At 69.7% G+C, this 226,995-nt stretch carries 201 protein-coding genes, 2 tRNA genes and 5 pseudogenes (1 of these 208 cut by a window edge); 111 read left to right on the top strand and 97 right to left on the bottom strand.

Features of this window, described 5'->3' with window-relative positions:
• Nucleotides 1-152 precede the first annotated feature (152 nt).
• The 7 genes from ACZ7LS_RS14565 to ACZ7LS_RS14595 all read right to left on the bottom strand — a co-directional run bounded on the left by ACZ7LS_RS14565 (nt 153) and on the right by ACZ7LS_RS14595 (nt 7,739).
• The gene (locus ACZ7LS_RS14565; RefSeq protein WP_385131019.1) at nt 153-686 is read right to left on the bottom strand and encodes a molybdopterin-dependent oxidoreductase; all 534 of its coding nucleotides are present in this window, start codon (nt 684-686) and stop codon (nt 153-155) included.
• A 412-nt stretch (nt 687-1,098) separates the two neighbouring features.
• A complete protein-coding gene (locus ACZ7LS_RS14570; RefSeq protein WP_385131022.1) occupies nt 1,099-2,583 on the bottom strand; it encodes a flotillin family protein in 1,485 nt (494 codons plus the stop codon).
• Between the two features lie 249 nt (nt 2,584-2,832).
• Nucleotides 2,833-3,348, bottom strand: coding sequence for a hypothetical protein (locus tag ACZ7LS_RS14575; RefSeq protein WP_129771948.1), 516 nt, complete (start codon nt 3,346-3,348; stop codon nt 2,833-2,835).
• 179 nt (nt 3,349-3,527) lie between these two features.
• Nucleotides 3,528-4,736 carry a PucR family transcriptional regulator gene (locus tag ACZ7LS_RS14580; protein WP_385131025.1) on the bottom strand — a complete coding sequence of 403 codons (1,209 nt, stop codon included), beginning with the start codon at nt 4,734-4,736 and terminating at the stop codon, nt 3,528-3,530.
• Nucleotides 4,737-4,969: 233 nt separating this feature from the next.
• Nucleotides 4,970-6,205, bottom strand: a complete 1,236-nt coding sequence (locus ACZ7LS_RS14585) for a protein-L-isoaspartate O-methyltransferase family protein (RefSeq protein WP_385131028.1) — start codon at nt 6,203-6,205, stop codon at nt 4,970-4,972.
• Nucleotides 6,206-6,679: 474 nt separating this feature from the next.
• Nucleotides 6,680-6,877, bottom strand: coding sequence for a DUF397 domain-containing protein (locus ACZ7LS_RS14590; protein ID WP_382528176.1), 198 nt, complete (start codon nt 6,875-6,877; stop codon nt 6,680-6,682).
• A 7-nt stretch (nt 6,878-6,884) separates the two neighbouring features.
• The gene (locus tag ACZ7LS_RS14595) at nt 6,885-7,739 is read right to left on the bottom strand and encodes a helix-turn-helix domain-containing protein (RefSeq protein ID WP_382528173.1); all 855 of its coding nucleotides are present in this window, start codon (nt 7,737-7,739) and stop codon (nt 6,885-6,887) included.
• Between the two features lie 730 nt (nt 7,740-8,469).
• Here ACZ7LS_RS14595 and ACZ7LS_RS14600 point away from each other — a divergent pair.
• The 3 genes from ACZ7LS_RS14600 (at nt 8,470) to ACZ7LS_RS14610 (ending at nt 11,338) form a co-directional block, all read left to right on the top strand.
• Nucleotides 8,470-8,733: a hypothetical protein gene (locus ACZ7LS_RS14600; RefSeq protein ID WP_382669244.1), complete on the top strand. Its 264-nt coding sequence runs from the start codon at nt 8,470-8,472 to the stop codon at nt 8,731-8,733.
• Between the two features lie 397 nt (nt 8,734-9,130).
• Nucleotides 9,131-10,081: an IS5 family transposase gene (locus ACZ7LS_RS14605; RefSeq protein WP_385131032.1), complete on the top strand. Its 951-nt coding sequence runs from the start codon at nt 9,131-9,133 to the stop codon at nt 10,079-10,081.
• A gap of 156 nt (nt 10,082-10,237) precedes the next feature.
• Complete coding sequence (locus ACZ7LS_RS14610; protein WP_385131035.1) at nt 10,238-11,338, top strand: SGNH/GDSL hydrolase family protein; 1,101 nt, start codon at nt 10,238-10,240, stop codon at nt 11,336-11,338.
• Nucleotides 11,339-12,296: 958 nt separating this feature from the next.
• Here ACZ7LS_RS14610 and ACZ7LS_RS14615 read toward each other — a convergent pair.
• The 3 genes from ACZ7LS_RS14615 to ACZ7LS_RS14625 all read right to left on the bottom strand — a co-directional run bounded on the left by ACZ7LS_RS14615 (nt 12,297) and on the right by ACZ7LS_RS14625 (nt 14,880).
• Nucleotides 12,297-12,788: a tautomerase family protein gene (locus tag ACZ7LS_RS14615; RefSeq protein ID WP_382528163.1), complete on the bottom strand. Its 492-nt coding sequence runs from the start codon at nt 12,786-12,788 to the stop codon at nt 12,297-12,299.
• Nucleotides 12,789-13,081: 293 nt separating this feature from the next.
• Nucleotides 13,082-14,176 (bottom strand): CU044_5270 family protein, encoded by a 1,095-nt coding sequence (locus ACZ7LS_RS14620; protein WP_385131038.1) that lies wholly within the window; start codon nt 14,174-14,176, stop codon nt 13,082-13,084.
• Nucleotides 14,173-14,880, bottom strand: a complete 708-nt coding sequence (locus ACZ7LS_RS14625) for an RNA polymerase sigma factor (protein WP_383254366.1) — start codon at nt 14,878-14,880, stop codon at nt 14,173-14,175. The genes ACZ7LS_RS14620 and ACZ7LS_RS14625 overlap by 4 nt, the downstream gene beginning before the upstream one ends.
• Before the next feature lie 250 nt (nt 14,881-15,130).
• Between ACZ7LS_RS14625 and cynS the strand changes: the two genes are divergently transcribed.
• Nucleotides 15,131-15,580: a cyanase gene (cynS, locus tag ACZ7LS_RS14630; protein ID WP_382528154.1), complete on the top strand. Its 450-nt coding sequence runs from the start codon at nt 15,131-15,133 to the stop codon at nt 15,578-15,580.
• 99 nt (nt 15,581-15,679) lie between these two features.
• Here cynS and ACZ7LS_RS14635 read toward each other — a convergent pair whose 3' ends face one another.
• The gene (locus ACZ7LS_RS14635) at nt 15,680-16,414 is read right to left on the bottom strand and encodes a GOLPH3/VPS74 family protein (protein ID WP_385131043.1); all 735 of its coding nucleotides are present in this window, start codon (nt 16,412-16,414) and stop codon (nt 15,680-15,682) included.
• Between the two features lie 60 nt (nt 16,415-16,474).
• Nucleotides 16,475-17,233: an SDR family oxidoreductase gene (locus ACZ7LS_RS14640; protein WP_385131046.1), complete on the bottom strand. Its 759-nt coding sequence runs from the start codon at nt 17,231-17,233 to the stop codon at nt 16,475-16,477.
• A 235-nt stretch (nt 17,234-17,468) separates the two neighbouring features.
• On the opposite strand from ACZ7LS_RS14640, the gene ACZ7LS_RS14645 reads away from it, so the two are divergent.
• Entirely contained in the window at nt 17,469-18,455 is a 987-nt protein-coding gene (locus ACZ7LS_RS14645) for an ABC transporter substrate-binding protein (protein ID WP_382528145.1), read from the top strand.
• 9 nt (nt 18,456-18,464) lie between these two features.
• Here ACZ7LS_RS14645 and ACZ7LS_RS14650 read toward each other — a convergent pair whose 3' ends face one another.
• The 8 genes from ACZ7LS_RS14650 to ACZ7LS_RS14685 form a co-directional block, all read right to left on the bottom strand.
• Nucleotides 18,465-19,043, bottom strand: coding sequence for a S26 family signal peptidase (locus ACZ7LS_RS14650; RefSeq protein WP_385131049.1), 579 nt, complete (start codon nt 19,041-19,043; stop codon nt 18,465-18,467).
• Nucleotides 19,040-19,627 (bottom strand): hypothetical protein, encoded by a 588-nt coding sequence (locus ACZ7LS_RS14655; protein WP_382528140.1) that lies wholly within the window; start codon nt 19,625-19,627, stop codon nt 19,040-19,042. The genes ACZ7LS_RS14650 and ACZ7LS_RS14655 overlap by 4 nt, the downstream gene beginning before the upstream one ends.
• Nucleotides 19,628-19,884: 257 nt before the next feature.
• Nucleotides 19,885-21,399: a lysine N(6)-hydroxylase/L-ornithine N(5)-oxygenase family protein gene (locus ACZ7LS_RS14660; protein ID WP_385131053.1), complete on the bottom strand. Its 1,515-nt coding sequence runs from the start codon at nt 21,397-21,399 to the stop codon at nt 19,885-19,887.
• Nucleotides 21,396-21,554, bottom strand: coding sequence for a hypothetical protein (locus ACZ7LS_RS14665; RefSeq protein ID WP_382528136.1), 159 nt, complete (start codon nt 21,552-21,554; stop codon nt 21,396-21,398). The genes ACZ7LS_RS14660 and ACZ7LS_RS14665 overlap by 4 nt, the downstream gene beginning before the upstream one ends.
• Nucleotides 21,551-23,434: a pyridoxal phosphate-dependent decarboxylase family protein gene (locus ACZ7LS_RS14670; protein WP_385131057.1), complete on the bottom strand. Its 1,884-nt coding sequence runs from the start codon at nt 23,432-23,434 to the stop codon at nt 21,551-21,553. The genes ACZ7LS_RS14665 and ACZ7LS_RS14670 overlap by 4 nt, the downstream gene beginning before the upstream one ends.
• 26 nt (nt 23,435-23,460) lie before the next feature.
• Nucleotides 23,461-24,936 (bottom strand): diaminobutyrate--2-oxoglutarate transaminase, encoded by a 1,476-nt coding sequence (locus tag ACZ7LS_RS14675; RefSeq protein WP_385131060.1) that lies wholly within the window; start codon nt 24,934-24,936, stop codon nt 23,461-23,463.
• 651 nt (nt 24,937-25,587) lie between these two features.
• Nucleotides 25,588-26,583 (bottom strand): serine hydrolase, encoded by a 996-nt coding sequence (locus ACZ7LS_RS14680; protein WP_385131063.1) that lies wholly within the window; start codon nt 26,581-26,583, stop codon nt 25,588-25,590.
• Nucleotides 26,584-26,753: 170 nt separating this feature from the next.
• A complete protein-coding gene (locus tag ACZ7LS_RS14685) occupies nt 26,754-27,362 on the bottom strand; it encodes a GNAT family N-acetyltransferase (RefSeq protein ID WP_382528122.1) in 609 nt (202 codons plus the stop codon).
• 242 nt (nt 27,363-27,604) lie between these two features.
• Between ACZ7LS_RS14685 and ACZ7LS_RS14690 the strand changes: the two genes are divergently transcribed.
• From ACZ7LS_RS14690 to ACZ7LS_RS14715, 6 genes are all read left to right on the top strand, one after another.
• A complete protein-coding gene (locus ACZ7LS_RS14690; RefSeq protein WP_385131066.1) occupies nt 27,605-28,084 on the top strand; it encodes a DUF5994 family protein in 480 nt (159 codons plus the stop codon).
• Nucleotides 28,085-28,137: 53 nt separating this feature from the next.
• The gene (locus tag ACZ7LS_RS14695; protein ID WP_382528118.1) at nt 28,138-28,440 is read left to right on the top strand and encodes a hypothetical protein; all 303 of its coding nucleotides are present in this window, start codon (nt 28,138-28,140) and stop codon (nt 28,438-28,440) included.
• Between the two features lie 307 nt (nt 28,441-28,747).
• A complete protein-coding gene (locus ACZ7LS_RS14700; RefSeq protein ID WP_382528297.1) occupies nt 28,748-29,830 on the top strand; it encodes an LLM class flavin-dependent oxidoreductase in 1,083 nt (360 codons plus the stop codon).
• Between the two features lie 119 nt (nt 29,831-29,949).
• On the top strand, nt 29,950-30,624 hold the full coding sequence (locus tag ACZ7LS_RS14705) for an FMN reductase (RefSeq protein ID WP_385131402.1): 675 nt from the start codon (nt 29,950-29,952) through the stop codon (nt 30,622-30,624).
• A gap of 58 nt (nt 30,625-30,682) precedes the next feature.
• On the top strand, nt 30,683-31,123 hold the full coding sequence (locus ACZ7LS_RS14710; protein ID WP_382528114.1) for a universal stress protein: 441 nt from the start codon (nt 30,683-30,685) through the stop codon (nt 31,121-31,123).
• Nucleotides 31,124-31,404: 281 nt separating this feature from the next.
• Entirely contained in the window at nt 31,405-33,327 is a 1,923-nt protein-coding gene (locus tag ACZ7LS_RS14715; RefSeq protein ID WP_385131405.1) for an ABC transporter ATP-binding protein, read from the top strand.
• On the opposite strand, the gene ACZ7LS_RS14720 is transcribed toward ACZ7LS_RS14715, so the two are convergent.
• The 5 genes from ACZ7LS_RS14720 to ACZ7LS_RS14740 form a co-directional block, all read right to left on the bottom strand.
• Nucleotides 33,324-34,001 (bottom strand): TetR/AcrR family transcriptional regulator, encoded by a 678-nt coding sequence (locus tag ACZ7LS_RS14720; protein ID WP_385131070.1) that lies wholly within the window; start codon nt 33,999-34,001, stop codon nt 33,324-33,326. The two genes, ACZ7LS_RS14715 and ACZ7LS_RS14720, sit on opposite strands and share 4 nt — an antisense overlap.
• 530 nt (nt 34,002-34,531) lie before the next feature.
• Nucleotides 34,532-34,714, bottom strand: coding sequence for a hypothetical protein (locus ACZ7LS_RS14725; protein ID WP_382524066.1), 183 nt, complete (start codon nt 34,712-34,714; stop codon nt 34,532-34,534).
• A gap of 399 nt (nt 34,715-35,113) precedes the next feature.
• Nucleotides 35,114-35,198 (bottom strand) — tRNA-Ser (locus tag ACZ7LS_RS14730).
• A 216-nt stretch (nt 35,199-35,414) separates the two neighbouring features.
• A complete protein-coding gene (locus ACZ7LS_RS14735; protein WP_385131073.1) occupies nt 35,415-35,723 on the bottom strand; it encodes a helix-turn-helix domain-containing protein in 309 nt (102 codons plus the stop codon).
• Nucleotides 35,724-35,871: 148 nt separating this feature from the next.
• Nucleotides 35,872-35,997: a hypothetical protein gene (locus ACZ7LS_RS14740; RefSeq protein ID WP_385131076.1), complete on the bottom strand. Its 126-nt coding sequence runs from the start codon at nt 35,995-35,997 to the stop codon at nt 35,872-35,874.
• 752 nt (nt 35,998-36,749) lie between these two features.
• Between ACZ7LS_RS14740 and ACZ7LS_RS14745 the strand changes: the two genes are divergently transcribed.
• The gene (locus ACZ7LS_RS14745) at nt 36,750-37,592 is read left to right on the top strand and encodes a helix-turn-helix domain-containing protein (protein ID WP_382524071.1); all 843 of its coding nucleotides are present in this window, start codon (nt 36,750-36,752) and stop codon (nt 37,590-37,592) included.
• Entirely contained in the window at nt 37,589-37,798 is a 210-nt protein-coding gene (locus ACZ7LS_RS14750) for a DUF397 domain-containing protein (protein ID WP_382524073.1), read from the top strand. The genes ACZ7LS_RS14745 and ACZ7LS_RS14750 overlap by 4 nt, the downstream gene beginning before the upstream one ends.
• 142 nt (nt 37,799-37,940) lie before the next feature.
• Here ACZ7LS_RS14750 and ACZ7LS_RS14755 read toward each other — a convergent pair whose 3' ends face one another.
• The 8 genes and pseudogenes from ACZ7LS_RS14755 to ACZ7LS_RS14790 all read right to left on the bottom strand — a co-directional run bounded on the left by ACZ7LS_RS14755 (nt 37,941) and on the right by ACZ7LS_RS14790 (nt 47,105).
• Nucleotides 37,941-38,876, bottom strand: a complete 936-nt coding sequence (locus tag ACZ7LS_RS14755) for a major capsid protein (protein WP_385131080.1) — start codon at nt 38,874-38,876, stop codon at nt 37,941-37,943.
• 45 nt (nt 38,877-38,921) lie between these two features.
• Entirely contained in the window at nt 38,922-39,419 is a 498-nt protein-coding gene (locus ACZ7LS_RS14760) for a phage terminase small subunit P27 family (RefSeq protein WP_385131083.1), read from the bottom strand.
• A gap of 631 nt (nt 39,420-40,050) precedes the next feature.
• Complete coding sequence (locus tag ACZ7LS_RS14765) at nt 40,051-40,914, bottom strand: HNH endonuclease (protein ID WP_385131085.1); 864 nt, start codon at nt 40,912-40,914, stop codon at nt 40,051-40,053.
• Between the two features lie 137 nt (nt 40,915-41,051).
• Entirely contained in the window at nt 41,052-42,725 is a 1,674-nt protein-coding gene (locus ACZ7LS_RS14770) for a recombinase family protein (RefSeq protein WP_385131088.1), read from the bottom strand.
• A 962-nt stretch (nt 42,726-43,687) separates the two neighbouring features.
• Nucleotides 43,688-44,281: a hypothetical protein gene (locus ACZ7LS_RS14775; protein WP_382524093.1), complete on the bottom strand. Its 594-nt coding sequence runs from the start codon at nt 44,279-44,281 to the stop codon at nt 43,688-43,690.
• A 137-nt stretch (nt 44,282-44,418) separates the two neighbouring features.
• Nucleotides 44,419-45,699 (bottom strand): annotated as a pseudogene (locus tag ACZ7LS_RS14780) (MAB_1171c family putative transporter); the annotation flags it as partial.
• A 66-nt stretch (nt 45,700-45,765) separates the two neighbouring features.
• Nucleotides 45,766-46,365 carry a toxin gene (locus ACZ7LS_RS14785; RefSeq protein WP_385131091.1) on the bottom strand — a complete coding sequence of 200 codons (600 nt, stop codon included), beginning with the start codon at nt 46,363-46,365 and terminating at the stop codon, nt 45,766-45,768.
• A 77-nt stretch (nt 46,366-46,442) separates the two neighbouring features.
• Nucleotides 46,443-47,105: a hypothetical protein gene (locus tag ACZ7LS_RS14790; protein WP_385131093.1), complete on the bottom strand. Its 663-nt coding sequence runs from the start codon at nt 47,103-47,105 to the stop codon at nt 46,443-46,445.
• Between the two features lie 370 nt (nt 47,106-47,475).
• On the opposite strand from ACZ7LS_RS14790, the gene ACZ7LS_RS14795 reads away from it, so the two are divergent.
• Genes ACZ7LS_RS14795 through ACZ7LS_RS14805 form a run of 3 tightly spaced genes read left to right on the top strand, consistent with a single transcriptional unit; the run spans nt 47,476 to nt 51,869 of the window.
• Nucleotides 47,476-50,136 carry a YfhO family protein gene (locus ACZ7LS_RS14795; protein WP_385131095.1) on the top strand — a complete coding sequence of 887 codons (2,661 nt, stop codon included), beginning with the start codon at nt 47,476-47,478 and terminating at the stop codon, nt 50,134-50,136.
• Nucleotides 50,130-51,167 carry a glycosyltransferase family 2 protein gene (locus ACZ7LS_RS14800; protein ID WP_382524101.1) on the top strand — a complete coding sequence of 346 codons (1,038 nt, stop codon included), beginning with the start codon at nt 50,130-50,132 and terminating at the stop codon, nt 51,165-51,167. The genes ACZ7LS_RS14795 and ACZ7LS_RS14800 overlap by 7 nt, the downstream gene beginning before the upstream one ends.
• A 39-nt stretch (nt 51,168-51,206) precedes the next feature.
• Nucleotides 51,207-51,869, top strand: coding sequence for a GOLPH3/VPS74 family protein (locus ACZ7LS_RS14805; RefSeq protein WP_382524103.1), 663 nt, complete (start codon nt 51,207-51,209; stop codon nt 51,867-51,869).
• Nucleotides 51,870-52,109: 240 nt separating this feature from the next.
• On the opposite strand, the gene ACZ7LS_RS14810 is transcribed toward ACZ7LS_RS14805, so the two are convergent.
• Genes ACZ7LS_RS14810 through ACZ7LS_RS14825 form a run of 4 tightly spaced genes read right to left on the bottom strand, consistent with a single transcriptional unit; the run spans nt 52,110 to nt 55,653 of the window.
• Complete coding sequence (locus tag ACZ7LS_RS14810) at nt 52,110-52,715, bottom strand: response regulator (RefSeq protein ID WP_382524105.1); 606 nt, start codon at nt 52,713-52,715, stop codon at nt 52,110-52,112.
• Nucleotides 52,715-53,902 carry a sensor histidine kinase gene (locus tag ACZ7LS_RS14815; RefSeq protein ID WP_385131100.1) on the bottom strand — a complete coding sequence of 396 codons (1,188 nt, stop codon included), beginning with the start codon at nt 53,900-53,902 and terminating at the stop codon, nt 52,715-52,717. The genes ACZ7LS_RS14810 and ACZ7LS_RS14815 overlap by 1 nt, the downstream gene beginning before the upstream one ends.
• Before the next feature lie 30 nt (nt 53,903-53,932).
• Entirely contained in the window at nt 53,933-54,700 is a 768-nt protein-coding gene (locus ACZ7LS_RS14820) for an ABC transporter permease (RefSeq protein WP_382524109.1), read from the bottom strand.
• A complete protein-coding gene (locus ACZ7LS_RS14825) occupies nt 54,697-55,653 on the bottom strand; it encodes an ABC transporter ATP-binding protein (protein ID WP_385131103.1) in 957 nt (318 codons plus the stop codon). Before ACZ7LS_RS14825 ends, ACZ7LS_RS14820 begins: the two co-directional genes overlap by 4 nt.
• A 352-nt stretch (nt 55,654-56,005) precedes the next feature.
• On the opposite strand from ACZ7LS_RS14825, the gene ACZ7LS_RS14830 reads away from it, so the two are divergent.
• The 9 genes from ACZ7LS_RS14830 (at nt 56,006) to ACZ7LS_RS14870 (ending at nt 65,129) form a co-directional block, all read left to right on the top strand.
• Entirely contained in the window at nt 56,006-56,209 is a 204-nt protein-coding gene (locus ACZ7LS_RS14830) for a hypothetical protein (protein ID WP_129770332.1), read from the top strand.
• Between the two features lie 82 nt (nt 56,210-56,291).
• Nucleotides 56,292-56,477 carry a hypothetical protein gene (locus tag ACZ7LS_RS14835; protein WP_030350807.1) on the top strand — a complete coding sequence of 62 codons (186 nt, stop codon included), beginning with the start codon at nt 56,292-56,294 and terminating at the stop codon, nt 56,475-56,477.
• Nucleotides 56,478-56,588: 111 nt separating this feature from the next.
• Nucleotides 56,589-58,466 carry an alpha/beta fold hydrolase gene (locus ACZ7LS_RS14840; RefSeq protein WP_382524113.1) on the top strand — a complete coding sequence of 626 codons (1,878 nt, stop codon included), beginning with the start codon at nt 56,589-56,591 and terminating at the stop codon, nt 58,464-58,466.
• Nucleotides 58,463-59,071 carry a hypothetical protein gene (locus ACZ7LS_RS14845; RefSeq protein ID WP_382524115.1) on the top strand — a complete coding sequence of 203 codons (609 nt, stop codon included), beginning with the start codon at nt 58,463-58,465 and terminating at the stop codon, nt 59,069-59,071. The genes ACZ7LS_RS14840 and ACZ7LS_RS14845 overlap by 4 nt, the downstream gene beginning before the upstream one ends.
• A 193-nt stretch (nt 59,072-59,264) precedes the next feature.
• On the top strand, nt 59,265-59,432 hold the full coding sequence (locus ACZ7LS_RS14850; RefSeq protein WP_165371911.1) for a hypothetical protein: 168 nt from the start codon (nt 59,265-59,267) through the stop codon (nt 59,430-59,432).
• Nucleotides 59,429-60,190: a class I SAM-dependent methyltransferase gene (locus tag ACZ7LS_RS14855; RefSeq protein ID WP_382524117.1), complete on the top strand. Its 762-nt coding sequence runs from the start codon at nt 59,429-59,431 to the stop codon at nt 60,188-60,190. The genes ACZ7LS_RS14850 and ACZ7LS_RS14855 overlap by 4 nt, the downstream gene beginning before the upstream one ends.
• Nucleotides 60,187-61,890, top strand: a complete 1,704-nt coding sequence (locus ACZ7LS_RS14860; RefSeq protein WP_382524119.1) for an ABC transporter ATP-binding protein — start codon at nt 60,187-60,189, stop codon at nt 61,888-61,890. The genes ACZ7LS_RS14855 and ACZ7LS_RS14860 overlap by 4 nt, the downstream gene beginning before the upstream one ends.
• Before the next feature lie 37 nt (nt 61,891-61,927).
• Complete coding sequence (locus ACZ7LS_RS14865) at nt 61,928-63,427, top strand: phytoene desaturase family protein (RefSeq protein WP_385131109.1); 1,500 nt, start codon at nt 61,928-61,930, stop codon at nt 63,425-63,427.
• 184 nt (nt 63,428-63,611) lie between these two features.
• A complete protein-coding gene (locus tag ACZ7LS_RS14870; protein ID WP_382524123.1) occupies nt 63,612-65,129 on the top strand; it encodes an extracellular catalytic domain type 1 short-chain-length polyhydroxyalkanoate depolymerase in 1,518 nt (505 codons plus the stop codon).
• Between the two features lie 97 nt (nt 65,130-65,226).
• Here ACZ7LS_RS14870 and ACZ7LS_RS14875 read toward each other — a convergent pair whose 3' ends face one another.
• A complete protein-coding gene (locus tag ACZ7LS_RS14875) occupies nt 65,227-65,388 on the bottom strand; it encodes a hypothetical protein (protein ID WP_382878255.1) in 162 nt (53 codons plus the stop codon).
• A 172-nt stretch (nt 65,389-65,560) separates the two neighbouring features.
• Between ACZ7LS_RS14875 and ACZ7LS_RS14880 the strand changes: the two genes are divergently transcribed.
• Nucleotides 65,561-65,731, top strand: a complete 171-nt coding sequence (locus tag ACZ7LS_RS14880) for a hypothetical protein (protein WP_385131113.1) — start codon at nt 65,561-65,563, stop codon at nt 65,729-65,731.
• 174 nt (nt 65,732-65,905) lie between these two features.
• Here the strand turns inward: ACZ7LS_RS14880 and ACZ7LS_RS14885 are convergent, their stop codons facing one another.
• Nucleotides 65,906-67,111: a helix-turn-helix domain-containing protein gene (locus ACZ7LS_RS14885; RefSeq protein ID WP_471064696.1), complete on the bottom strand. Its 1,206-nt coding sequence runs from the start codon at nt 67,109-67,111 to the stop codon at nt 65,906-65,908.
• A gap of 280 nt (nt 67,112-67,391) precedes the next feature.
• Between ACZ7LS_RS14885 and ACZ7LS_RS14890 the strand changes: the two genes are divergently transcribed.
• Nucleotides 67,392-68,633 (top strand): cytochrome P450 family protein, encoded by a 1,242-nt coding sequence (locus ACZ7LS_RS14890; protein ID WP_385131119.1) that lies wholly within the window; start codon nt 67,392-67,394, stop codon nt 68,631-68,633.
• A gap of 138 nt (nt 68,634-68,771) precedes the next feature.
• On the opposite strand, the gene ACZ7LS_RS14895 is transcribed toward ACZ7LS_RS14890, so the two are convergent.
• On the bottom strand, nt 68,772-69,548 hold the full coding sequence (locus ACZ7LS_RS14895) for an SDR family oxidoreductase (protein WP_382524135.1): 777 nt from the start codon (nt 69,546-69,548) through the stop codon (nt 68,772-68,774).
• A 407-nt stretch (nt 69,549-69,955) separates the two neighbouring features.
• Here ACZ7LS_RS14895 and ACZ7LS_RS14900 point away from each other — a divergent pair, with 407 nt between their 5' ends.
• The 7 genes from ACZ7LS_RS14900 (at nt 69,956) to ACZ7LS_RS14930 (ending at nt 78,768) form a co-directional block, all read left to right on the top strand.
• Nucleotides 69,956-70,864, top strand: coding sequence for a helix-turn-helix transcriptional regulator (locus tag ACZ7LS_RS14900; RefSeq protein ID WP_385131122.1), 909 nt, complete (start codon nt 69,956-69,958; stop codon nt 70,862-70,864).
• A 110-nt stretch (nt 70,865-70,974) separates the two neighbouring features.
• Nucleotides 70,975-72,576 (top strand): alpha/beta hydrolase, encoded by a 1,602-nt coding sequence (locus ACZ7LS_RS14905; RefSeq protein WP_385131125.1) that lies wholly within the window; start codon nt 70,975-70,977, stop codon nt 72,574-72,576.
• A 140-nt stretch (nt 72,577-72,716) separates the two neighbouring features.
• Nucleotides 72,717-75,122, top strand: a complete 2,406-nt coding sequence (locus tag ACZ7LS_RS14910; protein ID WP_385131128.1) for a Tox-REase-5 domain-containing protein — start codon at nt 72,717-72,719, stop codon at nt 75,120-75,122.
• Between the two features lie 77 nt (nt 75,123-75,199).
• Nucleotides 75,200-76,060, top strand: coding sequence for a hypothetical protein (locus ACZ7LS_RS14915; protein ID WP_385131131.1), 861 nt, complete (start codon nt 75,200-75,202; stop codon nt 76,058-76,060).
• Complete coding sequence (locus ACZ7LS_RS14920; RefSeq protein ID WP_382669108.1) at nt 76,057-76,596, top strand: hypothetical protein; 540 nt, start codon at nt 76,057-76,059, stop codon at nt 76,594-76,596. The genes ACZ7LS_RS14915 and ACZ7LS_RS14920 overlap by 4 nt, the downstream gene beginning before the upstream one ends.
• Before the next feature lie 202 nt (nt 76,597-76,798).
• Nucleotides 76,799-77,665 (top strand): NAD-dependent epimerase/dehydratase family protein, encoded by an 867-nt coding sequence (locus ACZ7LS_RS14925; protein WP_385131134.1) that lies wholly within the window; start codon nt 76,799-76,801, stop codon nt 77,663-77,665.
• Nucleotides 77,666-77,841: 176 nt separating this feature from the next.
• Entirely contained in the window at nt 77,842-78,768 is a 927-nt protein-coding gene (locus ACZ7LS_RS14930; protein ID WP_385131137.1) for a LysR family transcriptional regulator, read from the top strand.
• 164 nt (nt 78,769-78,932) lie between these two features.
• Here the strand turns inward: ACZ7LS_RS14930 and ACZ7LS_RS14935 are convergent, their stop codons facing one another.
• Nucleotides 78,933-79,295 (bottom strand): SUKH-4 family immunity protein, encoded by a 363-nt coding sequence (locus ACZ7LS_RS14935; RefSeq protein WP_382669099.1) that lies wholly within the window; start codon nt 79,293-79,295, stop codon nt 78,933-78,935.
• A gap of 844 nt (nt 79,296-80,139) precedes the next feature.
• On the opposite strand from ACZ7LS_RS14935, the gene ACZ7LS_RS14940 reads away from it, so the two are divergent.
• From ACZ7LS_RS14940 to ACZ7LS_RS14980, 9 genes are all read left to right on the top strand, one after another.
• Nucleotides 80,140-81,582: an MFS transporter gene (locus ACZ7LS_RS14940; RefSeq protein ID WP_385131141.1), complete on the top strand. Its 1,443-nt coding sequence runs from the start codon at nt 80,140-80,142 to the stop codon at nt 81,580-81,582.
• Nucleotides 81,579-83,738: an alpha/beta hydrolase family protein gene (locus tag ACZ7LS_RS14945; protein WP_385131144.1), complete on the top strand. Its 2,160-nt coding sequence runs from the start codon at nt 81,579-81,581 to the stop codon at nt 83,736-83,738. Before ACZ7LS_RS14940 ends, ACZ7LS_RS14945 begins: the two co-directional genes overlap by 4 nt.
• 390 nt (nt 83,739-84,128) lie before the next feature.
• Complete coding sequence (locus ACZ7LS_RS14950; protein ID WP_385131147.1) at nt 84,129-86,102, top strand: RiPP maturation radical SAM C-methyltransferase; 1,974 nt, start codon at nt 84,129-84,131, stop codon at nt 86,100-86,102.
• A gap of 67 nt (nt 86,103-86,169) precedes the next feature.
• Nucleotides 86,170-86,874, top strand: a complete 705-nt coding sequence (locus ACZ7LS_RS14955; RefSeq protein ID WP_382524148.1) for a DUF5825 family protein — start codon at nt 86,170-86,172, stop codon at nt 86,872-86,874.
• A gap of 232 nt (nt 86,875-87,106) precedes the next feature.
• Complete coding sequence (locus ACZ7LS_RS14960) at nt 87,107-88,849, top strand: LPXTG cell wall anchor domain-containing protein (RefSeq protein ID WP_385131150.1); 1,743 nt, start codon at nt 87,107-87,109, stop codon at nt 88,847-88,849.
• A 616-nt stretch (nt 88,850-89,465) separates the two neighbouring features.
• Entirely contained in the window at nt 89,466-89,867 is a 402-nt protein-coding gene (locus tag ACZ7LS_RS14965) for a helix-turn-helix domain-containing protein (RefSeq protein ID WP_382524152.1), read from the top strand.
• A 59-nt stretch (nt 89,868-89,926) separates the two neighbouring features.
• Nucleotides 89,927-90,433: a hypothetical protein gene (locus ACZ7LS_RS14970; protein WP_382524154.1), complete on the top strand. Its 507-nt coding sequence runs from the start codon at nt 89,927-89,929 to the stop codon at nt 90,431-90,433.
• Nucleotides 90,426-91,688, top strand: a complete 1,263-nt coding sequence (locus tag ACZ7LS_RS14975; protein WP_382669079.1) for an MAB_1171c family putative transporter — start codon at nt 90,426-90,428, stop codon at nt 91,686-91,688. The genes ACZ7LS_RS14970 and ACZ7LS_RS14975 overlap by 8 nt, the downstream gene beginning before the upstream one ends.
• Nucleotides 91,685-92,440 (top strand): oxygenase MpaB family protein, encoded by a 756-nt coding sequence (locus ACZ7LS_RS14980; RefSeq protein WP_382524158.1) that lies wholly within the window; start codon nt 91,685-91,687, stop codon nt 92,438-92,440. Before ACZ7LS_RS14975 ends, ACZ7LS_RS14980 begins: the two co-directional genes overlap by 4 nt.
• A 112-nt stretch (nt 92,441-92,552) precedes the next feature.
• On the opposite strand, the gene ACZ7LS_RS14985 is transcribed toward ACZ7LS_RS14980, so the two are convergent.
• Both ACZ7LS_RS14985 and ACZ7LS_RS14990 read right to left on the bottom strand, forming a co-directional pair.
• Nucleotides 92,553-93,794 (bottom strand): serine hydrolase domain-containing protein, encoded by a 1,242-nt coding sequence (locus ACZ7LS_RS14985; RefSeq protein ID WP_385131154.1) that lies wholly within the window; start codon nt 93,792-93,794, stop codon nt 92,553-92,555.
• A gap of 160 nt (nt 93,795-93,954) precedes the next feature.
• Complete coding sequence (locus tag ACZ7LS_RS14990) at nt 93,955-94,974, bottom strand: SCO2400 family protein (protein ID WP_385131157.1); 1,020 nt, start codon at nt 94,972-94,974, stop codon at nt 93,955-93,957.
• 375 nt (nt 94,975-95,349) lie between these two features.
• On the opposite strand from ACZ7LS_RS14990, the gene ACZ7LS_RS14995 reads away from it, so the two are divergent.
• The 3 genes from ACZ7LS_RS14995 (at nt 95,350) to ACZ7LS_RS15005 (ending at nt 100,839) form a co-directional block, all read left to right on the top strand.
• Nucleotides 95,350-97,665, top strand: a complete 2,316-nt coding sequence (locus ACZ7LS_RS14995) for an esterase-like activity of phytase family protein (RefSeq protein ID WP_385131160.1) — start codon at nt 95,350-95,352, stop codon at nt 97,663-97,665.
• A gap of 374 nt (nt 97,666-98,039) precedes the next feature.
• A complete protein-coding gene (locus ACZ7LS_RS15000) occupies nt 98,040-99,782 on the top strand; it encodes an NAD-dependent malic enzyme (protein ID WP_385131164.1) in 1,743 nt (580 codons plus the stop codon).
• Nucleotides 99,783-99,885: 103 nt separating this feature from the next.
• Nucleotides 99,886-100,839: a tellurite resistance/C4-dicarboxylate transporter family protein gene (locus ACZ7LS_RS15005; protein ID WP_385131167.1), complete on the top strand. Its 954-nt coding sequence runs from the start codon at nt 99,886-99,888 to the stop codon at nt 100,837-100,839.
• Between the two features lie 188 nt (nt 100,840-101,027).
• Here ACZ7LS_RS15005 and ACZ7LS_RS15010 read toward each other — a convergent pair whose 3' ends face one another.
• Nucleotides 101,028-101,735 (bottom strand): hypothetical protein, encoded by a 708-nt coding sequence (locus ACZ7LS_RS15010; RefSeq protein WP_385131169.1) that lies wholly within the window; start codon nt 101,733-101,735, stop codon nt 101,028-101,030.
• Between the two features lie 431 nt (nt 101,736-102,166).
• On the opposite strand from ACZ7LS_RS15010, the gene ACZ7LS_RS15015 reads away from it, so the two are divergent.
• Nucleotides 102,167-102,766 (top strand): hypothetical protein, encoded by a 600-nt coding sequence (locus tag ACZ7LS_RS15015; RefSeq protein WP_385131172.1) that lies wholly within the window; start codon nt 102,167-102,169, stop codon nt 102,764-102,766.
• A 305-nt stretch (nt 102,767-103,071) separates the two neighbouring features.
• The gene (locus ACZ7LS_RS15020) at nt 103,072-104,385 is read left to right on the top strand and encodes a peptidase (RefSeq protein ID WP_385131174.1); all 1,314 of its coding nucleotides are present in this window, start codon (nt 103,072-103,074) and stop codon (nt 104,383-104,385) included.
• A gap of 565 nt (nt 104,386-104,950) precedes the next feature.
• On the opposite strand, the gene ACZ7LS_RS15025 is transcribed toward ACZ7LS_RS15020, so the two are convergent.
• From ACZ7LS_RS15025 to ACZ7LS_RS15035, 3 genes are all read right to left on the bottom strand, one after another.
• A complete protein-coding gene (locus tag ACZ7LS_RS15025; RefSeq protein WP_385131177.1) occupies nt 104,951-106,033 on the bottom strand; it encodes a WxL protein peptidoglycan domain-containing protein in 1,083 nt (360 codons plus the stop codon).
• 74 nt (nt 106,034-106,107) lie between these two features.
• Nucleotides 106,108-108,084 (bottom strand): purple acid phosphatase family protein, encoded by a 1,977-nt coding sequence (locus ACZ7LS_RS15030; protein WP_385131180.1) that lies wholly within the window; start codon nt 108,082-108,084, stop codon nt 106,108-106,110.
• A 133-nt stretch (nt 108,085-108,217) separates the two neighbouring features.
• Nucleotides 108,218-109,447, bottom strand: coding sequence for a HupE/UreJ family protein (locus tag ACZ7LS_RS15035; protein ID WP_385131183.1), 1,230 nt, complete (start codon nt 109,445-109,447; stop codon nt 108,218-108,220).
• A 176-nt stretch (nt 109,448-109,623) separates the two neighbouring features.
• Here ACZ7LS_RS15035 and ACZ7LS_RS15040 point away from each other — a divergent pair, with 176 nt between their 5' ends.
• The 4 genes and pseudogenes from ACZ7LS_RS15040 to ACZ7LS_RS15055 form a co-directional block, all read left to right on the top strand.
• Nucleotides 109,624-110,295 carry a type 1 periplasmic-binding domain-containing protein gene (locus ACZ7LS_RS15040; RefSeq protein WP_385131186.1) on the top strand — a complete coding sequence of 224 codons (672 nt, stop codon included), beginning with the start codon at nt 109,624-109,626 and terminating at the stop codon, nt 110,293-110,295.
• Nucleotides 110,296-110,469: 174 nt separating this feature from the next.
• Nucleotides 110,470-111,252 (top strand): polysaccharide deacetylase family protein, encoded by a 783-nt coding sequence (locus ACZ7LS_RS15045; RefSeq protein ID WP_382524183.1) that lies wholly within the window; start codon nt 110,470-110,472, stop codon nt 111,250-111,252.
• Nucleotides 111,253-111,348: 96 nt separating this feature from the next.
• Nucleotides 111,349-111,519 (top strand): annotated as a pseudogene (locus ACZ7LS_RS15050) (effector-associated constant component EACC1); the annotation flags it as partial.
• A gap of 14 nt (nt 111,520-111,533) precedes the next feature.
• Nucleotides 111,534-111,719, top strand: a pseudogene (locus ACZ7LS_RS15055) (diguanylate cyclase CdgB); the annotation flags it as partial.
• Between the two features lie 185 nt (nt 111,720-111,904).
• On the opposite strand, the gene ACZ7LS_RS15060 reads toward ACZ7LS_RS15055, so the two are convergent.
• The 3 genes from ACZ7LS_RS15060 to ACZ7LS_RS15070 form a co-directional block, all read right to left on the bottom strand.
• On the bottom strand, nt 111,905-112,144 hold the full coding sequence (locus tag ACZ7LS_RS15060; RefSeq protein ID WP_382524185.1) for a hypothetical protein: 240 nt from the start codon (nt 112,142-112,144) through the stop codon (nt 111,905-111,907).
• Nucleotides 112,145-112,379: 235 nt separating this feature from the next.
• A complete protein-coding gene (locus tag ACZ7LS_RS15065; RefSeq protein WP_385131188.1) occupies nt 112,380-113,066 on the bottom strand; it encodes a TetR/AcrR family transcriptional regulator in 687 nt (228 codons plus the stop codon).
• Between the two features lie 142 nt (nt 113,067-113,208).
• Nucleotides 113,209-113,643: a hypothetical protein gene (locus ACZ7LS_RS15070; RefSeq protein WP_385131191.1), complete on the bottom strand. Its 435-nt coding sequence runs from the start codon at nt 113,641-113,643 to the stop codon at nt 113,209-113,211.
• Between the two features lie 224 nt (nt 113,644-113,867).
• On the opposite strand from ACZ7LS_RS15070, the gene ACZ7LS_RS15075 reads away from it, so the two are divergent.
• On the top strand, nt 113,868-114,065 hold the full coding sequence (locus tag ACZ7LS_RS15075; RefSeq protein WP_385131194.1) for a hypothetical protein: 198 nt from the start codon (nt 113,868-113,870) through the stop codon (nt 114,063-114,065).
• A 158-nt stretch (nt 114,066-114,223) separates the two neighbouring features.
• Nucleotides 114,224-114,856: a gamma subclass chorismate mutase AroQ gene (gene aroQ / locus ACZ7LS_RS15080; RefSeq protein ID WP_382669034.1), complete on the top strand. Its 633-nt coding sequence runs from the start codon at nt 114,224-114,226 to the stop codon at nt 114,854-114,856.
• A gap of 140 nt (nt 114,857-114,996) precedes the next feature.
• Here the strand turns inward: aroQ and ACZ7LS_RS15085 are convergent, their stop codons facing one another.
• Both ACZ7LS_RS15085 and ACZ7LS_RS15090 read right to left on the bottom strand, forming a co-directional pair.
• Nucleotides 114,997-115,830: a PIG-L family deacetylase gene (locus ACZ7LS_RS15085; protein ID WP_382524192.1), complete on the bottom strand. Its 834-nt coding sequence runs from the start codon at nt 115,828-115,830 to the stop codon at nt 114,997-114,999.
• A gap of 421 nt (nt 115,831-116,251) precedes the next feature.
• Nucleotides 116,252-116,992 (bottom strand): NIPSNAP family protein, encoded by a 741-nt coding sequence (locus ACZ7LS_RS15090; RefSeq protein ID WP_385131198.1) that lies wholly within the window; start codon nt 116,990-116,992, stop codon nt 116,252-116,254.
• A gap of 117 nt (nt 116,993-117,109) precedes the next feature.
• Here ACZ7LS_RS15090 and ACZ7LS_RS15095 point away from each other — a divergent pair, with 117 nt between their 5' ends.
• Nucleotides 117,110-118,153, top strand: coding sequence for a helix-turn-helix transcriptional regulator (locus ACZ7LS_RS15095; protein ID WP_382669028.1), 1,044 nt, complete (start codon nt 117,110-117,112; stop codon nt 118,151-118,153).
• Nucleotides 118,154-118,270: 117 nt separating this feature from the next.
• Here ACZ7LS_RS15095 and ACZ7LS_RS15100 read toward each other — a convergent pair whose 3' ends face one another.
• A complete protein-coding gene (locus ACZ7LS_RS15100) occupies nt 118,271-119,044 on the bottom strand; it encodes a response regulator transcription factor (protein ID WP_382873838.1) in 774 nt (257 codons plus the stop codon).
• Between the two features lie 417 nt (nt 119,045-119,461).
• Between ACZ7LS_RS15100 and ACZ7LS_RS15105 the strand changes: the two genes are divergently transcribed.
• Entirely contained in the window at nt 119,462-120,007 is a 546-nt protein-coding gene (locus ACZ7LS_RS15105) for an RICIN domain-containing protein (RefSeq protein WP_385131202.1), read from the top strand.
• 542 nt (nt 120,008-120,549) lie between these two features.
• Nucleotides 120,550-120,681: a hypothetical protein gene (locus tag ACZ7LS_RS15110; RefSeq protein ID WP_382669022.1), complete on the top strand. Its 132-nt coding sequence runs from the start codon at nt 120,550-120,552 to the stop codon at nt 120,679-120,681.
• Between the two features lie 75 nt (nt 120,682-120,756).
• Here ACZ7LS_RS15110 and ACZ7LS_RS15115 read toward each other — a convergent pair whose 3' ends face one another.
• Together ACZ7LS_RS15115 and ACZ7LS_RS15120 are read right to left on the bottom strand one after the other, a co-directional pair.
• Nucleotides 120,757-121,221 carry an SRPBCC family protein gene (locus tag ACZ7LS_RS15115; protein ID WP_385131205.1) on the bottom strand — a complete coding sequence of 155 codons (465 nt, stop codon included), beginning with the start codon at nt 121,219-121,221 and terminating at the stop codon, nt 120,757-120,759.
• Between the two features lie 706 nt (nt 121,222-121,927).
• Nucleotides 121,928-122,491 (bottom strand): hypothetical protein, encoded by a 564-nt coding sequence (locus tag ACZ7LS_RS15120; RefSeq protein ID WP_385131208.1) that lies wholly within the window; start codon nt 122,489-122,491, stop codon nt 121,928-121,930.
• A gap of 108 nt (nt 122,492-122,599) precedes the next feature.
• Here ACZ7LS_RS15120 and ACZ7LS_RS15125 point away from each other — a divergent pair, with 108 nt between their 5' ends.
• Nucleotides 122,600-123,289 (top strand): TetR/AcrR family transcriptional regulator, encoded by a 690-nt coding sequence (locus ACZ7LS_RS15125; protein ID WP_385131211.1) that lies wholly within the window; start codon nt 122,600-122,602, stop codon nt 123,287-123,289.
• 943 nt (nt 123,290-124,232) lie between these two features.
• Here the strand turns inward: ACZ7LS_RS15125 and ACZ7LS_RS15130 are convergent.
• Nucleotides 124,233-124,766, bottom strand: a complete 534-nt coding sequence (locus ACZ7LS_RS15130) for a hypothetical protein (protein ID WP_385131214.1) — start codon at nt 124,764-124,766, stop codon at nt 124,233-124,235.
• A 427-nt stretch (nt 124,767-125,193) separates the two neighbouring features.
• On the opposite strand from ACZ7LS_RS15130, the gene ACZ7LS_RS15135 reads away from it, so the two are divergent.
• On the top strand, nt 125,194-126,033 hold the full coding sequence (locus ACZ7LS_RS15135) for a methyltransferase domain-containing protein (protein WP_382873821.1): 840 nt from the start codon (nt 125,194-125,196) through the stop codon (nt 126,031-126,033).
• Between the two features lie 923 nt (nt 126,034-126,956).
• On the opposite strand, the gene ACZ7LS_RS15140 is transcribed toward ACZ7LS_RS15135, so the two are convergent.
• The gene (locus tag ACZ7LS_RS15140) at nt 126,957-127,769 is read right to left on the bottom strand and encodes a hypothetical protein (protein WP_385131216.1); all 813 of its coding nucleotides are present in this window, start codon (nt 127,767-127,769) and stop codon (nt 126,957-126,959) included.
• A 1,204-nt stretch (nt 127,770-128,973) separates the two neighbouring features.
• Here ACZ7LS_RS15140 and ACZ7LS_RS15145 point away from each other — a divergent pair.
• The 3 genes from ACZ7LS_RS15145 to ACZ7LS_RS15155 all read left to right on the top strand — a co-directional run bounded on the left by ACZ7LS_RS15145 (nt 128,974) and on the right by ACZ7LS_RS15155 (nt 136,530).
• Nucleotides 128,974-130,023, top strand: a complete 1,050-nt coding sequence (locus tag ACZ7LS_RS15145) for a hypothetical protein (RefSeq protein WP_385131218.1) — start codon at nt 128,974-128,976, stop codon at nt 130,021-130,023.
• 379 nt (nt 130,024-130,402) lie between these two features.
• Entirely contained in the window at nt 130,403-131,128 is a 726-nt protein-coding gene (locus ACZ7LS_RS15150; RefSeq protein WP_385131220.1) for a hypothetical protein, read from the top strand.
• 392 nt (nt 131,129-131,520) lie between these two features.
• Nucleotides 131,521-136,530: a hypothetical protein gene (locus ACZ7LS_RS15155; protein ID WP_385131223.1), complete on the top strand. Its 5,010-nt coding sequence runs from the start codon at nt 131,521-131,523 to the stop codon at nt 136,528-136,530.
• Between the two features lie 39 nt (nt 136,531-136,569).
• Here ACZ7LS_RS15155 and ACZ7LS_RS15160 read toward each other — a convergent pair whose 3' ends face one another.
• From ACZ7LS_RS15160 to ACZ7LS_RS15175, 4 genes are all read right to left on the bottom strand, one after another.
• Nucleotides 136,570-137,826 (bottom strand): YopA family protein, encoded by a 1,257-nt coding sequence (locus ACZ7LS_RS15160; RefSeq protein WP_385371039.1) that lies wholly within the window; start codon nt 137,824-137,826, stop codon nt 136,570-136,572.
• 529 nt (nt 137,827-138,355) lie between these two features.
• Complete coding sequence (locus ACZ7LS_RS15165; protein WP_385131229.1) at nt 138,356-138,967, bottom strand: C39 family peptidase; 612 nt, start codon at nt 138,965-138,967, stop codon at nt 138,356-138,358.
• Nucleotides 138,957-139,952: a threonine ammonia-lyase gene (locus tag ACZ7LS_RS15170; RefSeq protein WP_385131232.1), complete on the bottom strand. Its 996-nt coding sequence runs from the start codon at nt 139,950-139,952 to the stop codon at nt 138,957-138,959. The genes ACZ7LS_RS15165 and ACZ7LS_RS15170 overlap by 11 nt, the downstream gene beginning before the upstream one ends.
• Complete coding sequence (locus ACZ7LS_RS15175; protein ID WP_385131235.1) at nt 139,949-140,902, bottom strand: D-alanine--D-alanine ligase family protein; 954 nt, start codon at nt 140,900-140,902, stop codon at nt 139,949-139,951. Before ACZ7LS_RS15175 ends, ACZ7LS_RS15170 begins: the two co-directional genes overlap by 4 nt.
• Nucleotides 140,903-141,043: 141 nt before the next feature.
• On the opposite strand from ACZ7LS_RS15175, the gene ACZ7LS_RS15180 reads away from it, so the two are divergent.
• Nucleotides 141,044-142,444, top strand: a complete 1,401-nt coding sequence (locus ACZ7LS_RS15180; protein ID WP_385131238.1) for a UDP-N-acetylmuramoyl-tripeptide--D-alanyl-D-alanine ligase — start codon at nt 141,044-141,046, stop codon at nt 142,442-142,444.
• Nucleotides 142,445-142,867: 423 nt separating this feature from the next.
• Here ACZ7LS_RS15180 and ACZ7LS_RS15185 read toward each other — a convergent pair whose 3' ends face one another.
• The 6 genes from ACZ7LS_RS15185 to ACZ7LS_RS15210 all read right to left on the bottom strand — a co-directional run bounded on the left by ACZ7LS_RS15185 (nt 142,868) and on the right by ACZ7LS_RS15210 (nt 147,177).
• Nucleotides 142,868-143,164, bottom strand: coding sequence for a hypothetical protein (locus ACZ7LS_RS15185; RefSeq protein WP_385131241.1), 297 nt, complete (start codon nt 143,162-143,164; stop codon nt 142,868-142,870).
• Between the two features lie 211 nt (nt 143,165-143,375).
• Nucleotides 143,376-144,092 carry a hypothetical protein gene (locus tag ACZ7LS_RS15190; protein WP_385131244.1) on the bottom strand — a complete coding sequence of 239 codons (717 nt, stop codon included), beginning with the start codon at nt 144,090-144,092 and terminating at the stop codon, nt 143,376-143,378.
• A 97-nt stretch (nt 144,093-144,189) separates the two neighbouring features.
• A complete protein-coding gene (locus tag ACZ7LS_RS15195; RefSeq protein WP_385131247.1) occupies nt 144,190-144,615 on the bottom strand; it encodes a DUF6415 family natural product biosynthesis protein in 426 nt (141 codons plus the stop codon).
• Nucleotides 144,615-144,998: an ATP-binding protein gene (locus tag ACZ7LS_RS15200; RefSeq protein WP_385131250.1), complete on the bottom strand. Its 384-nt coding sequence runs from the start codon at nt 144,996-144,998 to the stop codon at nt 144,615-144,617. The genes ACZ7LS_RS15195 and ACZ7LS_RS15200 overlap by 1 nt, the downstream gene beginning before the upstream one ends.
• Nucleotides 144,999-145,534: 536 nt before the next feature.
• The gene (locus ACZ7LS_RS15205) at nt 145,535-145,891 is read right to left on the bottom strand and encodes a DUF6415 family natural product biosynthesis protein (protein WP_382694829.1); all 357 of its coding nucleotides are present in this window, start codon (nt 145,889-145,891) and stop codon (nt 145,535-145,537) included.
• Nucleotides 145,892-145,998: 107 nt separating this feature from the next.
• The gene (locus ACZ7LS_RS15210) at nt 145,999-147,177 is read right to left on the bottom strand and encodes a helix-turn-helix domain-containing protein (RefSeq protein WP_385131253.1); all 1,179 of its coding nucleotides are present in this window, start codon (nt 147,175-147,177) and stop codon (nt 145,999-146,001) included.
• Between the two features lie 96 nt (nt 147,178-147,273).
• On the opposite strand from ACZ7LS_RS15210, the gene ACZ7LS_RS15215 reads away from it, so the two are divergent.
• Entirely contained in the window at nt 147,274-147,804 is a 531-nt protein-coding gene (locus ACZ7LS_RS15215; RefSeq protein WP_385131255.1) for a flavoprotein, read from the top strand.
• Here the strand turns inward: ACZ7LS_RS15215 and ACZ7LS_RS15220 are convergent.
• Nucleotides 147,794-148,090, bottom strand: a complete 297-nt coding sequence (locus tag ACZ7LS_RS15220) for a hypothetical protein (RefSeq protein ID WP_385131258.1) — start codon at nt 148,088-148,090, stop codon at nt 147,794-147,796. The two genes, ACZ7LS_RS15215 and ACZ7LS_RS15220, sit on opposite strands and share 11 nt — an antisense overlap.
• 70 nt (nt 148,091-148,160) lie before the next feature.
• Between ACZ7LS_RS15220 and ACZ7LS_RS15225 the strand changes: the two genes are divergently transcribed.
• A complete protein-coding gene (locus tag ACZ7LS_RS15225) occupies nt 148,161-148,646 on the top strand; it encodes a hypothetical protein (RefSeq protein WP_385131261.1) in 486 nt (161 codons plus the stop codon).
• A 55-nt stretch (nt 148,647-148,701) separates the two neighbouring features.
• On the opposite strand, the gene cutA is transcribed toward ACZ7LS_RS15225, so the two are convergent.
• Nucleotides 148,702-148,851 carry a divalent cation tolerance protein CutA gene (cutA, locus tag ACZ7LS_RS15230; protein WP_385131264.1) on the bottom strand — a complete coding sequence of 50 codons (150 nt, stop codon included), beginning with the start codon at nt 148,849-148,851 and terminating at the stop codon, nt 148,702-148,704.
• A 576-nt stretch (nt 148,852-149,427) separates the two neighbouring features.
• Here cutA and ACZ7LS_RS15235 point away from each other — a divergent pair.
• From ACZ7LS_RS15235 to ACZ7LS_RS15245, 3 genes are all read left to right on the top strand, one after another.
• A complete protein-coding gene (locus ACZ7LS_RS15235) occupies nt 149,428-150,015 on the top strand; it encodes a hypothetical protein (protein WP_385131267.1) in 588 nt (195 codons plus the stop codon).
• 74 nt (nt 150,016-150,089) lie between these two features.
• Nucleotides 150,090-150,395 (top strand): hypothetical protein, encoded by a 306-nt coding sequence (locus ACZ7LS_RS15240; RefSeq protein WP_385131270.1) that lies wholly within the window; start codon nt 150,090-150,092, stop codon nt 150,393-150,395.
• 658 nt (nt 150,396-151,053) lie between these two features.
• Nucleotides 151,054-151,881, top strand: a complete 828-nt coding sequence (locus ACZ7LS_RS15245; RefSeq protein WP_385131273.1) for an SPDY domain-containing protein — start codon at nt 151,054-151,056, stop codon at nt 151,879-151,881.
• Nucleotides 151,882-152,190: 309 nt separating this feature from the next.
• Here the strand turns inward: ACZ7LS_RS15245 and ACZ7LS_RS15250 are convergent, their stop codons facing one another.
• The 6 genes from ACZ7LS_RS15250 to ACZ7LS_RS15275 all read right to left on the bottom strand — a co-directional run bounded on the left by ACZ7LS_RS15250 (nt 152,191) and on the right by ACZ7LS_RS15275 (nt 158,214).
• Nucleotides 152,191-152,562 (bottom strand): hypothetical protein, encoded by a 372-nt coding sequence (locus ACZ7LS_RS15250; protein WP_385131275.1) that lies wholly within the window; start codon nt 152,560-152,562, stop codon nt 152,191-152,193.
• Nucleotides 152,563-152,730: 168 nt separating this feature from the next.
• Complete coding sequence (locus tag ACZ7LS_RS15255) at nt 152,731-154,374, bottom strand: relaxase/mobilization nuclease domain-containing protein (RefSeq protein ID WP_385131278.1); 1,644 nt, start codon at nt 154,372-154,374, stop codon at nt 152,731-152,733.
• Nucleotides 154,371-154,694, bottom strand: a complete 324-nt coding sequence (locus ACZ7LS_RS15260) for a plasmid mobilization relaxosome protein MobC (protein ID WP_385131281.1) — start codon at nt 154,692-154,694, stop codon at nt 154,371-154,373. The genes ACZ7LS_RS15255 and ACZ7LS_RS15260 overlap by 4 nt, the downstream gene beginning before the upstream one ends.
• A 525-nt stretch (nt 154,695-155,219) precedes the next feature.
• Nucleotides 155,220-156,026 carry a DUF2637 domain-containing protein gene (locus tag ACZ7LS_RS15265; RefSeq protein ID WP_385131284.1) on the bottom strand — a complete coding sequence of 269 codons (807 nt, stop codon included), beginning with the start codon at nt 156,024-156,026 and terminating at the stop codon, nt 155,220-155,222.
• 266 nt (nt 156,027-156,292) lie between these two features.
• Nucleotides 156,293-157,558, bottom strand: coding sequence for a DUF3631 domain-containing protein (locus ACZ7LS_RS15270; RefSeq protein ID WP_385131287.1), 1,266 nt, complete (start codon nt 157,556-157,558; stop codon nt 156,293-156,295).
• A 464-nt stretch (nt 157,559-158,022) separates the two neighbouring features.
• Nucleotides 158,023-158,214, bottom strand: a complete 192-nt coding sequence (locus ACZ7LS_RS15275) for a hypothetical protein (protein ID WP_385131289.1) — start codon at nt 158,212-158,214, stop codon at nt 158,023-158,025.
• A gap of 278 nt (nt 158,215-158,492) precedes the next feature.
• Here ACZ7LS_RS15275 and ACZ7LS_RS15280 point away from each other — a divergent pair, with 278 nt between their 5' ends.
• Together ACZ7LS_RS15280 and ACZ7LS_RS15285 are read left to right on the top strand one after the other, a co-directional pair.
• On the top strand, nt 158,493-158,705 hold the full coding sequence (locus ACZ7LS_RS15280; RefSeq protein ID WP_385131292.1) for an excisionase family DNA-binding protein: 213 nt from the start codon (nt 158,493-158,495) through the stop codon (nt 158,703-158,705).
• Nucleotides 158,705-159,868 carry a tyrosine-type recombinase/integrase gene (locus tag ACZ7LS_RS15285; protein WP_385131295.1) on the top strand — a complete coding sequence of 388 codons (1,164 nt, stop codon included), beginning with the start codon at nt 158,705-158,707 and terminating at the stop codon, nt 159,866-159,868. The genes ACZ7LS_RS15280 and ACZ7LS_RS15285 overlap by 1 nt, the downstream gene beginning before the upstream one ends.
• Nucleotides 159,869-160,177: 309 nt before the next feature.
• Here the strand turns inward: ACZ7LS_RS15285 and ACZ7LS_RS15290 are convergent.
• Nucleotides 160,178-160,251 (bottom strand) — tRNA-Gly (locus ACZ7LS_RS15290).
• A gap of 254 nt (nt 160,252-160,505) precedes the next feature.
• Here ACZ7LS_RS15290 and ACZ7LS_RS15295 point away from each other — a divergent pair.
• From ACZ7LS_RS15295 to ACZ7LS_RS15305, 3 genes are all read left to right on the top strand, one after another.
• A complete protein-coding gene (locus tag ACZ7LS_RS15295) occupies nt 160,506-160,739 on the top strand; it encodes a hypothetical protein (RefSeq protein WP_382524347.1) in 234 nt (77 codons plus the stop codon).
• 69 nt (nt 160,740-160,808) lie between these two features.
• Nucleotides 160,809-161,384 (top strand): dCTP deaminase, encoded by a 576-nt coding sequence (dcd, locus tag ACZ7LS_RS15300; protein WP_129769924.1) that lies wholly within the window; start codon nt 160,809-160,811, stop codon nt 161,382-161,384.
• A gap of 7 nt (nt 161,385-161,391) precedes the next feature.
• Nucleotides 161,392-161,889: a phosphoribosyltransferase gene (locus ACZ7LS_RS15305; protein ID WP_129769923.1), complete on the top strand. Its 498-nt coding sequence runs from the start codon at nt 161,392-161,394 to the stop codon at nt 161,887-161,889.
• Between the two features lie 103 nt (nt 161,890-161,992).
• Here the strand turns inward: ACZ7LS_RS15305 and ACZ7LS_RS15310 are convergent, their stop codons facing one another.
• From ACZ7LS_RS15310 to ACZ7LS_RS15325, 4 genes are all read right to left on the bottom strand, one after another.
• Nucleotides 161,993-162,964, bottom strand: a complete 972-nt coding sequence (locus tag ACZ7LS_RS15310; RefSeq protein WP_385131299.1) for a Yip1 family protein — start codon at nt 162,962-162,964, stop codon at nt 161,993-161,995.
• A gap of 255 nt (nt 162,965-163,219) precedes the next feature.
• Nucleotides 163,220-164,422, bottom strand: a complete 1,203-nt coding sequence (locus ACZ7LS_RS15315) for an FG-GAP repeat domain-containing protein (RefSeq protein ID WP_385131301.1) — start codon at nt 164,420-164,422, stop codon at nt 163,220-163,222.
• 314 nt (nt 164,423-164,736) lie between these two features.
• Complete coding sequence (locus tag ACZ7LS_RS15320) at nt 164,737-167,046, bottom strand: (Fe-S)-binding protein (protein WP_382668958.1); 2,310 nt, start codon at nt 167,044-167,046, stop codon at nt 164,737-164,739.
• A 264-nt stretch (nt 167,047-167,310) separates the two neighbouring features.
• Nucleotides 167,311-167,937 carry a sugar transferase gene (locus tag ACZ7LS_RS15325; RefSeq protein WP_382668955.1) on the bottom strand — a complete coding sequence of 209 codons (627 nt, stop codon included), beginning with the start codon at nt 167,935-167,937 and terminating at the stop codon, nt 167,311-167,313.
• A gap of 267 nt (nt 167,938-168,204) precedes the next feature.
• Between ACZ7LS_RS15325 and dnaK the strand changes: the two genes are divergently transcribed.
• The 4 genes from dnaK to ACZ7LS_RS15345 are packed head-to-tail and all read left to right on the top strand — an operon-like array spanning nt 168,205 to nt 172,434.
• Nucleotides 168,205-170,067: a molecular chaperone DnaK gene (dnaK, locus tag ACZ7LS_RS15330; protein ID WP_382524279.1), complete on the top strand. Its 1,863-nt coding sequence runs from the start codon at nt 168,205-168,207 to the stop codon at nt 170,065-170,067.
• A complete protein-coding gene (gene grpE, locus ACZ7LS_RS15335) occupies nt 170,064-170,726 on the top strand; it encodes a nucleotide exchange factor GrpE (protein ID WP_382524280.1) in 663 nt (220 codons plus the stop codon). Before dnaK ends, grpE begins: the two co-directional genes overlap by 4 nt.
• Nucleotides 170,727-170,777: 51 nt before the next feature.
• Nucleotides 170,778-171,965: a molecular chaperone DnaJ gene (dnaJ, locus tag ACZ7LS_RS15340; RefSeq protein WP_382524282.1), complete on the top strand. Its 1,188-nt coding sequence runs from the start codon at nt 170,778-170,780 to the stop codon at nt 171,963-171,965.
• A 4-nt stretch (nt 171,966-171,969) separates the two neighbouring features.
• Entirely contained in the window at nt 171,970-172,434 is a 465-nt protein-coding gene (locus ACZ7LS_RS15345; RefSeq protein ID WP_129769915.1) for a heat shock protein transcriptional repressor HspR, read from the top strand.
• A gap of 104 nt (nt 172,435-172,538) precedes the next feature.
• Here ACZ7LS_RS15345 and ACZ7LS_RS15350 read toward each other — a convergent pair whose 3' ends face one another.
• The gene (locus ACZ7LS_RS15350; protein WP_385131307.1) at nt 172,539-173,528 is read right to left on the bottom strand and encodes a hypothetical protein; all 990 of its coding nucleotides are present in this window, start codon (nt 173,526-173,528) and stop codon (nt 172,539-172,541) included.
• A 604-nt stretch (nt 173,529-174,132) separates the two neighbouring features.
• Here ACZ7LS_RS15350 and ACZ7LS_RS15355 point away from each other — a divergent pair.
• The 3 genes from ACZ7LS_RS15355 to ACZ7LS_RS15365 are packed head-to-tail and all read left to right on the top strand — an operon-like array spanning nt 174,133 to nt 176,704.
• Complete coding sequence (locus ACZ7LS_RS15355) at nt 174,133-174,879, top strand: ABC transporter ATP-binding protein (protein WP_382524288.1); 747 nt, start codon at nt 174,133-174,135, stop codon at nt 174,877-174,879.
• Nucleotides 174,876-176,129: a DUF7224 domain-containing protein gene (locus ACZ7LS_RS15360; protein WP_385131310.1), complete on the top strand. Its 1,254-nt coding sequence runs from the start codon at nt 174,876-174,878 to the stop codon at nt 176,127-176,129. Before ACZ7LS_RS15355 ends, ACZ7LS_RS15360 begins: the two co-directional genes overlap by 4 nt.
• Entirely contained in the window at nt 176,126-176,704 is a 579-nt protein-coding gene (locus ACZ7LS_RS15365; RefSeq protein WP_382668938.1) for a hypothetical protein, read from the top strand. Before ACZ7LS_RS15360 ends, ACZ7LS_RS15365 begins: the two co-directional genes overlap by 4 nt.
• 154 nt (nt 176,705-176,858) lie before the next feature.
• Here the strand turns inward: ACZ7LS_RS15365 and ACZ7LS_RS15370 are convergent, their stop codons facing one another.
• Nucleotides 176,859-177,869, bottom strand: coding sequence for a helix-turn-helix transcriptional regulator (locus ACZ7LS_RS15370; protein WP_382524293.1), 1,011 nt, complete (start codon nt 177,867-177,869; stop codon nt 176,859-176,861).
• Between the two features lie 102 nt (nt 177,870-177,971).
• Between ACZ7LS_RS15370 and ACZ7LS_RS15375 the strand changes: the two genes are divergently transcribed.
• Nucleotides 177,972-178,292: a 5'-nucleotidase gene (locus tag ACZ7LS_RS15375; RefSeq protein WP_382524295.1), complete on the top strand. Its 321-nt coding sequence runs from the start codon at nt 177,972-177,974 to the stop codon at nt 178,290-178,292.
• A complete protein-coding gene (locus ACZ7LS_RS15380; protein WP_030353182.1) occupies nt 178,289-178,609 on the top strand; it encodes a Rieske (2Fe-2S) protein in 321 nt (106 codons plus the stop codon). Before ACZ7LS_RS15375 ends, ACZ7LS_RS15380 begins: the two co-directional genes overlap by 4 nt.
• Before the next feature lie 163 nt (nt 178,610-178,772).
• Here the strand turns inward: ACZ7LS_RS15380 and ACZ7LS_RS15385 are convergent, their stop codons facing one another.
• Nucleotides 178,773-179,177, bottom strand: coding sequence for a pyridoxamine 5'-phosphate oxidase family protein (locus ACZ7LS_RS15385; protein WP_382668933.1), 405 nt, complete (start codon nt 179,175-179,177; stop codon nt 178,773-178,775).
• A 300-nt stretch (nt 179,178-179,477) separates the two neighbouring features.
• Here ACZ7LS_RS15385 and clpB point away from each other — a divergent pair.
• Nucleotides 179,478-182,084 (top strand): annotated as a pseudogene (gene clpB / locus ACZ7LS_RS15390) (ATP-dependent chaperone ClpB); the annotation flags it as partial.
• A 261-nt stretch (nt 182,085-182,345) separates the two neighbouring features.
• Entirely contained in the window at nt 182,346-182,873 is a 528-nt protein-coding gene (locus tag ACZ7LS_RS15395; protein ID WP_129769910.1) for a type III secretion system chaperone family protein, read from the top strand.
• A gap of 95 nt (nt 182,874-182,968) precedes the next feature.
• Here the strand turns inward: ACZ7LS_RS15395 and ACZ7LS_RS15400 are convergent, their stop codons facing one another.
• Both ACZ7LS_RS15400 and ACZ7LS_RS15405 read right to left on the bottom strand, forming a co-directional pair.
• Complete coding sequence (locus ACZ7LS_RS15400) at nt 182,969-184,114, bottom strand: pyridoxal phosphate-dependent aminotransferase (RefSeq protein WP_382668930.1); 1,146 nt, start codon at nt 184,112-184,114, stop codon at nt 182,969-182,971.
• A 103-nt stretch (nt 184,115-184,217) separates the two neighbouring features.
• Nucleotides 184,218-184,436: a hypothetical protein gene (locus ACZ7LS_RS15405; RefSeq protein ID WP_382524301.1), complete on the bottom strand. Its 219-nt coding sequence runs from the start codon at nt 184,434-184,436 to the stop codon at nt 184,218-184,220.
• 499 nt (nt 184,437-184,935) lie between these two features.
• Between ACZ7LS_RS15405 and ACZ7LS_RS15410 the strand changes: the two genes are divergently transcribed.
• From ACZ7LS_RS15410 to ACZ7LS_RS15480, 15 genes are all read left to right on the top strand, one after another.
• A complete protein-coding gene (locus ACZ7LS_RS15410; protein WP_382524303.1) occupies nt 184,936-185,454 on the top strand; it encodes a DUF2617 family protein in 519 nt (172 codons plus the stop codon).
• A 54-nt stretch (nt 185,455-185,508) separates the two neighbouring features.
• On the top strand, nt 185,509-187,122 hold the full coding sequence (locus ACZ7LS_RS15415) for a polyamine aminopropyltransferase (protein WP_385131316.1): 1,614 nt from the start codon (nt 185,509-185,511) through the stop codon (nt 187,120-187,122).
• A gap of 242 nt (nt 187,123-187,364) precedes the next feature.
• Nucleotides 187,365-188,120, top strand: coding sequence for an SRPBCC domain-containing protein (locus ACZ7LS_RS15420; RefSeq protein ID WP_385136899.1), 756 nt, complete (start codon nt 187,365-187,367; stop codon nt 188,118-188,120).
• A gap of 9 nt (nt 188,121-188,129) precedes the next feature.
• On the top strand, nt 188,130-188,924 hold the full coding sequence (locus ACZ7LS_RS15425; RefSeq protein ID WP_382524309.1) for an aldose epimerase family protein: 795 nt from the start codon (nt 188,130-188,132) through the stop codon (nt 188,922-188,924).
• A 23-nt stretch (nt 188,925-188,947) separates the two neighbouring features.
• Nucleotides 188,948-189,487 (top strand): orotate phosphoribosyltransferase, encoded by a 540-nt coding sequence (gene pyrE, locus ACZ7LS_RS15430; protein ID WP_382524311.1) that lies wholly within the window; start codon nt 188,948-188,950, stop codon nt 189,485-189,487.
• 154 nt (nt 189,488-189,641) lie between these two features.
• Complete coding sequence (gene fbaA, locus ACZ7LS_RS15435) at nt 189,642-190,673, top strand: class II fructose-bisphosphate aldolase (RefSeq protein WP_382524313.1); 1,032 nt, start codon at nt 189,642-189,644, stop codon at nt 190,671-190,673.
• Nucleotides 190,674-190,850: 177 nt separating this feature from the next.
• Nucleotides 190,851-192,542: an MFS transporter gene (locus ACZ7LS_RS15440; RefSeq protein WP_385136896.1), complete on the top strand. Its 1,692-nt coding sequence runs from the start codon at nt 190,851-190,853 to the stop codon at nt 192,540-192,542.
• 2 nt (nt 192,543-192,544) lie between these two features.
• A complete protein-coding gene (locus tag ACZ7LS_RS15445) occupies nt 192,545-192,958 on the top strand; it encodes a DUF3151 domain-containing protein (RefSeq protein WP_382524316.1) in 414 nt (137 codons plus the stop codon).
• Nucleotides 192,959-193,340: 382 nt separating this feature from the next.
• Nucleotides 193,341-194,171 (top strand): DUF3152 domain-containing protein, encoded by an 831-nt coding sequence (locus ACZ7LS_RS15450; protein ID WP_382524318.1) that lies wholly within the window; start codon nt 193,341-193,343, stop codon nt 194,169-194,171.
• 93 nt (nt 194,172-194,264) lie between these two features.
• Entirely contained in the window at nt 194,265-195,110 is an 846-nt protein-coding gene (locus tag ACZ7LS_RS15455; RefSeq protein WP_385136894.1) for a tryptophan 2,3-dioxygenase family protein, read from the top strand.
• Nucleotides 195,103-196,371 (top strand): kynureninase, encoded by a 1,269-nt coding sequence (gene kynU / locus ACZ7LS_RS15460; RefSeq protein ID WP_382524322.1) that lies wholly within the window; start codon nt 195,103-195,105, stop codon nt 196,369-196,371. The genes ACZ7LS_RS15455 and kynU overlap by 8 nt, the downstream gene beginning before the upstream one ends.
• Before the next feature lie 148 nt (nt 196,372-196,519).
• Entirely contained in the window at nt 196,520-197,404 is an 885-nt protein-coding gene (locus tag ACZ7LS_RS15465) for an alpha/beta hydrolase (RefSeq protein ID WP_382524323.1), read from the top strand.
• A gap of 186 nt (nt 197,405-197,590) precedes the next feature.
• On the top strand, nt 197,591-198,457 hold the full coding sequence (locus ACZ7LS_RS15470; protein ID WP_382524324.1) for an NAD(P)H-binding protein: 867 nt from the start codon (nt 197,591-197,593) through the stop codon (nt 198,455-198,457).
• A gap of 234 nt (nt 198,458-198,691) precedes the next feature.
• Nucleotides 198,692-199,930, top strand: a complete 1,239-nt coding sequence (locus ACZ7LS_RS15475; protein ID WP_382669231.1) for a sensor histidine kinase — start codon at nt 198,692-198,694, stop codon at nt 199,928-199,930.
• Nucleotides 199,927-200,586 carry a response regulator gene (locus ACZ7LS_RS15480; RefSeq protein ID WP_382524326.1) on the top strand — a complete coding sequence of 220 codons (660 nt, stop codon included), beginning with the start codon at nt 199,927-199,929 and terminating at the stop codon, nt 200,584-200,586. Before ACZ7LS_RS15475 ends, ACZ7LS_RS15480 begins: the two co-directional genes overlap by 4 nt.
• 161 nt (nt 200,587-200,747) lie before the next feature.
• Here ACZ7LS_RS15480 and ACZ7LS_RS15485 read toward each other — a convergent pair whose 3' ends face one another.
• On the bottom strand, nt 200,748-202,367 hold the full coding sequence (locus ACZ7LS_RS15485; protein WP_385136891.1) for an ABC transporter permease: 1,620 nt from the start codon (nt 202,365-202,367) through the stop codon (nt 200,748-200,750).
• Nucleotides 202,364-203,344: an ABC transporter ATP-binding protein gene (locus ACZ7LS_RS15490; protein WP_385136889.1), complete on the bottom strand. Its 981-nt coding sequence runs from the start codon at nt 203,342-203,344 to the stop codon at nt 202,364-202,366. Before ACZ7LS_RS15490 ends, ACZ7LS_RS15485 begins: the two co-directional genes overlap by 4 nt.
• Before the next feature lie 276 nt (nt 203,345-203,620).
• On the opposite strand from ACZ7LS_RS15490, the gene ACZ7LS_RS15495 reads away from it, so the two are divergent.
• On the top strand, nt 203,621-204,076 hold the full coding sequence (locus tag ACZ7LS_RS15495; protein WP_385136901.1) for a GbsR/MarR family transcriptional regulator: 456 nt from the start codon (nt 203,621-203,623) through the stop codon (nt 204,074-204,076).
• Nucleotides 204,077-204,173: 97 nt separating this feature from the next.
• On the opposite strand, the gene ACZ7LS_RS15500 is transcribed toward ACZ7LS_RS15495, so the two are convergent.
• Both ACZ7LS_RS15500 and ACZ7LS_RS15505 read right to left on the bottom strand, forming a co-directional pair.
• Nucleotides 204,174-205,247, bottom strand: coding sequence for a hypothetical protein (locus tag ACZ7LS_RS15500; protein ID WP_385136887.1), 1,074 nt, complete (start codon nt 205,245-205,247; stop codon nt 204,174-204,176).
• A 38-nt stretch (nt 205,248-205,285) separates the two neighbouring features.
• Nucleotides 205,286-206,167: a diacylglycerol kinase catalytic domain-containing protein gene (locus ACZ7LS_RS15505; RefSeq protein ID WP_382524333.1), complete on the bottom strand. Its 882-nt coding sequence runs from the start codon at nt 206,165-206,167 to the stop codon at nt 205,286-205,288.
• A gap of 217 nt (nt 206,168-206,384) precedes the next feature.
• Between ACZ7LS_RS15505 and ACZ7LS_RS15510 the strand changes: the two genes are divergently transcribed.
• Nucleotides 206,385-207,668: an adenylosuccinate synthase gene (locus ACZ7LS_RS15510; RefSeq protein WP_382524335.1), complete on the top strand. Its 1,284-nt coding sequence runs from the start codon at nt 206,385-206,387 to the stop codon at nt 207,666-207,668.
• 164 nt (nt 207,669-207,832) lie between these two features.
• Here the strand turns inward: ACZ7LS_RS15510 and ACZ7LS_RS15515 are convergent, their stop codons facing one another.
• From ACZ7LS_RS15515 to ACZ7LS_RS15530, 4 genes are all read right to left on the bottom strand, one after another.
• Nucleotides 207,833-208,282, bottom strand: a complete 450-nt coding sequence (locus ACZ7LS_RS15515) for a hypothetical protein (protein WP_382668896.1) — start codon at nt 208,280-208,282, stop codon at nt 207,833-207,835.
• A gap of 1,690 nt (nt 208,283-209,972) precedes the next feature.
• Nucleotides 209,973-210,644: a DUF4232 domain-containing protein gene (locus ACZ7LS_RS15520; RefSeq protein ID WP_382968868.1), complete on the bottom strand. Its 672-nt coding sequence runs from the start codon at nt 210,642-210,644 to the stop codon at nt 209,973-209,975.
• Nucleotides 210,645-210,862: 218 nt separating this feature from the next.
• The gene (locus ACZ7LS_RS15525) at nt 210,863-211,099 is read right to left on the bottom strand and encodes a DUF397 domain-containing protein (protein ID WP_385136884.1); all 237 of its coding nucleotides are present in this window, start codon (nt 211,097-211,099) and stop codon (nt 210,863-210,865) included.
• Nucleotides 211,096-211,932: a helix-turn-helix domain-containing protein gene (locus ACZ7LS_RS15530; protein ID WP_385136882.1), complete on the bottom strand. Its 837-nt coding sequence runs from the start codon at nt 211,930-211,932 to the stop codon at nt 211,096-211,098. The genes ACZ7LS_RS15525 and ACZ7LS_RS15530 overlap by 4 nt, the downstream gene beginning before the upstream one ends.
• 156 nt (nt 211,933-212,088) lie before the next feature.
• On the opposite strand from ACZ7LS_RS15530, the pseudogene ACZ7LS_RS15535 reads away from it, so the two are divergent.
• Nucleotides 212,089-212,496, top strand: a pseudogene (locus ACZ7LS_RS15535) (hypothetical protein); the annotation flags it as partial.
• An 84-nt stretch (nt 212,497-212,580) separates the two neighbouring features.
• Here ACZ7LS_RS15535 and ACZ7LS_RS15540 read toward each other — a convergent pair.
• Nucleotides 212,581-214,698: a serine/threonine-protein kinase gene (locus ACZ7LS_RS15540; protein ID WP_385136880.1), complete on the bottom strand. Its 2,118-nt coding sequence runs from the start codon at nt 214,696-214,698 to the stop codon at nt 212,581-212,583.
• 225 nt (nt 214,699-214,923) lie between these two features.
• Complete coding sequence (locus ACZ7LS_RS15545) at nt 214,924-215,577, bottom strand: HD domain-containing protein (protein ID WP_382668889.1); 654 nt, start codon at nt 215,575-215,577, stop codon at nt 214,924-214,926.
• A gap of 162 nt (nt 215,578-215,739) precedes the next feature.
• Here ACZ7LS_RS15545 and ACZ7LS_RS15550 point away from each other — a divergent pair, with 162 nt between their 5' ends.
• Nucleotides 215,740-216,765, top strand: a complete 1,026-nt coding sequence (locus ACZ7LS_RS15550; protein ID WP_385136878.1) for a GlxA family transcriptional regulator — start codon at nt 215,740-215,742, stop codon at nt 216,763-216,765.
• A 50-nt stretch (nt 216,766-216,815) separates the two neighbouring features.
• Here ACZ7LS_RS15550 and ACZ7LS_RS15555 read toward each other — a convergent pair whose 3' ends face one another.
• Complete coding sequence (locus ACZ7LS_RS15555; RefSeq protein ID WP_382521100.1) at nt 216,816-217,208, bottom strand: MerR family transcriptional regulator; 393 nt, start codon at nt 217,206-217,208, stop codon at nt 216,816-216,818.
• A 141-nt stretch (nt 217,209-217,349) separates the two neighbouring features.
• Here ACZ7LS_RS15555 and ACZ7LS_RS15560 point away from each other — a divergent pair, with 141 nt between their 5' ends.
• The 5 genes from ACZ7LS_RS15560 to ACZ7LS_RS15580 all read left to right on the top strand — a co-directional run bounded on the left by ACZ7LS_RS15560 (nt 217,350) and on the right by ACZ7LS_RS15580 (nt 224,316).
• On the top strand, nt 217,350-218,261 hold the full coding sequence (locus tag ACZ7LS_RS15560) for an alpha/beta hydrolase family protein (RefSeq protein ID WP_385136875.1): 912 nt from the start codon (nt 217,350-217,352) through the stop codon (nt 218,259-218,261).
• A 160-nt stretch (nt 218,262-218,421) separates the two neighbouring features.
• Complete coding sequence (locus ACZ7LS_RS15565) at nt 218,422-219,846, top strand: aspartate aminotransferase family protein (RefSeq protein ID WP_385136874.1); 1,425 nt, start codon at nt 218,422-218,424, stop codon at nt 219,844-219,846.
• Nucleotides 219,847-220,077: 231 nt separating this feature from the next.
• The gene (locus ACZ7LS_RS15570) at nt 220,078-220,761 is read left to right on the top strand and encodes a GntR family transcriptional regulator (protein ID WP_382521094.1); all 684 of its coding nucleotides are present in this window, start codon (nt 220,078-220,080) and stop codon (nt 220,759-220,761) included.
• A gap of 104 nt (nt 220,762-220,865) precedes the next feature.
• Entirely contained in the window at nt 220,866-223,544 is a 2,679-nt protein-coding gene (locus ACZ7LS_RS15575) for a dolichyl-phosphate beta-glucosyltransferase (protein ID WP_385136900.1), read from the top strand.
• Between the two features lie 121 nt (nt 223,545-223,665).
• Nucleotides 223,666-224,316, top strand: a complete 651-nt coding sequence (locus tag ACZ7LS_RS15580; RefSeq protein WP_129766769.1) for a hypothetical protein — start codon at nt 223,666-223,668, stop codon at nt 224,314-224,316.
• Between the two features lie 241 nt (nt 224,317-224,557).
• Here the strand turns inward: ACZ7LS_RS15580 and ACZ7LS_RS15585 are convergent, their stop codons facing one another.
• Nucleotides 224,558-225,328, bottom strand: a complete 771-nt coding sequence (locus ACZ7LS_RS15585) for an SLATT domain-containing protein (RefSeq protein WP_382521092.1) — start codon at nt 225,326-225,328, stop codon at nt 224,558-224,560.
• A 360-nt stretch (nt 225,329-225,688) separates the two neighbouring features.
• Here ACZ7LS_RS15585 and ACZ7LS_RS15590 point away from each other — a divergent pair, with 360 nt between their 5' ends.
• From ACZ7LS_RS15590 to ACZ7LS_RS15600, 3 genes are all read left to right on the top strand, one after another.
• Nucleotides 225,689-226,024, top strand: coding sequence for a YbaB/EbfC family nucleoid-associated protein (locus tag ACZ7LS_RS15590; RefSeq protein ID WP_078490815.1), 336 nt, complete (start codon nt 225,689-225,691; stop codon nt 226,022-226,024).
• A 141-nt stretch (nt 226,025-226,165) separates the two neighbouring features.
• On the top strand, nt 226,166-226,765 hold the full coding sequence (gene recR / locus ACZ7LS_RS15595) for a recombination mediator RecR (RefSeq protein WP_030353222.1): 600 nt from the start codon (nt 226,166-226,168) through the stop codon (nt 226,763-226,765).
• On the top strand, nt 226,758-226,995 hold the beginning of the coding sequence (locus ACZ7LS_RS15600; protein WP_356515286.1) for a DUF5063 domain-containing protein. Its footprint extends 431 nt past the window's final position; the window shows 238 of its 669 coding nt (coding positions 1-238); it begins with the start codon at nt 226,758-226,760; its stop codon lies beyond the right edge, outside the window. Before recR ends, ACZ7LS_RS15600 begins: the two co-directional genes overlap by 8 nt.

A 226,995-nucleotide genomic window follows, 5' to 3' on the forward strand; every position in this document is an offset into this window, starting at 1 on the left:
CACGCACCCCTCGCTTCCGAATGACCACGCCCCCCGCCGCCCCCGCCCGCCCCCCCCCCCCCCCCCCCCCCCCCCCCCCCACCGCCCGCTTGTTGTCGGTGTCGGTGTCGCTGTCGCTGTCGTCAGGCGGTGGTGGCGGCGGGGGCGGGCCCTTACCGCGCGGGCGGCGCGGTGCGCTCGGCCGGGCGGGGCGGTACCGCGCACGCGCCCACCCACACGCTGGTGATCGCGCTGATGTAGCGCGCCCCGCAGCGGTCCGTGGGCACCACCAGCTGGCTGCCCGCCGACTCCAGGCTGCGCCCGTCCATGGCCGTGGCCAGCAGGATCGGTACGTTGCCGAAGTCGGCGTCGATCTCAGCCCAGGAGAGCACCGTATGGTGCCCGTCCCCGCCGGTGACGGCGAGCAGGAACCGGGACCTGTCCTTGCGGCGGCGGGCGTCGAAGACCGGCTTCGCCTCGTCGACCACTTCCCGGAGCAGCGGCCCTTCGAAGGTGTGGTGCCGCGGCCCGCTGGTGGCGCAGTCGAAGACCACCTCGGCGTGGTGCTGCTCCCAGCGGTTCCGCAGATCGGCGACGGTGAGCGAGAGCGGGCACGCGACCTCCCCGCGGAGGGTGAAGGCGGTGCGTGCCGGAAGGGACGGGGGCGGCGATGTGGTCGTGCCTGGCGGCGGGCTGGGCCGGCTCATCAGATTCCCCCTCGGGAGGTCCGCTGAGAGTTCCGCGTGGCGGCTGCATCCTGGTGATGCCCCGCCGACGGTCCGGGGAATCGCGGATGCGAGCCGACAGCGCTTCTTTGCCTCGCCTTTATGAGGTGGTGCCCCTGTCTGGGCTGGCAAGTGCGCACACGCTGGGTGGCAAGCGCGTGCGCGCTGGGCTGGCAAGTGCGCACGCGCCGGGGCTGGTTGCCTGGCGGGGAACGCCAAGGGCCCGGTCGGCACCCTCGTTTACTCGCCGACCGGGCCCTGTTCGCCACCCGCACAGCCTGTTCAGCCCGCACAGCCTGAGCTGTTCAGCCCGCGCGGTCTGTCCGGGTCGTCCGGGCTGTCCCGGTCGTCCGGTCGTCCGGGTCGTCCGGGTCGTCCGGGCCGTCCGGACCGTTCAGTCCGTGACCTCGATCCGCCCGTTGACCTTGGCGCCGCCCGCCGTCTTCGTCTCCACGGCCGCCGCCGCGCCCGCGCCCGTACCCCCGCCGGTGCCCGTACCCGTGCCCCCGGTCTTGCCCCCGGCGATGCCCTTCAGCAGCTCGGCCAGGTCGACTCCGGTGGTGGAGCTGAGCAGTTCGACGCCCTGCGCGACATTGTCGGCGACCGTACGCGCCAGCTGACCCGCGCCGTCCGTCGAGATCACCGTCATCTTGTCCACCGCGCTCAGCGGCTCGGACGCCTTCGCGACGACCGACGGCAGCACCTCCACCAGCATCTGGAGGACGGCCGCGTCCCCGTACCGCGCGTACGCGTCGGCCTTCTTGTGCATCGCGTCCGCCTCGGCGGAACCCTTGGCGCTGATCGCGGCGGCCTCCGCCTCGCCCTCGATCCGTACGGCGGCGGCGAGCGCGGCGCGGTGCGCCTTCTCGCCCTCACCGGTGAGCCGGGACCGCTCGGCGTCCGCCTCGGCCTGCTTGACCAGCGCGATCCGCCGGGCCTCGGCCTCCTGCTCGGCCTGGTACCGCGCGGCGTCCGCGGGCTTACGTACCTTGGTGTCCAACTCGCGGTCGGTCAGCGCGGCCTGGCGCTGGGCCACCTTCTCCTGCTCCATGAGCACGTCCTGCTCGCGCGCCGCCTGCGCCAGCGGTCCGGCCGCCGCCGCGCGCGCCGCCGCCTCGTCCGTCTCGGCCTTGATCTCGGCCTGCTTCAGATAGAACGTCCGCTGGGCGATCGCGATCTCTTCCTCGGCCTTGAGCCGTGCCTGCTCGGCGGCGCGGCGCGCCACCGCCTCGGCGATGTCGGCCTCCTGCTTGGCACGCGCGGCCTCGGGCCGGCCGAGGTCCTCCAGATACGAGCCCTCGGTGGTGATGTCCTGGATCTGGAAGGCGTCGAGCACCAGTCCCTGCCCGGAGAGGCTCGCCTCCGCCTCCTCCGCGACCTGCCCCGCGAAGGCCGCGCGGTCGCGGATGATGTCCTCGACCGACATCCGGCCGACGATGGAGCGCAGCGCGCCCGAGAGCACTTCCTGGGTGAAGCCGACAATGCCGCCCTGCTGCTGGAGGAAGCGCTGGGCCGCGGCGCGGATCGAGTCCTCGGTGCCGCCGACCTTGACGATGGCGACGCCTTCGAGGTTCGCCTTCACCCCGCGCAGTGTGACCGCGCCACGCACGGCCACCGGGATGTGCCGGCTGGACAGGTCCAGTGTGAACTTCTGCTGGACGAACGGGACGACGAAGACGCCGCCGCCGACCACGACCTTCTGGCCGCTGGTGTCCATGGACACCCGGCCGGTGGCCGGATCGGTCGACTGCTTGCCGCGCCGGCCGGTGACGATGAACGCCTGGCTGGGCCCGGCGACCTTGTAGCGCGTGATGACGGCGAGTGCCAGCAGGACGACGAGTGCGACGACCCCCAGCACGGCGATGAGAAGTGGGCTCATGGTGCTCTCTCCCTTGCCTCCCGTGTCTCCCGTGTCCCCCCATGCCTCCCGAGGAGGCGACAACGGGACGGCAAAGGGGACGACAAGAGGACGACGCATTGGCGTGATTGAAGCGGTTTGGGGTGATTGGTGCGGCGGATGTGCGACAGGTGAGGTGAGGTGAGGTGAGGTGAGGTGAGGTGCGGGGCGGGGCGGGGTAGTGCGGGGCGGGGTAGTGCGGTGAGGACGGACGGGGCGACGACGAGCGGGTCAGCGCTGGACGGGACGCACCAGGACCGAGGTCGACGAGAGCGTCTCCTCCACCCAGATCTCGGCACCGTTCGCCACGGGCTGCGCGCTCTTCGCGGAGTACTTCACCGGCTGGCCGCCGAGCCGCAGCAGCACCTCGCCGTAGCCCCCGGCCGGAATCGCGGTGACCACCGTGCCCGCCGAGCCGACGAGATCGTCGCCCCGTGGTGTGACGGCGGTCTGATCACGCATCAGCGCCCTGCTGAACTTCCAGGTCAGCCACCCGGCACCGAGACCGGCCGCCACCCCCGTGACGGCGGCCGGTCCCGTACCGAGCGGGGTCGTGCTGAGCACGATCGCGCCGCCGAAGCCCAGCATCGAGACGAACCCGGCGATCACCGGCAGTGAGAGCAGTCCGTCGAACAGCCCGTTCAGCACCCCGACCCCGTCGAAGAGCCCTTCGAGAATGCCGTCGAAGATCAGCGACAGGACGAGCAGCGCGATCCCCGCGATGCCGAGACCGAGAAAAAAGGTCATCGGATCCATCGGTTCCCCCCTCCCCCTCTGCCGCTTGTTTCTCCGGCAGGCCCCCATGGTCCCATCTTTGTCCGGAACAGGACATTGCCGTTTTCCGGCAGTCTTAACGCGTTCTTAATGCCGACAGCAGAAGATCTCCCGGGCGCGGAAGGCCGCCGGTCCGTCGAACGGCCTCCGGCTCAGAAGGTCTTCGCCGGCCAGTCCAAGAGCCTGGCCCCGATCACGGCGGTTTGCAAGGTGTAGCGATGCACCGGATCGGCGGGGTCGGCGCCGGTGAGTTTGTGGATCCGCTCCAGCCGGTACGTCAGGGCGCGCACGCTCAGCGAAAGCCGCCGCGCCGCCTCCGCCGCCACACAGCCCGCTTGGAAATAGACGGAGAGGGTCTCGATCAGCGGCTCGGCTCCGCCGCGCGCCGCCTCCAGCGGACCGAGCGCGCTGAGGACGAGTTCCGTCATGGCCTCCCGGTCCCGGGTGAGGACCGGATAGACGAGCAGATCGGCGGCGTGCAGCACAGGACCGTCCAGGTCGAGCCGGTCCGCGAGGCCGAGTACGTTCAGCGCCTCCTCGTACGACCGCACCACCCCGCCCACCCCGGGGCGCGGCCGGCCGATCGCGACCCGGCCGCCGTCCGTGGCGGCGAACGCCTGCTTGGCGAAGTAGGCGAGGACCTCGCCCTGGTCGCCCGGCGCGATACAGACGAGCCGGCCCGCCTTCGTCGTGAGCAGCACGCTGCGATCGCCGAACCGGCTGATCAGCGCCTGTTCCACCGAGCGCGGAACGGCGTCCTCCTCGTCGTAGGCGACGAATCCCTCCGCGACCGCCACGGCGTGCTCGTACGAGAGCCGCAGCCCGAACCGCTCGGCACCCTCCGCCAGCCGGCCCGGGTCGCTGCGCCCGTACAGCAGGTCGTCGATGAACTCCCGGCGCGCGGCGACCTCTTGCCGTATGGCGAGCCGCTGGGCCCGTTCGTACCCCTCGGCGAACGCGTCCACGACCTGCTCGATGGCGGCGAGCACGCTGTCGACGGAGGCGGAGGCGGAGGCGGAGGCGGAGGCGGAGGCGGGGACGGGGGCGGAGGTGGAGCCGCCGCTGTTGCCGGTGCAGGTGCCGGTGCCGCTGCCGGTGCTGCCGCCGGTGCTACCGGTGCTGCCGCTGTTGCCGGGGGAGGCGGTACGGGGGGAGGCGCTGACGGGCCAGTGAGCACGGGCCGCGGCGAGATGCGCGCCGACCAGGGCACGCAGCCCGAAACCGGCCTCGGCGGCCCGTTCCCCCAGCTCCCGGCGGGCCAGCAACTCGTCCCGGGTGAGCCGGCGGCCCGTCGAGGCAGCCGCCTCCAGAATGCGGGCGTACCCGTCCAGAAACTCGTCGGGTATGCCGTTCCCTGTCACGCCTGCCCCTGCCTGGTCTTTTGGTCCACGGATGTCACGCGACCTACGTATGTCACGCCACGTACGAGTGTCACGCGTCCCCACCATGGTGCACGGGGGGCGCGCACGCCCCTCGCCTGGGCGGACCGGAGGCGTGAGGTGTCCCCGCCTACTTGCAGACGGGGCAGCTCACTTTCTTGCGCGCGCCGTCCTGGTGCTCGTAGACCCACCCCTTGCCATGACAGGTGCCGCACTCAGCCAAGGGAAGCCCCCACGGTCGTCGTCGCGTTGCCCGCCGCTGTGTCGAGGGAGTGGACGGCGGGTACGGCCGGGTCGTCCACCCACACGTACTGGCGCTCCGGTGTGACGGTGAAGCCGATACGGTCCAGCCCCGGGCGCCCCTGCCGGGTCCAGGCGTGATGCACGGACTCGGCCTCGTCCCACAGGTCACGCGGCCCGGTCTGCGTCAGCCGGCCGTCTTTGTCGACGGTGGCGCGGGAGACCCCGTCGGTCAGCAGCACGCTCCCGGAACCGCTCACCCAGGGCTCATCCCCGACGAGGGAGGCGAGCAGGACCTGAAGGCCGGGGGCGGGGTGGAGCAGGGACTCGCTGTCGAGGCCGCAGTTCAGGGAGCGGACGCGGGGTGGTGGGGCGTCGGCGCCGGTTGTGATCTTGTCCGTGGGCTGGTGCCGGTGCTCGTGCTGGTGCTCTCGCTGGGACTGGGGCAGTCGCTGCGAACGCAAGGGCATATACGAGCACTCCTCCCCGAACCGGCCGGTGGCCGAGCCGTCGTCGAGGACGGTGAGACGCAGGAGCCTGCCGATGGGCGGGTTGTACGGGAGAACGATGTGCCCGCCAGGACTGGTGCGCTCCACCCATACGTACGGGACGTGTGTGACGCCACAGGTGACATGCACGCGGTCGAACAGTCCGTCGGAGTGGCTCTGCGGGGTTTGCAGTTCGGTGGCCGCGTCGCCGATGACGACGCTCGGGCGAAGGCCGCAGCGGGCGAGGTTCTCGGCGGCGGTCCTGGCCAGATCGCGGTCGATCTCGACGGCGGTGACCAGGGCATCGTCCCCGGTGAGGTACGCGCACAGTCCGGAGGTCCAGCCGGTGCCGGCCCCGATATCGAGCACCCGGTCACCGGGGCGTACGCCGAGGTGCCGTAACCCGGCGGTGACGAGGAGGGGACTGGAGGCGGCGCAACTCGGCGCGGTCGACGGCGCCGCCGCGTTGGCCGGGGTGAGCTGGGTCCGGCCGCCGTCGAGCTGAGTGACGATCACGCTGTCGGAATACACGGCCCGCCACCAGCGGTCCGGGTCACGGTGCTGATCGATCCAGTAACCGGACGCGGCGGGAGGCGTACCGACGCCTTGGGGAACGGCCCAGGCCTGTGCCGGAATGAACTCGTGCCGGGGTACGCGGATCAACGCGTCGGCGAGGGCGTCGGGTTGGGGCGGCGTGGGCGTGAGCTTGGGCGGGGGCGGCATGGCAGTCCCTTCGAACGGGGCGGGGCGGGGCAGTGCGGGTGCGAGTGCGGTGCGGTCGGGTGCGGGTGCGGGTGCGGGATGTGGGTGGGGGCGCGGGTGTGGGCGTGAACGGTCACCGCGGTGGCAAGTCCCCGAAGATCCGCTGGAACAGCTCGGTGGAGCCATGGCCTGGGTGCCCTTCTCCTCGGCGCGCGATGCGGGGGCAGAGTTGTCCCCCGCCCGCGCGCCGGCATGACGAGCGGCGGGAGGGGGACAACCCTTCGGGACTCTCCCCAATGAGGCGCGGGACGGGGAGAGTTGCGCCGGGCAGGGCGATGTCCTGCCAAGGATTCGACCCGGACTGGCGACGCACAGCGACGGTAGCGTTACGGAGAGAGGGTACGCAAGTGTGTACCGGAGCATTTATGCTGACCGGTACATGCAGAGAGCCCCTCACCTTCGAGGGTGAGGGGCTCTCGTTGCAGGTGGGAGGGCTCAGCCGGTGAAGTGGTCGAACTCGCCTGCCTTCACGCCTGCGATGAACGCGGCGAACTTGGTCCGGCTGGTAGCGGTAACTGCGTTCGGGTCGTCACTCTCGCGCATGAGGATGGCGCCGTTGTGCTCGGCGATCTCGACGCATTGCGCTCCTCCTTCGGAGAACGACGACTTCTGCCACTTGATGTTTGTGCTCATGCCTGTCTCACAATTCTCGTGCGATGTGATGGATGAAGCTGCGCGACTCAGCAGGTTCCAGAGAAGCCTGCTCGGCAAAGTCGAGCAGGGTTCGGTATTTCTCCAACTCGGCAGCAGCATGGAGGAAACGGCCTTCGAAGCTGTTGTCGAGATGAGCGCTGTCGAGCTGTGGCACGACGCCGCCCGCGTAGAGCAAGGTTTGGGTCAGGTTTATGAAATTCTCATTGGCGAACGGGATGATCCGAAGCATGACGTCCGGCCGCTCGGAGACCTCGATGAGGTGCTCAAGCTGCTTGCGTGCGATCTTTCGCCCACCGATGCGCATCCGGAGTGCGGCCTCGTGCACGATTGCCTCAAGGTCTGGAGGGTTCTCACGGTCGAGGATGGACTGCCGTCTCATGCGGTGGTCCACCCGCGCCTGTACCTCGTTGGCGGGAAGTTTTGGAAGCACGCTCTCGAAGAGCGCCCGTGCGTAGTCCTCTATCTGGAACACCCCAGGGAAGGTTACTGGTTGCAGATAGCGCAGGTGCTTCGCGTGGTGCTCCACTTCGGCGACGTCCAAGAAGCTGGGCGCCAGGATCCCGCGATACTCGTCCCACCAGTACTGACCGCGATGCTCGCTCGCAATGGTGCACAAGGCATCGATCAGAGCGGTGTCAACGCAGTCGTAGAAGACTGCCAGCTTGCGGATCCTCTCCTCGCTGATGCCGAGGCGCCCGGATTCGATGTTGCTGATCCTGGCCTGATCCGTCGAGAAGAGGCCGGCCGTTTCGCGGGCTGTTTTGCCTGCGCGAATGCGTAGCTTCTTCAACTCCGCACCGAGGCGGGCCTGGCGGGCGGTCGGGTTGTCCCTTGGTGGCATGTCACCTTCCCCTGTCTGCTCACAGTGTTGCGCGTAACCGGGTCACGGGTCCACCGGCTGTCCCTGGATCGAGTTACATGAGCGGACCGGTGAATGTATTTACCCTACCGTCATCTCGACATCGCGTCGCACGTCAGTAAGACCGAAGTGCAGCCGCTTTGGCGCGCCTTGAGGCGCGCTCGCGCGGTCATCGCCACGGATGGCGGGCCACGCGTCAGTTCAGACCGCACCGCGTTGGGAGAACGACATGACCACCGTGACCGCCACCGCAACCCCCGTACCCCCGCCGCCCCAGGGCGCCGAGACCTACCGGCTGGCCTTGCCCAGCACGGCGACCGCGCCGAGGATCGCGCGTGACTTCGTCACGTCGCTCCTCGGGCTCAGCCGGCACCGCAACCTCGTCGACGACGCGCGCCTCTGCGTGACCGAGGTGGTCACCAACGCGCACCGGCACACCCGTACGCCCCTGATTCGCGTCCGTGTGACGGTCAACCGCAAAAACAGGTCACCGTCTCCGTCGCGGACGACAAATCGTGGGCGCTGCCCACACCGCCGCACGTACCGCGCCGGGCGCGACCCGTGCGCGTGGCGAACAGGATTCGGGGCGTGGGCTCGTCCTCGTGGAGAGCCTGGCTCTTGCATGGGGGTCGACCATCTACGGGGGATCCTCGCCCAGCCACAAGACGGTGTGGTTCACGTTGTCCGAGGCCAGGAACGAGGTGGCCGGTCGATGGAACCCGTAACGGATCCGGCGTTGTGGGGTGTTGTGTCGATCGCGATGAGCGTGGTCGTGCTGGGGGTGTGGCTGTTGTGTGCGGTGGTGCCGTCGGTGGACAGCGCTGCTGTCCCGTCGGTGCCGCTGGGTGCGGAGGAGGGGTACACGTACACCTGCTACTGCTGCCCCGACCCGGTGCGGGTCACGATCCGTGCGCCGCAGGCGCACTTGGTGGGGCGTGCGGCTGGTGGTCGCCTGCGGGTGAGGGCCGAGGGGTAGTCGTGGTGGGCCGGGGTGTGTGGTGGCGGGTGGGGGCCGCCCCTTGGGTTTCAGTGTCGCGGCTCCGGGTCGGGCGTCAAGGGCGCTCCTTTGTCGCGTCGGCTGCGCCGATTGCGCTGCGCTCCACCCTTGACTCCCGCCCCTGCACCGCAAGTGCTGCTTTGAGGGGGGCGGCCCGGGGGAGGGGTCCCCGGAGGGGATCCGTGCGGGGGCCCGGTCCGTTGCCGACCGCAGGTTGGTGGGCCCTGCGGGGCTGCGCGGGAGTGGTGTGGGGTGGCCCGGCCCCGGCTCAGCGGGCTGGTGTGGGTGGGTGGTTGGGGCGCATGCCCCGCTGGTGAGGGCCCGTTGTTGGCTGCTTCTGTAGGCCGGGGCGGATGGAAGTGGCTAGTCGCCCCTAATGCCCCAGTTTGGCGGGCCTTTTGGGGGTCGTCGGGTCGGTTATGCGTCCTGGTGCCAGCTAACCGGGCCTCGGAGCACCCCACGGCCTCCGATCGGCCCACTGTCGTCTGCTGGAGCGCGGGAGTGGTGTGGGGTGGCCCGGCACCGGCTCGGCGTCCGGCTGGAGCCGCACTTGCCGGTGCTGGGACGGCGTGGCGGACGGTGGAACGATCACCGCAAGGTGATCAATGGCATCCTGTTCCGGGTCCGAACGGGCATGCCCTGGCGGGACCTTCCCGAGCGTTTCGGCAGCTGGAAGACCGTCTACGAACGGCACGTGGGCCCGGATCCTGCGCGCCGTCCAGGCCGATGCCGACCTCGCGGGCCGGATCGACTGGAGCATGGTCAGCATCGACTCGACGTCATGCCGAGCCCATCAGCACGCGGCCGGGGCCCGAAAGAAGAAGCCGCGCGTCCCGAAAAAAGGACAACGCCCCGGCACCACCGAACCGACGAAGGACTCGGCCGGTCCCGGGGCGGCCTGACCTGCAAGATCCACCTCGCCGAGGGTGGGTCCCGGCCGATGGCCTTCCTGGTCACGCCCGGCCAGTGGGGCGATGCACCGCAGATGATCGAGGTCCTCGAACGCATCCGTGTTCCCCGCCCAGACCACCTCGGCGGCGACAATGCATACAGCTCACGGCGCAACCGCCGTTACCTGCGAAGACGCCAGATCAAGCACACCATCCCCGAACCGAAGGACCAGCGGGTCAACCGCAAACGACGCGGCAGCAAGGGCGGCCGGCCCACCGGCTTCGACAGCAAGATCTACAAACGCCGCAACGAGGTCGAGCGGACGATCAACCGGCTCAAGAACTCCCGGGCCGTCGCCACCCGATACGACAAGAGGGCCTACGTCTTTCACGGCACCGTCACGGTCGCGGCGATCCACTTATGGATCCGACCGTGATCTGCAGGGCAGAGCCCAGGGGCGAGATCGGCTGAGGGGGCGGCTCCGGACACGGTGGGGTGAATGATCATCAGGACCGTGGACCACCTCGAAGCGTGACTGATTGAGTACAGAACGATACGAGCCGTGTGGTTCGTTTCCTGCTCAGGAGGTTACGTGTTCCATCTCAAGACATCGTTCGCACGAAGGGTCGCGCTGGGCGCGCTCACCGCGTTGACCCTCGCGGCCGCTGTCCCGCGCGGCGCGGTCGCGGCGGCGCCGGAGCCGGTGCAGTGGGCGGCGCTCGGCGACTCGTACACGGCCGGCGTGTTCGTCGGCGACCCAAGGCCGACGCTCGGCAGCGCGGACCGGGACGGCTGCGATCGCACGACGGGCGCTTACCCGAACCTCGTCGAGCGCAGGCTCTCGGCCGAGCCGCCGGCGGGCCGGCCGGTGCGGCTGACCGACTTCAGCTGCGGCGGCGCCGTCACCGAGGAGATCGCCACCGCCCGGCAGACCCCCATCAGCCCGGTGCAGCCCCCCGAGGGCGGCTGGCCCTCCGTGGCCCCGCAGATCGACCGCGCCCAGCTGAGCGCAAGCACCGACGTGGTCACGATCGGCGTCGGCGGCAACAGCCTGCCCTTCGGCAAGATCCTCACGTCCTGCCTGATTCTTGGCACCGGGCAGGAGGATGACGCCACCCCCTGCAGGGACGCCTACGAGAGGGGCGACTTCTTCCTCGACCCCGAGTCGATCCGCGACAAGTTCCAGCGGGTCTTCCGGGAGTACGCCGCCATGCTGGAGGCCGTGCACGACAAGGCGCCCAACGCCAAGGTCATCACGGTCGGCTACCCCACGATCGTCCCGTCGGACGCCACCACCTGTGACCGCCAGGACACCACCGAGCTGGCGGCCGGCATCAAGGACGCCGAGACCCGACTCTCGGCCACCCACGGGGACATCGCCTGGCTGGGCGAGGTGAACACCGAGCTCAACGCGATCATCGAAGACGTCACGGACCTTGTCGATTACGGATACACCTACGTCGACGTCGCGGCCTCCAGCGTCGGCCACGACGCCTGCCAGCCCCGCGCCACGAAATGGGTCGAGGGAATCTGCGGCCAGGCCGGCCCGTACTGGCCCACCGACCTCACCCTCGGCCTGATCGCCCTGACGTGCTCCAACGGCAACCGGGCCACGCTCGTCCACCCCAACGCCGCCGGCCACGCCAACACCGCCACCCTCGTCGAATCCGCCGTCCGCAAGGCCCTGACCTGACCTGATCGCACCGCCCCGCCGCGATGTTGAATGCCCGTTTCGCCTCACGTCACGGCCCCGACCCTGATCCGCCGGACAGACCCTAACCGGGCCTCAGGGAGCCCCACGGCCTCCGGCCGGCCCACTGTCGTCTGCTGGGGCGCGGGAGTGGTGTGGGGTGGCCCGGCACCGGCTTAGCGGGTTGCCCCCGGTGGGTGGCGGGGATTCATGCTCCGTTGGTGACGATGTGTGGGTGGTGGGGCGGGTGTGACGGGGGAGGCCCCGTGTGGGCCTCTGAGGGGCCGTGATGTGCCGTGGCGCCAGGTGAAGTGGTCGCAGGACGCATCACCGGTCCGAGGACCCCCCAAAAGGCCCGCCAAACTGGGGCATAGAGGGGCAAGCTGCGGGTCTCGTCCGCCTTGGGCTACAGGTGCAGCCGACAACGGGCCCTCACCAGCGGGGCATGCGCCCCAACCACCCACCCACACCAGCCCGCTGAGCCGGTGCCGGGCCGCCCCACACCACTATCGCGCAGCCCCGCAGGGCCCACCGACCGGCAGTCGGCAACCGGACCCCCGCAACATGGGTGCTTCCCCGGGGACCCCTCCCCCCGGGGCCGCCCCCCTCAAAGCAGCACTTGCGGCGCAGGGGCGGGGGTCAAGGGTGGAGCGAAGCGGAATCGGCTTGCCGACGCGACGAAGGAGCGCCCTTGACGCCCGGCCCGGAGCCGCGACACTGAAGCCTCAGGGGCGGCCCCCACCCGACACCACACCCCCCGGCCCACCCCGACTACCCCTCGGTCCTCACCCCCAGCCGACAAACCCTCCCCCACCAGCGGGGCATGAATCTCAGCCGCTCATGAGGGTCAGTCGCCGAGCCGGGGCCCGGCCGCCCCACTCCACTCCCGCGTGGACCACCCACCGTCCTGCGGTCCGCAACGGACCGCAGGGACGAAAGAGCTTTCCCGGGGGCTCTTGAGCTACGTGGCGCGCCATGTCGTTGCCGCGTGGCGCCCGGGTCCGTAGATCTGGGCCAGTGCCTCATCGGCCTTTTCCGGGCTGCCAGTGCGCAGGAGGGCCCGGAAGGCGTCCCAGTCGGGAACGCGGCCGTCCAGTCCCCACTGATCGTTCGGGATCGTGTAGACGTGCACCCACGGCCCGTGCGCCGGTAGGGGAGCAGAACCGAACACCGATCGGACGGCCTCGCTGGTCTTGATCAGCATGGCGCGGGTGTCTTCGGGCGTGGGAAGGAGTTTCTGCGGCGCGATGACGTCGAGCTGGACTCGGGAGTGGGGATCGGCACCGTCGACATTCCCCGGTGCGTACCAGTTCTCGGGCTCAAAATCGAAGAACTGCACCCAAGAGGTCTCCTTGTGGGTCTGGTTGTTGACCAGATCCTCGACGTCGGCCACGGCCTGGATAAGTCGTGCGCCGAGCTCCTCCTTCTGCGCGGCGCTCAGATGGCCCTTCATTGCGTGCACGCGAACGAAAACCATATGCGTGGTCCCTTCCAGTCGCTGGTCGACGGCCAACCCTGAGCCGGAGAAGGCGACCGGTCTCCACAGGCACGCTGACCCCTGGCGTTCCATCACCTGATCGGGCGAGGCGGTGTCGGGTGCGGTATGCGCGTGCGGGGATCGGTCACGGTGACCGGTCCCCGAACGAAACCGACTGCACTTTCCCCAGCGTCCCGCCATGTCGCGAGCGCGAGCGCGAGCGCCTGCACGCACTCCAGAGCGTCAGCCGGCCGGAGGACTCACGAGGATCACGAAGACGACGACGGGGTCTGCTTCATCTCGTCGACGACGGCCCGCGTGATGATGGCGCTGGTGTAGTTGACGGTGCCGGGCTTGAGCACGACGCCCTCTTCCTTCCTCTCCTTCACCTGGACGCTGCGCTCGCCGAGGAAGGCATGGGTCTTCTTGTCGAAGATCCACTCCTCGCGCGCGCCGCTGGTCTCGTCCATCCGGGCGACAGCTACGCCGGGCCGGCCCGCCGCGTCGACGGCGTCGTTCACGACGACCACCCCGGGGATCTTCGCGGCGGTCTTGAACAGCGCCGAGTACAGCTCCGCGGGCGGGTAGCTCTCGGCGAGCAGGTCCCCGATCGTGCTGAACGCCTGCTGGTCGGGGGAGTTGCCCTGGCCCGCGGTCTCCTTGTAGATCTTCGCCAGCAGCTGGTCCGGGTTGGTGGTGAGCTTGGTCAGGTAGTCGTACGACGGACCGTTCAGGTCTGCCTTCCGGGGGTTGCCCTGCTCGTCCGGCAGGCTCAAGGTCTCGCCCTTGGGGTCATCGTTGACCGCGGGGTCGATCAGCCAGCCCTTGGTGCCGTCGGCCGACATCCAGCTCTGGCGGGTGTTCAGGGGGTGGCTGGCGAGGCTGCTCTTGCCGTCCTTGGTCTGGACGAAGGTGGTGGCCGTCCTGGACTCGATGTAGATGAACTGGCCGGGTCCGACGCGCGGGTGGGCCGTGCCGGAGCCGGCGGCGAGCGAGATCTGGTTGAGCAGCTGAGGCGCGCCGTCGGAGCTGGCGGTGCCGAGGTCGGTGGTCAGGGCCGGTCCGGCGGCGAGATCGCTTCCGTCACCGCCGTTGTCGAGCACCGAGGCGGTCACGATCACGCCCGCCAGGACCGCGGCCATCGCGGGCAGCGCGAACGCCAGGCGCGGCAGCCGCCGGGTGCTCTTGGCGGCGGCGGGGGGCGCCGTACGGGCTTCGTTCTGCTGGATGTCGTGGATCTGGGCCATCAGACGCTCCTTGTGGAACTGGTGACGGCCCGGCGGCAGGTCGCGCGCTGTCCGGGACATGAGCTGGGTGCTCTCATCCATGTAGGCCGGATGCTGCCGGGACGGGTTCGCGTTCATCGGTTTCCTTCCTGTGCGGGCCGGATCACGTGGTCGCGATCGCCTCTTACCTGTCGGATGGGGAGGACGGCTTCCCGTTTCCCGCGAACCTTTTTCCGGACCCTCTCCCGTTCGGGGCGCGACAGCTGGGTCGTCCGTGGCGTGGCGCCCAGCGGGCGGGCGAGTTCGGCCTCCGCCAGCGTGCGCAGCTTCTTGCGGGCCCGGGACAGCCGGGAGGCGACCGTACCGACGGGGATGCCGAGCGCCTCGGCCGCGGCCTCGTAGTCCAGGCCCTCGCCCAGACAGAGCGCGATGACTTCCCGCTCGGTCCGGCGCAGCGTGGCGAGGAGGGTGAGGACGGTCGCGAGCCGCCGGCGGTCGTCGACCCGGCCGGCCACCTCTTCGGCGTGGTCGCGCACCGACAGCTCGGCCGCGGCGGCGGCGTTGGCGGCGGCCCGGTACCGGCGGTTGGACCGGAACTGATTCCGCGCGGTGTTGGTGGCGATCCCCAGGAGCCAGGGCCGCAGCGAACCCCCCTCGGGATCCACTCTGTCCCGCAGCTTCCATGCCTCCATGAACGTGGCGGCCATGACGTCCTCGGCGGTCGACCAGTCGGCGGTCAGCCGGAACGCGTGGTTGTAGATCGCGCGCGCATAGCTGTCGAACAGCTCGGCGTACGCGCTCGAATCCCCGGCTCTGATCCGGGTGCGCAATTGAGTGCTCACCTCAGGAAGCTGTCCGGCACTACACATCGCCTTCCCGTGACCTACGCCACACGCCACTCCCTCCTGTCGCGGGGCTTCGAGGTCTGCCCGGACGGACCATGTCCTGGTGGTGGCGATCGCGCTCGCCTACGTACTCTGAGGAGGACACCGGAACGGAGCGCGCGTCACCGGTACGGCCTGAGCGATCGAAGAGTGGTCAAGACCCCTTTCACCAGACCCCCTTCACCAGACCCCTTTCAGAGGAGCCGGAATGACGCCGATCATGAGCAAGTCGGACGCCGCGGATCTGGTGGTCGCCGCCCGGATCCGACGTGGACTGTCCTGGTCCGACATCGCCGACGAGCTCGGCGCGCCGCTCGTATGGACGACCGCCGCCCTGCTGGGCCAGCATCCGATGGCGCGGGAACAGGCCGTGCGGGTCTGTCAGTTGCTGGGGCTGTCCGAGCCGGTCGCGGAGAGCCTCCAGACCCAGCCGTACCGCGGCACCGACCAGGCGGTGCTGGCCGACCCCACCATCTACCGCTTCGTCGAGGCGCTTTCGGTCTACGGTCCCGCGCTCAAGGAGCTGATCCACGAGGAGTTCGGCGACGGCATCATGAGCGCGATCAACTTCCGCGTCGACATCGCCCGCCGTCCCGACCCCGACGGGGACCGTGTCGTCGTCACGTTCGACGGAAAGTTCCTCGATTACAAGTGGTGATCCGGGGGCGGACCGTGACACCCCGGAGGGGACGACCGGAGGGTTCTCCCGCCGTCCTCCCGCCGTCCCCTCCACCGTGTGCCGACCCGGTCCGTAGCCTCAGTAGCCTCGCCAGACGTTGTCGAAAGCGTCCTGCTCGATGGAGCGCCGCTGCCGTACGGCCTCCAGCTCCAGCAACGCCTCATTGACGGCGACGAGTACGGTCTCGACCGCGTCGTCGGCGGTGTCCGGCGCCTCGGTATCCGGCACGGCGGTGTCCGGCGCCTCGGCGGCCGACGTTTTCGTGTTCGGCGTCTCGGTGTCCGCCGCCTCGTCCGCCGCCGTCGTGTCCGCCGCGCTGTCCGGTGCCTCGTCCGCCTCGTCCGCCTCGTCCGTTTCCCCGTCGCGGATTCCCACGGCCGCCGCGAGGGCCACGAGGACCGGCTCCTGCGCCGCCCACCGCTCCCCCGCCAGGCGGCGATCGGGCGAATCGACCAGTGCCGTCCGGCCGGTCCTGAAGGGCAGCAGCCCGCGACGTCGGCGCGTGAGCTGTCCGTCCGTCTCAAGCGCGGACAGATAGGCCGGGGCCAGACCCAGCCCCCTGCGCCACAGCCAGTCGGCGACCGTCTCGTACGGCGCTTCTCGGGTGAGTGACTCCGTGGCCTGGTCCAGCAGGGGATCGGTGAGGGCCGGCCGGTGGCCGGGCACGATCCGGTCGTCGTCCAGCCTGATGGCCTCGGCCGCCAAAAGGTCGATCAGCTCGGCTCCCGCCAGCGCGAGCGACAGCTCACCCGCCGCGGGCGGACCGGGTGCCACGTCCATGGCGGTGATTATCAAGTCCCGGGCTGTGGTCATAGAGGGCTCCACCTCACTGGCATCGAAAGACAGGGTTGGGGCTTCTGCTCCCCGCCAGTCTCAGCCAACAAGCTGCTGCCCACCATCGATGTCGTATGTCGCGCCCGTAAGCGCCGTGTTGGTCATGATATGGACGGCGAGCGCCGCGACATCGGCCGGTCCGACCACGCGGCCGATCGGGAGGGTGTTCCGCAACTCCTCGCGACGGGCGTCGAGTCCCTCGCCCAGGAGCCCCGCCGACAACGGGGTGTCGACGAAGCCGGCCGCGATGAGATTGACGCGGACCGGCGCGAGCTCCAGCGCGAGGCTCGCGGTGAACACAGGCAGCGCGGCGGTGACCGCGGGCGCGAACCCGAGGCCGGGACCTATCCGTCGGGCGCCGGTGCCGCCCATGTGCAGCAGCGAGCCACCGGGCCGCACCCTTCCGACGGCGAGGCGCGCGACTTCGAGCGGCAGCAGCATGTGCTCGCTCGCCGCCCGGCGGGCCTGATCGGGGTCCAGGTCGAGGAGCCGTCCGTAGGACGGGCGTCCGGCAGTGACCATCACATGGTCGATCCACTCCGGCAGCCCCTGGAAGAACCGCTTCAGCTGCGCCGGGTCATTCGCGTCGAACGCCGCGGTGCTGAGCGCGTCGGCGTCCGCCGCCGCGCGCCGTAGCCGCTCGGGGTCCCGGCCGGTCAGGATCACGTCGGCGCCTTCGGCGCGGGCGTGCATGGCCGTCGAGAGCCCGATGCCCGCGCTCCCGCCGATGATGACAACGGTCTGCCCGAGCAGGGCGGGGTCGCGGTGGCCGAGAGAGACAGATGCCGAGGTGCTCATGATGCTTCCTCTCCGTCTCTCATACGGACACTCCCGCTGTGCGGACACTCCCGCTGTGCGGACACTTCTCGCTGGCGGACGCTCTCGCCGTGCGGACACTCTCTCTGTACGGTCGCTCTTTTCCTGACGCGTCGCACCTCGAACGGACGGGTGACTTGTTGCCTGGAGGGGGCGAAGGTTAGGTTCGCCTTATCCAGGTCCGGAAGAGTCCGGCCTGTCGTCAGGGGGCCCCACCGTGTCCAGTACGTTCATCCGCCGCCGTATCACCGTGGCCGCCGCGGCCACCGCGCTCGCCGTCACGCTCGCCGGATGCGGCGGCGACGACAAGGCCGCGGACAAGGGCGGAGAGGCCGCCGACGGCGGTGCCGGTACGCACACCGTCACGACGGTCATGGGCGACGTGACCGTCGGCGACGCGCCGAAGCGGGTCGTCGTACTGGACACGGACGCGCTCGACTCGGCCGTCACGCTCGGCGTCACACCGGTCGGCGCCACCACCGTCGTCGACAAGGCCCCCTTCTCCACGTACCTCCCCGAGGAGAAGCTCAAGGGCATCCAGCCCGTCGGTCTGATCGCCGAACCGAACCTCGAAGCCATCGCCGCGCTCAAGCCGGACCTGATCCTGAGCAGCAAGGTCCGCGACGAGAAGAACTACGCGTCCCTCTCGGCGATCGCCCCCACCGTCTTCTCCGACACCACCGGGCCGGCCTGGCGCAAGAACTTCGACCTGCACGCGGACGCCCTCGGCAGGAAGAACGAGGCGAAGAAGGTCGTCGCCGACTACGACGCGCACGTCAAGCGGCTGACCGACGCGCTGGGCGGGGCCGCGAAGGCGAAGCGGACGAAGGTCGGTTTCGTACGGTTCGTAGAGGGCGCGGACACCCGGCTCTACCTGAACGACACCTTCGTCGGCTCCCTCTTCAAGGACCTCCAGGTCGGCCGCCCCGCCAACCAGGACACCACCGGATTCTCGGCCGATGTCAGCCCCGAGCAGATCGACAAGGCCAACGCCGACGTCATCTTCTACTCCACCTACGGCGACGCGAAGAAGGCCAAGGAGACCGACACCGTCGGCGGCCCCCTCTGGAAGAGCCTGGACGCGGTGAAGAAGGGCACGGCCTTCAAGGTCGACGACAACCTGTGGATGCTCGGCATCGGTTACACCGGTGCGGGCCAGGTGCTGGACGCGATGGAGAAGAGTTTCGCCGCCGCCGCGTCCTAGCCGCCGGGGCTACGTGTATGGGCTGCGGCTGCGGCTGCGGCTGTGCAGTGGCAGCGCGGCGAGCGCGAGCACAATGGCGAGCCCGAGCATCATCATCGTCGCGGGCACGGGCCGCTCGGCGCGCCAGAGCTGGACCGGCAGCCCGATCCCGGGCACCCGCAATCGTGCGACGCCCTGGAGTGCCCTGGGCCGGATCGGGGTGCTGTCCGGGGTGGAGTTGGCGTCGCCTTTGGTGATCAGATCCCCGTCGGGAAGTACCCGGTGGACCCGATGGGTGAGCAGACGGCTGGGCCGGGTGGGGTCCTGGGCCAGCACGATCTGGCCCACCGCCGGTGTGCGGTCGCGCCGCGGTGGCTGGTAGAGAACGACGTCACCCGGCGCGAGGGCGGGACGCATGGAGCCGGACTGCACCACGCCCGCTGTCCAGCCCAGCGCCACCACGGGGAAGTGCGCCCACACCAGCAGCCCCATCATCGAGCCGAGCACGGTACGTGAGATGACCGAGGTGATCACGCGGATCGGGTGCGGGGCGCTCTTGGCGGTGGGCTGGAGGAGCGCGTCGGCGGCCAGGTCACGCGGGAGAGTCACGCGTGTTCCCGTGCTTCCCAGGTGAAGATCACTTCGTTGGTGTTCCCGGCCTGCGCGCTGTTGGGTGCGCTCGGGCTGAACTTCCACGAGAAGCGGAAGCTCAGCGAGTTGCGCGGCTTGCCGGACAGGGGCCAGGGACCCACGCCGGTGCGGAAGTCGGTGTGCAGGGCGACGAACTGGTCCAGGGTGCCATCGAACGCGGTCCTGTGGCGGGTGAAGCCGTCGCAGTCCCCGAAGGTGCCACCGCTGCCCACATCGATTTTGAGGTCGATGAAGGATTGGTAGTTGTTGGGCCAGTTCTGGGAGTTGCTGTACAACTTGAGCGCGGTGGGCACGTCGGCGTTCGACTTGATCTCGATGCAGTTGGAGCCTGTGTCGCCGGGCCGCATCTTCTCGATGTCGAACATGGGCGCCTTGCTGTCGTTGGCCAGCCCCGCCGAGCTGGCGGTCCAGGTGTTGCCGCTGTTGCTGCTGGTCCCACTCCAGTCGGCGTTGGTGGCACCCCAGACCAGAGCACCGCTGAGCAGTAACCCGAGAGGAACAGGCACCACCTGTGCCAGCACCGTCAGCCAGGGACGCGCCATCTACCCACTCCGATCGGTTCCATCACTTTTGCGGCATATTGTCTCCTCCTCCTGTCTCACCTGCGGGGCGCCGCTCCGTGTCACTACCCGGGTCTGACGCGGGCTCGATTTCCGTGAGGAGGGTCGGGAACCGGAAACGCCGCCTCACATCCGCTCCGAGCGCGGGTCGCACTGTCATGACATCGCGACTGATGACCACCAGCGACCGCTGTCGGCCGAACGAGGCGACGCGGTCCATGGCGGCCGACCGGCACCGCTCACGATGGCCACACGACCGGAGCCCCGGACTCCGGCCCCCGTGCCGCGGGCGCCCCGAACGTCGTCCAGGCCGCGCGCTCCGGCACCCGCAGCACGGTCCTCCCCGCGACCGCGTTGAGTATCGTCGCCGCCCGCCACGCGCCGAGCGTGAGGTCAGGGGCCCCTATGCCGTGCGTGTGCAGCTCCGCGTTCTGCACGTACAGCGCGCCGGACACGCTCGCGTCGAGCGCGACCCGGTAGTCCCCGTCGATCCGGTAGCGGCCCTGGTCGTCCCAGTCCACCAGCTTCGCCATGGTGTCCAGGAAGGCCGGGCGCGTGGCCGCGTATCCCGTGGCCGCCACGATCGCCGACGTACGCACCTCGAACAGCGCGTCCTGTTCCGTATGCCGGCAGGTCAGCAGATAGCCGCCGCCGCTGTCGTCGGTGCCGGTGCCGGTGCCGGTGCCGGCGTCCGTGCCGGCGCGCTCGGGCTCCGCCGCGACGAGCACGACGCCCGGGTGCAGCGCCGCGCGCGGCTCCGTACCGCCGATGGACCGCTCGTACAGCTCGTCGTGGATCTCGGCGAGGGTCTCCTCGCTGACGCCCTTGTACAACTGCCACTGCTCCCGCACCAGTTCCTCGCGCCGCTCCTCGGGCAGGGCGCGGAAGTACCGGATGTAGTCGGGCGTGAAGTGCTCAAGCCCGATCTTGGAGTACTCCATCGGCGCGAAGGCGGGGGTACGAGCCAGCCAGCGGACGTACGGGCCGCCCGCGCCCGAACCGTCCTGGTGGCGCAGGAGATCGAGGGCGACCTCGGCGCCGGACTGGCCCGCTCCGACGACCGTGACATCGTCGAGCCCGGCCAGCAGCGCCCGGTGGGTGCGGTAGTCGGCGCTGTGCAGCACGCGCCCCGCGTGCGCGGGCGTGAGCAACGGGTGCAGCGGCTCGGGGACGACCGGGTTCGTACCGACTCCCAGCACCAGCTGCCGGGCCCGTACGTGCGAGACCACGCCGCCGGCCGAGCGGTGCGTGACGGCGAACACCTCGCGGCGCTCGTCCCACTCCACCTCCGTGACGCGCGCGTCGAAGCGGCAGGACGGCAGGTGTTCGGCGACCCAGCGGCAGTAGTGGTCGTACTCGCGGCGGGGTATGTGGAAGCGCTCGGAGAAGAAGAACGGGAACATCCGGTCGTGTTCTCGCAGGTAGTTGAGGTACGACCAGGGGCTGGTCGGATCCGCCATGGTCACCAGGTCGGCGAGGAACGGCACTTGGAGAACCGTTCCCTCCATCAGCAGCCCCGGGTGCCAGGAGAAGGCGGGCTTCGCGTCGAGGAAGAGCGTACGGAGGCCGGGAGTGCCGTCGGAGAGAGCGGCGAGCGAGAGATTGAACGGCCCGATGCCGACGCCGACCAGGTCGTATATCTCGTACTCGGGTCCGGGTCCGGGTCCGGGTCCGGGTCCGTGTTCGTGGCCGTACTCGGGTCCGTGTTCGTGGCCGTGCTCGTACTCGTCCGCGTGCGTGGGTTCGGTCGTCACCGCTGGGCCTCCGCGAGGGGATGGGGAAGGTCGATACAGCCGGACTGGGTGCGGGTGGGGCTGTGTACGTCGCCGACGAGTCTGTCGAACCCGTCCACGCGCGTCGGACAGCGGGCCGTGCGGATGCGGGACGGGGCGGCCGTCCTCACGGTCATCGCGCCCCCTCCTCCGCGCGCCCGGCCGTCACGACGGCGTGCAGCAGCCGCTCCACCTCGGCGGCGGTGGTGTGCGGGTTGAGCAGCGTGAGCTTGAGCCGTACGCGTCCGGGCCCCTCGCCGGGGAGTTCGGTACGGCCGACGACGGCGCTGCCCTCGCGCAGGAGCCTGCGCCGCAGGGCGGCGTTGACCGCGTCGCAGCGTGCGCCGTACTCCCGCTGGGCCTCCGCCGTATCCGCCGGAGCGTTCGCCGTGTCCGCCTGACGCTCCGGCTCCGGCTTCGGCAGATAGCGGAACAGGAAGGCCGTCAGCACCGGTTCGGAGTGCAGTTCCAGCCGTGGATGGTCCGCGACCGCCCGCGCTCCCGCTACCGCCAGATCGCGGCACGCGTCGACGAGCCGGCCCAGCCCCGCCCTGCCCAGCGTCCGCAGGGTGACCGCGATCTTGAAGGCGTCGGCGCGGCGTGTCGTACGCAGCGAGAGCCCGAGCAGGCTCGGGTAACCGGCCTCCTCGTCGTCGGCCGGGTTGAGATAGACGGCCCTGCGCGCGAGCGAGGCGTACGTCTCCGACCGCCGCACCAGGAAGACGCCCGCCGCGGCCGGCTGCCAGCCCAGCTTGTGCCAGTCGAGCGAGACGGAGTCGGCGAGGGCGAGGCCGTCCAGGAGCGGCGCGAGCCGGTCGGAGAGCAGGGCGCCACCCCCGTACGCGGCGTCCACGTGCAGCCAGGCACCGTGCTCGGCGGCGAGCGCCGCGCAGGCCCGCAGCGGGTCGATGGCGCCGGTGTCGGTGGTACCGGCGGTGGCGACGACCGCGACCGGCAGCTCCCCGCGCTCGGCGCAGCCGTCCAGTACGGCCGCCAACGCCTCCGTATCCATACGGAGTTGATGGTCGACGGGGACGGGCAGCACCGCGTCCTCGCCGAGCCCGAGCAGGGCGGCGGCGCGCTGTACGGAGAAGTGCGCGGCCGCGGAGGCGAGGATACGGGGCCGGAGCCGGGACCGGGGCTGCGGCCGGGGGCCGGGTGCGTGGTCCGTGCCGGTGCCCGGCACCCCCGTCAGCTCGATCTGCCGGCCTGAGGCCGCGCCGAGGACGCGGTCCCTGGCCAGCATCAGACCCATCAGATTGGACTCCGTACCACCGGAGGTGAGCACCCCGGCGGCGTGCTCGGGCTCGTACCCGACCAGCCCGGCCAGCTCCTGGAGCAGCAGGGTTTCCAGAGCGGTGGCGGCGGGCGCCTGGTCCCAGGAGTCCTGGGACGGGTTGAGGGCCGAGACCGCGAGATCGGCGGCGACGGCGACGGCGAGGGGCGGGCAGTGCAGATGGGCGGCGCAGGAGGCGTCCGCCGGGTCGGCGCTGCCGTGTGCGAGGAGTTCGGTGAGCCGGTCGAGCGCCTCGGCGCCGGTGACGGCGGTGGGACCGCCGAACACCTCGCTGACGGTGGCCGCGACCTCCCCCGGCCGGCCGGGCGCGATGGGCCCGCCGCGCCGCCGGGCACCCCGGGCGAGGGCGTCCATGACCGTGTCCACGAGAGGCGCCAGCGCGTCGGCGCCGCCGGTCCCGCCGGACAGCGCGGTGGCGTGGGCGCTGTCCGGATGCGGGGCGGGCTCGGGGGCCGGCTCCTGGTCCGGCTCCTGGGCCGGTTCCGGGTCCGGGGCCGTACCCGGTTCCGTACCCGGGGCCGTACCCGGGGCCGTACCCGGGTCCGGGGACCGCCTCGGTGGCGCCTTAGCGACCAGGCCCGCGCCTGCCTCCGGCACGACGACCGCACTCGCCCTCGCCCCCGCTTCCGTCACCGCTCCCGCTCCCGCCACCGCCCCCGCTTCCGTCACCGCTCCCGCTCCCGCTTCCATCCCGGTCTCCGTCCCGGTCCCTGTGCCCATCTCCGTCTCCGCTTCCGTTCGCGTCCTCATGAGCGCCGTCCCGGCCGCTGTCCCCGCTGCTGCCCAGGTCGCCGCGCCGACACGTCGGCGATCGCGTCCGTCAGCCGCTGCAGGACCGCCTCCGTCTGTTCGTCCGTGATGACGAGCGGCGGGAGAAGCCGGACGGTGGAGCTGTGGCGCCCGCCCAGTTCCACGATCAGCCCGCGCTCCAGGCAGGCCGAACGCACCCGCTCCGCCGTTTCCGGAGCGACCGGATGAGCGCCGCACGAGTCCAACTCCCCCTCGGGGTCCACGATCTCGACCCCGATCATCAGCCCACGGCCCCGGACGTCACCGATCACCGGCAGTTCTGAGCGCAGCCCCTCCAGCCGCGCGGACATCCGGGCACCGACGACCGCCGCGCGCTCGCTCAGCCCCTCGGCGGCCACGTACCGGAGTGTCGCCGCACCCGTGGCCATGGCCAGGGTGTTGCCACGGAACGTCCCGGTGTGCGCGCCGGGCAGCCAGCCGTCGTAGTCCTGGTCGTACACGATGACGGCCAGCGGCAGACTCCCGCCGATCGCCTTCGACATGACCATCGCGTCCGGGACGATCCCGCTGTGCTCGACCGCCCAGAACGCGCCCGTACGCCCGACCCCCGTCTGCACCTCGTCCACGATCAGCGGGATCCGCCGCTCGTCGGTGATCCGCCGCATCTCCCGCAGCCAGCCGTCCGGCGCCGGCACCGCGCCGCCCTCGCCCTGCACCGCTTCGAGGATCATCGCGGCGGGTGGTACGACACCGCCGGACGGATCGTCCAGCAGCCGTTCCGTGAACGTGGCGGCCAGCTCGGCGCCGCGCTCGCCGCCGACCCCGAACGGGCAGCGGTACGGGTACGGATAGGGCAGCCGGGTCACCTCAGCCCCGCCGCCCGCGACCCGCTCCCTGATCGCGACACTGCCGGTCGCCGACAGCGCGCCCGCGGTCATGCCGTGGTACGCGCCGGTGAACGCGAGCACCCCGCGCCGACCGGTCGCGGTCTGCATCAGCTTCAGCGCCGCCTCGACGGCGTCCGTACCGGCGGGCCCGCAGAAGTGGATCCTGGCGCGGTCCGCGAAGGACTTCGGCAGGGTGGCGAAGAGCGCGTCGGTGAAGTCGTCCTTCTCCGGGGTCGCCAGATCGAGGACGTGCAGCGGCGCCCCGCTCTCCACCGTGCGTTGGATGGCCTCCAGTACGACGGGGTGGTTGTGGCCGAGTGCGAGGGTCCCCGCGCCGGACAGGCAGTCGAGATAACGGCGGCCGTCCGTCCCCTCGATCGTCATGCCCTTGGCACGGGCCGGGACGATCGGGAACGAACGGGCGTAGGTGCGGGCCGAGGACTCCCTGGCGCGCTGACGCCGCAGGATGCCCTCGGTGGCGGCGGCATCGGCGGTGGCGGCACCTGCGTTGGCGGCACCTGCGTTGGCGTTGGCGGTGGTGGCGGGCCGCCCGCTCGTGGGCAGGGTGATGGGGGGCACGGTCATGACACGGCTCCGGAGTATGGGAATGAAAGACAGAGTCGGAGTGCACAGAGTTCGGAGTGCTCAGAGCAGAGGGCGCTCGGCGACGGGGCGCCGAGGAAGGAGTGCATGGCGAACTCCCCTCCGTAGGAGCCCGTGTAAGAGAAAACGATCAAGTCGCCCTCGCGTACCCGGTCGATCGGGACATCGCGCGGAAGTGTGTCCTCGGGGGAGGGGGCTAACTGTGCGGGCACGGCCTGCTCTACCTCGGGATGGGGGGTGGGGGATGGTGCGGGGACGGTGGTGCGGGACGGAAGTGGTCGGGGCACATGCCAACCAGCTTGCGGCGTACGGGAAACGCGGCGGCTCCGGGATGCCGGACAGGCCGTCAGACGGCGCCGAGCGGGCGCACGATCATCCCGTATATGACGTATATGACGTATGCGGCGCGGATGGAGAGCATGGCCCCGTTGTCGTCGTCGTTCGCTGACGGCATGGTCCCCCCAGATCGGACTGAACTGTCGAGCACGACGACAGATCCGGCAAAGGCGAAGATAGACTTAGGTGAGCCTAACCTAATGGCTTCCTGTGGGTGTGCACGTTGGCTTCGACGCCCGTTACATGGCGTCCCCTGCGCCCCGGTACGCTCAGCGCCCCCCGGCTCGCCCGGCACCCTCAGCGCCCCCCGGCTCCCCCGGCTCCCCCGGCGTCCTCGGTGTCCCCATCGTCCCCGGATGCCGATACCGCCACCGCCGTCTTCGCCGCCTTCTCCACCAGCGAGATCCCGGCCTCCTTGCTGACACTGCCGCTCGACAGCACCGCCACCAGATAGCCGTGCCCGTCCGCCACGATCCGGCCGATGCTGTTGATGTCCCACAGCCCGGTCGCGCTCCGCGCCAGCCACCCGTTCTTCAGCCCCGTCACCACCCCGGCGGCCGACACCCCCCAGTCCTGGCCCGCCGCTATCCCGCCCATCAGGCCCTGGATGTACGTCTGCGAGCCCGCGCCCAGCGGGGAACCGGAGTCGGCGCCGAACACGGCGGAGAGAAGGGCGATCTGGTCCGCCGCCGTCGATTGCGTCAGCCCCCACAGGGGGCCGCTGCCGCCGGTCGTCGAGGTCAGACCGAGCCGCTCATTCGCCGCGTCCAGACCGTCCGCCCCGCCGATCGCCTGCCACAGGGCGTCGGCCGAGGCGTTGTCGCTCACCTTGATCATCGAGGTCGCATACGACTTCTCCTGCGCGGTGAGGACCCGGCCCTGGTCCTGGGCCTTGAGCAGCAGGGCCGCCAGGATGTCGACTTTCACGATGCTGGCCGTGTCGTACGTCTTCTTCCCGGCCTGTACGCCGTAGTCCGCGCCGTCCCCGTCCTCCATGTCGAGCACCGCCACGGAGAGGGAGGCCGTCGTGGCCGCCAGGATCGGGGCGAGCTGCTCGGAGAGCAACTGATCAGGATCGGCGGCAGGCGAAGCGGCGGGGGGAGACGAGGAGGAGGGAGGCGAGGCGGCGGGAGATGAGGAGGGAGACGGAGCGGCCGGGGCGCCCGGTGTCGCCGACCACCCCGGATCACCGGACCGGGCCTTGGAATCCGCGCCGCCGCTGGACAGCGGAGGGAAGTCCATGGCCACCCAGACGACCAGGAGCAGCACGGCGACGGCTGCGGCCGCGAGCACGGGGAACGTGGCCCTCCGGTTCCTTATGGAACCGCGGGCTTCGCGGGGGGATCGGTGGCGGGACACGTGGCGGGACATGGCGTGAGGCTAGAAAGCCCGGCTGTGTCCAGAATGTGTCCCACGTTAAACCTCGATGACAATCCGGCTCGGTCATGGACAATCCGGCCCGGTCACGCGGTGAGCATGCGGCTCCAGATGTCCGTGGCCGTAACGGAACCGACGACGGGTACGGCGGTGAACGGTACGGCCGGGGCCGCCCCGTCCGACGAGCCGACCGGCGGCGCGACCGCGCCGACCTTCGCCCAGCCCCAGGACCGGAGCGCTCCCACGGCGGCCTCGTTCGCCGGGTCGACCCGCGCGGCCACCAGCGCCGCGTCCGTCCGGATCAGCAACTGCTCGACCAGCCGCGTGGCCACCCCGTCCCGTCGGTGCGCGGGCAGGACCATCAGCCCGGCGAGGGCGAAGACCTGTCCCGACACGGTCAGTTCCTCGATGTCCCAGTCCCACGGCACCTCGCCGCTCAGCGCGCGCCACCACTCCCCGGCCCGGTCCAGGACGAACCCGTACGCGTACGCCGCCGGCTTGTTCCCCCCACTGGCCACGACCATGTCGAACCCGGGCCGCTGCACATCCTCGGCGAAGGTCTCCAGAAACTCCTGCCGGTCGGGCGACTCCTCGCCGTGGGCACGGCGGTACGCCTCGACGTACACATCGGCGACGGCTTCCCGCTGCTGTTCGGCCTGCCACCGGCTCAGGCGCCGAATGAACACCTCTGCCACACGCACTCCCCCCGGCCGGAATGTCGGTGTCCATCGTCGCAGGGGGAGGACCACCACGGGAATACCCGGTCGTGAGGCGCTCCGCCCCAGCACTCCCGCTGCTTCACGGGCGCCCTCCACCTCCTCCGGAGTACGCTGGGAGCGCCGAGGGCATTCCGCGCACCCGTTCCTTGAGACGGTGCCGTTCCCGGAGATCCACAGCACCGGGCTGACGGCAACGCACCCGGAGGCGGGTCCACGTCATGAAGACGACCACTGATTTCGCGACCTCGGGGACAACAGAGTTCCCGGCCCAACCGGGAGACCGCGTACAGCCCGCCCGGCTGACTCTGGCCCCGGGTGCTCACGGCGCGGGGGCGTTCGACGGGGCCTGGTGGCCCCGGTCCCGTGACCTCACGAGGGAACTTCCCGCGCTGGCGGTCGCCATGGACGTGCCGTGGGGCCGGATCACGAACGTCCTGGTGAATCCCACTCATTGGACGGCCGTGCCGCGCAAGGTCCGACTGCCCGACCGCATGCTCCATGTGGGCTGGTTCGCGGAGCAGGATCCGCACAAGCTGATTCTTCGCTCCTACTCCACGGGGCGCTGGGATCTGCTGGTGATCCCGCCGGAGACGTCGCCGGCCATGGCGGCCCGGCTCATGGCGCGGGCCGCCGGTCCGGACAGTCCGCTGTCCGCGAGTGCGCTGATCGAGGCGGAGCGTGATCGAGGCGGGGCGTGATCGAGGCGGAGAGTGAGCGAGACGGAGAGTGAGAGAGAGGAGGCCGGGGCCTCATGAACAACTGGATCAGCGTGGTCGTGATCCTGGGCCTGATCGTCGTGGGCGTGCTGGTGATCCACCTGGTGAACGGGCAGCACAGGAATCGCATCGCCACATACAGTTTCGGCCGCTCCCTGTGGGAGCCCCCGAACGCGACCCGGCCCGAATCCGCCGGCCCCACCGAATCCGCCGCCTCGGGCGCGCACGTCGCCGACACGGACACGGAAGCGGCCAGGAGCCAGCGGAGCCACGGCCTTCAGCGGCTGAGCGGACTCATTTCGGGGCGTGATCGCCGACGTAGAAAAGCAGCCGACTGACCGACCCGGCGGACGCCTGACGTCCCGCCGCTCCCGCTGCTCCCTACAGCCCCGGTGCGGGAACCGGGGCTGTATCCGTCCCTCTTTCACCTTGCTCTGAGGTCCCCCCTGAGGTCCCACTCCAAGGTTGGTGACTTCAGGTAGTTGAACCTGTTCAGAGTGTGCCGCGCGCCCGCGGAGACCACTTCCGGCGCGCGGCGCACGGCTGTGTGGGGGTGGGGGCGGAATAGAGGCCGGGGGTGTGCCGTTGTAGGCTTCAGTTGAAGCTTCAACTAATACCCCTTCGAGAGAGCGAGAGGTGAGCGCGATGCAGTTCGGGATCTTCTCCGTCGGCGATGTCACGTCCGACCCGACCACCGGACGTACGCCGACCGAGCACGAGCGGATCAAGGCGATGGTCGCCATCGCGCGGAAGGCCGAGGAGGTCGGACTGGACGTGTTCGCTACCGGCGAGCACCACAACCCGCCCTTCGTCCCCTCGTCGCCCACCACCATGCTCGGCTACATCGCGGCCACCACCGAGCGGCTCATCCTGTCGACGTCCACCACACTGATCACCACCAACGACCCGGTGAAGATCGCGGAGGACTTCGCGATGCTCCAGCACCTGGCCGACGGGCGCGTCGATCTGATGATGGGGCGCGGCAACACAGGGCCGGTCTATCCGTGGTTCGGTGAGGACATCCGTCAGGGCATCCCGCTGGCCATCGAGAAGTACGCCCTGCTCCACAAGCTGTGGCGCGAGGACATCGTCGACTGGGAAGGCAAGTTCCGTACGCCGCTCCAGGGCTTCACCTCGACGCCCCGGCCGCTGGACGGCACTCCGCCGTTCGTCTGGCACGGCTCGATCCGCTCCCCCGAGATCGCCGAACAGGCCGCTTACTACGGAGACGGCTTCTTCGCGAACAACATCTTCTGGCCCAAGGAGCACTTCCAGAAGCTGATCCGTCTCTACCGGAAGCGGTACGCGCACTACGGGCACGGCACCCCGGAGCAGGCCATCGTCGGTCTGGGCGGCCAGGCGTTCATCCGGAAGAACTCGCAGGACGCGGTACGGGAATTCCGTCCGTACTTCGACAACGCGCCGGTCTATGGGCACGGCCCCTCCCTGGAGGACTTCACGGAGCAGACGCCGCTGGTCGTGGGCAGCCCGCAGGAGGTCATCGAGAAGACGCTGGCCTTCCGTGACTACTTCGGCGACTACCAGCGCCAGCTGTTCCTGATGGACCACGCGGGGCTGCCGCTGAAGACCGTGCTCGAACAGCTCGACCTGCTGGGCGAGGAGGTCGTACCCGTACTGCGCAAGGAGTTCGCGGCCCTGCGGCCGGCCGGGGTCCCGGACGGTCCTGTCCACCCGGCCGCCGTCACGTCGGTGAAGGAGGAGGTCTGACGATGGAGCGTACGAGCGGCATCACGCGTGCGAGCACGGTGGCGTCGGCGAGCACGGTGGCGCCTGCGAGCGCGGTGACGCGTACGAGCAGCGTGACGCGTACGAGCGGTTCCCGGCCGTTGCGGCTCGTCGCCGTATCGGCGGGGCTGAGCAAGCCGTCCTCGACCAGGCTGCTGGCCGACCGGCTGACGGAGGCGACCAGCCGTGAACTGGCCGACCGGGACCGGAAGGCCGAGACCGAGGTCGTCGAACTGCGTGATCTGGCTGTCGAGATCGCGAACCACCTGGTCACCGGCTTCCCGGCGCCCGCGCTGAGCGCGGCTCTTGAGGCGGTGACCGGGGCGGACGGGCTCATTGTCGTGAGCCCGGTCTTCGCCGGCTCGTACAGCGGACTGTTCAAGTCGTTCTTCGACCTGATCGAGCCGGACGCGCTCGCAGGAACGCCCGTACTGCTCGCCGCGACCGGCGGTACCGCGCGTCACTCGCTCATGGTGGAGCACGCGATGCGTCCGCTCTTCTCGTACCTGCACGCGCTCACCCTCCCGACGGCCGTCTTCGCGGCGACCGACGACTGGGGCGCGGGTGCCGACGTGTACGCGGGCGGGCTGCCGGCCCGGATCGACCGGGCCGGTGGCGAGTTCGCCCGGCTGCTGCGGGGGCTGACACCCGCGACGAACGGTGACGTGGACGACGTCGACGAGATGGACGAGGTGGACGAGGTAAACGACGTGGATGAGGTGGACGACGCGGACGACGTGGTGCCCTTCGAGCGCCTCCTCGCGAACCTTAAGTAGATTTGCCCCACGGGAAAAGCAGGACAACAGCGAAAAATCAATCAGCAGGAGGAACGCCATGAGCGGCACCATCGTGGTCGGCGTCGACGGTTCGGAGCCCTCACTGAAGGCGCTGCGCTGGGCCGTACGGCAGGCGAAGCTGACCGGTGACGAGGTGGGCGCGGTGATCGGCTGGGAGTACCCGGCCACCGGCTGGGCGGGCATGCTGCCGGGAATGCCGCCGGAGTTCGAACCGGAGCAGCTGGCCTGGCAGATCCTGGACGAGGCGCTGGACCGGACGCTGGAGGCGGATGTCGCGGCCGTGGTCGAACGCCGCGTCGTCAGCGGTCCCGCCGCGCAGGTCCTGCTGGACAGCTCGGAGGGCGCCTCCCTCCTGGTCGTCGGCGACCGAGGGTACAGCGGCTTCAAGGCCGCCCTGCTCGGCTCGGTCAGCCTGCATGTCACGCAGCACGCGAAGTGCCCGGTGGTCGTGGTGCGGGGCGAGTTCACCGAGGATTGACGAAACCACCGCTCCCTCCGGGTGAGTACGGCGCGCGAGGTGTGGTTGTGCGCCGGGTGTGCCCCGTTCACGTCGAGTTCGCTGCCGTGAGCGCCCTGCGGCTTGGGCATCGAACAGCCATGGCATTGCGACGGAGACCCCGTACTACCAGTGAGACCACCAGAGGGACGGCGAGCACGGCGGGCACCGAGAACACGGCGCGCGACGAGAACACGGCGGGCGCGGAGAGCACGGTGCGCGCAGAGCCCGAGGGGCGGGTGGAGTCGTCCGAGTCCGAGGAGATGCTGTTCGGCGGGCCGCTGCGGTACGACATGGGCTGGAACAAGCATGACGACGCCCTCCTCCAGCTCAGCTTACGATCCATGGTCACGCGGCTGCCTCGGCTGATCGGTACGACGGCCCGCTTGGCGTGGGAGGCGGACAGGACCGCCCTGCGCCTGGTGACCTGCGCGGAGATCGGCCGGGGGGTCAGCCAGGCGGTCGGGCTGATCGCGGTGAACCGCGTCCTCGGACATCTCCTGGGCGACGGCACCACCGCCGAGCGGCTCACGCACGCCGGTCCGGCGCTCGCCGTCGCCGGTGGGACGGCGCTCGCCGGCGCGGTGCTGCGGGCCCTGTCCACGGCCGGTACGGGGCAGCTGGAGCCGAAGGTCGAACGGGTCGCCACCGAGCGGTACTTGTCACATACCGCCAACGTCGAGCTGGAAGCGGTCGAGGACGACGAATTCCACAAGCTCCTCGACAGCGCCCAGTACGGCGCCAGTTCGGCCCGGCGGATGGTGCGGTACTGCCAGAACGTACTCAACGCGCTGATGTCGCTGATCGCCGCGGCCGGCGTTCTCGCCGTGCTGCACCCCCTCCTGCTTCCGCTGCTCATCGCGATGACGCTGCCCAGTGCCTGGGCGGCCCTGTCGATGGCGCGGCGCCGGTACATCTCCTTCCAGGCGTGGGTGCAGCACTCACGGGCGGGGAGTCTGATCAGTCATCTGCTGATCTCCACCGACGCGGCGCCGGAGATACGGGTGCACAACGTCGGACCGTTCCTGCTGCATCACTTCCGCGAGATGTCGCGGTCGCAGGAGGCGGAACAGCGCAGGCTCGCCCGACTCGAAGCCCGTACGGGGCTGATCGCCGCCGGATGGACCGGGCTGGCGGCGGCCGCCGCGTACGGCACGCTCGGCGGGCTGCTGTGGACCGGCGCGATGGCGCTCTCCGTCGGCGGCACCGCCGTACTCGCCATCCGTACCGGCTCCTCCAGCCTGGAGAACCTCGTGCTCCAGGTGAACTCCCTGCACGAGGAGAGCCTGTTCGTCGGGGATCTGCACCGGCTGTGCGAGGAGGCCGTCGAGCGCGCGATACCGGTCGGCGGGCTTCCGCTGCCCGAGAAGCCGGAGGAGATCACCTTCGAGGACGTCGTCTTCACCTACCGGGGCAAGGACAACAAACGCGCGCTCGACGGCGCCAGCCTGACCATCCCCGCCGGCCGGATCGTCGCGCTGGTGGGGGAGAACGGCAGCGGCAAGTCCACGCTGGTCAAGCTGTTGTGCGGGCTCTACCAGCCGGACTCCGGCCGCATCCTGTGGGACGGGGTCGACGCGGCGGAGGCCGACCGGCGGGAGCTGGTCTCGCGGGTCGCGGTGGTGGGCCAGGACTTCTACCGGTGGCCCTTCACCGCCACGGTGAACGTCAGCATCGGACGGCCCGACGTGCCGTTGAGCCGGGAGCGGCTGGACGAGGCCGTACGGTACGCGGGGGCCGAAGAGCTGATCGCCGAGCTGCCGCGCGGCTGGAAGACGCTGCTGGCCAGGGGGTACAAGGGCGGGCATCAGCTGTCCGGCGGGCAGTGGCAGCGGATCGGCCTCGGCCGCGCGCACTACCGCGCCGGCCAGATCCTCATCGTCGACGAACCGACCTCGGCGCTCGACGCCAAGGCCGAGCAGCAGCTCTTCGAGCAGATCCGCAGCCTGGCCGACTCCGGCCAGACGATCATCCTCATCACACACCGGCTCGGCTCGGTGCGGGCGGCCGACCTGATCCATGTCCTGGACAAGGGACGGGTCGTGGAGAGCGGCACGTTCGCGGAGCTGCTGTCGGACGAGGCCGAGGGCCCGAAGGTGTTCCGCGGTCTGTACCGGATCCAGGCGGCACAGTACGCGGCCGACACCCCGGCGGCCTCGTCCGTCCCGTCCCAGATCCCGGACTAGCGGGCGCGGTGCGGGCCCAAGTCGTGCAGGACGCTGCCGAGTTCATCGAGGGTGAGAGGTGGTGCGGGAAGTGGTACGGCGGCGGGGGCCGCGCGCAGGCCGTCGAGGAGGAGGGCGAGATAGCGGCGCCAGGCGTCCGGGGCCGTGGTGGTCAGGGCGGGCACGGCGCGGCCGAGCGCGGCCAGGCTGAAGAGCAGGTCCTCGGTGGTGACGTCGCGTCGCATCGTCCCCTGCCGCTGGGCGCGCGCGAGGAGGAGGCCGATGGTCTCCCGGTTCTCGGCATGGAGGGCTTCGAGCGAGGGCACGCCCCGTACGCCGGTGGTCATCAGGTCGTTGGCCCCGCGATCGGCGGCCAGCCCCGCGAAGATCGACGAAAGATACGTCGTGAGCCCGGCCCACGCGTCGTCACTCAGCCGCGCCTCCTCACCGGCGCGCTGGGTGTCACCGAGGGACTCGCGGAAGACGGCCTCGATGAGCGCGGCCCGGTCGGGGAAGTGCCGGTACAGAGTGGCGTTGCCGACGCCGGCGCGACGTGCGATCTCGTCCAGCGACGCATCGAGCCCCTGCTCGGCGAACACATCCCGGGCGGAGGCGACCAGCAACTCCCGATTGCGCTGGGCGTCGCGCCGCAGAGGCGCCGACTTCGCCGCCGGTTTCCGCTCGCTGACTCCCATGACCACCCTTCCCAAGAAAGCGTGGAGCGCTCCCCGATTCAGATGCTACCGTGGAATCGTTAAACGGGGGATGCTCCCCGGTTCGCGCGGGGGTGCGGTAGTCCATGGCGAACCGGGGAGTTCGACATCGGCTGGGGCGACGCGGCTCCGACTCGGGGGTGCTGGTGTGGGCGGGACGCCCGGATTCCTATGAGGTTCGGGGCTTCGGCTGGGGGTGAGGGCCGAGGGGTAGTCGGGGTGACCCGGTGCGCTTGATGGCGGGTGGGGGCCGCCCCTTGGGTTTCAGTGTCGCGGCTCCGGGTCGGGCGTCAAGGGCGCTCCTTCGTCGCGTCGGCTGCGCCGATTCCGCTTCGCTCCACCCTTGACTCCCGCCCCTGCACCGCAAGTGCTGCTTTGAGGGGGGCGGCCCGGGGGTAGACCGTACACCCTGGGAGCTGGGAAATCAGCAGGTCAGACGGTACGCGTTGGCGTTCGGGGCAGCAGGAAGCCCCGCCCGGTTGGTGGTTCGGACGGGGCTGCCAGGTATTCGGCTACGCGGTGGTCGGCAAGCGTTTCCCGTGGATCACTTCCGGTCCGTAGTCAAAGCCGTCCAGGGCGAACGCAAGCGTCCCGCGCCGAACTGCCTGTTGCTGCCTGATCTGGATCAGATCTTCGTAGTAAGCGCGGATCACGGGCCCGTCATCCTCAATGACCAGCGTTGCGCGCTCGGTCACGTGCCGGGGGGTTGTTGTGGGCCACGGGCGGTCCCATGGGTTGCGTGCAGGTGCCGGAGCCTGAATGGGCTCTACAGGCGCTGAGGACTTCCCGGAGGTTGCACGGCGACTGCCCGATGCGGGCAGCAGTACGGCAAGGATGATGCGAAGGCACGCCAGGATGGCGCGCGCGATAGAGTGGCGCACGGCGACAGCTCCTCAAAGTGATGTCGTCCACGGCCCCGGGAGTGTTGGTAGCACTCGCCGGGGTTCCTTGTTTAGTTGTTTCAACGGACGTTAGCACGGGGCCTGTTGAGAGCCCCGCCCTATCCGTCAGACGGGGGAGGGACACAGATAGGGTGGGTCCGTTTGCCCTGTCCGACCACTGGGCACCCCATGCACTTCATGGCCGGACGGGAGTCTCCTTGCCCGGAATCGAACCGGGGGCCTGGATACGCGACACCGTGGCCGGTGTCCCAGGGCTCTGCCACTGAGCTACAAGGGGTGGGGCGCGTTCCCGCCGCCGGGTTGCGACGGGGCGCGTTCGTGCTGGTTATTTACGCCGTGCGCTTTCGTTTTTGATGGTGTTCCGGACTCGCTGCATCTCCGCGTTGGAAGACGTGCCAGAGGCCAACCGCTTCACGACGTCGCCCAGTTCCTCATCAGGAATGTCGTCGCTGTCGGAAGGAGGAGGGGGATTGGTCATTCGTCGCTTCCTTGTCTATTTCTTAGCTTCGGATTTCACACGCCGAGTCCAACGGGGATTGCCACCACGGGAGCGGAAATCCACCCCCGCCCCTTCCAGCATCCGGTGCACGAAGCCGTAAGACCTTCCGGTCTCATCGCATATCGCCCGGATGGAAAGACGATCTTTCAGGTACCACTTCTTCAGCAGTTGGGCCGCCTCTTCCCGCTCCTGAGGATTGAGCCGCTTTCTCTTCTGCCAAAGTTTTGCGATCTTGGGGTTCCGGTCCTGCATCGGCTGGAGTGCTCCGTTTGTTGTCAGAGTGACGTGATGAGGGATGGTCATGCCCGCCCCTGCCGGAGGTTCTATCGAACGCTGGGGAAGCATAAATAGTTGTTCGGCAGGGGCGGAGATTTGGGGTTGAGTCCCCTCCCCTTCCGGATCGACCCATACTCGGGGGAATCCGGGACTTCCATCGGAAGGGGAGGGGGGTCTATAGGTGGCCGTTGACGCCCGCGACGACGATAAAGATGCTCGCTGCTGCGACCATAATGGCGGCCAGTGCGCCCACGCATTGCGGCCCGTATTTCAGGGTGCCGCGCATGATGAGGGATCTCATGAACACTCCAGGCATCCGGGGCAGTTGACGGCGCGGTGCCACTCGTCCCACTCACCCAACTTCGCCTTGGCGAGTGACCATCTATCCAGCTCCGCGCCCGGAACGGCGCCACAGTCGGGCGCTCCGCCCTGCCAAATGTGCGACCCCGGTTTGATGCGGGTCCCGCCGCGCATTCGGTGAACGGTCCTCACGTCGCCCGGCAGAGTGCCCGGAATCCCGTCGTCAGCCTGGGTGGTCATTCGCTTACTCCTTCGCCGGGTGAGGGCCCCCTGAAGATCCGGTCAAAATCCTCCGGATTATCCAGTCGGGCCAACTGGCATTGGATTGCATGCGCTTCGAGGATCTGGAGCTGAGCCAATGTACGACCCAGCTCCTTCAGTGCTGCCTTCCGGCACCGCCGGAGGGCCCGCCTCTGCCTGAGCCCGCGCAGGTACTCCCAGAGGCTCAGGCTCACCACTCCTCACCGATCCTCGGAACGGATGCGATCAGGAGCCCGGTTTCAACACGCCGCAGGAGAAGGCGAGTAGGCAGCGTGTACCCGCCACGGGGGACCCAGCGGGGTGCCAGTCCCCAGACTCCGCCGGCTGCTATCAGCGCGTGCAGCTGGTCCGCGTCACTGGGCATGGGGGACGCGCGCTTCCGGGTCACGTCCGCTCCTCTCCGTAGCGGTTCCACTACCGGGGTGGGTCAGACTGGCCTAGAGTCGGGATGTCTTCAACTGGCCAGGCACGAAGGAAGAGTTAGGGGATCGCGTGGTCAACCGCAAGGAACTGAACCCCGAGAGCAGCCCGCGAGCGGCTTTTGGGGCCCGAGTGCGGCAGTTGAGGGAGGATCGTGGCTGGAGTCAGGAGGAGCTAGCCGGGCGTGTGGAATATTCCAGTGTGCATATTTCCGCCATTGAAACTGCCCGCAAGCCTCCGACTCTTCCCTTCGTGCGCAAGCTCGATCTTGCCTTCGGTACTGCTGGAACAGCCGATTCGTTCGAACGCGAGTGGCGCGAGATCCGGCATGGGAGCTTGTTGGAGGGATTCCCGGAGTACGTGGGACATGAGGCGCGGGCCGTGGAGATCCGGCTCTATGAAGTCGGCGTCATACCTGGTCTGCTCCAAACGCCGGAGTATGCGGCGACGTTGGAGGCGGACGCCGTGCGCCGGGAGGCAATCACCCCCGAGCAAGCCAGCGAGCGAGTTGCGTTGGTGGCGGAACGACAAGCCACACTTACTCGTTCCCCGTCACCCCAAATCTTCACGGTGCTGGATGAGGGGTGCATCCTTCGGCCGATGGGTGATCCAGCGATCATGGATGCCCAGTTCGCCCGGTTGCTGGAGTTTGCTGAGCTACCCAACACCGTGCTTCAAGTCGCCCCGTTCAGCATGGGGGCGCGTCGGCCGTTCAGCCTGCCCATCACGGTGCTGACGTTGCCGGACCGCTCGCTCTTGTCGTACGCCGAGTCGACGCAGCAGGGCCATCTTGAGCGGGAAAGTACGGCGGTGGTGCCGATACTGACGGCCTACCATCAACTACAGGCCGAAGCGCTGTCGCAGGCGGAATCCGTAGCCATGATCGAACAGTTACGAAAGGGCGGCACCCCGTGACAACCGACTCCCCCCGTTGGTACAAATCCTCGTACAGTGGCAACGGTGGCCAGTGTGTAGAAGTTGCCGTTAACCTCGTCGCCTCACGGGGTGTTGTCCCCGTCCGCGACTCCAAGAGCCCGAGCGGTCCCACCCTGAACGTTCCCGCTGGTGCGTTCGCCTCCTTCGTGGAGGGCATCAAGGACGGAGAGTTCGACGCCGTGTGATGCGGTACCCCGTGCACTTCTAACCAGAGCCCCGCCACTTCACCCCGGAGCGGCGGGGCTTCTAGTTGCCATTCCCGCATACGCGAAAAGCCCCCGCACACGTCCCCCTGGGGGAGACGAGCACGGGGGCTCTGTGAGGCGATCAGCCGTTCAGGACTCCGGTAAGGCGAGCGGCAGCCTTACCGCCGAACATGGCGAGTCCACAATAGAAATCAATCCGGGTTCGGTACACCGGCTTTTCGTGAGCCTCACCCAAATCGGTTGCCTGAATCCCGCCGTTGGTGAGACCGGTTACCCCGGTGTCCGCCTCGGAAGCACCGAAACGGACGGCGTACATGTCGCTGGTCTCCTTACCATCTTCACCAGCCGTAAGCGGGATCACGTCCGTACCGTCGAGATTCTGGCCGGCATCCAGGAGGGGAATCCCGTTCCATGTGGGAGCAAGTTTTCCCCCGATCTCGCTCATGAGAAGTTCATTGCCGCCCAGTCGCCGGAATCCAGACTTGATCTTGGCGATTATCTCACTGTTGGTATAGATGGCTCCGTTCGCTCCGCTGAGTCCGCGAACCCGACCAACCAGGGAATCCAACGCATCAAAGAACGCGTATCCATCCGCCACAGGGGAAGTCCCCCCGGCATCGACCACCTGTGATCCAATCAGTCTCTTCCGGAGACCGTCGAAACCTTTCGGGTTGACCATGACGTCACCATTGAAGAACTGATCGGAGAAATGAATTGACGCAGCCTTGATTTTCATGTGCGTGTGAATGGCGCGCTGTTCATTGAGATTGCTTCGCGTCTGGACAATGAATTTGTCGGCATCCGCATCACCGCCGAGGATGGCAAGGGTTTCAATGCGTTGATTAACCGCACCAACACTCTCCGGGTATGCCTCGTTCACGGCCCGGAAGGCAACACCCGGCAGCTTGGATTCTTCGTTGTACTTGTACGCGCTCCCCTGAACGTCGATAAGCGGCAGCCGATCAAGGATCGGCGATTCCTGAATGAACATTTCGATGACGCCAAGCTTGAGCATGTCCTGAGTGAGCTTGGCTGATTCAGCGAGCGTAAGAGCCATAGTCGTTTCTCCTAGTTGTCTTCAGTGTGGTTGACGAGTCGGCGATCAATCCCAGATATCCGAATCCTCATCATCGGATTCCGGCGCTGTAATAGCGGCTCGCGCACTCGGCGAAAGACCTAATTCGCGGATGTACCGGGCAAGCTGCGTCCGGTACTGCGCTGCGATGGTGGCCGCACCGTTCTTCACCGTTCCGCGCTCTGCGGTCACCATGAGCCCGCGTTCCGAAAGGTCCCGCTCCGCCTGGTCGATACGAGCCACGCACACGCACAGGTCTTTCACGCTCGCGTGGTCCACTTCGCCTATACCGGCAGCCACTTCCAACACCGGCACAACGCGCCGCCATTCTTGCGATGCGACTTCCCGGCATCGTGCGTTGGCCGTTTCCACTTCGGCAAACGGCGAGGGCGCGAACACTCCGGACCAGTCCGGTTCGGCAAGGATCGCGCGAGGGATTACCACTCCCTCTTTGATCGGTGTCTTTGACGGGTTTCCCTCCCGCACCCGCTGGACAGCAGATGTGGGCCGGTATCGGTCAGCCACGAATTCTCACCTTCCTGCTGGTTCAAAAGGCCGCCCAAAAACGCCTACAGCTCCGGCAAGAGTTTTTCTCCTCCCTGCCGTGCAATCTCAGGAGGGGAAGGGGGCACCCGCCCTGGTCAGAAAGGCGGACGCTCGCCGGATTCACGACGGGAACGAGCTTCCGCAGCAAATCCACCAGGCTGTTTGCGTGCGGTCTCGCGGTTATGGCACGACGTGCACAGCGGACGCAGATGCTTCGCAGCATCCGGATTCGCGGCACCCTGTACAAGCAACAGCCGTCGCGACAGTGGGAAATGGTCTGCCACCGACGCGCCACGACCGCACAGCACACACCACGGGTTCGCGTACAGGTACGCGCGGCGGATACGCGGCCAAAGGCGCCCGTACGCGCTCGTCCCCGGTGTCACACGCTGCGCGGTCGCTTCCCTCTCGTGAGCCGCACAACGGCCACCAGTGGTCAGCTCGGGGCACCCGGGGACAGAGCACGGGGGGCGGGGCTTACGGGGCATGGGGGGTGTCCTCGACCACGGGGGCGGTACTCACGACCAGCACGTTGCGGGGCGGGGCAGCAGCGAGAGCAGCACACACCGCCCGGAGCCGTTCAACGTCCTCGGGCCCGTGGTCGTACGCCTCACTGAGCCACCCCATGGGCACCCCCGAACTCGGTATCGGTCTTGAGCTGGTGGCACAGGTGGCACAGCACTTGCACGTTGCTGTCCACGTCTTCACCGCCGAGGGCGAAGGGCCGCACATGGTCCACGTCCACTCCGTCTGCGGGGAAGTCGCCCAAGCACCAGTCGCACCAGGCCGAACCCCGTTCCTGCACTCGCCGGCGGAGCCTCGCAGCAGCGTCCCGGCGGTTCGCCCGTCGCCTGCCCCGCGCTCGTCGGGAACGGACGTTCGGTCGCCCCTCGTACGCCCCGTGATGCGTCTTGCAGCGGCCCCGATGGGTGGCGGGCTCAGTGCAGTCGATACAGCGCATGTGCGTCCCCCTGGTGGTGGTCGTCGTTACGTGCCCACCTCGGAACTCCGCGGCCGACATCCCCGAGGGGCCGGTACCGCGCACCTCTACCGATTGGGTCAGGTGGGCATGTTCGTTGTTCTCGCCGGGTCGGGTCGGTCCGGACACGGTGGGGACCACACGGGCTTGCAACCCCGTTCTGCGACTCGCGGACGAGCCGGTTGCCTGCGGGTGGTGTGGTCCCCGCGCTCTGCCACACGACCCCAGCGGCCACCCCGAGCGGGTGCGTGGTGCACGGGCAGAGCTGGTGAGAGTCGGGCACTCAGTCCGCCGTTTCCGGGCTGGTGGGGTGCGCGGTAACCCGCTCTCACTGTGTTGTGGGGACCAGCGAATTCCCGTTCCCGTCGTACGGTGAACTCGGTTCGCTCGGTCCCTCACTGTGGTGTGGGGACCATCAGATTCCCGAGGGCCGGACCATGACGGAATGACGGTTCGGATGCCGGTTTGGTTTTTCCTTAAGTTTTCTATGTGCATTCAAAAAAGTAGGTAGAAACGTCATTCCGTCATGGCTCACCCGCTGGTCGGCGGAACCGCGTACGTCCGTCTGCGGACATGCGAAAGCCCCGGGCGGTCACGGGACCTCCCGGGGCTGTCTCGGGCCGACAGGGCTGTTATGCGGCTTGCTCGAACTCGTCTGCGTCGGGCTCGGCGCCTTCCGGGGTTGCCCACACGATGGTCACGCGCTCGTCACCGTCGAACTTGCCTCCCTGCTTGGGGGACTTGGTCACGGTCACGCGGTCGATGGCGAGGGCCAGGAGGTCTTGTCTCATGCCGGGGTCGGCGTCCTCCCACACCTTCAGCGCGTGACCGTTGACGACGAACGAGACGTCAACGCGGCTGTCTCCGGTGAGTTCGCGGATGCGTGCCTCGGCGGCATCGAGGCGCTTTTCCGCAGCGACCTTGTGAGGGATGCGGTACCGCGCCGAGCGGCCGGTGTAGAAGTCGGCGGCGTCGTCCGCGTGGAAGGCGTCCAGCTTGGCTTGCGCTGCCTTGAGTTCCGCCCGCGCATCCCTGATCTCCTGCGTCTCGTCCGGGCGGGTGAGCGCCTGCCAGCGTTCGGCCACTGCGATCATCAGGTCGTCGTCATCGTCCGCGCCGTGGAGCCGTGCGGCCCATGCCTCGACGATGTACCGCTCCAGCGGGGGGCGGGAAGCGGACGCGGGCCTGGTGCAGGCTCCGCCGCCTGAGTAGTACTGGCACTCGTATGACCCGCCGCCGTAGGACATCGCGTGCCCGCAGTCCGCGCACCGCAACAGCCCGGTGAGCGGGTGGACCCGGCGCCCTGTCTGGGGCTCGGCGGTGTTGAACAGTTGATGTCCGGAGACGAGCCGGCGGGCCCGTGCGGCGAGATCGGCGGGGATCATCTGCGGCAGGACATCGTCTGTGACACAGCGGACCCGCTCACCGTCCGGGTTGAGGTAGTGGGCAGGGACCTTCCCCGCGTTCGTGAGGGTGAGCCACCCTTCGTAGACGGGGTGCACGAGGATGGCCCGGATGGTGGCACCGGTCCATGCCTTACCGGTGGCGGACACGATCCCTTCGGCGTTGAACGCGCGGGAGAGAGCGCGCGCCGATATGCCCTCGGCGATCCCGTTGTAGATGCGCACGACGACTTGCCACGGCGTGATTTCCCGCTTCCCCTTGACCAGGCAGATATAGGGGGTGTGGTCCGGGGACAGCTTGCGCGTGGCGGGGTCGGCGACCAGGCCGAACGGGGCCCTCGCAAGCCAGCGCCCTTCGTTGCGCTGCTTGGCCTTGGTGCTGCGGACGTTGTGTGACAGACGCTGCGAGTACTCACGCGCGTTCTCCGCACGGTCGATGATCCAACGGCGGTCGCGCTCGTCCATGGAGTCAAGACGTTCGTAGTCGAAGATGACGCGGGCCTTGCCGAGGATCGGTACGACCGCTTCGGCGCCTTTGCGGCTGAATCTGTCGAGCGCGTACACCCACAGACAGGTCACTTCACCGTTGAGTACGGCGTCCATGGCCGCGTCGTACTTCGGGCGCTTCACGTCCGACCAGGCGGAGAGGTTTTCCTTCCACACCTTGCGGACGCGGTAGCCGTTCTCCTCGGCCCACGCACGGCCCCGCTCTTCCTGCGCGCGGATGCTGAGTGCCCTCTCACCCTCGCGCACGACCTTGGACTTTCTGAGCAACAGGTCCACTTCGGGGCGGTTGTCGCATGCGGCGGGGACAGGGGCTGTTCCCCGTTCGATGGTCTTCTTCATGGTCCCTGTGGGGACCAGCGAGTTCCCGCGTGCCTTGACCGGTGTGACTGTCGCCATGGGACACCCCTTGTGACCAGCGGAAACGGTCCGCTACCCGAGCAAGTCCCAGAGTGTTGGACCTACTGGGGGAGGGGTCCCCGGGGAAGCTCCCTTGTTGCGGGGGTCCGGTTGCCGACTGCCGGTCGGTGGGCCCTGCGGGGCTGCGCAGCAGTGGTGTGGGGCGGCCCGGCCCCGGCTCAGCGGGTTGCCCCCGGTGGGTGGCTGGGATTCATGCCCCGCTGGTGAGGGTGTGTGGGTGGTGGGGTGGGTGTGACTCAGGGGGCGATGAGTGGGCCCCTGGGAGACCGTGATGTGCCGTGGGGCCAGGTTAAGTGGACACGGGACGCATCACCGGTCCGAGGACCCTCCAAAAGGCCCGCCAAACTGGGGCATAGGGGGCGGGTGGCCCTCTCATCTGCCTCGGGCTGCAGAAGCAGCCGACAACGGGCCCTCACCAGCGAGGCATGCAGCCCAACTACCCACCCACATCAGCTCGCTGAGCCGGTGCCGGGCCGCCCCACTCCACTCCTGCGCCCCCACCCACCGAGCAGCGGTCGGCAACGGACCGGCCCCCACCCACGGATCCCCTCCGGGGACCCCTCCCCCGGGCCGCCCCCCTCAAAGCTGCACTTGCGGTGCAGGGTTGGGTGTCAAGGGTGGAGCGAAGCGGAATCGGCGCAGCCGACGCGACAAAGGAGCGCCCTTGACGCCCGACCCGGAGCCGCGACACTGAAGCCTCAGGGGCGGCCCCAACCCGCCATCAAACCCCCCGGCCCACCCCGACTACCCCTCGGTCCTCACCCGCAGTCGAAAAGCCCACCCCCACCAGCGGGGCATGAAGCCCAACCACCCCCCACGGCCAGACGCCGAGCCGGAGCCCCGCCGCCCCACTCCACCCCCGCGCAGCCCCGCAGAGCCCATCCACCCGCAGGCCGCGAACAGACCCTGTCCACGAACCCAGGGAATCGCGGGCGTTCCATTCACACGAACAGGAATGCCGACGCCGTCGCCGCGCCCAGGGTCGCTCCGGCGATCGTCTGGGCGAGGGTGTGGTACTTCAGGGCTACGCGGGACCAGCACACCGCGATGGTCATGGCGTACCCGAGCAGCCACCAGGGGGAGTGGACCGCGGCGAGCAGTGCCACGACCCCCGAAGCCACCGCCGCGTCCACCGAGATCTTCCAGACGGTGTTGATGGCCAGGAGCAGGACCGTCATCGCCCAGAGGCCGAGCATCGAGACGAGGATGCCCGCCGGGGCGTTGCCGAGCAGCATGATGACGGAACCGGTGCCGATGGAGCCGAGGATGACGAAGAAGATCGGCGCGCGCTTCGTACGGTCGACGACATGGCGGTCGCCCCAGGTGCCCCGCTTGCGTTCCCACTCGATGTAGCCGGCGGGTATCAGCCCGGCGCACAGGGCGGCGAGCAGGCCCCAGGGCAGGCCGGTCCAGTCCCGCGCGGCGGCGAGGCCGATGGCGAGCATGCCCACCAGCAGGACGTTGCGGGGCTGGAAGATGTCGGTGACGGTGCGGGCCGTGGTGACGGTGCCGTCCGCCGGGGCGGTGGTGGTCATGCGGTTCTTTCTGTCGATGTGCTGGTCTGCTTGGACCGAGGGGACCCCGCGCCGTCCGTGGCTTCCGCACCGTTCGTGCCGTCCGTGCCCTCCCTGCCGTTCGTGCCGTCCGTGCCCTCCATGTCGTCCATGATGTTCAGGACGCGCCGGGTCCGTTCGGGGGTGATCGTCTTGAACGCGGCGGCCACGCGCACCAGTCGGGCCACCTCGCCGTCCTGGTCGACGGCGTGGTTCGGCTCGATGGCCGCGGCCCGGCCGGCGGGCGCGCCGTCGGCCTTCGCGGTGAGGGCCGCCTTGATCCAGAGGGCGTCGGCGAGCGGCCCTGCCCGCCGCTCCTCGCCGGAGTCTCCACCGGAGCCGCCGGAGTCCCCGACGGAACGCCCGCCGGAGTCACCGGCGGAGTCGTCCGCCGAGGCCCGCTTCGCGGCCGGGTGCAGGCTGTCCGGTACGTAATGCCGCAGCTTCTCGACCGCGTCCGCGATGTCGGCGGCCCATCGGTCGATCCGGAGATCCGCGGGGGTGTCGAACCGCGTCAGTTCGCGCGGCAGTGAGGCCGGCGGGGCGAAGGGCTGGTCGGGGAAGGCCGTCATCAGTTCGCGCCACAGCGGGTGCAGCCGCGTCTGCGCCCGCCACAGCTTCGCGCGGCGCCAGCCCTTGCTGAACGCGGGCAGGGACGCGCCCAGCGCGAAGAAGGCGAACAGTACGAGCTGCGCGGCCTCGGTGACCTCGTCGAAGGTCCGCGCGAACGTCTCACTGGGCTGGTCGACGACGCTGACCCACATGAACAGCGTCCGGCTGACGGTGTATCCGACGCCGATGAACATGGCGAACGTCATCATGCCCAGCCCCACGCGCAGATGACGGAGCCGCGTGTCGAGGGTCGCCAGCGCCCACTGGTAGGCGCAGACGGCGGACGCCGTGCCCAAGTAGAGATAGAACACGCTCATATAGAGCGTCGCGCCCCACTGGCCGGCGTGGTCGGAGACGAAGCGGTCCGAGGGTACGGAGCGGTCGACCACGGTGAAGAAGAGCACGGTCAGCAGGATCAGCGTGGCGACGGACGCCTTGGCCGCCACATGCTGGATCAGCCGGGCGAACCGTACGTGCCGGGGGATTTCCCCGTCGTCCGGGTACCGCCCGTAGATCGCGACGATGTAGCTGAGAATCGCCAGGATCGCGATGGTCGCCGTGTAGTGCTTGATCAGTACGGAGAGATCGGTGACGGGGCTGTTGTTGAGCCCGATGCGTACGATCTCGGTCTTGGTCCACAGGGCGATGGCGAATCCGGCGTAGCACCCCCACAGAGCCCGTCGCCGTTTGTCCTCCTCATCTCCCCACAGCGCGGCCGGCATCCGCCACAGGGCGACGGCGGTCATCAGGCCGGCTATGAGGTATCCGGCGAGGTCGAGCGGGGTCACGGGGCGCTTCTCATGGGGTGAGTCCTTGCGGGTGGGGGGATTTCCGGACTTCCGGCGGTTGCCCGGTCACGTACGGCGGAAGAAGCCGCCGCCGCGGCGGCGGTGGGCGACCGGACGCGAGAGCGAGTTGGCCAGCCGGCCCACCATGTCGTCGCTCGTGACGTCCCTGGCCATGCGGGGGATGAGCGAGGCGCCGAACTCGGCCACCCGCTCGTCATGGGTGTCGTACTGCGCGCGGGCCTGGATGGGGCCGCCCGACTCGAAGGCGTCGGTGATCGCGGGAGGGAACTCCGGCGGATCGTCCGCGGCGAGGACCCGGCTGATCAGCGAGGCGTCGAAGACGGGCAGCAACTGCCGCAGCTGGGCCTCGTCGAGCGTGGTGCCGTGGTCGAACCACTCATGGCACAGCTCGTGCAGGATCACGTGCTGGGTCTGGTACGCGGTCGGGCGCCGGCGGTAGAGGACGAAACTGGTGTCGCCCGACTTGAGGCGAAGTCCGCACGCGGCGTTGAGCCGGGCCAGCCGGTCGGGCAGTTCGTGGAGAACGATCGTCCGGCCCCGGGCCGCTTCCATGTTCGCCACCAGCGTCGCGACGCCGAAGGGCGTGGGGATGGGGAGATCGGCCAGTCCGGCTTCGCACTCTCTCCGCAACTCGCGCATGGACATGGGGGCCTCTTGATCGTCATCGCACATGCGTGTGACGTGCGGTCGGATTCTAGCCAACAGCCAGGCGAGCGCCGCTACTACAGCTCCGAATCTGGCTCCGAATCCGGCTCCGTGCCCGGTTTCGCGTCAGCGTCAGCGTCCGACCCCGACCCCGACCCCGACCCCGAGCCCGCGCCCCTACCGTCACCCGCGCCCCCACCGTCACCGTCACCACCCGCACCACCACCGCTCTGCCTGGCCTTGGTGTCCTCCAGCAGGGAAAGCGCGAATTGCAGCAGCTCCGGCGGCAGACCGTCGTCGTCCAGACCACGCGCCGCGATTCCGCTGATCTCTCCCGTGCGGCGCTTCGCGAGGAACTGGAGTCCGGCCACGACATCGTCGACGACCTCGGACTCCTCCTTGAAGAAGCGCCAGTCCACACCGAACCCCAGCCCGAGGGCCCGGAGGATCTCCTCCGACGGATGGGTGACCTTCCCGGCGAGGATGTTGGAGAAGTAGCTGTGGGAGAGGGAGCCGCCGCGCTCCTTGACCAGATCCGCGAAGACCCGTCCCGAGATCTTCCGGCCCGGGAAGGTCTTCTCCACCATGTACTCGACCTTCTGCCGCAGCGTCCGCAGCTCCGGCGCACGCTCTTCGCGCTCGCGCCCCTGGTCAAGGCCGTGGTCCTGCTCGCCATTGCCGTTGCCATTGCCGTCATCATCGCCGTCGCCGATCGCGGCGGGGTTGACACCGTTGTCCATGCTGGCCCCCCATTTCGGTCAACGGGCTTGTACGGTACCGGCCCCCGATCAGGACGTCCGAGAGCCGGAACTGGCTTGCGCAAATACTCTACGTCACTGTTAACTCGAAAAAACACGGGCAGGGGGCCACGAGGGGAGTCCCCTGCTCGTGCTGCTCGCGGGCGGGGAATCCGGCTGTGGCCAAGAGGCGTAGCCCTTCGCGACGGGGGATGCGCGAAGGGCTACGCGTCCCATTATGACCCCTCGTCAGGGAATTCCGACAGCGGATCGGCCGCGTAGCTCCCGGACGCGTGGCGGCGCGGGCGCGGTGTTGACGTCGGATGTGCTCTACATCACCGCAACGCGGCGGGCTCCGAGGACAGCTCTCAGTGTGAAACCAATCAGCCGCGCCGCGTGTCTGGCCGCTCTGATCACCGCCTCCGCGCTGTGCGCCGGTGGCGCGATCGCGCGTGTCTTTCCGTTCGGCCCGCGGACGCGCAGCGTCAACGATCTGGGTAACCAGTACGTCCCGTACCACGCCTATCTGTGGGACCTGCTGCACGGCAGGGCCGACGGCGATCTGTTCGTCAACTGGCGGTCCGGCTTCGGCTCCAGCCTGCTGCCCGATCTCGGTACGTACCTCACCAGTCCCTTCGCCCCGCTGGTCGCGCTCTTCCCACGGGACGAGATCGATCTCGCCGTCTATGTGATCACCGTCGTGAAACTGGCCGCGGCCGGTGCCGCGATGGCCTGGCTCCTGCTGCGGCTGCGCCCCGGACGCTGGTGGGTCGCGGGGGCACTGGGCGGCTCGTACGCCCTCTGCGGGTGGGCCGTGGCGGACGGCGCGCACAACCCGATGTGGCTGGACGGCCTGATCGCCTTCCCGCTGCTCTGCCTGGTGGGTGAGTGGGCGACGGCCGGCCGTCGCCCGGTGCTCGGAGCGCTGGTGGTCGCGGTCGTCTGGATCGCCAACTTCTACAGCGCGTACATGGCCACGCTCGGAGCCGGACTGCTGCTCCTCGCACGGCTGTTGGCCGGCTCGCACACCGTCCGGGAGCGTCTGGTCGCGCTGCGGCGGGCCGCCCTGACCACCGTGCTGGGGATGGGCCTCGCCGCCCCCGTGGTGGTGGTCGTCTACTACGGGACGCGGCACGCGTACCCGGGCCGGAACACGGTCTTCTCCGCGGTCCCCTGGACGGATGTGCTCGCCCGGCTGCTGCCCACCACGTACAGCTTCGGGACCCCGGGCATCTACGTGAACACCGCGGCGCTGCTGCTCGCTCTCACCTTGCCGTTCAACTCGGCGGTGCCGCGCCGGGCGCGTCTGGTGCTGACGGGGCTCGTGGCCGGGGTGGTGCTGTCGTTCCAGTGGGGGCCGACGCATCTGGTCTGGAACGCGTTCAGCACCCCCAACGGGAGTTCCTACCGACAGGCGTTCGTCCTGTGCGGACTGCTGGTGATCGCCGCGTGGTGGTCGTTCGCCCACGGGGTTCCCGGACCGCGTCCGGTGCTGGCCGCGAGCGGACTGCTCGCGCTCGTCGCGGCCGGTGCGAGCTTCAGCCCGCTGGTGTACGTGTGGTCGGTCCCGATCGCGCTGGTAGGCGCCGCCTCCGGGGTCGTCGTGCTGACCGTCATGGCCGCCGGCCGGCCCCGTCGACGGGTTGTCGCCTGCTGCGCGGCCCTGCTGATCACCGTCCAACTGGGCCAGTCCGCGGGGACCGCGGCCCTCTCCGACCGGCTGCGGCTGGCGCACTCGGACGACTACGCGCCGTGGGGCGCGCGGCAGAGCGACCAGCGCGACGCCGTCGCGCGGGCGGACGACTGGCCGCGCTACCGGACCGAACCGGGCCGTGAACAGACCGTCGGGAACGACCCGTTGCTCGTCGGCGGCCAGGGCGCCCAGTACTACAGCAGCCTGACCTCCGATGTGCTCAGCCGTACGCTCACGGCGCTCGGCGGCGGCTGGACCTCGCGGGGACGGTCGGTGCAGAGCCTGGACAACCAGGTCACGGACGTCCTCTTCTCCGTGGGCGCGCGGGTGCGGTCACCTCCCGACCCGTATCAGAGATGGAATCCCCCGGAGGGTGGCGTTCCGGTGGTCACGCGGCGGGAGGTGCCGCCGCTGGTCACCGTCCGGCCCGCCGGCCCCGTACCGGAGTTCGGGGCCTCGCCCTTCCGCAACCAGGAGAAGCTGCTCGGCGCGCGGGTCTATACGGTGCCCCGGATCCGGCCCGTCAGGGTCCGGCCCCTCACGGTCCGGCCCTTGGCGGCGAACCCCGTTGTCACCGCGCGGATCACCGCGTCCTGTCCGGCGGGCAGCGAGGCGCAGCTGTGGGCACCGCACTATTCGGGCACGGCGCGCCTCACGGACGCGGCCTCCGCGCCCGCCTCCGCGCCCGCCTCCGCGACCGGCCCCGCGCCCCTGTTCGCCCCCGACTCCGCGCCTGCCTCCGCGAGCGATCTCGCGACCGGCCCCGCACCCGCCTCCGCGACCGCTTCCGGCGCCGGGTCCCGTACCCCCGTGGCACGGTTCCGGGCCGACTACCCCGTCACCAAGATCGCCTCGATGCAGCCGCTCGGCACCGTCCCGCCCTCCGGGCGCGTCACGGTCGAACTCACCCCCGAAGACGGCGGCATCATCCCCGACGGTGCTCTCGGCTGCCTGGACACCGGCCGCCTGAGCGAGGCCGTGCACCGTCTCCAGGCCACCGGAGCCACCGAGGTGCGCGTCTCGGGCCACACCGTGACCGCCGAACTCCCCCCGGGAGCCCGGAGGACCACGGTGCTCGCCGTTCCGCGAATCGCCGGCTGGCGGTGCGCCGCGGGCTCCGCGGCGCCGCGGCCCGCCGGCTCGTACCTCGGCCTCGTCTCCGTACCGCTCGCCGGATCCACGGCCCCGACCACCGTCCGCTGCGACTTCAGGCCCCCGGGCCTGCGCGTCGGCGCGCTGGTGGGCGGAGCCTCCCTCCTCATCGTTCTCGTCCTCCTCGCCCACAGCGGCCTGCGCGCACGCTCGTCGCGGCGAAAGACCCGTCAGGGAGCACCATGCTGATCTCCGTCGTCGTTCCGTGCTTCAACGAGGAAGCGGTCATCGAGCGCTTCCACGAGCGCCTCACCAAGGAGACCTCCGCGCTCGGCCTCGGCTCCGGCCTCGGCTCCGGCCTCGGCTCCGGCCTTGGATCCGACCCCGGTTCCTCGCTCGAATTCGTCTACGTGGACGACGGCAGCGACGACGGGACACTCCTCCGTCTCAGCGCGCTCGCCGCCGAGGACCCCCGTATCCGCTATATCTCCTTCAGCCGTAACTTCGGCAAGGAAGCCGCGATGCTCGCCGGTCTCGAACACGCCGCCGGTGACGCGCTCGTCATCATGGACGCGGACCTCCAGCATCCCCCGGAACTCATTCCACGCATGGTGGAACTGCACCGGGAGGGATTCGACCAGGTCATCGCCCGGCGCACCCGGAAAGGGGACCGCGTCACCCGCACCCTCACCGCGCGGGCCTACTACTGGCTCATCAACCGCTTCATGGATGTGGAGATCGTGGACGGAGCGGGGGATTTCCGGCTGCTCTCGCGCCGGGCGGCGGACTCCGTCACGGCCCTCACCGAGTACAACCGGTTCTCCAAGGGCCTCTTCGCGTGGGTGGGCTATCCCAGCACGACGTTCTCGTACGAGAACGCCGCACGCGAGGGCGGGCAGAGCAAATGGAGCTTCGGGAAACTCCTCAACTACGGTCTGGACGGCCTGCTCTCCTTCAACAACAAACCCCTGCGCGCCGCGTTCCACTTCGGTGTCACTCTTATGGCGATCGCCGCCGTGTACGCCGTGTGGATCGTGGGGGGAGTGCTGACGAGCGGCGTGGACACTCCCGGATACGCGACGCTCCTGGTGGTCATCACCGCACTGGCCGGGGCGCAGATATCGATGATGGGGATCGTCGGCGAATACATCGGGCGCATCTATTACGAGGTGAAGCGGCGCCCGCACTATCTCGTGAAGGCGACCAACACCCCGACGGCGGGCGTCCCGTCGGCGGAGCCCGCCGGGCCGCGTCGTCGGGTGGGGCGGCCCGTACGCTGAACGCGTTTACCCCCCACGGCACCCGGAGAGGCAACTGATATGGAAACCACGCTGGGCGAAGAGCTGTTACTGCTTTCGTTGGACGACAAGTGGGGCTACGAGAAGGAGCCGGAAAAGGTCGCCTGGGCGATCGCGGCGGCGTCCCTCGTGGATCTCGCGCTGGCCGGGCGGATCGAGGTGACCGACGAGGTGGTCGCCGTCCGCGATCCCGCGCCGCTCGGCGTGCCCAGCCTCGACGCCGCGCTCGCCGACATCGTCGGGTACGAGAAGCCGGGCAAGGTCAAGGACTGGCTGCACCACCTGAAGAAGCCCGCGGTGGCCGGCGCGACGGACGGTCTCGTGGAGAAGGGCCTGGTCCGCAAGGAGACCAAGAAGGTGCTGGGGCTCTTCCCCGTGCGCCGCTATCCGGAGGCGGACGGCTCGGCCGAGGCGTCGGTACGGGACCGGCTCGACGAGGTGGTCCGCCGGGGCGGGACCCCCGACGACCGTACGGCCGGGCTGGTGGCCCTGCTGCACGGCGCGAAGCTGCACAAGCTGGCGTTCCCGGACGGCGACGCGCGCGCGGTCGAGGCGCGGATGACGGAGATCGCCCAGGGCCAGTGGGCGTCGCCCGCCGTACGCGGCATCATCGACGCGGCGGAGACCGCGCTGACGGTGATCGTCACCTCGACGGCGATCGGGGCGGTCATGGGCGCCAACTGACGCGCCCCCCGCCGCCCCCGCCGCCCCCGCGCCCCCTCGCCGCCTCGCCGCCCCCGCCGCCCGGTGCTCCCGCCGCCCGGTGCTCCCGGCGGCCGGTGCTCCCGGCGGTCGTGCGCCCGAGCGGCGCGCGTCCGCCTCCGTACGCCGGATCGGATACCCCGGCGTACGGAGGCGGACGGGTCCGTCAGCAGGCCCCTACCGCGAGGCGGCAGCCCCGCGAGGGCGGCCCGTACCGCTCGCTCAGATCCAGCCGCGCCGCTGCGCCAGATACGCCGCCGCGTGCCGGTTCTCCACTCCCAGCTTGGTGGTCACCGCCGACAGGTAGTTGCGTACGGTCCCCTGCGCCAGCGCCGCCCGTTCCGCTATGTCCTCGATCGGCGCGCCGTCCGCCGCCAGCGTGAGCAGATCGGCCTCCCGCGAGGTCAGCGGCGAGTCGCCGGCGCTGATGGCGTCGGCGGCCAGGGTGGAGTCGATGTAGCGGCTGCCGCCGTGGACGCTGCGGATGATCGAGGCGAGTTCCTGCGCGGAGACGGTCTTGGAGACGAAACCCTGGACCCCGGAGGCCAGCGCGCGCTTGAGATGGCCGGGCAGACCGTGGCTGGTGACGATCAGCGTCTGACAGGCGGGCAGGCTGCGGCTGAGATCCTCCGCGACGGTGATGCCGTCCTTGCCGGGCATCTGGAGGTCGAGAACGGCGACATCGGGTTTGTGATGGCGGGCCATGGCCACGGCTTCGGGGCCGGTCGAGGCTTCGGCGACGACCTCCAGGTCGCGTTCGAAGGTCAGCAGTGCGGCCAGCGCGCCGCGGATGAGGTGTTCGTCATCGGCGAGGAGGATCCGGATCATTACGATTCCCCGTTCGGTATGCGCACAGTGAGGCGATAGGTGTTCTTCGGCCCATAGCCGTGGCAGAGGTCGCCGCCGAGGGGCGCGAGCCGCTGTGTCAGCCCGTCCAGACCGGTCCCGTAACCGGGATCGCCGACGGGCAGGGCACCGTCGTTGGTGATCTGGAGCCGCGTTCCCTCTTCGTCGCGGCGGTCCACGGTGATGGTGCAGTGGGTGGCGTGGGAGTGCCGCAGTACGTTGGTGACGGCCTCCCTGACGGCCCATCCCAGCGCGATCTGGGTCTTCTCGCCGAAGCCGCCCGCAGGCGGGGCGTGATGGATGACGCAGGTCGTGCCGGCCGCTTCCAGGACCGCGCGGGCGCCGTCGAGTTCGGCTTCCAGGTCGGTGGTGCGGTAGTTCCGTACGACGTCCCTGATCTCTTTGTGCAGTTCGCGCGCGAGGCGCTGCACTTCGACCATCTCCGCCTGTGCCTTGGGGTGCTGGGTGAGCCGGCCGGCCAGTTCGCCCTTGAGCGCGATGACGGACAGGTTCCGCCCGATCACATCGTGGAGATCGCGGGCGAACCGGAGCCGCTCCTCCGCGACGACCAGCCGGGCCTGTGATTCCCGGGCCGCGTCCAGCTGCCACATGACGGCCAGGAACCAGAGGGAGGAGTGCATGAGAAGGCCGATGACGGCCCATCCCGTCGCGGTGCCGGTCAGGACGGGCAGGAGCATCCGCGGGTCGAGATAGAGGCTCACGGTCGCGGCGGCGGCGGCGGTCTCGGCGAGCGCGGCGCTCGCGTACAGGCGCAGATTGGCCGTGGGCGACAGAGCGAAGGCGAGCGGCAGCGCGAGGACGACCGACAAGGTGGCGATCGACTGCGTGCCGGTCAGCCATTCCGCGTCGTACAGGTAGGGCATCAGCGCGAGTTGGAGGGCGGTGAGCGCTCCGATCCCGATCACCAGCGGTATCGGGAGGTAGTGCCGCCCGATGCCGTAGGCCACGGCCGTGGTCGCGCCGATTCCCTGGATGGTCGTGAACGCGGCCGCCAGCCCCACGGCCGAGGTCGGCGCACCGCCGCGCTGCAGTTGTGCCAGTAACGGCCAGAGGAGGGAAGCGAGCAGGAGCCAGGGCATGGAACAGAGCATCCAACGTGTGTAGACCGTGGCCTTGTGCACGTTGGTCTGGTGCAGCGAGGTCCCCATTTCGCTTCCTCTTCCCCGTTGGTCATGCTGTCAGTCTCTGGGCTCCCACCGGAACCAGCGACGTACGCCCCAGGCTGCCAGGGCGGTCCAGGCGGCGATCGTCGCGACCCTGATGAGTGTGGAGCCCAGGCCCGCATCCTCTCCGGTCCAGCCCGACTGAACCAGGCTGATGGCGGGGGTGAGCGGGAAGTATCCGAGGACGTCTCCGAAGATGTCCGGCAGAACACCCATGGGGATCAGGGTTCCTGAGGTCAGCAGGAGGAAGAGGAAGCCCATCGTGCTGACTCCCTGGGCGCTTTCCGCGGTGCGCGCCACGGCGGTGGTGAGCGCGGCCACGGCGGTGGTCAGGAGAGCGCCGAAGACGATGCCGAGGAGCGCCAGATGCGGGGCGGCGGGCGCGCCGAGACCGGCGATGACCGTCACGGCCCCGGCGATCAGGGCGAACTGGAGGACGGCGACCACGATCATGGGGACGGCGGGACTGGCCAGGATGACGGTGTCGTGGACCTCGCCCGTGCGCAGCCGCTTGAGGAGATGGTCCTCGCGGCGCAGTACGTAGACGCCGGTGAGGGGCGCGTACAGGGCCATCACCAGCACGATGCCCGCGGAGGTGGAGATCATCACCTGCCCCATGGCGAGGCCCGCGCCCGCCAGGTCGTACTGGTCCATGAACGTGGTCGTGCCCATGGTGATCAGTACGGGGATGACCAGCACGTTGAAGAGGTTGGTCTTGCTCCGGGCGAAGAGGCTCAGCTCGACCCGGCTGAGCGCGGTGAGATGGGCGACGGCAGTACTCATGCGGTGTCCCTCGCGGCGGTCCGGGCGACGCGCAGGAACGCCTCCTCCAAGGAGGCGGAGCTGGCGTCGAGTTCCTTCAGGTCGATGCCCTTGTGGCGGGCCCAGAACAGGACTTCGGTCGTGGTGTGCTGGAGGTCGTCGGTGGACAGCTCCATCCGGCCTTCCTTGCCGGCGGTGACGGTGGCCCGCAGGTCGTCCGTCGAGGGGAGGTCGTCGGTGCCGAGCCCCGGCGGGAGGCGGAAGCTGAGGGTCGAGGGGTGCGCGGCGACGATCTCGTGCACCGTTCCGGATGCCGCGATCTCGCCCTGGTGCATGATGGCCAGGTGGTCGGCGAGCCCTTCGGCCTCTTCCAGGTAGTGCGTGGTCAGGACGATGGTGGCGCCGTCGTCGTTGAGCCGCTCGATGATCCGCCAGGTGTCGTGGCGGCCCTCGGGGTCCATTCCGGTCGTCGGCTCGTCCAGGAAGAGCAGATCGGGCCGGCCGAGTGTGGCCATGGCGAGGTCGAGACGTCTTTTCTCGCCGCCCGACAGGTTTTTGACGGTGACGTCGCCGCGGTGTCCGAGCCCCACCATCTCGGTGGCCTCCGCGACGGGGCGGGGGTTGGTGGTCACGGACGCCCACATACGGACCGTCTCGTCGACCGTGAGGTCGGTGGCGAAACCGCCGTGCTGGAGCATGACGCCCGTCCGCGGCCGGGTGTGCTTCCGGTCGGTAAAGGGATCGTGCGCGCCGAAAAGGCGAATGCTGCCACCGGTGGGCCGGGCGAGACCTTCGAGGAGTTCGACCGTAGAGGTCTTTCCTGCGCCGTTTGTCCCGAGCAGAGCGAATATTTCGCCCTTCGGGACAGAAAAGTTGACGCCTCGAACGGCGGCGAAGCCACGCTTGTCATCGGGCCCGTATCGCCGCCAAAGGTCTGTGACCTCGATCACATTTTCTGCTCCATTGGCATCCATGGGCGAAATCGTCCCCGATGAATGACGCCCACCCCGATGAGAACTGTCATGGCCTGTGATGACGGACGTCATATCGACTTGTGACACATGTCAGGAGACGGATGATCCCATTCCGAATGCCACTGTGACCTACGTCATACTGGCCTTGTTGGCGCGGGTGCTTTCATCCAACCGCACGCCGGGGGGATCGCTGCGACAGTCGCGGAGGTTTACCCGCGTATAACGCACCGAGAGTCACCAATATGACCGGTATCGGTCTGCTTATTGGCTGGATTTCAGTGCGTGCATCCGGCGCGTGCATCCAGCACGTGGAATGCGTGCAGCCAACACATAGCAGAAAGCGGAGCATCCCATGGTGGAGATCGTCTCGTACTTCAACGAGAAGCTGGACCTCGGCACCATTGACCAGGGCGAGTCCAACTCGGAGCAGGCCCCGGTCCTGGCGACCCCGGCCGCCGCCCTCGCCGCCATCGGTGGCGCCAAGGTCGTCGGCGCGTTCGTCGGCGGCGCGACCCTCGTCGGTGGCGCTTACGCCCTCGGCAAGGCTGTCGGCTAAAACTCCCCGCAGTGGTTTTTCACACCACCTGCGCGGAACGCACATTCATTCACCAAATCGAACTGTTGGTAGGAGGAAAAGCATGAACAACATCATCGAGGCAGTGAACGAGATGGACATTCCGGCGGAGGGGAAGGTATTCCCCGACGCCACCCCGGTGCTGGCCACCCCGGGTGCGTTCCTGGGCGGCGTGGCGGTCTCTTCCGCCGTCATCGGCGCCTTTGAACTCGGTCGCGGCGGCGGTTCGGCCCCGGCCACGCAGCTCTAGTCACAGGCAGTACCTGAATGCAATTCTGCCGGGCCAGAGATGCGTTCTGGCCCGGCAGAACCCTATCCACTCTACGGGAGCCGTCCCCAGGGCGGTTTTGAAAGGAACCCTGTGAGATTCGCACGAAGGATCGCTTCGGCAGTCTTCGGTCCTGTGCCGGTGTCCCGGGACGGTGCGTTGGGCCTGTCGGAACGGCTGGCCGCCGTCACCACACTGACCTCGTCGATCGAATATCTCTCCCAGCGCAAGGAATTGCGCAAGGGCGGGCTCAACGACTGGGACATCGTCAAGGACGTCCAGGCGGCTTCGACGCCCCTCGTACGGAAGGCGCTGCACGCCGTCAGCGGACGCCGGACGACGACCGCCCTCCATGTTGCCCGCGCCGCTGTCAGCGCGGGCATGCTGCTTCCCGGCTCCTCGCGCTGGCGCGGCGCCGGAAGTCTCTTCCTCGGCACGACCTCCGCGCTGCTCTACCCGCGCCACCGCTACGGCACCGACGGGTCCGACCAGGTGGCCATCCTCGTGCAGACCGCCACCGGCGCCGCTCGGCTGGTGAAGTCGCCGGCGGCCCAGGACGCCCTGATCTGGTACGTCGCGCTCCAGTCCAGCCTGTCGTACGCGGTGTCCGGCTGGGTGAAGCTGCTCGGCGAGCCCTGGCGGGACGCGTCCGCGCTCGGCGGGATCATGCGGACCAGGACCTACGGCCACGAGCCGATGTTCCGCTGGACGGAGAACCACCCGCGGCTCTCGCGCTATCTGACGCACAGTGTGCTGGCGCTGGAGTGCCTCTTCCCCGTCGTCTATCTCGCCGGCGGCCGGCTGGCGCGCCCGCTGATCACCAGCGCCGCGGCCTTCCATGTCACCAACGGGTTCCTGATGGGCCTGGGCAGGTTCGTGTCGTCGTTCGTGGCCATGCACCCGATGGTGGCGTACACCGCGACGCACCGCGGCCACCCCGCCGTCGCGGGCCGGGACAACCGCGCGCCGCTGACCGCCGCGAGCCTGCTGGCCGGCGCCGTCGCGGTGTCCGGTGTGGTCGCCGTACAGCGCCGTCTCCGTACGCTGGAGGGCTGGCACACCACTCGGACCCTGACCACGCGCAACGGCAACGAACTCCAGTACGAGATCATGTCGCAGGGCGATGCCGACAAGCCCGTCATGGTGTTCGCCGCCGGGATGGTCGCCACCTCCGAGCACTTCTCCTGGGTGACGGAGAAGCTTGCCAAGGAGACCGGCTACGGCGTCGTGACGTACGCCCGCGCCGGATACGCGGGCAGCCGCCGCGAGGCGGGCGCGCCCTACACGCTGGCCGAGTCCGTCGACGACCTGGTCGACCTCGTGGGGACCGTCTCGCCGCGGCGCCGGGTCATACTCGTCGGCCACTCGCTCGGCGGTGAACTCGCCCGTCGCGCCGCGCTCCTGCTCGGGGACCGGGTGCACGGCGTCGTCTACCTCGACTCCTCCCACCCCGACGAGCTGAACCGCTCCAAGCAGCAGAGCGACACGGCGAAGCGGCTGAGTGAGTCCCTCACCCAGATGGTGTGGTTCCTGCGGGCCGGCACCGGGATCCTGATGTCCCGTCCGATCTGGGTGGACGCACTGCCCGAGGCGTACCGCAAGAAGGCGTTCGCGCAGTACACGGACGTACGGATGTGGGAGGCCGGGCGCCGCGAATGGGCGGCGGTGGAGGCGGACTTCCGTGCCTTCGAGGGCGAGCTGGAGCCGGTGGACACGCACGCGCTGGTGGTCTCCGCGCAGCAGACCGTCGACCGCGATGCCGACCAGCTGCTGATGCACAACGAGCTGGCCGGGGCGCACAGCGGTGCGGGCCGGCGCACGGAGGTCGTGGTGATCGAGGGTGCCGACCACGACACCGTGCTGACGAACAGCCGGTTCGCGCACCAGGTGACGGAGCGCATCGTCGCGTTCTGCGACGCCGGTCTGCCGGCCGGCGCGACCACGGACGAGCACGAGGGGGCGGCCAAGTGACCAGAACACCGCGGGAGATCGGCAAGAACCTGTTCACCGGGCCGGGCGCCGGCTGGCGCGTCGCCGGTGCCGTGATGCTGGTCAGCACGATCGCCACCCAGCACCCCAACCAGCTGTTCAACCGGCTCCAGCTGAAGGACACCTTCTCGCTGCTGCCCAACTGGCGTTTCTTCGCGCCGACTCCGGCGATGCACGACTACCACTTCCTCTACCGCACGCGCGGCACGGACGGGGAGACCTCCGCCTGGAAGGGGGTCGACGTGATCGCGGGCCGCAAGATGCGGCAGATCGTCTGGTTCCCCACGCGGCGGCCGGAAAAGGCGATCTTCGACATCTGCAGTGAGATCCTCCATGTGATCGACAAGGGGTTCTCCGTCATCGTGCGGACCTCCGCCTACCGGACGCTCACCGAGTATCTGCGGGCCACGATCCATGAAGAGGAGGACGTCCGGCGGATCACGGGATTCCAGTTCGCGCTGGCCCGTGCCACCGGGTACGACGCGAGTCACGACCCCGAGGTCGTGTTCGTGTCGCCGTACACCCCGTTGGACCCCCACACGGACACGCCAGTGAAATCGGACAACAAGAAAGTGGTCAAGGCATGAGTGTTGGTGCGTACGTCATCCTCGCGATCGGTGCCGGAATCGCCGCGGCCATCGCGATCGGCGTCCTCAAGCGGTAGGCCCCGGCAGGGCCCGACCGCCATCGACTGCCGCCCCTCCCCCCCCATGAGGGGCGGCACCAGCGGTACCCGAGGAGTCCCTCTGGAGTCCCCGGGGAGTCACTGAGGAGTCCCTGATGAACAAGACCCCGGTCATTCTCTGCGCCCTCGCCGCCGTCGCCGTGCTGGTGTTCCTGGCGATCGGCGACGTCATCAATTATCCGTTCGCCGCCGGGATCGGCACGGCTCTCGTCCTCGCCGCCGGCCTGGAACTGCACAGGAACAGGAAGAGGAGTCACCAGTGAACGAGATAGCCGACATAGGGTACGGCCGCCAGTTCGACGGCTGGTACGACCGGCTGTTCCCGAAGGACGGCGCCGCGGCCGGGGTCGCCAAGAAGATCGCCGACCTCCACCCCGATCACGCCACCGGCACCCTGGAGTTCGGCGTCGGCACCGGCCGTATCGCCGTCCCCCTGTCGGCGCATGTCGGACGGGTCACCGGAGTGGACTCCTCCGAGGAGATGCTGGCCACGCTGCGCGCCGAGCCCGGCGCCGCCGAGGTCGAACCCGTCCACGGAGACATCCGCACGTACACCTCCGACGAGCGGTACGGCCTCGTGTACTGCGTCTGCGGAACGCTCTCCATGCTCCTCACCCCCGAGGACCAGCGGCTGGCCGTACAGCGGGCCGCGGATCTGCTGCGCCCCGGCGGCCGGCTCGTCATCGAGACACACAACAAGCCCGCCATTCTCGCGCTCCACGAAGGCCGCAGCCGCGACACCTATTTCACGCCATATCCCGAACCGGGCACCGGACTCCAGACCCACTCCACCCTGCTGCCCGAGGGCAACCTCTGGCTCTGCTCGCACATCTGGTACGAGTCGGACGGCACCACCCGCGTCGGCTCCGAGGCGTCCCGCCTCACCACCCCGGACGAGGTCGACGCGTACGCGCGCGACGCCGGTCTCGAACCCGAACAGCGGTTCGCCGGCTGGGACGAGGCGCCCTACAGCGAGCAGTCGCCGATGTTCGTCACGGTCTACGTCAAGGCCGACGCGTGAACGTCTGGGGGATAGCCCGCGGGCACCGCGTGCTCCTGCTGGCGGGCACCCTCCTGGGGATCCTGGGAGCCGCGGCCACCCTGGCGCAGCCGCTGGCCATCGGCGAGATGATCAAGGCGGTCGCCGGGGACCGCTCACTGCTCGTCCCGATCCTGCTCGCGGCGGCGCTGTTCGTGACGGACGCGGCACTGGCCGCCGCCCACGCCTACGCGATCGGCCGGGCCGGCGAGAACATCGTCTTCGACATCCGCCATGTCCTGACCGCGCGGCTGCTGCGCTCCCGTACCGCCGCCTTCGCGCGCTGGGAACAGGGCGACGTCTTCACACGGATGGTCACCGACACCTCGCTCGCGCGTATCTGCATGGCGCAGGCGCTGGCCCAGATCGTCACCAGCGGCTTCATGGTCCTCGGCGGCATCGCGCTGATGGCGTGGATCGATCCGCTGCTCCTCGCCGTGACCCTGCTGTGCCTGGGGCTCGCCAGCGTCGTGTCGCTGCTGCTGGCCCGCCGGGTGCGGAAGGTGGCGGTCATCAACCGCGAGGACACCAGCGACTTCGGCTCCGCGCTGATGCGTGTGCTCGGCGCGATGAGCACCGTCAAGGCGTCGCGCGCCGAGGACCGCGAGACCGAGCGCATCACCGGCTTCGCGCGGAAGGCGCGCCGCTCCGGCGTCCGGGTCTCGGCGCTGTCCGCGATGCTCACGCCCGCCATGAACGTCGGTACGCAGGTCGCCCTGACGGTCGTCATCGCCTGGGGGATGGCCCGGGTGGCGACCGGCGCGATGCCGCCCGCCGACCTGACCTCGTTCATGATGTACCTCTTCTATCTGGTGTCGCCGCTGGTGATGCTGTTCATGTCGATCGCCCAGTTCCAGCAGGGCCGCGCGGCCCTGGACCGGATCGGTGAACTGGCCGGCATCGAGCAGGAGGAACTCGACCCGGAGGCCGCGCACGTCGCCACCCGGGGCCACGCGATCGCCTTCGACCGCGTCTCGTTCACGTACCCCGGCACCGAGGAGGCCGTCCTCGACCAGGTGTCCTTCACCGTCCCGGACAAGGGCCTCACCGCGATCGTCGGCCCCTCGGGGGCGGGCAAGACCACGGTCTTCCAGCTCATCGAGCGCTTCTACGGGCCCGATTCCGGCACCGTCCTGATGGGCGGGACCGATACGGCGACCATGCCGCTGGAGCAGATACGCGGCCAGATCGGCTACGTCGAGCAGGACCACAGCCTGATGCGGGGCACCATCCGCGAGAACCTCACCTACGCCGCGCCCGACGCGAGCGAGAAGGAGATCGCGGACGCGCTGCGCATGGCGCATCTGGGCGAGGTGATCAGAGCCCTGCCCGACGGCCTGGAGACCGAACTCGGCGAACGCGGGGCCGGATTGTCCGGCGGACAGAAGCAGCGCCTGGCCATCGCGCGGACGCTGCTGCAACGGCCGGAGATCGTGCTGCTCGACGAGGCCACCGCCAATCTGGACAGCGAGGCGGAGGACGCGCTGCGGGACACCATCACCGCCATCTCCGGGACCTGCGCGGTGATCGCGATCGCCCACCGCATCTCGACCATCACGCAGGCGGACCAGATCATCGTGCTCGACCGGGGCGGTGTCCGGGCGACCGGCACCCATACGGAACTGACCACGACGGATGATCTGTACCAGCGGCTCTCCCGGCACCAGGAGGTCGCGGCGTGACAGTCTGGGGCGCGGGGATACTTCGGGAGGTTGTCGCATGACCGCGGACGCCGCCGTCGTCGGGACCGGGCCCAACGGTCTGGCCGCCGCCGTCACGCTCGCCAGGGCCGGCCTCACCGTCGAGCTCTACGAGGCCAGGGACACCATCGGCGGAGGGCTGCGCACCGAGCCCCTCTTCGACGACGACGTCGTCCACGACATCTGCTCCGCCGTGCATCCGATGGCCGCGGCCTCGCGCTTCTTCCGCGAGTTCGACCTCGGCGCGCGCGGGGTCGACCTGCTCCACCCCGAGATCAGTTACGCGCACCCCCTCGACGCGGGTGACGCCGGACTCGCCTACCGCGATCTCGACGCCACCTGCGAACACCTCGGCCCCGACGGGCGGCGCTGGCGCCGGCTCATGGCGCCGCTGCTGAACCACAGCGAGAGCGTCGTCGATCTGATCCTCTCCGGGGGGCGCGGGCTGCCGCGCGATCCGCTCGGCCCGCTGCTCCTCCCCACCAGGGCGCTGGCGCACGGGACCCCGCTCGCCACCGGACGCTTCGCCGGCGAGCGGGCTAAATCCCTGCTCGCCGGCGTCGCCGCGCACTCCATCGGCAGACTGCCGACCCTCGCCTCGGCCGGGGTCGCCCTGCTGCTCGGGCATCTCGCGCACGGCACCGGCTGGCCGCTGCCGCGCGGCGGGAGCGCCCGGATCGCGGAGGCGCTGGCCGCCGACATCACCGCGCACGGCGGTACGTTCCACACCGGCCGCCCCATCGGGGATCTGCGGGAACTCGGCGACGCGAAGGCGGTGTTCCTGGACACCAGCCCCAAGGGTTTCACCGCGATCGCCGGTGACCGGCTGCCCGCGCGCTACCGGCGCGGGCTCGACGCGTTCCGCTACGGCCCGGGGGCGGCGAAGGCCGACTTCCTGGTGTCGGAACCGATCCCCTGGACCAACCCGGAGGTCGGCAAGGCCGGAACGGTCCATCTCGCGGGCACCCAGGCGGAGATGTTCCGCCAGGAGACCCTGACGGCCCGGGGCATCGCCACGTCCGAACCGTTCGTCCTGCTGGTCGATCCGGCGGCCACCGACCCGGGGCGCGCCAGGCCCGGCAAGCGGCCGGTCTGGGCGTACGCGCACGTACCGAACGGCGACGACACCGATCCGCTGGAGATGGTGCGCGCGCGCATCGAGCGGTACGCGCCCGGTTTCACCGACACGATCATCGCCCAGCGTGGCATGTCGGCCGCCGCGTACGAGGCGTACAACCCGAATTACGTGGGCGGGGACATCGGCGGCGGGGCCATGACCCTCAAGCAGTCGCTGCTGCGCCCCACCCCGCGGCTCGACCCGTACCGGACCCCGCTGCCCGGGGTCTATCTCTGCTCGGCGTCGACTCCGCCGGGGCCCAGCGTCCACGGCATGTCCGGCTATCTCGCCGCTCTCTCGGCGCTGCGCCGCGAGTTCGGGATCCGGGGGCGTCCGGAGCTGGGCCCGGGTGCCGCCCAGGCGTTGTCCATGTGGCCGGAGCCCACGTCTCCACGGGATTGATGGCGGTCCGGGCCGTCCTGCGCGGCCCGTACGCCCCCCTAGTGTCCGTACATCGTCAAGGGAGACGGACACGAGGGGAGCCGCGATGTGGGACAGCGTCCGGACGAAGCGAACCACCCTGCGAGACAGGGCGAAACGAGCCACGCCGCCGCGGAGCCCGGCGCGACGGCTGACCACGGCGGGGATGCTGCTCGCCCTGCTGGTCGCCCTGCTCGGCGCGGGCGGCCCCGGGTTCGTCCCCGAGGCGCGGGCCGCGACACTCACCGAAGTGACCGGCTTCGGTACGAACCCCGGCAATCTGCGGATGTTCCGCTACGTCCCGGACGGCCTGCCCGCGGGACGGCCCCTCGTCGTGGCGATGCACGGCTGCACGCAGTCGGCGGCGGCGTACGACGCGGAGACCGGCTGGACGAAGTGGGCGGACCAGTGGGGCTTCGCGCTGCTGCTGCCCCAGCAGCAGTCGGGCAACAACCTCAACTCCTGCTTCAACTGGTTCGAATCCGGTGACATCCGGCGGGGCGCGGGCGAGGCGCTGTCGGTCAAGCAGATGACCGACCGGATGAAGAGCGACCTCGGCAGTGACTCCGCCCGGGTCTACGCGACGGGGCTGTCGGCAGGGGCCGCGATGACCAACGTCATGCTGGCCTCCTACCCGGACGTCTTCGCCGCCGGAGCGCCGGTGGCCGGGCTGCCGTACGCGTGCGCGACGAGCGTGCTCGCCGCGTACACCTGCATGAACCCGGGAACGAACCTGTCGCCGTCGGCCTGGGCCGACAAGGTGCGTGCCGCGTACCCCGGTTACGGCGGACCCTGGCCCACGGTCTCCGTCTGGCAGGGGACGACGGACGCGACGGTCGTCCCGGCCAATCTGACGGAGACGGTGGAGCAGTGGACGGCCGTCCACGGTACGGACGCGACGGCCGACGCCACCGGCACCGTGGCCGGTTATCCACACGCTGTGTACCGCGACGGCGCGGGGCGGGATGTGGTGGAGACCTACTCGCTGACCGGCATGGGACACGGCCAGCCGGTCGACCCGGGCACCGGACCTGAGCAGTGCGGCACCGCGGGCGCGTACATCCTCGACGTCGGGCTGTGCGCCTCGTACCGGATCGGCCTGTTCTGGGACCTGGACGGCGCCGGATCCCCCGGACCCGGCCCCGGACCGGATCCCGAACCCGGCCCGGGGAGCGCCGTACTGCCGAGCCTGGCCGCGGACGACGGCTACGTGAAGGCGTCCGCGACCGGGGCCGGCCCGGCCGTCGGCACGCTGGAGGGAAGCCTCGGGGTCGCGGTCGGCCGGGGTACGGACGGGCTGCACAACCGGGCCCTGTTCTCGTTCGACACCTCGTCCCTCCCGGACGGCGCGCGCGTGAAGCGGGCGTACGTGACGGTGACGCGCGCGAGCGGCGCGGGCGACCTCTGGGCGGCGGGCAACCGGCTGGTCGTCGACATCAGGACCGGCTGCTTCGGGGCGACCTGCGCGACGGCCCCCGACGACTGGTCGGCCCCGGCCTCGACCGCCGAGGCGGCGGAGATCGGCGCCTTCACCTCGGGCACGAAGAGCTCCACCGCCTTCACCGCGGTCAACCCGGCCGGCATCACCCAGGCCCGCCTCCGCCTCGCCTCGGCGCCCGCCGGCACGGCGTATGTGTTCCTGAAGCCCGGGGCGGGGGCGACGCTGACGGTGGAGTGGGAGTAGCGGCGGGAGCAACCGGGCGGTGCGAGGGGCCCCGAGCCCCTCGCCCTGCCTGCGCCGACAGGGATCGAGAGGGGGCCGCCGACGTGCAGGCGCACGTTCACGGCGGGTCCGTGTCGCGCTCGTCGTCGTCCTGGCAGCCGCACGAGCAGGGTCGTGCGAGGTCGTCGTTGGTGATGGGCTCCCCGTGCCAGAGCAGCGTGATGCCGTGCTCGTGGCAGTACGCGCTCGTCTCGTCTTCCTCGGGGAAATCGTGGGTCATGAGACGCCCTCCTTGGATCTCGTGTGCGGGATCCCGTGTGCGCGGACGAGCGCTCCGTGTCGACGGCCCATCGGTCGTCCTCGCCGAGGCAGGTGGCCGTGTAGCCGCCGGCCGTGGCGTCCTTGCGCTGATACTCGGGGCAGGCGTCGGTGCGGGTGAGACGCTGCCAGGTGTGGACGAGGAGGACCTCACGGCGGTCCGCGTACGGCGCCATCGCGCCGCACAGACCGTCGAACTGTGGTCGGTGCTCATCGGTCAGTGCGATATCGCCGAGGTCGAGCCAGATGCCCGCGATCTCCCAGCCGTGCAGCGCGGCCCAGTTCCGGCATCCATCGAGGCGTAAGCCGAGGGGTGCGTGGTGCTTGGTGGCGTGCCGGTCGTAGACGAGGACGAGCGGTGGGGGTGCGGTGGCCATGGTCGGCTCCATGTGACGGCGAGTCAGGCTCTCGTCACATCGTCCCGACCAGGGAGGCGCGTAGTGTTCCCTTCTCGGGAACACTCGGCGGGGTGCGCTGTGCTATATGCCCACCCACGCGGCCATCGATGACAGCGAGTCGGAGGCACGGCGCTGGCGCCGGACGAGTGTGCCGATGGTCTCGCGCATCAGCGGGTGATACCTGGCCTGTTGCGGGGCTACCTTGCGTGCCGTTCGCAGCGCCTGGTGTGCCGCGTCTGTGCGGCCCATCTGCGCGTAGGCCCGACCCATCTCCATGTAGTAGCGGCCCATGCGCATCTTTGGATGGCCCGCCGGGAAGTGGAGCGTCTTGGCTTCTTTCATGGCGTCGCCGAGTTTGCCCAGTTCGACCCGTGACGCGACCTCGTAGTGCTTCACGTTGGTCTTGCCGAATGACGTCCAGTACGCCTTGGGGACATCATGGCCGATCTCGTCCGCGACTCGGTTGGCCAGTTCCAGGTGGCCCATGACGCTGTCCTCGTTCTTGGCCTGCGAAGCCGCGATGGCGGCGGCCAGATGGAGGCTTCCGGAGACAGCGAGCGCGTTCACCGACCGCCTGTCATCGGCTTGCTCGACCAAGCCGTGGCCGCGCTCGATGATCCGCAGGGACATGCGGTTGTCGCCTCGGCGGAGGAGCATGCTGGACCGCTTGGCCAGGCGGACCGCGAGGAGCAGCGGGTCCTGTGCCTGCTCGGCCATCCATCCCATGCGTTCCAGCGCGATCGAGGCAAGGTGCTGATACCCGAGCCGGTAAGCGAATTCGTAGCTCACCCAGTAGGCCCATGCCAGGGATTCGCTCGCGCGCCGCCGTTCCTCGCCGGTAGGCAGCAGAGCTATGGCCGTGGTCAGTTCGCCGACCAGCCCTGGCAGTTTGGTGCCGACATCCTTGTACTCCGTGGCGCAGGCTCCCGCGCACAGCGCGTCAACGTCTGCCTTGATCCTGGCCATGGGCCTTGGCGTGATGGCGGGGTCGGGCCCGAGGTCGTACAGGTCCAGAGCCTCGGACAACGGGCTGATCAGCTGGTCCAGATGATCCTGTCGCATCTCTGAGATGTACGGCTGGCCGTAGAGGACCGCTACTTCGACGTGGAGCGCTCGGGCGAACGCGGCGACTACGGTCGGCGTGGCCGGCGAGAGACCGGCCTCGACCTTGGCCAGGGTGCCGCGCGACAGGAACGCCCGCTGGGCGAGGGCCGTTTGAGTCATCTGGCGGAGCTTCCGATAGTCCGCGATCCGCGTGCCGGTGTGCTCTTCATTGCCCTGCGGCATGCTGAACTCCGTTCTGACCTGGACACCCAGAACGGTACGCCCGGTCGGCTCCCGGCCGCACGCCTCGACTCCATGGAGCCGGGGCGTTCCGCGTGCTCGCGCGCGCACCGGGCCGACCGCCGCCACTGCGATGGTCACGGTGGCGAGTACCGGTCGGGCCGCCCAGAGCCACGGTCGTCGCGGACCATCCCGGGGTCAAAGCGTGGACCTGTCCCCGGTTCTTGGTAGGCTCGGCGGGAGAGGAAACGGGGAGCTATCCCCGATTATCCAGGGAGTCACCATGCGCGCAGACCACCTCACCGAACTCACCTCCGCCGCCCCGGACTTCTTCGCCGACCCCTACCCCGCCTATCAGGCGCTCCGCGCCGAAGGCCACGTCCGCCGCATACGGATGCCCGGGGGCGAGGCGGTCTGGCTGGTCCTCGGGTACGACGCCGTCCGCGCCGCGCTCGGGGACGCGCGGCTGCGCAACGACATCCGGCATTCGGCGGAGTTCGACAGCGACGGCGGTTACGCGATCGGCCGCAACATGCTCCAGGTCGACCCGCCCGACCACACCCGGCTCCGCTCCCTCGTCTCACGGCAGTTCACCACTCGCCGCATCGCCGGGCTGGAACCGCGCGTCCGGCATATCGCCGCCGAGCTTCTCGACGCCATGGCCCCGGCCGGCGGCGGCGACCTCGTCGACGCGTACGCGTTCCCGCTGCCGATCACCGTCATCTGCGAACTCCTCGGCGTCCCGGCCGCCGACCGCGACGCGTTCCACCGCTGGTCGAGCGCGATCGTCGCCGTCACCGACGCCGAGGCGGCGATGGCCGGCGCGACCGCGATGACCGAATACCTCACCGGGCTCATCGAGGAGAAGCGTCACCTCGCCCCAGGCGAGGACGCCGACCTCCTGCACGCCCTCGTCCGTACGCACGACTCGGGTGGTGGGGACGACGGCGACGGTGGTGACGGCGCTGATGGCGGCGACCAGCTCGCGCCCGACGAACTCCTCGGCATGGCCTTCCTGCTGCTCGTCGCCGGACATGAGACGACCGTCAACCTCATCTCCAGCGCCGTCCATCTGCTGCTCCGTCACCCGGACCAACTGGCCGCCCTACGCGCCGATCCCGGGCTGCTGGAGGGCGCCATCGAGGAGACGCTGCGCTACGAGCCGTCGGGGCAGATCGCCGCGTACCGCTACACCGCAGAGCCCATGACGCTGGCCGGTACGCGGATACCGCGAGGCGAGCGCGTCGTGCTCTCCCTCGCCGCCGCCAACCGCGACCCGGCGCGCTTCGCGGACCCCGAGCGCTTCGACATCCGCCGTGACCCCGTCGCGAACCGCGCCCAGCTCGCCTTCAGCCACGGCATCCACCACTGCCTCGGCGCGCCGCTCGCCCGGCTCGAAGCCTCCATCGCGCTGCCGGCGCTGCTGGAGCGCTTCCCGGACCTCGCACTCGCCGACGCGTCCGCCGCCCCCGAGTGGCGGCCGAGCCTGCTGCGCGGGCTGCGTACGCTCCCCGTGCGCTGGTGATCGTCCGCGGTGTCCGGGGCGGCGGGGGTGTCGAGGGTGTCCCGGGCGTCGGGGGTGTGCGGGGTGTCCGCGCCGTCCGCTGAGGCCGCCGGGTGTCCGCCGGTGCGGTCCGCCGGTGCGGTGGTCCCGGTCGGCCGGTCAGCTGGTCTGGCCGGTGGGCATGATGGTGACCTGCTGGAGGTTGGCCCGGGGCGGGAGCGTCGCGATGAAACCGATGGTCTGCGCGATGTCCTGCGGGGTGAGCCACTCCATGGCCTCCTTGGAGCCCTCCAGCCAGTTCAAAGCGCCGTCGTCGGTGACGTGATCCTGCAGCTCGGTCCCGACGATGCCGGGCTCGATGGCGGAGACGCGGACGTTTTTCGGGCCGAGTTCGACGCGCAGGTGCCGGGACAGGTGGGTGACGTACGCCTTGGTGCCGGAGTAGACGGCGAAGTTGGGGAAGATGTTCTGCGCCGCGATGGAGGCGGTGTTGATCAGGTCGGCCACCCCGCGTTCGCCGGCCGACTTCACCAGCTGGGGGACGAACGCGCCGATGACGTTCATCAGACCGCTGATGTTGAGGTCGATCTGCTGGCGCCATTGGTCGGTGCGCCGTTCCTCGATCGGGGCGGGGAGCATCACGCCGGCGTTGTTGAACAGCAGGTCGGCGCCGCCCAGCTCGGCGTCGACCCGGTCGGCGGCCGCCTGGACCGCGGCGGGGTCGGTCACGTCGGCGGCGATCGCCACCGCCGTGCCGCCGTCCTTGTCGATCCGGGCGACGAGGTCGTCCAAGCGCTCGGCGCGGCGCGCCAGGACCGCGACGGTGGCGCCCAGGGCGGCGAGGTGCTCGGCGGAGGCCTCGCCGATGCCGCTGGAGGCGCCGGTGATGACCGCGACGCGGCCGGTCAGGGGCTTGGCGGAGGTTGCGGTGGACATGAGGCACACCTTCCAGGAGTAAACGGAAAGGAACAGGATCAAACGGGGCGGAGCGGCCGGAGACCGAGGAGACCGGCGGACCGGCCGGACCGGAGACCGGCGGACCGGAGACCGGAAGACCGGGGCCGCGAGGTCGGGGGCCGGTAGGCCCGGGGCCGCGAGGTCGGGGGCCGGTAGGCCCGGGGCCGCGAGGTCGGGGACCGGAAGACCCGGGGCCCGAGAGGTCCAGGACCGGAAGACCCGGGGGCCGGAAAGCCGGAGACCGAAGGCCAAGGGCTGCCCGCTCCTCTTCCAGGACACCACCGCACCGGCCATCCGGCAGCCCGGTAGCGGGCCCTGCGAAGGCAGGTACCGGCAGGACCACCCACAGCCGCCTGCTGGCCCCGCCGACTCGTCACACTGGGTTCATGGACCGAAGCCGCGAGATCGCCGACTTCCTGCGCGGCCGGCGCGCCCGGGTCACCCCCGCCCAGGCCGGGCTGCCCAGCGACCCCCGTGGGCGGCGCGTGCCGGGTCTGCGCCGCGAGGAGGCCGCCCGCCTGGCCGGCGTGAGCACCGAGTACTACACCCGCCTGGAGCAGGGCCGTGCCACCCACCCCTCTCCCGAGGTCGTCGAGGCGCTCTGCGAGGCCCTCCGGCTCGACGCGTCGGAACGTGAACACCTCACGGACCTCCTCGCCCGCCCCACGGCCGCCCGGCATACCCCCGCACGCCCGCAGCGGGTCCGGCCCGGCCTCCACCTGATGCTCCGGACCCTGGAGCACGTGCCCGCCTTCGTGCTCGGCCGGCGTACCGATGTCCTGGCCGCGAACCGGCTGGCCCGCGCGGTCCTCACCGACTTCGACGCCCTGCCGGTCCGGCAGCGCAACCTCGCCCGCTACTTCCTTCTGGACCCGGTGGCCCGCGAGCGCACCGGAGACTGGGAGCGCATCGCCGCGGAAACCGTCGCGACCCTCCGCCTCGAAGCCGGCCGCTATCCGCACGACCGTCAGCTCGCCGATCTCGTCGGCGAACTCACCTTGCACGCACCGGAGTTCACCGCCTGGTGGAACGACCACCGGGTGCTGCGCCGTACGCACGGCAGCAAGCACTACCGCCATCCCCTGGTCGGGGACCTCCACTTCGCCTACGAATCGCTGCAGCCTCCCGGTGACGGCGACCAGACCCTGTGCGTCTACAACGTCGAACCGGGTTCACCCACTGAGCAGTCCCTCCAGCTCCTCAGCAGTTGGACCGCCACACAGGCCGAGCCGGCGCCGCATCAGCCGCCCCCGCACCAGCCGGCGCCCGGTAGCAGGGGCGTGCCGGACAGCTGACCCGTTGCGGGGCGTGTGTGTGGCCATACGGTCCGTCCGGGGGCTACCCCCAGCAGTGTTGTCATGCCTGCCGCATGGGCAGCGCGCCCCGGCTCAACAACCCTTGTGTCATGATGACTTACTCCCGCAGAGCCCTGGTTCTCGCCCTCTCGGCCGCAAGTGTCGCCGCGACCCTGACCGCCGTGGTCACGCCGCAGGCCGCCCATGCCGGAGCCGGGGCCGTACCCGCTCTCGACTGGCGCCCTTGCGCCGAACAGGCCAGGACCCTCGAACCCGCCGCCGGTTCCGCCGCCGCTTCCTCTGCTGCCTCCGCCCTGTCCGCGCCCGCGCCCGCGTCCGCGCCCGCGTCCGCGCCCGCTCAGGAGTGCGCCCAGCTGCCCGTACCGCTCGACTACCAAGACCCGTACGGCCCTCAGCTCACCCTCGCCGTGTCCCGCCTCCGCAGCGAGCGGCCCGAGGCGCGGCGCGGGACGCTGCTGTTCATCCCCGGCGGGCTCGGCGGGTCCGGGGTGCGGCAGCTCGCGCAGAAGGGGGCCGCGCTGCGGAAGGCGATGGCCGGCGCGTACGACCTCGTCAGCTTCGACCCCCGCGGGGTGGGCGGCAGTACGACCGCGAGCTGCGGCCTCGACGCGGCGGACCGGGACCTGGTGAACCTCCGACCCTGGCCGGGGCCGGGCGGCGATATCACCGAGAGCGTCACCCGGTCCCGCCGTATCGCCGACGCCTGTGCCCGTAACGGCGGACCCGTGCTGCGCAGCCTCACCACGGCGAACGAGGCGCGCGACATCGACCGTTTCCGACAGGCGCTGGGCGAGGAGAAGCTGTCCGCCTGGGGTGTCTCGTACGGGACGTACGTCGGGGCCGTGTACGCGCAGAAGTACCCGCGGCACACGGACCGTTGGGTGCTGGACAGCAGCGGCGACCCGGACCCGGCCCGGGTCGCGCGGGGCTGGGCGGCGAACATGGCGGTGGGCGCCGACGACCGGTTCCCCGACTTCGCGGCCTGGGCGGCGGATCCGGCCCGCGAGGAAGAAGACCCGGGGCTCCGGCTGGCCGAACGGGCTCAGGACGTACGGCCGTTGTTCCTCGCGCTCGCGGCGAGGCTGGACCGCGAACCGAAGGAGTCGACCACGCCGGGCACCCCGCTGACCGGCAACCGACTGCGGCAGGCGCTCCAGAACGCCCTCTACAGCGACGCCTCCTTTCCCCAGCTGGCGCGGATCATCCGGGCGGCGATGGACCCGGCCGGAAAGCCGGTCCTGCCCGCCGACCTGGCGCAGCCGCTGCGGGACGAGGACGCGGCGGTGACGGCCGCGGTCATCTGCAACGACGTGCGCTGGCCGGGTTCCGGCCCCGCGTACGAGCGCGCCGTGGCCACCAACCGCGTCCGGCACCCGCTCACGGCCGGGATGCCGGCGAACGCCTTCGCCTGCTCCTTCTGGAAGGACGCGCCGGCGGAGAAGCCCACCCGGATCACCGCCGAGGGCCCGTCCAACATCCTGATGATCCAGAACCTCCGTGACCCGTCGACCCCGTACTCCGGCGCCCTGAAGATGCGCGAGGCCCTCGGCGACCGCGCCAGGCTCGTGACGGTCGACCACGGCGGGCACAGCGTCTACCTGGGCAACGGCAACGCCTGCGGCGACCGTACGGTCACCGAGTACCTCACCACGGGTCGTCGCCCGGCGCGGGACACGTACTGCGCGGACTGAGCGGATACGCGGATACGCGGGGGGAAAACATGGGAACCGCCCGCGAGCTTTTGGACTCACGGCCCCATGACGGTGAGTACGCCCTGCCGTAAAGTGAGTGCCTTTCATCGCGCTTATGGGCAACGCCGGTTGGGGGACGCGTGTCTGGGTTCGGTGGCGTGCCCGCGTACGGGGGACCGGCTTCGGCGCCCGGCGGGGGACGGCGGGAGTTGCCGCGGTCGCTCGGTGCGGCGCGGTCGCTCGTGTATGTCCTCCTCGGGGCCACGGTGCTGGGCGGGCTCGGGCTCTTCGGGTCTGCCCTCGCCGTCGACGCGCTGGGCGGGGAACTCCTCGGCCTCGCGCTGTACGCCGCCGCGCCCGGGGTCGTGGGCTGGCTGCTCGCACGGCGTGTCAGGAGCGGCGGCGTCAGGGTGTGGGGCGGTCTCGTCGCCGTACAGCTGTGGCTGATCCTCGGCGGGCTGACCAACATCGGTGACGGGTCGGGGCACGGCTTCACCCAGTTGCTGCTGCCGGTGCTGATCCTGTGGTTCCTCACGCGGCCGGAGAGCCGCGAGTGGTTCCGGCTGCCGGATCGGGAACGGGATCAACAGCGGCCGGACAGGCCCACGTTCTCGCTTTCCCGCTTGATCACCTGGCGGCGCGACCGGGGGCAGTCGGCCCTGGAGTACGCGGGGCTCATCACGCTCGTCGCGGCGATCATCCTGACGCTGGTGCTCAGCGGCATCAGCGGGCGCATCGTGGGTGGCCTCCAGTCCGCCGTCTGCTCCATCACCGGGACGGCGTGTCCGTCGCCCGGTGACGCCGCCGGCGCCGGTGAAAGCGTCGACGCCGCCACGGGCGGTCCGGGGAGTACGGGCGGTGCGACCGGCGGCACCGGCGAAGGTACTGACGGCTCCGGCGGCAGCGGCGACGGCTCGACCGGTGGATCCACCGGCGGGTCCACCGGCGGGTCCACCGGCGGGTCCTGGTACCCCGCGACCGACGGGCCCGGCCGCTCGGGTGACACCTACCCCGAGACCGGCGTCGAGCCCGAGGCCGAGTACGACGTCCCCGCCATCGCCAAGGACCCCGACACCACCGACCCCGACGCCACCGACGCGAGCGGAGGAGACGGCGGCGAGGAGGAGGACTGCGGCGGCTGGGGCTTCTTCGGCTGCGCCTGGGACCGCGGTACCCAGGTCGTCAAGGGCGTCTTCGTCGACGGCGTCTGGGGCGACCTCACCGGCATCGGCGACCTCTTCAAAGCCGAAACTTGGTCCGGCATGGCCGACTACGGCCGTCAGCTGGGTGATCAGTGGCTCCAGGACTCCGCGGACGCCACCGACAAGTGGAACGACGGTGACTACCTCGGCGCGCTGGGCGACTGGGGCGGCGCCTCGCTCAACACCGGATTGACGGTCGGCGACGACATCTTCGTCGGTGACGAGGTGCGCGAGCGCTGGAACAACGGAGAGAAGACACGCGCCGTCACGGACGTCATCTGGAACGTCGGTTCCCTCTTCATCCCCGGTTACGACGTGGCGAAGGTCGTCGGCAAGGTCGGCAAACTGGGCAAGCTGGGCAAGATCGCCGAGGACGTGGCCAAGGCCGCCTCGGACGCGGGCGACGCGGCCCGCCGTGCCCGTAAGGCCGCGGAGGCGGGGGACGTCGAGGGCGCCCGTAAGGCGGCGAAGGAGGCCGACGAGGCGGCGGACGCGGCCGAGGAGCAGGCACGGAAAACCGGCTGTGTCATCGCCTCGGGACGTTGGTCCCCAGGGCCGCCGTACGGGTTCGACGGAGTGGGGCCGCCGTACGGGTTCGACGGAGTGGCCGGATCGGGCACCGGGGTGCTCGCCTGGAGCGGCCCGCACCGCGTGATCCTCGCCGAAGCCGGCTGCGACGAGGAGGCCAAGGCCAAGGCGAAAGAGGCCCGCGAGCAGGAACGGTCCGCCCATCTGGCCCAGAAGCGTGCCGAGGAGCCCGAGCGCGCGGCCAAGGCCGAGCTGGAGAAGAAGAAGTGGCCCGAGCCCGCGCACGGGGACACGTCCGACCCGCGCAACTACAACCCGCCGGACTGGGCCGGGAATCTGAAGTCCCCGGAGCTCGGCTCGGCCGACAAGGGCGACGGCTTCTGGGCGAGCCGTGACCGTAACCCCAAGCCCAACTGGAAGAACGAGTCCTGGCTGCGCTACCAGGAGCAGATCACCGGCACCGCACGCGGGAAGGAATACGTCGTCCCCCACCCCAAGGAGGGCAAGCCGGCGGTGGAGTACGACGGTTGGGACTCCGGCAGGCAGACCTTCCTGGAGGCCAAGAACGGCTACGACAGCTACCTCTCCAAAACCGACAAGGGCACGCTCACCGAGTCCGGCAAGCAGAAGTTCCTGACCGAGGCGCGGGGACAGGTCGAGGCGTCCGGCGGCCGGCCCGTCGAGTGGCACTTCTCGGATCCGGATGTCGCCAAGGCCGCCCGCAAGGCGTTCCGGGAGGAAGGGCTGCCGATCAAGGTCGTCCACACGGGACAGAAGCCGGCCGGCGGGCCCAGAAAACCCGAGGCGTTCGGCTAGCTTGGCCGGGCGAGACCGGGTGTGACCGGGCGGGTGGCCGGACCGGCGAACGAGAAGCGAGCTGCGGAGGGCAGGACATGCGACGTGTGGTGCGGGGCTTCTGGGGGCCCCGGGAGGAGTCGGCGGAGGCGCTGGCCGGACGGTGGAAGCTGACCCTGGACCGGCTCGCCGGACTGCTCACGGTCGTGGGCTCCGACTCCGCCCTTGGCTCCGGCGCCGCTGGCTCCCGTCCTTCTGGCTTCCGCGACCCTGGCTCCGACTCCGACTCCGGCTCCGGCTCTGTCTCCGGCTCCGGCGCGGACGCACCGCTGACGTCCCCGTGGACGTGGCGTAACGTCACCGCCTCCGGGCCCGTCACCGAACTCCGGCCGGACGAGGCGTCGCTGCTCGCGGCCCTGCGCGCGGCGCAGGCGGCCGACGGCTGGTCGGACCGTACCGGCTGCGCGCTGCGCCTCGTCGTCGAGGGCGGGCCGGGCTGGAAGATCGAGGTCAGCGGCCTGGCGGGTGGCACGCCCGAGTTCCTGCTCCAGTCGATGGTGATCGGTGTCAGCTCCCCGGACGAGGCCGGCACCCCCGAGCCCGGGATCCCCGAAGCCGAGTTCCCTGACGCCGAACTCCTCTGCATCGTGGCGGAGTTGTGGGAGCCCGACTTCGGCGGCGTCACCGATGACGACGTGCTCGACGCCCTGGAGGACGACGCCGGCTTCGCCCCCGACGAGCCTTCGGTCGGCTGGATCGGCTATCTCTCCCCGGGGCGCGCCGCCCTGCTGCCCGAGGACCTGGCGGCGGTGGCCCGTACGGACGTGCGCGGCGGAGGCGCGCTGCTCGTCCTCGCGGCGCGCGGCGACACCGAGGACGTGCTCCGCGCCAACCTGTGGCTGCGCGAAGCCGGGGCGCTGCGACCGCTGCCCCGCCCCATGGACCGGGCCGCACTGTGACCGCACGGGCCGGGGAGGCGTTCGAGACGGGCCGTGCCGTGTCCGACGTCGAGGCACTGCTCGTCGCGCCCGTACCGACCGCCGGGCCGACGCCCGACGCGACGGAGGTCGAGGGGGATCCGGCCACGGGCGAGTGGACCGCGACCAGCGGGGCCGGGTTTCGGATCGTTCCGCTCTGGGAGAGCGGGGACCTCGTCGGGGTGTACGGGCCCGGGTGGGACGAGGCGGAGGAGGCGGCCGAAGAGCATCTGGCGTGCCTCGTCGCGGAATTGGACCGGCGGTGGGGCGCTCATCGACGGGTGTCCATGCGGGTGCCGCTGTTCCGGAAGCAGGCGGGCGCGCCCATGCCCGCGCTGTTCCAGGCGCTGTGCGACGCGGACTGCTTCGGCGATCTGACCGTATGGGGACCGCTCTCGGCCGGCCGCCGGTGGATCGCGGTCTCCGTCAACCAGAGCGACGGAGACGCACCGATGATCATGACGGCCGCCGTCAGCGACCGGCCGGTCACGGAGCTGGACGATCAGTCGGTCACGTGATCGGTCACCGGTCGGTCAGCCGATCACCCGACCCCCGATCACTCGCTTGGCCGAACCCGCCGGAACCCCCTGACCTGGTCTGATACCCGACGGGCATGACAGGCGGCGGACCAGGTCTTGGACCGTCGGTCCCCTTCGCGAGCAGAGTCGGTAGTGCCGAGTTCACCACCGAGGAAGTTCACCACCCAGGAAGGGAACGATCATGAAGGTCTTCGTGACGGGAGGTTCCGGCTACATCGGCCGGGCGACCATCGAGGCGCTGGTCCGGCGGGGAAACGAGGTCGCGGCGCTCGTCCGCAGTGATGCTTCCGAGCGGGTCGTGACCGGTCTGGGCGCGAGCCCGGTCCGTGGCGCGCTGACCGACGTGTCCGTACTCCGTGAGGCGGCGCGTGCCGCCGACGGTGTCCTGCACCTGGGCCAGCACGCCGGGGCGGACTCCGCCGAGGTCGACCGCGCCGCGGCCGAGGCGATGCAGGACGGCGCGGGGCCCCGTCCGTACGTGCACACCGGTGGCGTGTGGGTGTACGGCGACACCGCCGGGACCGTCGACGAGGACGCGCCGCTGAGCCCGCCGAGGCTGACGGCGTGGCGCGTGGACAACGAGAAGCGCGTCCTCGCGCGGGCGGCCACGGGCGAGCGGCCCGTGGTGGTGATGCCGGGGCTGGTGTACGGCCGGTCGGGCGGGCTGATCGAGATGTTCTACGCGGCTCCCGGGCGGGAGAAGGGCGCTGTCCCGTGTGTGGGGGACGGGTCCAACCACTGGTCGCTGGTGCATGTCGAGGACCTGGCCGAGCTGTACGTGCTGGCGCTGGCGGCCCCCGCCGGATCCATCTACGCGGGCGTCAGCGACCAGTGGCCCACGGCGCTTCAGGTCTCCGAGGCGGTCAGCCGGGCTATCGGGCGGCCGGGAGCGGTCCGGCATCTGAGCATCGACGAGGCGACGGAGGAGATGGGGCCGGTCGCCGAGGCCTTCGCGCTGGACCAGCGGCTCACGGGCGCCCGCGCGCGCCGGGAGCTGGGCTGGAAGCCCGTACGGCTGGACGCGCTGACGGAGCTGGCCAACTCCTGACGGAACGGGGCGTGGGCCGGACCACCGCCCGGAGCGCCGGACCGCCGCCCGGACTACCGCCTGCGGCCGGACTAACGCCCGCGGCCCGGACTACCGCCCGCCGCCCCGAGCACCGTCGCGTACCTCTAGCTACGCTCGGACGGTGGAGCGGCCGGCGCGACGCGGAAGGAGCAGCCGTGGCCCTCGATCTCGATCTCCGTAAGCTGCGGTACTTCGTCGCGGTGGCCGAAGAGCTGCACTTCGGACGGGCCGCCGAGCGGCTGCACATCGCCCAGCCGGTGCTTTCCCGGCAGATCAAGGCACTGGAGAGCGAACTGAAGGTCCAGCTCTTCGCGCGTGACAAGCGTGCCACCGAGCTGACCTCCGCCGGCCGGCAACTCCTCTCCGACGCCGTGCCGCTGCTGGCGTCGGCGGAGGCCACCCGCCGACGCCTGGCCCGCGCGGCCGGGGGGACGGAGACGTTCGCCATCGGGTTCATGCCCGGCCTGATCGTCACCGGCGCCGTACGGGAACTCTCCCGCCGCTATCCCCACCTCTCGGTCGAGGTGGTCAGGACCGGCTGGAGCGATCAGACCGAGGTGATCCACGACGGCCGGGTCGACGTCGGCTACGTACGCATGCCCCTGGACCGGCACGGCCTGCGCACGCGGAACCTGCTGACGGAGCCCCGGGTGGCGGTGCTCCCCGCGGACCACCCCTACGCGCACAAGGGCGTCCTGAGCGTCAACGACCTCGCGGACGAACACCTGCTGCAGGACCCGGACGCCGTACCCGAGTGGCGCGACATCGCCACGGAACTCTCCGCCGAGGCCCCCGCGGACCGGCAGAGGACGCCACCACCGACCCTGACGGTCGAGGAGAAACTGGAGAACGTCGCGGCCGGACGCGGTGTGGTCATCCTGCCCCTGTCGACCGCGTCGTACTACACACGCCCCGACGTCACCCACGTCGAGATCTCCGACATCGCCCCCAGCCAGGTCTGCCTGGCCTGGGCGAGCAGCCGACGCAGCCCGCTGATCCACGAGTTCGCCGCCATCGCCGCGGAACACGACGCCACAGGACACGACGCCACAGGACACGACGCCACGGGACACCGCCAGTAACCGGCGCGTCGTTCCAGCGCAGGTCCGGCTGACGGAGCAGGGACAGACCGGCCAACGGCTCCGGGACGTCGGACAGGGAGTTCTCCCGGAGATCGAGATGGCGCTGCTGGAGCCCTCCGACCTCGCCAGAGATCGAGCGTCGCCGTCGTACTCCAGGTCCCTCGTCAGAAGATTCCGTCCACGATCTCCTCGTACCTGCGGTTCCACTCCGATGCCTCTTCCGAGAAGGGAAGCCGGTCGAAGGAATCGATCCTCGTGCGCGATTCCTCCGGTGGCAGGTCCTCGTTCTCCTCCCGCTCCTCGCAGAAGTATTTGAGTGTGATGAGGGATCGAACGAGCGACTCAAGGTCACGATGCATCAGAACGGGCTTTCCGTCACCGTCGTAGGAGAAGGCGTAGATGTGATCATCCGCGGGATTCAGCGCCGCAGCCGCACAGGGGAAGTGCCCCACGATCAACCATGACCTGCAGTCCTCCGGCACGTCGAAACCGAGGTCCTCGTCGGCAGCCCATGAGCCGACGTGCACGTCCGCGAGCCGTCCGGCGGCTCGGCGTCATGTTCGTCATGCCGTGGCCACACCGTGCGCCGTCCTCCGGATTTCTTTTTCCGGGTGTCTTCTTTTCGCTTGTCTCTCGTATGTTTCCGGCCAATAAGTTGAGCGGGCACCGTCGGCCGGGCGATATCCGGGGAGTGCGATTCCGGATATCGCGCGGGCCTCCGCGTCTCCGGTGGGACTCTTTCCTCCGTCGAGGCGCGTGGCGTACGGCGCGTTGGCGGCGGGGGGTGTGTTCACCACCGGGAAAGATCCGTACGCCGTCGGCGGCCGGGGTGGCGGTCGTATACGGCGGTGTCCTGCGGCCGGTGCGGGGCGTCGCGGTGCGGGGGTGGTGTGGTCCGGGCGGGGGCGTTCCGCTTCGTTTCCCGTGCTGTTCAGATGGCGTACCTCACGCGGAGTGGCGAATTCCGGCCTATGTCCGGTCACGTCGGCGACGATCTTCCAGGGTCTTCGCCCGCCCGGATGATTCATTCTGCGCCGCGAATGCCAAAGCGAATCGGGAATCCCGGGTGCCGCGCCGTCGCCACTCCAATCGGTCAACCCTGGCGCGGTGATCGCGGGCGGTGGGCGCGGTAAGAACCGACCGTGCCGATGCTGCTGTACGGAGGCTCCGGCGCGCCCCGTGGCGTCCGTGCGCAAACGAAGTCGCTCTCGTCCGGGCGTCCTTGTCCTCCACAACAGGGCCTGGTTAAGCTCCCGAGCGTTTCAATTCCTGCACGTTTTCTACGCATCTTTGATGAGCGCGGCGCTACTTCGCATGCGATCTCGCATGTGATTTCGAGTCTGACGACGGCGGAAACGGGGAGGGCTGCGCATGGGATCTTCTCTTCCCGAATCGGGAGCTACGCGCGTCCAGGCCGTACCTCCGGGCCGGACCAACGCCACCGCGCACACCAAGCACAACGAGCGGCCCAGCCGCGACATCCGGCTCTTCTGGTGCGCGAACGCCGCCGACTCCCTCGGCAGTCAGGCGTCCGGGGTCGTCCTGCCGCTGTTGCTGCTCGGGCTCGGTTACTCGCCCGCGGTGGTGGGGCTGGTCGCGGGGGTGTCCACGGCGACCGGGCTCGTACTCGGCCCGCTGGTCGCCGTACCCGCCGACCGCGGCGCGCGGAAGCGGGTGATGTTCTGGTCGGCGGTGGTCTCGGCGCTCGCGATGGGCTCCGTGGCCGTGGCCCTGGCCGTCGTGGAGGGACGGCCGTCGCTGGTCCACCTGCTCACCGCCGTGCTCGTGGAACGTACCGCCACCGCCTGCTACGAGGCGGCGGCCCGCGGCACGGTGGCCCTGATCTCCACGCCCGGGAACCTTCCCCGCGTGGTGGCCGGGCTGGAGGCGGGTGACCGGGGCGCCCTCGTCGCCGGACCCGCCCTGGGCGGCATGCTGTACCAGGCTTCGCGCGCGCTGCCCTTCGTGCTGGACGCCGTCTCGTACGTCGTCACGGCCGTATGCGTCCGGGCCATGCGCTCGGACCTGCGCGCGGACGCCACGGACCCTGCGGACCGTGCGGACCCTGCGGACCGTGCTGCGGACGCCACGGACCCTGCGGATGGTGCGGACTCTGCGGACGGTGCGCCCGAGCCCGCCTCATCGCCCGTGTCACCGCCCGCGCCGCGCTCCGCGCGCGGCACCTGGTCCGCACTGGCCGCCGAGGCGAGCGCCGGATTCCGGCTCGTCCGGGCAACGCCCCTGCTGCGGCTGGTCCTTGTGTGGACCACCACCGTCAACGGCGTACTGGCCGCCCTGTACTACGACGCCGTCTTCACCTTGCAGGAGCGCGGCCACGGCGGCACACCCATGGGTCTGGTCCTGGCACTCTCCGGCGCCGCGGGACTCGCCGGTTCGCTCGCCGCGCCCCGGCTCGTGCGCCGGCTCAGCCCCGCACGGGCGGTCGTGGCGGTGTCATGGCTCATGATCCCGCTCGCCGCCGCGCTCGCGACGGCCGGGGGACCGTGGACGTACGGAGCGCTGTTCGGCGGGTTCTGCCTGATCATGCCGCTCGCCACCGTGATCCTCCAGGCCCGCGCCATCCAGGGGACACCGCCCGCACTCCAGGCCCGCGCGGGCTCCGTGCTCGCCACCGCCGCGGGCGGCGCCGCCGCCATGGCGCCCGCGCTGTCCGGGTTGCTGACGGCTCACGCGGGGGCCGCCGTGCCCGCGCTCGCGTGCGCCGGGGTGCTGGTCCTGCTCGCTCTGCACACGACCTTCGGGGCCACACGCGTACTGACGAAGGACGTACCGGCGAGGGGGCGAGGCGCGTGACCGGCTCCCGCTATCAGGTCTACCTCGCCGCCCTGCCCGAGGTCTGCGCCGCCGATCCCGCGCTCATGGCGTTCACCGCCGACGCGGACGGCCGGTGCGAGGTGTTCGCCTGGGACGCCACGACCGGCCGCGCCCGCCAGGTCACCGATCGGCCGCGCGGCACCCTGCACGGCACGATCGACCGGGACGCGAACGTGTGGTGGTTCGACGAGGACGCGCACGGCGCGGGCCGCTGGCGGTTCCAGCCCTTCCGCGGCGGTCCCGACCTCCCCGGGTTGACCGGCGTGCCCCCGGGGACCCCGCGTGGCCTGGCCGTGAGTGACGACGGGACCGTCGCCATGGGGCTGGGGGACGGCCGTACGACAACCGTCCACCTGGGACGACGCGGCGGTTCCGCACACGAGGTGACGCGCGTCGACCGGCACGCCACGCTGTCCGGGATCACCGCCGCGGCCGGCCTGCTGGCGATCAGCGGCCCCGCCGGTTCCGCGCACGCCGTGACCGTCCTGGCCGCGGACGGCACACCGCGCGCCGTGCTCTCCGGCGCCGGGGACCACGGCCGACTCTGGTCGCTCGGCTTCGCACCCACCGCGGCACGCGACGAACTGCTGCTGGTGCGCGAGGACGACGACCGCTATCTGCTCGCCAGTTGGCGTCCCGAGACCGGGATCCGTACGTATCCGTGGTGCGCGTTCGACAGTGAGATCACCGCCCGCTGGTATCCGGACGGGGGCGAGGGCGAGGGCGGGGGCGGGGGCGAAGGCGAGGTCGGGGGCGAGGGTGAGGACAAGGGGCGCACCGTCCTGATCCGGGAGGACCGGCACGGCCGCAGCACCCTGCACCGGGCACGTTTGGACACCGGCACCCTCACGCGCGTGCCGACGCCGCCCGGCAGCCTGCTGGACGCGGCGCCGCGCGCCGGTGGTGATGTGCACTACCTGTGGACGGACACGGCCCATCCGCCGCGTATGCACTCCACCGCCGGTACCGCGCTGCCGGCCCTCGGCACCGTGCCGGGGCGCGTACCGGGCGACCACCGCGATCTGTGGACGCCGACCCCGGACGGCCCCGTGCACACCTGGCTCAGCCTCCCGGAGGGCACCGGTTTTCCGGAGGGCCATGGTCTTCCGGAGGGCCAAGCCTCGGAGGGCCAAGCCCCAGACGTCCAGGCCCCGGACGCCCAAGCCCCGGACGCCCAAGCCCCGGAGAACCGGGCCTCCGAGAGCCCAGCCCCCGAGGGCCGGGGCGCGCCGCCGCCCGTCGTCTTCCTCGTGCACGGCGGCCCCGCCGACCACGACCGCGACGCCTACGACGGCGTGGTGCACTCGCTCGTGGCCTCGGGCTTCGCCGTCGCGCGCGTCAACTACCGCGGCTCCACCGGCTACGGCCCGCGCTGGCGCCGGGCCTTCGGGGCGGGCGTGGGGCTCACGCAGGTCGAGGACCTGGTGGCGGTCCGCGCCGATCTGATCGGCCGCGGGCTGGTACGCCCCGACGCCGTCGGACTGTGGGGCACCTCGTGGGGCGGCTACCTCGCCCTGCTGGCCCTCGGCACCCGCCCCGGGCTGTGGCAGGCGGGCGTCGCCGTCAAGCCCGTCGCCGACGGCGTCGCCGCCTACCGCACCACCACCTCCGCGCTGCGCGCCCTGGACGAGCGCCTGTACGGGGGCACACCCGACGACGTGCCCGAGGCGTACGCCCGCAGCTCGCCCATCCACTACGCCTCGCACGTCCGCGCGCCGCTGCTGGTCGTCGCCGCCACCCGGGACGCCAAGTGCCCGCCCGGCCAGGTACGCGGCTACCTCGCCGCGCTCCGCGCCGCCGGAGCCCGCCACGAGTCGATGTGGCTCGACAGCGGGCACGACGGCTACGAGGGCGGCGACCACGTCGCCGTACTGCGCCGCGCCGTCGTCTTCCTCGACCGCGAGCTGCGCGGCACGCGGGGCGGGCGCGGCACGCGGAGCGAGCGCGGTACGCAGAACGGGCCCGGTACGTACGGCGCGTACGGCCCGCAGCGCGACCCCAAGACGCCCCCCGCCGACCGGAGGGGGGATTCCGGCCGCGTCCGTACCACGGCGGCGGCCGGGACAGGTACCGCCGAACACACCGAGAGGAGAACCACCCATGCAGAAGGACATCATCCACAACGACCCGCTTGAGGGTGACGAGGAGAACCGGAAGCCGAGCGTCGGCGTCACGGTCACCATCCCGTTCCGCAACGCGGAAGACGCGGAAGAGGACTGATCTGATCCTCGCCGGCCGGCCCGGCGGCCACCGAATTCCGGGCCGGCCGGTCGATCCGCCCACGACTCGCGGTCGGTTGTCCTACCTCCGTACCTCCGTACCTCCGTACCGCTGTGCCTCCGCCCCTCCGCCTACCTCCGCCCCTCCGCCTACCTCCGCCCCTCCGCCTACCTCCGCCCCTCCGCCTACCTCCGCCCCTCCGCCTACCTCCCTGTCTCCCCGTCTCCCTGTCTCCCCGTCTCCCGAATCCCCTCACGCCTTGCCCTGTCCCACCCCGTCATCCGGCCGTCCCCCGAGGAGCTGACATGCGCGTACTGCTGGTCAACATGCCCTGGTCGCCCATCGACCTTCCGTCGCTGGCCCTGGGAATCCTCAAGCGGAGTGTGGACGAGCACGTGCCGGGCGGCAGTGCCGAAGTCCTGCACGCCAACCTCGAATTCACCGACTGGATCACCCGGCGGATGGAATTCACCGCCGAGGACTACGAGTACTACGCCCTGGCCTCCTACTTCATGGGCTGCGGCGACTGGGTCTTCTCCTCCGCGCTCTACGACGACCCCGCCTGGCGGGACGACGAGTTCGCCGCCGCGATGAAGGGGAAGCTCGGCGCCTCCCGGATGCGGATGACCCGCGAACTGCACCGGCTGGTGCCGGAGTTCGTGTCGGAGATCGCCCGGCGGATCGTCGACGAGGCACCCGATGTCGTCGGGTTCACCTCCACCTTCCAGCAGAACACCGCCGCGCTCGCCGCCGCCCGCCAGGTCAAGCTGCTCGCGCCGCACATCGTGACCGTCATCGGCGGCGCCAACTGTGACGGTGAGCAGGGCGCCACGGTCCACCGCAACTTCCCGTTCGTGGACTACGTGATCCGGGGCGAGGGCGAGGCCGCGTTTCCGCGGCTGCTGGCCGCGCTCGGCGAGGAACTGCCGGACCTGTCCACCGTCACCGGGCTGTGCCACCGCGGTCCTGACGGCGTGAGCACGGCCAACGCGATGGCCACCAGCCCGCTGCCGCCCGCCACCATCCTGCCGCCCGACTACAGCGGCTACTTCGAACGCCTCGGCGCGTCCGTGGCCCGCAACTGGGTCGAGCCCAAGCTCGTCGTCGAGGGCGCCAGAGGCTGCTGGTGGGGCGAGAAGCACCACTGCACGTTCTGCGGGCTCAACGGTTCCTTCATGCAGTTCCGCAGCAAGAGCCCGGACACCTTCTACGACGAGATCATGGATCTGGCCCGACGCCACCGCGTGCTGGACATGTACGTGGTCGACAACATCCTCGACATGGGCTACCTCTCCACCGTCCTGCCGCGGATCATCGAGAGCGGCTACGACCTGCGGCTGCACATCGAGATCAAGGCCAATATGCGCCGCGCCCACCTCCGTACGCTCTCCGACGCGGGCCTCATCTACGTACAGCCGGGTATCGAGAGCCTGAACAGCCGCGTACTGGATCTGATGGACAAGGGCGTCAGCGGCTGCCAGAACGTACGCATGCTCCGGGACGGCGCCGAGACCGGCCTGTCGGTGTCCTGGAACTATCTGCACGGCTTCCCCGGGGAGAGCGCGGAGGACTACGACCCGGTCATCGCGCAGATACCGGCGCTGGAACACCTCAATCCGCCCGTCGACCTCTCCGCCCGTATCGCCATCGAACGGTTCAGCCCCTACTTCAACCGGCCCGAACTGGGCTTCTCCGGGCTGCGTCCCGAGGCGCACTACCGCTTCACCTACGACCTGCCGGAAGAGGAGCTGTACGGCCTCGCCTATGTCTTCGAGGCGCCGGAGCGCGGCATCGGCAAACCGACGGTCACCGCGCTCAACGCCGCCCTCGCCGCCTGGCGCAAGCACCACGCCGACGCGCGCCTCACACAGGCCGATCTGGGCGACCGGATCGTCCTGGTCAGCAAGCGCCGGGCGTTCGAGTGGCGGGCCATGGAGCTGACCGACCCGTACGAGATCGCCGCGTTCCGGCTGCTCGACCAGCCGCACACGCCGTCGGCCCTCGCCCGCAAGGCCGCGGGCCGGGTGCCGGGCGGGGCGCTCCCGGAGGAGGAGGTGCAGGACCTGCTCGACCGCTGGGTGGCGCTCGGGCTGGTCTTCACCGACAACGGGCAGTACGTGCATATCGCGCCCTCGGCGGTGAACGAGGACCTGCTGCGGCTGGACTTCATGCGGCACCGGCACGCGCCTCGGGTGGAGGCGCCCGTACCGGACGCCGAAACGGCCCCCGCGCCCGTACCGGCCTCCGCGTCGGCCGAACCGCACATGACCGGAGTCTGACCCGTCTCCCGATCTTCCTTCCACCAGCCCTCGTCCGACCGTTCAGGCGCACCAGGAGGCCAGCCCGATGAGCTCCAGCTCCCGTTCCACCCTCACGCCGCCCGCCGCCGTCTCCGTCTGGCGTGACTACGATCCCGTCGCCTGCGCCCTGCCGGGGATGTTCCTCGGCGAGATCGCGCTGACCGGTTCCGTCCCCGAGGAGTGCGACCGGCTGTGGGAACTGGGCGCGCGGCGCGTCCGGCTGTCCGGTGTCGTGGATCTCGCGGACACGGGAACGCCGGACGCGGCGGCCCGTGCCGTACGTACCCTCAGCCTGGTCAGAGACCTGACGGCCCGCGCGGTACTCGTCGAGTGGGACCTGCGCCCGGATCCCGCCCGTGGCCCGACGGCCGCCGAGGACATCAGCCGGCTCCTGAGCCACCTCCAGCCGCCGCAGCGGATCGAGGGGGAGGGGGTGGACCCGGCGACCGCGGAGGACGCGTTGCGGACCTGGCGCAATGGCCACTACCTCGGCAAGTGTCTCTGGCGGCAGGGGCCGGGCTTCGTCCAGATCCGGGACCGCCGCTGGGGGGATCTCCGCCGGTTCACGGTGGACGAGCCGCACTACCAGGAGGCGATCGAACGCCTGGCGTACGGGGCCTCGGCGGCGTCGGTGCCGGCGGACGCGCTCGCCGACTTCCGCGAGGAGCGTCTCGTCCTCGCGGTCGGCGGACTGGAGTGGTGGCTGCCGTACCGCGTCAACCGCTGGATACAGGAGGCGATGACGATCTGAGGCGGGCGTACTTCGGAGCCCCGGGCCCCGGAGCCTGAGGCCCCGGGCCCCGGAGCCCGGCCGAGCGGGGCCCGCTGAGCCGAGTCCCGCTGAGCCGTGCCCGGCTGAGCGGAGCCCCGCCGCGTGGAGCCCTGTTGAACGGAGTGTTCACCTCCGCACAACCATTCACCAGGCCCATCTGTCGCACAGGACATCTGGAAGCCAACGTCCGGTAAACGGGAAGGTATCCGCGATGTCACTCCTCAGCCGACGCCTCAGCCAACGCCGATGGCCGGCCGCCCCGGCCGCTGTCGCGGTCGTTCTCCTCGGCACCGTGCTCGTCGGTGCCCCGGCCCAGGCGGACCCGGCGCGTCCGTCGCAGCCCGCCCAGGCGGACAGTCCGCGGCCCGCCCAGGCGAGCGACGGGCAGGACGCCAAGGCGGCCGGTTCGAAACCGGACAAGGCCGCCGGTCCCGTCCTGAAGTTCCACGTCGTCAAGAACGAGGTCGGCCTGCCACAGCCCGCCGAGAGCGATCCGCCGCTGATCAACTGGGGCGTCCCGGGCGACCCCGACGGCGGCACCGCCAAGGACGTGGTCGTCAAGATCGACGTATCCGGTATCTCCGCCTTCGCCGAGGTCCGCGGCCCCGACAGCTGCCCGGACGACGTGTGCGCGTGGCCCGTCACGGACATCGCTCCGGACGGTTACGCGGGCGGGCTCCTCGAAATGAGCGCCAAGCCGGGTGTGGCGCTCGGTACGACGGGCACGGCCCGGGTCTACGCCACGTCCACCAACGCGACCGTCGTCGATACGACCGTGAAGGTCACCGTTGGCGCGGTGGCGCTGGTCGTGAGCCGGCTCGCCGATACGGAGACCGCCGAGCCGGGCAGCACGCTCGACGCCCCGATCACCGTCGCCAACACCGGATCGCTGACGGCTCAGGGCGTGGAACTGCGGTTCGGCACCTCTCACGAACTCGGCTTCGCCCAGCGGTTCTCGAACTGCGTGTACGGCACCACCGACCCGCCGTCCGGCGGCGGGCGGCCGCTGCCCGAGGCGGTGTGCCGGATCAGCACGCCCGTCGAACCGGGCAAGCGGTACCGGCTGTCCACGCCCGTGGGTTTCGACGTCAAGGAGACGGCGCTCTTCGAGTTCGTGGACTTCGAGGTGACGCCTCTCGCGGCCACCGTGCCGACGGGCGCGAAGAGCGGCAACGGCTCCCGGCCTGTGCTCGCGCTCGTTCCGGACGGCAGCGCTCCGCCCAGCGGGAACTCGACGGACCGCTGGCGATGGATCGTCAACGCGGTCAACACCGCCGACCTCGATGTCACCGGGGACACCGTCACCGCCGACCCCGGCGACACCGTCACTCTGGCGGCGAAGATCCGCAACGACGGCCCCGGCTCCGTCGACCTCATCACCACCGACGGCCAGATCTCGCTGCTGGTCGACATCCCCAAGGGCACGACGGCGGTGAAGGTGCCCGAGCGCTGCCGCCTCTGGAACGGTGACGGTACGACCGAACCCGATCCCGATGCCCCCGCCTACCTCTGCTGGATCGGCTCGCCGTTCCCCGTGGGCAAGGTCGCGACAGTGCCGTTCGTGTTGAAGGTCGGCGCGGACGCGCCCGCGACGACCCGCGGTGTCGTACGTCATATGTCCGAGTGGGGCGCGGAGTTGGAGTTCGACACCAACAAGGCGAACAACAAGGCGTTCTTCACGGTGCATGTGACGGACGCGGCCGGCACGGGCGGTGCGACGGGCGGTTCGACCGGCGGTGCGACGGGTGGTTCGGCGGGCGGATCGGGCGGCAACCAGCCGCAGACCCAGACCATCGCACCGCCGAACGGCACGGCGGGCGGCGGCACCGGCGCCCTGGCCCAGACCGGCAGCGGCGGTACACCGGCGATCGCCTGGGCGAGCGCGACCGTACTCGCGGCGGGCGGCGCGCTGGTGGTCGTCGCACGCAGGCGCAGGACCGGCGCGGTGGCCTGACACGTACGATCCGGCCCCCGGGCTCGTCAACACCCCGTAGACCGGCAAGCCCGTGGGCCCGCAGGACCGGAAGCCCGCGGGCCCGTAAAGACACCGAGGCCCTCATGGTCCGCCCCCGCCCGGCACAGCCGTGGCGAGCGCGTCATGAGGGCCTCGGCCTGTCCGCCGGACAGGCCGTGACGCCGGGCGCTGTTGCCCACCCCCGTGGGGCAGCGGCGCCCGGCGCCCACAGAGCCAGGCCCCGCTGCCGGGGACTGGGGGGCTCTCATGACGTGCACGCGCCAGCGTCGTCGATCCTGCTACTTGCGCCGAGCAGAAGTCAACTATTGTTGATTGCAAGGTGGGTGGTCGACGCCGATTGCGTGCGCGGTGCGTCTTTTGGCCCGCTTATTCGCAACGATCGTGTAAATCGGTACGGCAGCGTGATCCCCGCCGAGTGCCGAAGAGTTCTATGATCCGGCACATGGCCACGGATTCTCCACGCTCAGAAGCGTCGGCTCTTACATCTGGCGACGCTGGCGACGCTGGCGACACCGGCGACGGCGGGAACAGTGGGAACCGTGGGAACCGTGGAGAGCCGTCGGAGCCTCTGGACTTCGCGGCTCGCTTCCGGCGTGTGATCTCGGTGATCTATCCGAAGGATCTGGGCCGCCCCTGGCGCGACTCGGAGATCGCCGAGGGGACCGGTCTGAGCGGCACCTACATCGGCAACCTCCGCAAGGGCACGCAGAAGCCCAGCCTGGAGAACGCGGTGAAGATCGCCAAGTTCTTCGGCATCCCGCTGGACTACTTCAGCGACTCCGCCACCGCCCAGGCCGTCGAGCGGGACCTGCGGAAGATCGAGGCGCTGCGGGACGCCCGGGTGGAACGTATCGCCATGCGGGCAGCCGGCCTTCCCCCCGAAATGCAGGACGCCGCCCTCACTGTTGTGGAACAACTGAGGAGGGCTGTCGGACTGCCTGACGGCCGGTCCGACAGTCGCTCCGACAGTCGGCCCGACGGCTCCTCCGAGGCGTGACCGACTACCGGCAGACGCCGTTGGGGCACTGGCGGCCGGCCGATGCTGATGGGGAGAACGTGCGAGATCTTGGACGTACCCGCCGCCGGATGCGGGCCATGGTCAGAGAGCTGGATCTGCCGCAGCTGAGCACGGTCGAAGAGCTGTGCGCCGCGGTCGCCGACCGGTCGGGGCGCCCCGTGGAGCTGGTTCCGCGCCGGATGCGGGTGGACGAGCCGTCGGGATTCGTCGAACGCCGCGCGGAATCCGACGTGATCTACTTCGAGCAGGAGACCTCGGACCTCCACCAGGCCCACATCATCTGCCATGAACTCGCGCATCTCCTCTGCGGGCACCTCGCCGAGGCCCCGGCCGTCGACGAGGACACGGCCTATGTGGAACTGCCCACGATCGACGCCGACATGATCCGGCTGGTGCTCGGCCGTTCGCACTACGATGGTGCCGCGGAAGAGGAAGCGGAGATCCTGGGGGCCGAGTTGACGCGCATTCTCGTGCTGGCGCCCGGGGCCGGGACGACATCCCAGCTGGCGCCCGCGCTGGAGCATCGCAAGGGACAGCATGTCTGAGGTCGGTACGTCCGGCATACCCGAGGCGCCGTTCAACGTGGTCTACCTCGGCATCGGTACGGTCGCCTGGGTCGTGGCCGTACTGAAGTTCCTGGCGTGGCGCCGGGAACCGTCTCCCGGTCTGCTCGTCGTCGCCCTGACGATCGTGGGCCCCGCGACCGCGTTCGTCGTGGCGGCGCCGGTGCTGTACCGGCTGATCGACGGCCTCACGGGCCGCGGCAACCTGGCGACGCTGTTCGTCTACCTCGGCATCACGGGTTTCTCCGCCTCCGTCGTGGTCCTGGCGCGGATGTGGACCCCGCCGAAGAAGCGCACCAACTCACGCGTGTGGGAAGGGGTGACGGGCGACACCTGGCGGCAGGCGCGGCGTCGGCTGGCGGTGTTCGCGGTCCTGGTGCCGACGATGATCGTCCTGTTCCTCACCGGGGGAGCGGACAGCCCGGAGACCCCTCTCACGTTCGACACCACCTTCGCGACCAGTCCGCGGATCGCGGTGTTCCTCGTCATCTACCAGGTGCTGTTCGGCTTCGCGCTGATCGACATCAGCCGGGTGTGCTCCGGGCACGCCGCCGGGCTGCCGTACGGGTGGCTGCGCCGCGGTATCCGGCTGATCGCCGTCGGCGGGCTCGTCGCCTGCGGCTATGTCGGGTGCAAGCTCATCGCGATCGGCGCGGCCTTCGCGGAGGTCGACGGGGTGGAGTGGCTGAGCACCGCCGCGGGTCCCGCGTTCGCCGCGCTCGGAGCCGTACTCATCACCTCGGGGTTCGCCGGACCGGCCATCGCCGCCTGGACGCTCCGCCGCCGCGACTACCAGGCCCTTCGCCCGCTGTGGGACCTGGTGTACCGCGCGGACCGCAGGCTGGCCCTGGAGGCGCCCCCGTCGCCCTGGACCGAGCGGCTGGCGTTCCGGGACCTGGAGTGGCGTACCGCCAGGCGCGGACTGGAGATCCGTGACGGTCAGTTGACACTGCGGCCGTGGGTCGATCCCGCGGTGGTCGCCGCGGCCACCGCCGTCGCCGAACGGACCGGCCTGGACGACCGTGACCGGGCGGCCCTGATCGTCGCCGCCGCGCTGCGGGCCGCGGGCGAGGCGCTGAACGCCGGGACCCCGCCGCGCCCGCGCGAGGACCAGGCTCCGCTGCCGGGCCTGGACGCGGAACCGGCCGAGGAGCGCGCACACCTGGTACGGGTCGCCCGCTCTCTGTACGCCCCCCTGACCGGCGAGGCGCTGGCCGTCGCCACCGCGGCCGAATGACCGCCGGAACGCGCGGCGCGTACCGCGCCTACGCGCGCCTCGTCCTGGAGACGATGCCGGAGGAGTCCCGGGTCGGACTCACCCTCGGCTTCGTCCGTACCTTCGGCATCCCGGACATCGCGCGCGTACTGGCCGCCACCGGCCGGATGACCAACGAGCCGCGCGGCCGGGCCAAGGCGACCGGGGTGGCCATGTTCACCCTGATCGGCATGGGCCTGGACAGCGAGGACGGCCGTCGGGTCGTCGACGGTCTGCGCCGGGTCCACGACCGGCCCGGCATCACGCCGGAGCTGATGCACTACGTACTGGCCTGCTTCACCGTGTGTCCCCTGCGGTTCATCGACGCCCACGGCCACCGGCGCGTCACCGAAGCGGAGCGGGACGCGGCGTACGTCTTCCATCTGTCCCTCGCGGACGCCCTCGGCATGCCTGAACTCCCGGTCCCGGAGGGCGGATCGGCCGGCCGGGGGGCTGGTGGCCTGGCCGGGGTGGAGCGCTGGATGCGCGACTACGAGACGCGCCACTTCGCCCCCACGGAGGCGGGCCGCGCGCTCTGGGCCGCCACCAGCAAGGGCCTGCTGGCGGCCCGGCTGCCCGCCCCACTGGCCCCTCTGGCCCCGGCGTTCGCCGCCTCGCTCCTGGATCAGCCGCTCCGCGAGGCCCTGACCGTACGCCGCCCGCCCGCGCCGGTCCGCACCCTGGTCACGTACGCGCTACGGGCCCGCGCCCGCGCGCGACGGCGTGCCTCGTGACGCGACGCCCGCGACGCCTGTGCGCCTGTGACGCCCGCGACGCTTGTGACGCCTGTGCGCCTGTGACGCGACGCCCGTCAACCGCTCGTGCCGGTCGCGGCACCAGCGCGCGTCAGCGGCACAGCGCCGCGTCCACCGCCTTCTCCACCTCCATCACCTCGTCCAGAGCGTTCGGCAGGACGGTGACCGCGACGTTGACGGAGCGGCCGGACTCCGTGGCGCCGCCCCGGGTCTCGTAGCCGGGGATGTCGCCGCCATGGCCCCACGCCACACCGCCGCACGACAGCGGCCTGCTCATCAGCCCGAGTCCGTAACGGGAGCCGGCGACCGGGTCCTCGGCCGGGACCGTGGTGCGCATCTCCTTGAGCTGGGCCGACTTGAGCAGGCGGCCGTCGAGCAGCGCGGTGAAGAAGCGGTTGACATCGCTGTTGGTGGAGATCATGGCCCCGGCCGCCCAGCCCCAGGAGGGGTCCTGCACCGTGACGTCGCGCAGCGGGGCACCGGGCCGCTCGGCGAAGTAGCCCTTGGGGTGCTTCGCGCGGATCGTCATGTCACCGGCCTGCGGGAAGTACGTGTGCCGGAGCCCGATCCGTTCGACGACCCGCTTGTTGATCTCCTCGGCGAGGGGGCGGCCGGTGATCTTCTGGACGAGCAGCCCCGCGACGATGTAATTGGTGTTGCTGTACTCCCACTTGGTGCCCGGCGGGAAGGACGCCTTGCCCTTCAGCGCGCGGTCGAGCAGCTCCCGCGGTTCGGCGTAGCGGTGCTGGAACTCCGTGAAGTTCTCGGCCACGGCCTGGGTGTACTCGGGCAGCCCGCTGGTCTGCTGGAGCAGCTGCCGTACGGTGATCCGGCGGCCGTCGACGCCCTCACCGCGGATGAGGTCCGGCAGGTAGGTCTCGATCGGCGCGTCGAGGTCGATCTTTCCCTCGCCGACGAGTTGCAGCACCACGACCGCGGTGAAGGTCTTGGTGTTGCTGCCGATCCGCACCTGTCCGTCGGCCGGGACCGGGGCGCCCGTCGCCAGGTCGCCGACGCCCGCGGTGTACGTACGCGTACGGCCGTCCCGCTCCCGCGTACTGACGAGCGCGGCGGGACGCTTGCCGTCGCTCACGAGCCCGTCGACTATCTTCCGCAGGTCCGTCCGCGCGCCCTTGTGCCCGCTCGCCTCGCCGGTCGGCGTGCTCTCGCCGGTCCGCGTGCTCTCGTCGGCGTAGGCCGCGCTGTAGGCGGCGGGCAGACCCAGCCCGGCCACCAGCGTGAGGGCGACCAGCGTCGCCACCCTCCGTCGAGAGCCCTTCCGGCGGGTGGAGGCACCGGAAACGCGAGCGGGGGTGGGGGCGTTGTCGGACATGCGGGAGCTCCTTCAGGACTGACCGGACGGGCCGGACGCGTGTGCGCCGGCCTGTCCTCAGCTTGTCCGTGTCAGGCAGGCCACCGGAATGCTGCCTGCTCCCGGAAGGAGGGTGGGGCAAGGACCACCCCCTTGGGGGTGCGGCCCCCAGGGCGCGCGATCAGCCGATGCACAGAACCAGCACGCAGAGCCGCTCCGGTGGCGGTGTTGCCGGCGTTGCGGGTGTGGAGCTGGGGGGCGGAGTGTCCGGTGCGGAGTCGTCGGCGGGCGGCGGCGGAGGAGGGGGCGGGGGCGTGGTCGGCTGTGCGGCCGGGGGATGGGTGGTGGGCGATTCGTCGGCCGCCGCGGGCGGAGTGGTCCCCGGCCGCGGGCTGGTCGTCGCGGTGGGGCGGGTGGCGATCGTGGCCTGCCGCGGGTTCTTCGTGGCGACCCTGGCCACCACGGTGGTGGACTTCCGCGGCGGGCTGGTGATCGCGGGCGGCTGAGCGCCGCTGCCGGCATCCCGCGCACCGTCGGCGCGCGGCCGTACGGACGACGAGTCGGTGTCGGTGGCGTCCGCGCCTGTCGTGGCCGTGGCCTTCGGCTCCGGTGTCGCGGATGCCTGCGTGTCCTGGCCGGTGGACGGCCGGGACGGCAGCACGGCGAGCGTCAGACCGCCCCCGACGAGCGCGACGGTCGACGCGACCACGGCCCTGCGCCGCTGCTTCTTCCAGCGCGCCAGCTGGCGGCGCCGGGCGGCGCGGCCCTGTGCCACCGGCGCGGTCTCCCCGGAGTCGCCGGGCATCCCGGAGTCGCCGGGCATCCCGGAGTCGCCGGGCATCCCGGAGTCGCCGGGCATCCCGGAGTCGCCGGGCATCCCGGAGTCGCCAGGCATCCCGGAGTCGCCCGGCATCCCGGTGTCCGCCGCGCCCGCCACCCCGTCCGCCGCCGTGTCCTCGGGAGCGTCGGGGGTGTGGAAAGCGCCGAGAGCGGCCGGCTCGGGATCGGGGTGCGGCGCGCCGTAGTAGTCCGCCGATGCCGGGAACTCCCGCGTCCCCCACACCTCTGCCGCCGCCCCGGTCGTCGGCGCCGCGTCGTGCGGGCGGTGGCCAGGAGGGGCGATGTCCGGTGCGTACGCGCCACACCCGGGGCACACCAGCGCCCCGTTGAGGGTCCGACGGCACGAGGAGCAGTAGTCCATCCGCGATCTTTCTGTGCTGACTGTGCCACCAGAAACTCCGGCGACCTGTTCAAGTTCGCACTCATGATCGAGCGGGAACAACGTAACGGCACCTGCGGGAGGCCGTGCGTAGCCCGTGTGTTGCTCTCGCGAAGATTGTTCGCCGACGGCCGGCCCGTACGCAGCCGGGAAGGCCCTACGCGCCCTTGGAGGGCGGGGCGGCCACGGACGACACTGACCCCGTGCGGCGGCCTCGCGCGGCCCGGCGGCGGCGGTGGCCGCTCGTCGGCTGTTCACCCGGACGCCGTCTCATGCTTGCTCACAGGTGGGACGATCTCGCTCCCCCACTGCCTTCACTGCCTTCACTGCCCTTCACTGTCGTGCAACGGAGAATCGATGTTCCCGAAGAGAACCTGCGCCGCGCTCGTAGCCGTGGCTGCCGCCGCCGGCGTGCTGGCCGGCACAGGCGCGGCGAGCGCGCATCAGGAGTCGCGGCGACCGGTCGCCTTCGACCGCACCGCGACCTACCCGGTCTTCCAGAACCGGCCGGCCGGCGAGGACCCGTCCTCCCCGACCGTCGCCGAGATCTCGGCGGCCAGTGAGGACGGCCGGACTCTCGTCTACACCGACGCGGTGGCCCGGCGGATCGGCTTCCTCGACATCAGCAACCCCGACAGCCCGCGGGGGCTCGGCACGCTGTCGCTGGCGGAGCTGGGCAACGCCGAGGACGAGCCGACCTCGGTGGCGGTGGTCGGCCAGTACGTCCTGGTAGTGGTGAACACCAGCGCGAGCTACACCGACCCGTCCGGCCGGCTCGACGTCATCTCCCTGCGCGACCGCAAGCGGGTGGCGAGCCACGACCTCGGCGGGCAGCCCGACTCCATCGCGGTCAGCAAGGACAAGCGGTACGCCGCCATCGCGATCGAGAACGAGCGTGACGAGGAGGCGACCCCGCCCGGCCGCGAGGAGGGCGACCTGCCCCAGGCTCCGGCCGGCTTCGTGCGGATCGTCGACCTCAAGGGTGACAAGCCCGACCGGTGGCGTACCCGCGCGGTGCCGCTGACCCAGTCGAACGGCAAGGCGCTGCCCGCCCTCGTCGCCGCCGGGATCACCGAGCCGACCGACCCGGAGCCGGAGTACGTCTCCATCAACCGCCGCGGCCAGCTCGTGGTGACCCTCCAGGAGAACAACGGCGTCGTCGTCCTCGACCTGCCGACGGGCAGGATCACCAAGGCCTTCAGCGCCGGTACGGCGTCGGTCAGGGGCATCGACACCGTCGAGGACGGCGAGATCGACCTGACCGGCTCGATCACCGACGTACCGCGCGAGCCCGACTCGGTCGGCTGGATCGACGACCGCTACCTGGCGACCGCCAACGAGGGCGACTGGCGCGGCGGCACCCGGGGCTGGTCCATCTTCGACAGCCGGACCGGCAAGGTCGTCTGGGACGCGGGCAACAGCTTCGAGGCGATCGCCGCGCGCTACGGTCTGCACAACGAAGGCCGGGCCGAGAAGAAGGGCACCGAGCCGGAGGGCCTGGCCATCGCCGAGTTCGACGGCGTGCGCTACGCGTTCGTCGGCTCGGAGCGGAGCAACTTCGTCGCCGTCTACGACCTGAGCCGGCCGACCGCCCCGGTCTTCCGTCAGATACTGGCCACGACCAACGGCCCCGAGGGGCTGCTGCCGATCCCGTCGCGCGGCCTGCTCACGGTCTCCAGCGAGGAGGACGACGCCTCGGCCAACGTGCGGTCCTCGGTGAGCGTCTTCCGCCTGGGCAAGGGCGCCTCGGGCAAGGGCACCTCCGCGTTCCCGGGCATCGTCTCGGGCCCGGACTCCACCGGCGCGCCGATCGGCTGGGGCGCGCTCGGCGCGCTCTCCGCCGTACCCGGCAAGCGGCACCAGCTCTACAGCGTCACCGACGCCGCGTACTCCACCACCAAGATCCTGACCATAGACGCGGCGCGGCGACCGGCCGTCATCACCCGGTCGTTGACCGTCAAGGGAACCGACGGCCGGCCGGTCGGTTATGACGCGGAGGGCATCTACGCCCGGCCGCAGGGCGGTTTCTGGCTCGGCGTGGAGGGCGCGACCGGCGCGGGCAACAAGCTGGTCCGGCTCGACAGCGCGGGACGTACCCGGCAGACGGTCGCCCTGCCGGCGGACGTCGCCGCGGGCCTCGGGGGACAGGGCTTCGAGGGGGTCACCGCGACCACCGACCGCCGCGGTCACGAGGTGGTCTGGGCCACGCTGCAGCGCGAGGTCAAGACCGACCCGGCCGGGATCGTCCGGCTCGGCCGCTATGACGTCGAGGCCGGCACATGGAGCTGGTACGGCTACCGCGTCGGCACCACCACCACCCCGGGTGACTGGATCGGCCTCTCCGAGATCACCGTGGTCGGCGACAAGCTCGCCGTCATCGAGCGGGACAAGCTGAACGGCCCGTCCGCCAAGGTCAAGCGGGTGTACACGGTCGACCTGCCGAAGTCCGCGGCCCCGTCGGGCACGCTGCCCGTGCTGCCGAAGAAGCTCGCCCACGACGTGCTGCCCGACCTGCGCGCGACGAACGGCTGGACCCAGGAGAAGCTGGAAGGGCTGACCGTGGGCGGTGACGGTGAGGTCTACGCCGTGACCGACAACGACGCCCTGGACAACTCCACCGGGGAGACGGTCTTCCTGCGTCTCGGCTCCAGCAAGAAGATCTTCGGACGCTGACCGGCCGCGGCGCTCACCGGCGCCGCCGCGGAACAGCGACGTACAGCCGAAAGTACCGCCCCGGACAGCCCCGTAGGGCCCCGGGCCATGGAAACCTGAACGGCCGCCGGCACATCGCCGGCGGCCGTTCTCGCTGCCCGGCGACCTGATGTCCGCCCCGAGGGCAGAGAACCGACGCGCGGATCGCCCTCCGGGACACGCTCCCAGCCCGGTAGCGCCGCCCGGAGAACAGGTCGAGCATGGAAACAAGGGACGGACCGGAAGCAAGACGGGAAAACAAGGGGGACGGACCGGAAGCAAGACCGGAATCAAGGGGATGGACCGGAATCAAAGGGCGGCCGGACCGCTGGAATCATCTCTGCAGAGGGGTTCTCATGCCGATACACCTGCCTTCTGTCCTGCTGGATCCGCTGACCGACCGGGGGACCGCTTACACGGCCGAGGAGCGGGACCGCCTCGGGCTGACGGGCCGGCTGCCGGACGCCGTACTCACCCTCGACCAGCAGGCGACTCGTGCCTACGAGCAAGTGCGCCAGGAGCCGACCGATCTGGCGAAGTTCATCAACCTTGAGCAACTGCGCGATCGCAACGAAGTGCTGTACTACCGGCTGCTCCAGGATCACCTCGCCGAGTTGCTGCCGATCGTCTACGACCCGACGGTGGGCGAGGCGATCAAGCGGTACAGCCACGAGTACCGGCGCCCGCGCGGGGTGTTCCTGTCGATCGAGCGGCCGCAGGACGTGCGCCGCTCCTTCGAGGCACTCCGGCTCCACCGGGACGAGGTCGATCTGCTGGTGGTCTCCGACGCCGAGGAGATCCTTGGTATCGGCGACTGGGGGGTCCAGGGCGTCCAGATCTCGGTGGGCAAGCTCGCCGTCTACACCGCCGCCGCCGGGCTGCATCCCGGCCGCTGTCTGCCCGTGGTCATGGACGTCGGTACCGACAACGAGAACCTGCTGAACGATCCCCTGTACCTGGGCGTGCGCCACAGCCGGGTCCGCGGGAAGCGGTACGACGCGTTCATCGAGCACTACCTGGAGACGGTCTCGGAGCTGTATCCCAACGCGCTGCTGCACTTCGAGGACTTCGGGCCGGGCAATGCCCGCCGCGTCCTGGAGACCTACGGTGATCGCTACCGCATGTTCAACGACGACATGCAGGGCACCGGCGCCATCACGCTCGCCGCCGTGGTGTCGGCCTTGAAGATCACCGGGCAGCCCTTCCGGGACCAGCGCGTCGTGATCTTCGGCGCCGGTACGGCAGGGGTGGGCAATGCCGACCAGCTGCGTGACGCGATGGTCCGCGACGGCCTCGACCCCAAGGAGGCGACCCGTCGGGTGTGGCTGGTCGACCAGCAGGGACTGCTGGTCGAGGGCATGACGGACCTGCGCGACTACCAGGCCCCCTACGCGCGGCCGGCCTCGGAGGTGCGGGACTGGGCGGACGGGAGGATCGACCTGCTGACCACCGTCCGGCACGTCCGTCCCACCATGCTGATCGGCACCTCGACCTCGCCGGGTGCCTTCGACAAGGCGGTGGTGACCGCGATGGCCGAGCACGTCGACCGGCCGGTCATCTTCCCGCTGTCCAACCCCACAGAGAAGATCGAGGCCATGCCGGCCGACCTGCTCGCCTGGACCGACGGCAGGGTTCTGACGGCGACGGGTATCCCCGTCGACCCTGTCGAGTACGGCGGAGTGCGCCACGTCATCGGGCAGGCCAACAACGCGCTGCTCTACCCCGGTCTGGGGCTGGGCACCATCGTCGCAGGGGCCGCACGGCTCACGGCCGGGATGCTGCTCGCCGCGGCGGAGGCGGTGGCGGGGCAGGTCGACGCCCGCGCCCCCGGCGCGCCACTGCTGCCACCGGTGGGGAACCTGCGGGCTTCGTCGGCGACGGTCGCGGTGGCGGTGGTACGAGCGGCCGTCGCGGACAAGGTCGCCACCCGTCAGCCGGCCGATCTGGTCCAGGCGGTGCAGGACGCCATGTGGCAGCCGGTGTACGAACCGCTGTCCGAGAAGAACGAGAAAGACGAGAAGAACGAGAAGAACGAGAGGGGCGCGAAGAACGAGAAGGGCGAGAAGCACGAGAAGGAGTCGCGGCGGAACGGGTCGTAGCGGTCGCGACGGGCCCGGCGGCCGCCGCGACCGCCCGGATCGGTTGGCCCTGCTGCGGCGTGTACGGACGATGTGCCCGCCTTCACCGCTCCACCGTGGAGGGGTGAAGGCGCTGACGCCTGCGGCCGGGACGGCCGTGATGGCGACCGGCATCCTCTCCGCGGGGCTGGACCTGACGGGCTACCGGGCACTGGCCGGGGTCGCGCTCCTGTTCGCCGGGGCGCTGTGGGCGGCATTCGCCGCGACGTTCGCCGTACGGCTGGTGTGCGGCACGGAGCAGTGGCGACACGACGCGATGACCCCGGCAGCGCTGACGGCGGTCGCGTCGACGTGTGTGCTGAGCACCTGTCTGTCGCTGGAGGGGTGGCGTGTCCTGGCGGCGGTGGCGCTGGCGTTGTCGGCGGCACTGTGGCCCGTGCTGCTGGTGCCGGTGGTCCACGGCTGGGGCCGGCGGCTGCCGGGGGTGGTGTTCCTGGTCTGCGCGGCCACGCAGAGCCTGGCCGTCGGCGCGTGCACGCTCGCCCTGTTGCAGGGCGCGCGGTGGCTGTGCTGGGCGAGTCTGGTGCTCTTCGGCCTGGGGGTGGCGCTGTACGGGCTGGCACTGGCCCACTTCGACCGGCGCGAGGTGCGTACGGGCGCGGGCGACCACTGGGTGGCGGGCGGGGCGCTGTCGATCTCCACGCTGGCAGGGGCCAAGCTGACGGACGCCTGTGATCCGCGCGGGCCCCTGGGGTGGGTCCCGGTGCTTCACGGGCCGCTGCGCACGGTCACGCTCGTCCTGCTCGTCGGCAGCCTCGCCTGGTTGCCCGTCCTGGTGTACGCGGAGGCACGGTGGCCACGGGCGCGGTACGACATCCGGCGCTGGGCCACCGTGTTTCCGCTCGGCACGACCGCGGTCACCTGCCTCGTGGTCGCGGCGACCGCCGGACTGCCGGCGGTCGAGACCCTCGGCCGGGTCCTGCTGTGGATCGCCGTGACGCTGTGGCTGCTGACGGCGGTGGGCGCCGCCCGCCAGGGTGACCGCGGCGGTTCCCGCGACCGGAAGCCGTCCGGGTAGCCGCGAGTCGCCCGCGGACCATCGCGCGCTCGTCGCGGGGCGCGACCGAGCCGCTCAGGGCTGAGACCGCGTGCTCCATCGAGGACAGTTCCCCGGGCCCAGGACCCGGGCCCCGCGGCCCGGTGGTGGCGGCGACGGTGGTGGTGGCCGGTGGTGGCCGGTGGTGGCGGCGATGGTGACGTTGGCGCTCACATGGTGGCTGGGGTGGGGGCGTCCTCCAGCTCGCCACGCAGGGCGGCGAGGGCGAAGGCCACCATGGAGGCCAGGATGAACAGCGCCAGCGGCCCCCAGAGCGCCGGGATCGCCCACATCGGCCAGTCGTTGGTCCCCTGCACCCAGAGCGCCAGGATGGCCGCGGCGCCGATGCCGACGCCGTGCCACCGCACCACCCTCGCCGCCTTCGCGTGACGCGGGTTGCCGGGCGCGAAGAGCGGCCACAGGCCCCGGACGAAGGCGGTCAGGCCGACGGAGACGCAGGCGAGCGCGCCGCCGAGGCGATCCTCCGGCCACCCCAGCGGCCCGTCGGACGTCTGCTGCCGCCGTCCGTCGGCGAGCCGTATCTCGACGACCTGCCCGTGCCAGATCAGGCCGACGACATTGTCGCCCGGCTCCAGGTCCGACATCACCGGATCGGTTTGCCGGAACGTCACCTCCCATGGCTCGCCGGATGGCAGCGACAATTCCGCTGCCGCCGGTTCATTCCTCTCGCCGCGGTGCGCGTCGGCTCTCCGCACGGTGAATTCCTGTTCCCACAGGCACCCCGATGCCTGCACCGGAACGGAGGCGCACGTCGGCGCGGAACGGAACTCCCGTTCCCGCTTCAGCGCGTCGCCGATTTCGAAGGCCATCACCACCCCCAGAACGAGAGACACGGCGGCGATGAGCAGCCATGCCACGGTCCGTATCGCCCTGTGCCCGGCCGACCCCATATTTCCCCCCGCTTTTCACGATTCCCCCGTACACACGTACACACGTAGAAGAACACAGCGGCACAACGGCCGCCCATACCCGCTACCGGCAGCGCTCGGCCCACCGGGCCTGCCGGGTCGAGGAAGCGAGCCTGCGTACGACTACGACCCGTACGTCCCGTACGGCGCGGAGCCCGGGGCGGACCGGGCGCGTGGATTCGAGGCGCCACTCCCGCCGCGGACCTATTGGTTGCCGAGCGAAATTACTCAGCTACCGGAAGAAATAACTCGGAGAGTCGACCAATACTTTCGTGACCGGTAAGGCATGACCGGTAAGGAGTGCGTACGGGAACTGGCCGGTCGTTTTCGTGATAGAGTCTCAATGAATTCACAGGACGCCACGAAAAAAGGGGAATGGCGTGAATACCGAGAAGGTTACGGCTCGACGTCTTACGGCCGGAGAGGTTTCGGAGTTGGGCCACCAGGACGGAATCTTCGTCTCGGCAGAGACGGATGACCTTCCTCTCGACTGCTATGCCCCGGCTTTCCTCACGGAGCCGGGTAAGAATTTTGAGGGAGGATCCTTCACCGCGCGGACAATCTTCGGTGAGGAAATCCACGTTCTCCCGGACAACGCGGAAGAGCGCGGGATCTGGGTCGCCGACAAGGCGGGGGAGGAAATCGAGGTTCTGCAGAGCGCCGGCGTCCTCCTGAATCTCGCGCTCTTCGTGCCCAACGGGAACAAGGAATCGCTGGAGTCGCTCTACTCCGCCGCGCGGGACGCGTTCGGCGCCGGGATCGTCCAGCGGTGGAGCGAGGAAGTCGTTTCGGTGCCGGACGTCAAGGTCGACCTGTTCGAGGAGCCGACCCGGGGGCGGAAGAACACGAGCAGCCAGAACCGCGACCGCCGCGCCCTGGACATCTACCCGACCCGCGTGCGGTTCATGGAGCCCAGCGACGGCTGGCGGTTCATCGTCGAGCCGCACAAGGAGATCGTCGACGAGACACCGACGATCTGACCCGAGGGCAGGTCGGCCAGACGCCCGGCTGGGGTCTCCCAGCCGGGCGTTTCGCGTGTGCCACGAAATGACATGGATCACTAAAGTGACCCATAAAGGGAAAGCAACTATCCCTATATGCGGCAATTACCCGCCCTGTGGGCGTCGTGCGCGGCGCTCGTCTCCTTCTTAACGCGCTTCCGACAACGGTGTTTCCGGTCATACGATCACCGACCAAGCCCTGCGTGAGTGCTGCCGCAGCGGTCGTCCCCACGCTTTTCCCACCCGCTTGTGCCACCCGTTTTTCGGACCCGCGAAGGACTTCGTTGAAGATTCGCCGCATTCTCGCCACGGCCGTCGCCGCCGCCGTGACCACCCCCGTCGTCCTGCTCTCCGTCACCCCCGCGCTCGCCGACGCCAAGCCGTCCGCCGCCTCGCGGGCGCAGCAGCGGGGCGAGCAGGGCAAGCCCTCCATCGAGGAACTGGAGAAGGCCGCCGAGAAGGCGGAGCAGGCGTACGACGACGCCGTCGCCGCGCTCAAGGCCGCACGGGCCGTCCTGAAGGTCGCGCTCTCCGATGACGCGCCCCTCACCGTCGCCGCGAAGGCCGCGACGAAGGAGGCGGCCGACGCCGCCACCGCCAAGGCGAACGCCGACAAGGCGCTCACGGATGCCCGGGGCGCACGTGCCGCCCTGCCCGAGACCGCCGGCGCCGACGAGATCGCGGCCGCGGACAAGGCCGTCACCGACGCCGGGACCGCCGCCGTGTCCGCGGCGGACGCCAAGGCCGCCGCCGACGCCAAGGCCGCGACGGCCGGCCAGGTCGCCCAGGATGCCCGCGTGGCCGCGGTTCAGGAGTATTCCAAGGTCCAGGACGCCTCGAAGAAGGCCCTGAAGGCGAAGAAGGCCGCCGACAAGGCGCTCGCCGACGCCAGGAAGGAGGAGTCGGGGCCGGACGAGCCGGAGTGTGTCTTCGAGAGCGGGCTCCGCACGGCCGTCAGCGGCCTGCCGTCCAAGATCGTCGCGGGCTCGACGACCGACTTCGCGGTCCGCGTCACCAACGGCACGGGCAAGACGCTGGACGAGGTCTCCCCGCGCGTCTACTTCCACGCGACGGACAAGACCGGCTACAACGTCATCGACGACGCCTTCCACCTGCAGTGGTCGAGCGCCGCCTCCCCGGCCTGGAAGAACGTCGAGGGCAGTGCCGCCGGCTCCATCAGTCCGCTGAAGGCCGGCGCCCACGCCGAGGTGAAGCTGCGTCTGAAGGTCGACGCCAAGGCCCCGGCCGGGGACGGCCTCGCCCTCGTCGCCGGTGACTACGTCAACGACGACGAGTCCTGTGGCGGCAACCTCCCCACCGAGTACGGCTTCGAGCTTCTCGCGGCCGGCAGCGTGGCCGACGACGTCGACGACGCCAAGCCCGGCAAGACCACGCCGCAGACCCCGGACACCAAGCCGCAGGGCGCCACGTCCACCACCCCGGTGGACTCCGGCACCCCCGCCGCCACCGGCTCCCTCGCCAGCACCGGCTCCCCCTCGGCCCTCCCGCGGTTCGCCGCGGCGGCCGGCGCGGCCGTGGTCCTCGGCGCCGTCGCGGTCTTCGTCGCCCGCCGCCAGAGGGCGGACTCCGCCTCCTGACGACCCGTGAGGACCTCCTGACGCGGCCGCGTCCAGCCGCGCGGTGAAGAAAGGGCCGCCCCCTTCCCCGGGGGCGCCCTTTCTCACCGCGCGGGCCAGGACCGAGCCGGAAAGGTCTACCTTCTCGCCGGCCCGGGACCGTTTGATCGTGCGGACGGCCGGTGGTGCTGCCCGGGTGGATTCTGAGCTGGTCAGGGGCGCGTACGCGGCCGGAATCGCAGCCTGGTCGGTGTCGTTCCCGCAGGGGCAAGGGAATTGACGGTCCGTCAGTTTGTATCGCCGCACTCGGCTCAGTACTGTCCGCGATTCAGGGCCTTTCGATCATGCACTGGGAGTAGCTGAGTGATACGTATGAGGGTCGTTCTGGGCGGATTCGCGCTGTCGACGGTTCTGCTTGCCGGGAGCGCCACAGTAGCGAGCGCCGTGTGCATGCCGTACGACAAGCCGGTGCGCGCCTCAGTGTCGCAATAGCCCGGAAGGGGCCCCAACCGCTCCTGTCTCAGAGGTGGTTGGGGCCCCACCCCCGATCGGTCGGGCCACCCCCGATCGGTCGGGCGGCGCGCCGTCAGTCCTGCCCGCCGCGCTCCTTGTCGCGGAGCGCCTGTTCGACGGCGTTCTGTACGCGGGCGTCCTCCCGCACCTTGCGGCGTGCGCGGGCGCGGCGGGTGAGGAGGAACGCGCCGACGACGGCCGCGAGCAGTACGACGATCAGCAGCAACAGCGTCCATGGGACGGCCCAGCCGTGCGCGGTGGCCTCGACCGGCTTGAGCGAGGTCGTGGAGCCCGACGCGTCGGTGAGCAGGGGCGTGAGGGTCGCGGTGGCGGCCACGCTGACGCCGGGCGCCACACCGCGCACCGGCACCTTCGTCCGCCAGCTCTCCCCCGGAAGCAGCTCCGGCGGCGCGGCGATGTCGCCCGCCTCGGCACGCAGCCAGCCGAACGGGCCCGAGACCGACACCGTCTGCCGGGCCGACAGAAGGGCGTTGCCCGTGTTGTGGATCGTGTAGGTGACGGTGGCGTCGCCCTTGGCGAACGGGTTGGCCGAGCCGGCGTAGTCCACATGGAGGTCCTCGATCGCGAGCTTCGGCTTGAGCTCGCCACTGACCCGCAGCTTGACCCGGATACCGAGGCGCCGGTCGACGTTGATGCCCTCGGCCTCGTCGGCCTGCTTGAGGGAGGTGAGGACGCCGCCCACATAGTCACCGGGCGTGGCATTGTCCGGAACGCTGACCGTGAAGGGGACTTCGGCGGACTTGCCGGGCTTGATGACGACGCTGTCGCGGCCCGCGTGGGCCCAGGCGCCGACGCCCGTGGACTTCTTGTCCTTGGTGAGCAGGTCGAGCTGGCCCGTGTCGGTCGTGAAGCCGTCGGCGGCGTAGACCGTGAGTTCCAGCGGGGACTTGCTGCGGTTGGCGACGACCATGGCGTCCTTGACCTGGCCACCGGGGTTGACGGTGTAGCTGTAGCTGGAGCGGTCGTCGCCGTACCCGTTCGCGGCCGTCCTGACCGTCCAGGTGACGTCGCCGTCAGCCGCCTGAGCGGGACCGGCGCACAGGCCGGCGACCGCGAAGGCCATGAGCAGGGGCAGGGCGACGGTACGGACGAGGGCGATGACGCCGGTCTTCCGGCGCGTTACGGGCGTGAGCATGTCGGGGTTCTCCTGGAACGGGAGGCGGGGCAGATCACCCGAAGGCGCCTGCCCCGCCCGTGGAACGGGTCAGATCAGCTGCTGAGAGCGGTGATCGTGAGGGTGGCGCGGTAGCCACCCTTCTCGACGCTGTCCGGGATCTTCAGCGCCAGGTCGGCGCCGAGCTTGGCCGTACCCCGTGCGTGGCCCTGCTCGGCCGAACCGAGGCCGCGCGAGACGGACAGGCCCTGGCCCTGGTCGTCGTAGCCGGAGGCAACCTTCGTGCCCGCCTTCGACCCCGCGCCGTTCACGAGCACGCGCGGCGTCCAGCCGAGGTAGGAGCCGGAGAACTTCTTGCCGGCGTCCTTGAAGTCGCTCACGTTGGCCGAGATGGACCAGGGAGCGAGCGAGCGGCGGCTGTCCGAGACGGCGATCGGGTTGATCTTGCCGTTCGCCTCGAAGTGGGTGCCGCTGGTCTCCTTGGCGGTGCCGAGGTCCACCAGGCCGTTGTAGCCGTCGATCGTCCAGCCGAACTCGCCCGGAGCGGCGTTCGGCACGTTGACCTGGAGGTCCTGACCGTCGCCGTGGTACGGGTGCACCGTGACCTTGTCGACGAGCGAGCCGACCGGCTGGCCCTCAGCGGTGTTGTTGCACCAGTTGCCCTTCTCCACCGCGGCGTTCGGGGCGGCGCAGGTGCCACTGCGGACGTTCTCGACGACGAGCTTGTCGTTGCGCACCTGGACCTTGACGTAGGTGCGGACGTGCTCCTGGTTCTGGACCGAATTGTACCAGTAGCTGTCCGGGTTCAGCGGGTCCGCACCGTTGCCGGCGCCGCTCGTGCCGCTGTTGTCCGGCTTGGTGATGTCGTAGTACTTCGAGCCCGAGGCGGAGTTCCCCGTCACGTAGAGGACACCGCCGGGACCGGCGTACACGTCGGAGGCGCCGGGCTGCTCGGCCGGGTTCGCCTTCTCGCCGTTCTTGATCAGGTAGCTGCGGGAGTAGCTGTGGTCGTGCCCCTGCAGCACCAGGTCGACGCCGAGCTTGGAGAAGGTGGTCGGGAAGTCGACGCGGCGGGTCTTGTTGTCGGAGTCCTGGGCGTGGTCGGCCGGCGAGTAGATCGCGTGGTGGTAGGTGAGCACCTTCCACTTGGCCTCGGCGCCGTGCTTGTTGATGACGTCGGTGACGTAGGCGAGGTGCGCCGCGTCACCGCCGCCGCCCTGGGAGGTGGCGTAGCTGTTGCTGTTGAGGTCGATGAACAGCACATCCTTGTAGATGTACCAGTAGTCACCGCCGGACGTGTTGGACGCCGGGTTGCCGTTGGAGTAGTACGGGGCCGAGCGGTCCGTGTTCGGGGTGGAGAAGTGCTGCTCGTAGGCCTTGCCGCCGACGTCGTGGTTGCCGATGGTGGCGGCCCAGGGGTACTGGCGGAGCTTGTCGGGCGCCAGGAAGGAGTTCCACTGGGACTCGTTGTTGGCGGTCTCGACCTGGTCGCCGCCCGACACGAGGAGTTCGGCGTTGGGGTTGGCCGCGAGCGAGATGTCCACGGTGTCCTGCCAGCCGGCCTGGTCCTTCGCCAGATCGCCGGAGGAGCCGATCTGCGGGTCGCCGTAGAACAGGAAGTCGTAGTCGCCCTCGAAGTCCTGCGTCTTGAAGGAGTACGCCGACGACCAGCTGCCCTCGGTGCCGACGCGGTAGGAGTACTGCGTGTGCTCCCTCAGGCCGGTGATCGTGGCGTGACGGTTGAAGCCGCCGCTGGTGGCGATGTTCGCCCCGCCGAGGGCGTCGAACGTGGCGGCGCCGGCCGGGAACTCGCCGTTGACGAGGTCCGCGGTCGGGGCGACCTGGAGCTTCTGCGCGGTGTCGGCCGAGGAGTACCAGGTCACCGTGCGCTGGGACTCGTTGGCGCCCACACCGAGGATGACGCCGGTGAGCGTGGCGGGCTCGGCAGCGCCGGCGGGGGACGTCATGCCGCCGCCGAAGGCCACGGCCAGGCCCAGGAATGCAGCCGCGGCCCCTGTGGCTACGCGGCGTCGTGCAGGCCCGGAAGCCTGCACGGAAGGTCTGAGTATCATTATTTTACGTTCCTTTTACCCACATTGGTGGATGTGTTCGGAATCCATAAGTTCCAGGCCGTTGGTGAACCGGACGCGAATGCGGTCCCCGCCTAGGTTGAACATTGGACTTTCTCGGAGGTGTGCGCCGGTCTCACACCCCGAACAGCCGTTGCGTGAACCACACGAGCCCCATGGCGCACACCCCCGCGGAGATCGCAGCGGTCGCCCAGAGGCCCGCCGTCGGCGCACGGCGCCGCAGTACGGCCAGCAGCGGGAAGACGAGGGCGATGATCGCCAACTGCACGGCCTCGATACCGACGTTGAACACCAGGAGAGACCACAGCAGGGTCCACGAGAACGCCTCGTCGATCCCCAGCGCGCCCGCGAAGCCCAGGCCGTGCACGAGGCCGAAGCAGAACACGACCACGAGCCGCGTCCAGCCCGCGCGGTCCAGGTCGAAGTGACCGCGCCCCGCCGTCCCGTCGAGGCCGAGGCCGAGGCCGAGATCGGTGGCGTGGCCGCCGCGCCGCCGGATCCGCCAGAGGTGCCAGCCGGCCACCACGGCGATCGACAGCGCGATGACGGGCTCCACGACGCTCGACGGCACATCGACCAGGCCGAGGGCGGCGAGCATGAACGTCACCGAGTGCGCCAGGGTGAAACTGGTGGCCGCGAGCACGATTTCGCGCGGACGCCGTGACCCGGCGATGAGCGCCAGCAGGAACAGGATGTGGTCGATCCCGCCCAGCAGGTGCTCGGCGCCCAGGCGGAAGAACTCCCAGAACCGCTCGTACCAGGACTGCGCCGTCGAGAACGACGGATGGGCCGCGTCGAGCGCGGCGCTGCCGGAGCGGCCGTCCAGCTCGTAGGTGACGATCGTCTTGGTGCCGGTGACATAGGTTTCGGCGTCGGGGAACAGACCGCTGCGCACTTCGTGGTTCTCGCCCCCTTCGGGGCAGGACCAGTCGAGCAGCAGATCGGCGTACGGCACGCCCTCCCGCCGGCTCATCGTGAAGTCGCCGGCCCGGGTCGGCGCACAGGCCGTGCCGTCCGAAGTGACCGAAAAGCGCTGGGTGACATACGCGACGGCGGACTTGGCGTGGGCGTTGAGCGCCGCGGCCTGTGCGGCGGTGTCGCCGTCCTCGAACGCGGCGTTCCCTGCACGGAAGAGAGGATCGTCGTCCTCGGAGTCGGCGGCGGACACGACGAACAGATCGTATTCAAGCCCGAGTTTCGTCCGTATATGCCCTCCTTCACCCGAGGTGACGTCGGCGTACACGGTCGAGGTGAATCCGTGGGCCTGCGCCGACGGGCCGGCGCTCAGGAGAGCGATCACCGCTGCGATGACCCCGGCGAGGGCGCGGCGGACGTGTCGTGACATGTGGCTGGCTCCTTCAGGTTGCCTGTGCACGGTGCAGGTCACGGGTGAACACTTTCCGGCCAAGTGACGAAGAGCGGAAAAACAAGTGCGAAGACGACACCCGAGAAGGAAGGAGGCAGAAGCCGGGATAGGAGGATGTAGGCGCACTATCCACCACCACTCGGAGGAAGATCGCCTTGCGCTCCCCGCTTCGGGCCGTCGCCACGCTGGCCGCGGCCGCCGCGCTGGTCACCGGATGCAGCTCCGGCGACGACTGGTCACGGCCGCACCCTGCACCCACCCCCGTCGGCACGCTCGGCCAGGGCTTCGTCGACCCCTCCGTCTCGCTCGCCCCGGAGGCGACCGCGAGGCCGCGGCCCGGCTCCTGGACCGGGGTCCACCCGTCCGAGGGCTACCGCGTGGTGCTGCTCACCACGGGCGACGACCGTCCGGCCAAGGCCCTTGTGACGGCGGTCAAGGGGTGGGCCGAGGAGGAGCACGTCGACCTCAGAACGGTGGTCGCCGACACCTCTCACGACTTCATACCGAGCATCAGCGAGGCCATGGAGATGCGCCCCGACCTCATCGTCAGCGCGGGCAACGACCTCATCGACCCCCTCGCGACGGTCACCCCCAACCACCTGTCGCAGCGGTTCCTCGTCGTGGGGGCGGAACTGGCCGAGCCCACCGGCAACGTGACGGCGGTCGACTGGTCCGGCGCGTCGTTCCGCGGCGAAGGGCTCGGCGCGTCCTCGACGTACGACCCCGACTCGTTCACCGCCGGGCGCTGCGCGGCCGCCATCAGGGCCGGCGTCGCGGCCGTACTCAACGACCTGACCGGGATCGTGATCTGGCTCGACAAGGTCTAGGGCGCATTGCGAAAGTCCCGCCCCGTCCCGGCGGCGTCTGTCGCGGAACTCCCGCGTATGTCGTCGGTCCTCGGCGGATTCGTCCGTGATCGGTAACAGGGGGATCTTGTCCGCGCGTTCGTATGTCTCCATGGGTGCACGGCATCGGCGGAGACAGCAAAGGGGCGGGCGGACATGGCAAGGCGCAAAGGAAAGGGATGGCACGGCCGGCTTCTCGCGGCGGCGCTCGGGGTGACCACGCTGGCCGCCGGCGCCTCGGTGTGGACCGCGCAGGCCGACCCCGCCGGCGGACGGCAGCCGCAAGCGCGCGTCTCGGCGCCGGACGACCGGCCCCAGGACCGGACGGTGGCCAAGGTGGCGGCGGACATCGCGCACGCCTCGGACCGCGGCCCCCAGGGCGTCAACATCACCATCGACGACGGACCGGACCCGGTCTGGACGCCGCAGGTGCTGCAACTGCTGAAGGACAGCGGTACGAAGGCCACGTTCTGCATGGTGGGCACGCAGGCCGAGGCGTACCCGGACCTGGTCAAGGAGGTCGTGGCGGCCGGCCACCAGCTGTGCAACCACACGGTCTCGCACGACACCGCCATGGACACCAAGTCCGAGGCCTACCAGTCCCAGCAGATCCTGGACGCGGAACGCATGATCACCAAGGCGTCCGGAGGCGTCCGGCCGACGTACTACCGGGCCCCTGGCGGTGCCTTCACCCCGTACAGCCGGCAGCTCGCCGCGTCCCGGGGGATGCGACCGCTGGGCTGGAACGTCGACTCCAAGGACTTCGAGCGCCCCGGCGCGGACACCATGGTCGCCACCGTCAAGCGGGAGATCACCAACGGGCCGACCGTCCTCTTCCACGACGCGGGAGGGGACCGCTCCCAGACCCTGGCCGCTCTGCGCGAGGTGCTGCCCTGGCTGCGGGAACAGGGGTACTCCTTCGGCTTCCCCGTACGGTGAGCGAGGCCGCCCGTGCCGGAATGTCATGCTCCGCGCCAAGGGCCCCAAGCTGTCCGGCCCGCCGTCGTGGGCGGGCCGGAAACGAAGGGGTCGCGGGTGAGGCTGAACGTCGGCTTGGAGGACGGGGACACGGCGGAGGGCGAGCTGCGGTCACTGCACACCTGGCTGCTCGCGGAGCCCGCGGCCCGTCGCCACGCGCGCCCCGTACTCGGCACGGCACGGCCGCCCCGGGCGGGAGCCCAGGGCGACGTGATCGACCTGATCTCGCTGGTGGTGAGCATCTCGCGCACCCCGAGGACATCGGGAGCCTGCTACGCGCCCCGGCCGAGGGCGGCCGCGCCGAACTGCGGCTGCTGCGGCGCGACGGCACGTACGTCTGGGTGTCCATGCGCAACTCCGTGGTCGCGGACGCGGTGGACGGGACCCGCTGTCTGCTGACACACGTCGAGGACATCGAGGACCGCAGGGCCACGGGCGGCACCGGGCAGGCCCCGTAGGAGGAGCTACCGCGCCGACGGCGCACGTGGGGCGGGACGCCGCCGGCAGGTCCCGCCCCCATGTCATCGGCGCGTGCGGCAATGGGGCATCCGGTGCCGTCAATCCGCTGGAGCGGGCACCGGGAGTCACGCCCGCGTCTTGCGCGGTACGTCCGTCACCTGCCGGAGTGGTCGATCACATTGCCGTTCGAGCAGTTGTTCACGTGGTCGGAGACGTAATCGCCGAGGACCGGGACGACAGCGACTTCCTGGAGGCAGACGGCGGCGGCCGTGAAGTTCCAGTTGTTCGCCGCGTTCACTCCGCCGCCGAAGTTGGAGTCGTTGTCGGCGTGGGCCACAGGAGACGCGAGGGACAGGGCGAGAGCGGGAAGCACCGCGAGCATGATCTTCTTCATGACGGTAGAACGATCAAGGATCTCGCGAGGATGCGGCGTCCACGGATATCAGCCCACCGGCGCGGTGGCATCGGGGACCCGGTCATCCCGACCAGCGGCGCCGATACGCGTACGACCAGGTCCTGGCCCCAGCACGGCCTGGCCGCACACAATTCCTGGCCCGGAGTCCGGGATGGGGGCGGACGGGACGCGGCCCGGACGCGCGTTCCCCGGTCGTGCCGCTCGGCCGGCCCGGTCAGAGACCTACGGTGTCCGCGAGGCCATCGGTGTGGGCGCGGAGGAACTCTTCGGGGTCGCTGAGTGTATCCGCCGCGTACTGGCCGAAGGTGTCGAAGAGAATGGCGCCGATGACCGCGGACCACAGCCCGTAGGCCCGGGTGACGTTGCCGACGGGCATCTCGAAACCGAACGCTCCGCGCAGTCGCTCCATATCCGCGCGGACGGTTGGGTTGAGCGGTGCCTCCACCGTTCTCAACTCGCCTGCTCGCCAGGCGTCCTCGACCAGTCCGGCGAGAGCGAGGGCGAAACGTGTGCCGGGCCCCACGGTCTGGTCGCCGGGAGCGGCGTAGCCGGGCACCGGAGTGCCGTAGAGCATGGCGAACCTGGACGGTTCACGCACGGCCCAGGCGCGCGCCGCGAGTACCGCCACCTCCAGCCGCTCGCGGTACGACAGGCTCGACGCCGCCGCGAGGGCCGCGTCGACCTCGTCGGCGAGTTCGTTGTACGCGTCGATGATCAGCAGGGTGATGAGCGCTTCGCGGTCGTGGACGTAGCGGTAGAGCGCCGAGGGGACGACTCCGATGTCCCGGGCCACGGCCCGCAGGGACAGGTCGGCCGGACGTACCGTTGCCAGGTGTTCGCGTCCCACACGCACGATGTCACGCATCATCCGCTCGCGTGCTGCTTGCCGTGCAGTGACCATGCGTCCACCCTATAAGTCAACGGTGTGCCGTCTTGGGCCGGCAGTGCTCCCCGCCCGGAAGCGGGGGCGGGGCCGCGGCGCGGGCCGGCCGGGGTGTCCTGGCCGGCCGGGGCGTCCTGGCCGGCCCTGCGGACGCGACAGCTCACAGTGTGTTCGCCGGGGCGTCGTCACGCTTGATGACCCGCCATGACTGCCATCCGCGGCAGACGATGTAGGCGAAGATCGTGAGTGCCGCGACCGAGGTGTCGGTGAACGAGGACCGCATGCCCTCGGTGGTGTCGAGAATGGTGAAGGCGAGCACCGTTGCCGCGACCTTGTGGAAGATCACCATTTCCCAGATCGCCGGGACCTGGCGCGGCCGGTAGGCGAGCATCGCCCACATCGCGCTGAACACGAGGTATCCGAAGGTCCGCCAGCCCTCCACCATCATGCGGTCGTCGCTCGCTTCCGCCATCAGGAAGAACCCGTTGATGAACACCGCGAAGGTGACGGCGGAGTTGAGGGCCATCAGGCCGCGGCCGACGCGGTCCCAGCGCGGGGACGGGGTGTTGCGGACGGTGATGGTTGCTGTGGTCACGACGGACATCCTTCGGTGAGGAGCGGGAAACCGGTGAGGAGCGGGAAACGAGAACACTGTTCTCTGTCGAGAGAAACGATGCCCCATTCCCCGACCCAAGTCAAGAACAGTGTTCTCGCTTTCCGTGTGCCGCTCCCTTTCCGCCGCTTCGCCGCGGTCGCGGCGTCGAACCACGCGGAGGCCGGGTCGTGGCGCACAGCACTGGTTCGGCGGTGGCGGCATGAGTGCGACGACGCGGCCCCTCCCGCAGGCCGGCGGGGACCGGGGCAGTTCGTCGGGCCGCAGTCCCGGAGCAGGGGAACCCGGGTGGCGGCGAAACCGGCCTCGCCGCCGCAGTCCAGGTCGCGGCCGGCGCACTGCGCGCCCTGCTCGCGCTGACCGCCGCCCTGACGGTGTACGCGGCCCGGCGCATCCTGTACTGAGGCGCCCCTCCACCGAGGCGACGTCTCACCGCGAAGTCAACTCACGCGGGCCCAGCAGAAGTTCGCTGTGTCGACTCGTGTCGATCACGTGCGCCCGTATTTCTTGATCCCATCCCCTTATGGAGTTGATCCCAGCCCCTTATGGAAAGGACACGCCTGTGCGAATCCGACGCACGCGATCCGTGGTGGTCGCCGCATCCGCCACGCTGCTGCTCTCCGGTGCCGCTGCCATGCCCGCCGCCGCCCAGCCGCAGCACGCGGCGCCCCCGCCTTCCGGCGCTTATGGACTCACCCCGCTGACGGACCTGTTCGCCGAGCGACTGCTGATCGCCGACAAGGTGGCCGCCGCCAAGTACGGCACCGACCGGCCGATCGACGACCCCGCGCGGGAGGAGAAGATCCTCGATGACGCCGCCGCCCGCGCCGTCGGGCTCGGGCTGGATCCTGACGCGGTGGTCGCCGTCTTCGGGGACCAGATCGAGGCGAACAAGCTGGTGCAGCGCGGGCTCTGCACACGCTGGGACGCGCATCCCGAAGAGCGGCCCACTCAGCGGCCTGACCTCGACAAGGAGGTCAGGCCGGCACTCGACCGCATCACCGCGGAACTGCTCAACACGCTGGTGACGACGGAGGGCGTGCGCTCCTCGCCGTCATGCGAGCTGCGGCTGTACGGCGCGGCCGCCTGGTCGGCGTACGGCCATGACCTGGACGTCCTGCATCTGAAGGGGATGGGGCGGGCGTTGCCCTCGGCGTGCGCGGGTGTGAACGATCACGCGATTCCCCCGAGGTAGGTCCAGCGCGTCCGCCGAACGGCAGCACTTAGGTGGAGAGGCACGTACCGCTTCCGCCCCCCCGCCTTGTCGGAGGGGGACGGGGAGGGCGGGCCCGTCGAGGCCGATGAGCCTTCCCGGGCCCCGGTCGGACGGGCGGATCAGCGCAGTCCGGCGAAGAGATCGTTCTCGGGCACGGTCGCACCGGTGGCGTCCTTGACGCGTACGAAGGTCTCCGTGCCCATCAACTCGCCGAACCTCTCCCTGCCCATCTTGAGGAAGAAGATGTTCTCGCCCTGACTGGCGTGCGCGGCCAGCGCGTCGAACTTCTGACCGCTGAACGCGGTGGTGTCCACCCACGTGGTGATCTCATCGTCGGGGAGGCCGATCTCGGCCATCGCGGCGGCCTCGGCGGGATCCGGCTCCGGCATGTCCTCCTGGAACTCGCGCATGGTCTCCCCGAACCGCTGCATCATCGAGCGGGGCATCGTCGTCCAGTACACCTTCGGTGTCAGCGCGGTCATCTCCAGCGCCGCCATCGTGATGCGGTGCGCCTGGATGTGGTCGGGGTGGCCGTAGAAGCCGTTCTCGTCGTAGGTGACGACCACATCGGGCCGGTAGCGCTGTATGAGTTCCGCGAGCCGGGCGGCGCCTTCCTCCACAGGGGTCCGCCAGAAGGACCCGGGGGCGTCGTTGCTCGGCCAGCCCACCATCCCGGAGTCGGCATAGTCCAGCATCTCCAGCTCGCTGATCTTCAGGACGTCACAGCTCGCCTCAAGTTCTCGACGGCGCATCGAGGCGACGGCCGCCGGATCGTGATCGGGATCGCCCGGTTTGACACCCCCCGGCCCGTCACCGCAACCGCCGTCGGTACACGTCACGAGAACCGTGCGGATGCCTTCCGCCGCGTACCGCGCGAGGACCCCGCCGGTTCCGGTGGCCTCGTCGTCGGGGTGGGCGTGTACTGCCATGAGCGTCAAAGGCCGGTCAGTCATGCGAAACAGTCCTCCTGGAAGTGATGTCCTGGTCCGAGTACGCGGCGGGCGCACCGCGATCCCGGGGCCCGGATCCTGGTGGGGCGGACGACCTCATGGTCTCCGTGCTCCCCGCCGGTACGCGCCGGTCCCTCGGTTGCAACCGTGCCGGCCGGACCGACTGTTCCCGGCATGCCCGCTCGGCCCTCCACGCGTCGGCGTTCAGCGCCGACGAGGTACAGGCGCGACCCGCACGCCTCGCTGCCACGTCGGGTCCGACGTCCGTCCGGCACCAACGTGAACCGGTGGTTCGCGCGCGCAGTTCTCCGAGCGGGCGCAGCTGATCCACCAGCATCTTCCCAGGTGCCGCCCGGCGGCTGACCCGACCCTCGCCAGGGCACTGCTGGCACGCGACATGGGCGTGAGAGAGCGCCCCGTTCCCTCAACGGATGAGCGAGCGGGCTGTGGGCGCCAGCCGCAGGACCTGGGGGGCCGCGGTGTGCGCCCGCTCGATGTCCGGAAGAATCTCGTTCCGTACGAGGGGATGGGCCATCGCATCGGCGAGGTGGCGGCGGTGAGCGTTCTCGTCCGGGTACGAGGTGAAGACCGCGACTGTGTTCTCCCCGGTGCGGACCGGGAGCCCGGGAAAGGTGTTGGCCGCCGTCTCCGTGGTGAGTACGGCGAATGGCGCGGGCCCCGTCCGCCGCAGCAGCGGGACGAGGCTGTCCCGGATCAGTTCGATGCCGTCGTGGGTGTTCGGAGGGAAGTGCCACAGTGCGGCGGCCACGAACCGGTCCGGCGCCGCGGCGCCCGGCTGCCGTCGTTCGGATGGGGTCACCCCGAAGCCGCGCCAGGCCGGCGAGGGCCGCAGCAGCAGGACATTGTCGGAATCGACCATGGTGGCGTTGGCCCGGGGGCCGTGCGCGGCCCAGACCGGCCCGCCGTAGAAGGCTGACAGGGCCTCCCGCCGGGCCTCCATGTCCGTGAAACCGCGCAGCCAGACGAAACGGTCCGGATCGTCGAGGTCGCGGAACTGGCCGAGGACGATCATTCCGCTCTCCTCCTGCGTCTCGACGAACTCCCGGTCGAACAGCTCGATGAGCTCGTCCCGTCGGCCGGGGCGCAGGGTGTACTGGCGCAGCTCGATCACGGCAGGGCGGACGGCGCGGTCGGTTCCGGGCACAGCGGACTCCGTTCTCTCTCTCTCACACACACACTTCGAGCCGGGTGGACCGACCCGGGCCGACGGTAGGACCCGGGTGTGCCAGTACCTGTCAGTGTTTCGGAGCAGAATCCTCGTATGTCCGCCGACCGGTTGCTGTCGATGCTCCTGTTGCTCCAGACCCGTGGCCGCATGTCGGCACGACGGCTGGCCGACGAGCTGGGGGTCTCCGTGCGTACCGCCTACCGCGACCTGGACCGTCTGCGGGCCACCGGGGTCCCGGTCTACGCCGAGCAGGGCCGCGCCGGCGGCTATCAGCTGCTCGACGGTTACCGCACCCGCCTCACCGGGCTGAGCGAGCGCGAGGCCAGGGCGCTGTTCCTCGCGGGACTGCCCACGCCCGCCGCCGATCTGGGGCTCGCCGAGGAAGCGGCCGCGACGCGGCTGAAGCTGCTGGCCGCTCTGCCTGCGGCCATGCGCGAAGAGGCGGCGCGGACCGACGCGGTGTTCCACCTGGATGCTCCGGGCTGGTACCGGGAAGCCGAGGCGACCCCGTATCTGCCCCTGCTCGTGGACGCGCTGTTCAGCCGGCGAGCAGTGGACGTGCGGTACCGGCGCTGGCGCGAACCGCAGGAGGTGGACCGCAGGCTGTACCCCTATGGCCTGGTGCTCAAGTCCGGTACCTGGTACCTCGTGGCAGCGGCCAGGGGCCGGACCGCCACCTACCGGGTCACCCAGGTCCTCGACGCGGTCTTGAGCGATGAGCGCTTCGAACGGCCGGAGGACTTCGTCCTGGGCGAGTACTGGTCGTCCTATCTGGACGGCTTCGAGGCGCGTCGCTATACGGGCACCGCCACCATCCGGCTGTCGCCGAGGGGGCGCGAGCGGCTGGCCGCCAACGTCCCCCCTGAGGTGGTACGGGCATTCGAGGCCACCGCGACCGTGGTCGGCGATGACGGCTGGAGCGAGGCCGTCATCCCGACCGAGAGCACCGAGCACGCGTGTGGCGAGCTGCTACGGCTCGGCACCGATGTCGAGGTCGTCGCGCCGGAAGAACTGCGGCGGGTCATGGCCGACGCGGTGTGCGCGCTCGCCCGGACCTACGGACACATCTGCCCCGGCGGGAGCGAGGCGGGGGTACCCGGGCGACGTGCCGCGGACCCCACCGAGCACCCGGACTGACTAGACAACGGCCGGACTGACAGACAACGGCCGGACTGACAGACAACGGCCGGACTGACAGACAACGGACAGAGGAACAGACAGAGACCAGCCGGTGAGACCGCGCGAGTGCCAGGGTCATCGCCGGGAGGGATTTTCGGGTTGGCGGAGCCACCAGGCGACGGCGGCGGCGCGGCTGGGGACGTTGGCTTTGGTGAAGACGCCTTCGAGGTGTTTGCGGATGGTCCGTGGGCTGATACCGAGTTTGCGGGCGGCTTGGTCGTTGGTGTGACCGGTGGCGATAAGCGCGAGCACCTGGGTTTCGCGTTCGGTGAGGGTGCGCCGGTGTGGTGGGGCGCCCGGCGGGCTGGCATCGATCTTGGCTTGGATCGCAGTGATCTGGGCCTGGTAGTCCAGCGCTGTGGCGATGAGATCGCGAATGGGGTGGAGAGCCTGAGCCTCACGGTCGGAGAAGTCGTGGAGCCTGCGCGTCAAGCCGATGAGTACCAGGTTCTCGTCGGTGATGTGTGGCGCCATCACCAGCAGGTGGCGCATGCCGTACTGGGCGAATACTTCCTGGTAGACGAGCGTCTGCCGGAAACGGCTGAAGGGCATGAAGTCACTTATGCGGTACGGGCGCGGGTCGCTGGTGGCGAGAAGGTTCCCGATGTACGGGTCGTCAGCCGACAGGGCCATCCACTGGTCGATCTCGCCCGCGGACAGGCCGTTGGGCTCTCCGGCCATCGTCACCGATGGCGTCCGCGTCCGCCAGGCTGGGCAAATGTCGATACATACACAGTCCGCGCCAACGACGCGGAGCAGCCCTTCAGCCAAGTCCTCCACATAGGGCTCGTTGTTGACGATGCGGTGGGCAGCGCGCAACGCGTGCCGTAACAGACTTGCCTCGTTCACAGCGGGCCCCCCGTCGGCTCTCCGCGGCGAGGATAAGCCGAGGAACGTGTCATGCACAGGCCACGCGAGGGGTCAAGGTGGCGGAACAGGCACCTGTCGCCCGCAAGCCACACCCTCCACGATGGACGTGGGCGCGAGAAATGTCCGGCATCCGGGGGCGAGTAACGACGCGTCACTGACGTAGCGGGCATGCTCGATCCTGCCCACGCGGCAGTCGCGTAACAGAGCGATTGTTCGTGCGCGGGATTCCGGTCAGGATTGATGCGCACCCAGCTTCGATAACCGGAAACACTCCGATTTCATCCACTCGTCACCGCGTCTCACCGCATCTCACCGGTGAGATGCCAGGGAAATGGAATGGGCTGCATGCGTTTCTTACGGAAAAGAAGACTGAGGCAGACGACGCTGGTAGCAGCGATGATCACACTGGCGGGCCTCGTGGCCATCCCGTCAGCCACTGCCCGGGAATCCGCGGCGGCCGCAGATCCCCCGTTCGTGGAGATCGTGAATCAGTGGACCGGCCTCCACGCGGACGTCATGTGGGCCTCCCCCAACACGGGCACCGGGGTCTTCCTCTGGCCTGACAATTTCAGCTGGTCGCAGGAGTTCGAACGGCTCGACAGCGGAAATGGATTCTTCCGCCTCAAGGCACGTCACTCCGGCCAGTGCCTGACCGTCCCCGGCGGCAACCCCGCGAATGGTCTGCCGATCATTCAGGAACCGTACTGCGACGCGGGCGGCCGGTCGAATGAGTGGTACACGCAGGAGATCCGTCCGCCGCAGGAGCCGTGCATGTGCTTCCCCATTACTTACATGATCATCAGGAACCGTTTGAGCGGACGATGCATGGAAGTCAACTCCCCCTCCGGCCAGCCCGGCGAACAGTCGGTTCTGCAGGTGTGGAACTGCATCACCACGGGCACGGAATGGAACCGCGCGAACCAGGTATGGCGCTGGTGGTAAGCCTGGCACGTATCCGTCCTCCTGCCGGCGCGTGGCTCCCTGATCCGGCCTGATCCGAACGAAAGACGCCGACCCCGACCCCGACCGAAGACGAGCGCGGTAACCGGCTATGCCTGCGGTGCGGCTCCGTGGTCGAGCAGCCGACCACCGGACGCGAACGGGACAACTGCCGACGGGCGCCTGGAACCGGGGGATCGCGCGGGGCCGCCACGAATACGTGGCGGCCCCGCGCAAGGGGCCGCCGCGCGTCAGGCGTTGTCGGACTTGCCGATCGACGAGGAACCCGCCCCGTACGAGGCGGCGACGATGCCGCGCATACCGGCGTCGATGCGGGTAGGCGGCGCGGTGTCCGTGGCGGCGCGGGCTTTGTCGCCCGGGGGCGCGTACCGGAGGTTGGCGCCGTGTCCTCACCGCGGGACGGACGCTCGAAGAGGGCCTCGTCCTCCGTGCCGGCGAGGGCCCAGCGTACGAGCGCGACGGGAAGCTCGGCGGCGCGAACGTACTCGATCTCGCGGTCGAACTCGGCCGCCCGGGTGGCGTCCATGGGCCTCCCTGCCTACGAGCGACGCACCGACACCAGCGGGACCGTCATCCTGTGGTCGATGACCACCCTCATGAGCCGCCGCCTGGCCGCCCAACGCCAGGAGCGTCTTGCTCCGGCGCGGGCAGCATGAACCTGCACGGCTTCCCCTCGACCGGCCGCCGCCTCCGAGGCCGGCACCGCCCTCGTGGACTGGAACGGACGCCGTTTACTCAGCGGCCGCGGACTCACCGCGGGTGAGTTCGGCGGCCATGCGCCGCATGCCGACGCGGTTGGCCCTGCGGATCGTGGCCCTCACGAGCGGGGCCAGCAGGCGCTCCGTGAGCGGGGCCTGCAGCCAGGCGTACTCGAACGAGACCCGGCTCCCGCCGGCAGGCAACGGCTCGATGCGGTAGGTCCCGCGGGCCCGTCGGCGACCACCCGCGCTGGTGCTCCGCTCGACGATGCGCCACGGCCGCTCGGCTTCGGTCACCTCGATGCCTACATCCGCCTTCGCGCCGCCCAGCGCGGCCGTGACCTTGACACGCGATCCCACACCGCGGTCCGGCCCACCGTAACGCCAGTTGGTCAGGTAGTGGTTGGTGAACAGCTCATGATTGGCCATGACATCGAGGAAGTCATAGACCGGTCCGGGCGCCTGCGATACGTCGATCGACACGATGACAGACCTCATCCCGAAAACGCTCCCAGGCGGTGATTTCGCTGTCAACGTGTGCGCGTTACCCTCACTTTTCCGCCCCCACCTTCCCCGGCTCCCATCCCGTCTGCCTTCGGCCCGCACGCAGAGGAGCGAGGAGAGGCCAGGTCGTCCAAGCGGAGCGCGCCACTGTACGAACGCCCTGCACGCCCTGGGGGAACTGCACACCTGGTCTCCACCCCGCGCGTAATCGGTACGTGTTGATGGCTCGGTGTACTGCCCCAGTTCGAACCGCCGGGGCGACGGAAGTGGGCCCACATGCCCGGCGACGGGGGCCACTGGCATGGGGGCCTTCGGCGTGGAGCGGGTGACGAGAATCAAACTCGCGCTCTGAGCCCGGGAATCACAGGTGCATCCCCGGGTCCGCGAAGCGGCTGGTCGATCTCGTCCTCACTGGGCACGACGTCGTCCATGGGGCTCGTTGTAACCAGGGGCCGGCGGCCGAGCAACCGGACGCCACCCTGGGCCCACCTATGACCAGGCGGTCCTGTCCCAATCCCAACGGCTCTGCGGCGAGCGGGAGAGGACCGCGCAGCAGACCGCCGAGTTCATCGCGTCCCGGCCCGGTTCACGCTGTACGGACATCTCGACGAGGCAAGGACCGTCCCTCGCCGGCAGTTCGATCATCTGCTGGTGCGGGTTGTTCGACGTCGGCCGCCTGCTGTGGTGCTCTCGAAGATGGTCACCGGGACGGCATCGATGTCCGGCGGGACAGGCGGAACGCCGAGACGAGGAAGAAGATCCCTCCGAGCGCGGCATAGCCGGCGAGGGTGGTCAGCGAGGGGTCGTCCTGGGAGGCGCTTCGGAAGAAGCTCGCGCCGGCCAGCACCGAGATACCGCCACTGATGATCATGGCCCACTGTCCGCCCATCGGCCGGCGCGCGACGCCCACGAGGAGCTGGACCAGCCCGGAGAGCACTGCCCAGGCGCCCCAGACGCGCAGCACATCGGCGACACCCGAGGCGCCGGCGACCGCGATACCGACGGCGGCGAGCGAGCTGACGCCGATGTTGACGTACAGGCCCCTGACCGGTCCGCCGGCGCGCGCGGACCGGGCATCGACGACAGCCGCGGCCACGTCGAAGGCCGGATAGAGAACCAGCAGCAGTTGGGCTCCGAGGGTGAGGTCCGAGCCGGACACCATCAGAAGCACGGCCCACGCGGCGGCGAAGGCGAAGCGGATGACGTATAGCCGGCGCAGGGCGGGTGTGGCGGTGACGGGCTCGGCGGAGGCGGTGGATGCCATGGGATTCTCCAGTGAGTACAAGTAGAGAGAACGTTCTCCCTTGGGCGCAGCCTGGCACACCCCTTCGGCGAAAACAAGAGAGAGCGTTCTACCCGCTACCATGGGGGCATGACACGGACGGACGCCGGCACAGGCACTGGCGGGCGGGTCTCGGCGGCCCGGGAGCGGCTTCTGAGGACCGCCGGGCAGCTCTTCTACGCGGAGGGCATCCACACGGTGGGCGTCGACCGCCTCGTCGCCGAGGCGAAGGTCACCAACGCCACCTTCTACCGCCACTTCCGAAGCAAGGACGACCTCGCCCTCGCCTACATCGGAAGCGTCGACCAGGCGATCCGCAGTCAGATCGGCTCTCTGATGTCCACGGACGCGCCGGCCGACGCCATCCTCCGAGGCATCGGTACGTCCCTGGTCGAGCAGATCCGCTCACCCGGCTACCGCGGATGTGCCTTCCTCAACGCGGCGGCGGAATTCCCCGACCCCGGCAACCCGGTCCACCGAGCCGTCGTGCAGCACCGCGAATGGTTCCTGCAGACGGTCACCACACTGTTCGCCACGATCAAGGCCGAACAGGCCGAGCACGCCGGGCGACACTTTGTCATGCTCCGCGACGGCGCGATGAGCGCCGGCTACCTCGGCGACCCCGTCCTGGCAGGCGAGACCCTGCTGCGCGGCATCGAAGGACTGCTGCGGATCCACACCGCCCGCAGGCTCGACGAGTCCGCGGGCTCCGCACCGGGCCAGGCGCCTTCCATGGTCACAGCGGTCGCCGACATCGAGTGCTCGCCATCCAACGTGTGACCCTGGGGCGCAAGGGGCACAACGGGCACAAGGCACCTGGAACCCGATGTCAGCCCGTGCCCGCGACCGGATGCCGACCGTACTCGATCATCGCGTCGCCGATGAGCCCGTACGCCAACGACGGTGAAGTCTGGCCGGGCGTGCTCGGCAGTGTTCCCTCGGCCTTCCGCCCGTGTGTGGACGAACCCGTCTTCACCGACGAAGACCACGTGCCGGTCGTGACGGCCTGCATCTGGCGCGAGACGGCTGAGACTCGCACGTGTACGCGCTGCGACCGCTGACCCCCGCACTCGTCTCGTCGCTGAATGCGGCGACCAGCCTGTCGGACGTGGCTGAGGAAATCGGGGAGATCGGCTACCCGAGGCTGCAACACAATTCGTCCTGAGCGCCGCGCACATCCGGCGGAATTCCGCGAACGGCCCGCGTGCTGACCGCTTCTGACCTTGGTGTACCGCCCTGAAGGGCTGGGATGGGGCCGCGCCTGGATCGGTTCGGGGGTACTCGCACCTGTAAACCCGTAACCAGGCATGAGCACCTACGTCGGCCGCTCATCGCATCCGTCCCGTGCGGCGGGCCGAGAGCTCGCGTAGCACCTCGTGTCGTCGTAGAGCCTTACAACCGTCCGTCTCGCGTCGCCTGCCGTCGCGAGTGAGTGACCGGCGGTCAGCATTGGCCCGTCAGCGAAGGCGGCCACAGCACTGACCGGGAACGTGGCCGCGCGGAGATCACCGTCCGGTGAACTGGCTGGCCGCGTGTACACCGAGGAGGTCATGCTCGACATCGAATCGGTGACGGGGATGTTGCCGATGGTTGTGCCGGTCGGTCAGTACGTCGAGGTCCTTCGTGGCGCGTTCGCGCCCGCACGAACGCCGCGGCCCGCTGCTGTCACAGCGTCGTTCAGGGGAGTGATCCACAGGTCCGGCAGATGCAGGTAAACCCTGGGTTACGAGCCGGTGGGTGCCGACACCGCCGTTGGCCCGCTGCGGGCGCCGGCCGCGCGAACGGGCCCCACCTCCGTCAGTTCCTTCACGCGTACGGCCGCGTCGACGATGAAGGGGTTGAACAGTTCCCGGATACACAGAAGCGGTCGGCCGTCACTGTCGAGGGTGTAGGTCTTGACCGCACACGGGGTGCCGTCCGGCCAGGTGGCCCGGCCGACGTGCACGATGCGCCTGCGCAGGACCACTTCCGCTTCGGCGAGCGCGAATCCGACCGGTTGCGAGGGGTCGGTGACCGCCTTGTCGACGCGCGGGTCCACTCCCGAGCGGGCCGCGACCGTGTTCTCCGACACGGTCTGTCCCGTGACCGTCAGAAGGCGGGAGCGGCGCAGAAGGCAGTTGTCGCGGATGTCGGGGCGCAGGGCTTCGCCGATGCCGGGCGGGAGAACGGTCGGCCGGACGGTCCGTACGCCGTCGGCTCGCGCCCGCAGGGGGCCGTGAACGAGCGCCTGCAGAACCTGCAGAAGAGGGGTGGTCATGCCGTCACCGCTCAGCAGCATGCGTGTTGCCGCAGAGGAGAAGACCATCGCGGCAGGATTCAGGCCGCGCGGCGCCGACTCGGTTCCAGGCTGGAGACTGGGGGAAGACACGAACATCCTCGGTCTGGTCGACAACGGTGATCGGCGGTACTGACGCGGACGGCGACGATCGCGGGCGCCGGCCTGGCGGGTCGGATCGTCACCGAACTGGGCTTGCCCTGGCGGGGAGCGGAGTGGTCGGAGTCGCCGGGAATGCCGACGGCCCGGTCCGCGCCCACTCGGAAGTGCCTGCGACAGAAGGGGGCGCGGGCCCCTTCCCACAGGCGCGTTTGCCAGAGCGCTCACCGCCAGGATACTGCTATCCGTGACGGATCAGTCACCATGTGTTGGGTGCGCGATGGCCGTGCGAGGCGAATCGAGGAACCACATGAGCAGAGCACCGGCCGCCGTACGCGACGTAGATCCTCCGGCGGCTGCCGAGTATCTGCTCGGGTCCTCCTGTGCCGAGCGTGAACGTCTCCTCGCCCAGTGCGCACTCCTGCGACCGGCCGCCGCCGCCTTTATGGACACGATTCCCCTGCCGCCGGACGCGGACGCCCTGGACCTGGGCTGCGGCCCCCTGGGCATCCTCGACCTTCTCAGCGAACGAGTCGGCCCCACCGGATCGGTCACCGGCCTCGACACCGACCACCGGATGACTGGCTGGGCCCGCGAGTCCGTCGGCCAACTCGGCCTCGGCAACGTGGAGATCCGCCACGAAGCCCTGCTGCCCGCCGCCGACGCGCACGCCCGGTACGACCTGGCCCACTGCCGGCTGCTGCTGATCAATACGATCGGCCCCCACGAGATTCTGGGCTCGATGGCTGCCGTCGTCAGGCCCGGCGGATGGGTCGCGGTTCAGGAGTTCGACTGGGCGACGTGGCAGTGCGACCCGCCCCACCCGGCGTGGAACCGCCTCAAGGGCCTGCTCGCCGGGGTCTTCGGAGGCGACGTCCACATCGGCGCCCGGCTGCCCGGTCTCCTGCGCGAAGCCGGCCTCACCGATGTCCAGGCCACCGCCCACACCTACTACTGGCATCCGGGCGACCGCTACCAGACCCTGCTCCTCTCCTTCGCCCACCTCTTCCGCGACCGCCTCCTGCACCACACCTCGCTCACCATCGAGGAATTCGACTCCCTCACCAGCACACTCCACGATCACCTCGGCCAACGCCACACCACCGTCCGCGAAAGCCTCCTCGTCCAGGCACGGGCCCGCAAACCCTGACCCCACCAGCCGGTACGACGCCGGCCTAGGCGGGCGGGTCATCACCGGGAGCACGTACGTCGGCCCCGGATGCTGAACGACGCGATCACCTTCCGCCGTGATCGCCCGCAGCGCGGCGGCGGAGCCACCCGAAGACGCGGGGGCATGGAAGCGAAGGGATGGCTGAAGACCACCGACTCGACCGTGCAGTAGCTCTGCTTGGCTTCCGGGTAGGCGAACAAGCCTGGGAGCCGAGATCGTCGAGGATGACCTGCTCCCGCAGGCTCTCCGTCCACTCGTTCGCCGGGCGAGCCCCTGGCCACGACGAAGGACAGCACCGTGGCCAACACCAGTCGCTCCGTTATGTCACGTCCATGGCACGCGGTCGGAAAAATGGTCTGGGCAACAAAGGAGGCCCAAGTCGCTGACTTGGGCCTTCGTCATGGAGCGGGTGACGAGAATCGAACTCGCGCTCTGAGCTTGGGAATCCACGGCGCTCCGGAGCACCATGGGGCTCTGGCCAGGTGTTACTTGGGTCTACGAGCTGCGCTGGATCCCGTTGGACTGACCGCTTCTGACCTTGGCGTACCGCCCTGAAGGGCTGGGATGGGGCTGGCTTGTGAATGGACGGAGACGGAGACGGCTCGGGCGGCCTGGGTCGGCACGACGAGGGGCGTCGCGTTCAGGGCCACGGAGCGGTGTGCTCGCGCGAAGGGGCGCATCCTTGTTCCAGGCTCTCCTCGAATCGCCTGGAGGAGCGGGTCTCTTGGCGATCGTCGTGCGCATCGCGTCCTCGGATTGTCCGGTCTGCTTCATTCGTGGACGGCCTTCGCCTCGTGTCGGGCTCAACCGGCACCTCTCATGGGGTCGGAAGAGCTCGAGTTCTCAGCTCGCCGTTAGTTGTATGTGCGCGGTCGCTGGTCGGATGTTGTCGAACACGGTGCTCACGAGTGGGACAGGTACCCGATCCCGGAGTCCGTGACCCACGTGGCAGCGCTGTCATCCAGCTTCCACGGGGCCTTCAACAACGTGGCTCGCAGTCCGGCGCGGTCCTGTACGGAATGTGGCTCGGCGCCAAGCTTTGTGCGCCATTCGCCGCCGGGGCCCCAGTGAGGGTCAGTCGGGTTGTCGAGGACGGAAACGTAACGCTCAACAAGAGCTGGCCAGGCAGGGTGTTTCCACCAACTCGAGCAGGCGAGAGCGCCATGGCACGCTGTGCGGAGCAGGCCGAATCGGACTCCCTGGTCTTCCATTTGACCGGCGAATCCGCCAACACTCAGATCTGCGTGGTCCTCATACTCTTTGAGGTCTTCCGCAGTACGTGCCAGTGCACCGAGCGTGATGCCAGTGGTGAGCTTGCGCTTGGGGTTTGTTGTCCACCGGAAGAGGCGGATGGCGAAGGTGTCCACTTCTTCGATGTCGACCTCAGCCAGTGCGATGCCACTGGCTGAGGTGATCCCGATCTCGGTGGTCCACCTGGCCAGCCGCCGGCGGATGGCATCCGTGGTGTGGCTGTTGATCCGCATCATGTCGCCGTCGGACAGCCGCCCTTCGGCATGCCAGTTCTCGACGCAGCTGTTGCGCCACGTGCTGTTGGTGATGCCGATCGCGACGAGGTCCAGCAACGTGCCCAGATCGTCGGGCTCGACATTGGCCTTGGCACGGAGCGTTTCCTCCAAGAGCTCCTCCGTCATCACGGCTTGAGCTTCTTCGATCATGCGTCGCGCCCCAGGGGACAGGCCATCCTCGTCACTCATCTCCGGCAGCCTCTCTCGCGCGTAGACAGGGTTGCCCCAGCGAGCGTAGGTGTAGGCGGCGACAGAGCCCATCGAGTCGATGCGTCCAGCAACCACGTGCGGCCGGGCTACCGACGACGCCGTGTTCCAAGTGAACTGTCTGTCAGCGTCGCTCCTCAGCTTCTATGGGTCAGGCGCAACGTCATAACGCAACCTCTTGAGTCGTGCGGGATGGACTAGAGGCCCCTCGACCGAGGCGAGATGGCAGGCTCGGAAAAGGCTGACAGGTCGCAGTCGATGGGTGGCAGCTGGAGTGCGGTGGCCGGTCGGTAGGACGAACCGGCGAACCCCCGGTGCCACTGCATTCTGCCTTCGTCCCCGTCCGGTAGTCGACGGGCAAGACGCAGGGGGAGTCACAGGGGATCCTCGTACGATCCGTTCCAGTGCCCTGCCCCGTCGGCGGGGCCGTGTCGGTGCAGAATCTCGTCGCCCTGTGGGATACGGATGTCACTGTGGACACGCGCCAGGTTGCCAAGGTGGCCCCGTGTCACTGGCCTGGGGCTTCTGCGTAGATCGCTTGATGAGAATCGAACTCGCGCTCAGAGGTTGAGAACCACTGCGCTCGCAGCAGTCGAAAGTGTCGGTAGACTGCCGGGCTCCGCGAGAGGTTGAGGCTAACTCGAGTGCAAGACCGACAGCGCGGCGGTGCCGCAAGTTCTAGGCGCCGCTCCGCGCTATCCAATTGGGACTACGCCGAGGTGACACCCTGACGCGGTCGGGCAGCTCGTTGCAGCGGTTGGGGAGCCAGCGGGCGGAGGTGCCATGACCCCGAAAGGCATTGTTTCGTAGGCGTTCGATCTCTCTACCTTGCCGCACGCGACTGTTGAGGGGAATCGTGATCGTCGCATTCTTACGGGGGCTGGTGTCCCTTCCGATGGTCGTCGTCAGTTTATGGATCCCGGTCCTCACGGTGCGCTATCTGCGTGCCCGAACGGCTTCCATAGCTACAGACGAGCCCGTACGCGCTGGCACACCGTGGGCCTGGACCCTTGGGCTCCGAAACAGGCGGGTCCGTGAGGCCAATCGAGTGTACGTACGGAATCTATGCGCCTACTACGACTGCTCTCACCGGGATCTGTGCCAACGCGTTGTGGGCCACATACCGTCCAGCCCGGTCGAACTGCGTCGTCGCGCGCTAAACCGTCGTGACTCCGCAGTTGGCCATATGCTCTACGCCGCGCGCCACGCTTGCACGCGCTTCGGTTTCGATACGGCGGCCGTCGACTGGCAGGCGATAGCTACCGCGCAGTTGCCTCCCCCAGCTCTGCGGAACTACGTCCGCGACGCGGTGGGCGCCATCCTCTTCCTGGTCTCGTCTGGGCTGTTGGCGTGGTATGCCACCGGCCCTGCGGCTCCGCACTGGTTCAACTCGTCGCCAGCATCTACCACTGCGTTCGACAGGGCGGGCGCTGCTGGGCTAGCCGTCGGCTTCCACGGCATCCTTGCGGTGTGGTGGCTTTACCGCCGATGGGCGGCGCGCTGGCATGCGTTCAGGTACTCGGGAGCGGACGCCCCAATAACCCTTGGCGTTGGGCTCCTCTTCGTCGCATCGTCCTTTGCTGATGCCGAAGCCGGCGCTGAACGCACGCGCTTATTGAGGGACGTGCACCGCATGGGCGCAGCACTTGCCGCGGCAGTCGTCGTAACTGGCCGCTGTGCGGCTGGCATGGCGCCCCACAGCCGACAGGTGAACGCGGTGATGAATACCGACACTGGCTCGTTTGCCCTCGGATTCGCGACCAACCGTGGCTTCGACCGCGCCACGCGTGTCCGCCTGCGGGGCGTGATGGAGCCGCACACGCGTCGAGTGGCTGACGCGTTGTTCGATTTAGTAGAACAAATCACCAGAGGAAAGCCGGATGCGCCGAAGGACCTGGCCGCCGCAGCGTTGCACATCGTCCAGGCATGCGCTCACGGTCGCTACCTGGCGTTGTTACCCGATGGCCAACTAGGCGAGGACCCCGGGCGAGACCGCGTCGACGGCCGTCGTCTTGCTCTGGTCGTCCTTGGCAGCCTCTCCGTCGCCGCCGCAGTTACCGCAGTCACGGTGCGCCTTATCGGTTCGTTCTTGCCTGCATGGTTCGGATTCGCTGTCTTCGCTGCCGTGTTTGCCTCGGCCCTATTGTTCACTTACGGGCAGAATGGGGCTGCTGCCCGCGTTGCTCTCGTTCGCGACACTCTTGCTGTGCTTCCCGGCGGGGGCGGGGCGCCGTAGACGTGGACTGTCTCGGCGGTCACATGGCGAGCGCGAAGAGCTGGAACCGGCGCCCACCCGTCGCGACCCTCAACCTGCCGCACGCGGAAACCATCATTCCAACAAGAGCCGAGCCTCCGTCAGCGAATCGACGAGGACTCATGAACTGCGGGGTCTCGCGGTATGTTGCATGCGCCACGCTCTGGCCTGCCCTGGTCTCCCCGCTGCGGACCCACGTTGAGGAGAGCAGCCTCTGTGGCTGCCGCATTTCCATGAACCGTGGCGCCGGTCCGAGACTGCGGACTCGTGGCCCAAGCGGGATACGGAAGGTGGGGGAGAAACTAAGATGGTGGCCCCGCCCCGAAGGCGTGGGCAGATCATAGGTGACAGGAACTACGGGGTGGGCATGGGCAACGGCGAGGGTTTCACTGAGATCTCGCTGAAGGACCTGGGCTCCAAGCCGAGGAGTCAGCAGGTCACTTCGGCATGGCAGTACCTCAGGGCGGCCCACTCCAGCGTCCAAGGCATCTTCGATGGCCTATCCGTGGTGCGTCGGGCCAGGGCCGAAGCGCGTGAAGAATTTCGTGGGCGCTTGGGCACCGATGAACAGAACCTGCTGCGTGCCGCGCTGGTGTTCACCTCCAGCGGGCTAGATGCTTGTTGCAAGCGCCTTGTCCGGGATGCTGCCCCATTGCTGATCGAGGGTAATGTCGACGCGGCGCGAAAGTTTGACGAGTATCTGGCCCACGAACTAGCCGTCGGCCCGTCCGATCCGGTCGCGACTGCGATCCGCAGCAAGACGCCCCGCGACGAGTTGATCAAGCTGTATGTAGCGGCACGGACGAAGGCCAGCATGCAGGGGAGCGAGGACCTGCGCAAACGAGTGCGTGACACTTTGGGGATATCCAACGCCAGGGTGTCCAAGCAGCGGCTCGCGCTGCTCGCCCCCTTTTTCACCGCACGCAATGACATCGTGCATGACATGGATTATGAGGACCCCAGCGGCTCTAGTGCGAAACGGCACACTCGGGCCATGGAGTCTGTGCGCGGCCAGTGCGACGAGGTGTTTGCAGTGGCGAGTGAACTCATTGCTGGTACCGCAGCGAATCTGCGATCTCTGCCATAACCTGCGCCATGAGCAGGTAGCCAGAGGTGGGTTTGCCATGCAGCAGAGCTCTTATCAGGAACGGTTGAACCGCGGCGACATTCCGTACCGCTGCGGTGAAGTCAGCAGCAGTCGAGGGCTACTCCAGACGCGGCGCCACTGTGCGGTCCCTGTGGAGATCAAAGTGCCGCGTCCAGTCACACCACGCCTCCGTTATGGATACAGGAGTGGCGATGGTCAGAATGCGGCCGGGAAGGTGCGTCCGTGGACGGTGTTGCCGATCGCCGCCGTCTGCTACCCGATGGCGTCTCGCCGCACCTTGGCCGGATCCGCGCGAGATTGCGGCGCCCGCCTGTGGGCTAGATATTGCGATACCCAGCCGCTGTGTAGGTGTCTCGCCGTATGCTCCATGGATGGCAGGGCGGGATGAAGCAGAGCAAGTGGCCAGTCCTTACTCCACGGGTGGTGGTGGCACCGTACTGGAACATCGCTTCGGCGCAGTCCTGTTGGCTTATCTGCTCCTAAGCGATCCGGTGCCGGCGCTCGGTGACGACGCGACGCCTGTGGCAGTGCGCTTTCAGGACAGTGGGTTCAGCCCTGTGGACGACCTGATTGTGGTTGGCGATACGGCTGATGGCGCACAGCGGCGGCTATCGATCGGTGTACGCCGAGCCCCAAGGTTCACGACCAGCGACGACTCCACGGCGGATCTGCTTGTGTCCTACGTACGGGTTGTAACCGATCACTGGGATCAGGTAAGCGCCGGCCGTTGGCGGCTAGCGCTAGCAGTGGTCAGCCCGAATCCGGCCGTACAGCAGGTGCGCGAGCTGGCTGTGATCGCCCAGGGACACCCTAGCGACGAGTCGTTCCGAGTTGCCGTGGAACAGGCGGGACGCACGAACGAGGCTGTTCGGACGCGGTTGTCCCATCTGGACGCGTTGGTCGCTCAAGCGGCGAGCAGCCAGAAGGTGACCACAGCGGAATCTGCCTCAGAGCTAACCTGGCGAATTTTACACATACTGCGGTTGTGGGAGTTGAGGCTGGAGGGGGTCGACGAGTCCGACCGTACTGCGGTTGCGGGGCGCCTACGAAGTATCGTGCCCAATTTCTCGGTGGTAGGTGCCGACGACTTGTTCGAGGCACTGGAGAGGCTGTCGCGACGTTTCGCCCCTGCGGGAGCGTTCGTCACCGAAAGCATGCTGCGCCGACAGCTCTCTGGGACGTCGATCGGCCGGTCCCCCTCCTACGCCGCAGCGTGGCATATCCTCGACACGTTGTCGGAAACCGCCGAGACGCGCGTGCGGTTCTCGTTGACAGACGTTGGCAACAGTTTCGAATTGGAACGGGCCCAAGCCTGGGATGCCTTGGCTGTCGAAATGAAGGCGGCCGCATCTCAAGCGACGGCGTTGGTCGTCGCCGGTGAGCCGGATACTGGCAAGTCGTCTCTGGCCTTGAGGACTGCCCGGCGACTGCGAGCTGATGGTGCAGCGGTCACCGTCCTGAACCTGCGAGAGATGCCTGCGACGCTGGTGGAATTGAATGCGCTGCTCGGTGCCAGGATGGCTGCGGTGCTGGGTGCCTCCGCCGTGGGCACCGGTCGCCTGCTGCTCGTGGACGGCGCGGAGTCGGTGCTGGAAGGCCGGGCTCCCATGCTGTCCGACCTCGCCCGAGCGGCCATGACCGCCGGACTTGGTGTGGTGGCAGTGACCCGCACCGACGGCTCGGGAGCTGTTCGTGACGTGCTCAGACAGGCGGCACAGAACCAGGAGCGGGACGGCCAGGCTCTTGAGGACCTTGTCCGCGAGCATGAGGTGCTCCCACTGACCTCTGCGGAGATCAAGCAGTTGATCGAGATCTTCCCCCAGCTAAGGCCATGGGCTAGCGACGAGCGGGCCACGTGGCTGCTGGGCCGGCTGGGCCTGGTTGACATGCTGTTGCGTGCGGGCCCGGACGTGGCAGTGCCTGAAGGAGCGGCGTCGGAGGCGGACCTCTTCGCCGCTGTCTGGTACTACCTGGTGTGCCGCGGCGGGATGATGCCGCAAGGAGCGCCATCTCCTGACGCTCGCGATCAGACTCTTCGAGCACTGGCACGGCGCGAGCTGCTGCCTGGCGGGAATTCGGCGACACCGGACGTGGCCGCGCTGCCTTCCCTGCGTTCCGACGGACTGCTGGCTCCACTCAGCCCGACCAGCGCCTGGAACTCGTCAAATCGGTTCGCCACTGATCTCGTACGAGACATGGCCATTGTGCGCGTGTTCATCACGGATGGCTTCGACCTCCTATCAGCAGCCGGAGCACCACGGTGGGCACTGCGTGCTGCACGTGTCGCCTGCCAGGCTCACCTGCTTGATAGCGACGACCTCAGGCGATCGTTCAGCCGCCTTCGAGCCGTCTTCGAACAGATTGCGACGGATCATGGTGAGCGGTGGTCGGATGTGCCGTGGGAGGCAGTGCTTACGCTTGGTGGCGCCCGGGAAATTCTTGGCCGGACATGGCCTGAGTTGCAGGCCGACCGACAAGCAGGGTTGCGCACAGTGATCAGACTGGCCATGCAGCGCTATGCCACACATGACGTCGGCGACCCTGTAGTACTGGGACCTCTGGTCGAGTTGACCTTCTGCGCTGACCGCAACGCTGACTCCGGCGACAGATCACGCACTGAGAGTGACGTTGGCCGTTCCGTCCGCGAAATCGTACTGGCCTGGCTGCGTGGACTAGTCAGTACCGACAATGGCGAACATGTCTCACTTCGCCAGTCGGTGCGGGATCGCATCCTCGCCGCTGAGCCGGAGCCTTGGGACGAGTTCGCGGTGGAAGCCCTGGCGATGCTCGGTCTCGATTTCGATGAGCGAGCTGAGGCGTTCCTGAGAAGGATCGCCGACGACGGAGGCGCGCATCTCGACCCTGCGGTGGAGCATTTCTGGCCCGCGGTGATGATGGCCAAGCATCAGCCGGACCTGCTCTTGACCTTGACGGAGTCCTATTACAAAGAACGATACGACGTTGAAGAGGACAGTTACGGCTGGCCTGGGTCGCACCCTTTTGCGGATGGTATCCGGCGTCACCGCGGCGGGGTTGGCCTCCTTGGGCGTATGGCGGGCTGGCGTTACGGCCCCTTCTGGCAGCTGCTGACAGTCCGGCTAGTTCCGACGCTGGCGATGATCAACCGGATGCTTGACCACGCCGCGTCCGTCCGCGTCGGAGACCACGACGACTTCACGCGGGTGCCTGGAGAGGAGCTTCCCGGTGTAGATCTGGATCTGCCGGGAGTCGGCGCCCGGCATTGCATCGGAGACGGACACGTGTGGGCCTGGTATCGGGGATCCAGTGTTGGTCCCTATCCGTGCATGAGCGCGCTGATGGCGGTCGAGCGCCTCGCGGATCAGCTTGTCGAGATTGTTGACGCTCCGTTGGACCGGGTCGTCCAACTGCTTTTGCGTGACTGTAACAACCTGGCCATGCCCAGTCTGGTGGTCGGCTTTCTTGTACGTCATCTAGAGCAGGGTGGTCATCTGCTGGACGACTGGCTGCGTAACCCTGCGGTGTGGCAGCTGGAGTTCGCACGAGCCACCGGTGAAGGAGCGCTTCACGTTCAAGGCCCGGACGCCCCCGATCTTGTCGGGCGCGAACGGCGCCGCAGCACTCTTCGTGATGTAGCCGCTGAACTCACCATTCGCGCGGCCGTCGCCAATGACCAGACCAGGCTCGACGAACTTGCCGATATCGGCGAGGAACTTGTTCGTCATGCTGAGGAGCTTGTCGCTGACTCCCAAGGAGGCGAGGAGGCTGATCGCTTCGTCACTTCGGTTCGGGGGTGGGCGGCCACGTTCATGCCAGAGAATTACCGCCAACAAACTGATGAGTCTGGCAACCTGACCGTGCAGTATGAGCACCCGGAGCCACTGGCGACCCGTCTGCGGCCCGAAGCGGAAATGCTCGCCCGCACCAGCGAGGCGTTGCGGCTGCAGAACACCTACGCCAGATCCGCCGATCGCGCTGCCCCGGTGGACGCACTGTTGGCCGACATAGGCGTTGCCCAGTCCTTCGGCGACGATCTGCCTGACGCTACGCTTAACCGATTTGACCCGATCGCCGCCGTTGCTGCGGCTGCTGCTGTCGCCCAGGCTCAGGGGCGTGTACGGGTGCCCGTTGATGATTTGTGCTGGGCGACGGATGTCCTGATCGAGGCGATCTCCGAACCGAGTCGTGCCGAGTACGTCGAGTCTTCCTTCTACTCGACCGGCGCCGATCGTTCCGCAGCGACTGGTCTTCCAGCGCTCCTAGCCGCAGCGGTAGACATCAGTGGGCTTGATCGCCAAGCGATTATCGGTGTCTTGGAACGCTGCACTACCAACCACTTCGACGAAGTCCGCATCGCCTTCGCCCTCGGTACCGAACGGATCTGGACCGCACCGTGCGACACCGGCCTCGAGTCCGGTGTGTGCCACCACGAAGCGGTACTGACCGCCGTGCGAGCGGGGCTACGGGACTGTCGCCTCGGTGACTGGGAGCCTGTCAGCGGGAAACGCGGTTGCCCCCGGCTCGACGGCCCCCACGAGCAGACCCTGCCCCAGGTCGAGACAGAGCGGCTCTACCTCACCTCCATCATTCCGCCACTGATCGCCGTCGTTTCCGCGTCCCGCAGCGACACCTGCGTGGCAGAGCAGGCGAGCAGGCTCGCTGAGGTGGTGATCGACGCCCACGCCCGCGCTACCGACCACTGGGCTAGAGAAGGTTTCGAGAACCGACACAGCAAACACGGCGCCCGCGTGATCGTCGACCTAGCCGTTAGCGGGGACACTGGACCGCTGACGGCGCACGTGCGACGGTTTGCCTCCAACGGCCGCGCCTTGCGTGACCTCCTAGATGACATTGCCGTGTTGTTCACCTACGACGATGCCATCCGCCCGTCCCTTTTGAGCGTTTGGGCCGTCGCTTTGGAGGCCGGCTTGGACGCTATCGGTGACGGGAATGAGCTGCACGCCGACCGCCACTGGGCTGACTACGCCCTGGGGGCACTACTACCAACCCCTACGATTGACGTTAGCGATGCCGACATCGACGCAACCCTGGCCCGTGCCCGACAAGGCTGGCTCCATCCCGACTCCATCGCCCCCCTCGTGGCCCGCTGGATATCGATCAGCCGCCATGAACCCAAGGCCCTCGACGCGCTTGCACAACTTGGAAAATGTGCTCCGTTCGAATGGCAGCGCGAAACGGGGTTGATCTGGGCCGAGCAACTGGCTGACGGTGTCTACAGCGGCCTTGCCAACCAATGCTGGTATCTCACCGAATGGCTCGAGACAGTCCACTCTCGCGATGACATGCTGCCGGAACACATCACACGTTGGCGACGCCTCGTCGATGGGTTGGCAGCCGCAGGTGACCACCGGGCAGCCAGACTGCAACGAATCGAGGAATGACTATAGGTGCATTCTCGATAATCCTTCGTGACGAATTCTTTATGCCCAGGGGACTTCCTCGACCTCACCGACCCAACGGTCAAGCTTTGCGAGGTGAGAGTAAGGGCCGCAGTAACCAATGGATTCCAGAATAAGTAGAGTCAGGTAGTGGCGGGTGAGTAGCCAAGTTTCGGTGACCAATCCTGGGATTTGATATACGAGGTCTTGTGAACCGCTGGGATGTACCAGTTTGTTGCGGACCCAGGTCGCCGCATCCGGACCGTCCATCTGCACTCCCTCCTTTTGGCGCCTCATTGTGACGAGTTGCGCCAGGGCTGGAAGGCTCTCTTCTTCGATCGACAGGGGAACTCTGATGTCTGTCAGAACTTCCCGCAGGAGTGAATGTGCAGGGCGCCCCTTGTACTGGGATCGGCTCATGCGCCCGCTCAGCACGAGACGCTCCCACATAACGTGTTCCAGGCCGGCAGCCCCGATCATTACCCGCTGTTCAACGAACCCTGCGTCGTGGGTCGCGGAGATCGCGTAATTGAGCTGAAGTCGAAGTGGCTCGACTCTCTCGGGGTCGGTGAAGGCGCTGACCAATGCATCGAGCAGCATTGGCAACTCCCTGTTGCCCAGGGCGCTCCACCATCCACTGCTGTTCTTTCGGGCAGGCTCGCAGTGGCGTGGCCCCCACTCCTCCCATGCGATCTTGTCGTGCTTATCGAGTCCCACGGGGAGGAACGGCGCAACCCATCGGCCAAGTCCGAAAGACAGGCCGGTGTGCAGAGCGGTCAAGACGGGCTCAGCTTCGCCTGCGGTGAAGGTGGCGCCGCTTTCCCTGGAGATCTCCATAATGTGAGTCATTACGAAGAGATCGGATTTCTGGAGATCTTTCCAGACTGCTTTGTGGTCAGGGCGCACGTCGATGATAATCTTCCATCCATCGACTTCATGTTCCCACCGGGCGCCCGGATGAATTCTGTCGCTCAAACTTGTTGACTCGGCCAGGTGGTGTTGGCCGGGGAAGGATGGAATATTAAACCAGTGGGCGATGATTCGTTGCAGCGGTGCTGATTGGTCCCCGAGGGTTGTCCCGTTGACCCAGCCGTCGAACTGACCGCGGACTGCAACGGGGACGGAAACCTCCCCATGGGGGCGGCGCAACTTTAACGTCAGAGAATCGCGAAGTCCGAAGAAAACATCCGGAGTTGGATTTAAGTGCCATTCGATACGTGGCTTCGGCGAGCAACGAAGTTCCACGCAGCCGACGACCTCTTTGTCGGTGATGCCGCGTACAGGACCGTCGTGTAGCACGACGGCCTGTCCTGGTGCGTTAAAGGCGTAAACTCCTTTTAGGGGTTCGGCGGTAGGGTTTTGCCGTGAACTACTCATCTATCGGCTTTCTGTATTTGCGTGGTGTGTGGCTTTCCTATAGGATCGACCGCTTAGTGTAACTTGCTGCTGGCGCGCGGCTGGTGCGCTGCCAGTAGCGGTTGCCGTACTTGATGGTGATGCCTAGGCGTAGCCGATCGGGCATCTGTCTGCGTACGCGATCACGGCCACGAAGCCCGGTTCGGTGCCGCTACGGTTAGGTGTTCGCCGAACGCGGCGGCGAAGGTGATGAACATGCGAAATTCGATGGCGGGCGCATTGGTCATGCGGAAGCTCTCAAGAGAGCAGTGTGCTCGTCCCTAGTCTGTACCGTGGTGCCGCCGCAGCGGTAGGTGTCGAACTTGGCGGTCGAATGGTCGCCGACCGCCGACAGGGCCAAGGAGCCGAGTTCGGCCTAGTCATAGAAGGCGCCCATCCATGCCGGCCACTAGTCGACGGGGTCGGCGCTTGGTCAGGTCAGGGACACTCCACGGTTGCCGAAGAATTCGGCGAACTTTGTCACGGGCAGGTTGGCTGTCCGGGTTTGGTCGGTGTGGCCGGAGGGGTTTCGGAAGTGCACGGTGTCGCCTTGGCGGCCGGTGATGAGGACGAGGTGGCCGCCTTTGCCGGGGGCTGGGGTCTCGGGGCGGCGGATCTCTTTGTGGACGGAGGCCATGACGAGGCGCCCGTCGTCGAGCAGGGTGAGCAGGTCGGGGACGGCCACGGTGGGGTGTACCTGTGCGTTCAGGGGGTGGGTGTCTTGGACGTACTGGGCGAAGGGGGCGTAGATGAGGCCGTGGATGGTTCCGGTGTCCGGGTTTTCGGTGTAGGCGCCGTATTTGCGTGCGCCGTCGAGGAGTTCGAAGAGGGTGGGTGCGTTGCCGGTGCGGGCGAGGAGTGCCATGCGCAGGCAGGCGATGCCGCACATGTGGCCGCACCACCGGCCGTAGGTGTCGAGGTCGGGGGCGCCGGATTCGGCCCAGCGGGGGTCCGCGTCGTGGGCGCGGCCCTGGTAGGCGAAGGCGGCGATGAGGTCCGGGCTGGCGTACTGGGTGATGGTGGGGAACGGGTGGTCATCGGGCATGTGAGGGTTCCTTCCGGCGGGTGCTCTGGCTGATCAGGCGGTGGAAGGTGGGCCAGTCCACGCCGCCGCCGGAGATCACCACGCCGATCATTCCTGACTCGTGGGGGACGAGGCCGGCAAGGACGGCGGCCAGGGCGCAGGCGCCACTCGGTTCGGCTACGACTTTCAGGTGCCGGAAGGCGAACGCCATGGCGGTGGTGATGTCGTGGTCGGTCACGGTCACGACCGCGTTGAGGAGTTGGGAGTTGACGGCCCAGGTCAGGGGTGAGGGGCTGCTGTGTCCGAGGCCGTCGGCGATGGTGGCGGGGGTGTCGGGCAGGGCGATGCGCTGGCCGCAGCGCAGGGACAGCAGGGTGTCGGCGCCTTCCTGCGGTTCGACGCCGATGACTTTGATGCCGGGGTGGAGGTGTTTGGCGATGGTGGCGGTGCCGGCGGCGAGGCCGCCGCCGCCAACGGGGACGACGAGGGTCTCGATCTCGGGGTGGTCGGTGAGGAGTTCGAGGGCGGCGGTCCCGGCGCCGGCCATGATGTGGCGGGAGTTCGCGGAGGGGACGACGGCCAGGCCGTCGCGGGCGGCGATCTCGGCCACGAGGGCGTCGCGGTTCTCTGAGTCCCGGCGGTAGGTGACGACTCTGCCGCCCAGCGCGCGGATGCCTTCGACTTTCGGGGTCGGGGCGTCGGCGGGGATGACGACCGTCGCCGGTACTTCGAGGAGCCGGCCGGCCAGGGCGAGGGCCTGGGCGTGGTTCCCGGAGGAGGCGCCGATCAGGCCCCCGGCGCGTTCGGCCGGGGTGAGGGATGAGGCGTGGTGGTAGGCGCCGCGGAACTTGAAGCTGCCGGTGCGCTGGAGGCTTTCGGCCTTGCAGACGACCGGCCAGCCGGCGGCCTGGTCGAGGGAGAGCGCGGAAAGGGCCGGAGTACGGGCGGCAACCGGTGCGAGGTTGGCGGCGGCTTCTTCGACGTCGCGGGCCGTCAGTTCGGTCACGGCCGGTACCCCGCGTGGATGGTGGCGGTGGCGAGGATCGTGCGGACGAGCTGGTCGTAGTCGATGCCCGCCGCGTCCGCCATGGTGGCGAGGTTCCCGGTGCGGGAGAGGCCGGGCAGGGTGTTGATCTCCAGCCAGACCGGTCCGGCGGGGGTGACGATGAAGTCGGAGCGGGAGTATCCGGTGCAGGCTAGGGCTCTGTGCGCGGTGAGCGCGGCGCCGGTGATCGCGTCGAGAGTGGCGGTGGGGAGTTCGGCCGGGCACCGGTAGCGGTATCTGTCCTTGTCACGTTTGGTGGCGTAGTCGTAGAACTCGGCGTCGGTGGGCAGGGTCTCCAGCGGCGGCAGGGCCACTGCGGAGCCGTCCACCTCCAGGATCCCGCAAGTCACCGGTGTGCCGGTGGTGAACGGCTCGGCGAACCAGCCGTCGGTGGCCTTCACCCCGGACAGGGCTGCGGCGAGTTCGGCGGTGTCATGACAGACCGTCATGCCGATGCTGCCGCCCTCGGAGAGAGGCTTGAGGATCAGAGGGAAGGCGATCCTGCGGGTGATGGTCTCGGCGATGGCGTTGCTGTCGCGGGGCGGGAGGACGACGGACGGCAGGACCATGACGCCGGCGGCGCTCGCGACGGTCTTGGCGAGGGTCTTGTGCATGCCGATGGCGGATGCTGTCACGCCCGAGCCGGTGTAGGGGATGTTGAGGGATTCGAGTAATCCCTGGAGTTTGCCGTCCTCGGCGTACTGCCCGGCGATGGCCAGGAACGCGATGTCGGCGCTGCGGATCTGGTTGGCGAAGGTGGTGTCGGCGGCGTCGAGCAGCACGGTGCTGTAGCCCTGCCGGGTGAGGGATTCCTGGGCGGCGCGACCGGACATCAGGGACCGCTCCCGTTCGGTGGACCTCCCGCCGGACACGACGGCGATACGGGTACCGGTTTCAAGGGACTGCGTCATCAGGTGGTGCTCCTGTTTCTGTTTTCTGGGTGTTCTGGCCGGTCTCGGATGTGCCGGCCGGTGAAGGCGCTACGGTCGCAGGACTGAGCCGAGCGGCTGTCTCCCGTGCCGGGCAAGCCCTGCTGATGCGGAGTGCGTTACGTGATCCCCCTTTCGCTCGAAGCCGTCGCGACCGCCGTCGGCGGCCGTCTGTGCGACGTACCGGATTCCTCCGTGCTGATGACGGCGCCCGCGGTCGTCGACTCGCGCACGGTCGAACCGGGCGGTCTGTTCGCGGCGCTGCCCGGTGAACACACGGACGGGCACGCCTTCGCGGCGACCGCGGTGAAAGCCGGTGCGGTGGCGGTCCTCGCGACCCGTCCGGTCGGTGTCCCGGCCGTGGTCGTGGAGGACGTGCTGGACGCGCTCGCGGCCCTGGCCCGTACGGTGCTGGCCGCAGTGCCGGAGGTCACCGTGATCGGGCTGACCGGCTCGGCGGGCAAGACCAGCACCAAGGACCTGATCGCCCAGGTGCTTCCCGAGCTCGGGGAGACGATCGCCACGGTGAAGTCGTTCAACGGCGAGATCGGGATGCCGCTGACGGTCACTCACCTCGACCAGGGCGTTCGCTACCTCGTGCTGGAGATGGGCGCCCGCGGCATCGGCCACATCACCCACCTGACACGTATCGCCCCGCCCACGGTCGGCCTGGTCCTCAACGTCGGCACCGCCCACGTCGGCGAGTTCGGCGGCCGGGAGCAGATCGCCCAGGCCAAGGGCGAACTCGTCGAAGCCCTCCCGGCGGACGGACTGGCAATCCTCAACGCCGACGACCCACTGGTCGCCGCCATGGCATCGCGGACCCACGCCAGGGTGCTGACGTTCGGTATCGACAACCAAGCCGACGTACGCGCTGTGGACGTCACCCTCGACACCTCGGGCCGGGCCTCGTTCACCCTCACCGCAGCCGGCACCCGGGCGAGGGTCGATCTGTCCCTTCACGGCGCGCACCATGTGGCGAACGCCCTGGCCGCTGCCGCCGTCGCGATCGGGCTGGGCGCTGGCGTGGATAAGACGGCAGCGGCGCTGTCCCGCGCGGTCCTGGTGGCCTCGGGGCGCATGGAGGTCACCGACCGGCCCGACGGAGTACGGATCATCAACGACGCGTTCAACGCCAACCCCGACTCGATGAAAGCGGCGTTCACCGCCCTTCAGGCCATGTCGGGCGGGCGCCGGACCATCGCGGTCCTGGGAGAGATGAAGGAACTCGGCGCCGACGCCGGCGACGAACACCGCCACGTCGGCCAGCTCGCCGCCGCCGCAGGCATCCACGTACTGATCGCGGTCGGCGACGACGACGCACGGACCATGGCCGCCGCCGCCCAGCAGGCCAGCCCACAGCTGAAAGTGGTGGCCGCACGCGACCGAAACCACGCCCTGACCCTGGCCAACGACCTGATCCAGCCCGGAGACATCGTCCTGGTCAAGGGCTCCCACAGCGTCGAACTGGAACACACCGCAAAACGCCTGGTCCACCCCGGCACGATGGCCGGCGACCGCTGAGGGCCGGGACATCAGCACCACTCCAGCCGGGCGAAACCCCCTGGCCACCGCGTGCTTGAGAACGCCCGGGTCACACTCCACATCGACCACCACCCCGGGGCGGATCTATGCGACGGCCGGTGGCCTCGTGGTGGTCGGCGGCCAGGCGCGCGAGGCGCGTCCGCACTTCAGTTTCGGTCGCCGGAGTGAGGGTTTCGGGGGGTGCGGCGTGGTTGATGGCGTCTCGCAGGGCATCGAGTTGCCGGAAGAGTTCGCGCTGGGTGATGTGCCGGCACCAGGCGTTCTCCGCTCTGCTCAGGAGGAGGTGGAGGCGGTCGGCCAGGTTGGGTGGGGGCGGGTTGAGGATGCGTCGCACGTTGCGCTCGTAGTTGCTGAGAGGTTCCTTCCGCCGTCGTGTCCACGACAGGCGGCGGCGCACGCCGCTCATCCCCGGACCGCGGTGGCGGCGGTGAGGGCGAGGAGGAGCCCCATGACGCTGAGGTAGGTGTAGAGGCCGTGGACCAGGACGGGGTGCTGGCGGCGCATGGTCTTGAGTGCGGCCAGACCTGTCTTGCCCTCGGACCGCGCTCGGACGCCGATCACGGAGATCTCCACCGACGCCCTGCTGACGGGCCTGCCCACGGCGTCGTCATCGTCGGCGTCGAGGAGGGTGTCAATGAGGCTGTACGGCTCGTAGTCCTTCCCGGTGCGGGATCTGCTCGGGGACGGCAAGTCAGGCATGGGTGGTTGGCTTTCTTCTTGGTTGAGTTCGCCCCGGCTGCCCCCGGCCGGCTCCTCCAGGCGGAGGCAGCCGGGGACTCAGAGCAGGCTGGCAACGGCCTGGGCGCAGTTGGTGAGATCGGCCGGGCCGGAGTACAGCGGTGAGGGGCCGCGACCCTGCGAGCACTTGTTCACGGGGCGGGAGAATGGTTGAGATTCGCCTGTGCGAGGGCTATGCCAGAGGCATGTTGGGAGGCGAGGTCTCTCGACTGTCTGCGGAGGGCTCCGCAGCGATCCGTCCGGCGAGCCGCAGGGTCTGGTCGACGGTGAGGCGAAGGCGCAGTTCGTCCTCGGCGTGCGCGCAGCCGGGTTCGGCCAGTACGCCAACTCCGTGGCCCACCACCCCGGTCAGCAGCAACCGCATCCTGCCCGCCAGTTTGGACATGCCCCTCGGGCGGTGCAGCTTGAGACCTTTGGCGATGTCGCCGGCGCCCAGGACTGTGCCCAGCTGTACGGCCGTCGCGAGGTTGTCGGAGTCTTGGATCACCAGATCGACCGAGCATGCGTCCAGGACCGCCACTTCCCCGTTCAACTCGTGTTGCGCGAGAGCGCCGCGTAGCTGCTCACCCACCGACTCCGCGTAGATGAAAGGCCCGAGCCACCGCTCCACCAGCCGGTGGACACCGGCCTTCGAGCGCGGCGAGATCACCAGATACCCGTCGTCGTCGTAACAGGCCGCCGCGTCGACATCCTCCGACTGCAGCCAGGCCGTGGCTTCCTCGGGGTTCGGGGAGAACGGCACCCGCGTCCTACTGAGCGGCGTCAGCTCCAGCAGGGTCTCACCGTCGCTGGTTTCACGCAGTTCGACTCGTCCCGTGACGCCGGCACGGCGCACCGCCTGGGCGAGGACGCTCTCCAGCGAAGAGAGGTCGGATTGATCGGTGATCACGAGATGCCTTTCGAGAAAGGGAGGTGGGAAGTCGGTGATGGGGGTGCCCCCGCCGGATCAGCAGGAGGCCGTCTACGACAGGCGATGGGGGCTGCGGTCACGCGACGTGTCTGACGGTCTTGGTCACTGCGAGACGTTCCAGGAGGTCGTTGGCGACTACGGCCGTCCGCCGCAGGTAGCCCAGAGCCTGGCGGTGGTTGGCTGGCAACTGCTCGAAGTTCAGGGTGTGGGCCCGCTCGATGAGCCAGACCACCTGGGCGTCGTCGTTCCTTGCTGCGCCGGCGATCGTGACGAGTCTCGCCAGGCCCTCCTGCAGACGCTCGGCGATCTCTTCGAACTCGGCCTCGGGCGGGTCCTGGTCGGCAAGGACGTCACCGATGTCGTCGAGGATCTCGTCCAGCGGCTTCACGTCACGCAGCAGCTTGGCGATGCGGGCCAGACCCTCGGCGTCCAGGACCGGTGTCCACTCCTGGGCGAGGTGTGCTTCGGAGCGGTGTATGGCGGCGATGGCGGGTGAGTGCATCAGCGGGTTCCGGTGGGGAGTGTGCACCAGGTGCAGGTGCCCTTGCGGCCCCAGTCGTCGGCGAGGAAGGTGACGAGCTGCATGCCGCGTCCGCCCTCGTCGTCCGGACCTGCCTCCCGCACCTCCGGACTGCCGGAGGAGTGGTCGTCCACCTCGATCAGTACTCTGCCGTCGGCGTCGCAGGTGAGCTGGAACGAGACGGTGTTGGCGTTGCCGTGGACGATCGCGTTGGTCACGATCTCGCTGACCAGCAGCTGCACCGTCCCGACCGTGTCGCGATCCCTGATGCCGGCCTTGCCGAGCACGGCCTTCGTCACGCGGCGCGCGTTCTCCACGTGCCGTGGGTCGGCATCGAACGACATCACGGCGTGCGCAGCTCTCATCGGCCCACTCCAAGTCACCGTCTCGTCAACCGCCTGACTGGTGTTGTCGGCAGGAGCCGGTAAGCGACCGGAGGAGAGGGCCGGAGCGCGGTGTGCCAGTGGCGTAATGAGCACGGGGATTCCCTCCAAGATCGTGGAAGAGCAAGCCCTGACCGAGACGGGACTTCGCGTTCTTCTCGTGCCGCTGTTGGCTGCGGCAGCGCTGCGGCGGTTCCACCTAGAGCCATGCAGTGCGGGAGCACTGAGCTGTTCGTTGCTCGCTGCCTCAGCTGAGCGCCTTCCACGCCTCGGCACTGGCTGGCCAGTCCGCCGGGCCTGGACTCATCGCGTGCTCGATCAGCTTGCCGAGCAGTCCCCGCACGGTTACCGGGGCGGCGCGGTCGTCGTCAGGCGACGTACACCCGCCACTGTCGGCTTCCGAGCACAACGCTGGGATCGGCGAGTGGTCACCACGGCCACAAGCACGACGAACACCGTCAGCCCGGAAACTGGATTGCCGAAGCGGCCGTTCGCTGCACCAAGGCGCCTCACGGTCTTCATCCGGGTGCTGTCAGGCGTTGAAAGTGGTGGCACAGCGCTATGACGGAGCGGGCGAGGAGTGTGGCGTGGCGTAGAGGGCCGAGCGAGCTGGGGTCGGCCGCCAGCCGACGTCGCGCTTCGCCTATTCCTGCTTGAGCGCATGCCACATCCCGTGGCGTGGCTACATCGCATCGCTGTTCCAACTCCGGGATAAGCAGGTTGAGGTGCCCGCGAAGTTGAAGAGCGAGCAGGACCAGTGCTTCGCCGACGGGAGGCTCGGCGACATCGTCGAGCAGGGCGGCTGCCGTGTTGGTCATCGTGGAGATGTCGAGCGGGAACGTACTCTGCGTCGCCGGAAAAGTGGTCTCGTCCATGGCGTGCTCCCCGGCTCGTCGGTGATGAGGTGTCACCAGCGTGGGGCGCGGGGAAGGGGCTAACTGTCACTCTTCAGTGACACCCGCCGGGGCGGGCGTGACACTCGTCAGAGACCGATCCACGCGGCCATGCTGTCCAACGTGTCCGGGGTTGTGCGGCGCTTGTGCACCAGACCCTTGATGGTCTCGCGCGCCCCAGGGTGATAGCGGGTCTGCTGCGGGGCCAACTTCCGCGCCGTCACCAGGTCTTCCAGCGCCGACTCGGTACGCCCGATCTCCATCTCCGCGCGTGCCTTGTCGACGTAGAAGTGAGCCCGGCGGGACAGGGGCCACGAGTTCGGCATCGTCACCGCCGCCGCGTCGGTGACCGCTTTGCCATAGTGGCGCAGTTCTACATCAGCCGACACTTCGTGCAGTTGCACATTCGTCGGGCCGAAGCTGAGCCAGTGAACGTGACCCGCCTCGCCCGTGTGGCCGGCCAGGCGCCGCGCTTCCGCCAAGTGCGTCATGACTGTTGTCTTGTCCTGGGCCCGTGCGGCGATCACGGTGGCTCCGAGATGAAGCTGCCCGGAAACGGCAAGAGACTCCACGGTCTCGTCGGCGTCGCCGATGAGACTCTGGCCGGCGGCAATAAGCCGGAGTCCGATGGTGTGCTCGCCCTCGCGGAAGTAGACCAAGGCCCTCATGTACTGGCGCACGGCGGCGAGGAGGGGATCGGAGGCGCGCTGCGCTGCCCAGTCCATTCGAGCGAGGGCGATGCCCGACAGGTCGAAGTAGCCGAGCTTGACCGTGATGTCGTGGGCGGTGCGGTAGGTCGACGCGAGGGAACGCCACAGTTCCGTCGTGGGGTTTCGGTGCGCGACGGTCGTGAGCTCCGCGATAACCGCAGGCAGTGCGGTGGCCGCCTTGTTGAGCTGGGTGGCACGGACCTGGCGGCAGAGGTCGTCCGCCGCAGTGATCAACTCCTGAACGCTTCGGGGGCGGAGGTCGGGGTCGGCGCCGAGGTCGTAGAGATCGAGGGATTCGCGGATGGGGCGGATGAGTTCGGCGAGCCGGTCCTGCTGGAGTTCCGTCACGTAGGGCTGTCCTGTCAGGGCGGTGACGTCGATACGAAGTGCCCTGGCGACGGCCGACACGAGGTCTGGGCTCGCGTTCTTGTGTCCCGCTTCGACCTGATGGAGCAGGCTGTATGAGTAGGGAATGCGCCCGGCGAGGCCGCGTTGTGTCAGCTCGGCGAGTTTCCTCTGGTCGGCGATGCGGGTGCCTGTGTGCTCATCCTTGGGCATACGGGTCTCCGTTCCTGACTCGTCATTTGGAACGGTACTCGCGCCGGCCCCTGAGCCGACCGGTTCCCGGCTTTCGTATGTGGTCGACTGGACGGCATGACGAGGACTTTGTACCTGTTCGGCAGCGCGGCGCCTCCGGTGTTCGACATCGCACACGTGGTGACTGAAGCGCAGGAGCGTGGTTGGGACGTGCGTCTCGGGTCGACACCGACGGCGGCCCGTTGGCTCGGTGATCAGTTGCCCGCGCTGGAGGAGCGGACGGGCGGCCCGGTCCGGTCCGAGTACAAGCTGCCGGGCCAGCCGGACGTCTGGCCGAAAGCGGATGCGATCCTCGTCGCGCCGGCCACCTTCAACACGATCAACTCGTGGGCGCTGGGGATCACTTCGAGTTTCGTCGTCGGGGTGGTCGCCGAGGGTATCGGGAAGGGCATTCCGCTGGTGACGATGCCGTGCGTCAACGCGGCGTATGTGCAGCATCCGGCGTTCCACCGGTCGTTGGAGACGCTCCGCGGCGCCGGGGTACGGGTGTTGTACGGCCCCGGAGGGTTCGAGCCGAACCAGCCTGGCGAGAAGAAGCAGTATCCGTGGGCTGCGGCGCTGGACGCGGCGAAGGCAGTCACGGGCTGACGCGTCCGTCACCCGCGGCCGACTGCTCGACCTCGCACGACAGGACCCCCGGCAGCACGCGGAACGGGCGGCTGATGAGATCCGTACGGCACTCTCCTCGCGCGGTTCGGAAGCAGGCCGCTCCCACGCGCTCGACCGGATTGGCCTCGCTGAATGCCGTTTCCTCGTCGGTGACGTCGGCGGCGGCGCGGAGGAGACCCGCCGCGCGGTCGCCGCAGCAAGGCTCACCCAGTCCGGCCGGGTCCGTACACAACTCGGGCAGCTCTACCCGTACACCGTGGGCCACCAGGCGTCGCGGTCAGTTCGCGAGGCGCGGGATAGTATCCGCGACCTGCTGTCGAGCTGAGGAGGACGGCGTGACGACGCTGGCCGTGACCGGACACATGGACCTGACCGAGGAGAGCGTGCCGCTCGTACGGTCCGCACTACGTGACCTTCTGGAGCCGTACCGCGAGGACTTGACCGGGGTGTCGTGCATCGCCGCCGGGGCCGACGCGCTGTTCGCCGAGGAAGTCACCGCGCTCGGCGGCCGGCTTGTCGTCGTGATCCCCTCCCGGGACTACCGGGAAACGAAGGTGAAACCGGCGCATGCGGCGGTCTTCGACCACCTCGTTGAGGCAGCCGTGGACGTGGTGACGATGCCTCACCAGAAAGCGAACCGGACGGCCTACGAGGCGGCGAACAGTGAACTGCTGACGCGCGCGGACCGGCTCGTCGCGGTCTGGGACGGAACTCCGCCGTCGGGCAAAGGCGGGGGCACCGCTGACACCGTCGAGGCGGCACGCGCAGCGGGACTGCCCGTCGACGTCGTGTGGCCGGACGGCGCGGCACGCCGGGCGTGACGAAAGCCCCTTGTCCGGCCCGGAGGCTGGCAAAGGGCGCCGAGCCGGTGAGCGGCTATTCCGGTTGGTTGCTGGAGGCCACCCAGCAGAGGCACGATTCCGCGCCGGCCACGATGGGGACGGCACTTACCTCGGGACTGTCCCAGGGGTGATGCGTCGGCAGATGTGCTTCGAGGGCTGGGTACCGGTCGGAGCGGGTCTTCATGAGGAGCTACCACTCTTCGCCGGTGCCGAACTCTCCGTTGTGCCAGAACATGGATGTGACGGGGCCGATGATCTGCGCTCCGGGCCAGGCGCTCGCGCACGAGTGACTGCGCGAGCTGGATGGCCTGTTCACGGGTCTCGGTGGCGGTGGACCCCTGGACGAGGTCAGTCATCTCGAGGAGCCTACGCGGCGCTCGATATCGCCCGAAGACACGCCTGAACGCGTGCGTGATCCCCGCCGGGTCAAGGATGGAACGCATGCCTGATCAATGAGCATCGAAGTCAGGATCATGCCCAGCGTTTCCGGCTTCGCGGACAGGCCAGCCTTGGAACCCCCCGTCCGAACCGCCCCTCAGTGATGGCTGAGATGTCGCAACGTTGCGCAGCTGTCCGTTGACATCGCACCCAGTCGTTTTGCCATCGAACCGAGCCCTACTGATTCCGGCATGCCCCCGACCGCAAAAAGCTGGCGATCTATAGACCGCTACGTCATCGCTATCGACAACTCAGACCCCAGTCCGCAACGCTATCTATAGCGATCGATAGAGACCACATAGAGTGCTGAAGGAGGGTTCTTGTGCGGATCACCATTGAAGGCGCGAGCGAGGAGTTCGAGCGCAAACTGCTCGACCTGCTCGCCGAGCATCGAGAACTGGCCGTCTCCGTCGACACCGCATGGGACGTCGACAGGGCGATGGTCTTCCTGAACACACTCAATGAGGACGCCCGCTTGTTCGTGCGCCTGGTCGTAGAGTCCGACGGCCATCTGGAGGCCGCCGTGCTGCGCGAGGCATTCCCGGGCGGACTGCGCGGCCCCACCGTGGCCCTGACCTACGCTCTCAAGCGCGGCTACAAGCACGGCTGGTGGCCCGAAGGCACCGAGGCGCCGGTCACCGTGGTCTACGGCGGCGGCCCGCAGGACGGATGGCGGCAGGCATCGGCCTACGAGATGTCCGGTGAGGATCTGCCCGTCTTCCGCGCCGCCCTCGCCCACTACGACGCCACCACATCCCGGCCCCCTTGGGACGAGGAGGCACCGTCCGCATTCGCCGTGCATCCAGGCTGGGCGGCCGACGCTGACGCACCGAGGGCGCTGTACGACGATCGCCGACCGCACCCAACTTCCCGGACGGAGCAACCAGATGAACGGGGGTTGCGCGGCTAACCCCCGCCTGCCGCATAGTCGGCGCGGCCCGTCGCAGTGGTGGGCCCTACCCGCCTCGCAGGAGTGATGCCGCCGTGTCCGCGCTCTTCGACAAGTTCCTGATTCCGACTGCAGTCGGTCTGGTCGTCACCGGTCTCGCCGCCGCAGCCGGCTGGCTCTACCGGCGTCGCCGGACCACCCCGACACCTCCCCGCGTGCTGCGTCGCTTCAGGCTGCTGGGCACCACCGGCGCCGACGGCACCCCTCTGTACTACGAGACCACCCGGGCCCCCGGCAGCGTCGTCATCCGCCGGGTCGGCAGCCTGCCCCAACGCTTCGAGCTGACCGATGCCCCGCTCGGCGACGGCACGTACGCAGCCGAACCCCTCGACCACCTGTAGGACGACCAGAGCATGGAGTTTGTGACCGCGAGCGCCTTCGGGCAGGGCTGCCCACCAGCACTTTCACCGCCCGCGATTAGGTTCCCAACCAGCCAGCCGAGACGTCTGCGTTCGCTGTCAAACGACTGGGTTGAATGACAGCGGACACAGTTCGCCGGGGGCAGACAGGAAAGCTCCCGCAAGGACTGGCGATGATTCCCAGAGGCATGTCAACGTAGACGACCTTGCCCGGAGGCTCAGGTCAGCGAGGCGAAAACCCAGGCCCAATAATCTCGGAGCGCTGTCCGTGATCATTCGCCGCACACAGTCTGGCCAAGGGCATTCGGCGATGATCACCGTCAAGGGCCGTTCCGTTTCGGAACACGGAGACCGTACCGACGTTCAGAACTGGGCACATGGCCAGATCAGTTGCTGAACGACCCGTGAACGTCCCTGGGGCGAATCAGCCAGGCCAACACCCCGCTCGGACCTGGTGATGGCCGTCATCACGAACGCCGTAGAACTCCGCGACAGCCCGGGGGGAGGGGGGACGCGGTTAAGACCAACAACTCTTCAGAGGTCGAGCAATCGCCTACAGCGAGGATCCCGGGCGGACGACCTGATTCTCACCCCCCCCATGCCGCCCCCGGTCGGCGGTATGTCGTTCCGAATCCCAGCCTTGGAGGCGCCTCTGTATCCCGAGTTCCCGCCTGAACTGCCCACCCCGTCCGTCCCCTCGGGAGCGCAGGCGTTCTGGGCCGCTCCCCGGTATCTGGCCGGTGACGACGGACGTCTCTACGAGATGGTGGCCGACGCCCTCACCGGGCTGGGCTGGGCGAATCTCACGGTTGTCCGTGGCAGGCGCGAGCCGGATGAGGCTTCGGAGGACCGGCAGGTTCTGCGCAGTACCGTCCTGCATGTCAGCCCCGACACGCTGCGTTGGGCCCAGTGGGTCCTGGCGGACGAGCCGTTCCTTCTCGGGGAGCTGCCGGTCGCCTGGCAGGTCTCCGCCCGTGAGGACGCCAGCACCCCGCTCGCTGCGTGGTCCGCCTACTTCACCCCTGGCATCCCAGGTGAGGTGCTCGGCGACTTCCTCCTCGCTCTGAGCAACCGCGAGCAGCCCACGGCCGCGTCCGCCGGTCCCGAGCTGGTCCTCGACGCGCTCACCGCGCGCGGCTGGCTGCGCGACGTGGATCATCCCCGTTCCGGGGCGGTGGACCCGATGTTCATCACGTGCGTGAGCCTCGGTGAGGTGCCGCCGCTTATCCAGGATGGTGACCCGCGTGCCTTGACCGTGGCGGCCGACGAGGCGGGTCCGGCCGGGTGGCAGGCGTGGGCCGAACCCACCTTTGGCGCACCGTACTTGTGGGCGGCTTCGTTCTCCGCCGGTGTGCCGCAGGATCTCGTTGCGGCATTTGCAGCATCCCTTGCCTCGTCGGCGCCGGTCCTGCGCCGGGTGCTGCCCGAGAGCACCAAGGACCGGCTCCTGCGCGCTCCGGCCGACTGACGGGCAACGTCGTCGTCCACGCCCAGGGAGACAGGGGCTGCTCTCCGCCGGTCCGATGCCAAGCCCGCCGACCGTTTACCTCGGTCTGAACCGGCCGATGGTGGGCCGGGTTCACACCGGGGAGTGGTAACTGCGCAGCCCCGCATGCCGTTTCGGCATGCGGGGCTGCGGTGCGTGTCTGTGCGCGGTTGTGGTTCAGGCGGGCACGCGGCGGCCGTTGGGGCTCTGGCAATCGCCTGCAAGGTTGGCGGCCTGATCGGCTGCTATGTCAGTGCCCGCCGTGCAGTCGGCGGCTGTCGGCGTGTGCGGTTAGTCCTTCGTGTGGCGGGTGAGGTGTTCGGTTGAGTTTCCGTTGGTGGCGCGGTATTCGAGGGTGTCCTGTGCGGTGACGATCGGGACGAGGCGTTCGTACTCGGCGTAGTCCTCGTCGGTCATGATCTTGATGGCGTCGGCGACCACAGCGTTCTTGGGGAGCTGGTCGAGGTACTTCGTGACGAGGGCGACGAAGTCGTCCCGCATCGCGTCGACTTCGTCCAGCCACTGGTTCTCGCGCCGTATCTGCTGGCGTGCGGCGGCCCCTTCTTCGGGGGTGATGGTGCTGATCAGGCGTTGCTCGGCGAGGGTGAAGGGACGTCCGTCGCGGTGGTACGGGGGTTCATCTCGGCGGCCGTGCCAGTCCACGTCGGCGAGGAGGGCGACGACGTCGGGGCGGATGTGGGCTGGGGCATGGGCGGTTCCTTGTGCGGTGTCGTGCGGATGGGGTCTGAGCTGGTGAGCGGTTCGAAATGACTCGGGTGGTGCCCGGGGGATGAGATGCCTCCATGACTCGGTGGACTTGGCGTCCGGGGGTCAGTGGCGGGTGCGGGGCCTGCCGGGCTGGGGTGCCGGGCCTGGGGTGGGCTGTGGTGCCGGCGGTGTGGTGCGGGGTGTCTGTGCGGTGTGGGTGGTTTGTTGGATGCGCCAGGCGAGGAGGCGTGCGGGGTAGCGGGGGTCGTTGAGGGGGCGCTGGGCAACGGCGCGGAGGGTTTCGACGGGGTCGAGGCCACGGGTGGCGGCGCGGGCGAGGGTTGTGGCGAGCGCGTCCCAGTCGGGGGCGTTGAGGATCGTGTCGGCGTGTTCGGGCAGCACGATGCGGACGGTGTGTTCGTACCGGAGCCGGACCGCCGGGCTGGTGGGCGCTGCGCTTTTGACGGTGGCCAGGGCGCTGGTGGCGGCCTGGTCCGCGGCCACGTGGAGGTGGGTGAGGGCGTCGCGGGTGGCGGTGACCTGCTGGTCGTGGTGGTGCAGGTCGTGCCATCGGAGGGTGGCGGCGGTGGCGAGGACGATCGTGTCGAGGAGCAGGGCCAGGAGCGTGCCGTCGGGGCTGCTTGGTGGTGGGGTGCGGAGCATGGCCTTGACGGCTGCTCGCAGGCGGGCGGCGTGGTGGTTCCCGGCCTGGACGCGGGAGCGGGAGGCGCGTTCGAAGGCCGCTGCCGCCCGCCGGAGTTCCTCCCGGTAAGGGGCGGGAGCGAGCAGCGGCAGGACGTCGAGGGTTTCGCCGAGCGCGGTGATGTGGGCCTGCGCGGCCGGCGCCCCGTCGTGCGCGAGCGCACGGGGAATGTCCTCGATGGCGGTGATCGCGTCCTGCCACGGGCGCGCGGTGGCAGTTGTGCCGGTCAGCCGTTCGCTGACCCGGGGCCACGACAGGTCAGGGGAGAGCTTCGACCCGGAGTACCAGATCGGCTCCGCCCCGCTGTTGATGTCACCTTCGAGGGCGAGCGTGTAGCCGCGGACATCGCCGGAGGGGAAGCGCTTGACGTCGACGAGCACCCCCTCGGTGTGCTCCAGCAGGGTGAGGAACTCCTCCGTGCTCGTCGCGGCGGCCACCGCCGTGCGTGCTGCCGCACGCAGAAACTCACGGGCCGTTGTGTTGTGGCCGGCGCGCTTGGCTTTCTCCTGCTCGGCGCGGGTGGGGCGTTTGGCGGCGGTGCGGTCGCCGCGTACGACCTGGTGCAGGCCGTAGTGCTTCTCGACGGCGGCGAGTTCACGGTCGGCGGTGAGGTAGTCGTTCCAGTGCCGGGCGCCCCGCAGGTCCGCCCGGACGGTGGTGGCGGCGATGTGGATGTGGTCCGGTGCGTGCCGGACGGCGACCCACCGGCACCCGTCCGGATCACCCTCGGGGGCAATGCCGGTGGCGTGAACGACGCGGCGGGCGACGTTGGCCCACTCCTCGTCCGTGAGGATGCGGTCGCTCTCGGCGGCGCGGACCGAGCAGTGCCACACATGCTTCTCAGGGGCACGGCCCAGCCGTCCGGCCTGCTTGACGTGAAGGTCGAGATCCGCGACGAGGAGCTTCCTGGCGGTGGCGGAGTCCTCGGCGCGGCCGGGATCCGGGGCGAAGCCGTCGAAGGAGCCCACCAGGTGTGGGTCGGTGTGGCCCTTCGCCTTCTCCGTGTCGAAGAGGTAGCGGATCAGGCCGGCGGTGCTCTTGCCGCTGCTGATCTTCGCGATCAACGGGCCGTCTTCCTTGTCACGGCCTGGTTCGCGGCCTGCGCGATGTCCCGCACGGCCGCGCCTGCGGCGGTCAGGGTGTGCTCGGTCTGGGCGAGCAGGGTGCTGTCCCCAGGGTGTGGGTGGCCGCCGGAGTTGAGTTTCTTCGCGATCTGGTTGACGTTGCGGCCGATGTGCGCGACCTGGGCGCGCAGCGCGTTGAGTTCGTCGATGTAGTCGTCCAGCGAGGTTCGCTGGCCGGGCAGGGCGAGGTCACCGTTCACATGGGCTATGACGACAGCGCCGACGTAATGGGCGGCGGCGATGTTCAGCGACGTGGCCATGCCGAGGATGCCGGTCTTCTCACCGACGCTGTAACGAACGTCGACACGCTCTTTACGCTGCTCGTCTTGGCGCTCGCGGCGTCGGGCAACACGGTGCAGCGCGGCTTGATCAGCAGCACGCGGCAACGACACAACGGAAGACGTAGAGACGTCAGTTGGATCGTCCCGCTCGGGCGCCCCCTGGTGCCCGGGCCCCTCCGCCACCCCCGGGGCGGAGGGATCCCCGTTGGACCGGCCCTTGGACGGTCCAACGGGATACCTTGCTCGCGTTGAGGTCGGTGCGGTCGTCATCTCCCCTTGAGGGGCGGGCTGTTCGCGGTGCTGGTCAGTCATGGTGCGGAACTCCGGGGTCGGTGAGTGATCGGGCTGGGTGTCATGCGCTGGCGGGTCAACCGGTGGGCTGTGAAGCCGGGGGCGTCGGTGGAGCAGAGGCTCTGAGTGGCGGGCGGAAGGGGCGGGGAGGGTCCGGTCACCGGAAGTCCGGATCTACTTCCGGACTTCCGGTGATTGAGAGATGTGAGGCGGTCACCTGGACCGCTGGGCCGAGGGACGCGCTGAGCCCCGCTCCTTCTCAAGCACCTTGATGACCTTCAGCAGGCGCTCGTTGGAGGCTTTGCGCCCCTGAACGTTCCGGATCTCGTCCGTGATCTCGTCGCGATCGATCCCACCGAGCCGTTCGACCACGGGGCGGGCGATGGCCAGCAGCTCGTCAAGCGAGGCATTCGGAGGCCGCCCCGTGCGCCGAGGCGAAGGCGCCCCCCGTGCCGGAACCGTGTCGACCACTTCCGGCCCACTACGGGCGGGAGTGCTGGATATCTCGGTGAGTTCAGGACGCCCCAAGCGCGACTCGCTCTCCACCAGCGTCGGGGGCTCGGCGGGCTGTTCGGGAATCGTGCCCGGATGCGCTGTTGGCTGGTCGACGCCTTGGTGGATCTGCCGCATCAGGACTCCGAAGGCGAGCAGGGCTGCGGTCGGGGGTACTGCGGCGACGACGTAGTCGAGCAGCGGCACGGTGCTGGTGTTGTCGGTGCTGCTGACGCCTGCGACGTTGAGGGCGATGGAGCCGACCGATCCGGTGGCGGTCAGGGCGATGGCCCATCCGTCGGTGACCCTGCGCAGGCCGGCGCGGAGCATGAGGAGTTCGCCCGCGACGATGAACGCGTCAACGGTCGCCGGCCAGGCCCACTGACGCGTGGGCGAGCCGCCCAGCCCGTGCTTCCCTGCCACCTCCGCGAGGTGCGCGTAGGACAGCCAGAACGCCCCGACGGTCAGGGCCACGATGACGGCACCCGCAGCGGCAAGGGCGTACCGCTCGGCAGCGTGCTTCGTCACCCGCCGGCCATGGTTCGTCGCGCCGGTGGTCTGGTGGGGGTGAACGGATGAGTCAGGCAAGCGGGAACACTCCAGGTGGGCTAGGGGTGGCGGTTGTGAGCCGAGGGAGGGGCCCGGCCGCCATGGGGGCGGGACTCGTACCACTCGTTGCGTGCCTGGTCAGGACAGGTACGGGTGGAGTGGTGATGTCGAGTCGACTCGTTGCGGGGCCTTCACTCGTCCCCGCGCTGACCTGGGCGGGGACGGGTGCGACGGGACGTTCCGGGTCAGGGAGCGGTCCCGGGCAGCCGTTGCGCCGTGACCGGAGCCGGGGGTGCCGGTTCGGGGCAGTAGCGGGCCCAGGCGTCGAGGAACTGGTTGCGCGCGAAGCCTTTGGCCTGGGTGCCGTCGGGGAAGCGACGGTTGGCCGAGCTGATGCCGTAGGGCTTCAGGAGCAGTTGCAGGCCGCGCGGCGTCAGACCGCCGGCACCGTACTCCGCCCACGGCGCTTCCCTGTCCGCGTTCAGCGCCTCCAGCAGGCGCTTGGTGGCCAACACCGCCGGGTCGCACTCGGCGCCGAAGGCCCGGCGGATACCGACCAGCAGGCGGGTACGCAGACCGCCTTCCTCGTCCTGCCCCGCCTCATAGTCGCTCATGATCCGACAGGCGACGCGGACCAGCGCGGGCCAGTCACCTCCGGCGAGGTCGGCGACGATCACCAGCGGCTCCCACGTGTCGGCCGCGCGGTCCTCAACCGGCATCACCGGTTCCCGGTCCGCCGCCAGCGTGCCGAGGGGCTGGAGCCAGGAAGTGAGGCGGTCGCGCAGGGCGTGGAGCGCGGGGGTGTCGCGGTGGGTGCGGAAGGCCGCGACCTTCTCTCCCGGTGCGCGGCGGCGCATCCGGATGACGACCGACCGGTCCATGATCGTGTCCGGCAGGTCGTCGATTCCGGCAAGGGCTGCCATGGCGAAGGTGGGGAACGGGGTCGGCTTGTGCTCGGGTCCCGAGACCCGCAGCGTGGGCCGGTTTCGCTGATGCCCGGCGTTCAGCAGACCACGGAGGTCCTCGTTGCGCTCCGCCGCCTTCGCGGTGCCGAAGAGGGTGTCTGCCTCGTCGACCAGGAGCGTGGGCGGATTGTCGTCGGTGATCGACCGGAAGATCGCGGCAGGGCTGGCGTTGACCGTGATCAGGCAGTTGTGCACCGTCTCGGTCAGCACGTCCAGCAGCCGTGACTTGCCGCACCGCTTCTCCGGAGCGACCACCGCCAGACGCGGCGCGTGCTGCCACGCCGGCTGCAGATGCGACGCCGCCACCCACAACGTCACCGCCGTGAGAGCCTCCGCCGAAGGCAGGATCACGTACCGCGTGATCTGCGCCTGCAGATCGGCCAGTACCTGTGCCCCTTCGGGCAGCGGCGTCGCTGGAGGCTCGTCGTCGCGGTCCTCGTCCGTGGGAGGCACGGTGGAGTTGACGGGCTGGCCGGGTACGGCGACCGGAGGCCACGGTGGCGTCGCGTCACGGTGAGACGGGGTCTTCGGCTGGGGTTCGGTCATACTGGGCATCAGCTCCTCTGCTTGCGGGCCATATGGGACGGCAATCCCGGTTTCCGCAGGTTGATCGCTAGGGATGGCGGTTGAGAGGTTGCGGTTGAAGCCCCCGGCCTTGCCGGGGGCTTCGTTCATGGACGGGGCTGTGGCGGGTCAAGAGGCAGGCGGCTAGGGCTGGTTGGGTCGCCGCCTCGGGCGAATCCAAGACAGCCACAACCACCCCGGACAAGTCCAGCATTCGCCAGAGAAAGCGGACAGCTGTCGGCGAACACCTTCTGCGCGGCTTGCATATAACGGTAGACCCGAAACGCCGGTCGACAAAAAAGCCCGAGCATCGGCAAAGCCAGAAGCATCACATCGAAGATATCTTGCGCAGCCGTCGTGACCCGAGCTACAACACATAACCCCACGTCAGGCCATACCCCGGCGATCGAATCCACCACTCATGGCCGCGCCCTCAGGAGTCCGGCTCAACTCCCTTCCACGGTGAAGCGGGGCGCAACATAGCCGCAGAACGCCGGTTCACCAAACCGGCGAACGCGAGGTACACCTTTGGTCATGGAAAACAGACGCTCGCAATGTGCCCGGAAGGAATTCAGGGTCGCAGCACCGTTGAATTCCCCCGCGCTCAAAAAGGCATCGGCCAGCGCCAACTCGGCCACCGAGGAGGCGCTTTGGGCAGCCCGATGATCAACACCACCGTGTCCCCAGGCGGCTCGGCCAGTGAGAACGGCCCCAGCAGCGACGCGTAACTCAACTCCCTTCCCTGGCAGACAAACAGGGGTGGGTGCCCGTAACCAACCGCCATCCCGTGCGATCGACCACGCAGGCCGGCATTGCCGTGCCACATGCCTGCGAAGAGAGGACCCCGCCTTGCGCCGGCCAGCGATACCCCATGGCTCCGCTCGGACCACGCGTGCCGCGAAGGAGGTGACGCTGCATGGCTGACCGCCTCCTCACCGTGGACGAGGCTGCCGAACGACTCGGCACAGGCGTGCGCTTCGTCCGCCGCCTCGTGGCCGAACGCCGCATCGTCTTCGTCAAGGTCGGACGCCACGTCCGCATTGCCGAGAGCGCTCTCACCGCGTACATCGAAGCCCACACCGTTCAGCCCGCACGACGGGGTCGGCCGAGCTACGGCAGGGCCGCCTGATGCCGCGCAAGCCGCAGCGGCGGCGCGCGTTCGGCAGCGTGCGCAAGACCCAGTCGGGACGCTTCCAGGCCCGCTATTGGGCTCCGGACGGTGTACGGCGCTACGCGCCACATACCTTCGAGACCAAGACGGAGGCGACGACCTGGCTCACGCTGACCCAGGCGGACATAGAGCGCAAGCACTGGACCGACCCCGACGCCGGAGCGGTCAACTTCGAGGACTTCGCCGACAAGTGGGTTCGGGAGCGCGGCCTCGCGGCGACCACCGAGGATCTGTACACCCGCTTGCTCAGGCTCCACATCCTGCCCGCGTTCGGCGCGTGGGACCTGGACGACATCCAGCCGGCGGATGTACGCGTGTGGCGAGCCGAACGACTCAAGGCGACCAACGGCGCCAAGACGACAGTGGCCAAGTCCTATCGTCTGTTGAAGGCGGTGCTCCAGACCGCGGTCGACGACGAACTCCTCAAGAGCAATCCGTGCCGTATCAAGGGCGCCGGCAAGGAGGAGGCGGACGAGCGCGATGTCGCCGAGATCCATCAGGTCTACGCGCTGGCCGAGGCGATCGGACCGCGCTGGCGCATCATGATCTTCCTGGGCGCCTTCGCGTCCCTCCGCCCTGAAGAACTCGCGGAGCTGCGGCGCGGTGATATCGACCTCGACGAAGGCGTCGTGTGGATCAGGCGAGCCGCACCGGAGCTGACCAACGGCCAGAAGGTCGTGGGGGCACCGAAGTCGCGCGCAGGGAAGCGGGCGGTTTACCTGCCCGACTTCGTGGTGCCCGAGCTGCGTCGCCACCTTCAGTGGTTCGCCGAGAAGGAACCGGACGGACTGCTCATCGTCGGCGAGCGCGGAGCCGCCTTGCGCCGGTCTTCCTTCGGGCGCAAGTGGCGCAAGGCGCGGACTACGGCGGGTCTGCCGGACAGCTTCCGCTTCTACGATCTCCGCCACACCGGCAACACCCTGGCGGCTGACTCGGGCGCGAAGCTCAAGGACCTCATGGTCCGGGCGGGCCAGTCCAGCCCGAAGGCACAACTGATCTACCAGCACTCCAAGAAGAAGCACCAGCGCAAGCTGGCGAAGACCATCGACGCCGAAGTCCGGCAGCAGCGCGGCGAAGCCGCCGGGCAGGCCCAGGCAGAGACGCGGAAGCACTCCGGCTGAGGTCGTCGCGGTGTGGCGGAGGCGGGACCGCTCAGCAACAGCGGTTCTGTCTCCGCTCCGTGCTCCCGGCGGAGTTTGCGGGCAGCCGCATCGCTTTCGCAATGCCGCAACGCCTCACCCTCCTGTGACCCAGCTCACAGGAAATGCGTCTCGTCATTCGAGAAGTTCAGCGCGGAAAGGCTCGCGCGTCGCGCGAGACGTCGCCGAAATCGCGCTTCTGCCAGTAGAAAGGGCTGGTGGAGGGCTGGCGAGACAAGAAATGGTCTAGACAACAAAGGAGGCCCAAGTCGCTGACTTGGGCCTTCGTCGTGGAGCGGGTGACGAGAATCGAACTCGCGCTCTGAGCTTGGGAAGCTCATGTTCTACCATTAAACTACACCCGCGAGGCGAGCCGCTGTGCGGCTTCGCATCGTCGGACACTCTACCTCATCGCGGGCCCCGGGCGTATTGCGCCGTGGGGCCCGTGGTGTTGCCGGGTGGTGTGGGGGGTGCTTCGGGTGGGTGGGGTGTGGTGGGGGATGTGGCCGGTGGGGGCGGGAGTTGGGGCGTAGGGTCGGGGGCGGAGTGCCGTTGACGGGTGGCTTCCCTTCATCCCCTAGTGTGGGCTTTCGTCCGCATTTGTTGGGGAAGGGACTTGATGGACTTGATGGAGCGCACCGTCGTCCGCTGTGCCGAAGGGCATGTGTTCAGTACCGCCACGTTTCCGATGCAGCAGCTCGACTCCGGGCGCATCGGCCCCGGGCGGCTCATCCGGTGTCCGCGGTGTGCGCGGTTGCGGCATGCCGTGCCCGTGGAGCGGGTGGATGGGGCGGTGGAGGCTGTGAGGGTGGACGCGGCGGCGGTGGAGGCGCTGGCGGTGGAGCGGCACTGACCGTGGTGGTTCAGGCGCGCGGGGCCGCCCGATTGGGGTGGGCTCGCGCGCTCTGCGTATCCTCGGGGCGTGCTTCTCTCAGACAAGGACATCCGGGCCGAGCTCGACTCCGGACGCGTACGCCTCGAACCGTATGACGCGTCGATGGTGCAGCCCTCCAGCATCGACGTGCGGCTCGACCGGTATTTCCGGGTGTTCGAGAACCACCGCTATCCGCACATCGATCCCGCCGTCGAGCAGGTCGATCTGACGCGTACCGTCGAGCCGGACGGCGACGAGCCGTTCATCCTGCACCCCGGGGAGTTCGTGCTCGCGTCGACGTACGAGGTCATCTCGCTGCCCGACGACATCGCCTCCCGGCTGGAGGGGAAGTCCAGCCTCGGGCGCCTCGGGCTGGTGACGCACTCGACCGCGGGCTTCATCGACCCCGGGTTCTCCGGGCACGTCACGCTCGAACTGTCGAATATGGCGACGCTGCCGATCAAGCTCTGGCCCGGGATGAAGATCGGGCAGCTGTGTCTGTTCCGGCTCAGCTCGCCGGCGGAGTTCCCGTACGGCTCCGAGAGGTACGGCTCGCGGTATCAGGGGCAGCGGGGGCCGACCGCGTCCCGCTCGTATCTCAATTTCCACCGGACACAGGTGTGATGCCGGCATGACCGAGCCCCGAGAAAACCTCACCTACGAGAAGTTCGGCCGCGCCGTCCGCGAGCTGGCGCAGACGATCGCGGACGACGGGTACGAGCCCGATGTCGTCCTGAGCATCGCGCGCGGTGGTGTCTTCGTCGCCGGGGGTCTCGCCTATGCCCTGGACTGCAAGAACATCCATCTGGTCAACATCGAGTTCTACACCGGCGTCGGGACCACGCTCGCGATGCCCGTCATGCTCGCGCCCGTTCCCAACGTCATCGACTTCTCCAACAAGAAGGTCCTCATCGCGGACGACGTCGCCGACACCGGCAAGACGCTGAAGCTGGTGTACGACTTCTGCATAGACCACGTCGCCGAGGTGCGCAGCGCCGTCATCTACGAGAAGCCCCAGTCCCTCGTGAAGTGCGAGTACGTCTGGAAGCGCACCGACGACTGGATCAACTTCCCCTGGAGCGTCGAGCCGCCTGTCGTCCGCCGCAGCGGGCAGGTCCTCGACGCCTGACGTCCGGCACATCGCGAAAGGGCCCGGCATTTCTGTCCGGGCCCCTTCTGTGAGCCGTGTGCCGTGTGCTGTGCGCTGTGTGCCTTCGTGCTGCCAGGTGCGGCTACAGCGTGCCCAGCTTCAGCAGCGACAGCAGCGCGATCAGCTGAATCGCCGACGCGCCCAGCGCCTTCGGCCACGGCAGGTCGTGCGACTTGCTCACCATCACCGTCAGCAGCGCGCCCGCCGCGATCCAGGTGAGCCAACCGAGCACCTGCACCAGTGAGTTCTCCCCGCCCAGGAACAGCGCGAAGACCAGGCGCGGCGCGTCCGTGATCGACATGATCAGCATGGACAGGCCCACGGTCGGCTGCCAGGCGCCGTCGCCGCCGAGCTGGCGGGCCAGGGTGTGAGTCACCGCGCCCAGGATCAGACCGCCGATGACGAAGGCGACGCCGGTGGTCAGTACGTACGGAATGGCCGTGGAGAGGGTCGCGTTGATCGCGTCCTCTCGGGCCGTGTCGAAGCCGAAGATCGCCAGCAGGCCGTAGAGGAACGTGACGATCAGGGCGGGGCCCCAGACAGGGTAGTCGCGCATCCCCAGGAACGTCTGGGACGGGCGCATGACGACGCCGCTCAGCAGTTCCTTCCAGTGCAGCCGGGGGCCCGCGGGGGCCGCGGCCGCGCCGGCGCGGTAGGCGGTGCCGTCGCCGTACGGGTCCTCGTTGACGCTGAACGCCTGCGTATGACCGGCGTTGTTGGCGTACGGGTCGCCGGACTGACCGCCGTGCCCGCCATGTCCGCCGTGTCCGCCGTGACCGCCCTGCGGGGGCTGCCCGTGCGGGCCCTGCTGGCCGTACGGGTCGCCGAAGTACTCCGGCTCGCCATGACCACCGCCGTGCCCGCCGGCGTATCCGTTCGGTGCGCCGCCCGTGGGAGGCCACTGCTGCTGCCCGTACGGGGGCGCGGCTTGGTGCCCGCCCCCGTAGCCCGGGGGCGGCGGCGCCTGCCGTCCATACGGCTGTTGCTGCTGCCGCTGCGGTTGTTGTTGCGGGGTGCGGTTGTCCCGGCCGCGTCCGATCCTGAATCCAGCCACGCGATCGAACGTACCCGCTTCGGGCGGGCGGGGCTGCTGAGGTGGGGAAAGGGAGGTTCTTTGCGGCCGAGCTGTGACATCCCCTAGGGGAACCCTATGGGGCCTGCCCCCGGCCCGTCCGTGGCCTGCCCCCCGCCTCCCCGTGGCCCGCTCCCGGCCCGTCTGTGGCCCGGTTCCGGTCCGTCCGTGGCCCGCTCCCGGTCCGCCCGCGGCCCGCCCCGTGCCGTGCCGTCCGTGGCCGTCCGTCGCCTCGGACTAGCCGAGGAAGATCGATGTACTGAACGTGATCACCGGCCGGCCGGCCCCCGACGCGTACAGCGCGATCAGATCCGTCCGCTGCCCCCGGTGGGTGCGCGTCACCAGGTCCTGGCGCTCGTCCCCGCCCGGGTCCCCGGTGAACTCGGCCGTGCTGAGGAGTTCCGTCACGGCCCGGCCGGACCCCGACGGGAGTCTGGGCGGGGTCGGGAACCGTACGGCCTTGAAGCGGTACGCGCCCCCCTCGCGCGTCGGACCCTCCGGGCCGCCGAGCAGCAGCCCGCCCTTCGCCGCGCCGCCGGGCGTGCGGGCCCAGGTGTGGTGGAGGAGGTCGTCGTAGCCGTCACCGTTCACATCGGCCTTGGGCGCGGGCGCTTCGAGGACCGGGCCGCCGCCCGGGATCGGCGCGGAGGCGGCGCGCGGGGCGCCGGTGCGGCTGAAGGGTCCCCTGAGGTGGCTCACCTGGCCCGCGCTCGCGGTCACGGCGAGGTCCGTCGCGCCGTCGCCGTCGAAGTCGCCGCAGACGGGGTGGTCGGGCCACTCGTTTCCGGCGCGGGCATCGGTGGGGATCCGGAGGACGACCGCCCTGGCGCCGGTCCCGTCACCACCTCCCGTACCGCGCGCGCCGAGGCCGTCGGGACCGCCGAAGAGGATCTGGAGCGGAACGGGAGGGGCGCCGATCCCGTCGTACGGCGGGTCGGTGGCGACGATCAGATCCCCGAACCCGTCGCCGTCCAGATCGCACGCGGCCTCGGCGTCGAACGCCGCGGGCAGGGTGCCGTCGACGCGGGCGCCGTGCTTCCGCGGGCTGAGGAGCTGGCGTACGGCCGGATCGAGCCCGCGGGCCGCGGCGGTGCCGTACACGATCCCGATGCCACCGTCCTCGCCGTAGGTGTCGCCCGGGGCCCTGACCAGGTCGTTCAGTACGAGGTCACGGTGGCCGTCGCCGTTGAAGTCGTCGGGGAGACGGCTGCCCTTGCCGCGCGGTACGGTACGGCCCGGGGCGCCGGAGCGGCCGGAGAACGGGGCGGTGTCGCCGTTCTTGCGGGCTGCCGTGCCCTTGGGCCGGTCCCGGCCGTCGCCCGCGGACCGGTCGGAGGACGTGGAGGACGAGGAAGCGGAGCAGCCCGACAGCAGCAGTGCCGTGCAGACAACCGCGCACACCGCCGCGCACGCGGCCCCACGGACCCTGCGCCTTGCCACTGACGAAGCGGGAGCCGGAGCCGAAGCCGTCGTCGAAGCCGTCGTCGAAGCCGTCGTCGGCTCCGTTGCCGGGGGTATCGCCTGGGCCGTCGTCGAAGCCGTCGCCGTCACGCGTACGCGCATGCTCCACCCGACCCGTCCGCCCGATCCGCCCGGCCCCTCGCGCCGGCTCCAGTCGTCACATGGTGCCCCAGTCCTCGCCCGCCCGGCCCCGGCCCCACGCGCCGAGCGGCCGGACCCGCCCCCGAGGCAGATCCGGCCGCTCTCCGACGTACGGCGCCCACGGCGCCCACGTCACGTACGCCCGCCCACTCCTACTTCACCGGCTGTGGCTCCGGATCCGGGTCCGGGTCCGGCGCGCTCTCCCGCTCCTCCGAGCCCTCCGGCCCCGCCGGCGTCCGTACCGAGTCGAGCAGCAGCTGCGCCACATCCACCACCTGGAGAGACTCCTTCGCCCGGCCGTCGTTCTTCTTGCCGTTGACGGAGTCGGTGAGCATCACCAGACAGAACGGGCAGGCCGTCGACACGATGTCCGGGTTCAGCGAAAGGGCCTCGTCCACCCGCTCGTCGTTGACGCGCTTGCCGATCCGCTCCTCCATCCACATCCGCGCGCCGCCCGCGCCACAGCAGAAGCCGCGCTCCTTGTGGCGGTGCATCTCCTCGTTCCGCAGACCGGGCACCTTCGCGATGATCTCGCGCGGCGGTGTGTAGATCTTGTTGTGCCGGCCCAGGTAGCAGGGGTCGTGGTACGTGATCAGACCCTCGACCGGTGTCACGGGCACCAACTTGCCCTCGTCCACGAGGTGCTGGAGCAGCTGCGTGTGGTGGATGACCTCGTACTCGCCGCCGAGCTGCGGGTACTCGTTCGCGATCGTGTTGAAGCAGTGCGGGCAGGTCGCGACGATCTTCTTCGACGACTTCGGCTTCTTCGTCGTCTCGTCGTCATCGTCCTCGCCGTACGCCATGTTCAGCATCGCCACGTTCTCCTGGCCGAGCTGCTGGAACAGCGGCTCGTTGCCCAGGCGGCGGGCCGAGTCTCCCGTGCACTTCTCGTCGCCGCCCATGATCGCGAACTTGACGCCCGCGATGTGCAGCAGCTCCGCGAAGGCCTTGGTGGTCTTCTTGGCCCGGTCCTCCAGCGCGCCGGCGCAGCCGACCCAGTACAGGTAGTCGACCTCCGTCAGGTCCTCGATGTCCTTGCCGACGACCGGTACTTCGAAGTCGACCTCCTTCGTCCACTCCAGGCGCTGCTTCTTCGCCAGACCCCAGGGGTTGCCCTTCTTCTCCAGGTTCTTGAGCATCGTCCCGGCCTCGCTCGGGAAGGCGCTCTCGATCATCACCTGGTAGCGGCGCATGTCGACGATGTGGTCGACATGCTCGATGTCCACCGGGCACTGCTCGACACACGCGCCGCAGGTGGTGCAGGACCACAGCACGTCCGGGTCGATGACGCCGCCCATGGCGGCACCGCCGTCGGACGCGGCCTCCAGCGTCCCGATCAGCGGGCGCTCGGCCTCGGCGAGGGCGGCGGCGGGCACCCCGGCCAGCTGCTCCTCGGTGGCCTTCTCCTCGCCCTCCATCGTCTTTCCGCCGCCGGCCAGCAGATACGGCGCCTTGGCGTGGGCGTGGTCGCGCAGCGACATGATCAGGAGCTTCGGGGAGAGCGGCTTGCCCGTGTTCCAGGCCGGGCACTGCGACTGGCAGCGGCCGCACTCCGTGCACGTGGAGAAGTCGAGGAGGCCCTTCCAGGAGAAGTGCTCGATCTGGGAGACACCGAAGACGTCGTCGTCGCCCGGGTCCTCGAAGTCGATCTCCTTGCCGCCGCTCGTCATCGGCTGAAGGGCGCCGAGCGCCGTCCCGCCGTCCGCCTCGCGCTTGAACCAGATGTTGGGGAAGGCGAGGAAGCGGTGCCAGGCGACGCCCATGTCGGTCTTGAGCGCGACCGTGATCATCCAGATGAAGGATGTCGCGAGCTTGATCAGCGCGACGAGGTAGACCAGGTTCTGCAGGGTGCTGAGGCTGAGCCCGTCGAACGCCGCGACCAGCGGGTACGAGACCAGATACGCCGCCTGGTACGAGTCGACGTGGTGCAGCGCGCCCTCAAGCCCGCGCAGGACCAGGATCGCCAGGCCGATGACGAGGATGACGGCCTCGACGAAATACGCCTGGCCGAAGTTCGAGCCCGTGAAACGGGACTTGCGGCCGGCGCGGCTGGGGAGCGAGAGCTGCCGGATGACGATCAGGGTCAGGATGCCGAGGGTGGTGAGCAGGCCGATGAGCTCGACGAAGACCTCGTACGGCGTCCAGTCGCCGATGACCGGCAGCAGCCAGTCGGCCTGGAAGAGCTGCCCGAAGGCGTTCACCAGGGTCAGTACGAGCGAGAAGAAGCCGACCGCGACGAACCAGTGCGCGACGCCGACCACGCCCCAGCGGTTCATCCGGGTATGGCCGAGGAACTCCTTGGCCACGGTCAGGGTGCGCTGGGCGGGCTCATCGGTCCGCTTGCCGGCGGGGACGGGCTGACCGAGCCGTACGAAGCGGTAGATCTGCGCGATGGCTCGGCCGAACAGCGCCACACCGACGACGGCGAGTACCAGCGACACGATGATCGCGGCGAGTTGCATGGGGGCTCCTCGGGCCAACTGCTGCTGCTCAGCACTGCTTGACGCTGCACTGCCAATGCTGCTTACTAAGCGGTAACTTAATCGTTTCGTGCTGAGGTTACCCACTTATCCAGCCGCAATGTAGCGGCGGAACCGGTGATCTGTGTCGCTCAGGGGACCCTCAGGGAAACCGGGCCGTCCTGGCGGCCGGGAGCCTCAGGGAAACGTGGCGCTCCTGGCGGCCAGGAGTCGCAGGGAGGCCGGGCCGTCCTGGCGGCCAGGACCCTAGGGAAACCGGGCCGTCCGGATCACCCGGACCGCCCCGGCCCTCCTGGCTGTCCTGGCTCTCCGTACCGCCCCGGCCCTCCTGGCTGTCTCGGCCCTCCGGACCGCCCCGGCCCCACCGGACGCCCTCAGCGCGCTCCCGGGCGTACGCGCGAGGATCGCGAGGTCCAGGCCGATCCAGTGGTGCTCCACGTAGTGCTGGTCGAGCAGCGCCGTCTCGTCCCACGGCAGCTCCGAGTGGCGCCGTACCTGCGCGAGCCCGGTCAGGCCGGGCCGTACGAGCTGCCGCCAGGGCGCCGCGCCCGCGGGGGAGCCGGTCTTCAGGGGCGCCGGCCCCACCAGGGACAGCTCGCCCCGTACGACATGGGGCAGCCGGGAGAGCAGGTCGAGCCGGAAGAGGCGGGTGCGCAGGGAACTCAGCAGGAAGGGGTGGCCGTTGAGTCCTGTGCGGTAGTCGCGTACGAAAACGCCCCCGGCCGGCCGGGACAGCGCGAGGGTGAGGGCGGCCGCCGCGAGCAGGGGCGCGGTCAGCGCCAGGAGGGCCGAGCCGAGGGTCAGATCCAGCAGGCGCTTGGGCTCCGGGAGGTGGGGCGGGCGCCATGCCGTGGGGCGTCGCTTCAAGGTCACACCTGACCGTTCTGTTCGCTATATCTGCTCTATTACGTTCAGCTACGTTCAGCGGTAGTTTCGTTTGTTTTGGTGCTTTTGCCACGGAACGATCGCATGGTGAAGGTGTGAGGATCGGGTAGGCGGGCCCCTCAGGCGCGTCCGGAGGTGTCCCGAGACCGGTCCGGCGCACGATAGTTGAGTCTCATCGACTCAGGTCCTTTGACTCCCCGGGATCCGTCATGCATCCTTGAGTCAGTTCCACTCAAGTCAGCTGGAGGAATCGAAATGGCACGTGCGGTCGGCATCGACCTGGGCACGACTAACTCCGTCGTCAGCGTTCTCGAAGGCGGCGAGCCCACCGTCATCACCAACGCCGAAGGCGCCAGGACCACGCCGTCCGTCGTCGCCTTCGCCAAGAACGGCGAGGTGCTCGTCGGCGAGGTCGCCAAGCGCCAGGCAGTCACGAACGTCGACAGGACCATCCGGTCGGTCAAGCGCCACATGGGCACCGACTGGAAGATCAACCTGGACGGCAAGGACTTCAACCCGCAGCAGATGTCGGCCTTCGTGCTGCAGAAGCTGAAGCGGGACGCGGAGTCGTACCTGGGCGAGAAGGTCACCGACGCGGTGATCACCGTCCCCGCGTACTTCAACGACTCCGAGCGTCAGGCCACCAAGGAGGCCGGCGAGATCGCGGGCCTCAATGTGCTGCGTATCGTCAACGAGCCGACGGCGGCCGCCCTGGCCTACGGGCTCGACAAGGACGACCAGACGATCCTGGTCTTCGACCTCGGTGGCGGCACCTTCGACGTCTCGCTGCTGGAGATCGGTGACGGCGTCGTCGAGGTGAAGGCCACCAACGGTGACAACCACCTCGGTGGTGACGACTGGGACCAGCGCCTCGTGGACTTCCTGGTGAAGCAGTTCGCCAACGGCCACGGCGTGGACCTCTCCAAGGACAAGATGGCTCTCCAGCGTCTCCGCGAGGCCGCGGAGAAGGCGAAGATCGAGCTGTCGTCCTCGTCCGAGACGACGATCAACCTGCCCTACATCACGGCGTCCGCCGAGGGCCCGCTGCACCTCGACGAGAAGATCACGCGCTCGCAGTTCCAGCAGCTGACCGCGGACCTGCTCGACCGCTGCAAGACCCCGTTCCACAACGTCATCAAGGACGCCGGCATCCAGCTGTCCGAGATCGACCACGTGGTGCTCGTGGGTGGTTCGACGCGTATGCCCGCCGTCGCGGAGCTCGTCAAGGAGCTGACCGGTGGCCGCGAGGCCAACAAGGGTGTCAACCCCGACGAGGTCGTCGCCATCGGCGCCGTGCTCCAGGCCGGTGTCCTGAAGGGCGAGGTCAAGGACGTCCTGCTCCTCGACGTCACCCCGCTGTCCCTCGGTATCGAGACCAAGGGCGGCATCATGACCAAGCTGATCGAGCGCAACACGACGATCCCGACGAAGCGTTCGGAGATCTTCACGACGGCCGAGGACAACCAGCCGTCGGTGCAGATCCAGGTCTACCAGGGCGAGCGCGAGATCGCGGCGTACAACAAGAAGCTCGGGATGTTCGAGCTGACCGGTCTGCCGCCCGCGCCGCGCGGTGTGCCGCAGATCGAGGTCGCCTTCGACATCGACGCCAACGGCATCATGCACGTGGCCGCGAAGGACCTCGGCACCGGCAAGGAGCAGAAGATGACCGTCACCGGTGGCTCCTCGCTGCCGAAGGACGAGGTCAACCGGATGCGTGAAGAGGCCGAGCAGTACGCGGACGAGGACCACCGCCGCCGCGAGGCCGCGGAGACCCGCAACCAGGCCGAGCAGCTCGTCTACCAGACGGAGAAGTTCCTCAAGGACAACGAGGACAAGGTCCCCGGCGACATCAAGACCGAGGTCGAGACGTCCATCGCCGAGCTGAAGGAGAAGCTCAAGGGCGAGGACACCGCCGAGATCCGTACCGCCACGGAGAAGGTCGCGGCCGTCTCCCAGAAGCTCGGACAGGCGATGTACGCCGACGCCCAGGCGTCCGCGGGCGCGGGCGGCGAGGGTGCCGAGGCCGGCGCGGGCGCCGGGCAGGCCAAGGCCGATGACGACGTCGTCGACGCCGAGATCGTGGACGACGAGAAGCCCAAGAAGGACGGTGCGGCGTGACGGAGGAGACCCCGGGCTTCGAGGAGAAGCCCGACGTTCCCTCCGGCGCGACCCCCGAAGATGCCGCGTCGAAGGGCGCCGAGTCCGACTCCGCAGCGGAGCCGGGCCCGGCGTCCCCGGGCGGGGACGTACAGGAAGTCGCCCTGACGGCGCAGCTGGACCAGGTCCGTACGGCGCTCAACGAGCGCACGGCAGACCTCCAGCGGCTCCAGGCCGAGTACCAGAACTACCGCCGCAGGGTGGAGCGCGACCGGGTCACGGTCAAGGAGATCGCCGTCGCGAGTCTGCTGACCGAACTGCTCCCGGTCCTGGACGACATCGGCCGGGCGCGCGACCACGAGGAACTGGTCGGCGGGTTCAAGTCGGTGGCCGAGTCGCTGGAAGCGGTCACGGTCAAGCTGGGCCTCCAGCAGTTCGGTACGGAGGGCGAGCCCTTCGATCCGACGATCCATGAGGCCCTGATGCACTCGTACGCGCCGGATGTCACGGAAACGACGTGCGTCGCGATCCTCCAGCCTGGGTACCGGTTCGGCGAGCGGACGATCAGGCCCGCCCGCGTCGCGGTGGCCGAGCCCCAGCCGGGGGCCCAGCCCAAGGGCGCGGACGAGCCCGCGGAGTCCGCCGGCGACAAGGAGAGCGGTGGCCCGGAAGAGGGCTGACGCGGCGGGCGGTGCGGTGGCAGGAGCAGGCGGAGAGGAGGGACGTCGGGAATGAGCACGAAGGACTTCGTGGAGAAGGACTACTACAAGGTTCTCGGCGTCCCCAAGGACGCCACCGAGGCCGAGATCAAGAAGGCGTACCGGAAGCTCGCCCGCGAGTTCCACCCGGACGCCAACAAGGGCGACCTCAAGGCCGAGGAGCGCTTCAAGGAGATCTCCGAGGCGAATGACGTCCTCGGGGACCCCAAGCGGCGCAAGGAGTACGACGAGGCGCGCGCCCTCTTCGGCAACGGGTTCCGGCCGGGGCCCGGTGCCGGGGGCAACGGCTCGTTCAACTTCGACCTGGGCGACCTCTTCGGCGGTCGTCCGGGCGGCGGCCCGCAGGGCGGACCCGGCGCGGGCGGCCTCGGCGGCGGTCTCGGGGACGTCTTCGGCGGGCTCTTCAACCGGGGCGGCGCCGGGACCCGTACGCAGCCGCGCCGCGGCCAGGACATCGAGTCCGAGGTGACGCTCAGCTTCACCGAGGCGGTCGACGGGGCCACGGTCCCGCTGCGGATGTCCAGCCAGGCGCCCTGCAAGGCGTGTTCGGGCACGGGCGACAAGAACGGCACGCCGCGGGTCTGCCCGACCTGTGTGGGCACGGGACAGGTCTCGCGCGGCACCGGCGGCGGCTTCTCGCTGACCGACCCCTGTGTGGACTGCAAGGGCCGTGGGCTGATCGCCCAGGACCCGTGCGAGGTCTGCAAGGGCAGCGGGCGCGCCAGGTCCTCGCGGACCATGCAGGTGCGCATCCCGGCGGGTGTCAGCGACGGGCAGCGGATCCGGCTGCGCGGCAAGGGCGCTCCGGGCGAGCGCGGCGGCCCCGGCGGAGACCTGTATGTCGTCGTCCATGTCGACGCCCATCCGGTCTTCGGCCGCAAGGGCGACAACCTCACGGTGACCGTGCCCGTCACGTTCACGGAGGCGGCGCTCGGCGGCGAGGTGAAGGTGCCGACCCTGGGCGGTCCCCCGGTCACGCTCAAGCTTCCGGCGGGGACACCCAACGGCCGTACGATGCGCGCCCGCGGCAAGGGCGCGGTGCGCAAGGACGGCACCCGCGGCGACCTGCTGGTCACCGTCGAGGTCGTCGTCCCCAAGGACCTCGACGCACCCGCGCGGGACGCGCTGGAGGCCTACCGGAAGGCGACCGCGGACGAGGACCCGCGGGCGGAGCTGTTCCAGGCGGCGAAGGGAGCATGACCTCATGGACGGGCGGCGTCGGCAGTCTTCATCGTTCACCAGGGCGTATCAGCTGACCGAGGAAACGCCGGTGTACGTCATCTCGGTGGCGGCACAGCTCTCCGGGCTGCACCCGCAGACGCTCAGGCAGTACGACCGCCTCGGCCTGGTCTCCCCGGACCGCACGGCGGGCAGGGGACGCCGCTACTCGGCCCGTGACATCGAGCTGCTCCGCCAGGTGCAGCAGCTGTCGCAGGACGAGGGCATCAATCTGGCCGGCATCAAGCGGATCATCGAGCTGGAGAACCAGGTCGCGGCGCTCCAGGCGCGGGTCGCCGAACTGTCGGCGGCGGTGGACGGCGCGGCGACGGCGATGCGCCAGCGCGAGGCGCAGGTGCATGCCTCGTACCGCCGGGACCTGGTGCCGTACCAGGACGTGCAGCAGACGAGCGCGCTGGTGGTGTGGCGGCCCAAGCGGCCGACGGACTGAGCCGACGCTTCTTTGAGGCGGATGTGAGCGGGCGGGCGCCCGGTCGGGGATTCCCGGCCGGGCGTTTCGCGTGGCCGTGGTGCCGAGCGGCCGGGGCGGGCCGGTCAGCCGAGCTTCCGCTCGTCCGCGGCGGCCTCCGAGCTCCACCACACGCCGAGCGCGAACTGGGTGTTCACGCCCACTGCTTCGTAGAGCTTGTTCAGATCGCTGTTGACGGTGCGCAGGCTGACGCCCAGCTCGGTGGCGATCTGCTTGAGGGTGCGGCCCTCGCGGAGCTTGTTGAGGATGCGGCGGGACCGGCCCGTCGTGACTGTCTCCGCCTTGCGTAAGAGCCGGCCGCCGGCCCAGGGCTCGGCGCGCTCCCACTGCTGCTCGTAGATGTGGTGCAAGAGAGCCACCATCCCGGGGTGTGTCACCTTGAAGGCGATGTCTCTGTTCGGCTCGCCCCGGTGGTCGGCGACTACGGCGAGTTTGTCGTCCACAAGGATCATGCGTTCAAAGGCCGTGGCAACGGTGCGTACTTCCGCGCCGTGCTCGCTTACCGTCGCGGCCCACTCCTGCTCCCCGGGCCGGGTACGAGCGGTGTCCGGATAGAGCGTCTGGAAGGCGACACCACGCCGCAGGACTTTGACATCGGACTCGGCTGCCTTGCGCAGAATCTCGGCCTTTCTGTCCTGTGGATGTGCCGTACGAATACGCGACCTCGCGGAATCCATCGCCTGCGAAATCGTGGAGGTGACGATATCGAGCCGGTCGAGAAACTCGATGCCGTCCACGCTCGATGACTTGGTGTTTCTCAGCTCGCGCCTCAGCTCACCGTGCAGATCGGAGAGTTGGCGCATGCGCTGGAGATGCTCGGCGATACCGGCGCGTTCCGCGGCGAGGGCGGTTTGCTCGGCGTGCGACAGGTCCGATAAACCCCACAGGTCGCAATGCGGGTTGTGCACTGCCAACCCGAGGGCGGCCAGCTCCGCGCGCCCGGGATCGGCGCTTTCGACCTGATCACCCTGGACGAGCCGGTGCAGCAGGGCGCGCGCTTCTTCCGACATGTCAAACGGTGGCATTTTTGGTGGTTTTATGTCTGTTTCTTCCACTTATTTCTCCCTGCATGATTCTGTAGTGCATGCTCGTGCAATTACATTTCGCTTGGTCCGCGAGATCCTGAAATGCAGTCTAAGGGAGGCGATGGTGACTGCCATGAATTCTCACAATGGCCGGGTGAACTTTGCGAGTCAGGACATGGGTTCGCGCATTCGGTGCAGATACGATTTCGGTGCGAGCTCCCGAACTTGGTTGGCGACCCGGAATGAAAAGAATTTGGCAGAGTCGTCCTGAAGGCATAATTGGTCAACTCAAGGGAAGACACATGAGATCTGCGCGTCTGACTGTCCTGCGTGAGCCCGGTCGCCGCATAGGCACCGTTGTGCTCGGTGCTGCCACCGTGCTCGGCGTTCTCATCGCGCCCGCCCATGCGGCAAGCTGGTCCGGCTCCCTGTCGAATGCCGGTCCAGGCTTCGAGTCCCGTCGCTGGACTGACGGTGGCGGGACCACCGGCACTACGGCCTTTCGGGTGTGAACGTCTGGGTCAGGTCGCTGACCGTTACGTACTGAGCACCCTTCCTCTTCTCCCGGGGTGCGCCGCACTGAGCGGGCGCACCCTGGCGGGAGGTTCCCCTTTCTGTTCATGAGGTATCCCCCGTGCCCTTGCACTACCAGTCCTGCACCTTCCGTTACGGCCGCAGGTCACGTCCGGTCCTCGACCGGCTCGATCTGGCGTTCTCGCCCGGCCACACCGTCCTTCTCGGCCCCAACGGCGCCGGCAAGAGCACCCTGCTCTCTCTCGGCGCCAGCGCCTCGATGCCGCGTTCGGGACACATCCGGTACGGGGAGCTCGACCCGGCCAACCGCACGCAGGCGCGGGCCTATCGGAGGAAGGTTTCCTGGCTGCCTCAGCATCCCGGGTTCCTTCCCGGGCTGACGTGCAGGGAGCATGTGGCGTATGTGGGCTGGCTCAAGGGCATGCGGGAGCGTGACGCCTGGCACGCGGCGACGGAGGCAATCGAACGAGTCGGCCTCACCGGAAAGGTCAATAGCAAAATCAAGACATTGTCCGGTGGCCAGCAACAGCGGATCGCTATCGCACAGGCGCTCGTCCATGACGCCGAATTGCTGCTTCTCGACGAGCCAACCGTCGGGCTCGACCCGCAGCAGCGGCGCCGGTTCCTCGACTTGCTGATTTCGCTGCGTGGCAGGGTCCACGTGATCGTGTCCACTCACGACATCGGCGACCTCGACGAGGCTTTCGACGAGGTTGTGGTCCTTGAATCGGGAAAACCGCGGTTCAGGGGTACGGTTGAGGCCTTCGCCGGCCACGCCGCCCCGGACAGTGCGCCGGGCCGACGCCTGGAGAGCGCCTACGCGTCGCTCTTGGAGGCGGCCGAGTGATTACCTGGGCAAATCTCCGCGCCTCGGCCGCACCCTGGCTGGTGCTGCCCATCCTGGTTTACGCGGGCCTGTACATCGGCGACGCCACCTCCACCGGACCATCGCGGTACGGGGTTCAGTCCGGTGAACTGGCCGCCCAGGCCATCGCGGTCATCGCCCCGGCAGTGGCGGGAGCCGCCGCGTGGGAAGCGGGCCGCCACCGACTGCTCGGCGCTTTGAGTGTCACCGGCCAACGAAGAGCGGTACGGCGGCTCTTGCGGGCTGCTGTCCCGGTCCTGATCCTGCTGCTCGTCCTCGTCATCGGCGCGCTCGTCGTGGCCTACCGGGCGGTGGGCGTATTGCCCGGAGGGGCCGGGTGGCTCGCTGTGGCGCACCTGATCGTGCTCTCCCTCGGTTGGCTGGTCATCGGCTGGTGCCTCGGACTCATCATGCCCAGGAGTGTCGCGGCACCCGCTGCCGGGATCGGGTGCTGGGCGTGGCTGTCCATGCCGCACGCGACGTCCAACCCCTGGGTGCGTCACCTGGGTGGCTTCATCGACGGGCTGTCGACCGTCACCGATGTGCGCACCCCTGCTGTGTATGTAGTGCCCTGGGGTGTTGTCGCCGGCCTGGCCCTCGCGTTCTGGGTTCTGGCCCGGATGCGCCGACGCGCCTGGGCGGTCGCTGTCGCCTTCGCTGTGGCGGCGGCCACCTTCACCACCGGCCGCGCCTTGGTGGTCGACTGGGGCTACCAGCGCCCGACTAGCCCCCGTAGCGTCGCCATGGCCTGTACCGGGCAAGAACCGAGAGTGTGTGTACCACCGGAGTACAAGCCGTACGCCGAACAGTTGCGACGAGACGCCCTGGCCCCGGTCAACAAGCTGAAAAATGCGGGAGTAGCTGTCCCGGAAGAACTGCGCGTCACCTCCGCGAAGGTTCCGCTCAAGCCGGGCACATGGCCGTTGTACTGGTCGCTGCCTCCGCTCGGCGGTGGCCAGGACTCCGGCCAGTACGCCGCGGACCTGGCGGAATCGGCGGTAACCGGGACAGCCACCCTTGCCGGCGTGGACGACTGCCGGCAGCCGGGCTCGCCTGCGGCCGCCTGGGCGGCCCTGGTGCTCGGAGTGGATTCACAGGCTGTGCAGGCAGGGCTGCCCCCTACGGAATGGGCGGCACTCCAAAAGATCCGCCGGCTTCCGGCTGAAGAGCAGGCGGACTGGTTCACCAGGACAGCCGTGAGTCAGAAGCGCTGCGACAAGGCCATCTCATGAACCGCTACGCCATCACTGTGCGCCACTGGTGGGTCGTTCCCGCGGCGCTGGCCCTGCTCGTCGTGGTCTGTTGGACGGTGGGGGCGAGTGAAGTCCCTGTCCCGAGCCTGATCGGTGGCATGGGCAGCGCTCAACTCGCCTATTTCAGCCCTGTCCTGATCGTCCTCGCTGTCATGTACTGCCTGGAACGCCAGTTGCGTGAAGCGGAGATCACAGCGGTCCTGTCCGTCCGCCGGTTCGATCAAGGCGCCATCGTTCTCACCGCGGTTCTCGCCCACGCGGCCGGAGTGGTGGTGGGAATGGACGTCGCCCGCAACGTCACCCTCCTTCTCGCCCTCGGGCTCGTCACGCGCCGCCTCGCCAACGAAGCCACGGCGGCAGCGGCGGGACTGATGTTCCTCATCATCAACCTCATCCTCGGCCGCGCCTACAACCCCGATGGCTACACGACCCACACGTGGTGGGCCGTTGCCCTCTACCCTGCCGGCAGCCTGACCGCGTGGCTGGTCGCGGTCGCCCTGCTCGCACTCGCACTTCCGTTGGCATTGTCAGGGACTCCGGCCTCTCGTCGATGACTACTGATCCGACCCCCAGAGGGTTCCGTCCGAGGCGAGGGCGCATGTGGGGGAGCGGAGGCAGCTGTGGACGACTACGTCGTGGCGAGGGCGCATGTGGACGACTACGTCGTGGCGATGTGCCTGGCCTTGTCGGGGGCTATGGGCGACGGGGTCAGGTTTCCTGGTCGAGGATTCCCGACTGCGCGATGAGATATCCGAGTTGGGCGCGGCTACCGCTGCCGAGGGTGGTGGCGAGTTTGGCGATGTGCGCGCGGCAGGTGCGTACGTTCATTCCGAGTCGGCGGGCGATGGCCTCGTCCACGTATCCCTCGATGAGGAGCTTGGCGATGGAGCGCTGGACGCCGGTGATGCCGACGGGAGTCGGCTCATAGGAGACCGGTTCTGTGAGAGGGGTGGCGCGGCGCCACAACTGCTCGAAGACCTGCGCGAGATAGTCGACGAGCCCCGGGTGGCGCAGTTCGAGGGCGACCTGCCGGTCGGAACGGGCCGGTATGTACGCGACCGTGCGGTCGAAGACGATCAGCCGCTCGATCAGTTCTTCCAGCGTCCGTATCTCGACCTTGCCCTCGGCCAGCCGCTCCGCGTAGGCGAGTGTGCCCTGGCTGTGCCGGACGGTGTGCTGGTACAGAGTGCGGATGCTGACGCCGCGGTCCACCACCGACCGGCCCCGCTCCAGGGCCTGGGCGAGCACGTGTGCGCTGCGTCCGCCGCCGGGTTGCACTGTGAGTACTTCGGTCCTGCACTCGGCGGTGGAGAGGTCGAGCGCGGCGTTGATCCGGCTGTCGCCTTCCAGGACCGTGATCGCATGTGTCGTGGGCGGGTCCTGGGCGCTGATGGTCATGAACGGCTCGAAAGCGTCGGTCAGTTCGATGGCGAAGTGCCGACGCTCCTGGATCTCACGCTCGATGGGGTGGAGACGCTGGGCCAATGCCGCGGAGGGCGGAACTGGGCGTAGCCAGTCAGGGTCGTCGGGATCGGGGTGCAGAAGCGGAAATTCCATGAGGCAGGGAGCCGCTGCGGCCTCGCTCCGGGCGATCCGCCCGGAGCGCAGCGCGCTGGCGTAAATCCGTCTGCCGTCGTTGCACAGCTCAGTCACAGCGTGGGGATGTGTCTGTTTTGTGTCGTTTGCTGGCAAAGCTCCACCCCCCAGGGTCCTGAACATACAGGAACATGATGCCTCGTCCCGGTGGTGTTGACGTGTCCGGGTGAGACATCGTCTAGATGGCGGGGGAGAGGAATCCATCAAGTGAGGACGAAGCCGACTATGTACAAGAGAATGCTTCGCGCGGTGGTTGTCACTGCTTTCTCTGCGGCTCTGGCCTATGGTGCGCTGGCTGTTGGGGCGGACATTGGCTGGAACACAACGCCTGCCGGAACTGTCGCCCAGGATGTGGAGTCGGGCGGCGACATCGGATGGGGCGTGGCGCCTGCCGGAACCCAGGACTCGGGTGACATCGGCTGGAACCTGACAGCCGCCGGATCCACCGCTGTGAGCCAGGAGCCCGGTGACATCGGCTGGGTGACCCCGCAGGAGACGCCAGGAGACATCGGCTGGGACATCACGTCCGCCGACACCAGCGCATGACTGTCCCGCCGGACGACCGGGTCTTCCGGCGCGAGATGGCCACGGCCTACCGGTCGGGTTGGCACTTCATCGATCTCGTCACCGCTATTCCCCACCGTGGCGACTCGTTGATGGTCACCCTCTTCGGAGAGCCGATCGTCGTCGTACGCGAGGAGGACGAGGACGTCCGTGCCTACCGTTGCCTTCGGAGGCCGCGGGGGGCTCCGCAGCCGGTCCGGTGTGCCATCCGCTACGACATGATCTTCGTCAACCTCGACCAGCGTGACCACCAGCTGGTCGGATCGAATACCACCATCGCCACCCCCCGCAGTGCCTGAGCGATTCCCCCGTCGTTGTAAATCGCTCAGGCGCTTCCCCCACACAACGGCGCCATCGTGGACCTGAAACACGATGGCGCCGTTGTGCTTTCCGCCTTCGGGCCGCCGGGCCCGCCGGGCCCCGCGGTCTTCCCGGGCCCCGAGGTCTTCCCGGCCGCCGGGGTCAGCAGCGGCCGAGCGCCCGTTCCAGGGCGATCTCGATGACGACCCGGTCCGGGTTGGGCGTCGGCGTACGGCCGTACCGCGCCGCGTAGCGGCTCACCGCGTCCGCGACCCCCTCCGGGTCCGTACGGACCGTGGCGCGGCCCTCCAGCGTCGCCCAGTGGCGCTTCTTGAACTGGCACACCGCCACCCGCGCGCCCTCCGGGCCCGCCGCCAGGATGTTGGCGACCTTCGTGCTGTTCTTGTTGCTGATGACGCGGGCGAGTCCCGCTTCCGGGTCGTACGTCACGCCCACCGGCACCACGTGCGGACTGCCGTCCGGACGCAGTGTGGTGAGGGTGCACAGGTGGTGCTCGCGCCAGAAGGCGAGAAAATCGGGGCTGGGATCGCGTACGTCATGGGCCATGCCGGAAGCGTAGGACGGTGGCGCCCCCGGGGCGGCGCGCACGTGGGCACGGACGCCGGCATGGACGCGGGCGGGTGGCGGGCGGTGCGCGGACGCCGTGCGGTGCGCGGGCGGCGGGCGGTGCGGGGGCGGCGGGCGGCGCGCGGTGCGGGCGCGGAAATCCACGCGCGGTACGGGCGCGGAAACCCCGGAGAGCGGCCCCGTTTCAGGCTTGAGTGGAATAGACTCAACTTTGCGCACGTTCCCGATGTCAGGGTCGGATGGAGGCCCGAGGTCTGTGCAGGAGAGGAGAGGGCGCACGTGGACGCCGAGCTGACCAACAAGAGCCGGGATGCGATCAATGCCGCCACCAACCGGGCCGTGGCCGCCGGGCATCCCGATCTGACCCCCGCGCATCTGCTGCTCGCGCTGCTGGAAGGCCAGGACAACGAGAACGTCACCGACCTGCTGGCCGCCGTCGAGGCGGACCAGGCCGAGGTACGGTCCGGAGCGGAGCGGCTGCTGGCCGCACAGCCCAGCGTGACCGGATCCACCGTCGCGCCCCCGCAGCCCAACCGTGAGCTGCTCGCCGCCATCAACGACGCGGCGCGCCGGGCCAAGGAGCTGGGGGACGACTACCTCTCCACCGAGCACCTGCTGATCGGCGTCGCGGCCAAGGGGGGCCAGGCCGGGGAGATGCTCGACCGGCTGGGGGCCGGCGCCGGGAGACTGCTGGACGCGTTCGAGAAGACAAGGGGAGGGCGCCGGGTGACCACACCCGACCCGGAGGGTCAGTACAAGGCCCTGGAGAAGTTCGGTACCGATTTCACCGCGGCGGCCCGCGAGGGCAAGCTCGACCCGGTCATCGGCCGGGACCAGGAGATCCGGCGTGTGGTGCAGGTGCTGTCACGCCGTACGAAGAACAATCCGGTGCTGATCGGCGAGCCGGGCGTCGGCAAGACCGCCGTCGTCGAGGGACTCGCACAGCGCATTGTCAAGGGCGACGTGCCGGAGTCCCTGAAGAACAAGCGGCTGGTTTCGCTGGACCTCGGGGCGATGGTGGCGGGCGCCAAGTACCGCGGTGAGTTCGAGGAGCGGCTCAAGACCGTCCTCTCCGAGATCAAGTCCAGCGACGGCCAGATCATCACCTTCATCGACGAACTCCACACCGTCGTGGGCGCGGGCGCTGGCGGCGACTCCGCCATGGACGCCGGGAACATGCTCAAGCCGATGCTGGCCCGCGGCGAGCTGCGGATGGTCGGCGCGACCACGCTCGACGAGTACCGCGAGCGGATCGAGAAGGACGCGGCGCTGGAGCGGCGCTTCCAGCAGGTGCTGGTCGCCGAGCCGACCGTCGAGGACACCATCGCGATCCTGCGCGGGCTCAAGGGCCGCTACGAGGCCCACCACAAGGTGCAGATCGCGGACGCGGCGCTGGTCGCCGCCGCGACGCTCTCCGACCGCTACATCACCTCGCGCTTCCTGCCCGACAAGGCTATCGACCTCGTGGACGAGGCCGCGTCCCGGCTGCGGATGGAGATCGACTCCTCGCCGGTCGAGATCGACGAGCTCCAGCGCTCCGTCGACCGCCTCCGCATGGAGGAGCTGGCGCTCAAGAACGAGTCCGACCCGGGCTCCAGGCAGCGGCTGGAGAAGCTCCGCCGCGACCTCGCCGACCGCGAGGAGGAGCTGCGCGGCCTCAACGCCCGCTGGGAGAAGGAGAAGCAGGGCCTCAACCGCGTCGGTGAGCTGAAGGAACGCCTGGACGACCTGCGCGGCCAGGCCGAGCGCGCACAGCGCGACGGCGACTTCGACACCGCCTCCAAGCTGCTGTACGGCGAGATCCCCGGCCTGGAGCGGGAGCTGGAGGAGGCGTCCGAGGCGGAGCAGGTGGCGGCCAAGGAGCCCACCGACAAGCTGGTCAAGGAGGAGGTCGGCCCGGACGACATCGCCGATGTGGTCGGCTCCTGGACCGGCATCCCGGCCGGCCGGCTGCTGGAGGGCGAGACGCAGAAGCTGCTGCGCATGGAGCAGGAGCTGGGCAAGCGGCTGATCGGCCAGACCGAGGCGGTCCGGGCCGTGTCCGACGCGGTACGCCGTACCCGCGCCGGCATCGCCGACCCCGACCGCCCCACCGGGTCCTTCCTCTTCCTCGGCCCGACCGGGGTCGGCAAGACCGAGCTGGCCAAGGCGCTCGCGGACTTCCTCTTCGACGACGAGCGCGCCATGGTCCGTATCGACATGAGCGAGTACGGCGAGAAGCACTCGGTGGCCCGGCTGGTCGGCGCGCCTCCCGGCTATGTCGGCTACGAGGAGGGCGGCCAGCTCACCGAGGCCGTGCGCAGGCGCCCGTACTCGGTGATCCTGCTGGACGAGGTGGAGAAGGCCCACCCCGAGGTCTTCGACATCCTGCTCCAGGTCCTGGACGACGGCAGGCTCACCGACGGCCAGGGGCGGACGGTGGACTTCCGCAACACCATCCTCGTCCTGACGTCGAACCTCGGCAGTCAGTTCCTGAGCGGGCAGGGCCTGACCGAGCCGCTGACCAGCGAGGAGACCAGGAAGCAGCAGGTCCTTGCGGTGGTGAGGAGCACCTTCAAGCCGGAGTTCCTGAACCGTCTCGACGATCTGGTGGTCTTCTCCGCCCTCTCGCGCGACGAACTGGCGCACATCGCCAAGCTCCAGATCGACCGCCTGGCCCGCCGCCTCGCGGAGCGTCGGCTCACCCTGGAGGTCACCCCGGCGGCGCTGGAATGGCTGGCCGACGAGGGCAACGACCCGGCCTACGGAGCGCGGCCGCTGCGCCGCCTGGTGCAGACGGCGATCGGTGACCGGCTCGCGAAGGAGATCCTCGCGGGCGAGGTCACGGACGGCGACACGGTCCGGGTGGACCGGTTCGAGGACGGCCTGATCGTGGGCGCGGCGACGACGGATTCCCCCGAGCCGGCGGCGTCCCCTGAACCGGCGGCGTCCCCTGAACCGGTGGCCTCTCCCGAACCGACGGAGCCGGCGGAGCCCGGGGCACGGACGGAGTCCGGCAAGACGCTGTGAGTGTGCGGGGTCCCGGGGGCCGGTACGCGCGCGGGCGTGCGTACCGGCCCCTTTGTGTGCCGGATCGGCGGGCCGGGGTTGCCAGGGCCTCCCTGCTATGGGGGAGGATGGAAGGAACCGTACGAAGGGAAATACACGGTGAGCATCGACCCGTCCTCGATTCCGAATTTCGGGGGACAGCCCCAACCGCAGGGTGCAGGACCGGCGGGCCCCGTCGTCCCCGACCAGGACCTGGTCAAGCAGCTCCTCGAACAGATGGAGCTGAAGTACGTCGTCGACGACGAGGGTGACCTCGCGGCGCCGTGGGAGGAATTCCGTACGTACTTCATGTTCCGCGGCGAGGACGACCAGCAGGTCTTCTCGGTGCGGACGTTCTACGACCGGCCGCACCCGATCACGGACAAGGCGAAGGTCCTCGACGCGATCGACGACTGGAACCGCCGCACGCTGTGGCCCAAGGTCTACACCCACATCCACGAGGAGGGTGACGGTCCGCCCACCGTCCGGCTCATCGGCGAGGCCCAGATGCTGATCGGCATGGGGGTCAGCCTGGAGCACTTCGTGTCGTCCACGGTCAGCTGGGTGCGCGCGTCGATCGAGTTCGACAAGTGGCTCGTCGAGCAGTTCGGCCTGGAGCCGGGCGACGAGAAGCCCGAGGACGCCTGAGTCCGCGGACCGCGCCGAACGACAGCCCGGCCGGCGCCGCGATCGTTTGTGACCGCGGCCCCGGGCCGGGCTCCCGTGTGCCGCGGGCGCGGGTGCTACCGCCCGCGCAGCCGTGACACGGCCTCCTCCAGGACGTCGGTCCGCTTGCAGAAGGCGAACCGTACGAACGGCGCGCCCTGCTCCCGGTGGTCGTAGAAGACGGCGTTGGGTACGGCGACCACGCCGCACCGCTCCGGCAGGGCGCGGCAGAACGCGAAGCCGTCGCTCTCCCCGAGCGGCCGGATGTCGGTCGTCACGAAGTAGGTGCCGGCCGGGCGGTAGACCTCGAAACCGGCCGCCGCCAGGCCCGCCGAGAGCAGATCGCGCTTGGCGCGCAGATCGGCGCGCAGCCCTTCGAAGTAGCTCTCGGGCAGGCGCAGGGCCTCGGCGATCGCGTACTGGAACGGGCCCGACGCCACGTACGTCAGGAACTGCTTGGCGGAGCGCACCGCCGTCACCAGCTCCGGCGCGCCCGTCGCCCAGCCCACCTTCCAGCCGGTGAACGAGAAGGTCTTGCCCGCCGAGCCGATCGTCAGGGTCCGCTCGCGCATGCCGGGGAACGAGGCGATCGGGATGTGCTCGCCCTCGAAGACCAGGTGTTCGTACACCTCGTCGGTGACGACCAGCAGATCGCGTGCGACGGCGAGTTCCGCGACGGCGGCCAGTTCCTCGCGGCTGAGGACCGTGCCGGTGGGGTTGTGGGGGGTGTTGAGGAGGATGAGGCGGGTGCGGTCGGTGACGGCGTCCCGCAGCTCGTCCAGGTCCAGGTGGTAGGCGCCGTCCCGGGGGCGCAGCGTGACCGGGACGCGGGTGCCGCCCGCCATGCCGATACAGGCGGCGTACGAGTCGTAGTACGGCTCCAGCGCGATCACCTCGTCACCCGGCCCGACCAGGGCGAGCAGCGCGGCGGCGATCGCCTCGGTGGCGCCCGCCGTGACCAGGACCCCGGTGTCCGGGTCGTGGGCCAGCCCGTAGCGTTTCAGCTGGTGTTCGGCGATCGCGGTGCGCAGTTCCGGGATGCCGGGACCCGGCGGGTACTGGTTGCCCTTGCCCTCGCGCAGCGCCCGTACCGCCGCTTCCCTGACCTCCTCGGGGCCGTCGGTGTCGGGGAAACCCTGGCCGAGGTTGATCGCGCCGGTGCGTACGGCCAGCGCCGACATCTCCGCGAAGATCGTGGTGCCGCCGAGCCATTCTTTGGTCATGGCCGCCATCCTGTGCCGAACCTCTGGAGTTGCTCAAGTCGGCTTTGGGCGCGGGGCACCGGGGGGACATCCACGTCACGCAACAAGTTCACGCGGATGCCAGTCAGTACGGAGCGGGCCGCGCGCGGGCGCGGGGGCTTCGTTCACGGGGGAACAGAAGGACGGTGAGGACGATGCTGGGCGTAGGAGTCGTGGTCGTACTGGTCGCGGTCGCGTTCGTCGGGGTCGTGGCGAGTGTGAGCAGCAGCGCGGACAAGCGCAGGAAGCCGCGTCTGAAGGCGAGGAGCCGCGCGTCGGCCCCCTCGCTGCGGAAGGGCGCCAAGCGCCGGTCCCGGAACAGCTGGTGGGACAGCGGCAGCAGCAGTGGTTCGGACGGTGGCGGTGGTTCCGACGGTGGCGGTGGTTCGTCATGCGGCGGGGGGAGTTCGTCGTGCGGCGGTGGTTCGTCGTGCGGTGGTGGCGGGGGTTGTGGCGGAGGAGGCAGCTGACACGGGGCAGCTGATCCACTGTCAGGATGGTGCCCGGCGGGGAACGAACTCCCGCCGGGCATCTCCGTGTTGAGTGAACTGACCGTTCGGGCGGGCTCTCCGCCCGTTTTCGGTTGAACAGTTGAACCCTTGGGCCCCCGAGGGGATGGAAACCCCTTCAAGTTGGGTAAAAACACTGTGAGCGTCGCGTACTTCGTGATTCCCTCGCTGTTGAGAGCTTCCAGCCCTCGGGCCTGATACGGAACCGAGCAGGCGATCTCCCCCCACAAGCCACTCGCTCATCGTCCGGGACATCCCCGGTTCACCCGTCAAGCGTGTTTGCGGAGCCGACCCATGCTCACCACCCTCAATACCGCCTACACCGACACCCGCGCCGCTGATCTGGCCTGGGCGTTGGGCCGGGAGCCGGTCCCCGCCCTGGCCGTCCTCGACCTCGATCTCGCGGGCGCCGCGCTCCAGCTGAGGCTGCTCGGCGCCTCTCACCAGGTGATTCTGGAGGAGGAGCGGGGCACCTGCTCCGAGACCGTCGCCTGCATCCCGGGCAGTAGCACACCGCTGCCGCTCGGTGTCTCCAAACGGCTCGGGGACTGGGAGTACGAATTCGCCGCGCGCGTCGAGACGCTCTCCCAGGGCTCGTTCGCCGGGCGCGCGCAGGAGCTGCTCGCACTGGTCGCCGACCATCCGAACGGATTGGCGGGGACGTTCCCCGGTGCCCCGAACGCCTTCACCGCGATGCTGGCGCAGCGCGACGGCGGCCAGGTCCGCTGGCGTACGTGGCATGCGTATCCACAGGAAGGCCGCCTGGTCGTCACTCGGACGCGGGTAGGGGTCCGTATGCCTGCGGTGCTGTAGATGCACCCGTGTGGGTGACAAACCGCAATGAATTCGTGACGTAGCGTTACGAACATGATCGAGCAGTCCGTGTCCTCGCCGCCACGAGGTGGCGCGCGGCTTCCCGTGCGCGCGGACGCGGGGCGTTATCTGATCCTCTCCGTGGTCTTCGTCTGCGCCGCGTGCGGGCTGGTGTACGAGCTGGAGCTGGTCGCGCTCGCCTCGTACCTGATCGGGGACTCCGTCACGCAGGCCTCGGTCGTCCTCTCGGTGATGGTCTTCGCGATGGGCGTCGGCTCGCTGCTCGCCAAGCGGCTGCGCTGCCGCGCCGCGTTCGGATTCGGCCTGCTGGAAGCGGCGTTGGCGCTGCTGGGAGGTTGCTCCGCGCTGGTGCTGTACGCGAGCTTCATATGGCTGGGGGAGTCCCGCTACGCACTCGTCGGCTTCTCGCTGGCCACCGGCGTCCTCATCGGCGCCGAGATCCCGCTGCTGATGTCGCTCATCCAGCGGTTCTCCCGGCAGGACGCGGAGGGGACGGTCGCGGATCTCTTCGCGGCCGACTATGTGGGCGCGCTCGTCGGCGGGCTGGCCTTCCCGTTCCTGCTGCTGCCCTGGCTGGGACAGCTGACGGGCGCGCTGCTGACGGGCGCGGTGAACGCGGTGGCGGGGGGCGGGCTGGTGCTCTGGCTCTTCCGGCGCGATCTGACGTCGCGCTCACGCTGGGTGCTGGTGATCGTCAACGCACTGGTGCTGGCCCTCCTCGCCACGGCGGCCGTCCTGGTGGACGACTTCGAACGGGCCGCGCGGCGGGCGGTCTATGGCGAGCAGGTGCGGGTCGCCATCCATACCGACGTCCAGGACGTCGTCATCACGGGAGGAGGGAGCGGGCCGCTGGAGCTGTATCTCGACGGGCGGCTGCGGGTCAGCGCGCGCGACGAGTTCCGCTACCACGAGGCGCTGGTCCATCCCGCGATGCGCGGGCCGCACGCGCGCGTGCTGATCCTGGGCGGGGGCGACGGGCTGGCCGCGCGTGAGGTCCTGCGGTACGGGGACGTCCGCGAGGTCACGGTGGTCGAGCTGGACCCGGGCGTCGTCCGGCTGGCCCGCACGGATCCCGCGCTGCGGGAACTGAACCGGGAGGCGTACGGGGACGGGCGGGTGCGGACGGTGTACGCGGACGCGTTCACATGGCTGCGGAGCGTGGACGCCCGAGGCGTCTGGGGCGGGCGGTACGACGTGGTCATCTCGGATCTGCCGAATCCCGGGGTCACGGCGAGCACCAAGCTGTACTCCGAGGAGTTCTACGGCCTCGCCACGCGCGTGCTGGCGGACGGCGGGCGGCTGGCGGTGCACGCGGGGTCACCGGCGACGCAGCGGCACACGTACTGGACGGTGGACGCGACGCTGCGGGCGGCCGGGTTCAGGACCACGCCGTACCACGCGACGGGGTGGCCGTCGGGCTTCGCGGCGGGCCCCGACCGGGTCAAGGACGGCGCGCCCGCCGTGAGCGACTGGGGGTTCGACCTGGCGGAGGTGGGCGCGAGTCCGAGGCTGGGTCTGGCGCGGGACGCGCCGCGGCTGCGGTCGCTGGAGGGGGCGGCGCTGGCGGCGGGGGCGAGGGGGATGGAGCGGACGAGAGTGCGGGGGCTGCCGCCGTCGACGCTGGTGCATCCGCGGTACGGGGGGTGACGGGCGCCTCCCGGCGCTGCGCCTGCGGCGGGGGTGCGGTTGTCGTGGGGGGGCCGGGGTCCGGGGGCTCCGGCCCCGCCAAAACCCAGCCGTACCCACGCCGCTGCCGGACGGCGCACCGCGCAACCCGGCGACAACGCGCACACGGAAACCGGCCCCCGCCGAGGCGCACCCCTACTCACGCCCCCCGCCGGAAGGCGAGGCGCACCGCCGGGAGGCGAACGGGGCTACGCTCGGGGGTTATGGAGCATGAGGTGTTCGTTCCGGTGGCGGCGGAGGCTCTTCGGCAGGCGCTCGCGGACCCCGTCCGTGTCGCCCGTTGTGTGCCCGGACTTCAGCACGACGCGGAGGAGTCGGCAGGGCCGCTCTCCGGCCGGATGAAGGTGCGGATCGGCGGCCACACGATCACCTACCGCGGCACGCTCACGCTCGCCGAGCGGGACGGTGTCTTCGAGATGGAGGGCGAGGGCGTGGAGGTCCGCGGTACGGGCTCCGCCAAGTTGACGCTCACCGTGCGGCTGATGGAGACGCCGGACGGTACGACGCTCGCGTTCACCGGCGGCTCGCGTTCGGAGGGGCGGCTCGCGGAGGTGCCCGCCGAGACGACGACCGCCGCGGCGCGTCGGCTGCTGGACCGTTTCGTCGCGCGGCTGGGGGAGGAGACGGAGCCCCCGGAGGACATCCTGTCCGTGGCGGAGGTACTGCCGGAGTTCGGCCCCGAGCCGCCGCCGCTCGCGCTCGGCGGGGAGACCGTCTCCGGTGAGGGGGACTTCATCATTCCGGATGAGCCGCCGGCCGAGGCCGCGCATGCCCGGCGCACCATGATCGGGCGCAGCGCGGAGGAAGTGGATCACGCGCCGCCGCGGGGGCGTTACGCGCCCGTGCCCGCGCCCGACGCCGGTGGCGCGCGGGCCACGCTGCGCTGGGTCGCGCCCGCCGCCGCGCTCGCGCTCGCCTCCGCCGTGGTGGTCGGACGGGCACTGCGCCGGCGCAAGTAGTGTCGTGGTGTGAGTAGCAGCGAAGAGAGCATCCGACTGGCGGCGGGCGACGCCGAGTTGACCATCACTCCGGCCAACGGCTGCCGGATCAGCAGTCTGCGCATCGGCGGGACCGAACTGCTGCGCCAGGGCGAGCGGTACGGCTGCTTCCCGATGGTGCCGTGGTGCGGGCGGATCGAGAACGGCCAGTTCCGCAACGGCGGGGTCGTCCATCAGATGCCGCTCAACTCCCCGCCGCACGCGATCCATGGCACCGGCCGGGACACGGCCTGGCGTACGGCGCGGGCGGACGGGAGCGAGGCGGTGTTCACGTACGACCTCGTGGACCCCTGGCCGTACAGCGGCCGGGTCACCCAGACCTTCGAGCTGACCGAGGACTCGCTGACGCTCGGGCTCGGGGTGGAGACGTACGACACATCCTTCCCGGCGCAGGCCGGCTGGCACCCGTGGTTTCTGCGCAATCTGGGGCAGAGCGACGCGCGTGTCGACTTCGACCCGGCCTGGCAGGAGGAGCGCGGGGCCGACCATCTGCCCACCGGCCGCCGGATCACCCCGCGCCCGGGGCCGTGGGACGACTGCTTCGGCATGCCCGACGGCGTCGATGTGACCCTGACCTGGCCCGAGCAGCTGGAGCTGAAGATCACGAGCCGCGCCGAGTGGGTCGTCGTCTACGACGAGCAGGCGGAGGCGGTCTGTGTGGAGCCGCAGTCGGGCCCGCCGAACGGGCTCAATACGGCGCCCCGGCTGGTCACCCCCGTGGAGCCGCTGGAGATCGCGGCCACCTGGCGCTGGCAGCGGCTCTGAGGAGACCACTTAAGCTCATGGCCATGACTGACGTACGGGCTGAGCTGCTGCAACTGATCAAGGACAAGGCCGTGGTCCACGGCAAGGTGACCCTCTCCTCGGGGCTTGAGGCCGACTGGTACATCGACCTGCGCCGGATCACGCTGGACGGTCATGCCGCACCGCTGGTCGGTCAGGTCATGCTCGACGCCACCGCCGATCTGGACTTCGACTGCGTCGGCGGGCTGACGCTGGGCGCCGACCCGGTGGCGACATCGATGCTGCACGCCGCCGCCGCCCGCGGGCAGCGGCTCGACGCGTTCGTCGTCCGCAAGGCGCAGAAGGCGCACGGCCTCCAGCGCCGGATCGAGGGCACGGAGGTCAAGGGGCGCCGCTGTCTGGTGGTCGAGGACACCTCGACCACGGGCGGCTCGCCGCTGACGGCGGTCGAGGCGGTACGCGAGGCCGGTGGCGAGGTCGTCGCGGTCGCGGTGATCGTGGAGCGGGGGGCCGCTCCGGCGATCGCGGAGGCAGGGCTTCCGTACCTCAATGTCTACGCACTGGATGAACTCGGCCTCGGCTGAGCTGCGTTTTCGTCCGAGTCCCGGCCGTTTCACGTGAAACAGCCGGGACTCGGGTGGAGTCCGTACAGGAGTCTGGAAAGATGGGGGTGACGATGACGTCGCCCCCAGGTCAGGGACAAGCACCTCTCACCCGCACATCACAAGGAGCGGCCCGATGCCCATCGCAACCCCCGAGGTCTACGCCGAGATGCTCGATCGGGCGAAGGCAGGCAAGTTCGCCTACCCGGCCATCAATGTGACCTCGTCCCAGACCCTGCACGCCGCACTGCGTGGCTTCGCGGAGGCCGAGAGCGACGGCATCATCCAGATGTCCACCGGTGGTGCGGAGTTCCTGGGCGGCCAGTACAACAAGGACATGGTGACCGGCGCGGTCGCCCTCGCCGAGTTCGCGCATATCGTCGCCGCGAAGTACGACATCACCGTCGCGCTGCACACGGACCACTGTCCCAAGGACAAGCTCGACGGCTATGTCCGTCCGCTGCTCGACATCTCCGCCGAGCGCGTCGCCGCCGGCCGTAACCCGCTCTTCCAGTCGCACATGTGGGATGGCTCCGCCGAGACCCTCGCCGACAACCTGGCCATCGGCGAGGAACTGCTCGCCAAGGCCGCCGCCGCCAAGATCATCCTTGAGGTCGAGATCACCCCGACCGGCGGCGAGGAGGACGGCGTCAGCCACGAGATCAACGACGAGCTGTACACCACGGTCGAGGACGCGCTGCGCACCGCCGAGGCCCTCGGTCTCGGTGAGAAGGGCCGCTACCTGCTGGCCGCGTCCTTCGGCAATGTCCACGGCGTCTACAAGCCGGGCAATGTCGTGCTCCGCCCCGAGCTGCTCAAGGACCTCCAGGACGGCGTGGCCGCGAAGTACGGCAGGGCCGCCGGCAGCCAGCCCTTCGACTTCGTCTTCCACGGCGGTTCCGGCTCCACGGCCGAGGAGATCGCCACCGCGCTGGAGAACGGCGTCGTGAAGATGAACCTCGACACCGACACCCAGTACGCCTTCACGCGGCCCGTCGCGGACCACATGCTGAAGAACTACGACGGCGTGCTGAAGGTCGACGGCGAGGTCGGTTCCAAGAAGACCTACGACCCGCGGACCTGGGGCAAGCTCGCCGAGGCCGGCATGGCCAAGCGCGTCACCGAGGCGTGCGGCGCGCTGCGTTCCACGGGCACCAAGCTGAAGTAACGCGCGGGAGCGGTATCCCGCGTACGGCGGACGCATACGACGGACGCATACAGCGGACTCGTACGGTGACTCGTACGGCGGACTCGTACGGCGGGCCCGGCACCGGTCATGGTGCCGGGCCCTTGCCATACCGTTCGCCGGGTCGCCACCCGGCTTCCGGGCGAGGATGATCCCCGTATGGACATCAGGCTGTCCTCCGCCAAAGGACGTTGGGTCATTCTGACGACGGTGCTCGGCTCCACCATGGCCTTGCTGGACTCGACCGTGGTCAATGTCGCGCTGCCGCACATCGGGGACTCGCTCAACGCGGATCTGGCGGACCTCCAGTGGACCGTCAACGCGTACATGCTCACGCTGGCCGGGCTGATCCTGCTGGGCGGGTCGCTCGGCGACCGGTACGGCCGGCGGCGGATCTTCGTGATCGGGATCATCTGGTTCGCGTGCGGCTCGCTGCTCTGCGGGATCGCGCCGAACGCCCTTGTGCTGATCGCCGCCCGCGCCCTCCAGGGTGTGGGCGGGGCGCTGCTCGTACCGGGCTCGCTCGCGATCATCCAGTCGAGCTTCCATCCGGACGACCGCGCGCGGGCCGTCGGGGTGTGGTCGGGGCTCGGCGGGGTCGGTGCGGCGATCGGTCCGTTTCTCGGCGGCTGGCTGGTCGACGGTCCCGGCTGGCGCTGGGTGTTCCTGATCAATGTGCCGCTGGCCGCGCTGTGCGTGCCGGTGGCGCTGCGCCACGTACCGGAGACCCGGGATCCGGCCCACCATGGCCGGTTCGACGTGCTGGGCGCGTTCCTCGGCGCGGCGGCGCTGGCGCTGACCACCTACGCGCTGATCGGCAAGGACGTCTGGTCGGGGGTGGCGGGGGTGCTGGTCGCGGTGGTCTTCGTACTGGTCGAGCGGCGCAGGCCGGACCCGATGCTGCCGCTGTCGATCTTCGCGTCCCGCCAGTTCACCTCGGTGAATCTGGTGACGCTCTGCGTGTACGCGGCGTTCGGGGGTTTCTTCTTCCTGGCCGCCCTCCAGCTCCAGGTGGTCGTCGGGTACTCGGCGCTGGGCGCGGGGGCGGCCCTGCTGCCGACGACCGTGCTGATGCTGCTGCTCTCCGCGCGCTCCGGCGCGCTGGCGGAGCGGATCGGCCCGCGGATCCCGCTCACCGTGGGGCCGCTGCTGTGCGCGGCGGGGCTGCTGCTGATGCTGCGGGTCGGCCCGGGTGCCTCGTATCTCGCGGATGTGCTGCCCGCGCTGGTGGTGATGGGGATGGGGATGGTGACGCTGGTCGCGCCGCTGACGGCGACGGTGCTGGCCTCCGTGGACAACACGCGTGCGGGTCTGGCCAGCGGCATCAACAACGCGGCGGCCCGCGCGGCGGGCCTGCTCGCGGTCGCCGCGCTGCCGCTGCTGACGGGCACGGGCCCGGAGGCGTACCGCTCGGCGACGGCGTTCGACGCCACCTTCCGCCGTGCGATGCCGATCTGCGCGGGCGTGCTGGTGGTGGGCGCGCTGATCGCGTGGGCGACGGTGCGTACGCCGAAGACGGCGGCGGACGGCCGGACCGAGCCCGAGTGCCGGGTGAACTGCGGGCTGTCGGCACCGCCTCTGGAACAGCTGGCGGGGGAGAGCGGGGCCGCCGGAAGCGGGGGCGGGGCGGCCGGAGGCGGCGGCCGGCCAGGCGGAGGGCCGGGTGGCGGTGCGGGCGGAGGACCGGGCGGAGGACCGGGTGGCGGGCCGGGTGGCGGTGGCGGACTCGGCGGTGGATCCGGCGGTGGATCCGGTGGCGGATCCGGCGGTGGATCCGGTGGCGGTTCGAGCGGGGGTTCGGGCGGAGCCGGGGACGCGGGGTCCACCGGGCCGGAGCAAGGCAGACTGTAGGTATGGCCATCCATGAAAACCTCCTGGGGGGACCGCCCCCCACTCAGCTGCCCGATGATCCCGAGCCGCGTGAGCTGCTCGCGAACGGCACGCCGCCCGCCGACGTCGCCGCGAAATATCCGACATCCTCGCTGGCCTGGGCACAGCTCGCCGACGGCGCGTTCGAGGAGGGCCGCGTCGTCGAGTCGTACGCGTACGCCAGGACCGGTTACCACCGCGGGCTCGACTCCCTGAGGCGCAGCGGATGGAAGGGGCACGGTCCGGTGCCGTGGGAGCACGAGCCGAACCGTGGCTTCCTGCGCGCCCTGCACGCGCTCGCCCGCGCCGCGCAGGCGATCGGGGAACAGGACGAGTACGAGCGCTGCGCGACGTTCCTGCGCGACTCCTCGCCGCTCGCCGCCGACACCCTCGGCTGAGCGGCGCGCCGCACCTGTCCTCTCGCGGCCGTCAACGACTCACACGGTCGGCAGCGGCCGACGACGGCCGTCAACGACTGACCACGGTCGACAGCGGCTGCTGACCACGGCTTCTGACACGGCCGACGGGGGCTGATCGCGGCTGATCGCCGCCGGTCGTCCCCAAAAACGGAACCCATCGAAGGCCCCGCCCGTCATCAAGGGCGCGGGCCTTCGATCTTGCTCGATCGCGCGCGCCGCAGATCATCAGCCCGCCCCGGCACAGAGGCCCCCACCCGCGCCTCCCCCCACGCCGGTCGCACCAGGGGAGACCTCCGTTTTGGGAAAGCGTGCTGCCGCCCGCCGAATAGGCCGCCGCGGTCGTGACCGTGTCCGTGCCCGCGTGCGCGGGAGGCGCCGCGGTCGCGGCCGTCCGCTCGCCCGGCTGGTCCTCGCGGGGCTGGGCCTGGTCGCCGTACTCGTCGGCGCGGGCGCCGCCCTCGCTTCCTGGCGGGGCGGCGATACGGGGGACGGCGCGGCCACCACGACCGCCGACGTGATCACCGCGTCCCCCGTCGCGCCGTCCCCGAAGCCCCCGCCCCCGACGCCCAGCACGTCCGGTAAACCCAGCAAGCCCGCCGCGGAGCGATCCCCGAAGGCGTCGCCCCGTGTCCCCGCCTCGGGCCCCGGCACCTTCACCACCGCGCAGGCGCACGGCGACCCGGTCGGCGACGGGCCACTGCGCCGCTACCGCGTCCAGGTCGAGGACGGGGTCGACATCTCCGCGAAGGACGCGGCGGCCGAGATCGAGCGGATACTCGCCCATCCGCGCGGCTGGGCCGCGCACGGCCGGGGCTCCTTCCAGCTCGTCTCCGCGAACGCCGATTTCGTCATCCGTATCGCCACCCCGGCCACCGCCGACAAGCTCTGCGGCGCCCAGGGACTGGACACCCACGGCGAGCTGAACTGCGAGACCGTGGACGGCGTCGTGGTCAATCTGCGGCGCTGGGTCCTGGGGTCCCCGACGTTCGACGGCCCGGCCGCCGACTACCGGCATCTGGTCATCAACCACGAGGTCGGCCATGAGATCGGGCTGCGCACGCATCTGGGCTGTTCGGGCCCCGGCCGGCCGGCCCCGGTGATGATGCAGCAGATCAAGGGCCTGGACGGCTGCGAGTCCAATGCCTGGCCGTACAGCGAGGACGGGAAGTACATCACAGGCCCCGAACTCTGACCCCGGATTATGATGCCGGGAGGGGACCGGGGCTCCGTAACCAACACGGAAGGGGCGGACCGCTACCCGGCAGCACATATCGAGGAGACAGAGATGTCGCACGCCCCCGATGTCCCCGAAGCCGGTTCGGAAGCCCCGAACCTCGACTTCGCCGGGACCACCCCGTACGAGGACTACGTCCAGGCGGACGTCCTCACCCATTTGCAGCACCCGCGCTCCGACGACCCCGGCGAGATGGTCTTCCTCGTCACCACCCAGGTCATGGAGCTGTGGTTCACCGTCCTCGTCCACGAGTGGGAGACCGCGTCCCGCGCGCTGCGCGAGGACCGGATCCCGGTCGCGATCGACGCGCTCAAGCGGTCCGTACACGAGCTGGAGGCGCTCAACGCCTCCTGGAAGCCGCTGGGCCGGCTGACGCCCGCGCAGTTCAACTCGTACCGCGGCGCGCTCGGCGAGGGTTCCGGCTTCCAGTCGGCGATGTACCGGCGCATGGAGTTCCTGCTCGGCGACAAGTCCTCGTCGATGCTCGTCCCGCACCGGGGCGCGCCGCGCGTCCACGCCGAGCTGGAGAAGGCGCTCCAGGAGCCCAGCCTGTACGACGAGGCCCTGCGGCTGCTCGCCAGGCGCGGACTGCCGGTGCCCGCGGAGGTGCTCGACCGCGATCTCACGCGGCGGCACGAGCCGTCGCCGGCGGTCGAGGAGATCTGGGCCGGGATCTACGGCGAGCCCGATCAGCACACCGAACTCGTCCGGCTCGGAGAGGCGTTGACGGACGTCGGCGAGCTGGTGTGGCGATGGCGCAACGACCATCTGGTGGCGACCCGGCGGGCGATGGGCTCCAAGACCGGTACGGGCGGATCCGCGGGCGTGGCCTGGCTGGAGAAGCGGGCCGCGAAGAACGTGTTCCCCGAGCTGTGGACGGCGCGCAGCCATGTCTGAGGCACACGAGACCGCCGCGACCCCGCGCGAACACCACACGTCCCAGGACAAGTCCCTCGCCGTACAGGCCGCGATGCTCGACGCGGCCGACGAACTGGCCGGACTGCGCGAGCTGTTCACCCTCCACGACGACTCCGTCTATCTCGACGGGAACTCCCTGGGCGCGCTGCCCCGCCATGTCCCCGAGCGCGTCCAGGACGTGATCACCCGTCAGTGGGGCGAGCTGCGCATCCGCTCCTGGACGGAGAGCGGCTGGTGGACCGCGCCCGAGCGGATCGGCGACCGCATCGCCCCGCTCGTGGGCACCGGACCGGGCCGGATCGTGGTCGGCGACTCCACCAGCGTCAATGTCTTCAAGGCCGTGGTGGGCGCGGTACGTCTCCTGGACCCGGCGGAACCGGCCAGGGACGAGATCCTCGTCGACGCCACGACCTTCCCCACGGACGGGTACATCGCGCGGTCGGCGGCCCGGATGACCGGCCTGCCGATCGTCCCCGTCGACCCGGAGAACCTGCTCGGCGCGCTCGGGCCGCGTACCGCCGTCGTGCTCGTCAACCACGCCGACTTCCGGACGGGCCGGCTGCACGACCTCCCCGGGATCACCGCCGCCGCGCACGAGGCCGGGGCGCTCGCCGTCTGGGACCTCTGCCACAGCGCGGGCGCCCTGCCGGTGGAGCTGGACGCGCACGGCGTGGACCTCGCGGTCGGCTGCACGTACAAGTACCTGAACGGCGGGCCCGGTTCGCCCGCCTTCCTCTACGTCGCCGAGCGCCACCAGGCCCGCTTCGACTCCCCGCTGCCCGGCTGGAACTCGCACACCGACCCGTTCGCGATGTCCGCGGACTTCGCGGCGGCGGAGGGCGCGGTACGGGGCCGGGTCGGCACGCCCGACATCCTCTCCATGCTCGCCCTGGAGGCGGCCCTCGACGTCTGGGAGGGGGTGAGCCTGGCGGCGGTACGGGAGAAGAGCCTCGCGCTCACGGACTTCTTCCTGGAGTGCGTGGAGGCGTACGCGCCGCCGGACCGGGTCCGTTCGCTCACCCCCGCCGCGCACGCCGAGCGCGGCAGCCAGATCGCGCTGCGCTGCGCCGAGGCGCCCGCCGTCATGGCGGAGCTGATCGCCCGGGGGATCGTCGGGGATCTGCGCAGGCCGGACGTGCTGCGCTTCGGATTCACCCCGCTCTATACGCGTTTCGCCGACGCGGAACGGGCGGCGAGGGTCCTCGGTGAGGTCCTGACGGAGGTGCCGGCCGAGAGCTAGTCCTCGGCCGGACACCACACCCGGGTCGCGGCGACCCGGCGGTCGCCCGCGCGGCCGCCGGGGATCGGGGTGATCGGGCCCGCGCGGGGCTGATAGCGTCCCGGCTGATCAGGTCAATTCGGCCCCCGTACCGAAAGGTTGGAGCAAGATGCCGGACCCCGCCGCGCACGATGCCCTTGCTCGTGACGCCGCAGAGACCGAATCGGTCTTCTCCCATCCGGTCGTCCGGCCCGATGCCACCGCCGCGTACGGCGAGCACCCTGATCAGGTGATCGACTTCTACGCTCCCCGCGGCGACCAGGAGCGGGTGCCGCTCGTCGTCGTCCTGCACGGCGGCGCCTGGCGCGCGGCGTACGACCGTGCGCATCTGACCCCTTTCGCGGACTTCCTGGCCCGGCGCGGCTTCGCCGTCGCCAATGTCGAGTACCGGCGCGGTCCCGGGCTCCCGCAGCAGGGCGGCGGGCCGCCGGCGGCGGGCCGCTGGCCCGAGACGTTCGACGATGTGGCCGCGGCGATGGACGCGCTGCCCGCGCTGGCCGCCGACGCGCTGCCGCAGGCCGACGCGCGCCGGACCGTACTGACCGGCCACTCCGCGGGCGGCCATCTCGCGCTGTGGGCCGCGGCCCGGCATGTGCTGCCGGTGGGCTCGCCGTGGCGGCTGCCGGAGCCCCCGCCGCTGCGCGGGGTCGTCGCGCTGGCGCCGATCGCGGATCTCGTACGCGCCGTGGAGCTGGATGTGTGCGGCGGGGCCATCGTCCAACTGCTCGGCGGCGAAGAGGACTTCAAGCGGCACAGGGAGAGCGCGGACCCGGCGGTGCTGCTGCCGACGGGGATCGCGACGGCGGTGGTGCAGGGCCGTACGGACGTCACCGTGCCGTACACGGTCTCCGAGGCGTTCGTGGACGCGGCCGGGCGGGCGGGCGAGATGGTGGGGCTGACGCTGCTGGAGGACGTCGGCCACTTCCCGCTGATCGATCCGGCGGCGGACGCGTGCGCGGTGGTGGCGGAGGAGATCGCCCAGCTCGCCTGGTGAGGCTGTGCGTCTCCCGTGCGGGTGTCTTCCGTGCGGGTGTCTTCCGTACGCCGGAAGGACTCAGGAGGCCGGGGAGGCCCGGGAGACACCGGGGCCCGGGAGACACCCGGACCTCGGAGATCCCGGACCCAGGAGGCCCCGGAGACGCGGACAGAAACCGACCGCGAGTCTTCCTACGGTCTCCCCATGACCAAGAACACCAGCCAGACCGTGCTCGTGACCGGCGCCACCGGAACCGTCGGCCGCCAGGTCGTCGCCGAACTCCTCCGCCGCGGCCACACCGTCCGCGCGCTCACCCGTGACCCCGAGAAGGCGAGGACCGGCCTTCTCCCCGACTTCCCGTCGGGCGTCTCCGGCGTGGACGTCGTACAGGGAGACCTCACCGACCCCGCGAGCCTCGCCCCCGCCCTCGACGGTGTCACCGGGCTGCATCTGATCACCTTCGGCGGGGCGCTGTTCGCGCCGCTGGAGACCGGGCCCGAGATCGTGGAGCTGGCGCGGAAGGCGGGCGTACGGCGGGTGACCGTCCTCTTCGGCGGCGAGGAGACGCCGCTCCAGCGGGCCGTCGAGGCGAGCGGACTGGACTGGACAGTGCTCCAGCCCGTCGAGTTCATGTCCAACGCGCTGGAGTGGGCCGAGGCGATCCGTACGGAGGACACCGTGCGCGAGCCGTTCACCGGCCGGCTGAGCGCCATGATCCACGAGGCCGACATCGGCGCGGTCGCGGCGGTCGCGCTCACCGAGGAGGGGCACGCGGGCCGTACGTATCCGATCACCGGGCCCGAGGTGCTGACCCTCCAGGACAAGGTGGACGCGCTGGCGGCGGCCAGGGGCAGGGAGATCACGCTCGTGGAGCTGAGCGAGGAGACGGCGAGGCGGCGGTGGCGCGCGGCGGGCCAGTCCGAGGACCTGATCGACTTCCTGATCATGGTGTACCGGGACACCCCGCCCGAAGGCCGGACGGTGGTCGGCACGGTCGAGGAGGTCACCGGCAGGCCGGCCCGTACGTTCGCGGAGTGGTCGGCGGAGCACGCGTCGGTGTTCCGGGCCTGACCCCGGGAGCGCCCGGTCGCGCCCGGCCACCGTCGTCGCGTCGTACGACCTGGTGACCGATCGGCGCGTCCTCCCTGGTGACAGCCGGGCGCGCGCCGTAGTACCTGGGACGGACGGGCAAGGATCCGCTTCGCTGGTGACGACCCCGTCCCTCCCTCCGCTTACCGTGGCAACGTGACCGAGACAGACACCGGGAAGCCCCGGAGCCCTGAGATCCGCTTGGCTGCGGGACTGATGAGCGGCCTGCGCCAGGACCTCTTCCACGATGCCTTCGCGTACCGCCCGCTCAAGCCGATGCGGACCGACGGCCCGATCACCCGTCGGCTGCCCGGCCGGATACGTGAGTACGCCGCCTGGACCCCGCACGCCGTGATCGTGGGGTGCGCGCTGATGGTGCTGTTCGCCGGCGCCGCCAGAGAGGGCGCCGTGATCGGCCTTCTTCCGGCGATTCCCGTCCTGCTCACCATGGCCAGGCCGGTCGGCGCCTGGTGGCTGTCGCTGGGAGCCAGCGGCTTTCTGGGGCTCGTGGGATATGACAACTGGCCATGGGGGGCCGCCAGTTTCATCGGGTATCTCACCGTGTTGACGGTGGCCGCGATCCGTACCCACCCGCGCACGGGTGCCTATATGTGGGGGGCCACGGCGGCGTACTCCTTCTTCATGGAGGTCATCTTCAACCGTGGTTACGGGTCCGGAGTTCCCACCTCGCTGATGATGCTCTTCTTCTCCGCGATCATCCTGCTGATCGTGACCGTGCTGCATATCCGCCGGGCGGCGGAGCAGGAGGTCGCCGCGCAGCAGAGCGTCACCGCCGTCGAACGCGACCGGCGCACGCTGCTGGAGGAGCGCACCACCATCGCCCGCGAGCTGCACGATGTGGTCGCCCACCACATGTCGGTCGTCGCGATCCAGGCCGAGGCCGCCCCGTACCGCGTGGAGAACCCGCCACCGGAGCTTGAGCAGGCGTTCGCCACGATCCGGGAGAACGCCGTCGCCGCGCTGACCGAGCTGCGCCGGGTCCTCGGGGTCGTACGGGCGGAGGACTACCAGGCCCCCGACGCCCCGCAGCCCACGCTCGCCGATCTCGACGGGCTCCTCGGGAACGTCCGCGACGCCGGGCTGACCGTGGAGAAGACGATCACCGGGTCCGTCCGCACGCTGCCCCAGGGCGTGGAGCTGTCGGCGTACCGCATCGTCCAGGAAGCCCTGAGCAACGCGCTCCGGCACGCGCCGGGCTCCACCGCGCGCGTCGAGATCGCGTACGTGCTGGGCGGACTCGGCCTGCGGATCGTGAACACCCCGCCGCGCGGCCTGGTCAAACCGTCGCCCGGCTCGGGCCACGGCATCACGGGGATGCGGGAGCGTGTCACGATGCTGAACGGCGAGATGACCGCGGACCTCCTGGAGGACGGCGGTTACGAGGTCGCGGCCTTCATTCCGGTGGCCGCCACGCAGGACGGGGACGCGTCATGACCATCCGGGTACTGATCGTCGACGATCAGGTGATGGTCCGCGAGGGCTTCTCGGTGCTGCTGAACGCGATGCCGGACATCGAGGTCATCGGCGAGGCGGTGAACGGCCGCGAGGCCGTCCGGCAGGTCGCCGCGCTCCACCCCGACGTGGTGCTGATGGACATCCGCATGCCGGAACTGAACGGCATCGAGGCGACCCGCGAGATCGTCGCGGCGAACGCCGACGCGAAGGTGCTGGTGCTGACCACCTTCGACCTCGACGAGTACGTCTACCAGGCGCTGCGCGCCGGCGCCTCGGGCTTCCTGCTGAAGGACGCCTCGGCGCGCCAGCTGGCCGACGGCGTACGGGTGGTGGCGTCCGGCGAGGCGCTGCTCGCGCCGACCGTCACCCGCCGCCTGATCACGGAGTTCTCGAAACTCTCGGAGACTCCGCGCGCCCCCGCGATGGCCCGGATCGGTGATCTCACGGAGCGCGAGACGGAGGTTCTGGTCCTGATCGCGCAGGGCCTGTCGAACGCGGAGATCGCCGAGCATCTGGTGGTCGCGGAGTCCACGATCAAGACGCATGTGAGCCGGATCCTGGTGAAGCTGGGGCTGCGGGACCGTACGCAGGCAGCGGTGTTCGCGTACGAGGCGCGGCTGGTGACACCGAGCTGATCCGACGCCGGAGCCGCGTGGGCGGCCGGGCTGGCGCGTACCCGTAGGCATCGAGCTCGACACCGGGGAATTGAAGAACCGCGTACGCTGACGGGCCACGCACCGGCCCATCTTGTCCACAGCCTGTGGACAAGATGGGCCGTCGCCCGTCTCCGGTCACGTCAGTTCAGCAGGTCGCGGCGCCGCAGCCCCGCCAGTCCCGCCCCCACCAGTGCCACCGCGAGCACCGTCAGCACCACCGCCGGCGTCCACGCCATCTCCCCGCCCGGCAGCTTCGGCAGGTGCCCGAACGGCGACAGGTTCATCACCGGCTGCGGCAGATCCAGCGCGGGACCGATCCAGCCCAGGGCCAGGGCCAGGCCCGCGACACCCCACGCCGCCACCGCCGCCTTCGGGAAGGCGCCGTACAGCAGGACCGCCAGCCCGCCCAGGACCCAGATCGCGGGCAGCTGGACCAGGGCGGCGCCGAGGATTCCCGGCAGGTCGTCGCCGTATCCCAGGAACAGGCCGAGACCGCCGAGCGCCATGATCAGGACCGCGCCGCCGAAGGCGATCGCCAGATGCCCGGCGGCCCAGCGGAGCCGGCCGACCGCGCCCGCGAGGACCGGTTCCGCGCGCTGGCCGGTCTCCTCGCCGTACAGCCGCAGCACCGACGCGACCACGTACAGCGCCGCGACCATCCCCAGCATGCCGACCATCGCGGCGAGGAAGGCATCGGTCAGTCCCTGCCGGCCGCCCATCCGCTGGATGATCTCCTGGGTCCGCTGGTTGTCGCCGACCAGGTCCGCCGCGCCGTCGGTGATGCCGCCGAACATGATCCCGGCGAGCAGGAAGCCGCTTCCCCAGCCGAACACGCTGCCGCGCTGGAGGCGCCACGCGAGCCCGCCCGCCGTGGTGATCGCGCCCTTCGCGGGTCCCGGCCGCGCGGCGAAGAAGCTCATGCCGATGTCGCGCCGGCCCGCCAGGGTGTACGCGAGGACCGCCTGGGCGCCGATCGCGGCCAGCAGGACCAGCAGCACCCACCAGCGTTCGCCGGCGAAGGCGCGCACGTTCTCGGCCCAGCCGATCGGGGAGAGCCAGGTCAGCGGGGACGAACCGTCGTCGGCCGACGCGTCGCCCGCCGCTTTGAGTACGAACGCGGCGCCGACGACGGCGGCCGTCAGCCCCTTCGCGAGCCGGGCGTTCTCGGTGATCTGCGCGGCGATGGCGGCGGTGCAGGCGAAGAGCATGCCGACCCCGCCGGTCGCGAGGCCGAGCGCCAGCGCGCCGGTGGCGTTCTGTCCGTTGCCGACGAGTCCGGCGGCGACCGCCAGGACCAGCGCGGCGTTGGCGATCAGCGCCGTGAGCAGCGCCGCGGTCAGTGGCGCCCGACGCCCGACCATCGCCGACGAGAGCATCTCCTGACGGCCCGTCTCCTCTTCCTCCCGGGTGTGCCGTACGACGATGACCAGGCTCATCACCGCTGCCAGCGCGGCCCCGAAGGCGACCATGCGCCAGGAGGTGAGCCCGCCCACGGAGTCGCTGAACACGGGTCCGTACAGGGCGCGCAGCGAGCCGTTGGCGGACATCGACCGGATCAGGTCGGCCCGCTCGGCGGGCGTGTCGTACAGCGTCGCCACGGACTGCGTGACGGACAGGTACGCGGCGCCGAGCACCAGCACCCACACCGGCAGGATGATGCGGTCCCGGCGCAGGGCGAGCCTCAGGAGCGTTCCGGTGCCGGCGAGCTGCCGGCCGCCGCCGGTGCGCGCCACCGGTACGGCCAGGGTGGCGGTGGTCATGACGCGACCGCCCCGTCGGCCGCGTAGGTGCCGTCGGCCCCGTGGGCGCCTTCGGTCCCTGGCGTATCGGGCGCATCGGGTGCATCGGGCGCGTCATCGGCCGCGTAGTGGCGCATGAACAGCTCCTCCAGGGTGGGCGGAGTGCTGGTCAGCGAGCGGATGCCGGACGCGGAGAGCGAGCGCAGTACGGCGTCCAGCTTGTCGGTGTCGACCTGGAGCCTGACGCGCTTCCCCTGGATGTCGAGGTCGTGCACGCCGGGGAGCGCGGCCAGCCCGTTCGGCTCGCCGGACAGCTCCGCGCTCACGCTCGTACGGGTCAGATGGCGCAGATCGGAGAGCGAGCCGGACTCGACGGTCACGCCCTTGCGGATGATGCTCACCCGGTCGCAGAGCGCCTCGACCTCGCTCAGCACATGGCTGGAGAGGAGCACGGTCCTGCCCCGGTCGCGCTCCTCCTCGACACACCGCTGGAAGACCTCCTCCATCAGCGGGTCGAGCCCGGAGGTCGGCTCGTCGAGGATCAGCAGATCGACGTCCGAGGCGAACGCGGCGACGAGGGCGACCTTCTGGCGGTTGCCCTTGGAGTACGTGCGCCCCTTCTTGGTGGGGTCCAGCTCGAAGCGCTCGATGAGATCGGCCCGCCGCGCCGCGTCGAGCCGTCCGCGCAGCCGCCCGTACAGGTCGATGACCTCGCCGCCGGAGAGGTTGCGCCACAGGGTCACGTCCCCGGGTACGTAGGCGACGCGCCGGTGCAGCTCGACCGCGTCCTTCCACGGGTCGCGGCCGAGCAGCTGGGCCGCGCCGGAGTCGGCGCGGAGCAGGCCGAGGAGCACTCTGATGGTGGTGGACTTGCCGGCTCCGTTGGGGCCGAGGAAGCCATGGACCTCGCCGGCCTCGACGGCGAGGTCGAGGCCGTCCAGCGCGCGCGTCCGGCCGAACGACTTGTGCAGTCCGGCGACCGTGATTGCCTTCGTCATGCTTCGGAACGTACGCTACTTTCACAAACTTATGAAGTTAAGGAAGCGTAAAAAGGGTTCGGGTTAAGATCCGGGGGGACGCCGAGCAGGGGAGACGATGGGCCGATGAGCAGCGAGGACCAGCGCCGGGGCGCGAACGTGAGCGAGGGCGGGAGCGCGAACGGAGGTGCGAACGGGAGCGCGAACGGAAGCGCGAACGGTACGCGGCTGAACGAGGAGGCCGTGGCCCGCGACGAGGAAGCCGTGGCCCGCTTCGTGGAGCGCTTCGCGGCCGACATGACCGAAGCGGGGATGCAGCGCACGGCCTCCCGGGTCTTCGCGGCACTGCTCTGCTCGGACGACGCGAGCATGACCTCCGCGGAACTGAGCGACCGGCTGCAGATCAGTCCCGCGGCCGTCTCGGGGGCCGTCCGCTATCTGACCCAGGTCAGCATGATCGGCAGGGAGCGCGACCCCGGTTCACGCCGCGACCGCTACCGGCTGCACAACGAGCTCTGGTACACCACCTTCGCCCAGCGCGACTCCATTCTGAGCCGCTGGGAGAACACCCTGCGCGACGGCGCCGCGACGCTCGGCAGGGACACCCCGGCGGGGGCGCGGGTGGCGGAGACGGTTGAGTTCTTCGAGTTCCTCCAGGAGGAACTGCTCGCGCTGATGGACCGCTGGAAGATCCGCCAGGAGACCAGGCGTACGGCGACGGAGGCCCGGGGCGGGCACGCGCGCGGGGAGTGAGGCGGCGGGCGTGGGCCTCGGCCGGCGGCGGTGGGCCTCGGCTGGTAGGCGTCGTCCCCGGCCGGTGGGCGTCGTCCTCGGTCGGCAGGCGTGGGCCTCAGGCGCTGGGCTCCGGCCGGTACACGCGTTTGGCGACACCCCCCACCAGACCCGTCAGCGTCAGTGCCGCACCGGCCAGCGACAGGGCGGTGTTCACGTCATCGGCGGGAGTGCCTCGCAGGTCGGAGTCGTAGAGATCGCCCTTCCACGGGCCGTACGAGACCACCCAGCCGGTCCACCACTCCTCCAGCAGCGGATCGCGGTCCGGGTCACAGCGGAAGGGGCCCTCGCGCCGCGCTCCGCTCCACGGGTCGGACCACCGCACCTCGCAGGTGCCGTCGGGCTGCTGGGAGAGCACGGTCAGATCGATCTGCGGGTCCTCGGACGCGGCGTTGAGCGCGGCGCCACCCAGGCCGAGCAGGACCACTCCCACCAGCGCGATCCAGCGGAAGAGACCCCGGCGACGGGGGGCCGCTTTCGACATCGCCGCCGCGTGCGATGCGTGCGGTGCGTCCGATACGAGCGATACGGATGATCCGTCCGACGGCGTGTGCGGCAGCCGCCGCTCCAGCAGCCCGGCCCGCTGCGCCCGCTGTACGGCCAGCCCCCGCGCCCCGCTTCCCCGTACCGCTCGCGTCCAGATCAGCTCCGTACCACCCGGAGGCGCGATCACCCCGCCCGTCCTGGGGTCGCCGCACCACCACAGGACGCCGTCCAGGCCGGGCCGGACCGGCTGGTAGCGGCGCCATACCGCCCACACGGTCAGTGGCCACACCTCGCCGGTCGCCGGGTCCCGCAGCACCACCGTCGCGGCCCGTGATCCGCGCGGGACCGATACGGCGGCACAGGCGGTCCAGGGGGCCGCCGCCAGGTGGCGCCGCATCCGGCCGGAAAGCCGGAGGGAGACGAGGCCCATACCCAGCGCGGCCAGGGAGAGCGCCAGCAGATTCGGCACCATCTCGACCACGTCGTCCAGGCCCCGGCGGGCCGCCGTCAGGCCGATGACCCCGCTGCCGGCCAGCAGGGCCAGTCCGGCGCGCGCCCACGTACCGGCGCGCGCCCGGTAGCGGGCCAGCGCCTCCGCCGTGTCCGTGCCGTCCAGCGCAGGGTTCTGCGACGCGTTGTCCCGCATTGATGTGCCCCCCCCGGGCTTGGAACCGGGGGCCGAGACTACCTGGAGCCCGCACCCGCCCCGGCGCCTCTCCCGGCCCCCGGGCCCGCCGCCGCCGGAAGCGTCAGCTGCCACGCGCCCGGCCTGAGCGTCCAGGTCCGGGTCCGTACGGGGCCTGTGACGCGAGTGTCCGCGCGGTAGCGGAAGTCCGCGCCCGAGACCGTGACGGACAGCGCGCTGGCGCGGACCGGCTCGGGCGAGGCGTGCGTACGGATCACCACCTCGGCGCGGCCGCCCCGGGAGGACACCCGTACGCCCTCGACCGGCTCGTCCAGATCGTTCAGCAGCACACCGTCCGCCTCCACTCGCAGCCGATGGTGGGTATGTGCCGCGAACACATACGGGACCGGTCGTACGAGCGTGCGGACCAGGGAACGGCAGGTGTGCCAGACCGACCCCGCCGCCGGGGCCGCGCCCGGCGCGCGTGGAGCGGGCAGCGCCGGGATCCGCAGATCCCCCAGCACCACCCCGTCGCTGTCATCGACCAGCAGATCGAGCCGCCGCGCCGCGCCGTCCAGCACGGCGCGCGCCGCCGCCACCGCGCCCGTGGGCACACCCAGCGAACGGGCCAGCTCCACGGAAGCGCCGATCGGCACCAGCGCCAGCGCGCCCGAGGCCAGCTCCCGTTCCCGGTGGAGGAGGGCGACGGTCCGCAGCAGCGCCCGGTCGTCGCCCACGACCACGGGCCGTCTGCTGCCCCGCCGGGCCAGCGCCCGCGCGAATTCCTCGGGGCCGTCGGGGAGACACAGCTTCACCCCCGCACCCGCGCTCAGCACGTCCTTCGCGATCCGCACCGATTCGCCGTCGGTCCTGCGGGCGAAGGGGTCGATGACCACCAGAAGCTGTTGCGCACCGTTCTCGGCGGGCTCTGGAGCCGACACCTCGGTCCTTCCTCGGGTAGCATCTTTGTGCAAGAGCCCCTTGCGCTATTGCGCCAGGGGCTTCGTCTATTCCGGGGCATCCGGTTCGACGGTCAGGACCGCGTCGTACAACGTCGTGCGATGTCATACGCGTAGATATGGCGTACACGCGCCGTATGAACGGCGTTTGCGCGCCCCCTGACCTTGGACATGCCCCGCCCGGAAGGGGTGTACGCCTGTGCCCGCACTTGTGCTGCTCGGTGCTCAGTGGGGTGACGAAGGCAAGGGAAAGGCCACCGACCTGCTCGGTGGGTCCGTGGACTATGTCGTGCGCTATCAGGGCGGCAACAACGCCGGCCACACGGTCGTCGTGGGCGACCAGAAGTACGCACTGCACCTTCTCCCTTCCGGAATCCTCTCCCCGGGGTGTACCCCGGTGATCGGTAACGGAGTGGTCGTCGACCCGGCCGTCCTGCTCTCCGAGCTGAGCGGGCTCAACGAGCGCGGTGTCGACACATCCAAGCTACTGATCAGTGGTAACGCACACTTGATCACGCCGTACAACGTCACCGTCGACAAGGTGACGGAACGGTTCCTCGGGAAGCGGAAGATCGGTACGACCGGCCGTGGCATCGGCCCGACCTACGCCGACAAGATCAACCGCACCGGCATCCGCGTCCAGGACCTCTACGACGAGTCGATCCTGGAGCAGAAGGTCGAAGCGGCGCTGGAGTCCAAGAACCAGCTGCTCGCCAAGGTCTTCAACCGGCGCGCCATAGAGTCCGACAAGGTCGTCGAGGAACTGCTGACGTTCGCCGACCAGCTCAAGCCGTACGTCGCGGACACGACGCTGATCCTCAACAACGCCATCGATGAGGGCAAGGTCGTCCTCTTCGAGGGCGGCCAGGGCACGCTGCTCGACGTGGACCACGGCACGTACCCCTTCGTCACCTCGTCCAACCCGACGGCGGGCGGCGCCTGCACGGGCGCGGGGGTCGGGCCGACGAAGATCAGCCGGGTCATCGGCATCCTCAAGGCGTACACGACGCGCGTCGGCGCCGGACCGTTCCCGACGGAGCTGTTCGACGAGGACGGCGAGGCGCTGCGCCGCATCGGCGGCGAGCGGGGCGTCACGACGGGCCGCGACCGCCGCTGCGGCTGGTTCGACGCGGTGATCGCGCGCTACGCGACGCGGGTCAACGGCCTGACGGACTTCTTCCTCACCAAGCTCGACGTGCTCACCGGCTGGGAGCGGATCCCGGTGTGCGTGGCGTACGAGATCGACGGTAAGCGCGTCGAGGAACTCCCGTACAGCCAGACGGACTTCCACCACGCGACGCCGGTGTACGAGTACCTGCCCGGCTGGTCGGAGGACATCACGAAGGCGAAGACCTTCGCCGACCTGCCGAAGAACGCGCAGGACTACGTGAAGGCGCTGGAGGAGATGTCGGGAGCGCCGATCTCGGCGATCGGCGTGGGTCCGGGCCGTACGGAGACGATCCAGATCAACTCGTTCCTGTAGGGGCGCTTGCCGCTTGCGGGGGCGCGCGCGCCTACAGGGGCCCGCCGGTAGGGGCGGGGTTCGGGCCGGTGCAGGGCTGGGCGAGGGGTCCCCGGGGGCTCGGGTGCTCGGGGGAGGGGCCCCGGGGGCTCGGGTGCTCGGGGGCTCGGAGGCTCGGGGATCGGTCAGACCATCCCGGCGTAGAGGAAGCCACCGGGCCGCGCAGGGTCGGCGACCAGGAGGACCTGGTCGCCGGCGCGGGGGATCGCGAGCTTCGACACGATGGTCTGGAGCGCGATGTGGTCGGCGGCACCGCCCGACGGGACGCCATCGGCCGGCTGGACGGCTCCGGCCGGCCGGACGACCAGGTCCACGATGGGATCGAAGTTGACGAGCTGGCCCGTGTCGCTGATGGATACGACGACGGCGAGCGTGGTGGGCGCGCCGGCGGCGAGCAACTGCTGGACGTGGCCGGTGGAGTTGTACGCACCGATCGAACCCTGAAGTCTGGCGAAGTCCTCGCGGCCGACGAACGCGCGCGTGGTCCGTCCGTAGAACCCCTTCCCGCTGGCCACCTTGTTGGCGATCTCGGCGGCGCGCTCTTCGCGGCTCTTGCGCTTCCCGAAGATTCCCATGACGTACTGCCTCCCGCGTGGTGTGTTACCCGTCGAGGAGGACGCTAGGGGGGCGGGGGGTCCTACCGATCCCAGGTTTGGGTGGGGGTGGGTTTGTCGGCTGGGGGTGAGGACCGTGGGGTAGTCGGGGTGGGCCGGAGCTGATCATGGCGGGTGGGGGCCGCCCCTCAGGCTTCAGTGTCGCGGCTCCGGGCCGGGCGTCAAGGGCGCTCCTTTGTCGCGTCGGCTGCGCCGATTCCGCTTCGCTCCACCCTTGACTCCCGCCCCTGCGCCGCAAGTGCTGCTTTGAGGGGGGCGGCCCGGGGGAGGGGTCCCCGGGGAAGCTCCCTTGTTGCTGGGGTCCGGTTGCCGGCTCACCGGTCGGTGGGCCCTGCGGGGCTGCGCGGGAGTGGTGTGGGGTGGCCCGGCCCCGGCTCAGCGGGCTGGTGTGGGTGGGTGGTTGGGGCGCATGCCCCGCTGGTGGCGGTGGGATTCGGCTGCGGGTGAGGACCGAGGGGTAGCCGGGCTCACCCGGTGCGCTTGATGGCGGGTGGGGGCCGCCCCTAAGGCTTCAGTGTCGCGGCTCCGGGTCGGGCGTCAAGGGCGCTCCTTCGTCGCGTCGGCTGCGCCGATTCCGCTGCGCTCCACCCTTGACCCCCGCCCCTCCACCGCAAGTGCAGCTTTGAGGGGGGCGGCCCGGGGGGAGGGGTCCCCGGGGAAGCTCCCTTGTTGCGGGGGTCCGGTTGCCGACCGCCGCTCGGTGGGTGGTCTGCGCAGCAGTGGTGTGGGGTGGCCCGGCACCGGCTCAGCGAGCTGATGCGGGTGGGTAGTTGGGGTGCCTGCCCCGCTGGTGACGATATGTGGGTGGTGGGGTGGGTGTGACTGGAGAGGCGGTGAGTGGGCCTCTGGGGGGCCGTGATGTGCCGTGGTGCCAGGTGAAGTGGTCGCAGGACGCATCACCGGTCCGAGGACCCCCCAAGGGGCCCGTCAAACTGGGACATAGGGGGCGGGTGGCCCTCTCGTCCGCCTTGGGCTACAGGTGCGGCCGACAATGGGTCCTCACCAGCGGGGCATGCGCCCCAACCATCCACCCACACCAGCCCGCTGAGCCGAGGCCGGGCCACCCCACTCCACTCCGCGCGCCAGCAGACGGCAGTGCGCCGGTCAGAGAGCCATGGAACGCCAGGGGGCCCGGTTAGCTGGCACCAGGACGCATGACCGACCCGAGGACTCCCCGAAAGGCCTGCCAAACTGGGGCATAGGGGGCAAGCTGTGGGTCTCGTCCGCCTTCGGCTACAGGTGCAGCCGACAATGGGTCCTCACCAGCGGGGCATGCGCCCCCAACCACCCACTCACACCGGCTCGCTGAGCCGGTGCCGGGCCGCCCCACTCCACTGCTGCGCAGACCACCCACCGACCGGTGAGCCGGGAACGGACCCCCGCAACATGGGTGCTTCCCCGGGGACCCCTCCCCCCGGGGCCGCCCCCCTCAAAGCTGCACTTGCGGTGGAGGGGCGGGGGTCAAGGGTGGAGCGCAGCGGAATCGGCGCAGCCGACGCGACGGAGGAGCGCCCTTGACGCCCGGCCCGGAGCCGCGAAACTGAAGCCTGAGGGGCGGCCCCCACCCGCCATCGAACCCTCCGGGTCACCCCGGTTACCCCTCGGTCCTCACCCGCACCCACCCCAGCGCGCTTCTCGCGAGGTGCTCCCGTCAGACGATGACAGGAATGGTCTCGGCGGAGTTGGTGGACCAGTTGGTGACGATGGGCTTGTCGACGGTGGCGGCCTCGGGGAGCTTGAGTTCGGCGGGGTTGGGGTCCTCTTCGCTGAGGCCGATGATGACGTTCTCGAACTCGACGCCGGAGTCGTTGTTGGTGGTCTTCGGGCTGATACCGGTGTAGGCGGCGGTGGAGCCGGTGAGCTTGATGGGGTCTTCGCCACCCTGCCCGACGGGCGAGGCGACGCCGTCGGCGTCGGAGCCGAAGGACACGCTCGGGGTGTTGATGTCCAGGTAGCAGGTGATGCCGGGCTTGGCCTTGGCGGTGACGAGGTAGTAGCCGCCGGCCTGGGACTTCGAGGTGACCGTGAAGTCCAGGTCGTTGGTGCCACAGGACTGCCCGTAGCCGCTCTTCCCGCCGTCGCCGGAGGCGGTCTTGATGGTGGAGCCGCTGGAGTTGGAGCCGGAATCGTTGGAACCGGACTTGGGGGTGGAGGCGTTGTCGCTCCCGCCACTGCCGGCGGAGGCGACGGAGGAGGAGGCTGCGCCGCTGCCGGTGTTCGCGCCGTCGTCGGCACTGCAAGCGGTGGTGGTGGCGGCCAAGGCCGTCACGGCCGCAGCGGCCAGGATGAGACGGGTGGAACGGGCGGCGAGACGCGAGCGCATCATGATCTCCAGCGGCTGTCGGTTGCGGTGTTTCCTGCTGACACCGATGACACTAGGGCTGGGTCGATCCTGAAATGATCCTGCGCATGTCCGGGTTCTGTCTCAGCGACTTCGGTTCCAAAAGACGCGGACATGCCGCTCGTACGCACCATCAGGGCTTGAAAGCGCTGGCCGCGTCGAACCGTGCGGGGCCGGACTGTGGCCGGCCCCGCTGCGGGTCAGGCCGACCAGGTGAGGAACCGCGCCCAGGCGTCGGGGGCGACGGTGAAGGTGGGGCCTTCGACGTTCTTCGAATCGCGGACGTGGACGGCGTGAGGGCAGGTGGCGACCTCGACGCAGTCGCCACCGCTGTCGCTGCTGTAGCTGGACTTGTGCCAGTCGAAGGCGACTTCGATGCACTCGCCGCCGCTGGGGTTGCTGTAGCTGGACTTGAACCACCGCAGGGTGTTGCTCATTGCTGGACTCCCGCCAACCGTTCGATGAGGCCCAGTGATTCGCGAGGACCCAGGGCCTGTGCCCGGATTTTCGCATAGCGCTGGCCGTATGTGCTCACCTTTCCGGGGTCGGAGATGAGGAGGCCCTCCTCCTGTGGCTCCAGGTAGATCAGGTGGTCGTGGTCCGGAGTCTCCACCAGGGTCATTTCGCCGTATGCGCCTGCATGCTCACCGCTGAGACCACAGTCCAGCGGCAGCACCTGGAGCGTGACATTGCGCCGCTTCGCACACTCGGCGAGATGCAGGAACTGTCGGCGCATGATCTCCAGACTCCCTATCGGCCGAGTGAACACCGACTCGTCCAGGATCAGTTCGAGCAGTGCCGTCGGCTCCCGGTCGAAGATTGCCTTCCGCGCCATCCTGACCTCGACCAGCTCCTCCACCCGCTGCTCGGGCAGCGGCGGATAGCCGCCGCCGATCAGGGCCCGCGCGTACTCCTCCGTCTGGAAGAGACCATGGACGGCTTGTACCGCGTACAGCTGTAGCCCCACCGCCTTCTGCTCCAGCAGCACATAGTCCTTGAACTGCTCCGGATACTTGTCCAGCCGTACGTACTCCCGCGCCTGCTCGAAGATGCCCATCCCCTCACCGAGCACCCGCTCCAGCGCCACCAGCATCTCGTCACTCGCCGGCTGCGCGCACGTCTCCATCGCGCTCACCGCCGCGCCCGAGAATCCCATCTCCTTTCCCAGCTGTTCCTGCGTCAGCTTTTTCTTGATGCGCATCCTGCGGGCGACATCAGCCACCAGTCGCGTCGCAGGACCCGCCGTTTCCTTGTTTTCCGCTCGCGCCATCGCGATCACCTTTTCGACTCAACCGGACTCAACCGGTCACAACCGAGACTTACGGAATTCCACCTTCCGCAAAGGACGTTCGGCCAGGTCAACCCCTGTCCGACGTACCCCGTGCAGACATGGAAAACGCTAGCCAGGCGGAGTCAGAATGTCCCCATGGATGCGACAACTCGCCAATTAGGTGACATCGATTGGATTCCGTCCTCCGGATTCCAGCTCCGGAAAGCGGGAGCCCGATTCGATGCTGTGAGGGTCGACGCGGATGACGGCCGTCGTCTCGCCGACATGCTGGAGGCGCTCTGCGGTGGCGAACCCGGGCCGGTGGTCAGCGAGGCGAATAGGCGGCGGGGAATGTATTTCCTGGTGCCGCCGGGAAGTACCGCTCACCGTTCCTGGCCGCCGGGCGTTCAGCGGTTCAACTCGGCGCGGAATACGGTCAGTTACGTACCGGTGCCCGCGCTGTCGGGTCGTACGTGGCCGCTTTCCTGGTACTTCCCGCCCACAGCCCCTGACCGCTTCGTCCACCCGCTCCTTCTGCTGAACGCGGCGATCGCCCTCCTGAGCCGGCCGCCGGGGCGGGACGTGCTGGAGACGATCGGCTTCCGTCTCTCCACGCTCGACGTCCACGACGGCGACTGAACTCAGTACTCAGTTCTCCTTGGTGTACGTCAGGGACTCACCACTCGTGGTCACCCTGCGCAGGCTGCCGTCCGGCTCGATCGTCAGCTCCGTCGGAGAGCCGGGCGTGCAGGAGGACATGGGTTCGCCGGTGGTGACCGTGGAGGGGCCGATACGGAGTGGCTCGTCCGGGGACGGTGCCGACGCCAAGGGGGCCGCGAAGACGCAGTGGTATGTGCCGTCGCCGGGCGGGCCGTCCACCGTCAAGGAGAGGACCGTGGCGCCCACCTCGCCCTGTTCGATGACGAGTTCGCGGCTGCCGCCGCCCGTGCTGGTGTCCACCGCGGCGGTCCACGTGCCCAGATACTCCGTGGGCACGTCGCCCTTCTTGGTCTCCTCCTCGGAGGGGGAGGGCGCGGCGGACGGCTTCGACGAGGGATCGGCCGAGGGCGTCGGGTCGGCCGTGCCGCTGACCCGCGTGTTCTTGTCGTCCTTCGTGCCGCCGCCGTCCATGAAGGCGTACACGGAGCCGCCCGCCCCGATCGCGACGACCACCGCCACGGCGATCAGCGCGATCGTGGCGCGGGTGCTGCGCGGCGTGGGCTCGGGCTCCGGAGGCGTGACGTGCGTCGATGTCATGCCGTACGGAGGGGTGGGGCCGAAGGCGCCGGGCTGCTGCCCGGGGTGCTGCGGATGCTGTGAGTACGGCGGATGCTGGGCGTAGTACTGCTGGGGAGGGGACGGCGGCCCGAATCCCTGCTGCGGATAGCCGTACGGCTGCTGCGGAGCCGGAGCCGCCGCCGGGGTCGGGGCCGGGGCCGGGGCCGGGGCCTGAGCCGGGGCCGGGGCCGGAGCGCCGTGCGTCGGCGTCTGCCCGGTCGGCGTCTGCCCGGTCTGTGGCTGCGTGGCCTGCACCCGCGTGGTCTGCGGCTGCGCGGCCTGTGCCGGAATCGTGGTGGCGGGCTTCGGAGTCGTGGCGGAAGCCGGGGCAGTCGGGGCCAGCCGCAGCGTCTGCTCCGACGGCACCTCCGGCCGCACCTCCGGCCGCGCCCCCGGCCCGTTCGTCGGCCCGTTCGTCGGACCGCTCGTCGGACCGCTCGTCGGCCCGTTTCCCAGCCCCGGCTTCCGCAGCTGGCCCGTCGGGTCCTCGTACTCCAGCAACTCCACCGCGTGGCGACCCAATTGGGCCAGCAGGCCGCCCGGCAGCCATGGTTCCCCGCCCGGTACCGCCCCCGAGTCCGCCGCCTCGCCCACCTGGGCCAGTACGTCCCGTGTGGTCGGCCGCGCGGCCGGGTCCTTCTCCAGGCAGCCGCGTACCAGCTCGGTCAGGCCCGCGGGCAGTCCCGTCAGATCCGGTTCCTCCTGCGCGATACGGAACATCAGCGCGTGCACACCCGGGTCCGCCGTGCCGAATGGCAGCCGGCCCGTCGCCGCGTACGTCAGGATCGAGCCCAGGCAGAACACATCGCACGCCGCCGTGACCCGGTCTCCGCGTACCTGCTCCGGTGCCATGAACCCGGGCGAGCCGATCAGCGAACCGGTCCGGGTGAGGCCCTCGTCCGCGACCGGTTCCAGCGCGCGGGCTATGCCGAAGTCGATGACGCGGGGTCCGTCGATCGTCACCAGCACGTTGGACGGTTTGAGGTCGCGGTGGATGAGGCCCGCCGCGTGGATGTCCTGGAGCGCGTGGGCGAGGCCCGACGCGAGGATACGAACGGAACGTTCCGGCAGCGGACCGTAACCGCCACCGGCCGTGCCTCCCGGCGCGTCGCCGGGACGGCCAGGCCCGCCAGGCCCGCCCGGTCCGCCTGGTCCGCCCGGTCCGCCCGGTCCGCCCGATACGACCGTGTGGAGCGACGGGCCGGCCACGTATCCCGTCGCCAGCCAGGGCACCGGCGCCTCCGTGTCGGCGTCGAGGACCGGCGCCGTCCACGTACCGCCGACCCGGCGCGCCGCCGCGACCTCCTGCCGGAACCGGCCGCGGAACTGTTCCTGCTGGGCCAGTTCCTCGTGGACGAGCTTGACGGCGACCGTACGGCCCCGGTCGGAACGCGCCAGATAGACCTGGCCCATACCTCCCGCGCCGAGGCGTGCCAGCAGCCGGTAGGCGCCTATGCGTTGCGGATCGTCAGCTGCGAGTTTCTCCATGGCCGGCCGGCCCCTCCCCATCGTCACGCCTCGGATCATCTCGCATGACACGGCCGAACTCATTGGCTATCTCGAACGAAACCTCTAGGGACCGATGTTCGCCGGAGCGACAGGCTCCGTTCGTGGGCTCCGTTCGTGGGCTCTGTTCGTGGGCTTCGTGTCTGGGCTTCGTGCGTGGGCTTCGTCAGCGGGCCCCTCGCACGGGATCCGTCCCGCTTACTCGGGTTACTCCGGCCAGGCCGAGTTCTCGATCACGTCCACGAAGTCCGTCCGTACGAACCCGGGCGAGAAGCGCGCCAGCACATCCGCCTTCACATTGCCGAAGGTCGTCTCCGGCCGGTGCTCGATGCCCTCCGTGAACGCCTGGAGGATCCGGCGCTTGAAGTCCGGCCGCGGGTGGGCCGCCACGACCTCCTCCCTCACCCTGTCCGGCACGGCGTCCAGCCCCATCCCCAGCACATCGAACTCGACCCCCGCCGTGACGAGCGCGACCTCGGGCTCCATGTGGGACGGAATCTCCGGCGTCGTGTGCAGGGCGATCGCGGTCCAGACGATCCGCGCGTTCTCCTGCGAGAGCCCGTGGCGCAGCAGGAAGTCGCGGGCGGCGTCGGCGCCGTCGAGTTCGAAGCGCTGCCGCGAGGCGCGGTAGCTCTCCGTCAGGCCGAGGTCGTGGAACATCGCGCCGATGTAGAGCAGCTCGGGGTCGTACGTGAGCCCGCGCCGCCGTCCCTGGAGCGATCCGAAGAGGAACACGCGGCGGGAGTGGTCGTAGAGCAGGGGGGTGGTGGTGTCCCGCACCAGTTCGGTGGCCTCCTTGGCGAGGGCGCTGTCGGGGATCTCGATACCGGCGATGCGTTCGGCTGAGGCTGGGGCTGACATGGCGGGCTCCTTACGTGACGTGCTTCCGCTTCCGCTTCCGCTTCCACTTCCGCTTCCGCTTCCACTTCCACTTCCACTGTCGGCCCGCTGCCCTGCCCTCGCCATGTCTATCCGGACCTGTACTCCACACATATGGCCATGGTTCCGGGCTACCGTTGCCGTATGAGGGCCGGAGAGCACATCGGGGAACGCAGAAACATCACCGTGTTCGTGTACGACGGCGTTCGGCTGATGGATGTCGCCGCACCGCTGGAGGTGTTCGGTACGGCCGCCGGGCTCGGCGGCGCGTACAGCACGGAGGTCTGCTCGGCGGACGGCGGTCCGGTGATCACCTCCACCGGCACCCGGCTGCACGCCGACGTGGCGGCGGCCGAGGTCGGCAGGACGCACACGCTCGTCGTCCCCGGCTCCGACGATCTGCCGCACCGCCCGCCGCCGGCCGGGCTCCTGGACGCGGTGGCCGAACTGGCCGGCGGCGAGCGGTGCCGTCGTATCGCGTCCGTCTGCACCGGCGCCTTCGCGCTGGCCGCCGCGGGACTGCTGGACGGCAGGCGCGCGACCACCCACTGGCGGTACGCGGCGGCCCTCGCCCGGCGCCATCCCGCGATCACCGTGGATCCGGACGCGATCTTCGTACGGGACGGCTGTACGTACACCTCCGCCGGGGTCACCGCGGGCATCGACCTCGCGCTCGCGCTGGTCGAGGACGACGAGGGCGCCGGGCTGGCCCGTGAGGTCGCCCGCGATCTGGTGGTCTTCCTCCAGCGGCCGGGCGGGCAGTCGCAGTTCTCCGTGGCCGCGCGTACGCCGAGCCCGCGCCACGACGGGCTGCGCGGACTGCTGCGGGAGGTGACGGCGGATCCGGCGGCCGACCACTCGCTGTCCGCGCTGGCCGGGCGCGGCGGGCTGAGCGCGCGCCATCTGACGCGGCTCTTCAACGAGCAGGTCGGCAGCACACCGGCGGCGTACGTCGAGTCCGTACGGCTGGAGGCGGCGAAGGCGCTGCTGGAGGCGGGGGAGACGGTGACGGGCGCGGCGCGGCGCAGCGGGCTCGGCAGTGACGAGTCGCTGCGGCGGGTTTTCCTGCGGCAGCTGGGCGTGACGCCGTCGGCGTACCGGTCGCGTTTCCGGACGACCGCCCCCGCGCACCGACCGCCCCTGCGCGCACAGACCGTGCCCGCGCGCTGATCGCCCCCGCGCGCTGATCGCCCCAGCCCCGTGAACCGAGGCGCCCCGCGTCAGTCGCTTCCGGGGCCGGTGGTCTCGTTCCGGCAGGACAGGCCTGTGCGCAGTTGGGTGCCGGCCCCCGTGATGACGGAATCGAGTCTGCTCCGGGTGCTGACCAGATCGGCGATGTGGCCGTCGATGCGGTCCCGTTCCGCTGACAGGCGGTCCAGCAGTTCCGGTGTGGCGTTGCCGTCGACGACACACGGCATGAGCTCCACGATCACTTTGCTCGACAGCCCGGCGGCGTACAGCTGCTGAATCAGCTGGATGCGGTCGACAGCGCTCTCCGGGTACTGCCGTTGGCCACCGGGGCTGCGTTCCGAGGTGAGCAGGTTCTGTTCCTCGTAGTAGCGCAGGGCTCGGACGCTGGCTCCTGTCCTGGTGGCGAGTTCACCGATACGCACCACACACCCCCGTTGCGATCTGGGTCACACCGACTTGCTTCTGACGTCGACGTCAGGTTTTAGCGTAACTCGTGGAGGCCGGCCCGCTGTCGGCCCCGTTTCCGTCCGTCGAAGTTTCCGCCCGTCGAAGGAGTGTGGCCCATGTCCGAACAAGAACGCGCCGTCGTCTCGGTCAAACCGATCGTGCTGCCGGCGCCGGCGCGTGGCGCGGACCTGCGCGTACGTGTGTCTGCGCCGGTGACCGGACGCGACCTGCCGATCGTCCTGTTCGCCCACGGCTTCGGCTCGTCGCTGGACGGCTACGGACCGCTGGCCGACTACTGGTCCGCCCACGGCTTCGTGGTGATTCAGCCCACCCATCTCGACTCCAAGACGCTGGGCGTGCCCGCGGACGATCCCCGCGCGCCGCGGTTGTGGCGTTTCCGCGTCGAGGACATGAAGCGCGTCCTCGACAATCTCGACGTACTGGAGGCGGCTGTCCCCGGCCTGAGCGGACGGCTGGACCGAAGCCGCGTCGCCGCCGCCGGACACTCCTTCGGCGGTCAGACGGCGGGCGTTCTGCTGGGGCTGCGCGTCCGTGACCCGGAGACAGGCCAGGCGGAGGACTTGTCCGACCCACGCGTCAAGGCGGGCGTGCTGCTGGCCACGGCCGGCAAGGGCGGCGACGACCTGACGCCCTTCGCGGCCGAGAACCTTCCGTGGCTGAGGCATCCGGACTTCGGGCACATGAACACCCCCGCCCTTGTGGTCGCGGGGGACAGGGACATCCTCCCGCTGACCGTCCGGGGAGCGGACTGGACGACCGATCCGTACGTGCTTGCTCCCGGCGACAAGAGCCTGCTCACCCTGTTCGGAGCCGAGCACTTCCTCGGTGGGATCTCCGGCTACCACGCCGCGGAGACCACCGACGAGAATCCCGAGCGCGTCGCCCTGGTCCAGCGGGTCAGCCTGGCCTATCTGCGCCACGCACTCGGCATCGACAGCGCCGACTGGACAGCGACACAGAAGGCCTTCGCCGACCCCCACCCGTTGGGGCAGCTGGACTCCAAGTGAGGACCTCGATGTTCCTCAACCACCGGTAAGCCCTGGCCGGCCCCGGCGCCCCCGGCAACCCCCTGCGTCGCCCGCCCCGCGACAGGATGCCGACCAAAATGGCCCACTCCATACAACCTGGCGATACCGTCCCGCTCCCGCGCCTCCCTACCCTTGCCGCATGACCCCTCATACCGACCATGTCGGCCACGGCCACGGCCACGGCCACGGCCACGGCGACGATGCCGACCGCGCCGACCGTGCCGACCCGCAGTCCGGTGCCGCGGTGAAGGCCGCGGACCGCGCGCATGTGTTCCACTCCTGGTCAGCCCAGGGCCTGATCGACCCGCTCGCCGTCGCCGGGGCCGAGGGCTCCTACTTCTGGGACTACGACGGCAACCGCTATCTCGACTTCAGCAGCGCCCTCGTCTACACGAACATCGGCTATCAGCACCCCACGGTCGTCGCGGCCATCCAGGAGCAGGCCGGCCGGCTCGCCACCTTCGCGCCCGCCTTCGCCATCGACGTACGCTCCGAGGCCGCACGCCTCATCGCCGAGCGCACCCCTGGCGATCTCGACAAGATCTTCTTCACCAACGGCGGCGCCGAGGCCGTCGAGAACGCCGTCCGGATGGCCCGGCTGCACACCGGCCGTCCCAAGGTGCTCTCCGCGTACCGCTCGTACCACGGTGGTACGTCCACCGCGATCAATCTGACCGGTGACCCGCGCCGCTGGGCGTCCGACAGCGGCACGTCCGGTGTGGTCCGGTTCTGGGCGCCGTTCCTGTACCGCTCGCCGTTCTACGCCACGACGGAGGCCGAGGAGTGCGCCCGCGCGCTGGAGCACCTCGAAGCGACGATCGCCTTCGAGGGCCCCGCCACCATCGCCGCGATCATCCTGGAGACGATCCCGGGCACGGCCGGCATCATGACGCCGCCGCCCGGCTATCTCGCGGGTGTCCGTGAGATCTGCGACCGGCACGGCATCGTCTTCGTCCTGGACGAGGTGATGGCGGGCTTCGGCCGTACGGGCAGGTGGTTCGCCGCCGAGCACTTCGACGTGGTGCCGGACCTGCTGACCTTCGCCAAGGGCGTCAACTCGGGGTACGTCCCGCTGGGCGGAGTCGCCATCTCGCCCGCGATAGCCGAGACCTTCGCGAGCCGCCCGTATCCCGGCGGGCTGACCTACTCCGGGCATCCGCTGGCCTGTGCCGCCGCCGTCGCGACGATCAAGGTGATGGCGGACGAGAAGGTCGTCGAGCACGCCGCGCACATCGGCGAGACGGTCCTCGGCCCCGGGCTGCGTGATCTGGCGGCCCGGCATCCGTCGGTCGGGGAGGTGCGCGGTACGGGAGTCTTCTGGGCGCTCGACCTGGTCAAGGACAAGGAGACGCGCGAGCCGCTCGTGCCGTACAACGCGGCGGGTGAGGCGAACGCGCCCATGGCGGCCTTCGCCGCGGCCTGCAAGAAGAACGGCCTGTGGCCCTTCGTGAACATGAACCGTACGCACGCGGTGCCGGCCTGCAACGTCACCGAGGCCGAGGCGAAGGAAGGGCTGGCGGTCCTGGACCTGGCGCTGACGGTCGCGGACGAGCACACGGCGTAGCCACAGCACACGGCGTGGCACGAGCGATTGGCGTGGCACGAGCGCACGGCGTGGCCCGGCGGGCGGCTCCGGCGTGGCCCGGCGGGCCGACCCAGGCGCGCCCGGCGGGCGGCCCCGGCGTGGTCCGGCGGGCGACCCCAGCGCGGGGGCGGGCGGGTCCGGCCTGCCCGCCCCGAACCCCCGCGTCACCTGGCTTAAGGTGTCCCAAGCCGGACGAGGGGACAGAAAACCATGCCCGCCAGCGGAGCTGTGACCCGCAATACCTTGCGGCAGCAGATCGCGGACGCGTTGCGTGACGAGGTGCTCGCGGGACGTTTACTGCCGGGCCAGGAATTCACCGTCAAGCAGATCGCCGAGCAGTACGGGGTCTCCGCGACCCCGGTCAGGGAGGCGCTGGTCGACCTCTCCGCGCAGGATCTGCTCGACTCCGACCAGCACCGCGGCTTCCGCGTCCATCAGTTCTCCGTGGACGACTTCCGGCGGATGGTCGACGCGCGCTCGCTGATCGTGGACGCCGTCTTCCGCAGGCTGGAGGGCGAGCATCTGGCGGCCAGGGCGCACGGCGCGGTGCTGGTGTCCGTACGGCGCCGGGCCGAGGAAGCGGCGCGCGCGGCCAGGAGCGGTGATCTGACCATTCTCATCGGCTACGACCTGAGGTTCTGGCGCGAGTTGTGCGCGCTGGTGGCCAACCCGTATGTCGCGGACTTCCTGCACCGGCTGCGCGTCCAGGCGTGGGTGTTCTCGGTGCCGTTCCTGCGCGAGGACCCGCAGGTCCGCAAGCGGCTGTGGGGCGGGCACGAGCAGCTGGTCGACGCGCTGACCCTCGGTGACGTACCGGCGGTGCGTGCCGTGATCGGTGAGTACGACAACCATTCGCTCGCGTGGGCGGACAGGCTGGAGAGTCCGCAGCGGTGACCGGCGACATAGCGAGGGCCTCGGGAGTGGGCGCGGGCAACACGGCGGACGCGACGAGTCCCGCCGAGGCGGCGCATCCGCCGGACGATGCGCATCCGTCGGACGTGGCGCATCCGTCGGACGTGGCGTGCGTCGATCTGTCCGTCGTCATCCCCGCGTACAACGAGGAGGGGCGGCTGCGCCCCACCCTGGACGCCATCCGCGCCTATCTGCTCGCGGACCGGGACCGCTGGGGTACGTGGGAGCTGATCGTCGTGGACGACGGCTCGACGGACGGTACGGCCGCGGTCGCCGCCGAGGCCGCGGCGGGCGAGCCCCGCGTCCGGGTGGTGACGGGCGGCGGCAACTACGGCAAGGGCCATGCCCTGCGGCAGGGCGTACTGGCCTCGCGCGGCCGGCGCGTGCTGCTGACCGACGCGGACCTCGCGACCCCGATCGATGAGCTGGACCGGCTGGACAAGCAGCTCAGGGCGGACGGCGGCGGCGCGGCGATCGGCTCGCGCGCGCACCCCGACGCGCGGATCGAGGTACGTCAGCTGGCGCTGCGCGAGTGGCTGGGGCGCTGCGGAAACCAGCTGATACGGCTGGTCGCGCTCGACGGCATAGCCGACACGCAGTGCGGCTTCAAACTCTTCGACGGCGAGCGGGCGCGGGCCGCTTTCGCCGGCTCCCGGCTGGACGGCTGGGGGATAGACGTCGAGATCCTGCGGTTCTTCCGGCGGTCGGGCTGGCCGGTGACAGAGGTGCCGGTGCGCTGGGCGCATCAGCGGGGCTCCAAGGTGAGGCCGCTGGACTACGGCAGGGTGCTGCTGGAGCTGGTACGGCTCAGGGCGGCGCGGCGCGGTCCCGGCCTCGACTCCAGCGCCGGTACAGCCGGTACAGCCGGTACAGCCGGTACAGCCGATGCCGCCCCCGACACCGCCGACATCACCGGCACCATCGATTTCACCGGCACCACCGGCACCACCGCCCCGGGCACCCCCGGTACCACTGCCCCCGGTACCACTGCCCCCGGTACCACCGGCCCCGGCCGTCGGCGCCGTATGGACCTGCTCGTCGGCGTGCTCTTCCTCCTCGCCTCCTTCTTCCTCTACAAGGGCCTGTGGGCCGACCTCGACCGCGCCTATCTCGCCGACGCGGGCTCCGACCAGAACCAGTGGGAGTGGTTCTTCCGGGTCACCGCCGACAACGTCACACACCTGCGGAACCCGCTGTTCACCACCCTCCAGAACTTCCCCGACGGCGTGAACCTGATGGCGAACACCGTCATGCTCGGGCTCTCCGTCCCTCTCACGCCCATCACGCTCGCCTTCGGTCCGACCGTCACCTGGGCGCTCGTCCTGACCCTCGGCCTCGCGGCCACGGCGCTCGCCTGGTACTGGCTGTTCGCGCGCCGGCTCGTGCGCGGCCGGTGGGCGGCGGCGCTCGGCGCGGCCCTCGCCGCCTTCGCGCCGCCGATGATGTCGCACGCCAACGCGCACCCCAACTTCCTCGTCCTGTTCATGATTCCGGTGATCATCGACCGGGCGCTGCGGCTCTGTGAGGGCCGGCGCGTGGTCCGGGACGGGCTGCTGCTGGGGCTCTTCGCGACGTATCAGATCTTCCTCGGCGAGGAGCCGCTGCTGCTCGCCGTGATGGGCACGCTGCTCTTCGCGCTCGCGTACGCCGCGGTGGACCGCGAGCGCGCGCGGGCGGCGCTGCGCCCGTTGCTGCGCGGTCTCGGGTGGGCGCTGCTGGTGTGTCTGCCGTTGGTCGCGGTGCCGCTGTACTGGCAGTTCTTCGGCCCGCAGAGCTACCACAGCGTGCTGCACGGTGACAACGCGGGCAACAGCCCGCTCGCCTTCCTCCAGTACTCCGGGCGCTCGCTGTTCGGCGACGAGGCGACGGCCGACAGGCTCGCGATGAACCGTACCGAGCAGAACGCCTTCTACGGCTGGCCGCTGATCTCCCTGGCGTTCGGGATCGGACTGTGGCTGTGGCGGGCCGCGGTGGTCAGGGCGCTGGCGTTCACGGCGGCCGCGGCGGCGCTGCTCTCGCTGGGGCCGAAGATACGTATCCCCTTGACGGATGTGGTGCTGACCGGCCCCTGGCGGATCCTCGCCCATCAGCCACTCTTCGAGTCGGTCATCGAGTCGAGGGTGGCGATGATCTGCGCGCCCGCGCTGGGCGCGCTGCTGGCACTGGCGGCCGACCGGCTCGGTGACCTGCGCGCCGAGGAGCGGAAGCTCAGGCTCGGCGGGCCGGCCGTGGCGGAGCGGCGCAGGCTCCGGCTCGTGGCGTACGCGGTGGTGGCCGGGGCCCTGCTGCCGATCGTCCCGACGCCGCTGCCGGTACGGGAGCGCCCGGACGTCCCGGAGTTCATCGCGGACGGTATGTACCGCCCGTACGTCGAAGAGGGCGAGACCGTGGTGCCCGTACCGGTGCCCGACCCCGGCAACGCGGAGGCGCTGCACTGGCAGTCGGCGAGCGGCCTCGGTTTCTCGGTGCCCGGCGGGTACTTCAACGGGCCGTGGGGCGAGGAGCGGAGAGGGATCTACGGTGCTCCGGCGCGCTACACCTCGAATCTGCTGCGCGATGTCCGCTACAGCGGACAGGTCCCGGTCATCGACGCGAAATGGCGTGCGCAGGCACGCTTCGACCTGGACTTCTGGAAGGCGGGGGTGGTGGTGCTCGCGCCGCAGCCCAACGACGCGGCGCTGTACGAGACGCTGGAGAAGCTCCTCGGGGGGCCGGGGAAGCGGCTCGGCGGGGCATGGGTCTGGGATCTGCCGCCTACGAGGTGATCCGCCGTCACGGGGTGATCCGACCCGGCCTCTTCGCTGGACGTGCCCGCCGCATTACGCTGTCCCGACCGTCGCGACCATCGCGCGCCCGCGTACGAACCCGTTGGAGAGCGAGCCTCCCTTGGCCTGTGACCTGTGGTTGGTCCCCCTCGTCGATGTGCTGTGCCACAGCCCCGACAACCCCTTCGCCGAAGAGATCGCCGTCTACGACAAGGCGCTCGGTGCTGCCGGGCTGCCGTCCGTTCCCGTCTTCGCCTATATGCCGGGCCTCTCGGGGGATGTCGCCCCGGTCGCCGGCTTCGACTACGACGCGCTGCACTTCCTGCGGCGCGCGTATCTGCTCCAGCTCTGCGGCCTCGCGGTGACGCCGGTCGGTGAACTGGGCGGCGACTACGAGCAGTTGCTGGAGATGTTCGAGTCGACGGCCCAGCAGTCGCATCTGGTCTGGCACTACGACCACGCGGGCGCGTATGTCCCGGTGGACTATGACGCGCCCCTCTCGAACGAGGAACTCCTCGCGGGCGGCGGCCCGCTGGGCTCCACGCAGGGTCTGCTGCGGGAGCTGGAGATCGTCGGCCCCGCGATCGGTATCGACCCGGCCAACCCCCCGTCCGCCCCCGCCCCGCCGGCCCGCCCCACGTCCTTGGAGGAACCGGCGACCTCGATCCCGTACGACGACGGTCCGTTCGCCCGGGAGCGCCATGTGTGGCTCGGCTTGCACGCGGCGGCCACCAGGAGCCTCGGCCAAGGCTCGATGATCATCTTCAGCTGAAGACCGAGCGAGACCGAGCGAGGCCGAGCACGAGCGAGCAAGAGCGACAGAGCGACAAGAGCGCAAGACCTTGAGGGCCGGGGGCCGGGGGCCGGGGCCGAGGGCCGGAGGCGGACGGCCAGGGGCCGGGGGGGGGGGGGAGGAGGGGCCCCCCCCCCCCCCCCCCCCCCCCCCCCCCCCCCCCCCCCCCCCCCCCCCCCGACCCCCGCCCCGCCGCCTGTCCCCGGCCCGGCCCCGCCCCTCACCGCGCTTCCGGCGGCCGCTGCCTCGGCATGTTCGGGCGGGCGCCCGGGGGGAGCGGAAAACGTCCCGGGGGCGGTACGACGCCCTCGCCGCGCGCCCCGCCCATCGGCACCGACTGCATCATCAGCGGCGCGGGGCCCGAGCGGAACTCGACCATCCAGTCCGCCGTCTCCGCCCGTACCAGCTCCGTCACGTCCTCCGTGAACCGCCGCAGGACGCCCAGGCAGCGCTCCGCCGCCTCGCTGGCCGTGCCCTCGGTCGGCCCGAGGACCTCCCGTACGCACTCCGACGCCCAGTCGAACTGGAACGTCTGCAGTCTGCGCTGCACCGCCTGCGCCGTCGCGACCGCCCGCATCCAGCCGGACGTCAGCCCGAGATACCGGTCACACCCCACACAGGCCGCGCCCAGCAGCAGCGAGAGGTATCCCCATCCCGCTGCCCCGGTCAGCGCGCCCGTCAGATCCAGCAGCGGCAGCGCCGCGCCCGCCGTCACCGCGACGGCCGTCGCCGCCCGCAGGGCGCGGGCGGCGCGCCGCTTGCGTACCCGGTCGGCGAGGTACCAGTCGACCGTGCGCAGCGCCCCCGTCTCGACCCAGCGGTAGAGCTCGTCGAGCCGCTCCGCGGGCTCTCCCCAGTCCCCGAGCGGGAACGGGCCGCCGGTCAGATCGCCGTAGGACGGGGGGCCGCTCTCGTCCTCGCCGGCGGTCTCCCCGGGCGGAGGCCCCTCCTCCCGGGCGGGGCCTCCGGGCTGCATCTCCGGCTGGCTCACCTGGGTACTCCTCTGCGGTCTGGCTATGACTCTGCGTGACGGTCGGTGTGCGCGCGTACGGCCCGGGGCTGCCCAGGGCCTGCCCCCAGGGCCTGCCCCCAGGGCCTGTCGGTGCGCCTGTCGGTGCGCCTGTCGACGTGCATGCACTTCCTACCGCCAAATGGTGGGCTCTGTGCCCGAAACCCCGGCATTTCCTTCCGTGCGGGCGCCGTGATCAGGTAGGGGAGCGGGAGGCTCTCACCCGAAAGAGTTCGCTTGGGGTTCGTTCCGGCGGGGTAGGGCGCGGTGCTCGGGGACCACGTAGGCTCGCCTTACGGACAACTCGTCCAGTAACTCGTCGTCGAGATGCCAGGAGTGACCGTGATTCCCGGTGGTGGTCAGCCCAATATGCAAGAGCTGCTCCAGCAGGCCCAGAAGATGCAGCAGGACCTCGCGCGGGCACAGGAGGAGCTGGCGGACGCCGAGGTCGAGGGGCAGGCGGGCGGTGGTCTCGTGAAGGCCACGGTCAACGGCTCCGGAGAGCTGCGCGCTCTGGTCATCGACCCCAAGGCCGTCGATCCCGAGGACACGGAGACCCTCGCGGATCTCGTCGTGGCCGCCGTGCACGCGGCGAACGACAACGCGCAGCAGCTGCAGCAGGAGAAGCTGGGTCCGCTGGCGCAGGGACTCGGCGGGATGCCGGGCCTGCCCTTCTGAGGTGTCCTGTGCCGTGTCTCGCCGGCCCGCGCGGTCCGGGTGACCCGGGAATTCCGCCCTTCTCGCCCGCTGAACCCGCTCTTCTAACCCGCGCTGACACCAACTAGCGTATGTACTCACCGTAGTAGGGAAGGCAGTCCGTTGTACGAAGGCGTGGTCCAGGAACTGATCGACGAGCTGGGCAGGCTGCCCGGCGTCGGTCCCAAGAGCGCGCAGCGGATCGCTTTCCATATCCTCCAGGCCGAGCCGACCGATGTCCGCCGTCTCGCCCATGCCCTCCTTGAGGTCAAGGACAAGGTCCGGTTCTGCGCCGTGTGCGGCAATGTCGCGCAGGAGGAGCGCTGCGGGATCTGCCGTGACGCGCGCCGCGATGTGACGGTGATCTGTGTCGTGGAGGAACCGAAGGACGTCGTCGCCATCGAGCGCACCCGCGAGTTCCGCGGCAAGTACCACGTGCTCGGCGGCGCGATCAGTCCCATCGAGGGCGTGGGCCCCGATGACCTGCGGATCCGTGAGCTTCTGACCCGTCTCGCCGACGGTACGGTCACCGAACTGATCCTGGCGACCGACCCCAACCTGGAGGGCGAGGCCACGGCCACGTACCTCGCCCGCATGATCAAGCCGATGGGCCTGAAAGTCACGCGCCTGGCCAGCGGTCTGCCCGTGGGGGGCGACCTGGAATATGCCGACGAGGTCACGCTCGGGCGTGCCTTCGAGGGGAGACGACTTCTCGATGTCTGACGCAACGCTGCACGCCGTGAACCAGGATCCGGACGACTTCGCGGTCCAGATCGCCGACCAGATCGAGAGCTTCATCGTGGCCGTCACGGAAGTGGCGAAGGGCGATGAGCCGGACAGTGCCGTGCCGTTCCTGTTGCTGGAGTTCTCCCAGCTCATGCTGGCCGGCGGCCGGCTGGGTGCCCATGAGGACATCCTTCCCGACGAGCGGTACGAGCCCGATCTCGGGCCCG

The organism is Streptomyces sp. NPDC039430 (assembly GCF_055639435.1).

What these genes read in the sequence shown, in the direction of transcription:
- ACZ7LS_RS14675 (WP_385131060.1), bottom strand. Translation starts at nt 24,936, where the DNA reads ATGACCGTGCCCCCCATCACCCTGCCCACGAGCGGGCGGCCCGCCACC.
- ACZ7LS_RS14800 (WP_382524101.1), top strand. Translation starts at nt 50,130, where the DNA reads ATGCTGATCTCCGTCGTCGTTCCGTGCTTCAACGAGGAAGCGGTCATC.
- ACZ7LS_RS14915 (WP_385131131.1), top strand. Translation starts at nt 75,200, where the DNA reads ATGCGACGTGTGGTGCGGGGCTTCTGGGGGCCCCGGGAGGAGTCGGCG.
- ACZ7LS_RS14765 (WP_385131085.1), bottom strand. Translation starts at nt 40,914, where the DNA reads ATGCACATAGAAAACTTAAGGAAAAACCAAACCGGCATCCGAACCGTC.
- ACZ7LS_RS15320 (WP_382668958.1), bottom strand. Translation starts at nt 167,046, where the DNA reads ATGCAACTCGCCGCGATCATCGTGTCGCTGGTACTCGCCGTCGTCGGT.
- ACZ7LS_RS15105 (WP_385131202.1), top strand. Translation starts at nt 119,462, where the DNA reads ATGATCACACTGGCGGGCCTCGTGGCCATCCCGTCAGCCACTGCCCGG.
- ACZ7LS_RS14875 (WP_382878255.1), bottom strand. Translation starts at nt 65,388, where the DNA reads ATGACCCACGATTTCCCCGAGGAAGACGAGACGAGCGCGTACTGCCAC.
- ACZ7LS_RS15025 (WP_385131177.1), bottom strand. Translation starts at nt 106,033, where the DNA reads ATGCTCACGCCCGTAACGCGCCGGAAGACCGGCGTCATCGCCCTCGTC.
- ACZ7LS_RS15115 (WP_385131205.1), bottom strand. Translation starts at nt 121,221, where the DNA reads ATGAGGTCTGTCATCGTGTCGATCGACGTATCGCAGGCGCCCGGACCG.
- ACZ7LS_RS14850 (WP_165371911.1), top strand. Translation starts at nt 59,265, where the DNA reads ATGAACAAGACCCCGGTCATTCTCTGCGCCCTCGCCGCCGTCGCCGTG.
- ACZ7LS_RS15415 (WP_385131316.1), top strand. Translation starts at nt 185,509, where the DNA reads ATGATCGAGCAGTCCGTGTCCTCGCCGCCACGAGGTGGCGCGCGGCTT.
- ACZ7LS_RS15495 (WP_385136901.1), top strand. Translation starts at nt 203,621, where the DNA reads ATGACCGAAGCGGGGATGCAGCGCACGGCCTCCCGGGTCTTCGCGGCA.
- ACZ7LS_RS15540 (WP_385136880.1), bottom strand. Translation starts at nt 214,698, where the DNA reads ATGGAGAAACTCGCAGCTGACGATCCGCAACGCATAGGCGCCTACCGG.
- ACZ7LS_RS15470 (WP_382524324.1), top strand. Translation starts at nt 197,591, where the DNA reads ATGACCAAGAACACCAGCCAGACCGTGCTCGTGACCGGCGCCACCGGA.
- cynS (WP_382528154.1), top strand. Translation starts at nt 15,131, where the DNA reads ATGACGCCGATCATGAGCAAGTCGGACGCCGCGGATCTGGTGGTCGCC.
- ACZ7LS_RS14890 (WP_385131119.1), top strand. Translation starts at nt 67,392, where the DNA reads ATGCGCGCAGACCACCTCACCGAACTCACCTCCGCCGCCCCGGACTTC.
- ACZ7LS_RS14570 (WP_385131022.1), bottom strand. Translation starts at nt 2,583, where the DNA reads ATGAGCCCACTTCTCATCGCCGTGCTGGGGGTCGTCGCACTCGTCGTC.
- ACZ7LS_RS14790 (WP_385131093.1), bottom strand. Translation starts at nt 47,105, where the DNA reads ATGGACAACGGTGTCAACCCCGCCGCGATCGGCGACGGCGATGATGAC.
- ACZ7LS_RS14640 (WP_385131046.1), bottom strand. Translation starts at nt 17,233, where the DNA reads ATGAGCACCTCGGCATCTGTCTCTCTCGGCCACCGCGACCCCGCCCTG.
- ACZ7LS_RS15195 (WP_385131247.1), bottom strand. Translation starts at nt 144,615, where the DNA reads ATGCACTCACCCGCCATCGCCGCCATACACCGCTCCGAAGCACACCTC.
- ACZ7LS_RS15175 (WP_385131235.1), bottom strand. Translation starts at nt 140,902, where the DNA reads ATGACGCAGTCCCTTGAAACCGGTACCCGTATCGCCGTCGTGTCCGGC.
- ACZ7LS_RS15500 (WP_385136887.1), bottom strand. Translation starts at nt 205,247, where the DNA reads ATGCGGGACAACGCGTCGCAGAACCCTGCGCTGGACGGCACGGACACG.
- ACZ7LS_RS14900 (WP_385131122.1), top strand. Translation starts at nt 69,956, where the DNA reads ATGGACCGAAGCCGCGAGATCGCCGACTTCCTGCGCGGCCGGCGCGCC.
- ACZ7LS_RS15440 (WP_385136896.1), top strand. Translation starts at nt 190,851, where the DNA reads ATGGACATCAGGCTGTCCTCCGCCAAAGGACGTTGGGTCATTCTGACG.
- ACZ7LS_RS15145 (WP_385131218.1), top strand. Translation starts at nt 128,974, where the DNA reads ATGCTCTACGCCGCGCGCCACGCTTGCACGCGCTTCGGTTTCGATACG.
- ACZ7LS_RS14740 (WP_385131076.1), bottom strand. Translation starts at nt 35,997, where the DNA reads ATGAGATCCCTCATCATGCGCGGCACCCTGAAATACGGGCCGCAATGC.
- ACZ7LS_RS15305 (WP_129769923.1), top strand. Translation starts at nt 161,392, where the DNA reads ATGACCGAGCCCCGAGAAAACCTCACCTACGAGAAGTTCGGCCGCGCC.
- ACZ7LS_RS15400 (WP_382668930.1), bottom strand. Translation starts at nt 184,114, where the DNA reads ATGACCAAAGAATGGCTCGGCGGCACCACGATCTTCGCGGAGATGTCG.
- ACZ7LS_RS14665 (WP_382528136.1), bottom strand. Translation starts at nt 21,554, where the DNA reads ATGACCGTGAGGACGGCCGCCCCGTCCCGCATCCGCACGGCCCGCTGT.
- ACZ7LS_RS14585 (WP_385131028.1), bottom strand. Translation starts at nt 6,205, where the DNA reads ATGCCGCCCCCGCCCAAGCTCACGCCCACGCCGCCCCAACCCGACGCC.
- ACZ7LS_RS15545 (WP_382668889.1), bottom strand. Translation starts at nt 215,577, where the DNA reads ATGTCAGCCCCAGCCTCAGCCGAACGCATCGCCGGTATCGAGATCCCC.
- ACZ7LS_RS14715 (WP_385131405.1), top strand. Translation starts at nt 31,405, where the DNA reads ATGCTGTTCGGCGGGCCGCTGCGGTACGACATGGGCTGGAACAAGCAT.
- ACZ7LS_RS15420 (WP_385136899.1), top strand. Translation starts at nt 187,365, where the DNA reads ATGGAGCATGAGGTGTTCGTTCCGGTGGCGGCGGAGGCTCTTCGGCAG.
- ACZ7LS_RS15410 (WP_382524303.1), top strand. Translation starts at nt 184,936, where the DNA reads ATGCTCACCACCCTCAATACCGCCTACACCGACACCCGCGCCGCTGAT.
- ACZ7LS_RS15035 (WP_385131183.1), bottom strand. Translation starts at nt 109,447, where the DNA reads ATGTCACGACACGTCCGCCGCGCCCTCGCCGGGGTCATCGCAGCGGTG.
- fbaA (WP_382524313.1), top strand. Translation starts at nt 189,642, where the DNA reads ATGCCCATCGCAACCCCCGAGGTCTACGCCGAGATGCTCGATCGGGCG.
- dnaK (WP_382524279.1), top strand. Translation starts at nt 168,205, where the DNA reads ATGGCACGTGCGGTCGGCATCGACCTGGGCACGACTAACTCCGTCGTC.
- ACZ7LS_RS14985 (WP_385131154.1), bottom strand. Translation starts at nt 93,794, where the DNA reads ATGTCCGACAACGCCCCCACCCCCGCTCGCGTTTCCGGTGCCTCCACC.
- dnaJ (WP_382524282.1), top strand. Translation starts at nt 170,778, where the DNA reads ATGAGCACGAAGGACTTCGTGGAGAAGGACTACTACAAGGTTCTCGGC.
- ACZ7LS_RS15345 (WP_129769915.1), top strand. Translation starts at nt 171,970, where the DNA reads ATGGACGGGCGGCGTCGGCAGTCTTCATCGTTCACCAGGGCGTATCAG.
- ACZ7LS_RS14995 (WP_385131160.1), top strand. Translation starts at nt 95,350, where the DNA reads ATGTTCCCGAAGAGAACCTGCGCCGCGCTCGTAGCCGTGGCTGCCGCC.
- ACZ7LS_RS15570 (WP_382521094.1), top strand. Translation starts at nt 220,078, where the DNA reads ATGCCCGCCAGCGGAGCTGTGACCCGCAATACCTTGCGGCAGCAGATC.
- pyrE (WP_382524311.1), top strand. Translation starts at nt 188,948, where the DNA reads ATGACTGACGTACGGGCTGAGCTGCTGCAACTGATCAAGGACAAGGCC.
- ACZ7LS_RS14825 (WP_385131103.1), bottom strand. Translation starts at nt 55,653, where the DNA reads ATGGATGCCAATGGAGCAGAAAATGTGATCGAGGTCACAGACCTTTGG.
- ACZ7LS_RS14565 (WP_385131019.1), bottom strand. Translation starts at nt 686, where the DNA reads ATGAGCCGGCCCAGCCCGCCGCCAGGCACGACCACATCGCCGCCCCCG.
- ACZ7LS_RS15530 (WP_385136882.1), bottom strand. Translation starts at nt 211,932, where the DNA reads ATGGCGCGAGCGGAAAACAAGGAAACGGCGGGTCCTGCGACGCGACTG.
- ACZ7LS_RS15210 (WP_385131253.1), bottom strand. Translation starts at nt 147,177, where the DNA reads ATGCCCAAGGATGAGCACACAGGCACCCGCATCGCCGACCAGAGGAAA.
- ACZ7LS_RS15490 (WP_385136889.1), bottom strand. Translation starts at nt 203,344, where the DNA reads ATGACGAAGGCAATCACGGTCGCCGGACTGCACAAGTCGTTCGGCCGG.
- ACZ7LS_RS15385 (WP_382668933.1), bottom strand. Translation starts at nt 179,177, where the DNA reads ATGGCCCATGACGTACGCGATCCCAGCCCCGATTTTCTCGCCTTCTGG.
- ACZ7LS_RS14960 (WP_385131150.1), top strand. Translation starts at nt 87,107, where the DNA reads ATGTCACTCCTCAGCCGACGCCTCAGCCAACGCCGATGGCCGGCCGCC.
- ACZ7LS_RS14830 (WP_129770332.1), top strand. Translation starts at nt 56,006, where the DNA reads ATGGTGGAGATCGTCTCGTACTTCAACGAGAAGCTGGACCTCGGCACC.
- ACZ7LS_RS15135 (WP_382873821.1), top strand. Translation starts at nt 125,194, where the DNA reads ATGAGCAGAGCACCGGCCGCCGTACGCGACGTAGATCCTCCGGCGGCT.
- ACZ7LS_RS14770 (WP_385131088.1), bottom strand. Translation starts at nt 42,725, where the DNA reads ATGGCGACAGTCACACCGGTCAAGGCACGCGGGAACTCGCTGGTCCCC.
- ACZ7LS_RS15465 (WP_382524323.1), top strand. Translation starts at nt 196,520, where the DNA reads ATGCCGGACCCCGCCGCGCACGATGCCCTTGCTCGTGACGCCGCAGAG.
- ACZ7LS_RS14700 (WP_382528297.1), top strand. Translation starts at nt 28,748, where the DNA reads ATGCAGTTCGGGATCTTCTCCGTCGGCGATGTCACGTCCGACCCGACC.
- ACZ7LS_RS14620 (WP_385131038.1), bottom strand. Translation starts at nt 14,176, where the DNA reads ATGAACGCGAACCCGTCCCGGCAGCATCCGGCCTACATGGATGAGAGC.
- ACZ7LS_RS15130 (WP_385131214.1), bottom strand. Translation starts at nt 124,766, where the DNA reads ATGACCACCCCTCTTCTGCAGGTTCTGCAGGCGCTCGTTCACGGCCCC.
- ACZ7LS_RS15445 (WP_382524316.1), top strand. Translation starts at nt 192,545, where the DNA reads ATGGCCATCCATGAAAACCTCCTGGGGGGACCGCCCCCCACTCAGCTG.
- ACZ7LS_RS15375 (WP_382524295.1), top strand. Translation starts at nt 177,972, where the DNA reads ATGTACAAGAGAATGCTTCGCGCGGTGGTTGTCACTGCTTTCTCTGCG.
- ACZ7LS_RS15455 (WP_385136894.1), top strand. Translation starts at nt 194,265, where the DNA reads ATGTCGCACGCCCCCGATGTCCCCGAAGCCGGTTCGGAAGCCCCGAAC.
- ACZ7LS_RS14835 (WP_030350807.1), top strand. Translation starts at nt 56,292, where the DNA reads ATGAACAACATCATCGAGGCAGTGAACGAGATGGACATTCCGGCGGAG.
- ACZ7LS_RS14575 (WP_129771948.1), bottom strand. Translation starts at nt 3,348, where the DNA reads ATGACCTTTTTTCTCGGTCTCGGCATCGCGGGGATCGCGCTGCTCGTC.
- cutA (WP_385131264.1), bottom strand. Translation starts at nt 148,851, where the DNA reads ATGAAGACCCGCTCCGACCGGTACCCAGCCCTCGAAGCACATCTGCCG.
- ACZ7LS_RS14990 (WP_385131157.1), bottom strand. Translation starts at nt 94,974, where the DNA reads ATGGACTACTGCTCCTCGTGCCGTCGGACCCTCAACGGGGCGCTGGTG.
- ACZ7LS_RS14785 (WP_385131091.1), bottom strand. Translation starts at nt 46,365, where the DNA reads ATGTCCATGCGCGAGTTGCGGAGAGAGTGCGAAGCCGGACTGGCCGAT.
- ACZ7LS_RS15000 (WP_385131164.1), top strand. Translation starts at nt 98,040, where the DNA reads ATGCCGATACACCTGCCTTCTGTCCTGCTGGATCCGCTGACCGACCGG.
- ACZ7LS_RS14815 (WP_385131100.1), bottom strand. Translation starts at nt 53,902, where the DNA reads ATGGGGACCTCGCTGCACCAGACCAACGTGCACAAGGCCACGGTCTAC.
- ACZ7LS_RS15550 (WP_385136878.1), top strand. Translation starts at nt 215,740, where the DNA reads ATGAGGGCCGGAGAGCACATCGGGGAACGCAGAAACATCACCGTGTTC.
- ACZ7LS_RS15200 (WP_385131250.1), bottom strand. Translation starts at nt 144,998, where the DNA reads ATGAGAGCTGCGCACGCCGTGATGTCGTTCGATGCCGACCCACGGCAC.
- ACZ7LS_RS15125 (WP_385131211.1), top strand. Translation starts at nt 122,600, where the DNA reads ATGACACGGACGGACGCCGGCACAGGCACTGGCGGGCGGGTCTCGGCG.
- ACZ7LS_RS14950 (WP_385131147.1), top strand. Translation starts at nt 84,129, where the DNA reads ATGCGCGTACTGCTGGTCAACATGCCCTGGTCGCCCATCGACCTTCCG.
- ACZ7LS_RS15185 (WP_385131241.1), bottom strand. Translation starts at nt 143,164, where the DNA reads ATGCCTGACTTGCCGTCCCCGAGCAGATCCCGCACCGGGAAGGACTAC.
- ACZ7LS_RS15295 (WP_382524347.1), top strand. Translation starts at nt 160,506, where the DNA reads ATGGACTTGATGGAGCGCACCGTCGTCCGCTGTGCCGAAGGGCATGTG.
- ACZ7LS_RS14595 (WP_382528173.1), bottom strand. Translation starts at nt 7,739, where the DNA reads ATGCCACCAAGGGACAACCCGACCGCCCGCCAGGCCCGCCTCGGTGCG.
- ACZ7LS_RS14635 (WP_385131043.1), bottom strand. Translation starts at nt 16,414, where the DNA reads ATGACCACAGCCCGGGACTTGATAATCACCGCCATGGACGTGGCACCC.
- ACZ7LS_RS14895 (WP_382524135.1), bottom strand. Translation starts at nt 69,548, where the DNA reads ATGTCCACCGCAACCTCCGCCAAGCCCCTGACCGGCCGCGTCGCGGTC.
- ACZ7LS_RS15140 (WP_385131216.1), bottom strand. Translation starts at nt 127,769, where the DNA reads ATGAGTGACGAGGATGGCCTGTCCCCTGGGGCGCGACGCATGATCGAA.
- ACZ7LS_RS15485 (WP_385136891.1), bottom strand. Translation starts at nt 202,367, where the DNA reads ATGACCACCGCCACCCTGGCCGTACCGGTGGCGCGCACCGGCGGCGGC.
- ACZ7LS_RS15515 (WP_382668896.1), bottom strand. Translation starts at nt 208,282, where the DNA reads ATGGGAATCTTCGGGAAGCGCAAGAGCCGCGAAGAGCGCGCCGCCGAG.
- ACZ7LS_RS14695 (WP_382528118.1), top strand. Translation starts at nt 28,138, where the DNA reads ATGAACAACTGGATCAGCGTGGTCGTGATCCTGGGCCTGATCGTCGTG.
- ACZ7LS_RS14720 (WP_385131070.1), bottom strand. Translation starts at nt 34,001, where the DNA reads ATGGGAGTCAGCGAGCGGAAACCGGCGGCGAAGTCGGCGCCTCTGCGG.
- ACZ7LS_RS14710 (WP_382528114.1), top strand. Translation starts at nt 30,683, where the DNA reads ATGAGCGGCACCATCGTGGTCGGCGTCGACGGTTCGGAGCCCTCACTG.
- ACZ7LS_RS14980 (WP_382524158.1), top strand. Translation starts at nt 91,685, where the DNA reads ATGACCGCCGGAACGCGCGGCGCGTACCGCGCCTACGCGCGCCTCGTC.
- ACZ7LS_RS15285 (WP_385131295.1), top strand. Translation starts at nt 158,705, where the DNA reads ATGCCGCGCAAGCCGCAGCGGCGGCGCGCGTTCGGCAGCGTGCGCAAG.
- ACZ7LS_RS14885 (WP_471064696.1), bottom strand. Translation starts at nt 67,111, where the DNA reads ATGCCGCAGGGCAATGAAGAGCACACCGGCACGCGGATCGCGGACTAT.
- ACZ7LS_RS15165 (WP_385131229.1), bottom strand. Translation starts at nt 138,967, where the DNA reads ATGCCCGATGACCACCCGTTCCCCACCATCACCCAGTACGCCAGCCCG.
- ACZ7LS_RS14690 (WP_385131066.1), top strand. Translation starts at nt 27,605, where the DNA reads ATGAAGACGACCACTGATTTCGCGACCTCGGGGACAACAGAGTTCCCG.
- ACZ7LS_RS14820 (WP_382524109.1), bottom strand. Translation starts at nt 54,700, where the DNA reads ATGAGTACTGCCGTCGCCCATCTCACCGCGCTCAGCCGGGTCGAGCTG.
- ACZ7LS_RS14735 (WP_385131073.1), bottom strand. Translation starts at nt 35,723, where the DNA reads ATGACCATCCCTCATCACGTCACTCTGACAACAAACGGAGCACTCCAG.
- ACZ7LS_RS14655 (WP_382528140.1), bottom strand. Translation starts at nt 19,627, where the DNA reads ATGGCGCGTCCCTGGCTGACGGTGCTGGCACAGGTGGTGCCTGTTCCT.
- ACZ7LS_RS15475 (WP_382669231.1), top strand. Translation starts at nt 198,692, where the DNA reads ATGAGCGGCCTGCGCCAGGACCTCTTCCACGATGCCTTCGCGTACCGC.
- ACZ7LS_RS15065 (WP_385131188.1), bottom strand. Translation starts at nt 113,066, where the DNA reads ATGGTCACTGCACGGCAAGCAGCACGCGAGCGGATGATGCGTGACATC.
- ACZ7LS_RS14590 (WP_382528176.1), bottom strand. Translation starts at nt 6,877, where the DNA reads ATGAGCACAAACATCAAGTGGCAGAAGTCGTCGTTCTCCGAAGGAGGA.
- ACZ7LS_RS15205 (WP_382694829.1), bottom strand. Translation starts at nt 145,891, where the DNA reads ATGGACGAGACCACTTTTCCGGCGACGCAGAGTACGTTCCCGCTCGAC.
- ACZ7LS_RS14940 (WP_385131141.1), top strand. Translation starts at nt 80,140, where the DNA reads ATGGGATCTTCTCTTCCCGAATCGGGAGCTACGCGCGTCCAGGCCGTA.
- ACZ7LS_RS14865 (WP_385131109.1), top strand. Translation starts at nt 61,928, where the DNA reads ATGACCGCGGACGCCGCCGTCGTCGGGACCGGGCCCAACGGTCTGGCC.
- ACZ7LS_RS14670 (WP_385131057.1), bottom strand. Translation starts at nt 23,434, where the DNA reads ATGGGCACAGGGACCGGGACGGAGACCGGGATGGAAGCGGGAGCGGGA.
- ACZ7LS_RS14615 (WP_382528163.1), bottom strand. Translation starts at nt 12,788, where the DNA reads ATGAAGGGCCATCTGAGCGCCGCGCAGAAGGAGGAGCTCGGCGCACGA.
- ACZ7LS_RS15365 (WP_382668938.1), top strand. Translation starts at nt 176,126, where the DNA reads ATGAACCGCTACGCCATCACTGTGCGCCACTGGTGGGTCGTTCCCGCG.
- ACZ7LS_RS15110 (WP_382669022.1), top strand. Translation starts at nt 120,550, where the DNA reads ATGGGCCTCCCTGCCTACGAGCGACGCACCGACACCAGCGGGACCGTC.
- ACZ7LS_RS15525 (WP_385136884.1), bottom strand. Translation starts at nt 211,099, where the DNA reads ATGAGCAACACCCTGCGGTGGTTCAAGTCCAGCTACAGCAACCCCAGC.
- ACZ7LS_RS15215 (WP_385131255.1), top strand. Translation starts at nt 147,274, where the DNA reads ATGACGAGGACTTTGTACCTGTTCGGCAGCGCGGCGCCTCCGGTGTTC.
- ACZ7LS_RS14605 (WP_385131032.1), top strand. Translation starts at nt 9,131, where the DNA reads ATGCCCCAGTTTGGCGGGCCTTTTGGGGGTCGTCGGGTCGGTTATGCG.
- ACZ7LS_RS14755 (WP_385131080.1), bottom strand. Translation starts at nt 38,876, where the DNA reads ATGGCTCTTACGCTCGCTGAATCAGCCAAGCTCACTCAGGACATGCTC.
- ACZ7LS_RS15370 (WP_382524293.1), bottom strand. Translation starts at nt 177,869, where the DNA reads ATGTTCAGGACCCTGGGGGGTGGAGCTTTGCCAGCAAACGACACAAAA.
- ACZ7LS_RS15260 (WP_385131281.1), bottom strand. Translation starts at nt 154,694, where the DNA reads ATGGCCACGTCGCTGAACATCGCCGCCGCCCATTACGTCGGCGCTGTC.
- ACZ7LS_RS14925 (WP_385131134.1), top strand. Translation starts at nt 76,799, where the DNA reads ATGAAGGTCTTCGTGACGGGAGGTTCCGGCTACATCGGCCGGGCGACC.
- ACZ7LS_RS15560 (WP_385136875.1), top strand. Translation starts at nt 217,350, where the DNA reads ATGTCCGAACAAGAACGCGCCGTCGTCTCGGTCAAACCGATCGTGCTG.
- ACZ7LS_RS15095 (WP_382669028.1), top strand. Translation starts at nt 117,110, where the DNA reads ATGTCCGCCGACCGGTTGCTGTCGATGCTCCTGTTGCTCCAGACCCGT.
- ACZ7LS_RS14975 (WP_382669079.1), top strand. Translation starts at nt 90,426, where the DNA reads ATGTCTGAGGTCGGTACGTCCGGCATACCCGAGGCGCCGTTCAACGTG.
- ACZ7LS_RS15085 (WP_382524192.1), bottom strand. Translation starts at nt 115,830, where the DNA reads ATGACTGACCGGCCTTTGACGCTCATGGCAGTACACGCCCACCCCGAC.
- ACZ7LS_RS14775 (WP_382524093.1), bottom strand. Translation starts at nt 44,281, where the DNA reads ATGACCACCACCGCCCCGGCGGACGGCACCGTCACCACGGCCCGCACC.
- ACZ7LS_RS15060 (WP_382524185.1), bottom strand. Translation starts at nt 112,144, where the DNA reads ATGAAGAAGATCATGCTCGCGGTGCTTCCCGCTCTCGCCCTGTCCCTC.
- ACZ7LS_RS15520 (WP_382968868.1), bottom strand. Translation starts at nt 210,644, where the DNA reads ATGCGCTCGCGTCTCGCCGCCCGTTCCACCCGTCTCATCCTGGCCGCT.
- ACZ7LS_RS15270 (WP_385131287.1), bottom strand. Translation starts at nt 157,558, where the DNA reads ATGACCGAACCCCAGCCGAAGACCCCGTCTCACCGTGACGCGACGCCA.
- ACZ7LS_RS15280 (WP_385131292.1), top strand. Translation starts at nt 158,493, where the DNA reads ATGGCTGACCGCCTCCTCACCGTGGACGAGGCTGCCGAACGACTCGGC.
- ACZ7LS_RS14870 (WP_382524123.1), top strand. Translation starts at nt 63,612, where the DNA reads ATGCTGCTCGCCCTGCTGGTCGCCCTGCTCGGCGCGGGCGGCCCCGGG.
- ACZ7LS_RS15030 (WP_385131180.1), bottom strand. Translation starts at nt 108,084, where the DNA reads ATGATACTCAGACCTTCCGTGCAGGCTTCCGGGCCTGCACGACGCCGC.
- ACZ7LS_RS14600 (WP_382669244.1), top strand. Translation starts at nt 8,470, where the DNA reads ATGGAACCCGTAACGGATCCGGCGTTGTGGGGTGTTGTGTCGATCGCG.
- ACZ7LS_RS15155 (WP_385131223.1), top strand. Translation starts at nt 131,521, where the DNA reads ATGGCAGGGCGGGATGAAGCAGAGCAAGTGGCCAGTCCTTACTCCACG.
- kynU (WP_382524322.1), top strand. Translation starts at nt 195,103, where the DNA reads ATGTCTGAGGCACACGAGACCGCCGCGACCCCGCGCGAACACCACACG.
- ACZ7LS_RS14805 (WP_382524103.1), top strand. Translation starts at nt 51,207, where the DNA reads ATGGAAACCACGCTGGGCGAAGAGCTGTTACTGCTTTCGTTGGACGAC.
- ACZ7LS_RS15480 (WP_382524326.1), top strand. Translation starts at nt 199,927, where the DNA reads ATGACCATCCGGGTACTGATCGTCGACGATCAGGTGATGGTCCGCGAG.
- ACZ7LS_RS14810 (WP_382524105.1), bottom strand. Translation starts at nt 52,715, where the DNA reads ATGATCCGGATCCTCCTCGCCGATGACGAACACCTCATCCGCGGCGCG.
- ACZ7LS_RS15045 (WP_382524183.1), top strand. Translation starts at nt 110,470, where the DNA reads ATGGCAAGGCGCAAAGGAAAGGGATGGCACGGCCGGCTTCTCGCGGCG.
- ACZ7LS_RS15565 (WP_385136874.1), top strand. Translation starts at nt 218,422, where the DNA reads ATGACCCCTCATACCGACCATGTCGGCCACGGCCACGGCCACGGCCAC.
- ACZ7LS_RS15120 (WP_385131208.1), bottom strand. Translation starts at nt 122,491, where the DNA reads ATGGCATCCACCGCCTCCGCCGAGCCCGTCACCGCCACACCCGCCCTG.
- ACZ7LS_RS14905 (WP_385131125.1), top strand. Translation starts at nt 70,975, where the DNA reads ATGATGACTTACTCCCGCAGAGCCCTGGTTCTCGCCCTCTCGGCCGCA.
- ACZ7LS_RS14955 (WP_382524148.1), top strand. Translation starts at nt 86,170, where the DNA reads ATGAGCTCCAGCTCCCGTTCCACCCTCACGCCGCCCGCCGCCGTCTCC.
- ACZ7LS_RS15380 (WP_030353182.1), top strand. Translation starts at nt 178,289, where the DNA reads ATGACTGTCCCGCCGGACGACCGGGTCTTCCGGCGCGAGATGGCCACG.